Source organism: Vibrio sp. B1Z05 (assembly GCF_052955985.1).
In genome coordinates, this window is sequence record NZ_CP130463.1 from 807400 (window position 1) to 1038085 (window position 230686).

Below are 230686 nucleotides of genomic sequence, written 5' to 3' on the forward strand. Positions count from 1 at the left end.
CTAAAGACTATGGTGAAGTAGTCGTCTACGACTTCTGGGCAAGCCACGAATAATCCAACTCTTTAAAATCAAAGGCTGGCACTATTGTCAGCCTTCTTAACCTCAATTGCGGGGTCAGGTCTTGAAATTTGCACGGCACGATGAATCAGAGAGGGGTCAGGTCTTGAAATTTGCATGGCACTATCAATCACAGGGTTTATTAGAAAACAGTTCACACAGATCGTTGATAGAAAATATTTGAATTGGGCGGGAAGAAGGGAGAAGTAAGGTGAATGATCAACATCCACCTTTCGATAGAAGATTATTTATTAGAAGCGGTAACCAACACCTGCGTATAGGGTTGCGATAGACCAGTTGTAGTTGTCTTCGATAAATGCACCTTGAGAGCCCTCTAGCTCAACATTGGCAATATCACCTTCAACACCTGTTCTAAATAATACGTTGCCATGGTTTTCGCCAAGATCTAAAGCATATTCAACACCGGCACCAATATGGATACCGCCATGTCCATTAATGTCTTTGAATGACGAGTTGCCAGCATCTTCAACGCCAAAATCAATATAAGAAATACCAATTTTTGCAAATGGACGTAAGCCATTGTGGAATGAGTAACCTAAGTTAGCCGATACTGAGAAAGACTCAGGAGCAAAAACTTGGCTCGAACCAGTACTTACACCCGCTGATTTTTGGTTAAGATTAATACGGCCGTAGTCCATGTAAGTCGCTTCAACGCCCACAATACGGTTAATTTGGTAACCCATGCTATAGGTTTTAGTAGACCCTTTGGTTTCTAGCTCAGAATCAAAAGATGGCTGACTGATATTTACGTTGTCATTAAAATCATCAGTATAACCCCCGTCATCAATACCCGTAGTACCTACAGCACCTAACACGTAAAAGCCAGAAGGATCAGAGCTTGCAAAAGCTGAAGATGAAAGTAGCGCAATGCCACATAAAGCAACTAAATTATATTTTTTCACATTCAATCCAAATAGAGAGTAACAATTTCATGCAACGTATCATATTCGATATTACTGTGTGTGAGTGCAGTGTAAGCATTATTCCCATTAATCCATACATAGAAAACAGGCTGTCGAAATAAATGGTCTGATATTGGTTTTTTGGTTATTAAGCGTTTGATGCGGGGTCAGGTCTTGAAATTTGCACTTAAACCACAGTGCAAATTTAAGACCTGATATTTTTTATCGCTTGGTTCTAAGCCGCTTGTTGGTCAAGTCTACCGCTAAATCGAGTAAGCGCTAACGCAACAAGTACAACTAAAGCGCCAATCCAAGGAGTGTTCATTAATCCAGATTGATCAACAATCAAACCTCCGCCCCATGCACCTAGTGCGATACCAACATTAAAGGCTGCAATATTAAGACCTGAAGCGACATCAACCGCATCTGGAGTATATTTTTCTGCTAACTTCACGGCATAGACTTGTAAACCAGGGACGTTACCAAAGGCAAAGGCGCCCCAAATTAAGATGGTGATTACCGCAGTAATTGGGTTAATCGCAGTAAAACTAAATGCAATCAATACAATAGCCAAGCCTGAGAAAATAACAGTCAGTGCTTTAATGGGTCCCATCTTATCTGACATCTTGCCACCCCAGATGTTACCAATCGCCACCGATACGCCGTATACCAGCATGATTAAGCTAATAGCTTTTGAGTGAAACCCTGATACTTGCTCTAGGATTGGTGCTAAAAAAGTAAACGCTGTAAATGTGCCGCCATACCCAAGAGCAGTAATTGCGTAAACAAGTAACAAACGCGGTTGTGTTAACACAGTGAGTTGTGCAGAAAGTTTGGCGATAGAAGGTTGTTTCAGATTGTTTGGAACTAAAAACGCACTACTGACTAGCGCAATCACCCCTAACAAAGCAACAGTTAAAAAGGTTGCCTGCCAGCCAAAAACTTGCCCAATATAAGTACCTAGTGGCACGCCAGTTACTAAAGCTACGGTTAAACCAGTAAACATAATTGCGATGGCACTTGCCGCTTTTTCTTTAGGTACCAAGCTAGTCGCAATAGTAGAGCCGATAGAGAAAAATACGCCATGAGCCAAGCCGGTAAGAATACGCGCAAGGATTAAGGTGCTGTAGGTTGGTGCTTGCCAAGCCAGTAAGTTACCAACGACAAATAAAGACATGACAAAAAGCAGTACATGCTTACGGTTCCACTTACCCGTTAATGCGGTAAGTACTGGAGCGCCAATGGCAACACCTAGTGCATAAAGGCTGACTAGCAGTCCTGCTGATGGTAATGACACATGCAAATCGGCGGCCATAGTAGGGATAAGTCCTACTATGACAAATTCGGTGGTTCCAATGGCAAAGGCGCTAAGCGTCAATGCAAATAGTGCTAAAGGCATAATCGTTCCCATTAGTTAGTGATTGTGTGTTTAGGGTCGACATTCATTTGGGTCGGCCTTGTTTCGATGGGGAGGATTATGTCGGAATTGATAATTGTGAAAAACAGTGCCTTTAACAAATAACTTTTGCTATAAATAACAGTAATAGAATATTGCTTGAGGACACCCAATGCTGACTCGTTCCGATGATTTAGACATTTTATTAGCTGTCGTGGATTGTGGGGGCTTCTCAGCTGCGGCACTTGCGCTAGATATTCAGGTGGCAAGAGTATCAAGAGCGGTAAATAAAATAGAGACGCAGCTTAATGTCACTATTTTGCATCGCACTACACGACGAGTTGAGCTCACAGATGAAGGTCGTCAATTTATTGATGCAATACGTGCGGGTCTAACACAAATTCAGCAAGCCGAAGAAGAGATTATTTTACGAGGTGAATTACCAAAAGGACGTTTGCGCGTAGACGCAGCGAGTCCCTTTGTTTTCCATCAATTAATCCCTTTGATCAAGCCTTTCAAGCAAGCTTATCCGGATATAAAACTAGAATTAACCGCAAATGAAGGGATAGTTGATTTACTAGAAAAGAAAACTGATCTTGCCATTCGTATCGGTCAACTCAGTGATTCCACTCTTCACGCCAGAGCGTTAGGTAAAAGCCAATTATTTATCGTAGCATCACCAGAATATCTATCAAAACGAGGCGTACCTACAACAGTGAGCGAACTGCCGAGCTTCGATATTATCGGATTCTCAGGAGTAAAATCATTAAATGATTGGCCTCTGAAAGGGTTTCAACCACTTGAACCTTGTTTAACCTCCAGTAATGGTGAAACTGTTCGACAATTGGTATTGGCTGGCAATGGTATTGCCTGTTTGTCTGGGTTTATGGTTAAAAAGGATCTTCAAGAAGGTCGACTAGTACAACTGTTAGAATCAGAGACACTTACCGATACCGCAAGAGAGCAAATCAGCGCCGTATTCTACAAATCCTCCTCTGTTTCCAAACGAATATCTGCGTTTATCGACTTTATCCAACCTAAACTGATGCTCTAGCGGGGTCAGGTCTTGAAATTTGCAGGTTACTTTGCCACTTGAACTTTGGTGTTTAGTGTAGTTTCTGTCATATTTTTTTATTACTTGGTTCCACTTTGTCAGAGGTGATTATTGTAATTTGTTAACTATACAGGTGCATATCTGGATAGTCTTATTATATTAATAATGATTATTTAATCTGATTTATTGTTGTGGTCACTTATTTATAATTAATGTTAATTACATTGTGTGATTTGTTTTATATGAATAACCAAATAAAAAAATAATAGAACATTAGTAACTATATATATGGAATTTAACATTTCACATATATATAGTCACTGATATTTATATTAATTAATGAGATTTTTAATATTTAAACTTGAGCATGATCGTCTTTTTTTAAATTTGAAGCATGGTACTTATGAAGTTAAATAAACGGGGTCAGGTCTTGTTTTTTGCTTTATAAAACATCGATTAATGTAGATATACATTATATAAGTGATATGTAATTTAATAATACAAATAATAAAACCTAACTCCGGACCTTACATAACAATCAAATGGTCTGGATTAGAATCATGCAACAATATTTATTTAAACTGACAAATATCATTCAAAATTACCCATGGGGAAGTAAGACTTCTATCCATGAACTTTTTGGTTTTGAGAACCCTCTTCACGAGCCACAAGCGGAAATTTGGATGGGAGCCCACCCTAATGGATGCTCAAAGATAACTCAAAATGGCAAGGAGGTTTTGTTATCTTCCTTTATCGAAACCAACAAACACACCATACTTTCTCGCAATACCGCAGAGAAGTTTGGTGAGCTTCCGTATCTTTTTAAGGTGTTAGCAGCAGGAAAAGGTCTTTCGATACAAGTGCACCCAAGTAAGTCTGAAGCTGAAGCCGGTTTTGAACGAGAAAATGTACAAGGCATTGATATAAAAAGTGCAAAACGAAATTATCGAGATGCGAATCATAAGCCCGAATTGGTATATGCGTTAACTCCTTATCAAGCGATGGATGGATTTCGTGCATTTAATGAGATCATAGACTTATTTTCTGATGTAGTGACAAAGGTTTCGATGCCAAACGTGGAAGCATTACTAAATGATTTTAAAGTCAATAAAACCGCAGCTGGGATAGAAGGATTTTTCACCGGTATCTTATCGTTAGAAAGTGAAGCTAAACGCCAATCTATTGAAGCATTGATGAGCTATTGTTCTGTTCAACAGCACTCTGAGATAGAAGATGATCTACCTGCTTTAGTGATTGAGTTATCTCAGAGCTATCCAGGAGATATTGGGTTATTTGCTCCGTTTATATTGAATGTTCTTACTCTACAACCTGGGGATGCTATGTATTTAGACGCTAGAACCCCACATGCTTATTTAAAAGGGACAGCATTAGAAATTATGGCTAATTCTGATAATGTTCTTCGTGCGGGTTTAACGCCTAAAAATATAGATATACAAGAGCTTGCACGTTGTACCTTATTTGAAGAAAAGCCAAGAAACACCTTGTTATTAACTCCGAAACTTGAAGGTAATAAGCAAAGTTATCCCGTCCCTGTTCCCGATTTTAAATTTGATTGCTTTATTAAAGCTGAAAACGAAACTGTAAAGGTTAATAGTGCCGAAATTTTATTTGCCATTGATAGTGAGGTTTCTATCACTCATACGTCGGGTGAAATGATTACGCTACGCAAAGGTGAATCGGTATTTATCCCAGCATATACGCGATCTTACTTATTGAACTCTAAAGGCCGAATAGCCAGAGCGTTTAATTAATGTGCGGGGTCAGGTCTTGAAATTTGCATAAATGCAAGATTCAAGACCTGACCCCGAAAAAGCTTCGAAAGCTTCGAGGTAGATCGTAAAATAGAGCCGTTTATTTGTCAGTTTGTGCAGTTTGATACCAGAGTATTTTTACTGTGGTGTTAGAGAGGAATAAACGGATGAGTAGACCACTTCGATTGGAATTTGCAGGAGCTTTGTATCACATCACCTCGCGGGGTGATCAAAAGCAGGTGATCTATTTTCAAGACAGTGATTTTCAGCTATTCCTTAATGTGTTAGGCGATGTTTGCGAAACTTATAATTGGGTTGTGCATGCCTATTGTCTGATGCCTAACCATTACCATTTACTGATAGAGACCCCAGAGGGGAATCTAAGTCGTGGTATGCGTCAGCTAAATGGGGTGTTCACCCAAGCTATTAATCGCAAATACGAACGAGTAGGGCATCTATTTCAAGGGCGCTATAAAGCTATTTTGGTAGAGAAAGAAAGTTATTTGACAGAGTTATGCCGTTATATCGTTCTGAACCCAGTACGGGCTGGCTTGGTAAAAGATGTGAATATGTGGCGATGGTCTAGTTGGCATAACATATTAGGCAATATCACCTCACCGAAGTGGCTATTCACTGACACCTTATTACAGCAGTTTTCTATGGAAAGAGAACACGCTATACAAGCGTATATCAAATTTGTAGCTAAGGGGAATAATGTAAAGATTTGGGAGCACTTACAGCATCAAGTTTTCTTAGGCAGTAAGACTTTTGTTGAAGAGCATCAGTATCGACTTTCGGCAAAGCAAGGCGATGTAATGGAAATACCTAGCCATCAAAGACGAGCCCCAGCTAAATCCCTAAAACAATATGATGCACGGTCGAAAAATCAAGCAGAAGCAATGTGCCAAGCCTACCATTCTGGAGCGTACACATTAAAGCAAATTGCTGAGTATTTTGGCGTGCATTACTCCACTGTTAGTCGCACCTTAGCTAAAAGCGGGGTCAGGTCTTGAAATTTGCAGGCTTACCTATTTCTGAACACTTATTTAGTGTGATTGGTATAAGTCGTCATTCTAAAAGCAAAAATTATAATTTTATGGTCAAGAATGTTGATTCACTAGGATAATCACTTTAATGACTACACTTGCTATTAGACTAAGCATTTAACAAAGTATTTTGATACCGTGCAAAATTCAAGACCTGACCCCAAAGAGCTCGGGTGTCAGGCCTTTATACATATCAAACAAATGCTAAATGCAGGGGTAGGCGTAATTTACAAAAGTCGTTTATGACTCCATGTGCAAATTTCAAGACCTGACCCCGCAAGTTCCGCAAGTTATTGGGCGCGGTCTTGTTGTTTGGCGGATAGGCTTACTTGGGTGACGCCGGGTAGGGATTGCAGGGTTTGCTGCACGTCTAGTAAGTCTTTGTCGCCGGCGTTGATAACCACCATTTTTGTGTCTGAACTACGGTCAATGGATAGGACAAGTTGAACGTCAAGTTGTTTGACGGTATCGAACACTTCAGAAGCGTGAGCACTTTCTACGCTAACAATGATTTCACCGTTGGTTTGGAAGCTGTTGATGCTGCCTACTTCACGGATAGTATCGCCAGTATAGATATGTGAAGTTTGCTCAAAGCCTTTTGCGGTTTGGATTTCGTAGGCTGCGTGTGCAGGGCCCGCTAAAAGCAAAGCAACGGCCAGCCATGTTAAATTCAACTTCATCTTAAGCTCCTTTATGTTCAGCGGTTTTTTTCGCATGACCATTTACTTGAATAGACCAATTATGAATAACGCCAGGCACTGTATTGTTTGGTACTGTGATTTTCTTAGCGTTTGTGTAGTCAAGAGAGTTGGCACTGACGTTTTGGGAGTAGTCTTGATCGTTGGCATCAAAGACTCTTAGCGTCCATTTACCCTGCATATCTTCACCCCAGAAGGTGTTGATATCAAATGTGAAATTTAAGGTGTGCATTCTGTTGGCTGGGTTGGTGTCAACCAATGGAATACCATTGTATGGGTTTAGCGCAATAGCATGAGTACCACTTGGTGAAATCAGCTCAACTTGTAAATCGTTAAGGCGTTCATGATCAATATTCACATGCAGTGAAACCGTTTCAATGATGCCTGAATCATCAACAGTCACTTCATCCTTTATTCCTTTTGCGCTAGCTTCAGGAATGTCTTGATCCAGTGTACTAGAGTCGACTTTAGGATACTGAATGTATTGACCTAGCGTATCGACCTTATAGGTTTTCGCCATCGCGATGGCCTTGTCTATATCGACCAGTCCAAAGCCATATTTATTGTTGAAGTTAAGCCCTGCGCCGTTGGTTACCCAAGCATATTGCGCTGTTAAATCTCCGTCTTTTAACGGCAATACTACGGCTTTGTCTTGAGGATCCACTTTTTGCGCAGTGTGCGCCAGTATGTCACGCACATCACGCCATGACAGCGCATCATTTGCCGAAAGAATATCCGCAACCGCGCCTGATACTACAGGAGCTGCAGCTGAGGTTCCGTCCATTGAGGCGTTGTAATCACAATGTTGGTTGTCAGCGCTTTGGCCTTGGTCAAACGCTTGAACGTAGGTATTAAATACGTTTAAGCTTGAAAAACCAGTGAACTCATTACAACCAACAATGTCTGTAGTAATGATACGACCGTACGGTTTTTCTCCTCCAAGACCTGAAATAAACATATTGGCGCCAGAGCCTGAATAGCTGGCCTGTTTACCTTGTGCTGTCACTGAACCGACAATTGTTAGGTATGGTGAGTTTTGATAAATACTCATCATAGCCCCTCTAAAAGGAAGACCGTGGTTGACCACTGTTGGTTCGGCTTGAGGATCGAATCCAAAGAACTCTATAGGCTTTTTATCGATAGGTTCATAGTACTTAGAGTTTCTCCAAGCATAACCTTGCTCATTGTTGGCCGCAGATTTGATGTAAATAATGCCTTTGCCATCAAAGCCTAGCGATGCACCTTTGTGACTTATTTCTACGCGAATAGCGTCGATAGTACACCAAGGGTCATTTTCTTGCGCACAAAAGCTCAAGGTAGCCCAGCTTTCGTTGTATATACGCGCAAGTCCATCGAGTGATGACTTCTCTGCGATTGGTACGCCATTTTGATCGGTTGCGGCTATTTTAGCAAAGCCATGGCTACGAGCAAAATCCAAAGCAGTACCATTCACATCGAGATAGTTAAAGCTGATAATTTTCGCTTCTGGGGCAACCCCACGTCCGCCAATATTGTTCCATCCTTTTTCAGCGATAATACCGGCTACAGACGTGCCATGACCATTTTTGATCGGGATATAGCTGCTGCCAGTCGCTAGGTTCATAGAACCTTCACCCACATTTAAGTCTGGATGACTCAATTGCGCGCCATGATCGACCACCGCGACAGTGACGCCTTTACCAAGATAGCCGGACGCAACCGCATTGCTCATATCAACATCAGTGGTTCCATCCGCTGCAAGATCATAGTCGGTATAGCTAGTTTGCCCTAAGTTGTGCAGGTGCCACTGCTCTGGATACAAAGGATCGCTATTGATTTGGATAGTGATGGTTTTCTCTACATCGTCTTCTTTGTAGACTAATTTATCACTGGATTTCGTTTCTCCTGACGCAGTTTGCGGTATGTACAGCAACGCATCATCATCTTGGCGAATAGCGCCGTTTTTTACGCCTTTAGTGTCTACTAAAGAGAGCGTATGACCGCTGTTTTCAAAGCGGACTAAACGACCTGCATCAGTGTAAACAACATTATTCGAGTTAGGTTGCAGAGCTTTTACTTGAAACTGTGCCTCTTGCGGCACAGCTTCAAATAGCTGTTTATTGTGCGCGGTTTGCTGTACAGCGCTTGTGCCAGAGCTTTCACCGCCACAGCCGGAAAGTAAACCAAGACCTGCTAGGCATACAATAAAAGTGTTCTTTTTCATTAGTCTATTCCCTTAGTCAAGTTCTGGCAGAATGTTAAACAGCACTTGCTTATCGCGTTCTAGTTGCAGTTTAAGGTTTTCACTCATATGAGTATCTGGAATCGGAACCAAGCTTGGGGTATGACTCGCTTTATTCAATTGCCATAGTTTCACAACAGTATTTTGGATCCTTTTTCTTAGTTTTTGAGCTAAGGCATTTTTAGGACCAATGTAGACACTTTTACCGGTATCTGGGTTGTAAACTTCGTTAGATGTCATCCAACTTTGGTCTACTGTGTACTCTTGCTTAACCGTATCGTAAGTGTAAATAGGGCTACCTTGGAACAGACCTGAATCTTTATGTACTGACACATATTCGCGCCAGTTTTCACTGTGGCCATAAGAGCCTTGCACACCATCTTCAGTGGCTAAAACCACTTGTTTTAGTAATGCTTTCAGGTAATTAGTTCTTGAAGTCATTCCTTCTTCTGCCGCGCTAGAGTACGACAAACCAAAGTGTCTATATAAGTGCTTATTCGACTCTGACTTAGTGACAGGTTCAATGTACTTATTGGCAGGATCGTTACCTTTACCACTTAATAAGTTGTATGTCAGATATTGCTTGATGTAGTTCTCATAGTAGAAACCTGGCGCCGGAGATGAGATATACGGAGCGTATGGCTGAGCGGCTACGATGGCACCTTCGTCAGTAATGTCACTATGTTGAATAATATCTTGAACACAAGTGTTATTTAGCACAGGTTCAGTGGGTATTGCTGTCGTGTAAGACAGAGGTTCTTTTGCCGTACTTGAGTGGAATTGTGCATAGTCGGTGTGCATTACCGAGTTACACAAGAACATTTCAACAGTACGTCCCATTTTATGATCGTAATCCACCATCGCTAGATTAGAGAAGTGGTCCATTGAATCAAGATCAGAGGTACGCAACAGATCTTGCATTAGCTCAAGTTTAGTCGGCCATTGTGGCGCAATTTTCTTATATAGGTTTCCGTCTTGAGGGTGAATATCGCTAGGCAGATTAATGCCATTCAGCGGTGTCACTACAGACGCTGTTGGTGACGGAGTGACTTCAACTCGATAGTTTCTGGCATCAATAGGTACGGGTTGAGTCATGCTAAAGGCATTGATAACCGCAGGATTATTTTCTATCAATACTTTAAACAACAACTCTTGATGCTGTTCATCTGTAAAGTTCTTATGCAGATCATTTGATGATGTCATTGGTGACTTGCTCCCATCATAAGAGATGTGCAAGTCCGTTACTGCGTTATACAGGTCATTTAAATTGACATCAGTTGCGTAAACAGGAGTGGATAGATTTACGCTAATACCTGGTTTTGGTCTTTGGTATATTCTTACGCGAGCGTCAACGTCATTGACGTTCAGCGCTGACAAAGAATACAACAACACCGAATCTAAACTAAATCGCAATGAGGTGCACTGCTCTAGCCCTTTAACTGAATAGGGTGATGGTTGAGAGCCAAAGTTATATGGGCAAGTTTGGTCATTTAAATAATCGTCCGCATCATAAACACCCGCTGAGTTGGCTGCGCGTGCAATGTTATGACGAATTTTAATCAAGGCACTCGTAGAGGTGTAGTAGTCGCCGTTATCAAAGATTTTACCGAGAGCAGAGAGATCCGATAGACCGTTTCCGCCGACACTTTGATTATAAAAAGAGACATAAACACCATCTAATAATTGGCGGCTGATACTTTTGAATGTGTCCGCGCCCCCTGGGTTCATTGCCGAAGACTCAAGAGCAACGTCTGATTTATTACAGTAGAAATCCGTTTCGATATCTGAATCACTACAGAACTGATAGCGAACAGTATCCATCTTATAGGATTTTTCTAAAGTAGAGATAGTACCATTGCCTAAGGTTGGGGTAGTCGGCTGCTCTTTTTTCCATGAGCCTAGAATACTGTTATCTCGAGTCTTAACACTTATCCAAGGTCCATCAGCATCAAAGATAGTGTCATCTGACATCTTAGGTTGTATTTCACGAGCATAACCAAAACGCAGTGCGGCTAAATCGTAAGCGCCATAAATATTATTATAGAAGCTTGAATCTGCCATGTACTCCATTACTGAACTATAACTGGTAATGATTTGCATGGATTTATCGCCAGCTACACCTAACGCTTTATCAATTTTTGGTTGTACTTTTTTGTAGAATGGCGAATTTTTGGTGAAGTGATGCGCAAGATCTACACTAGAACGGAAGTTATGACGAAGACCGAATGAGTGGCCCAGTTCGTGAGTTAAAATAGCTGAGTAGAAACCATTGCCGGTAATTTCCTGCATAAGCAATTGATTTTTTGGAGATAACTCAGAGAAACTCAACATGTCAGAATGTCTTGGTTCACCGGTCCATAAATCAGGGTCATCCCAAATCGTTGAGTCTGGCCCATAAATTGGAGATAAGTTTTCTGTCCAGAACGTTTGGATATATGGCGGTAATTGATCCCCTGAAACTTCAGGTGTTTTAGGTATCGGTGGTACCTTCATAGATGTAGATGCATGGACACCGTTGTCTATATCATAAGTGCCTACACCTACCCTTTTGTTCGCACCAAACGTCTCTAAGCCATGCAGGGCATTATAGTATTGGGTTGATTTAGCCAGGTTTGAACGTTCAGCATCAGATAGCGCTTCATCATCACTGGATGTGTTATACGCGGTATCATCTGCGGTTGCAGTGGATTGTGACGTGCTAGTATCACTCGCATTCATATCACCGCTAGTGAGTTTTGCACTGATTTCATCGGCATTGAGTTTGCCGTCTAAATATTTAAACGTATCACGAATAGTGTCATAACGACCTTCTGTGCCCGTTGAGCGAGACATTGGTAGGTTCATAACAATATGGCTTGCTACGATTTCACCCGTTTGGGTATCAGTAATAGACTCTGTTAGCCCGCTGTAATTAAAGTTATCAGCGAAGTTATCTAGCGTGATATAGCTATAGCGCAAGTCGCCGAATCTTTTATCCCCTTGTTTTTTAAGAATAATAGTCGGAACGCCCGTTTTCGCTTCTTTAAGCTCAATGTTAATGGCTTTGATGGCATTCTTAGCCGAATCTAAATACGGTTTGTTCTCTGGAAGATAATAATTATTGTCTAAATAATAAGTGATGTTTTCTCTGTTTGGATTCCAGCGATATAGATAGTCATGGTAACGATGACCATTTTGTACTTTGCTTCTATCTCGAAGCGAAATATACGCTAAATTTTCTGTTTCACTGTCAAAAAAGCCAAATCGAGCAAAGTCTTCATGGCTATACGGAACAGGGGTGTACTCTTTTTTACTCAGATTATCTTTAGCAACAATCGAGTAAAATTCATGGGTAGCGAAGCTGTTTGAGCTTGTGCCTGTGCCTGATTCACTACCGGCAATATTGCGATAAACAACCTGACAAGAGTTACTGTTACTTAGCGTATAGCGTTTTTGCAGTTCAAAGTTGATGATGCCATTTTTTAGGTCAATCTCAGAACCGTTCCAGCTACCATCGTGCACTAAGGTTGCGCCACCTTGCTGCTGCATACAGTTGTTAAACTGTTGGCCTATACCTTCCTCACCATCTGAGAATTGCTCAACATTGGCGAGATCTGGAATGAAGTAACGTTTTTTATCCCACGGCACATCAGCATCAGAATTAACGGTTTCTTTGTTGATACATTTGTCGTAGCTGTCTTCCTGACATTTATAGTCGATATAGCTACCCGGTATAAACAACACCATCGGCCAATTAGTAATATTACTTTGGTTGTCACTCGTATAAATATCACGAGGAAGCGCTCTCACTTCTATACCATCTGAGACTAGGTTAATTTTTACCGATGCATGACGACGAATATCGTAGGCAACCGCATTATTCAGAAAAGACGGTAATTGAGTGACGGTATGGCTATATATGAATTTAGTGTCATTTAAGCTGCTAATGTCAGATGTTGTCATCTGATTAATATCTTTAGCCACTTCTTTATATTCTTCATCTTTCGGGCCGCATCCCACTATTGCTAGTGAACACAACAAAGACACTACAGTTCCTTTGTAGCCCATACTATTCGAGTTTTTATTCATTTATCTATTACTACTATGCCGATGAATATTAATTTGTAAGAAAATATGTCGAACTTCGCACTATATAATGCAGATCAAATTGATACAACGGGGTCAGGTCTTGAATTTTGCATATCTATTCGGGGGTCAGGTCTTGAAATTTGCAAGGTTCCCCATTTTAAGGGCTGTGTGGGAGAGTCCTTGCTGTAACGGGCGTGGCTATGCAATCTGATGTTGCAAAATTGGAATTTTCAGTTTTCAACCTAGATTAAAAACTTGAGTAAAGAGAATAGCTACGTCTATATTTTCTATAGCTACCTACATAACTATTCATTGATGATGAGATGTTGATATTTTTAGCCCTTTATAGATGCGGCTAAATATGGAAGTGACTCAGGGTGATGCAAATTTCAAGACCTGACCCCGCAAGTTGCTATTTTTTGTAACTAAGTTTGTGAGTCATTCTCATTTAAGGGGGTGACTATATGCGTTTGGCTGATTATTATCAGGCGCATTTCTTCTTTGGTAAGCGATGCTATGACGATTTCAAGACGCAACTTCCTCAAAGGCTCTCTGGCTACGGCAATTGTCACTGGTAGCGGTCTTACTCTTTTCTCTATCGATAAAGTGTTTGATGAGGATACTCAAATTATCCCTCATGCCAGCCACTTTGGGCCTTTTAATGCGATCGTCAAAGATGGGGTTGTGATTGGTATTCAGCCAATTTCTGAGTTGGATGCTATGCCTACGGAGATGTTGACCAAAGGTATCTTGAGCCGTTTATACGATGACACTCGAGTGCAATATCCTATGGTGCGCGCGTCTTATCTTGCTGATCCTACTGGAGATACTAAACCTCATTTACGCGGTAAAGAATCGTTTGTGCAAGTGAGTTGGGAGACGGCGTTATCTTTGGTTGCTAATGCCATAAACCACACGGTTGAGCAACACGGTAACGAAGCCATATTTAGCAGCTCTTACGGCGGATGGGCGCATCCGGGGTTGATGAAACCGCATGTATTACAAGGTCGTTTCTTTAATCTTATTGGCGGCCAGAGTGCAACTACTGGTGATTACTCTGGCGGCGCATCGCAAATTATTTTGCCGCACGTGATTGGCGATATGGAAGTGTACTCTCCGCAAACTGCGTGGCCTGTTATAAAGGAATATACGCAAACCTTTGTGCTGATTGGTTGCGACCCTTGGAAGAACAACCGCATCGAAGCTCGTGTTGCTGACCATCAAATGTACCCGCATTGGAAAGAGTTTGTGCAAGCAGGGGTTAAGTTCATTTCAATCAACCCGCAACGCACCCATACCGATGTGGAGCTCGATGCCGAGTGGGTTAAAATTGTGCCCAACACAGATACCGCGCTATTTTTAGCTATGGCGCAATACGTGCATAGCCAAGGCATGCACGATGCTAAATATCTTGAGCGTTATACCGTTGGCTCGGATAAATACATCGATCATCTACAAGGTAAAGACGACGGTATAGTGAAATCACCGGAGTGGGCTGAAAAAATTACTGGCATTAGCGCCGATGAGATCAAATCTCTGGCGATTCGCTTTGTCACTACCCGCACGCAATTTGCCGCTTCTTGGTCGCTACAACGAGCTGATCACGGTGAAATGGTGCATTGGGCTATCATCAACTTTGCCGCCATGATAGGCAAAATTGGTAAGCCGGGCGAGGGGGTTGGCTTTAGCTGGCACTATGGCAATGGCGGCATGCCACAATCAGGTAAAACTGCGCCGATTGGCTTGTCACAAGGTCGAAACCCAGTGAAATCGATCTGTCCTGCTTCGCGCATCTCAGAGATGTTGAACAACCCGGGCAAATCCTTTACCCGAGATGGCCTCGAATACACTTATCCTGACGTGAAAATGATTTATAACGCCGGTAATAATGTGGTGTCTCATCAGCAAAACACTAATGAGTTCCTTAAAGCCTTAAACGAAAAAGTGGAAACCTTTGTTTGCCAAGACCCTTGGTGGTGCGCATCGTCTCGCTTCGCCGATATTGTTCTGCCAGCAACCAGCACATTAGAACGCAATGATGTAACCTCTGGCGGCACTTACAGCACAGATAAAGTGTATGCAATGCGCCAAGTGATAGAACCTTATGGAGAAAGTCTTGATGACTTTGAGATTTTCCGTAGATTATCCGCCATCTTCGGTGTTGAAAAGCAGTTTACTCAAGATTCCAGCGCTGACGATATAGTGAAAAAAGGCTACCAAGCCTCATCGGCTACCATGCCATTTGATGACTTTTGGCGATTAGGCGTTGCGCCTATGCCCGTCCCAGAAAAAGCCAAGCAGTGGGTGAGACACGGTGATTTTTACAATGATCCAGAAAGCAACCCATTACACACACGTTCAGGGAAAATAGAACTTTATTGTCAAGATATCGCCGATTTTAATGTTAGTGATTGCCCGCCAATGCCAAGCTTTATGACGCCTAGTGAGTACTTAGGTAACGCCGATTCTGAGCAGGTGCATGTGGTTAGCCCGCACCCTTATATGCGAGTGCACTCGCAGTTAGCAAACGCTGACATTCGAAACATTGAAAATGTTCAGGGCCGTCAATATGTTCTCATTAATCAGCAAGATGCCGACAAGCGAGGCATTAAAGCGGGCAGTTTAGTCGAGATTTATAACGAACGTGGACATGTGATTGCGGGCGCGAAAGTGTCGGATCAAATCATGCCGGGCGTGATCAGTTTAGAAGAAGGCGCATGGTTACAATTTGACCAAAGGGGACGTTGTAACGGCGGCGCAATTAATGTGCTGACCTCAAGTAAAGCAAGCAGCGGTCTTAGTCAGGCGACGATCGCCAATACTTGCTTAGCCTACATGAAGCCTTGCCATGATCCTGAATCTGATAATCGCGCTTTTGAGCCACCAGTTGTTGAAACCAACAAACAGGGGCATACCGTAACTGCCGCGCCTATTTCAGCCCGTGCAAAAGCTAATAGTGCCGAGACGCAAAAAGCGGCTAAGCCGAGCGTGCACAGCGCCGGTGAGGCGCTATTTTATGAGCGCTGCACTATGTGTCACTCAGCCAAAGATCCTAAGCAGTACACCAAAGCACAATGGCACAGTATTACTCAAAGTATGTTCCCTCGTGCCGGGCTTGATCCTGAGCAGCGAAAACTGGTGATGTCATTTTTAGAAGCTCACGCAAAAGATGCTAAGTAATTAATTAGCAGTAAAAGAGTATCGGTTACTGCGCTGTTGGAAATAGAAAATAGCTCAACAAGAAAGGCCTATTCATTTAAAATTGAATAGGCCTTATTTTTTGGGTTTACCTTTGATATCAGTGCGTTATGCGTTCGTTTTACTAACCCGATAAAAAGTTGCGTATAACAAAGGCACCACCACCAAAGTCAACACAGTCGCAAAGCCAAGACCTGCCATTATGGTGACTGCCATAGAGCCAAAAAACGGATCTGCGACTAATGGTATTAAGCCTAAAATCGTGGTCAATGCCGCCATACTCACAGGTTTAACACGGCTTAGCGCACTGTCGATAAGTGCCACATACGGAGGCTTACCACTGCCAAGGTCGGTATTAATTTGATCCATCAATACGATGCCATTTTTAATGACCATCCCACTTAAACTAAGCAGACCTAGAAGGGCGGTGAAACTAAATGGCAAACCAGTTGCTAGCAAACCAAAACTGACCCCAATAATGGACAATGGTACGGTAAACCAAATAACTAAAGGCTTGCGTAGGGAATTGAACAAAAATACCGTAATCACAAACATCAGCAAATAACCTAGTGGCATTGCCGCGCCAAGTGCTTGTTGCGCCTGTTGCTCGGATTCATATTCACCCCCCCAATTTAGCTGATATCCCGCAGGAAGATGATACGCCTCGACAAGCGGTCGAATACGGTTAAACAGTACAGCTGGTGTTTCACTACTGAGAATATCATGGTCGGCTAAGACTGAAATTTCACGTTTTCTGTCACGGCGCATAATGATGGAATCTTCCCAATCTAGACTCAAACCATCCACAACTTGCTCAATCGGCACATAGCCTTGGAGCACTGGGCTCCAAATTTGTAAGCGTTTCAATGTTTGAATATCTTCTCGCTCCACTTTAGGCAGACGAGAAATGATTGGTAGCTGTTTAGTGCCGTCTCGAAGGACACCAATCGGCACACCGCCAAACGCCATTTCCAGAGTTTGTGACAAATCTTGTTTAGAGATTCCAAGGCGACGCGCTTTCGATTCATTAAACGCAGGCACGAGAATCTTACTCTTTTCGCGCAGGTTATTTCGCACATTACGCGCGCCAGGATCACTGGCAATAATACGTTCAATATCATTGGAGATATGACGTAGTACTTGCATGTCAGGCCCTGTGATACGTGCTTCAATTTTTGACGCAGGAGAAGGACCAAATTCCACCACTTGCAACCTAAAATCTACTTGCGGAAATTGCTGGGGAAGCGTGGTATTTAGATTTTCTAATAGTGCGAACATGCTATCCAAATCATGCGCTCGCACCAAAAGTTGCGCATAAGAAGGGTAAGACATCTCAGGCTGATAGGTCAGAGAGTAGCGCTGCCAACCTTGCCCTATCGTTGTTGCAACATAATCGACTTTGTCATTTTGCTGAATAAATTCATTGATTTGCTTGGTTATTTGGGTGGTTTGTCGAATATCCGCACCTTGCGGAAGCCACGCATTGACATAAAAAATTGGTGTATTTGAAGCTGGGAAAAACTGTTGTTTGACTGAGCCAAAGCCAATGACGGCGCTTACCAGTAATAGTAGAAGCGTCACCAAAGATAACTTTTTATAATGAAGGACAAATATCAGAGCGCGTTTAAATAGGGTAAATATGACGCCTTGGTATAAGTCATCGTTGTCCGTGGTTGGCTCAATGTCTCCTAAAAAGCGCTCAGCTAAAAACGGGGTTAAAGTTAATGCCGTCACCCAACTCAAAAACAGCGAAAAACATAACACCCAAAATAGCGATGCCATGAATTCGCCCGTGGCATCTTGCGATAAGCCAATCGGTGCAAATGCAGTAATGGCAATTATAGTGGCGCCTAATAGTGGCCATTGGGTTTGTTTGACTATTGCCATAGCCGCTTGAGCTTTTGAAAGCCCACGCTTCATGCCAACTTGGATACCTTCCACCACCACGATGGCATTATCCACTAACATGCCAAGGGCAATAACCAAGGCGCCAAGGGAGATGCGGTGCAGTTCGATATTTTGATAGTCCATCAAAATAAAGGTGCCAAACACAGTTAACAGTAACACTAAGCCGATAATCAGGCCGCTGCGCAGTCCCATGGCAAACAGCAATACGACGATAACAATACCTATTGCTTGTGCAAGGCTGACTAGAAAGCTGTTTACTGAATGAGCCACTTCATGAGACTGGTCATAAAAGACATTCAGCTTCATACCTACAGGAGTTTCATTGTCTAGTTGTTGGATGCGCTGTGAAATAGCCTGACCTATATCGACCACATTCACGCCTGATGCAAACGAGATGCCGATGTTTAAGGCAGGTTGCCCGTTAAATAGCACTAGATTCTGCGGCTGCTCTGAAATGCCTTGTTTAACGGTGGCAATGTCTTTAAGGCGAATAAGTTTGCCAGTATCTCGGCCGTGAATAATAAGGTTTTCTAAGCTCTCAATGGAAGACATATTGCCAGTAGGGCGCAGGCGTAAATTATCGCCAGATACCATCACTTGCCCAGCATTTTGCACCGAGTTTTGTTGGTTAATGAGTCCAACTACAGTATTAGAGTCAAGGTTCAACGCCGCCAGTCGCTCGGTGGACATTTCGATATAGATTTGCTCTGGCTGATCGCCTGTGATCAAGACTTTGCCAACGCCATCAATTAATTCTAGCTCCCGCGACAGATAATCAGCGTAGCGTTTTAATTCAGGATAACTGTAGGCTTTGCCGGTTAAGGTGAGCGACATGCCGTACACATCACCAAAATCATCAAGTACTGAAATCCCTTGTACCCCTTGTGGCAAGCTTGGTTTCAGATCATTGATTTTGCGGCGCATTTCATCCCATATTTGCGCTAATTGATCCGAAGCATAGATAGATTTCATGCGCACTAAAATTTGGGTTTTACCTGCGGTTGTGGTCGAAGTAATGTGATCCACATACGGCAACTGGCGAATGGCTTTTTCTAGAGGGTAGGCTAACTCTTCTTCCACTTCGTGAGGAGTCGCGCCCGGGTAGGTGGCAACCACCATGGCATCTTTGATGGTAAATTCTGGGTCTTCTAAGCGACCTAGATCGTTAAAGGTGATGATGCCACCGATGAGTAAGATCAGGATAAACATCCAGCTGATGACGCTGTTTTTTATAGAGTAGTGTGCGATGTTCATTATTGAGATACCTTGCCCACAATGGTAAATGGACGGTGATGAGTTAACTTAGAGAGTTGGTTGGTGATGAGCAAATCGCCTTGCTGTAAGCCTTTGCTGATCACGGCGCCATCTTTTGTAATGGAATTTACTGTGACGTCTTGTTGGGTCAATTGTTGGTTTTTATACAGCCACACACTAAATTCACTTGGATTGTTGCCCGCCACCAGTGTGTTGGCCGGAATAAGATACGCAAGTGTCTGCGAGGCTTTATTGGTTATCATAACGACTTGCGCCGCGGTGCCCGGCAATACTTTGGTAGGGGTTTGGTTTACCTCAAAGCGCATCAGATAATTACCGTGATTAGCGGTAGGTTCAGCCGACCATAGCAACAATCTACCATTGACAGGTTGTTGCAAACTTTCAAACTGGATTTGCACCTGAGTGCCGAGTTTAGGCCGTAAGCTGAGCAGCATTTCTTCGGTGACATTGATATCCACTTGCACGCGGTCGTGTCGATACAGGGTTAATATTGGCTCTGCTGAGGTGACATTTTCCGCGACTTCTTTTTCCACGGTGGCGATGGTTGCGTCAAAAGGAGCAAGCAATCGAGTTTGTGATAAACGACGTTGCAGTGATTGATACTGAATATCCGCCAACTGTTGTTTGCCGTTAATGGCATCAAATTCAGCGCGAGATATCATTTTCTTGGCTTTTAGTTGTTGCGCTCGGGCGCGTTGTTTATTGGCAAGATCTAGCGCCACTTTCGCTTGCTTTAATTGCTGATTAATACGGGTATCGTCAAGAGTAGCAAGCACTTGACCTTTAACGACAGTGTCACCCGATTTGACGGATAAGTGAGTCATTTCACCGGCATTAACAAAGGCAAGTGGCGTAATATCTGCGGGCACACTGACCCCATTGAATTCACGGTTGCCAAGGGTGATCTGCTGTTTTACCTCAAAGGTTTTAAGGTGTAATGTAGGGGGTGTTAGCGCTGCTTGCTCGCTAAAACAGCCGCTTAATAGCGTACACATTATCGCGACTAAGGGGGTAGTTAAGGTGCGTTTCATCAAATGCCTCGTTCTCTGATCCATGGGCGTACAATTTGGTTTTCTACTAATGTTTGCACGCCGCTTTCTACCAGTATTTCTCCTGATTTCACGCCAAATACCACGCCAGTATCAAGATTGACCGATACCAGTCGTCGATGCACCTTTGAACTGCTTGGGTCATAGATCCAAACATGGCCTTTTTGCATATGATTCACTTCTGCCATATCAATCCATGCACTGCTTTGAATAGGATTTGGGGCAGATTGATCACTTTGGATAAACACCTGCAATTGACCGCTGTGTCCGGGCATGAGTGGGATTGTTGAATTAAATGCCACCTTCACTAAATAGCTATTGGTGTCTAAATCGGGTTGGCTAGATATTTCGATGATCTGCGCAGGGAAAGGGTGATCAGGTAAAGTATCACTGACAAATTGCAACTTAGGCTGTCTTCCCATAAGGCGATGCGCAACTATAACCGGCACCGACACCGATACGTTGTAACTGCTGTTATCTATGATATTGACGATAGGTTGCAAAGGCGCAACCACTTGGTGGGCATTGCTATGACGCATGGAGACCACACCAGAAAAAGGCGCATAGATTTTGCCATAGGAAAGGTCAGTTTTGGCCTGCTCTAACGCCGCTTCGGTGGTTTTGTATTGGGTATAGGCTTGGTCCAATGCATCTTTACTGATCAGTTTTTTTGCCTGCAGTTGCTTAGCACGTTGATACTCACTTTTCGCCAGTACAAATTCTGTGGTTGCCGATTTTACGGCTAATTTTAAGTCTGCATCATCTAATGAGGCCAACAGTTGTCCTTTCGACACTTTTTGCCCCATTTCGACTGATATTGATTGTATTTCTCCTCCAACACGAAAAGAGATGGGTGAGTTCTTTACTGGAACAATCTCACCTAAAAATTGATAGGAGGGGTCCATATGCTGCAACTGCAGTCGGGTTGTTTTAATGGGTTTAATACTGCTAGGAGTTATTTCATCGGAGTGAGATAGGTCACAACCGACTAATAAAACACCTAGCAAGAGGCTGATAATTAAGGGAAATAGCTTCATGTTACACACCTTTACTGTACGTGCGTGTAGTATAAATGTGTTGAATAAGTTAAATCAATATATTTTACACTTGTGTAGTAAATAAAAAGAGTTATTGTATTCATGTCATTATTTAGTACCTTAACGTTAGGCAACAAAATACGCAGAGGATTGTGGTGCAGAGAAAACAAGGTCGAAGAAGCGCAGAAGAAGCTGAAAAAACAAAGCTGATGATTCTTAGTAGCGCGGCGTTTTTATTTTGTGAGAAGGGATACAACCAAGTCTCAGTACGTGACATCAGTGAGCGAGCAGGTGTTACCCACAGTTTGATTCGCCACTACTTTGGTAGCAAAGTGCAGATCTGGCGAGCAATCATCGATAAGATGCACGATTATGTTGATATTTATGGCAAAGGATTAGAAGAGTACATAGAGGTTGATGTCGCAGATAAATCGTTTATTTATCATTATTTGTGTCACTTTATGGCCTATATGCTGAGATGTCCGCAGTTATGCCAAATTATGCTCGATTATATCCATCACCCGGATAATGGTGCACAGGATGATGGGGAATATAGCCCACATATTCAAAGTGTTGTTGAGCGAGCTTACGACAATATTCCCGATGTGATTGCCAGACTATCAAACAACCCCAATTTGACCATGTGGCGCTTTTTAACTCACGCTGGTGGCGCTGTAGCGTTTAAGCCGTTTATGACAGCTGCGTGGCCGGGAAAAACCTATCAACAAGGTTTGCTAGAACATTGGAAGCTCTACGAACAAGAGATTGCTCGGGAATATGATATTGCTCAATCTCAGCGTTTAATCGCCTCTAGTATTGATGAGTTGGTGATTGATGTTGAGTGCCATGATGCTGATTTACAAAAGATATATCAGCAGCAACTTGAGCTGTTAAAGCAAGATCGACAGTAACGCTTGGGTTATGAGATATTGCGTTAAAACGGCGCTTTATCTACCGAAAAGAAAGCTGAAAAAGCAAGCTGAAAAAAGAAATGCACACCCTCTATAAGGTGTGCATTTTTGTTTAGAAGTGACTCGCAGTTAGGGCTTTATGCTTTATGTCCCTTTGCTAAGATAGCGTGAGATTTCTAGTTTCCTCTACCGAAATACACCGTGCATCCATAGAAAACAAACCCAGCCACAATTACCCCAATTATCCATACGTCGGTCTGATTCATTTTTTGTCCTCGTCTGAGTAAATACCTATTAATTTAGCGATAACCACAGAGATAATAGTTATCGAAAAAATCATCGTTAGTGCCTGTAAAAAAATTTCAAATGCAAGATTCATCTGCGATTCCTTCTAGTGGGAGCTTGCTTGTGTCATCGTTTTTGAACGAAATTTTGCCGGCTTAGATTCACCAGCAAACATAAGCAATACAATAGTTAAGATAAAGGCAACCGATGCCGTGATATGAGCATTTTCTAGACGTGCCGTCATTGGCAGTACTTCGATGATGGCATGTTTCAGCGGACGGATAGTCCAAATCATGTTACACGCCCAAGATACTAGCAATACAGTAACTGCCACATTGGTGTTTCGTTTCCAGAATAGTCCTGCAACTGTGACGAAGAATAACGGAGCCAACCATGCAAATAGCCAGTTGATAGCCGGTACGATAGCCGGTTGGTTAAAGAAGGTCAGTACTGCAGCAACAGAGCCGAACGCAATGATCAGGCGCTGAATGGTTCTCTTCTCTTCGATCGGCGTCATTGGCGTTTTGCGGTTTGCTTGAATGATGTCTTTGGTGAAGATAGTAGCAGGAGCCAATACGGTCATTGCGTAAGTAGACAGTAGTGCACCCACAAAACCGGCTTGTAGCATGACGACTAACCATGTTGGTAGCAGTTTCACCACTAAGGTTGCGCCCGCAAGTTTAGGACCCAGTTCCGCAAATTCAGGGATAGTAAATGCCGCTAGACCAACGAGTACAGGGAATACACCAAAGATGCCGTTGATAGGAGCAGCAATCCAGATTGAACGACGGATAACAGATTCGTCTTTTGCAGACATGGCCGCAGCCATACCTTGCTGGTTAACAGATTGAGAGAATACTACGGAGAAAACAGTGGCAATACCAAAACCAAATAGTAGGTCTGGCGTACCGAAAATGCTCAGTTTAAATTCTTGACCATTGTCGATATAGAATTGGCGAACACCATCCCAACCTTCAGGTAGAACGAAGCCTAAGTAAACGGCAGCAATAATAATCGAGCTATACATTACCACAGCGTTGACAAGGTTTACCCACATGGTTTGCTTAATGCCACCCATAGTGACATAGGCTAGACCAAGGAATGCACCAACAATGATTGAGAAAGGAAGTGACCACCCACTGGTCGCAGACAGTGCAATACCAATCGCTTGAGTTTCAAGAGAAACTAGACCAAATACCACCATCGCACTAATACATGCAGTTAGGTTACGCATTTGCTTGCCAAATAAATTGCCTTGTAGCTCAGGAATGGTTGAACATCCTAAACGACGAACCCAGCGTCCAGTACCCATACAAATAACACACATTAGTATGGTGTGGGCGAAACAGAACCAAAGTGCTACCGCACCCATTCCGTAGGACATTTCCATCAGTCCATATACGTGCGCCGAACCTAAGTAGGTAATGGCGAGCGTAACAGAAAACATTGCGATATTTGCATCAGCACCACCACGTGCCATGTCGGTGACACGCCCCGATGCTTTATCTTGTTGATTTAAGTACCACCCAATCCCGCCAATAACGACGAGATTATAAAGAAGTACCATTATTAAAACTGAGTTCATATTTAAGACCTCTTATTGATATTATCCGTAAATTCAGTATTTATAATGAGATAAATATCAATATAAAAAATCGAACCGCATCACTATTCATATTAATTATTTTGCATGAATAAGAATCGCGATTTCATAAAAGAAATATAATTTTCATTATTAGATATATCAATGCGATGAATAATATCGACTAGGTCACTAAATAGTATTTTTTAAATTAAAAATATATGAGCTAAATCTATGTTATTTAATAAATATAGAGAATAAGTGTGATGTGCTTAATTATCACTTTACGACATATGGTACAAGTATTCCCATCAATGAAGCGTATGAACTTGAATTCCTAGTTTTTTGATACGGCTTCTCAGCGTATGTGGATTGATGTCTAATATTTCAGCAGCGCCGTTTGCACCTTGTATCTTTCCTTTGGTAAACAGAAGCACCTTCTCTATATGGCTCTTGTTGATTTCATCTAAGGTATAGAACATGGTCTCTGGATCTTGCTGTGCAGACAAAAGATACGGGGTTGCTGCAGGCTCTGCGGTACAAAAAGTCAGTTCCGCACCCTGACAACTGATGACAGACCGTTCGATGATATTGGCAAGCTCGCGCACATTGCCCGGCCAGTGGTAGCTTTGCAGGTTAGCAATCTCACCCAGTGCAATTTCCGGCTGTGGAATGTGTAACTTATTACAGCACTGCGAGATAAAATGATTAGCAAATAGAGGGATGTCTTCTAAGCGCTGTCTCAGTGGTGGCACAGTGATAGGGAATAGACACAAGCGATAGTATAAGTCGGCGCGAAAAGTGTTGTTCTCTACCATCTTATCTAAAGAGCGATTAGTCGCGGCAATAATACGTACATCGACCTTAATGGTTGAGTTACTGCCAATGCGTTCCATCTCTCCATTTTGCAAGACGCGCAGCAGTCTTACTTGAGCTTGTTTAGAGAGTTCGCCAATTTCATCTAAGAAGAGGGTGCCTTTGTTGGCTCGCTCAAAGCGACCTATCTGACGCTCAATCGCCCCAGTAAAGGCACCTTTTTCATGGCCAAATAGTTCACTGTCTATCAGACTTTCAGGGATGGCGCCGCAGTTTACTCGAATAAATGGCTCGTCTTTACGGGTGGATAGAGCTTGAATTTCATTAGCAATAACGTCTTTGCCTACCCCTGTTTCTCCAAGAATAAGCACAGGTGCATCGGTGAGCGCAATGGCTTCAACCTGCTGCATGGTTTGCTTTAAGCCACTATCGCTACCAATGACATCGATACGATGAATACCGGCTATCTTATGCTTTAGATCTTGGTTTTCTTTAAGTAGGTTTTCATGCATCTGTTTAATTTCTAGATGCTTAATGCTATTTGAGACCGCAATACCAAACGGCGAGTTTAAGGACGAAAACAGTTCGGTATGTAGGGAGGTAAAGCGGTTTTCCCCTCTTGCCAATAGTGCAATGTCACAAATACGTTCATCACCAATCTTTATTCTTGAGATCATATGTGAGTAGGTATGATTGCCATAAATGGACTTGAGATGCTCTTGAACTTTGGCGCTAATCGGGTCGTCTTGATAATCATTGACCGCTTTTACATCATTGGTCTGCTCCCAGCGCGGTATATAGCGAAAGTCTTCTTCTATAGGGATAATAATGTTGCAAGCGCGACTGCTGGTCATATCTGCAGAGGCGATGATTCTTAGTGAGCACAGGTTTTCATCCCAAAGATGCACGGACAACACATCACCGGGGATGACTTCGGTCATAAATTTAAGGCAGTTTTGTAGCCCATGATGCAAGCTTAGGCTTCCAGTTAGGGCTTCTACCGCTTGTTTGTAAAAACTGTCTTTATCCATAGGGTCTGCTTCACTTGTTGTTCTTATCAATCGGAAATAAATGGGAAATATCGTTATGATATTTCATAACGCTGTGATATTTCCTATTTTATATCGAGGGTGCTAAGTGAAAAACTGATTAAGATCATTATTTAGTTTTGACTTATGGTGATAGAGATCCACTAATTAATAATTAAAAATGTTGGCTTGCATTTTGCAGTATGGAAATAACTATTAAAGTTGTTAGTGGAGTAATTGGATGAAGATTCCTAATATCGCAGCAGATAAACAATTAAAAGTAATTTTATTTGGTTTAACCCATACAATAAATGTATTAACTAAAAAAGACCGAAAGTTTAAAGCCCTTGTTTCTCAAAAAGATTTTACGGCGTGTATTTGTATTCGAACGTCAGATGTTGGGCGAGTTTTTAAATTTAATAACGGTAAAGTAAGATCACAATCAAAAAAAGATATTAATTGTGATGTGGTCATGACATTTGAATCAGCAGAAGATGCGATGAAGATGATGGTGCCGTGGCGCGATTATCAAGATGTGATTGATCTAGCAAAACTATTTAAAGTTGATATTTGTGGCAAGAAAGATGACACCGTAGTGGTGCATTTCACCGATATTCTTGGCGCTATTATGGACAACCAAGTGAAATACGGTACGCCAATGCCAGATGGCACGATGCGTTATGTAAACAATACCAATGGCGGTCCGGTTTTTGTTTTTGTAAAAGACGATAAAATCATTCGTATTACGCCAATTGATTTGGCTGAGGATGATGCTAAACCATGGACAATCAAAGCCCGTGGTCAAGAGTTTACGCCAACCAACAAAGTGACGGTAAGTCCGCACACGCAAGGCATCAAATCTACCATCTATTCAAAAGATCGTATTTTGTATCCAATGAAGCGTGTCGACTTTGATCCAGATGGCGAGCGTAACCCGCAAAACCGTGGCATTTCAGGCTACGAACGCATTAGTTGGGAAGAAGCTACCGACATAGTGGCAAAAGAAATTGTGCGCGTGAAAAAAGAATTTGGACCGGGTGCGATTATGAACGGTTCTGGCTCGCACCATACTTGGGGTAACTTAGGCTACTGGCTATCGGCTCGTCCACGCTTCTTTAATACTATTGGTACTTCTTATGTGGCGCATAACCCAGACAGTTGGGAAGGCTTCTATTGGGGCGCAATGCACCACTGGGGAAATTCAATTCGTCTTGGCGCGCCAGATACCTATTCAACGGTAGAAGATGCTCTGCAACATACGGATATGATCGTATTTTGGTCAGCAGATCCTGAATCGACCAGTGGCGTATATGGCGCTATGGAAGGGACGCAGCGTCGCCTGTGGGCAAAACAGCTCGGTATTGAGTTTGTGCATATCGACCCATTCTACAACCACACCGCAGCCCTGCTTGGCGGTAAATGGTTTGGCACTAAGCCTTCTACGAGTAATGCCATGGCGCTTGCGATTGCTTATGTATGGATGAAAGAAGGTCTATACGATAAAGACTTTGTCGCTGATAAAACCGAAGGCTTTGCCGAGTGGCAAGAGTACGTGTTGGGTAACGAAGATGGCATTCCGAAAACGCCAGAGTGGCAGGAAGACGAAACGGGAATTCCAGCACATGATGTACGTGCACTCGCAAGAAAATGGGGTTCAAAACGCGTTTATCTAGCTGCTGGTGGTATTCAAGGCTTTGGCTCTGCGTGTCGCAGTGCAACGGGCGCTGAGTGGGCACGTTCTATGGTGTGCTTGATGGCGATGCAAGGCATTGGTAAGCCGGGCGTAAACATGGGTTGTTTGCAACAAGGTACGCCAGTGGATACGCGCTTCTTCTTCCCTGGTTACTCAGAAGGCGGTTTGTCCGGTGACTATGAAGGCACAGGCGTTGGCGTGAACATGTATCAGCGTATGCCACAAGTGATGACCATGAATACGGTTAAACAAGTGGTGCCAAGACTGAAGATCCCAGAGGCGATCTTAGAGGGTAAAACAACCGGTTACCCAACGGATACTAAGTCGATTGAAGGGCAGTTCTTTGAGTTTAAATACCCAGCTCCAGGGCACGCTCCGATTAAGATGTACTACAAATACGGTGGCTCTCACTTTGGCACCATGAACGATTCAAACCGCTACGCGCACATGTATCGCAGCCCGAATCTAGAAACGGTCGTCAACCAATCTATTTGGTTAGAAGGTGAAGCGAAATTTGCGGACGTGATTCTTCCTGCTTGTACTAACTTTGAGCGTTGGGATATTGGTGAGTTTGCGAACTGTGGCGGTTATATCCATCACTGTTATACGCAGGTAAACCACCGCGTTGTGACTATTCAGCATAAGTGTATAGAACCGTTAGGTGAGTCTAAATCTGACTACGAAATCTTCCGCATGATTGCTTCTAAGCTAGGTCTAGGGGCTTACTACAGTGAAGGTACTTCGGAGCTTGAGTGGGTACGTCGTTTATTTAATGGTACGGATTTACCAAGCAAGATCTCTTGGAAGCAATTCTTAAAACGCGGTTACTACGTGGTGCCACCACCGAAAGAAGAGCACCGAGATCCTGTGTCATGGCGCTGGTATTACGAAGGGCGTAAGAAAGATGTGCCAGAGATGAACCCGCTTCCTTCTGAATATAAAGAAGGCTTTAAAGAGGGGCTACAAACTCAAAGTGGCAAGATTGAATTTGTCTGTAACAGCTTAAAACGCTTTGCTCCTGATGATCCTGAGCGTCCAATCATGACCAAGTACATTCCGTCTTGGGAAGGGCCACACTCGGGTGAGTTATACGAGAAATATCCATTACAGATGATTTCTCCGCATAGCCGATACAGCTTCCACACCATGATGGACGGCAAGGATTCTTATATCAATGATATCCATGATCACCGCGTTGAGATTGATGGGTACTTCTATTGGATCATTCGTCTCAATGACGCTGATGCGAAGAGCCGTGGTATTAAGCATAACCAAATCGTTGAAGTATTTAATGATCGTGGTTCTGTGTTATGTGCCGCCCATATTACCAGTCGCGTACCAGCAGGTACGGTGCACTCTTATGAATCTTCGGCGCTCTATGAGCCAATTGGCGAACCAGGACGCTCACCAGATCGCGGCGGTTCGGTAAATACATTAACCCCAAGCCGTCCAATTATTAAAAAGTCACACTCAACTGCATGTAACTCTTGCTTAGTGAATATCCGTGTATGGGAGGGAGAGTAATTATGGAAAATCAACAAGTAATCCAAACTTGGAACCTGATCGTAGACGTAGAGCGCTGCGAAAACTGTAACAACTGTTTCATGGCCGACAAAGATGAATATTGTGGTAACAGCTTCCCAGGTTACACCGAAGAGCAACCTCGTCACGGACATCGCTGGATTGACATTAAACGCAGAGAAAGAGGCAGCGGCTCATTAGTAGACGTTGCTTACCTACCGACAATGTGTAACCAGTGTAAAGATGCGCCTTGTGTGAAAGCGGCGAAAAATGGTGAGATTTACCAACGTGATGACGGGATTGTGATCATCGATCCTATTAAAGCGAAAGGGCAAGAGCGCTTAGTGAAAACCTGTCCTTACGGGCACATTTGGTGGAACGAAGAGTTATCGCTACCGCAAAAATGGTTCTTTGATGCGCACTTACTAGATAACGGCTGGAAAGAGCCACGTTGCGTGCAGTCTTGTGCAACAGGCGCATTGCAGTCAGTGAAAACCAGTGACCAAGAAATGGAAGAAACCGCCAAGCGTGATAACTTGCAAGTGCTTCATCCAGAGCACGGTACGCGCCCTCGAATTTGGTATAAAAACCTACATCGCTTCAATAAGCAGCACATCGCAGGTTCGGTCATTATGACCGTTGATGGAGTGTCTGATTGTGTAGAGTCTGCGATTGTGAGTCTAAGCCAAAACGGTAACAAGATTGCTGATCTTAATACCGATTACTTTGGTGACTTTAAGTTTGATGACTTAACTGAAAGCCCTGATCCATACACGATTAAGGTCTCTCATCCGAAAGGCCAGTATGAAACGTCACTGGTGCTAGAAGACAGTATCAACTTAGGTGTTCTTGTCTTAGAGTAACAAGATAGATAGACAGTGAACCAATAAATAAAACCCCAAATGCTAAATTAGCCTTTGGGGTTTTTCTTTGGAAGAGTATTTAATTACTAAGTGATTACAGTCTGAACTTAAATATTAAAAAACAGGCTTATCCCATTAAGCCAGAATGTAATAATTTAGCGCCAGAAAGTAGCAGTAGGAAATAACAAATACGATACACTTGTTGTTGTGAAGCAATATTTAATAAATATACGCCAAGTTTCACACCGATTGGTGCAAGAGGAAGAAGCACCAGTGAAGTCAGCAGATTTTGTGAGTCAAATTGACCAAAGTAAGCGTAAGGAATCAGCTTAATCAGATTCATAATGGCAAATAACACCGCCATAGTGCCCACTAACACCATCTTATTCAGGTTTTTAGGCAGCAAATAAATGCTAATTGGCCCGCCACCGGCATGAATCATAGTGCTAGAAATCCCTGATAATGTACTCCAGATACCGCAAGAGATTTTGCCCGAACTTTTGGCAGGACCCATTAAGTAATATTGCACGCAAAATAGCAGTGACACCGCGCCGATACTGATTTCTACCACTTTGTCCGATACCACTCCCATGATCACCGAGCCAATCAAAATGCCAATAAATGCGTACGGGAAAATCATCTTCAGCTCTTTGTAGTCACAGTTTCTGTGATGATGTTTTACGGCAAAGATATCCATGACACACAAAATAGGCAACAAAATGGAAGCCGCCTGAAAGGGAGGAATAGTCAGAGCGATAAGAGGCACGGCGATCACCCCCAATCCGCCACCAAATCCTCCTTTGCCAATGCCGTAGACCAGAACCGCTGGAATAGCAGTCAAATAAAAGTAGTAGTCGTCAATCATAATAATATCTCAATAATAAGCAGAGAATAAATGAGCTAATCAAAGACGTCATAATAATCTATTTAATATATGCATCACGACGTTGATGAAGAACTTTGAATTTATATAGAAGGGAAATTAAATAAACCAGATCTTATATTAATAGAACCCAAAAAATATAAAGCGAACCCAAGTCATAAAAACCAAAAACATCCTTTCACACACGAAAACCCCCGTTTCACCAGCGGGAAAGTGCGGGGTCAGGTCTTGAAATTTGCAGGCGGTTTAAATGCTCGCCATGCCTCAATGCTTGATCTACTGGGCATTCGATAAGTTTGAATGAAAGAAAACTTTCATATGGGTGCAATCGTTTTTTGTTGCATCACTGATAGATTCATCACAACTTTGATATTCATCATATGAATCAATTAGCATTAAATGCTGAAATAATAGTATTTTGAATAACAGACAAAGAAATTAATTCATAATTAAAATTATAGGGATATCAATGAAATACATAACTAAAGTTGGCGTAGGACTCGGTGCGCTTTTTGCCATTTCTAACCTAGCGCATGCCAGCAATTATTATGCAGATGGACGTACAACCGCTATGGGTGGCACAGGAGTGGCCTCTGGTAACTATTTATCGGCGAGTTTTATTAACCCAGCTTTACTGGCAAATAGTAAAGAAAGCGATAGCTTTGGTATTTTGCTTCCTTCTATTGGCGTGAGAGCCTTGGATCAAGATGATACCTTGTCTGATATTAACGACTTGCAAGATAACGTAGATAACTTGAATGAAAACAGTAACCAAGAGGATATCGACAAGTTCGCCGATACTTTTAATGCCGTTGCTGAAAATGCACCAGTGTTTGCAGAAGCAAGTGTTGGGATTGCGGTGGCGATTCCTTTTGAGGCGGTATCTGTGGCTTTGTTTAGTCAAAACTACGTGAACGTGGTTTCCATGGTGGATGCAGAACCAATAAACAGCTCAGATTGGGCTACCATTGAGCAAGCTTACCGTAGCGCCGAAGCATCAGTAATTGGCGTGGGCGTTATGGATATTGGCGTGACGTTAGCAAAACAATTCTCGTTTGACGAGCATCGCGTGTCGGTTGGTTTCTCACCAAAGTTTCAGCAGCTACATAGTTACTATTCAAAAAGCAGCTTAGATGATTTTGAATTGAGTGATTACGATGACTCAAAGAACACAGAGAACGTGTTTAATTTAGATGTTGGCTTTTTATATCAGTGGCATGCGCTGTCTGTCGGTCTTAGTGCTAAGAACTTGATCAGCAATGAGATTGAAACTGCGCCAATATCAGGCACTTCACACACCTATCAAGTTGACCCAAACATTGCGATGGGTGTGGCTTACCAACTTGAGTATTTCACGGTTGCGGTTGATGGTGATTTGAATAAGCAAACAAGGTTTAAACACATTACCACCGATGATACTCAGTTTGTACGCGCTGGCGTAGAAGGGAACCTATTTAATTGGGCTCAGCTTCGCGTAGGTTATGAGCATGATTTGGAAGGAAACTTTAAAGACAGCATTACCGCTGGTATTGGTCTAAGTCCGTTTGATGTTGTGCATATTGATATTGCAGGCTCTTATGCAGATGAAACTCAGGCGGGTATTGGTCTGAACTTATCGTTAACGCTGTAATAAAAGCCGCATCCCCAGTGATGATTTGTCACTGGGGATGAATTAGGGCTGTTTAATTTAAATTAGCTTTTGGCTGCAAATTTCAAGACCTGACCCCAGGGTGGTAGAGTTCGGAGCCGGAGTCTAGGAACTCTTGGGATTTTTGGCGCATTCCTTCGAGCGGGTTGTCTAGCATTTTGATTTCTAGAGCGGAATCTAGGGCAACTTGTTTAGAGTCTTTGGCATATTCTCGCACTTCTTGTGAAATCTTCATTGAGCAGAATTTAGGGCCGCACATTGAGCAGAAATGAGCGACTTTTCCAGATTCTTGTGGAAGCGTTTCATCGTGAAAAGAGCGGGCTGTTTCAGGATCTAATGAAAGATTAAATTGGTCTTCCCAGCGGAATTCAAAGCGTGCTTTTGACAAGGCATTATCACGAATTTGCGCGCCCGGATGACCTTTGGCAAGGTCGGCTGCGTGCGCGGCTAATTTGTAGGTAATAAGCCCCGTTTTTACGTCTTCTTTATTCGGTAAGCCTAAATGCTCTTTGGGCGTGACATAGCAAAGCATTGCGCAGCCATACCAACCAATTAATGCCGCTCCAATGCCCGATGTAATGTGGTCATAACCCGGTGCAATATCGGTGGTTAAAGGGCCAAGCGTATAAAATGGCGCTTCGTGGCAATGCTCTAATTGCTCTTGCATGTTTTCTTTGATCATATGCATCGGGATATGTCCCGGACCTTCGATGATCACCTGCACGTCATATTCCCACGCCACTTTGGTGAGCTCGCCTAGTGTGCGCAGTTCGGCAAATTGCGCTTCATCATTGGCATCGGCGATTGAACCTGGGCGAAGTCCGTCTCCTAAAGATAAGCTAACATCATATTTGGCGCAGATTTCACAGATTTCACGAAAATGAGTATATAAGAAGCTTTCTTGATGATGGGCCAGACACCACTTAGCAATAATAGAACCGCCGCGCGAAACAATGCCGGTGACACGTTTGGCGGTCATCGGCACGTGGCGTAGCAACAAACCGGCATGAATCGTAAAGTAATCAACGCCTTGTTCTGCTTGCTCAATCAAAGTATCGCGCATCACTTCCCAGTTGAGGTTTTCGGCGACGCCGTTTACTTTTTCCAACGCTTGATACATAGGAACGGTACCTATCGGCACTGGGCTATTACGCAAAATCCATTCGCGCGTTTCATGGATATTTCGGCCTGTGGACAAATCCATCACTGTATCTGCGCCCCAGCGGGTAGACCACACCAGCTTCTCAACTTCTTCCTCGATAGATGAACTTACCGAAGAGTTACCGATATTAGCATTAACCTTAACCAAGAAGTTACGACCAATGATCATAGGCTCTGCTTCTGGGTGGTTGATGTTGGACGGAATAATAGCGCGTCCTTCTGCTACTTCTCGGCGCACAAACTCGGGGGTGATTTCTTTAGGCAAGTTTGCCCCAAAATGTTGCCCTGCATGTTGATGATTTAGCTGCTCGTCAGCAAATTTTTGACGCCCCATATTTTCCCTAATCGCAATATACTCCATTTCTGGTGTGATAATGCCTTGACGAGCGTAGTGCAGCTGGGTGACGCAATTGCCCGCTTTTGCTTGGCGGACTTTAGGTAGGTTTCCATAGCGAAGCTCATCTAAGGTGTCATCTTCTAAACGAGTTTTGGTGTAACTGGAGCTTACACCATCAAGATATTCGGTATCTTGACGTTGGGTTATCCATTGCTCTCTTAGTTTTGGTAAGCCGTTATATAAATCAATAGTGTGCTCAGGGTCGGTGTACACCCCCGAGGTATCATAAACGTGAATAGGCTCGTTGGTTTGATAGATAGGGGATTCTTTACTTCCGCCTACCAAACTATCGGCTAGGGAAATTTCACGCACTGGCACTTGTATCGCCGGGTGTGAACCTTGAATGTAGCGTTTATTTGAATTGGGGTAGGGCTGGACAGACAGTGAATCAATAAATCGTTTCGCTTCTAGCCTAGTTTGTTTACGGTTCGACATAGCATTTTCCAATAATTAAAGGTAATAACACCAATTGCAGTCGTTAACTAATCAGTCTAGCGGGTCAAAACTCATGACGGTGACACTGTGAATTTTGATTTTAGAACAACGAGTTACTCAAAAATCTAGCGTTACTATCAAGCGTTTACTCTGCGCTATTTCTGATCATTTAATCATAGTGATTGGTATAAAATGCTTGGCGGATTTGACGCAACAAGAAAGAACACAGCTTAGATAAAGTTGTGATCTGGGGATAGAGATCTGTGTTGATAAAATCTCTACTCTTGTTCCCTTCGCAGGTATTAGCCTGATCAGGTTCAACGGATCCCGAGTTAACGGTCTCAGCCTTATGGCACTCCGACAAGTGATTTGTAGTATACGAGTCTTATTGAGTGAATGAAAGATGCACCATTAAAAGAAATCAAGTGCATATAGATTGTGTGAGAAGAGAGTTAATTAGAATAGGAAAACGCAGATAAGCTCTTGTAAAGACAACGAGAAATCACTCAGTGCTCTAATAATACATAAAAAACCCGAGAGCTTAGTTAGCTCTCGGGTTTTCTTGTTATGGAGTATCCGTTTTGCTGTGTCTCGCACTAGTTAAGTGCGTTTTTTAATGCATCGCTATTACGCTAGCTCCAATGTTTTTGAGCTAAGACGATTCATATAACCGTTTACCGCAAAAGCAAGTCCGCCAACCACTATCGCCCACAACCAAAGAGGCAAAATGCCGATGGATAATGCATAGCCAATAGCGGTTGCACTAATCACACCAATGAAGCCTGGAATTAAAAAGCTATGGTTGAGAATATATTTACCTATCTGAGTTGTCCCTGAACGGTCAAAGGTGATGGCCGCCAGATCGGATGGGTAAAATGGGAAAAAGTAGTAAGCGTAACAAGCGGGTAGCACGCCAATAAGCACTTCGGCTGGGATCCCTAACGCAAAGCCAAGCGGCAACATGATGGTGAGCACGGCCGCTTGACTCTTCAAAAACACAGATGATGCATACATCGCAATGGCAAAGGTCCACGGATGTGTTTGCACGATATCTTCAACCAAACCAATGATATATGGTTTATTGTGCGCAATGATGGTGTCACTCATCCAGGCAATACCAAAGATGATGATGACCGCACTCATTCCTGCGATAAAGACGTTAGTTTTTACGATTTTTTTCGGGTCAACATTGGTGGTAAGCAAAATGATAGCGCCTACTGACAACATCAAAAATTGGAGCGCAGTTGAGGTGCTGACCCCTTTTGGTAGCAAGCCAATATCTTTACCAAACATCGCAATACAAATTACAGTGAGGATACCAAGCAAGAATACGGTTAAGCCTCGTTTTGCTTGTTTGTCTTCGTGTGCCCCTTTTGTGTGGGTGCTTGTTTCACTGGTATCGATAAGTTGCGCTTTAAATTGAGGATCTTTACAACGCTCTAAAAACTCAGGGTCTTCGCTAAGATCTTTACCGCGCTTAAGGCTCCAAGTGGCGGCTAAAAGAACGCCTGTAAGCGTTGCAGGAATAGTGACTAGCAATACCTGACCTAAGGTAATATCCAGATTATTACTTGCCGCTGTTGCCATAACTACCGCCGCTGCCGCCGCAATAGGGCTAGCGGTAATACCCATTTGAGAGGCGACGGTTGAGATAGCCATCGGTCTTTCAGGGCGAATACCACGCTTTATACTGACATCGTATATTACTGGTAATAGAGGGTAGACGGAGTGACCTGTGCCGACCAATACCGTTAAGAAATAGGTACATAACGGCCCTAAAAAGACCACTTTTGAAGGGTGTTTCCTTAGCAGGATCTCAGCATATTTAACCAATAATTTGAGGCCTCCAGTGGCTTCAAGTGTGGCGGATGCGGCAACTACAGCAAGGATGATCAGCATGACCCCGATAGGCGGTTGACCCGGCGCAATACCAAATACAAAACTGAGAACAGAAACGCCCAATCCGCCAAGCAAGCCAAACGCAATACCGCCATAGCGGATCCCGACAAATATAACGGCTAAAAGTAACAACATGTGCACATAAAACATAACCACTCCTTTATGCTAATGACTGCCCTCATAGTACGTTTGTTGCTATGTACTTTTTATGATCTGTATAGGAAATAAATTGCACAACAGGGCAGATTTGCAAATATCGGAGGTTAGTCACCTTGTTGCATTTGTGGGGTCTTAGTGTAATTGGTTTGTAGCTTGTTTTGTGGGGTTTTAATCGGTGGTAATCATGGTTAGGTATTACTAGTCGCCAGAGTTTAACCGCTCAACCTCCAAGCTTAACAACCTTCGACAATGGAACCAGAATAATAAACGCCTTTAGTTGCTTCATTAATATAAAACGCGTAGCAACCATTGGATTTCAGCACATAGCCTCTTGGCCAAATATAAGAGGCACGATCTTGTCCGCCATTTTGCGTCAGAGGATAATCTGGCACCGCAACATAACCATTCTTGCCGGGAAACATATTCCCTAAAATGCAAAATTCAGGTTCACTACAAGGAACGGTTTGCCAATTGCGCGTCCATGAAGGGGGAACTTCAATATTAAGCAGTGCACGCAGTGTTCCTGCGCTGGCAGCTGGCATTCCACCGGTCAGTGAAATGGTTTGACCTTGGTAGTCAATGGAGGTGTCTGCATTGTCGATGGCAATTTTTGCATCGGCAAAAGAAAGTGAGGATGCTAGAGCGGCTTCAACCCCTTTGATACTGGCTTCAAAGGCATTGTTTGAGAAGTTAAGAAAGCGCGGTGCAGCCACTACCGCCAGTGTTGCGACAATGACAAGTGCCACTATTAACTCTATTAAGGTAAAGCCTTGCTGTTGTTTTCGTCGCAGTTGTTTTGGCCACTGTTGATTTCGCACGTCCCATCCTTAGGATTTGTTACCAATCTACGTGCATATTAACATATCAATACATTTTATTGTGATTCAAATTTTCAGTGTAGGAAAATAGTAAAGCCACAGCATAAGCAGTGGCTTTGGTCGTAGCATTGTGTTGGATCATAGGTGCGACGGGGCGATTAAAACAGGTAACCAAGTGTCCAAGAGACAGTGTAATACTCGTTATCATCGTAGCGCGAGAAATCAAATCGAAAGTCCGAGTACAGGTGTTGATTGAGATCTGCTCTGAGGCCTGCGCCAGTCACAAAACTAATTTCATTGAAGCGATATTTCGTACTGTTTAGTGTTCGAGTTTCAGATTGTCGAGCCAACCCTAAAATTCCGTAAGGCTTAATGGCAAAGCCATTCATATGGATTTTATAACCAATATCGGTATCGATTTTAATATTGTAGCCGTCAAGATCTGTAGTGTGCTCAGCAAGTAAAAAGGTGTCTTTGTTTTGCGAGTAAGAAAGGTTAATGCCAAGTATCTCGTTAAGCTCATAACCGTATTCTAGTCGAATGCCATCCCCCCATTTGTCGGATTTTGTTAACCATTCCGAGGTGTTAGTACTGTTGTAACCCACGCCAACACGATGAGCTGGCTCAGACATGTTCGCCTGAACAGCGGTCGATAGTAATGAGAATGCAATAACGGTGGTAACAGTAGTGATTAAATTTTTCATGCTTAGCCTTAACTGGGGAAAACCAATCCTTTCTTCTCAATAGCTCCTTGCTTTGCTGCGCTATTGTGTTTTTATTCCCGTTATTAGGCTAATTAGCAGTGCTAATGTGGCTGATAGTTGCAGCTTATTAGTATATAGAATTACTCGAACTGCCTTGTTGTAAAAATAGAAATGACTTACTGTGAAATGAGAGAGGGATGACATCGCACACAGTCCATTGAGAGGGAAAACTAATGGCAAAAGATCGTTTTAATACGCTGGATCTTAATCTGCTCAAAACATTTTTAGTATTGAGCCAAGAGCTCAATATGCGTAAAGCATCAGAGCGACTGTTTGTTTCCCAGCCCGCCATTAGTCAGGCTCTGCAAAAGTTAAGGTTTCATTTTCAAGATGAGCTGTTTGTCAAAGCGCCGCAAGGCCTAACCGCCACTCCATTTACGGTCGATTTGGCGCAAAAGATAGCGCCATTTTTAGATGGCTTAGCTACAGTATTAAATGAAAAAACCGAGTTTGCCGCAGCAGAGCTAAGCGGCGCATTAAAAATAGCAGTAGCGCCAATTGTGTTGACCTCTTTATCTGGCGCGCTATTTCAACATCTAAAACTGGTTGCTCCCAATGCCACCATAGAGCTCGTCGGGTGGAACAAAGAAACATTAAATGATATCCGCAGCGGCGAGATTTTGTTTGGTATCAGTATGGAGCAAAAGCTAATTCAAAGCGTCAGCGCCAGAGCGTTAGTAGAGCTTAATAGCCGGGTTATCGTCAGAAAAGATCATCCTCTAACTCACAGCGAAGTAACGCCAAAAGTGCTAGAGCCATTTGCGATAGCATCCATTCATACTGCGGGGTGGAATGACAATAAAACACTGGCCGCAGATGTAATGAAAGAACAAGGGTTAACACCAACGGTAGGTTTTCGCTCTGAGTTTGTGATGGCCGTGGTCGATGTAATAGAGCATACCGACTTCTTTATGCCGCACTCCGATTTGTTCCCTCTAAAACGCTTCCCAAATTTAAAAGCGCTTACCCCTATAGTAAACGGAGAGCAAATGTCTTTTACGGTGTTTTGTTATTTTCATACCAAGTACACGAATTCAGCATTGATTTCGTGGCTTGAGCGACAAGTGAGGCTGGTTATTGAACAAGAGCGTATGGAGTAGGGATGAGGAACATAGGCCTGCTTGTTTTAATTTACGCAGACATCAGCGATAAGCGAATAAGGCGATTATGACACTACGAGTTGTACCAGAATTGTATTGCTTCGATATGAGCATCAGTAAATCTTATTTTATCGACGTATTAGGCTTCTCGGTGAAGTACGAGCGTCCTGAAGAAGACTTTGCCTACCTTACCTGTGAGGGTGTTGATTTGATGCTAGAAGGTCTCAAAGGAAATAGCCGCAAATGGACTTCGGGCCGTTTAGATTTTCCACTAGGACGAGGCATAAACTTTCAGTGGGATGTGACTGATATAGAGGCACTGTATGGCAACGTTAGAGCAAGGGCCGCGGATTCAATCTATTTGGCTATGGAGTCAAAGGAATATCAATGTGGCCATGCTGTGATCACGCAAAAACAGTTTATTGTTCAAACACCTGACGGTTATTTATTTCGATTTTGTCAGGATGTGGATTAAAGCTTTTCATTATGGTTATCGATGAAACAATGCAGGAGCATAAAGGCATTTTGTACTATTGCTGTTTACCTTATTCATATCCCCTAAATTCTTTACTTCTGAACTCCTATCAAATTACCTGAACACATAACAGGTATGCATATTCGATCTTTGATTGCAGGGTATGGCATAGGTATCTTGTGCTCAACAACAAGACCCTAAGCTCTGATTTTGCAAAGAATCTGTATGAGGAAAGATCAAATGAAAACAATCTCTAACATTGTATCTGTTCTAGCATTACTTACTTCAACCAGCGTATTGGCCAATACCGATTGGTACGTTGGTGGCGGCACCTCGCATGGCAGTAACGTTCAAGGTGATACCGCAATTGTTGAGCTCGGATACAATGGTGAGATATTTGGTGGTTCTCTATATGGAGGTAAAGGTGACTCTGTTATCGAGCAAGATACGCCACAATATAACAGTGATGACGGTTACTTTGTCGGTACTGAACTTGAAGCCGGTTGGAAGTTTCACTTAGGCCAAGATTTCACAATCAAACCGTATGCACTAATAGGCTACGAGCTGCAAATTATCGACGAGCAAGCCGCCAAAGATCTACTGGCTAGCGGAACAGCCAGATACGGCGCAGGCGTACATTCAACATGGAAAATGTTTTACCTAGACGTTGAAGTGGCAGAGCACCGATGGGAAGCAGATAAATTTGAAGACCGTTTTGGTGAATATGATGAGAGTGTGGCGACTGTGACTGTAGGTTTTACGTGGTGATGTAGATGCAAATGAAAATGCACTTTAGATAGTGATTCGTCCAGTCTTCTAGAGCGGCGACTCCTCTTATTAGAGAGGCGCCGTACAAAACCTTTATCTGAAATGGAAGTTATCAAATATCAACATGTTGATTTACTTGCAAATAATGTTCACGACTATCAATCCATTCCAAGACTTTATCTACATCTGCTTTCGGCATAAGGCTATCTTGATAGATACATTTGATTTTATTCTTTTGTTTTAACAAAGTCGTAATCAACTTCTGAGCCAACTTTCGGCTCAATCCAATCTTTTCACCAAAATTCAAAAAATCATAACCGGTATAAGTGCAGTGAGAATGTTGGCCACTTGACGTATTGTTGTTGCCTTCTTCCTCAGCCAGTAACGGTAGCGCTAAGCTATTTTCATTTGCGATATAACCTTTGTAAGGCGCAACTGAAACATAATCATACACTGGTGCGAGCGTAGCCTTTTGGCCTAGCGGGTGTAACAAGCCGAAATTACGAAGATGTAGATCGTTATTACCTAGAAAATAGGCCGCTAAAACACGGTTGAAAAGCTCACGCTTAAACGCAAGGCTTGAATCTATATTTCTAATCATAAACAGACAAGCTTGTTCGTAGCTAATATAGCCTTCGTCATCATTTTTAATCTTGCCGTATTTTTCTGCTACTCCCATAGCACCATCAAGTTGTTCTTGATGAATCACATCTTTATCAAATAGCTGACGATCATAACGACGAATTAAAAATGCAACTTCACCGCCGGATAATTCACTTTTAAAGCGCACCAAACCAAATGGTGGTAGATCAAAGCCTAATTGCTTCATAGCGAGCATGGTAGCGTGCTCATTAGCCGCGAGATTTGGGAAATTTTGTGGCGAAGGTTTAAGGATAAATTGCGCTTGATGCTCAACCATGTTTAACAAACCATCTGCATCAAGTGCTAACGATAACTTCGGTTGATAGCCCGATATACTCATGCCTTTCTGTTTTATTGGGCCTTTGATTAAAAAGTCTTCACGAGTAAAGGGAAGTTGCATTTTGTTTCGGCTAGAACCCAATAGTTCTTTTACTTCTGATCGTAAATATTCATCTTGATAGCGAGTATTGCTATCAAGTAGCGCAAGACTTATTAAGCTTCTATCACTAGGATACATCATCCAGCCTCATTAATTGTACAGCTCCAAGCAGATCATAACCATTGGCGATTAACATACCCAATATGTCACGCTCATCAATTTTCTGTTGCTCAGAGAAACTCCTCTTAAGCCAGCCTTCAGGTGCCAGACTCTTAAAATACGGATGTAGTTGTTCAGTTTCAAATCGGCGTGTACTCACTGGTAAGCTAAGCGATAGAGATTGACCTCGATAGTTTTTGTCATACTCGAACACATAACCATTTGCACTTTGAGTTAAAACACCACAAAACTCACCGTAAAGCAGCACTTTTACTTTTCGATCCAAATTTTCATTCCTAATTCGTTCGCGACAACTAAAAAATTCTCTAGTGAAGTATTTGCTGGATCTTTCATTATCCTCATCAATGTAGAACGAGATATATCTGTCTGTAATTCTAGATCTTCATAAGAGATGCCTTTCTTTCTCTCACGTAAATCATTGATAAGTAGTTCTTTATCAAATATTGAATAGGAGGGAACAGGTGAATTTGATGCATCTTCTATATCAGAGAGTATTTCTTCCATATTAGCTGATATATGCTGTAGTTCTTTACGAAGTTGGAAGAGTTTGGGATTCATATTTTACCTGATGTGTCATATTTGAAAGTAAATACCATTAATATGCACTTTAGTACCATATATAACCAAAGTAAAGCGATGCATGTTTCTTTATGATACTTTTGGTTGCTATTCTGTATTTTTGTTCCATATATGAATGGTGATGATTTTCAAACCGATGCCGTTCTTTTTGGTTCAATAAATTCGGTTTGTAGTGGCATAGTGAATTTAGCCACCTTTATGTCTGCTGAATTACCCAAGGCAGTCTGAAAAATCAGAATGTGTTTTGATTTGTAATTCGTTTTACCCAAAACTTCTCAGCGCGATCACCTAAACGATCCGCACTCTCTCAACTCTGGTCGCAACAGGCCTCTAAATAACTCACCAACCAAACTATCAACTATCGGAAGCCGTCCCAGTTTGAATTGCTAGGGCTTCTGGGTAGCCTCTGTCTCTCGCCAATGCTTTAGCTCGCAGCTCTATCTTCTCTAAGGATAAAGCTGATAAGTATGGATGGGCCTGCTCGATAGTGATTCCAGAACTCATCTCAGGTGCCGTTAAAGTTTGTTCAGCACTACTTAAATCTTGCAACTGTTGCTTAATCTTACGTGCTGCCTGATAGGCCGATGAGGCCTTTACTAGCTCAATCCGTGCATAGTTATTTTGGGTGAATGAGACATCAGCGACGCGCAGACTTGGGTCTTCCCCTGGGATTTGCTGAGCACCAAAAAGGGGTTTTCCGCCCACGGTTGCCTTTGAAAAGGTGGGGATATGCTGACTCATATGTCCAATGGCATTTTGGGTACGCTGTTGAATCGCCGTTTCAGGCCATCCATGAGTGATTTTGGCCTCAAGCTCTGATGGCAATCGAGGTTGTGAGCTTGGTTCTTCACTTGCTACCAAGCCCTTTTCAAACAAGGTGATAGATTCGGTCATACCGTGGACTTGAAAGTACCCATTACTATACGGGGTTAGCTGCGCCATGCCTTGAGGTGTGCCTCTCTCACCATGGAAAATTACCTCAGGCCAGTGTATGCCACTGCTTTCCCAGTGCGTTATGAATGCAGACTTAAACTCCACGAATCGCTTTTGTGACTGCTTGGTCAGGTCATCTATAGTGCCTGTTTTATACCCTGTGGCATTCACCAGATAATCCACAACGACGTGTTGCTTCTCGCCCTGTTTTGGTTGGTAGGTTAAATGCCATTGGTTATTTTCATAGCGCGCCTCTTCCAAGCGACATCCCATCTTCAAATGAGCATGAGGATGATGCTCTAGAGTGAGGGTGACACTGGCTGCAAGACGAAAAACGCTCAGGCCAAACTCTTGAACAACCACAACGGGATACTTGAGCTTATCTAGGTCAACGAATTGAGCAAAGGGAATCATCCAGTCGTCATGACTCGATGGATTGTTGGGTTGCTTGTGGTCACGAAGCGCCTCTAATTGTTTACGGCTGTATTGCGAGTAATACTGGTCCGGCTCGCCTAATACGGCATTTAGAGGGTCTTGTGAGACCAAGGATTGATAGCTTTGTTTGATAACAGAAAGGCGAGGCAGTAGGGCCTCTGGCTCATTACTATCAGTAAGTGGTGTTGCAATAACCGTAGGTCGTGCGTTCACGGCATACGGGAAAAGACGCACTGTCTCAATCGACTGCTTAAGTAACGCTGTACATTGCTGTTGAGAGATCTCTCGATAAAGATTACCACCAGCATGAAGATGACAAATGGGTGGACCATTAACTAAGCCATCACTTTGCTCAATCAAAGTGACGTCTATACGCTGTTCAGCAAGATGTAGCGCAGTCGTAGAGCCCGCGATTCCACCACCAATAACCGCAACACGGAGCGAAGTTTGCACTTGTTCAGCCACGACCTATCTATCCTTTATTCTTAATACACACTAACTTTGCTTTTAACCAATTAGCTGTTGATCAAACTGTGCATACTCTACAGGCGATAGCCGTTTATTGGAACCATGTCAGGGCGTTACATGGTAAACATCTCTATGTAGTCGCAGACTTTGGGCGCGATCTCTATAGATACCAGTCTTTATCGTTTGGAATACGGCTTTCCCTGATTACAGGAGAGCCAATATGATGCTGCGTATACTGAATAAATTCGCTGATAAGTAAGGCCTGTTTTCGGTGCGGATAGATAGCGTAGCAGATGCCTGTATCCATAGCGGAAAGCTTATGATCCGTCAGCAGAGGCACTAGCCTTGTTTCAGAGATCGGCTGATCGAGATTAAACCAGTCGATCAGCGCATAATCTGAGCCTCCTTTTAGCGCTCCCGCAATAGTGCGCACATCACTGATCTTATAGTTGCTCTGCATTCTAAAGGTGACCATATTGCTTTTAAGATCTCTCCTATGCAAAAAACAAGACCTGACCCCGTTTACTTTTCAGTTAACAACTTTATAAATAGTCATGTTGTGGTTCGCTCAACCAACAACTTTCGCAACTTACGGCAGTTCCCATTCGCTTCTGGTGTTGTTACCGTACATTTTTTCAAACTCGGGGATATTTGACTCCCAACATGGCGTTCCTTCACCAATATGTTCTTTCACTGCATCAAGGAACAAGCGTGTACGCATTGGCATTTCACGATGTGGGTAGACTGCGTAGAACGAGCTATAAGAGGCCAACTTGATATCAGTCATTATGGGAACCAATTTACCTGACAATACTTCATCTTGGATATGAACCGAAGGGATCTTACAGTAAAGTCGACCTGCTAGTGCCATTTGAACAACAAAATCAATATCACTTCCAAAATAAATACAATTCATTGGTATTGTTTGTATATGCTTTTGATTATCAATATATTTTATTTGAGTGACCCGAAAAGTTTCTGTTGCAAATCCCCCTGCAGGTAATCGTTCTAAATCTTCAAGAGATTGGGGGTCACCGTATTTACTCAGAAAATCAGGTGAAGCAACTAATACCGAGCGGTTTCTAGCTAAGTGGCGAGCAACCATTGACGAATCTTGAAGTTGGCCTGCTCTAAAAGCAATATCAAAGCCTTCTCCAATAACATCGACAATGCGGTTGTTTGTGTGAAGCTCAATAATCACTTCAGGGTAGCGTTCTTGAAATTCTGCAATCACAGGTTGCAGTATATTTTTAGCTAATGAGGTGATAGCTGTTATTTTTATGAGCCCTTTGGGCTCCGTATGATAATTTTGCGCGACCTGAATGGTATTTCTTAAACTGTCACGTAATACTTCAGCTCTTCGTTTTACTTCCACACCAGCAACAGTCAGCGAAAGTGTTCTAGGCGAACGATTTAATAATCTGACTTCAAGTTCTTTTTCAAGCTTTGAGAGCTGCTTTGAAACCACTGAGCGATCAATATTACGAAGTTCGGCAGCTTTTCCGTAAGAACCTTGCTCTGCAACATCAAGAAATAAGAGTAGTCGACTTGTGATATCCATTTTATTCCTCTCAAAATCTACGATGCCAATTTGGCACTATAATAGTGCCATTCTATGTCTATTTAAGCATCAATAGTATCCGTATTATTATCGATACACAACGGCATAAAGAGTGAGATCAATTATGGAATCAGTAACACCAAAGAACGAATTTACTTCCTCTGTAGGTACTGCAAGCAATGCGCATGAAAAAAGTATTTTGCCATCTAATCCTGAAGGTTACGAAGGAAACATAGCGGTTTGTACTGTATTAACTGTCATAAGTGCAATGGAGGTTGAAACCGATAATATGTGGGATAGGCACAAACAATGGCTAAAAACCACACATGGTCCTTGGGGTTTGATTTCATATACGGTTGCAAAGCATAAAGAACTAAAACATCCTTTAGATCCTAAAAATAATGACACTACAGATCGAATCGTATATGTGATCCACGAAATATATAAGAACATCGACGGGCTTAAAAAACACTACGCCGAGTGTATGCAGGGTCACTATGTGGAAGATTTTATTAGAATCTGCTCTGCTGAGGGTAATTCCTTAACCGTGCTCCAAGGTTCAGCCATTACTCATTCACTGCTTCCAAAAGATTGCGATTTTCCGATCATGTTTAATTCATAAAGATTGATAGTTGCTCAGTGAGTGACCGGTTGTGATGAAAAAGAGTGAAGATCAACCCCAGAGTCGTTAAATGAATTTCGGAGTGAGTCTACAGAACTCAGTATTGCTTGTTTGGTTTCTTTAGGTGAATCCCTAGATATATCCACATTATCTAGGGATTTTAGAATTTGAGAAATAATGGGCGCACTTCGCCTGATGGCAATAGGACGAGACTTGGTTTTTAGACTGAATTTAAAGTCGAACGGATAGCCTTGTTGTACAAGTGCTTTGGGGGTACAAACGCGGACGAAATAGACGCAATGACGACTTTTATATAGATACATTGACTCACCTGATTGACTCACCAGAGCGTTTTCAGGGACTCAGAAACGAAAAAAGCCCTGATAAATCAGGGCTTTAAATGTGGCGGAGAGATAGGGATTTGAAAATTAACTATCTTTAAGCCTTATCTATAACCCCTTGTTTAGGTTGGGATTAAGACTTGAGAAACCTTAGAGTCAACTTCAGTTGACTACTGTAATTGACAATAGTTGTATTTTTGAAAAGTGTCAAATCTTAATTTAAGGGTAAAAATGAATTTTGGAAATATGTATCGTGGTTTACTTTTCTATTGGCTTTGATGCCTGTAGGTATTAAAAACATTAATTCTATACGTTCCTTATCTTAACAATTCACAAGTAAATAACTAGATTTTACAGGCTATCTTTGCCGTTGAGTTTGAAGATACGGAAAGATTTATTTTATGGCGATCTAGCATTGAAGTATCACTTATAAATTGAGCATTTTGATAGCTTGTTGACCCAACTGTACTTTTTATTTTTGCACGAAACTCATAGTCAACAATCACGATATTGTCGACAACTTCACGGTTAATTATATCACCAGGTTCTATGTAAACCTTTTCCACCACGTTAACAATATCTGCATCCTTTAGTAATTTTTTAAGGCGGATTTCATCATCTCTTACACATTTTTTTATTATATCTCTGTTCTGAACAAGTATTTTTTGATCATGCGACCTCTTTTGATTATATTTAGCTTCACGCTCTGCTTGGAATTCCATTTGTTGCAATAGTAAATTAGCTTCACGTCGCTTAGCCGCTTGCCTTGCTAAAGAATCTAACTCTATTTTTCTTTGCCTATCAGCTTCTCGCTTGTTTTGAATTTTATCTAATTCATCATTTTTAGCTTGAGCTTCTTTTAGTTTTTTATGGTGAGATTCTTGTTTTTCATCTTCATTTCTAAGATCACACTGAACAGAACCAGCATAAGACCACTTATCAATAAGAAATACAGCAGTACTCATTGAATAGATTTTTTCTGGAAGAATAGAAACGCTGTTTGTCACCATAATCTTATGGTTTTTTGCTAGGTAGTTAATATTGCTCTGGAAAGCAGGATCATTGTTGTAGCACACATTAATGCGTTTTCTTTCTTTTTCTGTGATATTGTCAGAAATAACTAGGTTTTCTAAATTTGCATTAGCTACCTGTGATACTAAAAGCATCAAAGGTGCTAAATAAATGACTTTCATTTTCAGATAATTCCTATGTAGCTAGTTTAATATTTATTAAACAACATATTCAAATAAAGTGTATTAGTCAATGTCATTCATATCAGAATGAGATCGTGAGCAATGTTAAATCAATATTACGATCGATTTGACGGTTATATTTAGCTGTGCTTTGTACTGTTAATCTCAACAGAACACTTTTTGTAGATAATTTTCGTAATTAATTGAGGACATAATGTCGTTCATCGAAAGTGATCTACACTAGCACTTTCAACAAAATTACAAAAAATTTCCTTTCCTTTAGTTTAGGGTTTACTTCATAAAGCTCTAAGTTGAAATTTCTATCAACATCTTCCCACGCTTTAAATGAATATTCTAAAGCATATAAATCTAGAGGGATTTTATATGGGTTATACTAGCAACCTGCTGCGCCCGCTATTTAATCAGCGCTATACCTTCGGTATGCATATCATGTAGAAGATCCCAATCACTAATTTTATCCACATATATTTAAAGAAGCGCTAAACAGATGATTTTATATTGGCCATAAATAATATTAATTGTGTTGAATAAGTTAGGTGACAGTTTTATTTTATGGTTTATTGAGCTTGATGACTTAAACAAAGTGTTAGGGAAAAAATTTTTATCCGATCTACTTACGCATCGAACTGCAAGCTCAAAATAAACTGAAAAGCAAATAGCAAAAAGAGGTCATGATGACCTCTTGAGTTCTTCCTAGAGTAATGAATCTCATTTTTTACAACGATATTTACGGTTTCATAGTTGACTCTGGCGAAGGAGACCGTTTATTGGTGCCAGGCTTGGGTGTCTGCATTGTTTTAAGCTCCTTAGTCAGCGTGTAGTCTTTGATTTCGTCTTCACGCACTTTGAGGTATTTCATCACGCTAGATTCTGCAATCCAGCTGTTAAGTGTTTTGAATATGGAGGTAACTTGTTTCCGAAAGCTTTCATAGTGACGATTACCTTTTTTAGCATCGATGTAGCGGTCGATTGCGGCAATTGCAATGGCGATGCCTTTGCTGAGATCAAGAGTGGCTTCTTTACTTTCAAGTTCTTTTACGCGCTTGTGCAATTGAATAGCCTCTTGCTCTAAAGCCTTGTTCTGTTCAATTATCTGACGTTGTTTGTGCCTCTTATCTTCAATGTCCAATGTATGCTGTTTAAGATCTTCCTCTGCTTGCTGCTGTTGTAGGTATAATTTTTGTATGCTTAGCTCAGATTGTTGCATCGCCTGTCTGAGCTCGTCTATTTCTTCCTTGTGCTCTACGATGTTCGATTGAGCGATTTTCAGTTCATCATCAATTATTGCTTTTCTCTCTTTATGCTCTTTCTCAAGAAGCGCTCTTTGCTCTAGCAGTTTTTGTTGCTCTTCCAATGAGCGAGAGTGGAAGTTATAGCTACGTTTAGCCTTGGGAAGCCTTGCTTCTCGGCGCATTTCTTTATTTTTCTCTAGTTGTTCCTGAGTTTTTTCTACTCTGGTAGCTTCAAGCTCGATCCCGTTTTTTTCAAAGTAGTAATTGGTATAGAGCAAAAACATCGCCTGCCAGTATTCACCGCGCAACTTTGAGTAGTAATAGCTTTTCTTGATCTTACTTTCTTCCCAGAAACTCTGGTCTTTCTCTGAGAGTGTATTGGTGACATATCGTTGAATCGCTAGTTCTTCGCATTCTCGTAGATCGAATTCTTTCGTATGCCTATTTTGTCCATCGATAAAGCAATGAATATGGCTACAAAGGTCTTCATGTTCGAGTCGCTCGTCGCCATGAATGACGGATAGTTTTATTTCATGATTGGGAAGAATTCGATTTAGAAAGCCATGTACTAGCTCAACATTATGCTCTGGTGTGACATCGATATTGCTAACTTGCCATTGTAAAGGGATTTTAAAAATGACTTCTTGAAAGCGTGTATGTTGCCCAGAGCGTTCTGATTGCGTCAAAGCGTTATGTGCATTGATATACTTGCTAAGCATATTCAGGCGCTGTTTAGCGCGTTGTTTTAATAGCGGCTTAATATCTTCAAGGACTTTAGTGCGCAGCGGATGATTACGAGGAGTCTCCAGCAGCTCTTGAAGGGCATTCGCAGCCAAAGGGTTATCCGCTTTCCTTTCGGAGTTGATAGCCGATTTCAACTTAGCTGTATAGTTAGCTAATTGGGTTTGCTTTTGTTTCTTGTTTTGGATGTTGGGTGGGTTGAAGCTCTCAATTAGCTCAATTCTATCACTCTCTGATAAATCGTTGAGTGGCTTTAGTTCACCATCTAAATAGAGATAATTACACTGACTGAGATTTTCGTTCCACTCGATTGACTTCAATTCGTCTTCAGTTAAACGAGAAAGGCAACGGAGTGTGTGCGCTAATGAACGGCACATTTTGGCTTTGGAAATAGGTGCTGCTGTATAGTTCTTCTGAGCAGCAAATGTAGCGATTTTTTTTCTCATTTGGTCACCTGTGGGACAAGCGATCAAACTGCTAAGTTTGCCAAGAGCTGATATGCATCTTTTCCTTTAGAAAAGTGTAATATCAGCATACTTGGTTACACCAGCATGACCTCTACCTGAATAAAGTGCCATGTTGGTATTATTCAATTGAGCGATAACAGTTTGCGCGCTGGTTTTCTTTGTGTGAATTACTGGGTTTAGGCTGCGCGCTTAAACAGGTTTGAGACATGAGTGATGAGCTTAACATGCCATGAGGTAGGCTCTTTTACGGCCTCTTTTGGGAAGCTTTTTGTTAAAGCGGCTGATATTGGTGTTGAAGATAACCGTTGGGTCAGCTGCTCTTCAGGGGCGATCTCGTTATCTGATTTAATCCACTTAGCATAATGCTCCTCGAAGACTTTGATATCAGTATGACCCAGTTGCTCCGTGATCCATTTAATAGGTAAATTGGTACTGGCAGCATGGCAAGCAAAAGTCTTACGACATTGGTGCAGACCGCGAGTACGAATATTCAGTTTCTTGAGGAAGTGGCGATAGTAAGACTGGTCTAAGTCTTTAGTGTGCTTATAGTGCGCTCCCGATTCGCTATGTCTTGCCAAGATAGGAGTAAAGTTACGTTTTTCGACGGAGTTGTTGTCTTGTAAAACGACATCTATGGAGTGTGTTGTTAATGTACCTACTGAAATATGTTGTTGCAGTAAGGACAGTACTTCGGTTGATAGATTAATAGTGCGCTGAGATGATGGAGTTTTCGTGCACTTATATTTATCTTTTGGCTTAGCCAGACTTACAGTATAAGTTTTATCATCAAAATTCAGTGACTCTAAATTGAACATGATGACTTCGCAGGGACGAAGCCCTGTAAGGCACATTAGAATGACGGCAAGAGCACCACTGTCTCCTGGCTCAAAGCTATCCATCATGCGTCTGACTTCTTCAACACTAAATGGGTCAATATTTTCCTTGGCACGAGCCTTGATCACCTGCTTAGGCGATTTAAGATTTGAAATACCTTTCATAGGATCTGTAGCAAAGACTCCATCTTGATATGCCAAGCTGAATAATTTACGCATCGGCGCGAGACGGTTATTGATGGTCTTGTTACTTGAACCTTTACCTTGCCATAGAGTAATAATGTTGACGATATCACTGTGTTTGATGTCTTCAAACTCATACTCAATCAGTGCTTGTTGAATGATGTTTAGGCATGAGATTTTAGCTATAGCCGTTGTTTCTGAGTCATTAGCTTTCGAAGCGTTAGATATAGTATCGATGTATTTATTTAACGTTGATGGAATTGCTTTCATAGCGACCTTTTTTTATTTTTATTAGTGTCTATGAATGTGTTTCGACCGTTTTTTTTAAATTCTTCGATTTAAAACGGAATTAATTTTGACTTACGCTTCAAATGTGAGTTGGATCGTGTATTTGGTCGGTTTCGCTGAATAAATATATAGTCAATATCACGTAGATATACAGAAAGTGACTAGATGCTTTTTCCAGACAAAAGCATCTAGCCACTCATTATTTTCCTAGCTTAAGCCCAATAAAATACACATGTTCTGTTTTTTGTACTTTAAATGCTTGAGCTCAAATTGAAATTGCCGATCATGCTTACGCACCCAAATCCTACCTGTATGCTTGTTAATCCGTTTAATCACATAACCTTGCTGAGAGAGAAATAGCATAGCAATGGATAAATTAGTATGACAGGTAGGCTCACTGTGCTCTGGTGGCAACGACAGATTGAGTAATGCGAGTACTTCTTGAGTCCAAGTATGAGGAAATCCTTGCTCAACCAAGTGTTCTATAGAAGAGTTTGGCGTAGATAAAAGAGTACGAAATAGTGCAACGCATCGTTTTATCTCATAGTCAGGCCATCCCATATTCATGTATGAGGTCAGGTGTAGGAGCTCATTAATCGGCTCTTCTTCCACGAGTTCAAATAGAGACTGAACCGCTTGTTGAGTACGATATGTCATAATGCTTCCTCCGATAGGTTGAGCGAAAAAGCTTCTACCACGTCAAGCTTGGACTTAAGGTTTAAGCGCTTGCCATAACGACCAAAGGTCATATTGCTATTGGTGTGACCAACAATTTCAGCAACTTGGGTTTCCGCTATTCCTTGTTGCTTTAAGGTGTCAATAAAGGTGTGCCTCAGTCCATATGCTGTTGGCCGTATATGTGGCTTCATACCCATCTTTGATTGAAGTTTTCCAAATTGAGTACGGTATTTTTTTGACCAATCTTGGTTAATATTTAATGGTTCATAGTCAAAGAGCTGTTTTTCTCTGCGTCCGTTAACGTAGTGAGTGAAACCTAGCTGAAGGAGCATTGAGTGAATTGGTATTGTGCGGATGGCATGTTTGTTCTTCACATGCTGTTTTTCACCAGCATCAGTGATTTTTATATATGGAATTGTGCTTGAAAGACTGACATCGTGAGTTTCGAGCTGACAAGCTTCAGAAGGCCTTAACCCCATATAGAGTTGCATCATCGTTACCCACTTAAGTGAGTCAGTGGCCGATTGGAAATAGCTACTCTGCGTCAATTGTTGTAGCTCTGCGGCTGACCACCTTATTCTTTCATCGGAGGCATGTTGTTTGGACTTAAATTTGTATTGAATCTGCTGGGCAGGGTTGGTCTCAATTTTTTCCATTACATGCAGCCATTTAAAAAACTGCTTAATAGAAGCGAAGAACTCTTTATTCGTCTTCGCACTTCGGTGTTCTGCATTTAAATGAGCGATGTATTTCATGAACAAAGCTGTATTGAAATTGGCGTCTTTTAGGGAACGATAGAATTGAATGAAATGAGTAATTCGTTGTTTTAATTGGTGAACAGTTAGAGGGGTAATACTTTCATTAGCTTTATGGGCAGAAAACTCAGCTAACCATGTGTCGAGAGGAAGGCGTGTCGGTGGCGTCATCTTTTTATTAATTACTGTTGAGCTAAAAGACAAAGCTGTTGTAGTGTTATGTGGTAAGGGTGAGCTTTCCCATTGTTTCCACGATGTTGTGATTAATTTGTGAAGCTCTAATTTAAAAGTGTCTAAACAATCCCTAGTTAATGGCTGATTGCATGTGAAATTATCTAGGGACTTAATGACAATAGGGGCTGTGATTAAGTTTCTACGAAGAGCTTCTCGACGCTCTTTAGTATGAAGACTTATCTTGAAATCGAACGGAAAGCCTAGTTTTACTAGCTTCTTGGGGGTACAGATTCGGGTGTAGTACACCGAATTGGGATGTTTGTATAGGTACAATTGACTCACCTCATTGGTATTGAAGTGATTCTCTAGTTCCTTAAATGCAAAAAGCCCCTGATAAATCAGGGGCTTAGATATGGCGGAGAGATAGGGATTTGAACCCTAGAACCGCTATTAACGGTTGCCGGTTTTCAAGACCGGTGCTTTCGACCACTCAGCCATCTCTCCGTGTGGCGCTAATATTATAAAGCTTGAGAAAGGTTGTAAAGTACTAAGTTGTTCGTTTGCTTGGTTTTTAAGCATATTTAGTTATTTAATTTGGGGTGGGTCGTATTTAATGTGATTTGGGGTATTTCTGAGTGTATTTCGCTGTTCTTTGTAGACTTAAACTTATGTAACGACAACAAAAAAGAGAGCCGAAGCTCTCTTTTAAATACTCTCTTTTAAATAGTAGCGTTGTTAGGTTTGCAACCTGCTTACACCTTTACAGAATTAATCTTGAGCATAGAAACGTTTGGTTTCTGATAAGCCTTGCATAATCACAGAAAGTTTTGGTTTGGCGTCACGTTCACGGCGATAGTCGTGGTTGTACACTTTGTAGTTTCCGTATCGGTCTAGCACTGTGATTTCGTTGCTGGAAATCAAAGCGAACTCGCGGGCGTCACCTGCCATTGTCCAGCGGCGTTTGCTTGGGTCAAATAAGTTCTTACCGCTGCTAAAGTCGACAGGGTTCGAGGTAACGCCGAGTAAGTCTTGCATTAAGGTCACTGATAAATCGAAGTGACTGGTTACGTGCGTGTACTCATGTGCGGGTTTATTCGGCCAATGGATTACCATAGGGACTTGCAACTGGTATTTACTGTAGTTGCTGTTCGCGCCCCAGCTGTTGGTCTTGGTTTCGTTGAACTCCCAACCGTGATCTGAGGTGATGACAACGATTGTGTTATCCAACAATTGCTGTTCTTTTAAGGTATCGAGAATTTGTGAAATAGACTGATCTATTTTACTGGTCGATGTGACGTAGGCTTTTTGCAGAACCGATTTGGCATCTTTATTAGAGATGTTGTCCACATGGTCTTCAAATTGCTGCATCTGCATTAGGTGAACCACGCTAAACCAACTTTTATTGGTTTCGTTTGTGAGCCACTGCTGCCAACTTTTAACGGCTCCACGGTCCGATTTGCTTTCTACATCGGTTTGGCCTTCATCTCTATTATGAAAAATAGTGTCATTGTAGATGCTGGCAGAGAAGTCATTGCCACTAAATAAGCCTAGATCGTAATTACGGTACATTAACTGTTGTATAAACAGAGGCTCAGTTTCAAAATGACGAACGCTTGCAGAGTAGGTGGCAGGGATGCCATAAAACAAGCCAAATGCTGCGCTGTTATCGTTACCAGAACTTAGGTGTTGGCTAAAGTTTTGGTTTTGCTCAGCAAATTCATGCAAGGTTGGCATGGCATCAGGAGTCATGCTATCAGCACGCAAGTTTTCAACCATAACCACCAGTAAGTTATAGTTTTTACTTTTGTTTTTGTTGATTTGCAATACTTCTAGTGGATAGGCCAGCACTTCACTGTTGGCATCACCACGCTCAATACGTTGCTGGTATTCAGCTCTATCAAACCACCCTTGACGCTCCAAGAAGGTTTTCGCCGTCATAGGATAAGAGAGAGGGAAGTTAGCTCTTTGATTGGTGATTGGATTATAGAAAGTGGCATCTGCCCAGATATAGATCAGATGGCTAAAGATAAATCCAATAAAGAAAACCGCGGCAATCGGGCGACCGATACGCTTGTGCGACAGTTTTCTTTGCTTGCGCCAAACCCACTCGGCAAGAGCGAGTTGGACGAAGAAAATAATAGGAACAAGAACGAATAACGTCTGCCACTTGGCATTTATGGCGTTTTTGTCGTCGCTTAACAGTAACTCCCAAACAATAGGGTTAAGGTGTAAGTTGAGCTCTTGATACGCTTGGGTATCTAATAGTAATACGGTGAGACCTATGGTACTTGCCAGTACACCTAAGATCCTAAACAGTTTAAAGTTAGGGACAACAAAGGTGAGAGGGAAAAGGCATAGGATATACAAGCCAAATACTAAAAAGCCGAAATGCCCCACCCATGAAGAGGCGAGGTAAAGCTGACCAAGAAAAGTCTCTGGCCAAGGAGATTCGGCTATGTAACGCGTCCCGATAAGCATTGCGATGATGACATTGAAAAAACTGAACCAATGTCCCCAACTGACAAGCCTTGATACCCGTTCCGCGTAGGAATTACCGCTATTTACCATGAATAATCGTTCTTGTAATTAATTATTAGTCATCAACTGATGCAATCAGTGCATCTGCAAAAGTTTTAGCAATGACTTTACGTTGTCCCTTCGCCACGTTCTGATTTAGAACGTTTGTGGCGATATTACCAACCAACATCAAGCTGAGTTCTGGAGTAGACTCGTGTCTCTCTAAAACGGTAGCAATCTCAGCTAACATGGTTTCAACTTTCTCGTCACTGTATTTTGATGTAATAGGCATAGTTACTCTGCTAATGATAGTGTAAACGGCTTATGATAACCTACTCTCAATAACAACTGAAAGCACAAGAGATAGAAATATCCTATGAGTTTACAATTATCCAATGTCATTTTGCATCAATTAGTTAAAGATTCTGAGCAACAGCTTGCGGTTAACTACCGAGAATCGGCTTTATCGAACGATGCTTCTACTGAAAGTTTAGTCGCAGAACTGCACCGAGTGTTCAATGCCAAGGCGGGAAAGGGCTTCGGCACCTTTGCTGAAGAGAGCGAATTTAAAGTCTGGTTGGATGAGTCACTTGCTGAGCAGCAAGACTTTTACACTTTCTCACAAAATAGCGCCAAGCGTTTAATCTCTGAAATCAGTAAATACTCATTTGCTGAAGAAGGTTTTTTAGTGTTGGCTCGTTATCAGTCGTTAGCGACCGATTATTTGTTCATTGCCTTAGTGCCATCAAATGAAAGCCTTAAAGTAACCGAAGGGCTAGAGATCAGTGCCACGGATTACCTAGATATCTCGAAAATGGATATTGCGGCACGCATCGATTTATCGACCTATCAAACGGACAGCGACTCAAATCGTTACTTAACCTTTATCAAAGGGCGAGTAGGGCGCAAAGTGGCGGATTTCTTCCTTGATTTCTTGCAAGCTGAAACAGGCTTAGATACCAAGCAGCAAAACCTTGTGCTGATGCAGGCGGTGGACGATTTTGTTGCCGATGCCAAGTTGGAAAAAGAAGAAGCCAATTCTTATCGCAAGCAAGTAGCCGATTACTGCAACGACCAAATCAAAAGTGGTGATGACGTTGAAGTAAAAGAACTCTCTCAAGAGCTGCCAAAAAGTGACGATGGCACCAGCTTTGTGGAGTTTACTCAAGAGCAAGGCTATCAGCTTGAAGAGAGCTTCCCTGGTGACAGAACCGCCGTGCGCAAATTGACTAAATTTGTTGGCGCCGGTGGCGGCTTGAATATTAGCTTTGATGCCATGTTGCTTGAAGAGCGCGTATTTTATGATGCAGAGACCGATACGCTGACTATTAAGGGCACACCACCCAATTTACGCGATCAATTGGTGCGAAAAGGCTAGTTGTGCAAAGTAAAAATAGAGAAGCGTAACGAAATGGTGAGGTTTTTTGATCTTTGTTGATAAATCTCTTGTCATTCGCTTCAACTTTTTTAAATATGTCAGGAACAATAAATTTTGATTGAGCGCGAATAATTGTATTTGTCGCTCAATCTACTTAATTACATGGAGTAATAGATGATGCGAGTAGGTTTAGTCGGCTGGCGCGGTATGGTTGGTTCGGTTTTAATGCAGCGAATGGTAGAAGAGCGTGATTTTGATCTGATAGAGCCTGTCTTTTACAGCACCTCTCAGGTTGGTATTCCGGCTCCGGTCTACATGGGTAAAGATGCGGGCATGTTACAAGACGCTTTTGATATTGAAAGTCTCAAGCAACTTGATGCTATCGTCACCTGTCAAGGTGGTAGCTACACCGAGAAAGTGTACCCTGCACTAAAACAAGCTGGCTGGAAAGGCTACTGGATTGATGCAGCTTCTACGCTGCGTATGGCTAACGACTCCATTATTACTTTAGACCCTGTTAACTTAGCTCAAATCCAACAAGGCATTCATTCTGGCACTTCTACCTTTGTTGGTGGTAACTGTACTGTAAGCTTAATGCTGATGGCACTTGGTGGCCTGTACGAGAAAGGCATGGTTGAGTGGATGAGCGCCATGACGTATCAAGCCGCTTCTGGCGCAGGTGCCAAGAATATGCGTGAGCTTATCGCGCAAATGGGCACAGTGCAGCAGTCAGTGGCGGCTGAGCTTGCCGATCCTGCTTCTTCTATCTTAGATATTGACCGTAAAGTGGCGGAGACGATTCGTTCAGACGCATTCCCAACCGATCAGTTCGGTGCGCCTCTGGCAGGCTCTTTGATCCCTTGGATTGATGTGAAGCGTGATAATGGCCAAAGTAAAGAAGAATGGAAAGCAGGCGTTGAAGCGAACAAGATTCTTGGTTTAGGCGGCAACCCAATTGCGATTGATGGTACTTGTGTACGTATCGGCGCAATGCGCTGTCACGCACAAGCGCTGACCATCAAGCTAAAACAAAATGTGCCTATGGATGAAATCGAAGAGATCATCGGTACGCATAATGACTGGGTTAAAGTGGTGCCAAACGAGCGCGATATTACCGCTCAAGAGCTAACGCCAGCTAAAGTGACTGGTACTATGTCTGTGCCTGTCGGTCGCTTGCGTAAAATGGCGATGGGCGATGACTTCCTAAATGCTTTCACTGTAGGTGATCAGCTTTTATGGGGCGCAGCAGAACCACTACGTCGTACTCTACGCATCATCTTAGAAGCGAAGTCGTAATTTAGAACTCCAGTTTTTACGTGTTTAAAAAGTAAATGTTTAAAAAGCGCCGTTTGGCGCTTTTTTTGTGGCTGTTATTTGTGAGCGCTTATTTACTGAGATTAGCAGTACAGTGATTACTACCAAGGTGACAGGCATTAGTCATAATCGCTAGGCGTGTCATTTACCTTGACCACTCTCTCTTCATGCGAGGGCAACTCACTGCCGCAATGCTTGCAATGAAAGGCATCCGGTTCATGATCGTTTTTCATGCAGTTCGGGCACATCACTAATAGCCGGTGGTTTTGATAGGTTTTCTTTTGCTGTTTTACTTCTTGGCTCATTTCCGCCGTAATAATGCCAGTAGGCACGGCTAAGATTGAGTAACCCAGTAACATGGTTAGAGATGCGACGGCTCTACCTAGTGTCGTGACTGGGGATATATCGCCATAGCCGACAGTGGTGATGGTTACAATGGCCCAATAAATGCTGGTGGGGATGCTAGTAAAGCCATTGTCTGGCCCTTCAATTACATACAAAAGTGAGCCAAATATCGTCACCAGAATGGCGACCATACTAAAGAAGACAAATATCTTACGTCTTGAGTTCAATAGTGAACGCATGATGATGTTTGAGTCTTGAATGTACTGTACAAGTTTCAAAATTCTAAAGATGCGCATAATTCTAAGGAGGCGTACCACCCCAAGGAAGTGAGCATTTGGAATGAGTAACGCCAAGTAGAAAGGTAAGATGGCGATTAAATCAACAAAACCATAGAAGCTTTTGGCGTACGCCCAAGGTTTGGGTGAACAATATAAACGCAATAGATACTCGATAGTAAATAAAACGGTAAACAAAATTTCCAGAACCTGTAAAACATTGGCGTGTTTTTGGTTTATTGATTCAACTGAGCCCATAATCAAAACGAGCAAAGAACCTAAAATTGACAGAATTAATGTGATATCAAACCAACGCCCAGATGGTGTGTCTGTGCGAAAAATGATCACATAAAGTTTATGTTTGAGACTGTATTCATTTTGAGGCATATCATTTCAACTTAAATCAGTAATAACAATAGGATAGCATGTAGATTTAGATTGATTTGAATAAAGCAAAGGTCGATTATCGCTTGCCATAGACGAAAAAAGCACCACTAGGGTGCTTTTTATGTGTTCATTATGTATGCAAATGTAACTGCTATAGCATTAAACCTGGGAATAATGCGCCAATTCCACCGGCAATAAACTCAATTCCGAGTGCGCCAAGTATCAAACCCATAATACGAGTGATTACGTTGATACCTGTTTGCCCTAGAAAACGTACGATGAAGGGTGCAGAGCGAAACAGTATCCAACAACAAAATGCAAAAACTAAAACCGTCAGTGTGACTGCAATATAGTCGACAGGTCCGGAATGGTTAGAGCCAAATACAATTGTTGAGCTGATTGCACCAGGTCCGGCCATTAGTGGCATTGCAAGCGGTACCACACCTACTTGTTCTTTGCTGATACTTTCCGCTTTTTCTTGTTTATTCTGTTTCTGTTCACCAAGTTGCCCGTTCATCATCGAAAAAGCAATACTCACCAAAAGAAGACCACCCGCGATACGAAACGAATCTAAAGAGATACTGAACACGTCAAGCAGGAACTGACCTGCAAACAAAGAAACAATCAAAATAACTGCAACGGCAATGTTAGCTGTCGAAGCGGTTTTTATGCGTTCTTCAGGCGATAAATGATTCGTTAACGTCACAAATATCGGCATGATTCCAACCGGATTTACAATGGCAAATAAGCCAACAAAAAACTGTAAATAAACAGCGATATCGATACCTTGCATCACTAAACCTTTAACAAAAAGAGAGGGGGAGAAAAAAGTGTCGCTACTTTAATAAAGGATGCTGTTTTACGCTAGTAAAACTTGCAATTTCATACCTGAATTAAATTAAATCAACATTGATTTTGCATTAGAAAAACTAATGAATTGGCTTGTTCCATTAATGGTAGTTGAACAACTCATTTTTGATTGTCAAGGGGAGGGCGGAAACCATGGCTTTGAACTTACTTTTTGGAGCAAATTAATAATTGTCGTATGCGAAACAATGGTTATACTAGGGTCTGGCACGTTTATTACGGCCTACAGAAAAAATAAATTACTACTTAAGATAACGGTGTTTTCGTAGTAAAGCGGTACTTTCATGGATGATATCAGTGTCGTAGAAAGCCTTATTTGTCATACAATATGGCATTTAGGCCTAACTTAGCTAATAACTATTTTGCGTATAGTTCTTTCAAACTAAGTGATCTGAATCAATTTTATTCGGAGAGTGAAATAATATACTCGTCTGTGAAAGCTATTTACTAAGTTGTGTTGTTTGGTTAACAAACCTTACTAAAAAGTTTTTAATTTTAAATATCTAGGAGACAATTATGCCTGTAACTAATATGGCTGAGCTAGACGCTCTGGTAGCACGTGTTAAAGCAGCTCAAGAAGAGTTCTCAACTTTTTCTCAAGAGAAAGTGGATGCAATCTTCCGTGCAGCTTCTTTAGCAGCTAACCAAGCTCGTATTCCTCTAGCACAGCAAGCTGTTGCTGAATCTGGCATGGGCATCGTGGAAGATAAGGTTATCAAAAACCACTTTGCATCAGAGTTTATCTACAACAAATACAAGGACGAGAAGACTTGTGGCATCTTAGAAGAAGATGACAACTTGGGTACAATGACTATCGCAGAACCTGTAGGTATCATCTGTGGTATCGTTCCAACAACAAACCCAACTTCAACTGCAATTTTCAAATCTTTAATCTCTCTTAAAACACGTAACGGCATCATCTTCTCGCCACACCCACGCGCTAAAAACTCAACTAACGACGCAGCTAAGCTTGTTCTTGAAGCAGCAGTAGCAGCAGGCGCACCAAAAGACATCATTGGTTGGATTGACCAACCTTCAGTAGAATTGTCTAACGGCCTAATGAAGCATGAAGGCATTGCACTTATCCTTGCAACTGGTGGTCCAGGCATGGTTAAAGCGGCTTACTCTTCAGGTAAACCAGCAATCGGTGTTGGCGCGGGTAACGTTCCAGTAGTTATCGATGAAACTGCAGACATCAAACGTGCGGTAGCTTCTATCCTTATGTCTAAAACCTTCGATAACGGCGTAGTTTGTGCTTCTGAGCAAGCGGCTATCGTAGTAAGCGAAGTGTATGACGAAGTTAAAGAGCGTTTCGCTTCTCACAAAGCGCACGTACTAAGCAAAGCTGACGCAAACAAAGTACGTAAAGTACTGCTAATTGACGGTAACCTAAACGCTAAAATCGTAGGTCAACCTGCTCCAGCAATCGCTGAAATGGCCGGTGTTAAAGTTCCTGCTGATACTAAAGTTCTAGTGGGTGAAGGTCTGGGTAAAGTTTCTTACGATGATGAGTTCGCTCATGAGAAACTATCTCCAACTCTAGGTCTATTCCGCGCGGATAACTTTGAAGATGCGGTTGCTCAAGCTGAAACTATGGTTGAGATTGGCGGTATCGGTCACACATCTGGTCTATACACTGACCAAGATACTAACGCTGACCGTATCCGTTACTTCGGTGACAAACTAAAAACAGCTCGTATTCTAATCAACATCCCATCGACTCACGGTGGTATTGGTGACTTGTACAACTTTAACGTTGCACCTTCTCTAACTCTAGGTTGTGGTTCTTGGGGTGGTAACTCTATCTCTGAGAACGTGGGTCCTAAGCACCTTATCAACAAGAAAACTGTAGCGAAGCGAGCTGAAAATATGTTGTGGCACAAACTACCTAAGTCTATTTACTTCCGTCGTGGCAGCCTGCCAATCGCACTTGGCGATCTAGAAGGTAAAAAACGCGCATTCCTAGTAACTGACCGTTTCCTATTTAACAACGGTTATGCAGATAGCGTAGTAAGCATTCTTAAAGCTCAAGGCATCGAAGTGCAAACTTTCTTTGATGTAGAAGCGGATCCAACATTGTCTGTTGTTGAAAAAGGCGCTGCAGCAATGCAAAGCTTCCAACCAGATGTAATCCTAGCACTTGGTGGTGGTTCACCAATGGATGCGGCTAAGATCATGTGGGTTATGTACGAGCACCCAGAAACGCACTTTGAAGAGCTAGCAATGCGCTTTATGGATATCCGTAAACGTATTTACAAGTTCCCTAAAATGGGCGCGAAAGCTGAGCTAGTATGTATCACTACTACTTCAGGTACAGGTTCTGAAGTAACACCATTTGCGGTTGTTACTGACGATGAAACTGGTGCTAAGTACCCTCTAGCGGATTACGAACTAACGCCAAACATGGCAATCGTTGATGCTAACTTAGTTATGAACATGCCTAAGTCTCTAACAGCATTTGGTGGCTACGATGCAGTGACTCACGCACTTGAAGCGTACGTTTCAGTTCTAGCGAACGAGTACTCAGATGGTCAAGCTCTACAAGCACTTAAGATGCTTAAAGAGTACCTACCATCAAGCTACAAAAATGGCGCAGCTGACCCAATCGCTCGTGAGAAAGTACACAATGCGGCAACGATTGCTGGTATCGCATTTGCACAGTCTTTCCTAGGTGTGTGTCACTCAATCGCTCACAAAATCGGTGCTGAGTTCCACTTGCCACACGGTCTTGCAAACGCATTGATGATCTCTAACGTTGTTCGTTACAACGCAAACGACAACCCAACTAAACAAACTGCATTCTCTCAATACGACCGTCCGCAAGCACGTCGTCGTTACGCTGAAGTTGCTGACCACCTAGACCTAAGTCAACCAGGTGACCGCACTGCACAGAAAATTGAGCGTCTACTGACTTGGTTGGAAGAGCTTAAGAAAGAACTGGATATCCCACTGTCTATTCAAGAAGCGGGTGTTAACGAAGCAGACTTCACGGCTAAACTTGAAGAGCTATCTGTGGAAGCGTTCGATGACCAATGTACTGGTGCGAACCCACGTTACCCTCTAATCTCTGAGCTAAAAGAAGTTCTAACAACGTCTTACTACGGTAAGCCTTACGTTGAAGGTGAAACTTTTGAAGGCACTACAGTAATCAAGAAAAAAGCAGACCAAAAGCCTGCTAAAGCGAAGTAATTCGACTCTTGAAAAGTGGGCTTAGATAATAAGCCCACCGTAAATAATAAAACCCCAGTGCCGTTGTGCTCTGGGGTTTTTTGTTTATTGCGACTTTTTTCCTGTGCTATTTCTGATCACTGACTTAGTGTAATTGGCATAAGACTACAACACTACCAAGACATCACCCGCCCATTAAAAGAATCGTTTGACACTATGTATTCGGTGTTTCTAATTAAATCTTCTCGGATAGTGGCAAAGCTATGTTGATGATCATCCGTGGCCAAATGGTGCACGCTGGGTAAAATACCGCCGACACGGATATCAAAAGGATGAAGTTCCTTTGCCCAGCTCTTAGTCAAGCCACTGACCATGGAGCAGATGCTTTCTGTGCCGAGTATAACGTGCGCATTTTCATTAGTTAGGATGTTTATAATGACGCCACGATTGTCATTTTTACGCATTTGTTCAGCACAAGCGTGCCCGCAACTGAACAGTGATTGAACTATGTTGGAAAATTTTGCACTGAACTCTTCTGCAGGAGAGGTACTGACTAAAGTTGGCAGCGGGCGGTTTTCCCAGTGATTGATCAACACATCCACACCTTGATTGTAAAACTTCTCTATGTAGTAAAACATGGCGTCAACATGCTCTTGGGTGTCATCGGGCAGAGTGTAAGTACATACGTTGTAACCCGCAGCGAGACAATCTCGATAGGTTTCCTTTAACTGTGCAGCGCTTTTATCAGTAATGACCACTCTGGCACCTAAGGAGGCAAAGTGTAGGGCAAGTGTTTTACCCAATATGGTTCCTGCTGAGGTGATCAGCACTACTGAGTTATGTATAACCATATATTTACCTCCCCCCAATTTTTAAATTGCCACTTACCCTGTTTACCACATCAATCGTAGTAACTAACAGATCACTTAATCACTGCAATGGTATAACTGTTTAGCTTGGTATTTAGGGTACGCTTAACTAATAAGCTATCAATCAATATAGTGTTTAAAAAGTAAACAGGTTGAGTCATTTGTTACAATTGTGATATGCAACAGCTTGAGTTAAGGGGTAGGTCACATATTGTGCTGAGATAGTGCGATGAATTTCGTGGTTTTCGTCAGCTTAGTCATGATTGGTGGGATGTTATGAGCTGGCGCTAGAGAAATGAAGTGATGATATTGAGCAAAAAAATAGGCCACCAAATTGGCAGCCTATTTATCGCATTTTTAGCTTATTATTTAGCTAAGTTTTCTGCAACGAAGTCCCAGTTAACAAGAGCCCAGAAGCCATTCATGTATTCTGGACGAACGTTACGGTAATCGATGTAGTAAGCGTGTTCCCACAGATCAACAGTAAGAAGCGGAGTTACGCCAGCTTCTGTTAGAGGAGTTGCTGCGTTTGAAGTGTTTACGATTGCTAGTGAACCGTCTGCATTTTTAACAAGCCAAGTCCAAGAAGAACCGAAGTTGTTGATTGCAGAATCAGTGAATTTAGCTTTGAACTCTTCAAAAGAACCAAATGCAGCGTTGATAGCATCCGCTACCGCACCTGTTGGTTCGCCACCTGCTTTAGGTGCTAGACAATGCCAGTAGAAAGTGTGGTTCCAAATTTGAGCCGCGTTGTTGAATACGCCACCAGTAGAAGTTTTAACGATTTCTTCTAGTGTTTTGCCTTCAAACTCAGTGCCTGGAATTAGGCCGTTTAGCTTTACAACGTAAGTGTTGTGGTGCTTGCCGTGGTGAAAATCTAGAGTTTCAGCTGAGATATGTGGTTCTAGTGCATCTTTTGCATAAGGAAGAGCTGGTAATTCAAATGCCATTTGCTCGGTTCTCCATTTATTTGGGCTAAGCCCTAAGCTTCCCATGTAGTAAGAATATGTATTTAATAAGAAAAAGGCTCATTAAGTACATGCTACAGCGTCGTTTTGAACACGAACCACTGTACTAATACCAATCGTAGCAATCAACAGTCATTGGTATAATTCGTTGGCATTCTATCAATTTTTGGTGCTAATAAAAGGTTAGGTTGCAAAATTATAACATTTACTGGTGAGTAAATCGGGAGAATTCTTTTAAAGAATATTGTCTCAGGCCAGTAATTATGGGGCTTGCAGAGGAATATGCCCTGTTATGAAAATCGCATTAACAGTAATTTTGTTTCTGCATCAATTGATATACTATGTGGGCACTGCAACAAGATTTGTTCAAATACGTAACAATAACCTTATTTAGTTTATGGTTTTTATTCTAAACTAGTAAGGTAAAATGGCGAGATATTATCAAGAGCACACCGACTCAGAGGTCCTTAATGGAAACCCTAGACAAAATTAAACAGCAAATCGAACAAAACACTATTCTTCTATACATGAAGGGTTCACCTAAGCTTCCAAGCTGTGGGTTTTCTTCACAAGCGTCTCAAGCTTTGATGGCGTGTGGTGAGAAGTTTGCTTACGTTGATATTCTGCAAAACCCAGATATCCGCGCAGAGCTTCCAGCTTACGCGCAATGGCCTACATTCCCTCAACTTTGGGTTGAAGGCGAGCTTGTTGGTGGCTGTGACATCATTATCGAGATGTTCCAAAAAGGCGAACTACAACCGCTAGTTAAAGAAGCGGCTGAACGCGCTGCTGGCGAATAAGTGTTTTTGTAACCTATTTTTTAGGTCAATAACTAAAAAAGGCTTCCGTTTGGAAGCCTTTTGTTTATCAGTCAGCTACAAATGTAGTCACTTTTCTAAATCATTCCCCTAAAGAACCATATCCCCTAAAGAACCATATCCCCTAAAGAACCATAGCGGCAATCCAGCCGAAGATGATCAAAGGAATGTTGTAGTGAATAAAGGTAGGCACAACGGTTTGCCAAATATGCTCGTGTTGACCATCAGCATTCAAACCTGAGGTTGGGCCCAAGGTTGAGTCCGAAGCAGGAGAGCCTGCATCACCTAACGCTGCAGCCGTACCGACTAGGGCCACCACTGCCATTGGTGAGAAACCAAAAGCCAGCGCCAGCGGAACGTAGATAGTCGCAATAATTGGGATAGTGGAGAACGAAGAACCAATCCCCATCGTGACCAAAAGACCGACGATTAGCATCAACAAAGCCGCCAGTGGCTTGTTGTCACCAATAGAGGTCGAAAGTGACTGCACTAGCATTTCAACACCGCCTGTGGCTTTCATTACCGCGGCAAAGCCCGCTGCGGCAATCATAATAAAGCCAATCATCGCCATCATGTGTACGCCACGGGTAAATACGTCGTGAGTCTCTTTCCATGCGATAACGCCACCAAAGGTGAACACCATGAAACCGGCTAGCGCACCGATAATCATAGAGCCTGTGTACAGCTGTACAGAAAGTGCCGCCACAATACCTAGCACAGCAACAAGAATGTGTTTTTTGTTGATGTGGTTTGGCTCAGTGTCTACATGAGTGATTTCTGTCTCTTGATAGGTTCTTGGCTTGCGATAGCTGATGAAAATAGCAATCAATAAACCAGTGACCATACCTAAGGCAGGGAATAGCATCGCCATAGGAACATCAGAAGCGGTAATATTTGTTAGACCGTTGTCTCTTAGGTTCTTGAGCAAGATGTTATTAAGGAATATGCCACCAAAACCAATTGGCAGGACCATATATGGCGTAACAAGACCAAAGGTTAGCACACAGGCAATCATGCGGCGGTCTAGTTTTAGTTTGGCAAACACAGCAAGCAAAGGTGGGATCAGAATGGGGATAAATGCTATGTGTACAGGAATAACGTTTTGCGATGACATGGTAATAAGTACCAAAATTGCCAAAACGCCATATTTTAAAGCGGTAGACGCTGAGTCATTTTTTTGACCATTGATGCGTTTTATCGCGCTTTGAGCTAGCAAATCAGTAATACCTGATTTAGAAATGGCCACAGCAAAGGTGCCTAACATGGCGTAACTTAATGCAATGGTTGCACCGCCACCTAATCCACCTTCGAAAGCAGAAATAGTATCAGTGATGCTCATACCTGCGGTAAGTCCACCGACGATGGCACTAAATGTTAACGCAACGACAACGTTAACGCGCATCAATGCCAACAATAGCATGATGCAAACGGATATAATTATGGGATTCATTAATCTTCTCTGATTGTGTGTTTATACCAACAATTAGGGTTGGTATTAATCTTGGTCCATCAACGGCCAGCCGCCAAGGGCTTTCCACTTATTAACAATTTTACAAAACAGTTCAGCGGTTTTTTGCGTATCGTAAAGTGCTGAATGAGCTTCTTTATTATCGAACTCTATTTGTGCAGCTTTGCACGCTTTTGCCAATACCGTTTGCCCAAAAGCCAGACCACTTAAGGTGGCAGTATCAAATGTCGCAAACGGGTGAAAAGGTACGCGTTTTAGCTTAGAGCGTTCACTCGCTTCAGAGACAAAGCCATGATCAAAGGCGGCGTTGTGGGCAACAATAATGGCGCGGCTGCATTCTGCTTGTTTTTGTTCTTTACGAACTAACTTATAAATTTCTTTGAGTGCTTCTGATTCCGGAATAGCCCCACGTAATGGGCTAAAAGGGTCAGGCATGCCTATAAAATCAAGAGCTTCTTTTTCTAAATTAGCGCCTTCAAAAGGTTCAACCTGAAAATGAATGGTACTTGCAGGATGCAGATCTCCATTTTCATCCATAGCCAGAGTCACTGCGCAAATTTCCAGCAGCGCGTCAGTTTTGGAATTAAACCCAGCTGTTTCTACATCAATAACAACAGGGAAATACCCTCTGAATCGTTTTTTTAGCGTCAAAGCTTCATTTTCTACAGTCATAACAAACAAAACATATAAATAAGGGTGAGCATTATTGCAGATTCATAACTTTTTCTAAACCTAAACATGTATTTAGCTAATGGGAAAGGTGAGAATGCTCTTAAATAGCGGTGCGCAATTAATCCACACTTGCATAAAATGGGTGTGCGGAACGAGCTTTATTGGGCTGAGAAAATGTCTATGAAACTAAGGTTGGTATTATTAAAGAGACACAAAAAAGCGATAGTTATCAGCTAACTATCGCCTTAAATATGGCATATTTTGCGTTTAAACAGAATTATCCGTTTAGACCTGCAGATGCGTTATCACGTTGGATAAGTTCAATTTTGTAGCCGTCTGGGTCAGTCACAAATGCGATATGTGTTGAGCCACCTTTTACCGGGCCGGGTTCGCGAGTGACATTGCCGCCTGCGGCTTTAATAGCATCACATGTGGCGTAAATATCTTCGTAACCGATCGCAACGTGACCGAAGGCATCACCTAGGTCGTATTGAGTTGTGCCCCAGTTGTAAGTCAATTCAATCACGGCACCTTGAGACTCATCACCAAAGCCAACAAAGGCAAGAGTGTATTCATACTCTTTGTTTTCGTTTTTACGTAGCAATTCCATACCCATAACCTTGGTATAGAATTCGATAGATTTGTCTAAATCACCCACGCGAAGCATGGTGTGTAATACGCGACCTTGAGACATGCTGTTTCCTTGATTATTTTTGGTTGAGGATAATGGCGCTAATCTATGACTTTATCTTTAAATTCACAAAGATCTTCTATGATACAGCTCGCGCAGCGCGGTTTACGTGCAATGCAAGTGTAGCGGCCATGCAAAATGAGCCAGTGATGTACATCGAGTTTAAATTCTTTCGGCACAACTTTAAGCAGTTTTTGCTCTACATCGTCGACGGTTTTACCCATGGCAAACTTAGTACGGTTTGATACACGATAGATATGGGTATCGACCGCAATGGTCGGCCAGCCAAAGGCGGTGTTAAGTACAACATTGGCTGTTTTACGTCCGACGCCGGGCAGCGCCTCTAAGGCTTCTCGGTTTTCTGGCACTTCACCATTGTGCTTTTCTAATAAGATTTTGCACGTTTTAATGGTGTTTTCTGCTTTCGAGTTAAACAAGCCAATGGTTTTTATATATTGCTTGAGTTCATCAACGCCAAGATCAAACAGTGCTTGCGGTGTATTGGCCACGGGAAATAGCTTATCCGTGGCTTTGTTAACACTGACGTCTGTTGCTTGCGCTGAAAGCAAAACGGCAATTAATAATTCAAAAGGGGAGTTCCAGTTGAGCTCCGTTTCTGGATGAGGGTTTTCCTCACGCAGTTTTTCCAATATGAGCCGACGCTTATCTTTATTCATTGAGTCCGTTTAAATATAAGATTAATTGTTAGTAACACGAGCACGTTGGATTTCTTTTTTCTCTTGCTTAGGTGCTTTCTTGGCTTGATAGCTGTCTATCCAGTTTTTTGCCGCAATTAAAAAGCCCACGCCGATAAAGGCACCCGGCGGCAACATAGCCAGCAAGAAATTACTATCGACATGATAAATTTGAATTCGCAATACGCTTGCCCAATCACCGAGTAGTAAATCAGCGCCATCAAATAAGGTGCCGTTGCCTAATATCTCACGCATTGCGCCAAGCACAACCAATACCGCAGTCATACCTAAGCCCATCCACAACCCATCTAACACAGCCAGTAGTGGTGAATTTTTTGAAGCGTATGCTTCTGCGCGCCCGATGATGATACAGTTTGTCACAATCAGCGGAATAAAAATGCCCAGTGACAGGTAAAGTCCATACGCGTATGCATTTATGAGAAGCTGCACACAGGTGACGAGTGCGGCAATGATCATAACGAAAATCGGTAAACGGATTTCTTGTGGCACATGATGACGAATTAAAGAGATGGTCAGGTTTGAGCTAACCAGTACCATGAGAGTCGCAATGCCAAGTCCCATTGCATTGGTCACCGTTGCCGAAACTGCCAATAACGGACACAAGCCGAGCAGTTGCACGAGTGCGGGGTTGTTGTCCCACAGTCCGTTTTTTAATAGGAGTTTTTTCTCTGACATTATTTCACCTCACATTGTGGTGACTGGTTCAAGATCTGATCTTGGTTTTGAGAAAAGTATAAACCAGTTTTGTATACCGCTTTTACCACAGCGCGCGGGGTGATGGTTGCGCCAGTAAATTGGTCAAATTGGCCGCCATCTTTACGTACGTGCCAACTGTCGTGGTTATCTGGAGTAATGATTTTATTAGCAAAAGATAAAATCCAATCAGAGACACGCAAGTCGATTCTGTCGCCAAGCCCTGGGGTTTCATTTTGCGATAACACGCGCGTACCCAACACTTTACCTTGTAAGTCTATACCCACTAACAGCTTGATAGCGCCGTTGTAGCCATCTGGGGCGATGGTTTCAATCGCCACCGCTGTTGGTTTACCGTCTAAGGTTGCCACATACGCAGGCATGCTTTCTTGCGTGCCTAACGCTGGGTTATTTAAGTGTAGACAATTTGCGTATAGCTCATTGTCGTGCATGCTCATTGGGATAACTTGGTTGAGTTGTCCTTGTAGCTGCGCAATTTGTTGAGCCTGTATGGTGTCCTTGGTCAATAGGTGCGTTACTGAAACGACACCTGTTGTAATGCAAGCGAACATGGCAAGGATCAAACCGTTTTTCTGTATGGTTTTAAACATGATATTACTTGTGACCGTAGGTTCTTGGTTGAGTGTAGTAATCAATAAGTGGCACACACATATTGGCAATAATCACGGCAAACGCAATCCCGTCTGGGAAGCCGCCAAAGGTGCGAATAATCACCACCAGTGCCCCGATGAGCGCGCCAAAAATCAATCGACCTTTGACTGTGGTGGCCGCAGACACCGGATCGGTGGCAATAAAGAACGCCCCTAGCATGGTTGCTCCAGAGAACAGCTGAAATAGGGGAGAGCCTTGTGCTCCCGGTGTAATAATAAATAGCAATACGCTCATGCCCAATACACCAGCCAATACGCCAGCAGGGATATACCACTGAATGACGCGCAGCTTCACCATCACTAAACCGCCAATCAGGAACATGATATTAATCCATTCCCAACCAAATCCAGCAATCCCAGAAAACAGTGGGCTATTGGTGATTTCAGACAGTGTTTGACCGTGGCCAAGTCCGGTTTTTACGGTATCTAATGGGGTGGCCATAGTTATGCCATCTACGCCGGTGCGTATTTGCTGTAGCGACATACCATCAATATTAAAACCGCTGAAGATTAAGGATAGCGCATCGGTTGCCCCTACCGGAGTCGATGAAATTTGTGCTGGCGTTAACCAACTGGTCATCTGTACCGGAAAAGAGATCAGCAAGACAACGTAAGCGACCATTGCCGGGTTAAAGAGGTTTTGCCCAATACCACCGTATAGGTGCTTGGCGACCACAATCGCAAAAAATAGACCGATTACCGTGATCCACCAAGGCGAGAGTGGAGGAATGGCAATCGCAAGCAATAATCCGGTTAATAGCGCACTGTTATCACGCAGAGCGCCAAACGGTGAGCGGCCACGTAATAACATGATGACGGACTCAAAAGACCATGCCACCAAAATGGCAAACAGCACTTGTATTATCGTGCCAAAACCAAAAAAGTAGGTTTGCGCCAAAATGCCCGGAATGGCACAAATGGCAACTAACAGCATCATATTCGACAGTGAGCGACGCTTTTGAGTGTGTGGTGAACTGGCGATAAAAAATGCCACTAGTTTTTCTCCTTAGAGTCACTGCTATCGGCTTGTTGAGCCGCTTTTCTTGCTTTTGCCCGTGCAATCGCCGCGGCTACTGCGGCTTTCTTCGGGTCGTTTTCTGGTGCAGGTTCACTGGGTTGTGATGCTGCGTTATCTGTTGCTTGTTGCTCCGCTTTACGTGCTTTAGCTCGGGCAATAGCAGCGGCCACAGCGGCTTTTTTCGGGTCATCGCTTGGCGCAGGTTTGCCAGTTTCTGACTCTGTATTGTTTGCTGAGGCTTGCTCTGCTTTACGTGCTTTAGCGCGAGCAATGGCGGCGGCCACAGCGGCTTCTTTCGGGCCATCGCTTGGCGCAGGTTCGCCAGTTTCTGACTTGGTGTTGTTTGCCGAAGCTTGTTCTGCTTTACGTGCTTTAGCGCGAGCAATGGCAGCGGCCACGGCGGCTTTTTTCGGGTCATCGTTTGGCGTAGGTTCGCCAGTTTCTGACTTGGTGTTGTTTGCCGAAGCTTGCTCAGCTTTACGTGCTTTAGCACGAGCAATGGCAGCGGCCACAGCGGCTTTTTTCGGGTCATCGCTTGGCTCAGGTTTGCCAGTGTCTGACTCTGTGTAGTTTGCCGAAGCTTGCTCTGCTTTGCGTGCTTTAGCACGAGCAATGGCAGCGGCCACAGCGGCTTTTTTCGGGTCATCGCTTGGCGCAGGTTCACCAGTGTCTGACTCGGTGTTACTTGCTGAGGCTTGCTCTGCTTTGCGTGCTTTAGCTCGGGCAATGGCGGCAGCTACTGCTGATTTCTTAGAATCAGTTTCGCTGTCAGTTGTACCAGCCGTGGCGTTTGTCGTTACACTCGCTTGAGCGGCTTTCTTAGCTTTAGCTCTTTCTACAGCCGCTTTAATTGCATCGTGCTTCGCTGATTTATCATCGTTTGCATCAGCATTAGTCGTTTCACTGTTAGCTGAACCGTTTGCCGATGCGGCAAGCTGTTCTTTTTTCGCTTTAGCACGCGCAATTGCCGCAGCTACTGCATCGGTTTTAGAGCCTGCTTTAGCATCTGTGTCTGAATCACCATCGGCTTGTGATTGCTGCGCTTTACGTGCGCGAGCTTCTTGTTTGCGTTGCTCGCGAAGTTTGCGCATTTCAGAGTTATCAGGTTCAGCCGTTTCACTTGGTTGAACTTGTGCTTGCTTAGCTTTAGCACGCGCAATGGCGGCTGCAACCGCAGATTTTGGCCCTTCAGCTTTTTGCTGTTTAACTCGCTCGATAGCAGCGGCAATAGCATCACCACCGTCAGCGGTTTTCATTTGGCTGCGACGCTTATCGGCAGCTTGTTTGTATTTTTGTTCGCGTTCAAGTTTGTCACGCTCTAGACGCTCTTTACGCTGTTCAAAACGCACTTTAGCGCGCTCTGCGGCTTCTTGCTCTGCGTTGCGAGTTTTGATCTCCGCTTTAGACTGGCGGTAGTATTGCACCAATGGAATATTACTCGGGCACACATACGCGCACGCGCCACATTCAATGCAGTCTTTAAGGTTGTATTCTTCTAATTTATCCAGATCTTGATCTTTGGAATACCACAGCATTTGCTGAGGCAGTAGCGATGCTGGGCATACCTCGGCGCATTGACCACAGCGGATACACGCCATTTCGTGATCATCAAAAGAAATCTCACGTTTTCCCGGCGCTAATACGCAGTTACTGATTTTAGTCAGCGGGGCTTCGATTTGTGGCAGGGCAAAGCCCATCATAGGGCCACCAATAATCACGGCTTGCTTTTTGGTTGGCGTAAATTCGCCTTGTTCTAACAAGTGCGCCACTGGAGTACCGATAGGCACCCAGTAGTTTTTCGCCGATTTAATGCTTTTACCGGTTAAGGTAATGACGCGCTCAATAAGAGGCTCACCATCAATCACCGCACGTTTTACCGCAAACGCTGAACCTACGTTGAACATCGTCATGCCGATATCAGCCGAGTAGCCGTTACTTGGTATCTCTTTGTTAGTCAGGATTTTGATCAGCTGTTTAGAAGCGCCCGATGGGTATTTGGTTGGCACTGCGCGAATCACTACGTCGTGATCAGCTCCGGCCTTATTTAATGCTTCGATTGCTTCAGGTTTGTTGTCTTCAACACCAATGACCGTCAGTTTAGGTTTTAGAATATGCTTTAAAATCTCAATGCCTTGCATGATTTCATCAGCATATTCACGCATCAAAGTGTCATCAGCGGTAATGTAAGGTTCACATTCAGCCGCATTGATAATTAAAATTTCAACTCGACCAAGGCCGGATTGCAATTTACGTGCTGTGGGAAAACCTGCACCGCCTAACCCCGAAATACCCGCTTGGCGAATAATATCCAGCAGTTGTTCAGGATTACATTGGGTGTAATCAGGCACACCTTGATGCGAAATCCATGTGTCTTGATGATCGGCTTTGATTACGATCGACATCTCTGGAATAGCAGAAGGGTGGCAACTTGGGCGAGGCTCAATGGCAATAACTTCCCCTGAGGTGGCCGCATGCACAGGCAGGCTTAAACTGGAGTTGTATTGCGTTAGAGCTTGTCCTTTTAGGACTTTGTCGCCAACACGGACAATCACATCACCTTTTTTACCTATATGTTGCTTGATAGGTATGATTAATTCATCAGCGATACTCGAGCGCGCAATCTTTGAGGATTGAGATTGAGATTTGTTCTCTGGTGGATGAACACCCCCTGGGAATTCCCATAGGTGACCAGAGCGAATTTTTTCGATTAAAGAGAGCATGTTCGCTACGAGTTTCCGTTAGTGCTAGAGGTGGTATCAATGTTAACCACAGGTATAGTGTTAAGCTGCCATTGCCAGTTGTCGGTCGTGGTTTTTACTGGAACCATTTCAATGCAGTCGGTTGGGCACGGTGAAACACATAAATCACAACCTGTGCATTGATCTGAAATGACCGTATGCAATGCTTTAGTGCCGCCAACAATGGCATCCACTGGGCAAGCCTGAATACATTTGGTACAGCCAATGCACATGTCTTCGTGAATAAAGGCGACTTTTTTAACATTGTCAGAAAGATCGTGCGCAGAATCTGGCACATCTACGCCCAGTAAATCGGCCAGTTTTTGAATCGTGGCTTCACCGCCGGGAGGGCATTTGTTGATGTCATCGCCGTTAGCAATAGCTTCTGCATAAGGTTTACAGCCAGGGTAGCCACATTGACCGCATTGAGTTTGCGGTAAAATGGCATCGATTTGTTCAACAATTGGGTCAGATTCGACTTTGAAACGGATTGAAGCGAAGCCCAGTAACCCGCCAAAGAATGCCGCTAAAATCACTAGGGCAACAATTGCGATAATAATAGCGCTCATTATATTTTCACCAATCCAGTAAAGCCCATAAACGCCAAAGCCATTAAGCCTGCGGTGATCATGGCAATGGATGCGCCTTTAAATGGAGTGGGTACATCAGAGGCGGCAATACGCTCACGCATCGAAGCGAACAAAATGAGCACCATTGAAAAGCCTACAGCCGCGCCAAAGCCGTAGATGATAGATTCGATAAAGCTATGGTTTTCATTGACGTTGAGTAGCGCAACACCTAATACCGCACAGTTAGTGGTAATCAGCGGGATAAAGATACCGAGTAAGCGATACAGAGTCGGGCTGGTTTTGTGCACCACCATTTCGGTAAATTGCACCACGACCGCAATCACCAAGATAAAACTCATGGTTCTTAGGTATTCAATGCCCAGTGGCTCTAATAAATAGGTTTCAACTAAGTAGGCACAGACAGAGGCCAAGGTTAAAACAAAGGTTGTAGCAAGGCCCATGCCTATCGCCGCCTCTAATTTTTTAGAGACGCCCATGAAAGGACATAAGCCTAAGAATTTAACTAGCACAAAGTTATTGACCAGCACTGTACCAATCAACAACAAAATATATTCGGTCATACCAATTTTTTACTCACCCAGATCGAGTTGAACATTATCCTAATTTGTTAGGTATATAACAACATAACATCTGTAGGGATTTAGAAAATATAGCTCTTAATACGCAGTTCTTTTTGATTACAGTACATAAAATTACGTCATAAAGTGGAAAAAGACGCTTATTTCATCATTTTGGCTATGAATTATGGGGACTAAGGTTTCACTTCTTTTTAGTGGAAGAAGAGGGCTAGCCGTGTTTTGGTCACTCAAAAATACACAATTTGCAGGGCAATATGAGCCAAATGAGGATAGAGATAGAATTTGCAGTGCGATGTTGTTGAGGTGACGGCAAGGCATAAAAAAAGCCGTATCCTAAGATACGGCTTTTTCTAAAAATTTGGCTCCCCCTGCAAGACTTGAACTTGCGACATACGGATTAACAGTCCGCCGTTCTACCAACTGAACTAAGGGGGAATCGCTGTAAAGCGAGCGGAATATTACTGATATGGTAAATATCTGTCAATACAAAATCATCAGAAATATTAAAAAAAGTATTTTAGTGGCTTTTACACAAATAGCCAGCCCAGAGCCAATAAGGCTTTCGACTACTTATCCACTGTTTTTGTGGATAAGTGTGTTAATTACTCATGGGTAACTTTTTTCTGTTAACAAGTCAGTAACGTTAACTTGCGCGTAGACAAAATAAGGAAATTCAATTAAGACAAGGTGTTGTACGAGAATTACGTGCTATAAAGGCACTAAAAAGAGGCATATTTCAAAAGCTTAGAAAATGAACACAAATGTAACGATTGCCGAATTTTGGGGAAAAGCTGTGAGTTAAATTGATGTTACGAAAGAGGGGGTTTTTCTGTAGGGTTGAAGAATATAGCAAATGTTAAAATCGAGTGCTAGCACTATTCGTGATAAAATTGATATAACTAACCATAAAGAACTGTCAGGTGAAGGTAACTCATTGTGGAAGAAGAAAAAAACACAAAAACGTTTGATTTAGTCTCAAGCTATCAACCTGCAGGAGATCAGCCCACAGCGATTAAGCAACTGTTAGAAGGGCTCGACAATGGCTTAGCGCATCAAACTTTACTGGGCGTAACCGGCTCAGGTAAAACCTTTTCATTGGCAAATGTGATTGCTAAAGCGCAGCGCCCTGCGATTATTTTGGCACCGAACAAAACCCTAGCCGCTCAGCTGTACGGTGAGATGAAGGCCTTTTTCCCTAACAATGCCGTTGAATACTTTGTCTCTTACTATGATTACTATCAGCCGGAAGCCTATGTTCCGACGACCGATACCTTTATAGAGAAAGATTCGTCGGTGAATGCGCACATCGAGCAAATGAGACTGTCAGCCACTAAAGCGCTCCTTGAAAGAAAGGACGCCATTATAGTGGCCTCGGTGTCGGCAATCTATGGTTTGGGCGATCCTGAATCCTATTTGAAAATGATGCTGCACGTCACCCGTGGTGATGTGGTGAATCAACGCGATATCTTGCGCCGTTTGGCCGAATTACAATATTCGCGTAATGATGTGGCGTTTGAGCGTGGTCAGTTTCGTGTTCGCGGAGAAGTGATTGATATTTATCCTGCCGAATCGGAACACGATGCAGTGCGCATTGAAATGTTCGATGATGAGATAGATTGTATTAGCGTGTTTGATCCTTTGACAGGCTCGGTGACTCAACGCGATTTGCCTCGCTATACCATTTATCCAAAAACGCACTATGTGACGCCTCGCGATCGCATGTTAGAAGCGATTGAGAAAATCAAAGCAGAGTTGGTGGATCGCAAACAATATCTGCTAGAAAACAACAAGCTATTGGAAGAGCAGCGCATTAGTCAGCGTACACAGTTCGATATTGAAATGATGAACGAACTGGGCTTTTGTTCTGGGGTAGAGAACTATTCTAGGCATTTAAGTGGGCGTGATGAGGGTGAGCCGCCACCGACTTTGTTTGATTATCTTCCGCACGATGGTTTGTTGGTGATTGATGAATCCCACGTCACCGTGCCCCAAATCGGCGCTATGTATAAAGGCGACCGTTCTCGTAAAGAGACCTTGGTAGAGTTTGGCTTTCGTTTACCATCGGCATTGGATAATAGACCGCTTAAATTTGATGAGTTTGAGGCACTAGCGCCGCAAACCATTTTTGTGTCGGCAACGCCGGGTGACTACGAAAAAGAAACCTCTGGTGGAGACATCGCCGAACAAGTGGTGCGTCCGACGGGTTTGCTTGATCCTGAGTTAGAAGTGCGCCCAGTGGCCACCCAAGTCGATGATCTCTTATCTGAAATACGCATTCGTAGCGTAAAAGATGAAAGGGTGTTGGTTACGACCTTAACCAAGCGCATGGCAGAAGATTTAACCGAGTATCTGACAGAGCATGATGTGAAGGTGCGCTATTTACACTCTGATGTGGATACGGTGGAACGTGTTGAGATCATTCGTGATTTACGTTTGGGCGAATTTGATGTGTTAGTAGGCATTAACTTACTTCGAGAAGGTTTGGATATGCCTGAGGTATCGTTAGTGGCTATCTTAGATGCAGATAAAGAAGGCTTTTTGCGCTCTGAGCGTTCATTGATACAGAGCATAGGTCGCGCGGCACGAAACTTAGAAGGTAAAGCCATCTTATATGCAGACCGTATTACTAAATCGATGGCGAAAGCGATGGGCGAAACTGAGCGTCGCCGTTTAAAGCAGCAACAATACAATGAAGAGCACGGCATAGTGCCGCAAGCGCTGAAGAAAAGTATCAAAGACATTATGGAGCTTGGTAACGCCACCAAATCCAGTAGCAATAGGAAGTCTAAGGCTGTACCTTTGTCGAAAGTGGCTGAAAATGATGAACAATATAAGAGTTTAACCCCGCAACAGCTTGAGAAACTGATCCTTAAACTGGAAAATGAGATGTATCAGCATGCACAAAATCTTGAGTTTGAAGAAGCTGCGGCTAAACGCGATCAGATGGAAGAGTATCGTCGTCAATTCATCGCCAATAGTTAATTTATTTTAATAGCGCCTTATCAGGTTTAGGTTCAATGCCAAAAAACAAAGCAGAAAATCAACAGCTAAAACTATTAATGGTTGAAGATACGTTATCGGTTGCCACTTTGTACCAAACGTATCTCGCGACACTTAATTTAGATATTTGTATTGTTTCCAGTGGTGAGGCGGCGCTTGCGCACCTTACCCAGCATTCGATTGATCTTATGCTGCTTGATTTACATCTGCCAGATATGACCGGCATGGATGTACTGAAAAAGGTGCGCACTCAAGCGCCGAAAGTGCCCGTGATATTTATGACTGCTTATGGCTCGATTGAAGTGGCGGTTGAGGCAATGCGCGCAGGAGCGCATGATTTTTTGATTAAACCGTGCGAAGCCGATCAGCTGCGTATCACTGTTTCTAAAGCCATTCACCAAACGCAAAATGCGCAGCACGATGTGCTAGGAGATGTCAGTCAATATCAAGGCTTTATTGGCTCCAGCTCTAGCATGCAGCAGGTGTACAAAACCATAGATTCAGCGGCATCCAGCAAAGCGAGTATTTTTATTACTGGCGAAAGTGGCACGGGTAAAGAGGTGTGTGCAGAGGCGATTCACTCCGTCAGCAACCGTAGCACGCAACCTTTTATTGCGCTTAACTGTGCCGCAATTCCTAAAGATTTGATTGAAAGTGAGTTATTTGGTCACGTTAAAGGGGCATTTACCGGAGCGGCGACGGATCGTAAAGGGGCGGCAGAGCTTGCCGATGGTGGCACCTTATTTTTAGATGAATTGTGCGAAATGGATTTAGAGTTGCAGACAAAATTACTGCGCTTTATTCAAACCAGTACTTATCAAAAAGTAGGCTCTTCAAAATTGAGCCGAGTGGATGTGCGCTTTGTGTGCGCGACCAACAAAGACCCTTGGGATGAGGTGCGTAAAGGTCGTTTTCGTGAAGACTTATACTATCGCTTGTATGTTATTCCCTTGCATCTTCCGCCTTTGAGAGAAAGGGGGGACGATATTGTTGAAATCGCTTATTCGTTGCTCGGTTTTACTTCTTTAGAAGAAAACAAAAATTTTGGTAAATTCCAAGAGGAGGTGTTGCGTCATTTTGTCAGCTATCCTTGGCCGGGAAACGTGCGTCAACTACAAAACGTCATTCGGAATATCGTGGTATTAAATGAAGGCGAAGAGGTGACCTTAGACATGTTACCGTCGCCACTGGATCGCTTCAAAGTGGCTTCTTTTTCAGAAGATGCCATTGATACCTTTTTAGATCCTGAACACAGTGATGACAGTCGAAAAATCATTCCTTTAGCGCAAGTTGAGCGTCGGGTGATTGAAAGAGCTATTCAACTATGTGGTGGCAGTATTCCTTCTGCGGCTGCGGAGTTGGATGTGAGTGCATCAACACTGTATCGAAAATTAGAAAAGTGGGAGAAAGGACGTGGATGAGTTTAATCTTCTACAAAACGACAAGATCGTCAGTTTGAGTGCCCAAGTCGGTGAGGAAATGATGCCCGCCTTACTCGACCTGTTTAAACAAGAGTTACAAGACTATATCGGGCAGATAGATGGCGTAGAAATTAATGAGCAAAGCCGAGAGCTGATAGCACGTACTTGTCATGCGATTAAAGGTAGCGCACCAAGTTTTGGCGCTATTTTAGTCACCGAAAAAGCCACCGAGATGGATGCATTTTATAAACAACAACGCTTAGCTGAATTTGATCAGCAGTGCGCAGAGCTAGTATCGATATTAAGACGTACTGTGTATAAATTAGAGCAGTTGCAAGCGCAACTGCATTAATTGTTTATCATAATCATGCGGTTATCATATTTATGTGGCTATGATAATTGCTCTAGAATAGCTAAGCTGAGTTTATCGCGGTCGTGACGCCATTCTCTGTTCATCGAGGCAAGATCGCGAGTGACAATGTTCCACTTATCTTCTAAATCCGGATGAGGCTGACCGCCAAGTACCACATCAATTTTTCGACCTTGGCAGGCACGTTCAATCCATACCAATTTTTGCGCTAATTCCATGCGTCCTGCAGGTCCGTATTCAGGGCTTAGGTTTTCTACTACGATCACTTTTGCTTGCTGATTACTGTTTATGGCACGGCCAATCTCTGGCAGTAACAGCGGAGGCATGATGCTAGTGAGAAAGCTTCCCGGACCTAAGATAATGGCATTGGCTTGCTTTAGTGCCTCAATGGCTTCACTGATGGCCGGCACTTCGGGGTCAAGATCCAATCGCAATAGGTCTTCTTCCATTTCATCGACGCTGGTTTCACCTTTTACCCAATGACCTTTGGTTGATAAGGCGCGCAGATCCGATGGGTGTTCAGTCATAGGTAAAATATTCACCTCAACTTTTAGCATTTCACGAACTAAATTGATTGCTTGCAGAGGGCGAATAGAAAGGTTGTCCATTGCGGTTAAAATCAGATTCCCCAGATTGTGACCGTCTAACTCACCCAGTCCACGAAAACGATATTCAAATATCATCGAGCTAATTGAAGGTTCGGTGATCAGCTGATTAATGCAGTTACGAGTATCTCCCCAAGCAATTCCGCCTTGGCAATGTCGAATGCGCCCCGTAGAACCACCATTATCTGTGGTGGTGACAATGCCTGTAGCATTTTCACCAAAGTCTTTAAGTGCCGCTAACATGCGCCCTAAACCATGTCCGCCGCCAACGGCGACGACTTTGTTTTCTGAGAATATATCCACGCTGGTAACTCATTATTCTTAGAGGATTTTTAGTAAATGTATCTGAAATTGAGAAATAGACCAAATAAATTGATTATGAAGTTGATTGAACCCGCTTTTTGGTAGATTCATCTTGGTAAACATTCAATCATTCCATTAGGCTTTATTCTCGCCTGCGAAAAATGGTTTATACTGTAGGTGAAAAACTCCGAGTCTTCTCCACTAAGTTTGTCGTTATTGCCCTTAAAACGGGGCGTTTAATTTACATAATATGTGGTTTTGGCCGTGACATTTTGTCACCAGGGCTACTCTAGAAATGGCGTTGCCTCCCGTATTTAGGAAAGGTGTTTTGTGACGCAACAATTTGAAGATAGTTTCCAACGCAAGTTTTATTACTTGCGCCTTTCTGTTACCGATGTATGTAACTTTAAGTGTAATTACTGCTTACCGGACGGCTATCGTCCTGAAGCGAGTAAGCGCCCCCCATTTATCACTCTACCCGAGATACAGCGTGTAGTGAGAGCCTTCGCGCATTGCGGAACCACGAAAGTGCGCATTACTGGTGGAGAGCCAACACTGCGTCGAGATTTTACTGATATCGTGCACAGCGTAGCGCAAACTCCAGGTATCGAAAAAATAGCCACCACCACCAATGGCTATCGCATGCAAAAGCAAGTCTCTGACTGGCAGCAAGCGGGCTTAACTCATATCAATGTCAGCTTAGATAGCCTAGACCCTAAACAATTTTATCAGATCACCGGACAAAATCGTTTTCACGATGTGATGTCGGGAATCGACCGCGCTTTTGAAATAGGGTATGAGCAAATCAAAGTGAATGTGGTGCTGCTAAAAGATTTAAACAGCCAGCAATTGCCGCAGTTTTTGAATTGGATTAAAGATAGGCCAATACAGCTGCGTTTTATTGAGTTAATGAAAACCGGTGAAATGGATGAGCTGTTTGATAAACGCCATGTGTCAGGAGTGTCGATACGCAATCACTTGATTGCTAATGGCTGGCTGTTAAAGCTTAGAGAAGCCAACGATGGACCTGCTCAAGTATTTATCCATCCAGACTATGAAGGTGAGATAGGGTTAATCATGCCTTATGAAAAAGGCTTTTGCTCTACTTGTAACCGACTGCGCGTTTCGGCAATGGGTAAACTGCATTTGTGTCTTTTTGGAGAAGAAGGTTTAGAACTTCGCGACCTCATGCAAGAAGACCAGCAAGAAGAAGAGCTGATTGCTCGCATTTCAGAAGGTTTAAAAATAAAAGACGTCAGTCACCATCTCGACCAGAACAATCCAGGATCAACTCCTCATCTGGCATCAATTGGCGGTTAATTTATTTACCTCGTTTAATTTAAATTATTATAAATAGTACAAAGGAATTGAGACTTATGGGACACGCTCATGACGATTTTACGCCGGCTAGCATTGCGGTATTAACAGTATCTGACACTCGCACAGAAGAGACAGACACCAGTGGTGGCTATTTAGTGGATCAGGTTAAAGCAACCGGACACCGATTAGCGGATAAAAAAATTGTAATTGATGATGTTTATAAGATTCGCGCCATCGTCTCACAGTGGATTGCCGATGAGTCTGTAGACGCCATCTTGCTAACGGGCGGTACAGGTTTTACGGCACGTGATTTTACTCCAGAAGCACTGACGCCATTGTTTGATAAACAAGTAGAAGGTTTTGGTGAATTGTTCCGCGCGGTTTCGTATGAAGAAATTGGCACTTCAACCATCCAATCGCGTGCTATTGGTGGTTTTGCTAATCGTACGGTTATTTTAGCGATGCCAGGCTCAACAGGTGCATGTCGCACAGCTTGGACTCGTATTATCAAGGATCAGTTAGATTCACGTCATAAGCCGTGTAACTTCATGCCACATATCGGGAAGTAACGTCGAATGAGCGAATTAACCCATATCAATCAAAATGGCGAAGCGAACATGGTGGATGTGTCGGCAAAAGCGGATACGGTCCGTGAAGCACGCGCTGAAGCTATTGTGACTATGTCTGAGCAAACGTTATCACTGATATTAAGTGGTGATCACCACAAAGGTGATGTGTTTGCTACTGCGCGCATTGCGGGCATTCAAGCGGCCAAGAAAACGTGGGACTTAATTCCCCTTTGCCATCCCTTGTTGCTGTCTAAAGTGGAAGTGCAACTGACACCACTACTAGAAAGCAATCAAGTGAGAATTGAATCTGTCTGTAAGCTGGCCGGTAAAACAGGCGTTGAGATGGAAGCTCTGACGGCAGCCTCTGTGGCGGCGTTGACCATTTATGACATGTGCAAAGCGGTACAAAAAGATATCGTTATTTCTCAAGTTAGACTGCTAGAGAAAAGCGGTGGTAAATCAGGACACTTTGAGGCAAGCCTATGATTAAAGTGGTATTTTTTGCGCAAGTGCGTGAGTTGGTGGGGCAGGATGAGGTGCTTATTGATAAACAAAGCGCTTCGGTAAATGAGATTCGCCAACAATTAATCACTCGCGGTGATAAATGGGCATTAGCGCTTGAGTCAGGCAAGTTATTAGCCGCGGTTAACCATACCATGTCACCATTAGACACTTTAGTTAAAGCTGGCGATGAAGTGGCGTTCTTCCCTCCGGTAACTGGGGGTTAATATGGATAGAGTGCTGGTTCAAGAACAAGATTTCGACCTTGCTAAAGAATACGCTCTATTAGGCGAATCTTCGTCTATTGGCGCCGTGGTTACGTTTGTAGGAAAAGTACGAGATTTTAATCTTGGTGATAATGTTATTGGCCTGCACCTGCAACATTACCCGCAGATGACAGAAAAAGCATTGCACGAAATTTGCAATGAAGCTCGAGCGAGATGGCCTTTAGATAAGGTGACAGTGATACATAGAGTAGGGGATTTAGATATTGCCGACCAAATCGTGTTGGTTGGTGTTTCTAGTGCGCATCGAGATGCCGCATTCTCAGCTTGTGAATTTATTATGGATTACTTGAAAACCAAGGCACCTTTCTGGAAAAAAGAGCGTCTAACCAATGCATCTCGTTGGATAGAGTCTCGTGAATCCGATCAGGAATCAATGCAGCGTTGGTAGTTATATAAGTTCACGCTAATGTGATCTATGTCACAGATTTTTTAAATATTATAAAGCCCCAATAAATTTGTGGCTTTTTTGATCTTGCGCATAAAACTTGATTAAAATTTACATTTTGTTTCTAAAATTTACCTTTTCTTTATGTAATGATATTTATGGTTTAGTTCTTATTGTATGACTTATTGGTTAAATGAATGTTAGCTGTGGTGGTCTAAATGGTGATCTGTATCACGGTTTGATGAATATCTATGCAGTGTAAATAATGTTTTTTGGTTTTTGTTATTTAGATCACTGAATTTTACGCTTGAGATGGAATTAAGTTCTGAAATATTGACCTATGCAGGAGTTTAAGTACTGCAAGGTGACATTTTTATGGCAAAAACTTTCAAGGATTGGTAACTTTGTTTCCATTCTTTATGTCTTATAGCCTTTTATATAATTTTACGGACACAAAATAGATAACAACAATGGCTATAGGTCCGCATAAGGGATTCATGGATGCAACATTAAAAAACTGGAGTTTATTTGCATGTATAAAAACAAAATCACCCAAGGACTTCTTCTTGGAGCTAGCCTAGCCGTGGCAGCTACTTCTTTCTCCTCTATTGCAGCACAAGTACCAGAAGGTACTAAACTTGCTAAAGTTCAAGAATTGGTTCGAGGTAATGGTACAGAAGTCGCTTCAATCGACCCTCACAAAACTGAAGGTGTACCAGAGTCACACGTTATTCGTGATTTGCTAGAAGGTCTAGTAAACCAAGATGCAGACGGTAATACCGTTCCTGGCGTAGCAACAAGCTGGGAAACGACAGACAATAAAACATTTACATTCCACCTACGTAAAGAAGCGACATGGTCAAATGGCGACCCTGTAACGGCACAAGATTTTGTGTACAGCTGGCAGCGTGCGGTAGATCCGGCAACAGCATCGCCGTACTCATGGTATTTAGAAATGACTACTATGACTAACGCAGCTGACATCGTTGCTGGAAAGAAAGACAAATCAACTTTGGGTGTTAAGGCAATTGATGACCATACACTTGAAGTTCACTTAGATACACCACTGCCATACTTCGTAATGATGACTGGCCATACAACGATGAAGCCGGTTAATAAAGCGGTTGTTGAAAAGTATGGTGATCAGTGGACTCGCCCTGCAAACTTTGTAGGTAACGGCGCATTTGTGGTAAACAAATGGGTAGTCAACGAGCGTCTAGAGCTGACTCGTAACGAGAAATACTGGGACAACGCACATACTGTTCTTAATAAGGTGACTTACTTGCCGATTGAGAACCAAGTATCAGAAATGAACCGTTTCTTGTCTGGCGAAATTCAGATCACCAACGAATTGCCAACAGAGCACTTCCGTCGTCTACAGAAAGAGCATCCTGAAGCGGTGAACGTGAAAGGTAACTTGTGTTCTTACTACTACGGATTTAACAACGCTAAAGCCCCATTTGATGACGTTCGTGTTCGTAAAGCGCTTTCTTACGCTATCGACCGTGACGTAATTGCAAAAGCGATTCTTGGTCAAGGTCAAAAGCCAGCTTACTTCCTAACGCCTGAGATCACAGCGGGTTTCCACCCTGATCTACCGGCTTACGGCAAGATGACGCAAAAAGAGCGTATTGCAGCGGCGAAAGAGCTACTTGCAGAAGCAGGCTTTGATAAAGGTCACCCACTAGAGTTCACTTTGTTGTACAACACCTCTGAAAACCACAAGAAGATTGCAACTGCAATCCAATCTATGTGGAGAAAAGAACTGGGTGTAAACATCAAACTTGAAAACCAAGAGTGGAAAACGTATCTAGATACGCGTCGTGAAGGTAACTTCGATGTGACTCGTGCCGGTTGGTGTGGTGACTACAACGAAGCGTCTAGCTTCTTGTCACTCATGCAATCTAACAACAGCTCAAATGATCCTAAGTACCACAGCGATACTTACGATGCATTAATGGCGAAAGCTATGCTAGCTACTAGCGATGCACAGCGTGAAGATATCTACAACCAAGCGGAGCAACAATTGGCAACCGATATGCCAATCGCACCGATTTATCAGTACGTTACTTCTCGTCTTGTCTCTCCTACAGTAGGCGGTTACCCAGCCAATAATGCTGAAGACAAGATGTTCTCTAAAGATATGTACATCATCGCTAAGTAATCACTTACTTTTAAAAACAATAATATGACCGACCTGCATGTGCGCAAGCGCATGCAGAGTCTTTTTACTTTTTTTATTTTTGTCACAGACTGGAAGAATCATGTTTAAATTTATTGCTAAACGGATATTCGAAGCAATCCCAACATTACTGGTTCTCATTACGATATCCTTTTTCTTGATGCGCTTCGCGCCAGGTAACCCTTTCTCAAGTGAACGACCATTACCCCCTGAGGTTATGGCAAACATTAACGCTAAGTACGGCCTAGATAAGCCTGTGCTACAGCAGTACACCACTTACCTGACTAACATCCTACAGGGTGATTTTGGACCATCATTTAAATATAAAGATTACACAGTAAATGAGTTGGTAGCTGACGCTTTACCTGTTTCTGCTAAGATTGGCTTCTTCGCATTTATTTTCACCGTTATCATGGGGGTCACGGTCGGCACCATAGCCGCACTGCGGCAAAATACGTGGCTCGACTACTCGATAATGGCGACCGCCATGCTCGGGGTGGTGATGCCCTCATTTGTACTCGCGCCGGTATTGATTTATCTATTCTCAATTAACCTTGGTTGGTTCCCAGCCGGTGGCTGGCACAGTGGAGGCTGGGAGTACATTGTATTGCCAGTGATTGGCATGTCACTGTTATACGTTGCCACTTTTGCACGTATTACCCGTGGCTCAATGATTGAAACTCTAAACAGTAACTTTATCCGCACCGCTCGCGCGAAAGGATTGAGCTACCGTTACATCGTCTTTAAACATGCACTAAAACCTGCACTGCTTCCGGTTGTTTCTTACATGGGGCCTGCGTTTGTCGGCATCATTACCGGTTCAGTTGTTATTGAAACCATCTTTGGTTTACCGGGCATTGGTAAACTGTTCGTTAACGCCGCCTTTAACCGAGATTACTCATTGGTTATGGGGATCACCATCTTAATCGGGTTCTTGTTTATCCTGTTTAACGCTGTGGTGGATATTCTTCTGGCCGCTATCGATCCTAAGATTCGCTTCTAAGAAAGGAATTATGCATGTTATCTAAAAAAGAAAATCTAGAAGCGATTGAGAAGTTCTCAGAGAACCTTGAAATTGAAGGTCGCTCGTTATGGCAAGACGCCCGCATTCGTTTTATGCGTAATAAAGCGGCGATGGTGAGTTTGTTCATTCTAACCTTAATCACCTTGGCAGTTATCTTCCTGCCTTTGGTGTCACAGTATGCGTATGACGATACTGACTGGTATGCCATGCATGCCGCACCTTCTATGGAACATTGGTTTGGTACTGATAGCCTGGGGCGCGATTTGTTTGTACGTACCTTAGTTGGTGGCCGAATCTCATTAATGGTGGGTGTACTGGGCGCACTGGTTGCGGTATTGATTGGTACTTTGTACGGCGCGGCGTCGGGCTTCATTGGCGGACGTACTGACCGTATTATGATGCGTATTCTGGAAATCCTATACGCGGTTCCTTTCATGTTCTTGGTTATCGTATTGGTGACCTTCTTTGGCCGAAATATCGTGTTGATATTCGTGGCTATCGGCGCGATTGCTTGGCTTGATATGGCACGTATTGTGCGTGGTCAAACCTTGAGCTTGCGCAGTAAAGAATTCATCGAAGCGGCGCACGTTTGTGGCGTAAGTAAGTGGCGCATTATTACTCGTCACATTGTGCCAAACGTACTGGGTATTGTAGCGGTTTACTCGACCCTGCTTGTACCAAGTATGATTTTGACTGAATCATTCCTATCTTTCCTTGGTCTAGGCGTTCAAGAGCCAATGACAAGTTGGGGGGCATTGCTACAAGAAGGTGCTCAAACGATGGAAGTGGCTATTTGGCAGCTGACATTCCCGGCCTTGTTTATGGTCGTAACCCTATTTTGTTTCAACTACGTGGGCGATGGCTTACGTGATGCACTTGATCCAAAAGACAGATAAGAACAATAAGGAATTCAGTGATGAGCAATTTATTAGATGTAAAAGACCTGCGAGTAGAGTTTTCTACTCAAGATGGCACAGTAACTGCGGTAAACGATTTAAACTTCTCGCTTAAAGCGGGCGAGACTTTGGGTATCGTGGGTGAGTCAGGCTCTGGTAAATCACAAACCGTGTTTGCGATTATGGGTCTGCTGGCAAAAAACGGCATTATCAAAGGCAGTGCGAAGTTTGAAGGTAAGGAAATCCTAAACCTTCCAGAAAAAGAGCTAAATAAGGTTCGCGCAGAACAAATTGCTATGATCTTCCAAGATCCAATGACCTCACTTAACCCTTACATGAAGGTGAGTGATCAGTTGATGGAAGTGTTGATGCTGCATAAAAACATGGGTAAGTCAGAAGCGTTTGAAGAATCTGTACGCATGTTAGAAGCGGTAAAAATCCCTGAGGCGCGTAAGCGTATTACCATGTATCCGCATGAGTTCTCAGGTGGCATGCGTCAGCGTGTGATGATTGCGATGGCACTGTTATGTCGTCCAAAACTTTTGATTGCCGATGAGCCAACAACGGCACTAGATGTTACCGTTCAGGCGCAGATCATGGATTTGCTGAACGAGCTAAAATCAGAGTTCAACACCTCAATTATCATGATCACGCACGATCTGGGCGTGGTAGCGGGTTCTTGTGACAAAGTATTGGTGATGTACGCAGGCCGAACTATGGAATATGGCACAGTAGATGAAATCTTCTACTCGCCAAGCCACCCATACGCAGAAGGTCTATTAAGAGCGATTCCTCGTTTGGATTCGGAAGGTGAAATTTTGCCAACGATCCCGGGTAACCCGCCAAACTTACTGCGTTTGCCACCCGGTTGTCCTTATCAAGAGCGCTGTCACCGCGTAACTGATCGCTGTAAGAGCGAGTCACCGATCCTCACGCCATTTGGCGAGGGACGTCAACGCGCATGTTTTTCTGATCACGAGGCTTGGACACGATGAGCACATCACCAATGAATGATAAAAATTTACTACTGGATGTGAAATCACTAAAGGTTCATTTTCAGATTGCGTCTAAATCGGCTTGGCCTTGGAGCAAACCGACACCACTTAAAGCGGTTGATGGCGTTAATGTTCGCCTTTACGAAGGGGAAACTCTGGGTGTGGTCGGTGAGTCTGGTTGTGGTAAGTCTACTTTTGCTCGCGCAATTGTCGGCTTAGTGGAAGCGACCGAAGGTGAGATTGTTTGGCTTGGTCAAGACTTGGCTAAGATGAAAGAAGTCCAGCGCCGTGAAACGCGCAAAGACATTCAAATGATCTTCCAAGACCCGCTAGCATCACTTAACCCGCGTATGACCGTAGGGGATATCATTGCTGAGCCATTGCAAACCTTTTATCCAAAGCTAAGCAAGGATGAAGTGAAGCAAGAAGTGAAAAAGATGATGGATAGAGTGGGCCTGCTGCCTAACGTTATCAACCGTTATCCGCACGAGTTCTCTGGTGGTCAGTGTCAACGTATCGGTATTGCCCGTGCATTGATTTTAAAGCCTAAGATGATCATCTGTGATGAACCGGTATCGGCACTAGACGTATCGATTCAGGCGCAGGTAGTTAACCTTCTTAAAGAGCTACAAAAAGAATTTGGTTTAAGCCTAGTGTTTATTGCTCACGATTTGTCAGTGGTTAAACACATTTCAGATCGCGTGTTGGTGATGTATTTAGGCAATGCGGTAGAGCTTGGCGAGTCAGACAAACTGTTTGCTCATCCTAAACACCCATACACTCGCGCTTTAATGTCAGCTGTACCCATTCCTGATCCTAAGCTTGAGCGCGCGAAGAAGATTGAGATGCTAGAAGGGGATTTACCTTCACCAATGAATCCACCTTCTGGTTGTGTGTTTAGAACTCGCTGTCCGGTGGCAACCGAAGCGTGTGCGAAAGACAAGCCAGTCCTTGAAGGGGATGATATGCACGCGGTATCTTGCTTCCACTCCTATTAATCTTTTTCGGCTGTGACAAGCCAGAGCGTGTTGTGTATGCAGCACGCTCTTTTTTGTTTATGCAAATGCAATGCTAATTCCGCTCTCTTATACCAATCGTTGCTATAAGTCGTTATTCTATAATCAAAAATTACAATTACTGCTTATACTGAATAAAGGTCAATTTAGGGAGTAAGTAATGGGTAAGTTAGTCGAAGGAAAATGGCAGGACATCTGGTACGACACTAAAGCAAGCCGTGGGAAATTTGTGCGCGAAGATGCGGGGTTTCGTGATTGGATACAAAATGCTGAGGATGCGCCGTTTAAGCCAGAATCAGGTCGATACCATTTATACGTCTCGTTAGCTTGTCCTTGGGCGCACAGAACATTGATCTTTCGAGCCATAAAAGGGTTAGAAGAGCACATTTCCGCCAGTATCGTCAGCCCAGATATGCTCAGTGAGGGCTGGGAGTTTGATGTGCCTGATCCTCTGTATGGCTTTGATAAACTTCATCAAATCTACACTAAAGCTAAATCTGATTATACCGGACGTGTGACTGTACCTGTATTGTGGGATAAACAGCAACACACCATCGTTAGCAACGAATCCTCTGAAATCATCCGTATGTTTAACAGCGAATTTAATGCGCTGACAGGCAACACGCTGGATTTTTATCCTCAAGCATTACGCCAGCAGATAGATGAGTGGAATGAGTACATCTATCCGCATATCAACAATGGCGTTTATCGCTGCGGCTTTGCCACCACGCAACAAGCGTATGTCGAAGCTTATGACGCATTATTTGCCGCATTAGATAAAATTGACGAGCATCTCGCTACGCATCGTTATTTAACCGGTAGTCAACTCACTGAAGCCGATTGGCGTTTGTTTACCACATTGGTGCGCTTTGATGCGGTGTATGTGGGGCACTTTAAGTGCAATAAAAAACGCATTAGCGATTACCGCCGCTTGCAAGGTTATTTAAAAGAGTTGTATCAAGTGAGTGGGGTGGCAAAAACCACCAATATTGCCGAGATCAAACGTCACTATTACTTCAGCCATACCGGGATAAACCCAACTCAAGTGATACCGCAAGGGCCAGACTTAGATTTTGAATCAGAGCATAATCGAGATTTGGTTTAGTCGATTTTTGATATTATTATAGAAGCACATACAAAAACACCCGCTCAGTGAGCGGGTGTTTTCATTGAAGTGGTGGTGGGAGATGGATTCGAACCATCGAAGGCAGTGCCGTCAGATTTACAGTCTGATCCCTTTGGCCGCTCGGGAACCCCACCAGGGTATTTTTATACTTAATTAATGGTTTCCCAACCCGCTTAATCAAGTGTTCCTAACAGATTTTCTCAATAGAGATAATCAATCAAGAGAATGTGGTGGTGGGAGATGGATTCGAACCATCGAAGGCAGTGCCGTCAGATTTACAGTCTGATCCCTTTGGCCGCTCGGGAACCCCACCAGGGTATTTTTATACTTAACTAATGGTTTCCCAACCCGCTTAATCAAGTGTTCCTAACTGATATTCTCAATAGAGATAATCAATCAAGAGAATGTGGTGGTGGGAGATGGATTCGAACCATCGAAGGCAGTGCCGTCAGATTTACAGTCTGATCCCTTTGGCCGCTCGGGAACCCCACCAGGGTATTTTTATACTTAATTAATGGTTTCCCAACCCGCTTAATCAAGTGTTCTTAACAGATGTTCTCAATAGAGATAATCAATCAAGAGAATGTGGTGGTGGGAGATGGATTCGAACCATCGAAGGCAGTGCCGTCAGATTTACAGTCTGATCCCTTTGGCCGCTCGGGAACCCCACCAGGGTGTTTTTATACTTAACTAATGGTTTCCCAACCCGCTTAATCAAGTGTTCCTAACTGATGTTCTCATTAGAGATGATCAATCAAGAGAATGTGGTGGTGGGAGATGGATTCGAACCATCGAAGGCAGTGCCGTCAGATTTACAGTCTGATCCCTTTGGCCGCTCGGGAACCCCACCAGGGTATTTTTATACTTAAGAATCGTTTTCCCAACTCTCTCCTCAAGTTCGGTGCGAATGATATCCAGAGGGAGTTTTTCTGTAAAGGATTTTCTTAAAAAAACAGTTCATATGCCCGAATTTTGCTCGGAATGGCTAAAAACCGTCTCTTTCTCATCTGTTTGAGGGGGCAGTTGCATATTATTTTTGGTTGAAATGAGTCGGATGGCGAGTTAAACGAGAAATAATTTACATTGATTGACGTTACTGTCATGGAGAGCTGATAAAATGGCGCGCAGATGAGGACAATAATAATATGAATATGAAAAAAATCTCGCAGCCATTCTCCAAAAAGTTTTCTCCAACCGCTGTTCTTTTAATTGGGGCTCTATTTTGTGCTCCTTCTTTTGCAAAGGGCCCAACTAAAGCACCATCTTACGTTGCCGTGGTCACTCAAGATGTTGGTGTCCATCATATTTCACAAACTTTGGCGTTAGTGGGCAAACTGCAAGCGTCTCAATCAGTGATTATTACTCCTGAGGTAAGTGGTACTATCGAGCGTATTTTTGTAAAAACGAATCAAAGCGTGAGAAAAGGGCAAGTATTAGTCGAATTGAGTAAAGATAAGACGACGGCCACAGTAGCTGAAGCGCAGGCTTATTTAAATGATGAACAACGCAAACTCAACGAGTTTGAACGTTTAAGAAAAAGTGCGGCAATTACGTTGACCGAAATCGAAGGTCAAAAAGCCAGTGTCGATATCGCTAAAGCAAGATTGAGCGCCGCTAAAGCCGAACTTAATGAACGTACACTTACCGCCCCATTTTCTGGCCATATTGGCTTTGTTGATTTCAGTTTAGGTAAATTCGTTAATTCAGGCACAGAATTATTAACCTTAGATAACACCTCAAAAATGGAATTGGATTTACAAGTTCCAGAAAACTACCTACCTATGTTGCGTACTGGCATGTCGGTTTCCGCTATTTCTAGTGCTTGGGGTGATGAAGTGTTTACCGGTACCTTGCAGGGTATTGATTCTAGAGTAAATCCAGACACGTTAAACTTACGTGTTCGTATTGCGCTTGATAATAAACATCAAAAACTTAAACCGGGCATGTTGGTTAAAGCTACCCTAAAATTCCCTGAAATTGAAGCGGCGATTATTCCGGTACAAGCATTACAGTACTTAGGAACTAAACGTTTTGTTTATGTGGTTGGAAAAGACAACCGCGTTGAACGTCGTGAGGTTTTCCTTGGTACTCGTGTTGAAAATGAAGTGGTCATTGACAAAGGTCTCGACCTTGGTGAAACCATTGTGGTGCAAGGCGTTGTTAATATGCGTGATGGCATCGAAGTGAAAGATGTGAATGCGACACAAGAGGTCAAGGCGAAAGAGGCATCGAAGAAAAAGGGTAGCGAGGTAGGTAAGTAATGTTGTTATCCGATATTTCAGTAAAACGCCCCGTTGCGGCGGTAGTACTGAGCTTGTTGTTGTGCGTTTTTGGCATAGTGTCATTTTCGAAGCTCGCCGTGCGAGAGATGCCCGATATTGAAAGTTCAGTCGTGTCCATCAGTACGCGCTATGAAGGTGCATCGGCGACAATTATTGAAAACCAAATCACCTCTGTTATTGAAGACCAATTGGCAGGTATTAGTGGCATTGATGAAATTACGTCGACGACTCGTAATAGTATGTCACGTATTTCTGTAACCTTTGATATAGGTTATGACTTGAATACAGGGGTAAGTGACGTGCGTGATGCAGTAGCTCGCGCAACAAACCGCTTGCCTGATGAAGCTGATTCACCAACCGTTTATAAAAATAACGGTAGCGGTGAGGCATCCATGTACGTCAACTTGAGTTCTGATTACCTAGATAGAACCGAATTGACAGATTATGTAGACCGAGTGTTACTTGACCGTTTCAGCCTATTGTCTGGTGTGAGTTCGGTACAAGTTTCTGGCGGCTTATATAAGGTTATGTACGTCAAACTCAAACCTACTCTCATGGCTGGCAGAGGGGTAACAACATCAGATATTACCGCGGCATTAAAATCTGAAAATATTGAGAGCCCAGGTGGGGAAGTACGAAACGACGCTATCGTAATGTCAGTACGTACCGATCGTACTTATAACAATGAAAAAGATTTTAATTATCTCGTTGTGAGAACGACTGCAAGTGGAACGCCCATTTATCTAAAAGATGTGGCTGATGTTTATCTAGGAGCTAAAAACGAAGACTCAACCTTTAGAAGCGATGGTGTCGTCAACGTGAGCTTGGGTATCATTCCACAATCGGATGCTAACCCACTAAACGTGGCGACCGCCGTTCATAAACAAGTCGATGATATTCAAAAATTCTTACCAAAAGGTACACGTTTAGCGGTAGATTACGATTCAACCGTCTTCATCGACCGTTCTATTTCTGAAGTTTATAACACACTATTTATTACCGGCGGCCTTGTGATCTTAGTGCTCTATATCTTTATAGGGCAGGCGAGAGCGACTTTGATACCAGCGGTTACTGTGCCAGTGTCACTGATTTCGTCCTTTATCGCTGCTTATTACTTTGGCTTTAGTATCAACTTGATTACGTTAATGGCGTTGATCCTTTCCATTGGTTTGGTGGTTGATGATGCCATTGTGGTGGTGGAAAACATATTCCACCATATTGAGCGGGGTGAGTCTCCACTATTGGCGGCTTATAAAGGGACGCGTGAAGTAGGATTTGCGGTAGTGGCGACTACTCTGGTATTGGTGATGGTATTCCTGCCTATTTCCTTTATGGATGGCATGGTCGGTTTGCTGTTTACTGAATTTTCAGTATTGTTGGCAATGTCAGTCTTATTCTCTTCCCTCATCGCTCTGACTTTAACGCCAGTGTTAGGCAGCAAAATATTAAAAGCGAACGTCAAACCAAACCGTTTCAACAAAGGTGTTGAGTGCTTATTCGGCAAGTTAGATCGTGTCTATCGTCGCTTACTCACTATTGCCCTAAGATTTAAGTGGGTTGCACCTATCGTGATCGTGAGCTGTTTTGCAGGCTCATATTATTTGATGAAATCGGTACCCGCGCAACTTACACCGCAAGAAGACCGTGGAGTCTTATTTGCCTTTGCTAGGGGCGCAGATGCCACCAGTTATAACCGCATGGCGGTTAATATGGATGTCATCGAATCACGTTTGAAGCCATTGCTTGGTAAAGGGCTGTTAAAATCCTTCTCTATTCAGTCTCCGGCATTTGGTGGTAACGCAGGGGATCAAACTGGCTTTGTTATCATGATCTTAGAAGATTGGGCGGTTCGAGATATGTCAGCAGGCCAAGCTTTGGGTGTGATTCGCAAAACTCTGGCGGATATACCTGATGTGAAGGTGTTCCCTATGCTACCCGGTTTTAGAGGGCGTTCCAGTGAACCGGTGCAGTTTGTGCTTGGTGGTACTGACTATAAAGAGCTAGAAAAGTGGGCTGATATTCTTAAAAATGAAGCCGATGCTAGCCCATTTATGGATGGTGCAAGTACCGATTATTCAGAAAAAACACCTGAGTTGGTGCTGTCTATTGATAAGGAGCGCGCCGCAGAGCTGGGCATCAAGCAAAGTGATATTTCAGACACTCTGGAAGTCATGTTAGGGGGCAAAAGCGAAACCACCTATGTAGACAGAGGTCAAGAGTATGATGTTTATCTGCGTGGTGATGAGAATAGTTTTAATAACAGTGCCGACCTGAGCCAAATCTACTTACGAACCGCGAAGGGTGATCTTGTCACACTGGATTCGGTGACCAAGGTGAACGAAGTAGCCTCTGCTATACGTCTTTCTCACTACAATAAACAGAAATCGATTACGGTCAAAGCCAACTTAGTTGAAGGCGCGACACTCAGTGACGCACTGGATTACTTAGACCAAAAAGCTATTGAGGTGCTACCAAGCGATATCTCAGTGTACTATTCTGGCGAATCAAAAGACTTTAAAGAAAACCAATCTTCGATTGTGATGGTGTTTGGCCTAGCATTGCTGGTGGCGTACTTAGTACTCGCAGCGCAGTTTGAGAGCTTCATTAACCCACTGGTGGTTATGTTTACCGTACCTATGGGGATATTTGGCGGTTTCTTAGGCTTAGTGATTATGTCGCAAGGGCTGAATGTGTATAGCCAGATAGGGATGATCATGCTCATTGGTATGGTGACCAAAAACGGCATCTTGATTGTTGAGTTTGCCAACCAGTTGCGTGATAGAGGCGTTGAGTTTGAACAAGCCATTATCGATGCAGCGGCAAGGCGTCTACGACCAATCATGATGACAGCGTTTACTACCTTAGCAGGCTCAATCCCGCTGATCTTCTCAACCGGTGCCGGTTATGAAAGCCGAGTTGCAGTAGGTACAGTGATCTTCTTCGGTATGGCATTTGCAAGCTTTGTCACGCTATTTGTTATCCCTGCTATGTACCGACTACTGTCGTTTAACACCAAAGCGCCAGGGCATGTAGAAGAGTTACTAAACCAAGCTATCGACCAAGATACTAAAGGGCGTATTAGCCACTAGGTGAAGTGCTAAGCTTCGCTAATAAGCGATAAACGCACTAAAAAATGCCGTTCACTGTGAGTGAATGGCATTTTTTTGAAGAATAGGTTATTGATTCCACAAATGAAAAGTCGCGTAACTTCCATAGGGGCTAACATTGTCAGCGGTGAGGTGGGGAAACTTAGCCAGCGCTTTTTTAACCACTAAATCATTGCTTAAAAAGCAGTTCTTTTCTGATAGACCTCTTAATTGCGCGTATTGAATTGTCCATGGGCCGATACCTTTGATGGCTAGCCATTGGCTTGGGTGTGCTTGCGGGTATTCAATAATAAATTCTGCCAGTCTGTTTAGTGTTTCTTTACGTCGCTGGGGCATTTTTAAGAAGGAAAGATCGGCTGTAGCGACCTGTTGCGGGCTAGGAAAGTGCTGGTGGTTGGTTAATTGTTTGGTGAAGTGATTTAAATGATTAATTGCCGCTGTCACTGATATTTGCTGTCCTAGCACGGCGCGTACGCCGGCTTCCCAAGTGCTCCATACCCCGGGAATGCGAATGCCGGTGCGTTTGATTAATGTGGGTGATAGGGCGTGCAGGTGCTTTTGTATAGCCTCTAAGTCTGAGTCGAGATCAAACATTCTGCGCACTGCATTAATTAGTGGGTTAAGCTGCGAATCACTACTTAATTGATACTCTAAAGTGAGGGATTGAGGGTGATTTTTTGATAGCCGAAACCATATCGGCATCTTGTCTATTTGTGCATGTCGCGTGTATTGGAGGTTATCTATTCGCTCTAGATGCGAAATGGCGCGCCGCTGATAAAAATCCAGCATGTATTGCCAATCTAGCGCGCCTTTATAGTTAAGCTCAATAGTATTCGTTTCTATAGGATTAGGTTCGATGATATTAGGTGTGATGCTATCAGACTGAATGACCATCATTGATATACCTAGATTATGAGCGGGCTATCTTAAAAATCTAAACCAATACTCATTTGCAGTCCATCATAGTCTGCATCATAGCGGCCGACTCCAGACGTCGCGTACCCATAAATGTATTCAGCACGAAGCCAGTAATCGGCGTTGATATTCCATTGCAAGCCTGCACCAACGGTAAATATCGAGCCTGTGGTATCACCCACATCGACTCTAGACCCTGAACTAATATCGTGGCCTTTAATATGGGTGGCGATGGCACTGGTGCGGCCAAAGATCTCAAGGGGGGTATCACCGAGCTCTCCGGTAGTCGCGATAAGAGATAAGCCTAATTCGTAATAGTTGATTTCAAAGGTTTTAGCATCGTCTGAAGACTCTGAATAACGGAAAAATCCTTCCATACTGAGGTGTTCGTTAAAGGATTGACCCCCTCCAATAATAAAACTAGGGCTAGCAAAAGTGTCCGTTGAATCTCCCTCCGGGGAGAAACCAACATCACCAACACCAAGATAAAAAGAGTTGTTGCCCGCGGCTGCCGCTGACAAGGAAAGCAGAGCAGTAGAAAGTAAGCTAAAGTGGCGAAGCTTGTTCATTGTCATCCTTTATTACGTGTTAGTATTAACAATATTGATACCAAAAGCAGGTAAACATGAAACGATTGATTAAGTGTTTATCTTATTAAGAGTAACAATAATATTACATGAAGCTATTGATTATTATTAAAAACATGGCTTAAAACGCTAGATAGTGACGCAATTAACAAGGAGAGGGACATTGACTCAAGCTAAGTACCTACAATTATCACAACAAGAGCAAGACCAACTAGACGCTGCAGTCTTTCGTCGTTTGCTGGCGCATTTAGACAATAACAAAGATGTGCAAAATATTGATTTAATGATTTTGGCGGGGTTTTGCCGCAACTGCTTTAGCAAGTGGTACACCGCTGAAGCACAAGATAAGGGGCTAGATCTGGATATTGATGATGCTCGTTTGCGTGTTTATGGCATGGCGTACGATGAGTGGAAGCAAAATCATCAACTGCCAGCAACACCAGAGCAACTGGCCGCTTTTGAAGCAAAGCATAAGAAGTAAAAACTTATAGTGTTATTTGCCGATGCTCTTTCAAGACATTACGGCAGCGCAATAAAAAAGTCCCTCAGCAATACTGAGGGACTTTGAAAAGACGCGTTACTTAATAAAGCCTAACTATCGGTTAGTATTTACAAGTAGAAGAGCCTAGGTTAACCCATACATCTTCAACACCAGGTTCATCACCTTGTGTCCACCATTTAGCCTGCCAGCGCGAACCGTTGTGGTTAGTTTGCTCTGTACCTGCATATGCAATAGCTGCAGACCATGGTAGTTCGATTTCTGAAATCAGTTCCCAGCCTTCAGCCGTTGCGCTTGGTTCTGCTTGAGTCCACCATTTAGCTTTGTAAACAAGGCCTTTGTGGCTCACTGTTTCGTTAGTGTAGGTGTTACCTGCTTCCCATGCAGGGTAGTTTGGTGCTGCTGGATCAGTTGATGAACATTGGTTGCCGCCATCGGTATCGCCGTCACCAGAGTCGCCGCCGTCGCCTTCACCGCCATCAGTATCACCGTCACCGCCACCGTTGTCTTCTTCGATGTTTGCAACGTGAACACGTGTTGTAGCACTTGCTGACTCTTCGCCATCAGTGACTGTAACATCAATAGAGAACTGCGTATCAGCCGTCACTTCAGGAGCGGTTAGTACGATGCTGTTCTCATGTCCGCCATCAATAATAACGAAATCAGAAGGCACGTTCCAAGTGTATGCCAGTGAGTCACCATCTGCGTCAGATGCATTTGCTAGCAGAGTAAACTGTGCATTTTCATCAACGTAAACAGTTGGGGTAATAGCAATTGTTGGTGGTTGGTTTGTTACTTCAGCTGTGTTGGTAATCACAACGCTATCAGAAGACGATGCGCCATCTGGATCAGCAACGGTTAATGTGAAGGTGTAAGACACATCAGCTTCTGTGAAAGGGACATCCACAGTTGGCTTAGCGCTGGTGTTATTAATAATAGTCACCGCGTTGCCGCCAGTTTGTTGCCAGCTAAAGGTAAGAGCTTCACCTTCAGGATCTGATGATAAAGAACCATCAAGAGTGACTGAAGTAGGGCCCGTTACTGTCTTATCAACACCAGCACGTGCGATAGGTGCACGGTTTGGTTGTTCAGGATCCGTGATAGAATCACCGTGACCTAAACCTTCATGCATTGCATTAACTAGGTCGCCGTTATCGCCATCCATTTCCCAATGGAAAATACCCGCCATGCCAGTTGATAATGCGTACTGTGCTTTCGCTTTAATAGAACGAGCATTGTCATAGGTGATTAACTCACCGGTTGATTCCTTGAATAGGTATGGTGCTTCTGCTGCCTCATCATAGCCGTATACAAAGCCCTGCTCAGGACCGTGGTTATCAGCAATATCACGGTAATCTAGAACACCATTTTCCCAAGTACCGTTGATAGGACCTGTTGCATTACCGGTAAATGGATTGCCGTCGGTAAAACCGTGTACGCCAGACCAGCCACGACCGAATGCCGCTGCACCGATAACCATTTTCTCGATAGGAACACCTTGCTCAAGGAGGATCTCTACGCCGCGAGAAGTGTAGTACTCCGACTCATCAGGAACGGTATTGACGCTCGACTTATGCAACGCTGTTTGGTGGTTTAGAATATTGTTGTTCCATGCACCATAGTAGTCGTAAGACATTAGGAAGATATGGTCTAAGTATTTAGACGCTTCACCATAGTCAACAACAGCCAGCTTGTCATGGCCAATGTTGATTGCTGAACCTAGCTCGTAATGACGGCCGTTTTTCTCGCCCAACTCGTCTAGCATTTCACGTAAGTCTTTCATCAAGGTTACGTAAGTTTGGCCATCGATATCTTTGTTACCTAGGTTAGGGTTTGCACCGCCGCCACCAGGGAATTCATAATCGATATCAACACCATCGAAGAATTTCCATGTTTCTAGATATTCACGTACTGATTCAACAAATGTATGACGGATTTCATCATCATGCATGAAGAAGAATGGGTCAGATAGAGTCCAGCCACCGATAGAAGGTAGGATTCGTAGATCTGGGTTGGCTTTCTTAGCCGCCATCATTTGCGCAAAGTTACCTTTGTATGGTGCAGACCACTCTTCTGAACCTTTTAGAGGTATTTGTACCGCTGCCCATGGGTCATGAATCGCAACTTTAAAGTCATCGCGGCCAGCACAGGCATTTTGTAGCGCTTCAAACGAACCTTCGATAGTTTTGACCGAATCGTTAAGGCCATGACCACCACAAATTGGCACAAAGCCGTAAATCATACGGTTTAAGTTTGGTATTGGCGCTTTGTCGATAGGGTAATCACGACCGTAGACCGCCCACTCAACCACGTAAGTACCGACAATCTTGTCTGTTGTGTTTTCGTATGGCTTATTGTTTTCAGTCCAAACTGTTTCTAGAGGTTCAATGTGGCTGCCGTCAGTATCTGCAATGGTCAATAGAGTTGTTTTCGAGCGGCTTACACCGTCTGCGTTTTCAAGCTCAATAGCCATGTCATAAAGACCGCCTTTGTTCATCTTAAAGACAGCTTTGTTTGCAGAAGCGTCGCCTTCCCACACTACGTTACCGTCAAGAAGTACACGAGCCGTATCAGCAGGATCGCCTGCCCATACATCCCAAGTGACTTCAATGTCTAGCTCAGTATGTACAGCCTTAACGACTTTTTCGTAGGCAACAGCTTCTGGATCAACCTCAACCATTGCGTATGTGTGATCACCCCACGATAAAACGGGTTCACCAGGGGCAGCTGCAAATGATGGTGCAGCAAATATGGAGCCTATAATGGATAAAGATAAAAATGATTTGTTAAACATAAACGCTAACCTTAATAAAATAAAAGCATTTTCAATTGGGGGATGTCAGTTCGAACATCAAGATAAATTAGAGAATGTTCTTATTTTTATCCTGACTTTACTTATTCTTTAAAAGGAAAATAAAAGGTAAATCTCAAGTAACTTTTAAATGTAAGTGTTCGAAAGACATTTTGATTATGTATTCAAAATTATCATTATCAAATGAATAACTATTATTTGAATCAATATATGCAACACAGGGCGCAACTTAATAATAAATATTGCATGAAAAGGCATTCTGTTTCGAAAATAGTTTATTTTCGTCACAAAATAATGATATGGGCGCGTTGATAAAGACATGTGATCTATGTCTTTTTGGCAGGTGTTACTTGTGTTAGGTCACGTTATGTACGATGGTGTCTTTTATTTTCAATGGGTTAGGTGTGAGCTTTATCGGTGCTTATTTTTTAGTGTGAATCTAAGTGGGCAGCTAAAATATCAATAAAAGATGGCTAATAAGAGAATGGATATTTTTGTTAATGATTATATTGCCAATGATTTAATAATATTGAATAACATCGGTATTGTAAGTTTTTTAAGAATATTAAATATAAATACAGTTAGCTCTTGGTTGCACGAATTAGGATTGCTAATGAAGTTAATATATATTATTTTAATCGGTAACAATTTATTAATTATAATATCTATTTAATTAGAGCTTTTAATTTATAAAGATGGCGTCGTCTTATAGAAGACGCCATCTTTAAATTAACAGTATTACTGCAAATAGTGATCTGGGTACTGTTCTTGAACAAATAGTGATTTTTTAACAAACAACTATGCTTGAACAAACTACTATAGTTAAAGCTTTGCTATGCCATCAACGTTTGTAAATGGTCGTAGCTCGCTTGTACATCACCAATAGTTTGAGCGATCCATTGTGGGTTGTAGTAAGTATCTAAGTATCGCTCGCCACTATCACACAACAAGGTAACGATAGAGCCTGTCTCTCCTTGGTCACGCATTCTGCGAGCCAACTGAAATACGCCGTATAAATTAGTCCCAGTAGAAGGGCCTACTTTTCTGCCTAGTTTGTTGTGTAGCCATTGCATGGTAGCAATAGCGTGTGCATCTGGCACTTTAATCATTTCATCGACTACGCCCGGAATGAAGCTAGGCTCCACTCTTGGCCTGCCAATACCTTCGATGTTACTGCCACGGCTTAAGGTAATTGTCGCGTCCTTATTGTGGTAGTAGTCGTAAAATACCGAGTGAGTAGGGTCAACAACACACAGTTGTGTATTACAGCGCTGATAGCGAATGAAACGACCAATCGTTGCAGACGTGCCGCCGGTGCCTGGGCTCATCACTATCCACGTAGGAACAGGATGTTGCTCTAATTTCATTTGCTCAAAAATAGAGTTGGCGATGTTGTTGTTGCCACGCCAGTCTGTAGCGCGCTCTGCGTAGGTAAACTGATCCATATAATGACCATTTAACTCTTGCGCTAAACGGTGAGATTCTGCGTAAATTTCATCAGAGTGATCAACTAAGTGTGCTGTGCCGCCGTAAAACTCAATTTGTTGTATTTTTTTCTTCGCCGTACTTTTTGGCATTACCGCAATGAAAGGCAAACCCAATAGTCGGGCAAAATACGCTTCAGACACCGCAGTGCTACCTGAAGATGATTCAATGATTGGTGTTTTAGGACCTATGTGGCCATTACACAGTGCATAAAGAAACAAAGAGCGTGCTAAGCGATGTTTTAACGAACCGGTTGGATGGGTGCTTTCATCTTTAAGATAAATATCAATACCAGGAAAAGCTTCAACGTCTAACTTGATAAGATGTGTATCAGCTGAACGCTGATAATCAGATTCAATAATTTGGATCGCACGGTTGGTCCAGCTACGAGTGCAAGTATCTTCAGTGTTCATCTTCGGCTTCCTACATATCATTGACGGTATGCATATAATTTAGCCTTAAATGTAGAGAAAAGCTTACCTAATGATGTGCTTAATAGATTAAAATAGAGAAAATTTTTCTACAATAGTAAGGTTTTGTGAAATGAATATTGATAAAACAGACAAGAAATTACTCGCCTTGCTGCAAAAAGATGCCACCTTATCATTAAGTGATTTATCAGAAGCGGTAAATTTGACCACCACACCTTGTTGGAAGCGCTTAAAACGATTAGAAGAGGCGGGGGTCATTCAAGGCCGAGTAGCGTTGTTAGATCCGGAAAAGCTGGGTTTGGCGTTTACCTCTTTTGTGTTGATTAAAACCAGTGACCATTCCCATGAGTGGTATCAAATGTTTGTCGATAAAGTTTCAGAACTAGAACAGGTGATGGAATTCTATCGAATGGCAGGGGATTACGATTACATGTTAAAGGTGCTGGTCAAAGACATGCAAAGTTTTGATGCCTTTTATAAAACGTTGGTCAATGTGGTGCCGGGTATTTCCAATGTAACATCTACCTTTGCTATGGAATCTATCAAATACACCACCGAATTACCTTTAGAGGGTGTATGAATAACATAAAAAAGGCGAGGCATTTGCCTCGCCTGTATCCATCATTATTTAACTAGATTTGCAGTTGAGTAAGCGTATTTTGCGATGGAGCTTTAGTCACTTTACTGACCGCCACAATTGAGATGAACGACAAAATAAACGCAGGTAGTAATTCATAGAAGTATTCACCTTCAATAGAAACGTAATTCTTCACCACAAAGATACTGACTGCACCCACAATCATGCCTGTCACTGCGCCGGCTTTGGTGGTGCCTTTCCAGCATAGCGACAAGATCATCAATGGACCAAAGGCTGCGCCGAATCCACCCCATGCATAACCGACCATCGACAAGATAGAGCCATCGTCGTTTGAGGCAATAATCAGTGCAAACACCGCAAAACCAACCACACCTAAACGGCTGATCCACGCTTTTTTGTTTTCATCAAGTTTGCTGATAAAACCAATGTCTTCAGTAAGTGAAGAGGTGAGAACCAACAGTTGAGAATCGGCTGTGGACATCACCGCTGCCAATACTGCGGCTAAAATAAAGCCAGCAAATACAGGGTGGAACAGAGCATCGGTTAATGCGAGGAAGATGCGTTCTTTATTGCCATCTACGCCAGAAACAGTCTCTAATGGATGAATCGCATCGTAACCAATACCTATTAAGGCAATGGAGATAGACAACACTAAAGTGAGTACCATCCATGAGATGCCAATGCGACGTGCTTTAGCGATGTTTTCAACTTTATCGATACCGACAAAGCGCGCCAGAATATGTGGCTGACCAAAATAGCCTAATCCCCATGCTAATAATGATGCGGCAGTGATAAAGCCTGTTGAGAACTTAAAGGCTTCTGGTTTCACTTCGCTGATCACTACGTTTGATTCTGCGATGGCTGAATAGCCAAGTAGCATACAAAATGCCAGTGCAGCTAACATAAGAATACCTTGTACTAAGTCAGTCCAACACACCGCCATGTATCCGCCAAGGAAGGTATAAGAAATCACCACAAATGCGGTGACATACAGAGCAACTTCTTCTGTTGTGCCAAAGCTGTGCGCAAAGAGTAATGTGCCGCCTTTTAGTCCTGATGCTACATATAAAGTGAAGAAGAAAAGGATAACAATAGTAGAAACCGTTTTGATTAGACCGGTATTATCTTCAAATCGTTTAGATAAGAAGCTAGGTAGAGTGACCGTATTGCTTGCTTCGGTTGCAACGCGCAGGCGTGGCGCAACAATCAGCCAGTTCAGGTAAGCACCTAAGGTTAAACCGACGCCAATCCAAACGCCTTCAACTAGCCCGCTTGCGAATACAGCGCCAGGTAAGCCTAACAATAACCAGCCACTCATATCAGAAGCACCGGCACTGACCGCTGATGTCACTGGGCCAAGAGTGCGTCCACCAATAATAAAGTCTTGGTTATTGTGTGTTTTCTTCATGGAATAGTAGCCAATACCTAGCATTGCTGCGAGATAAAGACCAAATTGTAAATAAATCATATACTGCCTTTACGTCCGTGGTTTAAAAGGTGTGAGTTATAAAAAGATAAACTGCTAAGTTAGTGTTACATGTTGTGTCTCGATTGTTAATTAATTTATTTCACCAAGTAACTAACTATCACAGAATTAAGTGTTAACAATTGTTTGTTATATAAAATAATTTCTCGATGGCATTCAAATTTCGCAATGTAAAATTGGGTAAAGGTGCAAGTAAAATTGGCAATAACTCGCAATAATTTCATTCTTGATTAAAAAAGGATGTGATAATGAAAAGGATTTTAACCGTCGTAACAACGGCATTAATGTTATCTGCTTGTAACGATTCTTCTGGTGATGAGGCGTCATTACCTGTGAAGGGGGATGAGGAGAGCAGCATCGATATTTCCGATGCACTGTTAAGTAATCAATCGACAAGCTGTGATGATTATGTAGGTTTGTATGTTTCATCGGCTAACGATATTCAGCGAGACATGCTTTTTTCTGGAAATGTCACTATTAAGTCGCAAGAAAGTGAGTGTTCGCTCACTTCAAACAGTATTCCTAATCACGATTTCAATGATCAAAGTGCTTCTTTTGCCACGGATGTAGAAGCCGTGAGCAGTGAATATTCATTTGCTGCCTTTCCTAGCAAAAACGCCACGCCGACCGGATTAAGCTTGGCTACTTCGGAAGCGATTTTGCTCAATGGTGTTAAAGTCGATCTGTTAGCGGCGGCTTGTTATAACGTTGCCGATGAAAGAGTGGGCTGCGGACAAGAACAAATCGATAATCCTTGGCGATATGATCCTATGTCACCGCTTAATCATTTTGGTACCGATGAGCATCATGCTCATGTACAGCCTAATGGGCAATATCACTATCATGGAAATCCCATGGCATTGTTTTCTCAAGATTGCGAAGGGGAACAGGGCTCTCCGGTCATTGGTTTTGCCGCAGACGGTTTTCCTCTTTATGGACGCTGCTTTACCGATCCCGGAACTGGCGAGATCAGAGCGGCGCGTTCTAGCTATCAGCTAAAACAAGGCACGCGTGTGAATAGCAATGGATATGCAGCCCCTATCGCTGGAGTAGGGCTAGTGATTAGCGATAATTACGACGGTCAGTTTCGTGGCGATTATGAATTTGTTGCGGACACAGGCGATTTAGATGAGTGCAATGGTATGACTGTTAATGGTCAATACGGTTATTATGTGACAGATAGCTTCCCCTGGGTAATGAACTGCTTTGCAGGAACGCCAAACGCAAGCTTTGGTAGCCAAGCTGAATCGCGTTCCCATTCTCATTTTTAGCTTTGGCGCATCACACCTTCTTGAACTGCGCTTGCCACTAGATGGCCAGCGCGGTTATACAGCTCACCACGCACCAATCCGCGAGAGTTGCTCGCCGTTGGGCTATCTATTACATACAACAACCAGTCATCCATTTTAAATGGACGGTGGAACCACATAGAATGATCTATGGTGGCAACCTGAAACTTAGGCGTTAGCAAACTGACCTGATGTGGATGTAGCGCCGTAACCAAAAACCCCCAATCAGAGGCATACGCCAACAGATATTGATGGATCAGTTGATCATCAGGCAGTTGACCGTTGGCTTTGATCCATAGGTACTGTTTTGGCTCTTCTTTGTGCGGTTTAAGTGGGTTAACCACTTTTACTGGACGTACTTCAATCGGTTTCTCACCACAAAAGACTTTTTGGATCTGCTCTGGTAAAAACTGCGCAATTTGTTGAGCAAGCTCTGTTTCAGAGGCAAAATTCTCAGGTCCAGGAATTTCAGGCATAGTATTTTGATGTTCAAACCCAGGCTGATCGCCGTGATAAGACGCGGTGAGATAGAAAATAGGGCGTCCATTTTGAATTGCTTTTACTCGGCGAGTGCTAAAGGTTCTACCGTCACGTAGATGTTCAACATCATAAATGATCGCTTTTTCAGGATCGCCCGGACGTAAAAAGTAGCTATGAAATGAGTGCACACTTCTATCATTAGGAACGGTGTAACGGGACGCAGAAAGTGCTTGCCCTAACACTTGGCCGCCATATACCTGAGGCAATCCAAGGTGTTCACTTTCACCGCGGAACAATCCCAGTTCCAGTTGCTCTAACTGTAAAAGTGTCAATAGTTTATTAAGTGGTTTACTCATCTGACCTCCGAGTTAATTCCAATCGAAAATACTCGTTAACGCCCGTTTAGACAAGTGCTAATTGTGATGAACTCGAAAGAATTATTACGGCAACAGTGTTACGAAAAATAAGCGGGTCTCAATATGTATCGTGATTAAATGCAGTCGAGGAAGCGAAATAGAGGGCGGTGAAGGGTAGGAGCCTTACTTCGCAGAAGTATTGCAAAGCATCAAATGCAACATATAAGTAACATCCAATAAAAAGTGATGCTACTTACGCTTTTGGTTATGGCTGCCAGCGAAACTCCTTTAATTTCACTTTTCCTGCGCGAGTAAACACAATACCTTCCTCCATCAACCGTGATTGTTGACGTTGTAAATCCGCCCCTTTTAAAGAAATCTCACCTTTACTATTGATGACCCTATGCCATGGCAAGGCTGAGTCTTCAGGTAAATTGCCTAAAATAGCGCCTACCTGCCTAGCGTAGCCTGGAAAGCCTGAAAATTTAGCTATATCTCCGTAGGTACTTACCATACCTAAAGGAATTTGATTAATTAAAGCAAAGACATTGTGTTTAAAATGATGCATAATTGTAGGCGACTGTTAAATAAATTGAGGAATAAAAACAGTAATCGCAAGGAGGCGAATATGATGTTTTCTACAGTTCAGTTCTTTATCACCACATTATTGGCGATAATATGTGCGCAATCCATTGATGTAAGCCAAGGCAATGTCCCTGTTTTGGCTCTAGCTATTCCCGCACTTTGGATTATGTCGCGCTCACGCGCTTCGGGTATTTTTCTGCTAGTCGGACTGTGCCTATTTGGTTCTACGCTTGCCTATCAGCCCACTGCGCTTTCTATTTCCATGTGGATCTTGTTCCCGCTGTTAATGGTAGCATTTTCTAAGCGATGCACGAGCAATGCACGATGGAGTGTATTTAGTTTCTTTGTGTTTATGCAATCTGGGATTATTTATTCGCAGATGCAAGGCATATTAAGTGGCGAACCTATTTTTACCTTACTACAGATCGCCAGTGTTTCAATGATTTGGCTAGCGGCGGTGTCATGGAAGACATCCTCTAAGCATGGCTGGTGGGCCTTGTTTCTGGTATTGCCACTACTGATGGCAGGTATGGCTCACGCCGCACTTATCTCACTCACCATAGTGGGTATTATGGCGTCAATGGAAAACATGGCAATAAGCAAATCCAAACTTCTAAAGCTGCAATGCTGGACACTGCCGACAGCGGCTTTTGCATCGCTCGTGGCAATGCCAAGCGGTAATGTACAAGGAATCGTACTATTGGTTTGGTTATTAATATTAGCCGCAATTTGGATGACTGATTACATCTTGCGCATAAACGAAGAGTTCAGCGATTAAAGTTTCAACGCTTAGCGCTAAGTTATTAGAAAAGCCATAAAAAGCACTTGTATAAAGTCTAAGGATGATGAATAATCCAAGCACTTCTTTAGCAAAAGCATTTGTTGAAGTCGCTCTATGGGGGTTGGTCCTCTCGCAACAATAGTTCGTGAACTCGGTCAGATCCGGAAGGAAGCAGCCGCAGCGAATGACTTGTGTGCCGGGATGTGGCTGGCCCCCACCCAATTCAAATCATATTAGAAATCATATCCTTTAAAATCAATAACCTATGTGTAGCCACATACGGTCATTCTTGCGTTGTTCTACTAATTTAGGCTTTGGCCTGAAAATAGGTACTAAACAATGCGATACCTTTCAGCAAATGCAAATGGAACTTGGCAGTTCCGATTTCAAATTCCGAAAGCTTCTCGATACCTTTTTGATGGAAAAACTGAGTTAAAACGTTCTTTAGGAAAGTGCAGCTCGAAGAGTGCAAAACTTCAGGCTCTTAAGCTTGAATCCTTTGTGAGACGGGTGCTCATTAAAGATCATACCCCTGAAAAACATGATGATTCAGACTTAATTATTAAAGAGATTGAGATTTTAATTAACTCTGGCTCGCTTTCCCTTTCTCGCGCTGTGTTGACACTTAAGAACCATTTTAATCACCAAGATCTTGCCAATTCTCGTTCCCTAACGACCCATAGTGAAGATCAGTTAAAGTCAGTGGGAAATGTATCCCCTGACCTTGTGGTACTTAACGATATATATAGGGGTGATAAGTCCCCACTTAAGAGGGCTGATGAGTGGATTACTAGATTTGATACTCAGATAGAAGCCAGCTTATTAGTTCGAGTTGTTAATTATTACCAGCTAATGTTTTGTGCTAAACAAGCCCTTCAAGCTCAGAATTGGCCGGAAGTTGAATTAATTTCACACAAACTGAAAACGTTAGCACAAACAAATGAGTTGTTAGCGCTAGTGCAACTCTCCTCAGATAGCGCACAGGCTCAGTCGAATAAACAGCAATCATCTAATCGGTATAGCCTTGAAACTGTATTAAAGTCTTATGCAAAAGATAAGCGCATAGTGAAAGGGATCAATACTGAGAAAAAACAGCACACAAAGATTGAGAGTGAGTTACGCAGAGAGGTTAACCGCTGTAGGTTAGTGCATAAACTGATCGGTGTTGATGATATTTCTAAGATCACAAGAGAGAAGGTAGTTAATGCAATAGCCTTAATTTCAGAGCTTCCCATCGTACCTGTACAAAGTAAACATAAGGCGCTTTTTGATAAAACGCCTGTAAAAGAGTGGGCAGAGCTAGGAAAGAAGCTTGGATTACGAACTTTTTCCCATCGAACTGTATTTTCTTATGTTTCCGCCGCCTCCGCATTATATGAATGGTCTAACCGACATGTTGATAGCCTGATTGGGAACCCATGGAGAGGGGTTATAAAAAAACGTAAATCGGGTCAAAGTCAGTTAAATGAGCGAAATCCATTTTCTAATGAGCATCTGAAATTGATTTTTTCTCAAAAGCATTTTGCCAATGGCATATCGGCACTACCAACGAGGAAGGGAAGAAAGCTCTATTATCAGTATTGGTTGCCCGTTATTGCACTTTATAGTGGGATGAGGCCCAACGAGATAGCTCAGCTACATAGGAAGGATATAAAGTGTAGAAATGGTATTTATTATTTTGATATTAATGAGCTAAGAGAAGATCAATCCCTAAAAAATAGTGGTGCTAATCGTATCGTTCCTATCCATTCTAAGCTTATAGAGTTAGGTTTTTTAGATTTTGTTGCACAGTTTAATAATGATCATCACCTGTTCCCTGAATTGAAATATTACGATAGAGACGGGTATTTCAAGAATGCTGGTGAATGGTTTAGACGCTTCATCAAGGAGATTCTCCCTGATAGTGAAAAGCTAAGTTTTTATAGCTTTAGGCATACCTTTGCTGACTGCTTTAAGCAGCACCAAGTTAATCCTACGATCCCAGGTACGTTACTAGGCCACAAAACCAACACTATTACATTTGATGTGTATGGGGGTAAAGTAGAACTAAATACCTTAAAAGAGAACATTGAGATGGTCGAATTTGAAGGTGTACTAGAAATGGTGATCTAGGGAGGCATCGCTTGATTAATTGATGGTTTTATCATCGATTTTAAGAAAAAAAATATTTTTTTGCGTAGCTCCTCGGAGAAATTAATACTTTTAGTCATCCATTTTTCTTCGTGATGTATGGTTTGTTTTGTCCAAATGCTGAAATATTCAACTAATTCAGCTTCATAAAACAAAGGAAAATCATGCAAAAATCCGTGACAAATACTGTAGGGGCATTCTCCGTAATTCTCAGGTCCACAGTCGAAAAAATAGTAGCTAAAGCTAAGAATTTACGTGAACGTAATGCTCCGTTAGAGAGCATGCTAAGCTCATATTCGCAAAGAAGCATAGAGCTCTCAGCCGTGAATATTAAAGATCATCATGATGAGAGAAAGAATGCAGAGCGACGCGCTAATACTTTCAGTAGAGCAAAGTCTAATGCGAACAGAAAAATAAACAGAGTTAGGATATTGTGTCATCTCGCTGGCATTAAGGATCCTTCGCAGCTTAATGAAAAGAAAGCGATAGCAGCAATAATACTATTTGGGGAATTACCAAGAGTTATTACACAATCTAAGTATCGAGACTACTACACTTGCTCTCGTGAAAATTTGCTGCAATCAATAGAGGATTTTCCTAACGAACCGCGTTTTTGTCATAAAACGAAATTTGCATATGCACAGGCAGCTAGCTCAGTATTTGGCTGGGCTGAAAACAATTATGATACGAAGATCAAAAATAGCTGGAGAAGTATAGTTCGCAGGCACGCTATAGGGGAAAGCATCAAAGGAAAACGACTTCCCTTTACCGAAGATGAATTAATACTTATTTTTAACGATGCTCTTTTTACAAAAGGCAAAATTAGCTTCAGTAATCGCACTGGAAAATTCTGTAACTATCAATACTGGCTACCAATTATTGCCTTAGAGCTTGGACTACGGGGTAATGAAATAGCACAGCTTCGCCGCTCAAACATTGTTAAAGTTGGTGAGGATTACCTAATCAAAATCAATAGCAATGAACCTGATCAATGGACAAAAAATCAGACTTCAGAGCGTGAAGTACCTGTAACAAAAACAATGGTGCGATTAGGGTTCATAGAATTTATTGAGCTACTTTCTCAAGATGAACGCCTGTTTTCTGAGCTTAAATATTACCCCAAAGACGGCTACTACAAAAATGCAGGCGAGTGGTTTAGACGTAAGTTTCAAGGAATATTAAAAGAAAATAAGGGCTTTCATAGCTTTCGCCATAACTTTGCCCAAGCCATGTTTGAATCAAATGTAGTGAAACATAAGGCTTCATCATTTATGGGGCATAGTAACAAGTCAATCACTATTGATTTATATGGCGGTGATTGGCGGATTGAAGATCTCAAAGCAGTACAAGAAAGTACCGATTTCGAAGGGGTTTTAAAGGCTGTACTCCCCTATACGGAAACTAAAGCTTATAGGGCTCTATTGAATAGGTAATTGTCAGATCAAGTCTGAACTACTACAAGTTAGACCTTGTAGGTCAACCTCGAACGCCCCATAAAATTATGGGGCGTTTAACATTTTGTATCTGGTAGTGCAATCATCTCCGCCCTCTACATCATCGTAGACAGGTCTAGTGATACGCACCAGATAGGCAGTATATTGAGATGTGTGCAGTAAAATGAAGGTAAACTTTCCGTCAGTAACCACTTTAACGCTGACTTATTATCTGGCATGTGACTTCAGTAATGGGGTATCTGTTCAAATTGTGATATGTATAGCAATGGCTCATTAGTTCCAAAGTTAGTTTCCTTTACACACTAAACCATGTCCTTTCATAACGTTAGTCGCACTGTATCGACTTAATTTAGTACTAGTTCGAATAATTTTATTGGCAATGTCTTCAGTATGCCAACCTGCACCATCCATAATGACAACCGCATGCCGTCCTTTCTTGGTTGCAGATGAGATCTGCTCCAAGTGAACTATCATTATCTCTTTATTGGCCCAAGGCACTACTATCGCTTCACCGATACCTCTGCTTGGGCAGACGGAACCAAATAGATACGGATAGTTAAACTGCTGCGATAACATCGATATTTAAAAACATTAGGGGGTGGAACACATATGATTCTGGAATTTAAATTCATTACTTTAATTTATTTATAAATATCTAAACCAACTAACATTAGACTAAGTTTTTAATATTTATACCATTATGAGTGCTATGTGACATATTGTGTATTAGCTGTGTCACATTTGAGAAAAGAAATAGAAGTGAGCATGATTTTTGTTTAGGATGTCATTTCTATGACTAGGTAGTCCCCAATAAAAAGCTATTGTTTATGTATAATCTTTTATTGTGAAACTAGTATCATTGTTGGGTTTAAATAGTTCCTTTTAGTAGCATATGCATAAAGAAGAATATTAAACAAATGTTGGATTTGATACTAGAATAGTAGGCGATCCGAGTATTTCTTGGTTATGTAAAAATTGGTATGATTATAATTACCCGAATAAGCAACTGAATTAATCATATGTTAAATGTTATGTCATCAACAGAATACAGCACTATTGCTGATTTGAAAGAAGCCTTCAGAGAGTTATTAGATACCCCTTTTTTTTCCGGCCCTCTATTAGAAAAAGCTGCAAAAAAGGAGTTTTTAATAAATCATAAGACTATTCACCCGATGCTAGTTTTCCTTTGTGAAGAGCAATATTTCTTCGTATACCCTTAGGATTAATCGAGAATAAACATGAATTCAAATTTTTCTCAATTGATAAATATTGCGCCAGGGCTTTATGAGTCAATTAGTGCGGCAGAACGCCTGTACGTTGAAGAGCACTATCATTTTGTTCCTACTGCAATTAGAACATATTGTGAAGGGATTATGTTTACTGTTCTCGATATTGACCAGAACGTACGACCTCTTCCATCACTTAAGGAAATGATTGAGAAATTCTCGTGTCAATTTAATAAACCTCATATTACTTCCGCTGCCGACCGAATTCGAAAGTTAGGAAACAAAGCTAGTCATTACAAGCCTCATCAATGGCCTCGGAATGATCTTAATAAGGCATTTCAAGATGCGAAGCATCTATACAACTTTCTTATTATCGATTTTCATGGCATTGATATTGAACCAGAGGTATTCCGTTTAGAGGATATAGATAATCCTTTAGTGATACGTAACCTTGAGCAGAAACAAAGGCTAAGAGAACTTGTAGCTCAGATTGAGATGAACGGAAAGTTGGTAGCAAAGCTTGAACAATCTGAAAAAACCAACAGAGAGCTCAGCCAAAAAGTGTCGTTGTATGCATCCGACTACAAAAGTCGTCAACAAGAGCTTCAGAAGTTGCTGGCAAAAGAGTCAGGACTAAAGATTGAATTAAGAACTGCTGTTGCAACCGAGCAGACTGCGATTCGAAGTGAAGTAGAAGATCTTCAATCTCAAAAACAAAAACTACACCACGAGGTTGAGTTCTATGAACGAAAGCTTTTGGAGCTAAGAGATGAAGAAAAGACGCTTCTTTTACAAAATCAGAACTTTGAATATGCATTACTGGAAGGTATGTCAAATTCTGAAGCAGAAGTTGAACGACGTGCACTTCCACCGCTCAGTGATCAACAAGAACAACTGGTCACAATTGATTCAGGAAAACACTTTTTAGAAGCTCCGCCTGGAGCAGGAAAGACCACGATACTTACGCATCGTTTGAAATATGCATTAGATAAGTTCTCAGATGATAGAGATATTGTTTGTTTAACCTTTACTACTCGTGCGGCCGAAGAGATGCAGAACAGAGCAAAGCGAGTATTAAAAGGGCGACAACCTTTTATCGGAAACTTTCATATTTTTTGCTTGGATGCCATCAGACAAAGCCAAAGATTAAGCCATAAAGAGAAAGACTTTGGAATTTTGGATGACGATTACCGAGAAGTGCTACTTAACTTAGCGAAAGAGTCTCGAATCGATTTATCAAAAGAAATCAATCCTCGATTTGAAGCGGTGGCTCTCCAAGGTGTTGATTTTATGAGGGTTTCTTCGTCAAAAAACTTTAATAGAGCATTTTTCAGTTCCTATATGCTTATGTTGGCTTTGGAAGAAATTGAGGATGTCGAGGTTCTTGATGTTTTTTCTAATTTACTCAAGCAAAACATTGCACAACTTCTTTCTGAAGCAACCTATGCATTTGATAAAGAAAGGCAGGATGTGGACGAATTGGTCGAGTATCTCTGGACGGTTTTTTTACGTTTTCGAGAGCTTAAAAAGCAAACTGGTACATATGACTTTGATGATATTCTGTGCATAGGGTTACGAGAGATCATCGCAAATGGTGAAAAGAAGAAATATATCCAAATTGATGAAGTTCAGGATTTATCTCCAATGCAATGGGAGATCATAAATGCTATTAGTGATGATACGAGCCATATATTCTGTGTTGGTGATAGTTATCAATCGATTTATGGGTTCCTAGGCGCAGATTTAAATAAGCTTCAAGAACGAACTGCAACATATGCTAGGCATGAATTAACGAACAATTTTCGTTCAGATAAAAATATAGTGAACCTGCTTAGTGCTTATAGACAATTCAACTGGAATCTTCCTGAGTTGAGAGGAACCAGTGAAGTTGACAATAAGCAATCAACATTGTTGTTGGGTTATCCTGATAATCATGCTGAAAATCATAACGTAATACAGATGATCGAGAAGATATTGAAGGACTCGAATCGACGAGTTGGACTTTTATGCTCGACTAACAAATTAGCTGAATTTTACTGTGATTTTCTGAATTCACGTAAAGTTAACTTTTTTAGAGTAAGTAAACATGACTTAATGCAGAGGGATGAAATTCAGGATTGGATGAGTTGCCTTAGGGCCTACCAAGGAAACGCAACGAATAGAGATTGGTGGCGATTAACTTATCGCTTTTCAAAAAGCCTTGATAAGAATATTAATAAGTCACGCTGCATTCAGTTCATTAATGACTTAAAAGCACAAGGTATTTCAGTATACGATATTTTGCAAAGTGGCAATCTCGGCAACCGCATAGCTCGTGACGATGGTGGAGACGTGCTTTTTAACTATAACTTGAAGGAACTTGTTGCCAAGTACGATAACGAAGGAGTAGTTATTTATGACACTGAGACAACGGGTTTAGATTTAGAGTCGGATAAAATTGTTCAGATCGCAGCTATAAAAGTTGTGAATGGAGTCATAGTGGATGAATTTGATCGTTATATCCACTTAGATTTTGAGGCTGATCCTGCGTTAAAAGCACAGTTTGAAGAAAGCCAGAAAATCCATGAAATAGAAATTAGTCAGGTTAAAAATGGACAACAGCTGAATCATGCTTTGATGGAATTCTTCTCATTTGTTGGAGAATGCGCAGTGGTCGCTCATAATCTTACGTTTGATGAGACTATGCTCAAAATGAACATCAATAGCATAGAGAATAACTATAAAGCTCTGGATGCTTACCATAAGTTTAAGCAAAATGTACAGATGGATAGTTTGCAGTTGGCTAGACAGCACTTCCCAAATCAAAAGAATTACAAGCTTGAGAACCTTCTAAAAGACTTTGAATTAAAAGGGGTGAACAGTCACAATGCATTGGATGACGTAAAAGCTACCGCATCGTTGCTATCGTATTTAATTCACACTATTAAACCAAAATTATCTCACATAGACTCTTTTCTTGATAGAGAAACTATATTGGTTCGTTCATTAAGGTTAAATTGGAACAATATTGAGCGTTTTATGAGTGTTCAAACAATTAGTGGCAGATCATCACTTTCTTCCATGTTGGAAGAATGGTTAGCTTTCATAGCGGATAAAAAAGAATTGTATAACAATGCTAGCTTAGTAGATAAAGAAGCAAGAGAGAAGCTGATACCTTGGTTGGATAAGAATGGAGAGTATGAAGGATTATTGAGCAATCTTGTTGATGATACGAACCCATCGGTAGCAAAATTACTTACATTAAAAGAAGTTGATCTCATTGACGAAAAGAAACACCGTCTTATTGTCAGTACAATTCATCGAGCAAAAGGGTTAGAGTTTGAGACTGTGATTGTTCCACAAGTGATCGGAGATTCATTTCCACCTTGGATGCCACGCACAGCTTCAGAACAGGAAAGAGAAAGGCACGCGAAAGAGAGTCAACGTTTACTCTACGTTGCTTTAAGTCGACCAAGGAGTAAGTTAATAGTCACTTATCACGAGCGCAAACAGCCGGAGGGATGGCCTAAATATATGAGTCCTTATATTGAAGGTATACGCGATAGCTTCGGTTTTTTTAGGGCCTAGAAGAGTTGTTATAGTGGCTGAGTTATTATGTTAAAGGTTTTTGTAGTATTCAATGTGATGCAATAATACTATTTCCGATTTAGGAGTTGCTATGAAGTACTTTTGTACTCTTTTTCTACTTGTTTCTTTTTTCTCCCACAGTTCAACATTTGTTGGCTCTGAACTTTTTCAAGGAAAATGGAGTGAAAAAAATATTGTGTATAGTGATTTAAGTGCCGACTTTGATAGTTGCACTGTGATGAATAGAAACTTATTGGTTTGGGGGACATGTACAAAAATATCAGATAATCTAATTTTAGTTACTACAAAGATGTCCGTACAAGCATTTACAAGAGACCACAGTGGAAAAATTATTACGATGTTATTAAGAGATAACTCCGATATGAAAGTGAATAATACGTGGGCTACTGCGGTAGTTGGTGTTGAGAGGTAAAGAAAAATGTAGTTTGAAAAGTGGGTTACACAGAATCTGTTACAGCCTCTGGAAAGCAGAAACCTTGAGGTTTTTTAATTCCTTTAGCAAAAGCTTCAAGTGCTTTTTTATCCATGCAGTCATTACGGCGTTAAGTGTAGACTGCTATACAAAAAACTATTGGTGTAAACCTTTACCCCCTCCCTTAGTTTGGGAATATGCATGGGCAGTATCATTTCCATATTTTTTCCAGCGATTACCTTTAGATAGTACTGAGGGACCAGAGGGGCCACAAAGTTTTGCTTTACGTTTAAATTTTCTGTGCATTTCATCATTAGAGCGACGTCTTGCCTCTTTGAGGCTTTTGTGGTCATCGTACTTTTTAGCTAGGGATTTAATGACAAAGACCCCATTGAAATATTCATCTATGAAGGCGGAAGATTTGAAGGTTCTAATCTCACCATTTATATCCACATCAAGATAAACTAAATCTTTGGCTTCACGTACGTTTACCACTGAACCACAGCCAAAAGTTTTATGTGAAACAATAATATTGTGCTCGCTATCATATACCTCAAGAAAATCTTTACCGAGTACATTTAGTGCTAACATACAATCTACTTTATCTAAAGTCTTGCAATTAACAATGTCTTCTGAAGTATTGCTAAAAAACACATTATTTTCATTAGTTAAGTTTACGTTACCTTGAATAGATCTTAACGAGTTGTGCATTGAATCTGGATTTTTAATCGAATTAGTTATACCGTGTTTTTTTCTTAAAAATTGAGAACGCTCTATATTCTTTGCTATCAGTTGGTTTTGTCTTACTAAAAACTCAGATTTTGGTTCCAATTTTATATCTGATATTGAATTTGTAGGTTGAATGGGCGTCTCTGGTTTAGAATGAGGCCAAACTTCTTTATTAACCCAAAATCTACTTAGCTTTACCTGTAAACTTAGCCACAATTGGGTAATAATATTTCTTCTTTGTATCCACATACCAAGTAAAATGCCAATAGATAAAGTAATAATGTAAAACATAAATGTAAGCATCCCTTTTTTGAACTGCTCCAGATTGACTGGACACTTAGCTAAGCGATATTTTTCTTTTCAAAGTTAATTGGGCTTAGGTTCTCAAGAACACAGTGCCTTCTTGTTCGATTATAATCAACTTCAATGTATTCAAAGAGTGCTTGACGCATCTCTTTTTGCGTCATTTTCGGCTCGTATTGGACGGCTTCTACTTTCATTGAGTGGAAAAAGCTTTCAACACAGGCTGTAACCATCCCCTAAAATAGGTGTATTCCGATTTAGAGTTCTTCCGTTTAAACTAAATAAAACGGAGAATGATCATGAAAAAATCACGCTATACAGAATCACAGATTGTTAAAATCTTGAAGGAAGTTGAAGCAGGCCGAAAGGTCTCTGATGCCTGTCGTGAATATGGTATATCAGATGCAACGTACTATAACTGGCGAGCTAAATATGGCGGTATGGATAGTTCGGACATCAAACGACTGAAAGAGCTTGAAGAAGAAAACCGACGATTAAAACAAATGTACGCTGATTTAAGCTTGGATCACTCCATTCTTAAAGACGTTATCGAAAAAAAGCTGTAAAGCCATCGGTTCGCCGTGAGTTGGTTGATTATGTGAAATGCAAACATAACATCAGCCAACGTCGAGCGTGCCGTGTTGTTGGCATCAGTGACTCAGTTTATCGATATCAACCAGATCTTCATCGAGATGATGAGGTCATTGATGCACTTAAAAAAGCGGTTGAACGTTATCCAGCATACGGCTTTAGCAAACTATTTAAGACTCTAAAACGATGGGGTTACAAATGGAATCATAAACGAGTTCATCGCATCTATCGTTCACTCAATCTGAATATGCGACGACGTAAAAAGAAACGCCTTCCAACCCGTAACCCTATGCCGCTATGTGTACCAGAGAAAGTAAATATATGCTGGTCCATGGATTTTATGAGTGATTCATTACAGTGCGGAAGACGTTTTCGTACGTTCAATCTTTTAGACGATTTTAATCGCGAAATATTAGCAGTAGAGATCGACTTAAGTTTACCCACAGTACGTGTTCTTCGAGTACTTGAGCAAGTTGTCGCATGGCGTGGCTATCCACAAAAGATACGAATGGATAATGGCCCTGAATTTATCTCGTTAAAACTGGCTGAATGGGCGGAAGAAAATCAGGTTGAGCTGGAATTTATTAAACCAGGAAAGCCTACACAGAACTCATATATTGAACGTTTTAACAGAACCTATCGCGATGCCATTTTGAATATGTACATGTTTAAAACACTGCGTGAGGTTCGTGAACTCACAAAAAGTTGGATAAATGAATACAACAGTGAGCGGCCACATGACTCGCTTGGAGATCTTACTCCATGGGAATATTTGGCTAAATCACAGCAGGGAGAAGACTCTAATTTCGAGTGCCACTAAAAAAGGGATGTTTACAAGGCGTTATCCCAGCAACTCCCCTTCCTACTCATATTTTGTTTTAGATTATGGGCTGAGATTAAGTCTCTGTAGTCTTTTGAACAATATTGACTACCTCTATCACTATGGATAATCACCCCTTCGGGCATGCATCTACGGAACAATGCCATTGATACTGCATCACAGACCAGAGTCGCGGTCATTCTGGTGCTCATTGACCAACCAACTACTTGCCGTGAGTACAAGTCGATAACAACCGCTAAATACATCCAACCTTCGCTTGTCGCTAGATAGGTAATATCTCCAGCCCATTTTTGGTTTGGTGCTGTCGCATTAAAGTCTTGCTCAAGCAAGTTCGAGGTAAGAGGAAGCCTATGCTTACTGTCTGTCGTACATTTGAACTTACGGGCGGCCTTCGCGATTAAGCTCTGGCGTTTCATGCTCGCGGCAATGGTTTTTACATCGTGCTTATTACCATTTGCCTCAAGTTCTTTTTGAATACGCCTTGCACCGTCGCGTTCTTTTTTATCATCAAAGACTTCTCTAACTTTGCTATCAACTTTGCTATCAAGCTGCTTTCGGTGCGTTGAGTGACTTTATGGCGATTATCAATCCAATAATAAAACCCACTTCGAGAAACCCCAAACACCTTGGCCATACGGACTTAGCCATACGGACAATTCTATACTGCACAAGGTGTTCGAGCATATACTCATAACAATCTACTTTAGATTTTTCGCGAAGTAGGTGGCGGCCTTTTTTACGATATCTAGCTCTTCAGCTTGCTCAGCCAGTAATCGTTTGAGTTTGGCATTTTCAGTGGCGAGTTCTCTTTCTCTATCGCTGATTTTCGCGTCTTTTTTGACGGCTTTACGCCATCCATAGATTTGAGATTCATGTAACGATAGTTGTCGTGCGGCAGCAGCGACACCGACTTTATCTGCTAACTTAAGCGCTTCGGCTTTGAATTCAGGAGCATGTTTGATTCGTGTTTTTTTAGTTGTCATTGTTCACCTCGTTAGTGATTGTACTCACTTAACTCAGTGTCCAAAACTTCTGGAGCAGATCATTCATTAGTTTCCTCTAAACATCGTCATTTATTTTCACATAAGCTATTAGATTAAATGTCTCCGTATGGATACACTGTCCCATGAATTTTTAACCGAATCAATAATCATGATTTCTTTATCTTTAACAAAATTACAGGCAGACTTGCTAGCAAGTAGATTGGAAAAATCCGGATACACTTCATCGGAAAGGAAAATGTACGTCCGTTATTCTACATCCATTCGAGGGGACTCAGTATTCATACATCACAGTCTAGATGTCATTCGATGCAGAGTTAATACAGCTGCGAGTGGAGTGATAGAGTCAATGTTTGGAAAGCCCAATGGTAAAACCCCAGAGAGTCAGGATGACGGTAGGATGTTGAGTTGGTTTTTTAATGGGTATATGGGTAAGTCGACGACAACTCTTTAATACTTATAGGGTGAGTTTGTTTGTATCGCCCCACAGTCTAGACTGATGCTACTGTTTGGGATTAATCGCCTTAAATTGAGAGTAGAGCAGGGAGACCCCAAAGGATTTCATCGCAAAAATTTTCAACGATAATTTTGTTTTCAGAGTCTCTCTTTGATGACAGAAACATGCCTTGGTCAGGAATTGTTGAAATTGGAGGTAGTTGCTTATATAAGACTTTCATTACAGCTGATTCTATTCGCTCATGAACTCTGCTTTCGTCCCCTAAGTTGACGATAAAAATTCTAAAGCTAGCGAGTTGATGTTGAATCAGAGGGGTTAAGTCTGATCGGCGATTTTCATACTCATCTCTGTGAGTACGGGCATATTCCCACCCATGCCAATGTTCATTTCGAATTCCATTTTGGACGGAGGGGATGTCTAGCACGTTGTACTCTCCATTTAAATAAGCGCGAGAGTGTTCTTTAAAGCGTGCTTTGAACAAACGCCTAGTTATTCCAGCGGCATAAATCAGATAGCCATCATGGTATTCAAAAGCCTGTAGATAAACGCCTTTTTGTTTGGGAAGTCGTGGAAGATCATTGATATTTTCGTAATCGGGCCAACTATATGGGCCTGTCCAATTAAGAGTTCTAAGCATAAACACCTCTCACCCAACACTTAGCTCCGACCAAGTGAGAAGTCATGGTTAGTTGCGGGTCTGAATCAATTAGTACCTGATGTATCAAATATAGCTACCTTTGGGACAAAAGCGACTTAGCAATCTTGACACTTAATTGACGGCAATTAAGCAAATATCGTAAAATTCCTTTTTGTAGCTATTTCTCGTGGATTTATGAAGTTTTTAGCACTGATATTGTTAATCTTGTTGTTTTTTGGTTGGGTGGCGCAATTCGTCATAATGCCTCTTTTAGGGTATAAGAGAAAAGTAGTACGAACACCTCGCTATACGACAGTTAGATCACATAACAGAGTTGGCACTAGAGGCGTCAGAAGTCACAATAGACGGCTTGCTGATGATGTAAGTTATGAGTGGGTTAAAGAGGCATCTAACAAAGAGCAAGTCCGTGAACCTTTAACTACTAAGCATTCGATAAGTTTAATTGGCAATCATAGGAAGAGTTCTCAGAACGCAAAGCAAGCACATCAAAAATCATATCAAAGCAGAGAGTTAAATTCGGCAATCGATTATTTTGGACTTTCCAAGTCGGATGGGCATCGTTTAATCTTGTTTTCTATTGATGGGAAATTGCGAATATTTGATCGTAGCGTGCGTTCACATCAGGTGGAATCGGTTTTACTATTTGGCAACCAATGGCATGAGAAATTAATATTTAAGTTATCTGATATTACACCGAGTAACACTGTTATTCGCTCCACAGATACTTGCAATAGAAGCTTGGCTAGATACATAAAAGAAACCTCTTGTGTCTTAATCGAGCCTACACAAACAACTGAAGTTGAAAAGTCAGATAAGACGTTGCTTTTTACATTCTCTATAGGAAATATTGATACTAGAGATAAACTATCGAATATTCACAGACCTTCTGTTTTGCGTAAACTGACAGTTGGAACTGTTCTTAATAGGCTTTCACAAAGAAGCGACGGCCTTGGGTTAATGTACAATCATAAAAGTATTGGGGTTGTACCTGTATGCCTAGAGGTATTTTTATTTAAACACTTAGGTCAACTACGTTTAGAAATTGACAACATTAGTAGTGCTGGAGAAGAGTTTTTTTGTGATATAGGTGTCTATGGTTGTGAAACTAGATTTAAAAACAATGTCTTTTCTAAACATATTGAATTTGCTTCTTATTCTTCTGGAAGTAGCATGAGAATAAATGATTATTCCAATATGCCGGTTGAAGGTGATTTGGGCTACATAAATACTAAGTTTTGGAACGGGAATTAAATGGTCACGAATTTTTCATGTCTGTTTGGGACAAAAGCAAGGTACGTGTCAGACAGTTAGTCTCGTCTGTTTCGTAGAGTTCGTCGTGCATCGTAACAGATTCTAGCCACCATTAATGATTGCTATTTAAAATAGATAATCAATTAATTTTATAGAATACTCTTTGAGTATGGTATTGATCGTATTTAGGGTAAACATCCTTACATTGTTTTTCTACGTAGTCGTACTTAGCAGCAAAACCCGACAAAGTCAATCTAGATGATGCTTTGTTATCCATTGATACTAAAATGGTATTACCTGTTTTCATTTCATTTACAAGTAAATCAGCAATGTCTTTCATTCTCTGCCCTTCATTTCCGTAGTTGGGACCATAAAAACCGCTATCAAGATGCCAGTAATTACCTCTAACCCCTTGTTTATCATCAATCTTCCAAGCAATAGGCTTAGGATTACCGCCATTAACTAACTTAGACTTAAAAACAACTCTAGGCGTATAATATGATCCACGAGGCCCCCAACCACATGCAAGAGCGATAGCATACTGATTATCTTCTACAAGAGTAACTTCCTGTTTTTGCCCTGTAAATTCATCCTCTAAATGAATAGTATTCCAAGTATTTGCAAGTGCAAACGGACTTGACAGTATCAATGAGGGGAATAGTATCATACTGGACATTTTAAACATCTTAGGGAAGCTCTATGGGTTATATTTGGACTAATTTTGGGATGATATCAGATGTAGCTCAAGGTGAAAAGTTTATCATTGTAACGAATAGTCAGCATCAATTTAGAAAAATGGCTATTTACACTTACAAAGAAAATGCGGTAGAAGTTCACAGAAAAGCGAAGCTTTTAATTGGTAAACAAGTAAAACTACGGACTAGTCAAAATACCGACAAATGGCCACCTGAAATATGGTTCAGTGATATCGAAGAAGTTTAGAGACAAAAAAACCGTCAATTCCGGTGTAGAAATGAATGAACTTGAGCTATACAAAAAGCATTTAACACTTTTGCTTGCATATCAAACATCAATTTTTTCTAATGTGAGCTTTTTTAAGAGTGATGCTTTCGAACCTGACTTATTACACCCTGATATATTAGATTTGATTTGCGCTTCTAACGTTGGATGTAGTAATGGTCAAACCGTAATGTACGATAAGACCAAGGCTATCCAGCAACAGCTGACGTTCAAACTTGAGTATCAAGTGAGTACATTTAAACAATTCCTTTCGGCTGTTGAATCCAAAGTTAACTTAGATCTTTCGCAACTTGATTTGGAACTGACTATCTCTGACCTAATAGTGTTGATTTATAGGTACTATTTTATGGGCGATTACAAAACTAGGGTACTACCTTATGTTGTGGCTCGAGTGTCCTATGACACAGTTATTCACTCGAATATATCATCGCTCATTAAGTACTTTCACAATCCGGATGAAATTCCCAAGAAATATAGGGCGTATATTGCTGCTAGTTTTAAACCAACAGTTTCAGGTAGTTATAGGTGGGTATACAATAAGAAAAAGTCTATCGAAATCCAAGAAATCTATGGTGTGGAGCGCAGGTGTACGGAATTCGAATCATTTCTGGCTACACTATTTCCAGATCTGCAATCTTCCAAAATCAAAGCTGCAATGTCATATGCTCATGTTAGTGGCAAATATAAACAAGAGAAAGTACCGCTAATCGAAACAAGTACCCCTGAAGTTGAAAGGTTTAAGGTTATCGGCTTGGGAGTTGAGCCTACCTTCAAACCACAAAAGATATCACGATACGATGTAATCATTGATGATGTTACCTCGAGTGAAAAAAGCATCGCTGAAAATCATGTTTTGTATACAGCAGGTTGGAGTTTAAAGCGTGACAATGAATAGACCACAGTAAGGCAAAAGGTTGATACACACAGACATAAACTACAAAGGGACAAGAGCGCCTTAGTGCTACAGCTAACGCGTGGCATTTTTGGTTCAAATAAGTTTGGTGTTTACGGTGGCTTTGCTTGAGTGACGTGGTAATGGGGTTGCGTCAAACCATTTGAATTGATCTGATATTAAAGTACACTATTTGTTTTTGTTGAGTATTAAGTGTTATGTCGAATTATATAGATCTTGAAGTTTTAGATGCTACTTATGTTTACTTGAATTTTACTTCACATAACGGTGAATCTGGGACATATGAACAGATTTCTCAACTTGATATTTCAGTACCAGTGTTCTCAATTGATAATGAAGTTGTTAATAAGATATCGCTAAAATTCTTTCGTTCAGGAACAGAAAGAAGAGAAAATAATTTTGTTGTTGGCAATACTTTGTACCATCAATTGAGTTCACAACAAATAGATCATTGGCTGAATGCAATAAAGCTTAAAGAAGTACGGCTTTTAGTACCGAAAGTTCTAAAAGATAGATGGACTAGCGACTCTATTGGTATATATGGAGATCCCCGCTAGCACCTAACAATCAATTGAAGTCAGATAGCTAATCTTTGGCACTTTTGGTTCTGGTTGGCAGCGGTGTTTACGGTGGCAGGGCTTGAGTTTAGTGGTGTTAGCTGCCGCTTAATTGGGCGTTACTTTTCCATACCTCAGCTAATCCGTTACATCCTAATTTAGTAATATAACTGACTCACTTTTGTCCAAATCCTTCCTACGAAACCGGGTTTTCTGATTCGGATAGGGACAAGAGCGAATTGCTCTTAGTTCCTTGAGTTGATCGAATTAGAGATTAGAGATTAGAGATAGGTTACAGCTCTAGTATTTGGAACCAAAATGAAGTTCTCTATGGCAATTTGGGCAAAGTGCTAGCGCATTTTCAACGCTATCGATTCCACCATCTGCAAGCCTGATTATATGATGCACTTCAAGGTACGGTGTTTCGTCCTTGCGCCTTTTAAATGGAGCGTCTTTTTTACAGTGCTCACATATACCATTTGCTCTTAGTAGAACTTCGACAATAACATCAGGATTCCTTCGATATGCTGTTGAAACCGTTTGGATTTTCTCAGGATTATTAGGAGCTGACTTTAACCTTCTGCGACGATTTTCAGAAGTGTCTTTCATCGACTCCGAGATTTCTTTGTCTAAATCATACTGCACTTTATCGGCGGAGTGCATACCACCTAAATCATTTTCACGATTGGAGTACATTGGAAGGTCGTGCAGGTTGTTAGCAAGGGTGCGAATGGTGTTAGCAAGTGGTATCACATTTTGTTTTTTAGCTTGAAAGTTCGCCGTTGTGTTGTCGCTTATAATAAGTTTTTGAAAAGTAGAGTCTGATATTGGAGCAATTGATAGACGATTTAAAAAGCTAATAAAATTAACACGTTTACCATTGATAAAGTCATTATCGGTCAGGTCAATCCCTCGATAACAGTAGATTTCGCTGTAGTGAATCGCATTCAAACATTGCATTATAGGAAGATAGTGTCTGTGCTCATGCCTACGAACATTTTCGCTTGAGTTCTCCATAATAAACCTAAATTCTTCTCGCGAAACGGGACCTGAACGGAATAGGTCTATGAAAGGTTCGTTTACAGCGCCTCCTTTATAATGACTCCACCTTAAAACGTCTGAACGCATTTTAATTTCCCACAAATATGCTCATCAAGATGAAAGATAGATTACTACCTGATTTTATGTGTCGCAACAATACTCAGGACAAAAGCAATATAGTGTTAGGAATCTTACTGCCTTGCCTACTGCAAAGGAGACTCTGCAACTGTCATTTCGATTTGGAGTGAAAGCTAGTAGCAAAAACTATTAAGGTGACCGCATTGTAGCGTCAGATTACTTATCGTTGTAAAACTTCCAGCCGTCTTTTTTCAGAACTTCGACCCATTTGTCACAGCCAACCAGTTTATCGATTGAGTCAGAGGTTTCATTAATCATTTCAAAGAGGTATCCCTTATTACCGTTGTGAACAAGGTATCTTTTACTTCTCCCCAACTTATCTGTGACGTTACCAATGAAGTGACTTCTGTCGTCAGAAGAAATAGAAAATGTTTTAAATTCATCTGACGCTACCAGCAATGCCTTGTATGCAAATGCTGGAAGCTTTGTGCTGTATTTTTCGTTGTTGAAATCGAAAACAAGCATCGCATCCCGGTATTCGGCGAATTCTTTTAAACCATCTATGTCGGACAAAGATTTAGGGTATGTTCGCATCGGATTCTTAACACTGTCCCAAACAGCCGTAACTTTTGTGATAGTGTTTATTTTGAAAAGAAGTTTATATACATCCAGTTGACAGCGTGAAACACGGATACTGATGATTTCCGGTGCATAAACAGGTAGATAGTTTTTATACTGAGCATAGGAGACGGGATAGGATTTAACTCTACAGTAGTTCCCCAAAGCTTTTCCATTTTGTTCGAGTACACAGGCAACTACATTGTCTTTTTCAAATTCGGTAGGCCATGAATATAAGCTTTTTGCTTTTTCTCCAGATGAGAACGAATAGGTTTTCACACAACGTACCTTACTTAGCAATGAAAGTGCTTGTGCACCACTTTGTATAGTTTTTAGTATGTTATCAGTCATTATACCTTCCTTATTATCCTGTTTTTGTTAATAGAAAATGCTAAGCAAGGTTTTGTTTCTCTTGCTCAGAAGGTATTCTCTCTCAGTACAGACATGTAAAAAGGGACATTTCACTGAAATATGTTTACCGCACTTTCTGACAAAGGGATTCTATTTAACTGTCTTTCCGGGTTCTTTCGGGTATCAACTAAAGATATAAAGTCAGATTCCGACGCATTCGTCAAACTAATGAGAATGCTGAAAAAAGATCCCTACATTACTCATGATCAGCAGATGTTCAGGGACTATCGTAACGGAGATTCAGAGAAACTCATTCGGGAGCTGAAGGAAGAATGTCGCCTAACGGGATTTGACCTCGATAGTTATTTAAATGAAGTTGAGGGCTATGAACCTAAGCACTACGGTGCGTGGTCTTCGATGAAGGTGGCGATCGCATCATTCAGAAAGGTCCATCATGAATACGGCAGGTTTGAGCTTGATGAGTTTTTTAGTTTCCTTCTGGCTCATTGCGAAATTGAGTATTTGTGTCTCAAAGGTACCGATGAAAAAAATGACTATGAGGTAATTCAAACATTTGTAAGAGACTGGCTATATATAGATAGGCTACAACTCCCAGAGTTGCCAACTGAACAGGCTACGGAATATGTAATTAAGCTTGTGATGTACTGGGCTGCCCTGTTTGACTTAATGATGGAGCTATCGCATCAACCATCTCCTACATTGAGTAATTATCTGCCAGAGCTAACTCAAAAACAGGGTAAAACTGTCGTTGTTCCTTCTGTAGCTGTGTTTCTTGAACGTTTTAAAAATAACTGGGCCAAGGATAAGTACCAAAAGGATCGTATAACGTGGACACAGTTATACAGAGATATTCTGGCTGCTCAGCGTACAGATGAAAGTTACTGTTGTTATCAACAGGAGACTTTCTTAAACGAGAAGGAACTCAAACTTTGGATGGTTGATCCTGATACCAACGCCATAAAAGCAAGATTTAAGCGCCGTAAGGAAGGGGGATTATTATCAGCAGGTGATTTTAAAAGTGATATCGCTATCTTGTATGTACCATTTTCAGAAGCTGATTGTCTTGTAGATGAAATCAGCCTTGTAAGGTTTATAAACATCTTTACCTATGTACAGCGTGAACTATGTCACTCAGGGAGAGACGCAGAGGAAATTGTGCGCTACTTCAGTGAGTATCCGGTATACCGCAACTTGGTAAAGGATCGTTTCGAACGATTCAGGAAGTCTGGAGAGCTAACCTGCTGACACTCTGCTTTTCAGCTCAATCAGGGACAAAAAGCGAGATATTATTATTGACGCTTATTTGATAGCCATTAAGCCGGTGTTGTAGCCTGCTAGTTTTATAGCAATTTTAACGCTGACCTATGAAGTTTTTAGCTCTGATATTATCAGCCTAAATCTAAAGGGGGGCGTGCACACCGTAGTCAGGTTAAGTTAGTTGAACTGTTCGTGTTAGCTCGAGCCTTTCGTCGTAGACATAAGCGGTTCGCGTTGGAATATCTTTCCCAATCTCACTATTTTTGACCACGCAATATTTGATCTTTCGTTCCATGCATTTTCTCGGCGAGAGCTTGATTTGCTGCCATGCTTGTTGGTTACCAAAGCTCTCAAGTCGGCGATAGATTTTTCCATCTAAAAGTGCCAACTCGCCAGTTAATAAGTGGGTGTAGCGAGTTTTCATACCTTGCTTCCAATTATCTAAATGTCTGCTCATTCTTCACCTAAATTGCATAATTGATATCTAGTTTCTTTGCCAAAAATCTTAAATCCTAAATGTATGGGAATCTCGGGGTTAAATTTGACAACTTTAGATACAGCAAAACCCTTCTGAATCAATTTTTTCTGCTTCTGAACCAATTGATAGACTCCTTTGGCTTTTTTTACTTGCACTCTTTCTTCTTTGTCTAGTTCGTAAAAATAGAAGAAGAAAACTATTTTAGTGTGCCTCGTTACAGTCTTTCTTGGTTTATTGGTGGTTTTGCTTGTTTTTTTATCACGACTAGTTAACCCGCTGTATGCTTCCCAACCCTGTAGCATGATTACCTCTCCTTTTCACTAAGTGCCAGAAAGAAAGCATCAGCTAAGGCTGAGTTGCCACCTTTCTGTTGCTTATCTTTAGCTAGTTGTTTAGCTCTTTGGGATGGCGCAAAAAACTTGTATTTCTCTTTTTCAGAGCGAATAACGAGTTGAATTAGTTCATTAGAGTTCAACAAAAGTGTAGTTTTCTTGTGCCATGGAATCTCAGCGGCTTCAGTTTGGATTGAAAGCTCAACTTCTTTCGCACTAGTGATTTGTTCGAGTGCATCTGAGTGAGAAGGGTTGTTTGTATCAAAGATATACATAATGGTGTGTTTGAGATAAGTACCAAAAAGTAATGCCAAGTTTCCATCTTCGTTTGGTACTTGGAGTCGCACTTTGCTGAGATTAAATTCGTTATAGCTATAGGGCATTCGGTCAACTAAATGACTGTGATGGTGATGATGAGAGTGAGTAGTTAGTGTTCCTCTAATCTCGGTCTCAGCTACCCCAGTATGTATTGCAACAGTGCAACCTCTATCCTCTTTTTTAACTAATAGAAGAGCTTGTTTGATAGAGCTTTTGTTTATTTTTAGCTTGCGTTAAGTGGAGTAACCTAGTTGAAACTTTGCAGCATCTCTACTAGCAATACATGAAGCATCAACCGCCAATGACTTCGGTAGGCCTACGCCAGCAGTTTTTTCACTAACCTTTGTGATTTGAATTGGCACCCAGTCTCGATTGGCCCAGTCACTTTTTTGTTCTTTTGAACTAGTGGGATCAGTAGGTGATTTTCGTAATTTAGGTGGCGCTGACAAGTGAATAGGGTTATCAGTGCAGGGATGCTTTGGCCATGGTGGTCCCAGAACATCAAAGTAGACTTTTGCACCGTTGCTGTGTTCGTAGTAAAACATCATTGCACCACACACTGGGCACTGGGCATTGGGCATTTGGAACAGTATACGACTGAGCTGTTGAATAATATTCTTTACCGATTTGAGATAGTGAAAATTTCGGTAGTGGTGCGCTTTTTTGTCTTGGTACAGAACCTGCAAAATCACCTACAGATAAAGGCACAACTCTTCCATTAATCGTTCTAAAAATCGTTATAGACATCGGTATAGTTCATTGTCATTAGTCGTGTGATAAACATACTAGATAATGCCATCGACTTCTTACCATATCATGCCATCAATCAAAAATTCCATTCTAGTTTGAACTAACACCCCGTTTTATGTCTCTTAGGGTGTTATTATGTAACAAGTTTTTGACCTGAAGAATGAATCACGAATGAATCAAACTGAGCAACAATTCCTTAAGGATCTAGAGAGCAAACTCTGGACAGCAGCAGACAAACTTCGCTCAACGCTAGACGCGGCGCAGTACAAACACGCAGTGTTAGGTCTAATCTTCGTTAAATACGTCTCTGATGCGTTTAAGTTGCGTCAGGATGAAATTAAAGCTGACCTTGCTAATCCTGAGCACGAATACTACTTAGATCCGGCTGATTTCTCTGAAGAAGAGTTAGCAGAAGAGATTGCTATCGAGCTTGAGCAACGTGACTTCTACACCGAGAAAAACGTGTTCTGGCTACCAACGGAATCACGTTGGCAGTTCCTGCAAGACAATGGTCCATTGGTTATTGGCGGTGCTGAACTCGATATTAATGGTAAACTTAAGAAAATCACTTCTGTTGGTCACTTAATTGATAACGCACTTGAAGGTATCGAACGTGACAATCCGAAACTGAAAGGTGTGCTTAACAAATCATACGCTTCATTGAAGATTGACCAAGCGAAGCTGAATGAGCTTATCAATCTGATCGCTACCATCCCGTTTGTTCATGCTGATCTAAACAGTAAAGACATCCTAGGTCATGTATACGAATACATGCTTGGTCAGTTTGCACTGGCTGAAGGCAAAAAAGGTGGCCAGTTCTACACGCCAGCCTCTATCGTAACGCTGATTGTTGAAATGATTGAACCGTTTGAAGGTCGAGTGTACGACCCTGCAATGGGTTCTGGTGGTTTCTTCGTACAATCAGAAAAGTTCATTGAGCGAAAAGCAAATCAAAAAGAAATTGATGCATTAACTCAGAAACAAAAGATTTCTATCTACGGTCAGGAATATAACCACACAACTTGGCAACTAGCGGCGATGAATATGGCGATCCGTGGTCTTGATTACGACTTCGGTAAAGAGCCTGCAAGTACCTACACTAACGTGCAGCACCCTGATCTTCGTGCTGATTTCATCATGGCTAACCCTCCATTCAACATGAAAGAGTGGAACACTGGTGTTGATGATAACGATCCTCGCTTCAAATACGGCCAACCGCCATCAGGTAACGCTAACTTCGCATGGATGCAGCATATGCTTCATCACCTAGCTCCTGAAGGCTCTCAGGCGCTTCTGTTGGCAAATGGTTCAATGAGTTCAACGACCAACAACGAGGGCACTATTCGTCAGGCGTTAATCGAGAATGACTTGATTGAATGTATGGTTGCACTTCCCGGTCAACTGTTTACTAATACACAGATCCCTGCTTGTATCTGGTTCTTAACTAAGAACAAGAACCCTCGTGTTGATAAGGCAGGTCGTAAGCTGCGTGGCCGTAAAGGTGAAGTGTTATTTATTGATACGCGTAACCTTGGCTTCATGAAAGACCGTGTACTTCGTGATTTCAGTTTTGATGACATTAAGAAAGTTGCAGACCTATTCCACGCTTGGAAAACGGGTGAAGAAGTTCATGGTGTCGCTTATGAAGATCAGGCAGGTTTCTGTAAATCAGCAACATTGGAAGAAATCACCAAGCATGACTTTGTGTTAACTCCGGGTCGTTACGTTGGTGCTGCTAAAGAAGAGGATGATGGCATTCCTTTTGCTGAGAAGATGGCAACGCTAACTTCTAAGTTGAGTGAGCAGTTTGCAGAATCAGCAACGCTAGAAGCTGAAATCAAGAAAAACCTAGCGGGGTTAGGTTATGAACTGGATTGATTCAACCGTAGGTGAATACTGCCCGTTTGTGTATGGCAAAGGGTTACCCAAAACAAAGCGACAAGTTGGTGAGCACCCAGTATATGGTTCAAATGGTTGTGTAGATTATCACAATGACTTTTTTATAGATGGCCCCGGACTTATTATTGGTCGAAAAGGTAGTGTCGGTGCCGTTCATTTATCAGAGGTTCCATTTTGGCCTATAGATACAGCCTTCTATGTTAAGAAAGAAACTCTAGGAGAGCTAAGGTTTACTTTTTACCTACTTCGTTCATTAGGTTTGGAAAAAATGAACTCTGATAGCGCTGTGCCGGGGCTAAATAGAGATAATGCTCACGCACTTTTAATCAGAATTCCTGCTACTGAATCAGAAAGAGAAGCATTAGGAAATAAGCTTGCACTACTTGATCAAAAAATAGGTTTGAACAATAAAACCAACCAAACCTTAGAAGAAATGGCGCAAGCCATCTTCAAATCATGGTTTGTCGATTTTGATCCTGTGAAAGCTAAGATGAATGGCGAAGAACCAGAGGGTATGGATGCCGCTACTGCCTCGCTATTCCCAGAAAAGCTCGTTGAGTCTGAGCTTGGGTTGATACCTGAAGGCTGGGACGTTGGAACATTAGATAGTCATACATCGATGATTATCGACCATCGAGGAAAAACACCTAAAAAACTCGGTAGTGATTGGGTTGAACAAGGCTATCCAGCAATCTCGGCAAAAAACATTAAATCTAAGAAGATTGTTCGACCAGATACAATCCGCTTTCTTGATGAAACTACATATAAAAAATGGATGAAAGAGCCTCTTGTCAAAGGCGACATCATCATGACATCTGAAGCACCGATGGGTGAACTGTACTTCTTTGATGGGTCACAAGACTTTTGCTTAAGCCAAAGATTATATGGGCTTAGAGCAAACTCTGATGTTTGCAACCCAGTATTTTTATTTGACTGGCTACAAACAATCCAAGCAAAGGCGGATATGGAAGGCCGAGCTTCAGGTTCTACAGTCTTAGGCATCAAGCAGGCAGAATTACGCAAGGTTAAAATCTTAACACCACCTAAAGACATTCTAGATAAATATAGCTCTATTGTGAGCAACCTAATTGATATGACAGCAAAGAATAATGCACAAAATATCAGTCTAGAAAAGTTGCGTGACACCTTGCTTCCTAAATTGCTTTCGGGCGAAATCGAGTTAGCCGAAATTATAGTTATGGAGTAAAAATGGCCATCTCAAACTTCTCATTCTTACAGCAAGATTATGCCAAGCTTGCAGAATTAGGCAAGCAAGCAGAGTCTTACCTATTTAATGACCCACAAACAACAGCATTCAAGCTCAGAGCATTCACTGAGTTGCTCGTTGAATACATCTGTAATCATTTGGATATTGATCTTGACGCAAGATCGAGTCAACTTGATCGACTAAAAGATTGGAAGCTTAAGCAAGCCGTTTCAGAAGATATCCTAGGTAAACTACATAGTGTCCGTAAACTGGGGAATAAAGCGGTTCATAACGAGCTAGATGTATCTGTGTACCATGCAACTTGGTTAATCGAAGAGTGTTATCTTATTGGGCGCTGGTTTATCCAAACCATGCAATCAAACTATGTGTTTGTGCCTGAGTTCCAAACGCTAGCTAGGCAAGAGCCAGCTGTGGCTTCACTAAAAAAAGATAACCAAAAGCTCCAACAAGAGGTCGAAAGCAGGGCGAAAGCTATTCAACAAACACAAGACGAACTGGATGCTATTAAAGTTGAATTGCATAAAGCAAAAACTGCTCAGCTATCGGCTGAAGCTCAAGCAGAGAAACTGAGAGTATTTAAGCAAGCAAGTGTTGAAGCGGCGAGAAGCTTTGACTTAAAAATGGAAGAGACCCGTAAGCGTGTCTCTATCTTCGATAGCTTTGAAAATGTTGAGCTGACGAAAGGTCAGCGCATTGCACTGGAACAGATGCAAGCATATTTGGAGTCGGATCAGCTTGATAGCTTTATCCTTCATGGTTATGCAGGTACAGGTAAAACCTTCATTACCAAGGGACTAGTTGAGTACCTGAAAGCGTATGGCCGAAACTGTGTGTTATTAGCACCAACAGGAAAAGCGGCTAAAGTGATCTCAGAAAAAACGGGCACGAGTGCAGCTACCATTCATAGTGCCATTTATAGCTTTAAAAATGCTAAATTGTTGTCTGAAGACGAGATGGAGATACCGCTAGCGCAGCTCAAACGAAACCTTGATAGTGACGAGACCGTATATATTATCGATGAAGCCTCAATGCTATCGAATGCATTTACGCAATCGGATTCAATTCAATTTGGATCAGGCCACTTGCTCGATGACCTCATCAAGTACACTAAGGATTCTCTAGAAAAAGTAGCGCTAGCTTCACCAAGAAAGATCATTTTTATAGGTGATCATGCTCAACTCCCTCCAGTCTCCATGAGCTTTTCGCCAGCGTTGCAAGCACAGTATTTAAATGATAAATATGAGCTTAGAGTTTCTGAAGCACACCTAAACGAAGTGGTGCGACAAAAAGTTGGTAGTGGAGTCATGGATAACGCTGTCATGTTGCGCTCATCAATTGATGAAGGAGTGTTTAACCAACTTAACTTTGATACCGACAAGCCAGATATTGAGTCGATTACGGCAGATGGAGCTATTGATCAATATATGGCGTTGTGTCGTTCAACCATTGCACAAACCAAAGAGGTTATGTTAGTTGCGTCTTCAAACTCACAAGTAAAAGTTTACAATGATCTTTGTCGTCAGCACTTCTTCCCTAATAAATACGAGCTGTGTCCACGAGACAAAGTGATTTCGGTAGCAAACCATTATCGAGAAGATATTACTGTGACTAACGGCGAGTTTGGAATGGTGAAGCAAGTCCTATCTGCGCCAGAGAAGAAGAGCGTCTACTTTAAGAAAAAAGTGGATGGAAAAACAGAATCGGTCAATGTGGACTTGTACTTTCGCGATGTTGAATTGGTGTTTCGAGATGAGACGCTACAGCCGAAAGTGATAAAAGCTAAGATTTTAGAAAACTTGTTATACAACTCAGAGCCATCGCTTACGCCTGATGAAAATAGGGCACTTACTATTGAGTTTATGCAGCGTCATAGAGGGCTCAACCGTGATGAGCTTGAAATTCGTCGCGAAAAAGATCCTTATTTTAATGCGTTTAAGTTGAAGTTTGGTTATGCGATCACCTGTCATAAAGCGCAGGGTAGTGAATGGAAGCATGTGATTGTTAAGTGTTCATCACACCTAAAAATATTGACCAAAGAGTATTTTCGTTGGCTCTATACGGCAATCACTCGTACTTCTTCAATGCTTTATGTGGTTGATGAGCCCAAAATCCGTTTGGGTGGGAATACTCAAATCGTAGGTGGTCAAGATTTGGTATTTGAGCAATCAGCAGCGAACTTGTCAGTAGTTAACTCGGTGAACCCAGAGCAAGCGCATCAGTTTGGAATTAGTGATAACCAGCCAATATTGAAAGATCTGCTGAGAAAAGTTCAAGCTTGTATTCAAGATTCCGGTATCGAAGTATGTAACATTCGCCACTACCAATACCAAGAGTTATATCGTTTTAAGCACGCGGATGCAGTAGCAGAGGTACAGTTTAATTATAACGGTAAAAACAAGGTTTCATCGTTTAATGTCCGTGAAACAGGTCTTCTTCAAACGCTGTTACAGCAACTATTAACAGAGGTTAAAGGCGTTACTTTATCAACTATCAGTACCGATACTATACAAGAGCAATATAGCTTTACTGAACCCTTTTTAGAGCAGTTTCACTCTCGCATTAGCGAGGTATTCTCGCGCCACGATATTAAGGTGTCTAACTTAGACCAAATTGCATGGACACAACGCTACACATTAACAAAATATGGCGATACGGCGGTAATTGACTTTTTCTATAACGGAAAGAAGCAGTTTACCAAGGTATACCCGAAACAAGATTTAAGCAGTTCCTCCCACTTACTTGCTGAGTCATTGAAGATTTGGAGCAATTCGTGACGCGATGGAATGAAAAGATCCTTTACAGGAAAGAAAGATGACAGAACAACCATTTCGTACCGTAACTAACCTACGTAAATCTGGTCAACTTCAAGAGGCTTGGAATGTTGGCTTTTCAGCGTTAGAAGTAAATCCACAAGATGTATACCTTAAAAGTGCATTATTCTGGGTGTGTTACGAGTTTATCAAGCAGCAGCAAGAGAAAATTGTAAATCGAGCAGCTTCATCAAATAACTATCGACCAAGTGACTATGAATTTGAACAGCTCGAAAATTTACTACAAACCATCATTAATTTAGAGATCCCAATGGGTGGTTTGGAATACAAGATGCTGTTGGTTCAGTTCAAGAAAAACCTTGAGTGGTTTCCCTCATTAGTAAATTTGGTCCTGCGCCACCAAGGTGATCTGTTTGATGATGAAGCAAAGAAGCCTTTTCAAGCAGAGAAAGGAGAAGTGCCTAGCTTAATGCTATCTACTGCTCGCCGAGTTGCCAGCGCTTGGTTACGCGCTCGTGAGTTTTGGCAACTCGACCTTAATCAAGTGTTGGGGTTCATCAATCTAGCGCGTCAGCAAGTCGCAGATTCGAGACACTTGATTTGGCTCGACTATGATCAATCAAAGTGTTTGATTGTGGCTGGTCAATATGAACAAGCTCGCGAGTTATTACTACCAATCTTGCGAAAAAAACAGAAAGAAGCTTGGGCTTGGGGAGCATTAGCTGCTACCTATCAAAAGCAAGACCATAGCTTAGCACTGAAGTTTTTCGCAAAGGGAATTGTCTCTGCACATGATGCTACATTCAGTTTAAAGTTACTTCAGGGGGCGATCCCGCTGTTGCTGGCTAATCAGCAATCTACAGAAGCATCAATGTGCTTAAAGACAGCATTGCAGGCATATCAAAGTAATGGCTGGAAAGTAAAGCCAGAGCTTGAAGAGTTGGTGAGTAAACCATGGTACGACGCCAGTGTAGATGAAAATGAACTGAAAGCGTTTTTAAAATCACTTTGTCGAGATGCTATAGAATACCTTCATGGACCGACTGAGAAAGTCATTGGCGTTATCGAGAATATTCATAAGTCCGAGAAAGGTTTTCAAGTCTTTGTGAATAAATCTACCACATGGTCAGTCCGCATGGGGATACACAAAAGTAACCAGAAACCTCAAGCGGGTGACTATGTTGAGTTGTCTTTGTCAATGAGTGGCAATGAAAAAGAGGTGGTAGCGTCAGTGCCGACCCAAGCTATTGAGTTAACCAATGTGAGCACCATTGAAGGTGAACTTCGCATTGTTCCGAAAGGTTTTGGATTCGTAGAAGATACGTTTGTTCCGCCTTTTGTAATTGGTGATATCGCTAATGAGTCACGTGTGTCTGTATTGCGTATTATGGCGTGGGATAAAACAAAAGCTCGTCACAACTGGAAAGCAATCAAACTTAAACAGGTCGAAGTTGTATCAACACTAATGCCTGATGTTGATGATATTCCATTCTGAGTGGTATGTATTGGATGAAAATTACAGAAGACCAACTAGAACAACAGTGCCTTGATTGGTTTATCGACCAAGGTTATCTCTACAAAAATGGCTATGACATCGCACCAGATGGCGATACACCTGAGCGTGATGACTACCATCAGGTTGTGCTTAAAAAACGTTTACTTAATCAGTTAGAGATCCTAAATCCTGAATTATCAGAAGATACTCTCAATCAGATAGTGAACACCGTAAGCACGCCTGAGACTCCAATGCTTATCAAAAACAACAGTGCCTTCCACAAGCTTCTTATCGAAGGTGTACCTGTCGAATATACCGTTATTGAAGACGGCCAGCCAACATCAAAGCACACCCATGCTCGTTTGATGGATTTCACCCACTCAAGTAACAATGAATTTTTGGTCGTCAATCAGTTTACGATTACAGGCTCTAAGGGTAATCGACGTCCGGACATCGTGGTATTCATTAATGGTCTTCCAATTTCTGTTGTCGAACTTAAAAACCCAGCGGATGAGCATGCTGATATTTGGAATGCTTATAACCAACTGCAAACCTATAAAGATGAAATCGCTGCGTTATTTGTGTTTAACGAGGCTTTAATTGTCAGTGATGGCTGGACAGCTCGCGTTGGTTCATTGACTGCGAGTAAAGAGCGTTTTTTACCGTGGAAGACGGTGTCGGGTGAAGATGATAAACCGTTACTTAATTTTCAACTAGAGACTATGGTAAGGGGCTTCTTTAAGCCTGAATTGCTGTTGGACTATATCCGTTATTTTATTTTGTTTGAAAAAGATAATGACAAAATTATCAAGAAAATTGCTGGATATCATCAATTTCATGCTGTGCGAGCGGCAGTGGAGGCTACGGTAAAAGCCAAGCAAGTTGATACAGATTTCCCCTTGGTGGCTGATAACGTAGCTAAATATCAAGTTCAAGCCACAAAAGGGTTAGATAAGATCAAACCTGGAAGTGGTAAGGCTGGGGTTGTTTGGCATACGCAGGGCAGTGGTAAAAGTATCTCAATGGTCTGCTATGCCAGTAAGTTGCTTCAGCAACCGACGATGAACAACCCGACAATTGTGGTCGTAACAGATCGAAATGATCTCGATGGTCAGCTTTATAATACATTTGGTATGGCACAAGAAACACTTAAACAGCTCCCGCAGCAAGCTGATGATCGTGATGCACTTCGTGAATTACTGCTTAACCGTCAGTCGGGTGGCATTATATTCACGACCATACAAAAATTTGCTTTGTTAGCTGATGAGACTGAGCATCCAGTTTTATCTAAGCGCGCTAATATTGTCGTGGTTTCTGATGAGGCCCATCGAAGTCAATACGGTAATAAGTCAAAACTGGTTGAAGTTAAAGACGAAAATGGAGTGGTAAAAGCCCATAAATACGTTTTTGGATATTCCAAGTATATGCATGACGCATTACCGAATGCCTCCTTTATTGGCTTCACTGGAACGCCAATTGCAATGGATGACAAAGACACGCGTGGTGTATTTGGTGAGTATGTCTCTATTTATGATATTCAAGATGCCGTTGATGATGGTGCTACGGTTCCTATCTATTATGAGTCTAGACTTGCTAAACTTGATATCAACCAAGATAAAATCGAGATACTCAACGATGAGGTTGAAGATGAAATTGGTGAAGATGAAGAGACGGAAAATCGTGAAAAGATCAAGTCACAGTGGGCGGCACTAGAGAAGTTGGTAGGTGCAGAACCTCGCATTCAGCAAGTGTCAAAGGATCTGGTTCATCACTTTACGACTCGTACTGCTACATTTCCGGGCAAGGCAATGGTTGTGGCGATGAGTCGTGAGATTTGCGTGGATCTCTATAATGCGATTGTCACGATTAAACCTGAGTGGCATAACGATGATCCAGAGAAAGGTGCTATCAAAATCGTGATGACAGGCAGTGCATCTGATAAAGAGAAGATGCAGCCTCATATCCACGATAAAAAAACCAAAAAGCTATTTGAAAAGCGTTTTAAAGATACTAATGATGAACTTCAATTAGTGATTGTGCGTGATATGTGGTTAACCGGCTTTGATGCCCCTTGTTGCCATACTATGTATATCGATAAGCCGATGAAAGGGCATAACCTGATGCAGGCAATTGCTCGTGTAAACCGCGTATTCAAAGACAAACCGGGCGGCTTGGTTGTTGATTATATTGGTATCGCTAGTGAGTTAAAAAGTGCACTTAAAACTTATACCAACAGCCAAGGTAAAGGGCAACCAACTATTGATACTGCTGAAGCATTTTCCGTTTTGATGGAAAAAATCGATATCATTAGAGGAATGTTTGCTACGCAAGTTGATGGAGAAGCTTTCAATTACAGACCTGATTTTGAAAGTGATGCACTACGTTTACTCCCAGGAGCGGTAAATCATTTATCTGGTTTGTCGCATCAAGATAACTCTGGTAAAGAGGTTCGAGATGGTAAACGTCGCTTCCTTGATGTGATGGCGGCATTAACGAAAGCTTATTCATTATGTAATACCATGGATGAAACTAAGGGATATAAGAACGAGATTGCTTTTTATTCTGCGATAAAAACAGCTTTTATTAAGCACTCGACAGTTGATAAAAAGCGCACTGATGAAGAGCGTAATACTGCACTTAAACAGATTCTCGATAATGCTGTGATTGCTGATGGTGTTGATGACATATTTACAATGGTCGGTCTTGATAAACCCAATATTGGCCTTCTTTCTGAAGAGTTCTTAGAAGATGTAAAGAGCATGAAGGAAAAAAATCTAGCGGTAGAGTTATTAGAGAAATTACTGCGTGATGAGGTTAAAGCCCGTATGAAAAATGATGTTGTGCAGGAGAAGAAATACTCCGAACGCATTATGGCAACGCTGCAAAAATATCATAACCGTAGCATTGAAACAGCGCAGGTTATCGAAGAGCTGATTCAGTGGGCAAAAGAGATGCAAGAGGATGCCGAATTACTTGATAAGCTAAATTTATCAGTAGATGAAATAGCATTTTATCGAGCTTTGGTTGAAAACGAAGCCTCAGTACGAGAACTTGGTGATGATAACTTGCGTAAATTGGCTATCGAGCTTACTCAACAACTTCGCAAATCGGCTACGGTCGATTGGCAAAAAAGAGAAAGTGTCCGTGCACGAATGCGCAATCTGGTTCGTCGTTTATTACGTCGTTGGAAATACCCACCAGATGCTGCAGAGGACGCAATTAAGCTTGTGTTAGAACAAGCAGAAGTACTTGCTGATGGTTGGTATGCCGCTTAAATTGAAGATAGGCAAGAGGTTAAAATCTTGCCTTTTGTGTGCTTATTCAACTTCAAATGGGAGCTATGTATCCTCTACGGACTAAGTCTAAGTATTTACAAATTTCCCAAGCAATTAAAAAGCACAACATCATAATCCCATACGATTTCTTGCCCTACTACAATCACATGCGGAGGGGGCATATACGAGGATCACTCACAATGCTTAACCCCGTAGGACCATCCTTTTTGCATGTTCATGAGCTTTCATGATGGTACGTGTCACTTTGTCTGCTTTGGCAGACGTTACGTTAAAACGCCACAACCTTTCTTAGGTTGTGGCGTTTTTCGTGTGCGAAGAAAAAACATAACCCATTAATTTTTATTGGGAACTTGGCATATAGAGTATGTCAGCGCAAAAGCGCTTAGAGATTGCCAATAGGCACAGCATCGACCGATGATTTAGGAGTATTCATGGATAATAGCAGTGAGCCATTGCGCTCCATGAGTGATACGTAGATTGAATGAAGACAAGCCACACATGAGTCCTGAGGGACACCATGATGTCACGCTTAATAGCGCACGGATTGCCGCTTCGTCTAATTTCGAAAGAAATTAGACGAAGCCCAATTATCACTGCGAGCCCTTTGTGAGTGGGCACTTCAACAAGATACGTCAGGAAGTTTTCGGAAGTTGCGAGATGTTTTAGTACTTGGCACGGTAATAAGCAGCGTAAAGCTTGGCGTTATTACCCTAATGCCCACCAGGTAGTCTCAACGCTTCACATTACATAGCACACAAGTAGAGGATGCAATAAGCCGCCCGTTGATGCCAACAACGCTACTTGTTTGACAGAGGATGCAACACGCCCTCCGCCCTTAAGTTAGAAGGGAGCTGTCACCCCAACTTGATATGAGGATGCAATAAGCCCATAGGCTCCTACTGGAGCAACATATCATGATTAAAAAAGGCGTAATCATTTATCGATACGAAAGTGAAAGTCTTTCGCGCATGTAAACGCTATGTAGAGTCATCATCCAGCATAAAAAACTAACTGAATCTGTGTGGGTGAATTGAGTGACTAACTAAGGGAAACCTTGGGAGTCATGATATGAAAAAACAAAAGTACAAAGGCCACCAATCGTGTGGACTGAGAGATTTCACGAAGCCTAATTTTGGGCTGAGGTCTCGCCAGATAGATAAAGCGCTCATTAATGCTTCACTTGAGCAAGTGGGCGGGCTTAAGAACAACACACATTTAGCGAGGCTTCCCGCCTGTCGAGAGTTCGCTCTGTTTCTTAAACAGCACACAGCCGTTAAACGTCTTAATCATATTGATAAATCTCATGTTCAGATGTTTGGTGAGTACTTAAGAGAACGATTTGAAGCGCAGCAAGATTTGACGTCCAGTACTGCTCGGGACTATCTCAGCCACATTAATGTGTGCTTAAAACAAGCTAGAGGGGATGAGAAGCTTAAAGTGCTTGCTACGAAAGAATTGGACTATCCACCTAAATCTGGGATTGCCACCCAAGACGGGGCCATTTCTGATGATGTACACCATCAAATCGTGACAAAAGGCAGTGTACCAGTCTCAGTAATGGCTAGCTTACAACGCAGTTTTGGCTTAAGGATGAGGGAGGCCGCACTGCTTGATTGTCAAAAAGCGTTTAAAGAGTGCATTGAAAAAGGTTACATCACCGTAAAGCGCGGAACGAAGGGAGGTCAAGCCAGAGAAGTCCCTAGTTTATCAGAATCGCAAAAGGAAGCATTGGTACGAGGGTGTGAACTGCAATCTCAGACGGGGCACGACAACTTAGTCCCTGCTTCGATGAGTTTTAAATCCTTTCAATACCGATCTTGGCGAGAGCATAAGCGCATCAACCCAAATTATTTATCTCATGGTGAGCGTAAACATTTTGCCTGCCAGTTCTACCAAAGCACTATTGATGCGTTACCACCAATAAAAATCCCTATTGCTCATGGCCGAGCACATCATGCTTATTTAGCGAATGAGTTAGGACTATCTGTTCCGGAAGCCAGAGCATTAGACAATGAGGTTCGAATGGCTCTGTCAAAGTTGCTTGGGCACCATCGCATCACCATCACCGCCGCATATATAGGATGAGGGTGTCACTTCAAAAAAGAAAATGGACCCATTTTTCTTTCTCTTAAATCTGACTTACTACCTACACAGTAAAGTTAAACAACTGGAGTTAAAAAAATGAATCCACATAGTCTGAGAAGGATTAATGGCGTGATGAGCTCATACAAAAAGCCTGGTATTGAGTACAGAAAAAAACAGGTCCAACGTTTAATTAATATCTTTGAAGATATTTTTGAGCACGAAGGGAGTGTCGCTGAAGACATTTTACGAGTCGGCCGAAAACACATTATTGGTTATTGGCGCCGTACTGAGAATGAGACCGCGGTTGTTAGGCAGGAGAAATTCCGTATCCTTCAATACTTTTTTGAAATGGCGAACACAAAAGTGCGAGTGCCACCACCAAAGAAGATTGAATAAAGAGGTGAGAGACAGAGTAGCACCAAAAAAATAGTGTGACCCATTATTGGGATTAAGGTCAATGTCCTATTAAAGGTGAGGAGGAGAGCGCCTCATGCTAACGATGATAGGTTTTTTCAGCTCTATTTATTAATTAACGAGGTACAAATTATGTTTAAAATAAACATTTCCAATAATCTCATTCAACTAGAGGAAGACTTGCAACAAGCGGTCGATACTCTGGTCGATGTGATTTCAATCATCAAAGAAGACCTAGAAGATTTACATGACGGTCTGGATGAGAACGATGAAGCTGACGCTCAGTAAATTAAGGTTAATGGATGAGAAATCTCAATAAGGTGATGTGTAGAAACAGAGCAATCTGTATTAAGTAGCCCCTCAATGTTGAGGGGCTTTTTATTAATAAGTCATTAAAAAGTATCTAAAATTCAATAGTGATATATCAAAGGGCTCCAAGTAAATAGGGCAGCCTTGGAGCATAATGATGTTAACTATAGTCGCCATCCATCAGGTCGATTATCTTGGTCAATATCTTGAATGCCATCATAACCATCAGGATTAGATTGATTTAAGTTACCAGATTGATTTAGTAAATTACTATCACGACTTAAGGGATTTTGCCCAAGTGCAAGTTCTTTTGAATCTGAAACGCCATCGCCATCAGTATCCCATTTACCAGGATCTAAGCATGGTGTTTTATTACCTAATATTGAATAATCACAAGATGCGAGCTCAAATTCATCTGTTAGTCCATCGCCATCAGTGTCTTTATTTGGATTAGGAACATAAGTTGCAAAGGTTGGAGAAAAATATGGTTTACCATACAAGTTTGTTCCCCATGTAACGACTTCACCATTATTTTTTAGAGCAGCAAACCCATCTTGTGATGAACTTCGTGACATTGGTGTAATGGAAATAATATGATTCAGTTTCACCGAATTACTATTCTCTCCACTTCTACTATCTCCCCATGTAATAACCGTGCCATCTTGTTTTAATGCCGCAAAGGCCGCTTTAGTAGAATATATAGCCCTGACTCCGGAAGACAAAGCAAGTGATACCTTAGAGCTATCACCACCATAATTAATGCCCCCCCAAGTAATCACTGAGCCATCATTTTTTAAAGCAGCAAAAGCGTAATCTGTTGAAAATATTGAAATTACACCACTGCTGATGTCCATTGATACGGTATCACTATCGCCACCTGCGCTCTTTGCGCCCCATGTAACTACTGAACCATCTTTTTTTAAAGCAGCAAAAGCTGTTTTTGTATGATAAACGGAAATTATATCGGATTTTAAGCTCCCCGAAACAGCAGAACTGTCGCCCCCTTCAGAGGGTTCCCCAAAGGTAACCACAGAGCCATCTTTTTTAAGAACAGCGATTGCTGCGCTATTATTAGCGCGTTGATAGTCGTGGGAGTAAATTGCAACGGCATTTTTGGCTATTATTGTATGAAAGGTGGGTGGAGATTGTGATTTAAAAGTTGCCTTCACAACTGAACCATCACTTTTTAAAAATGCTATACCTCCACCTACGGATGCAACGACATTATTAACATTAGGGACATGTGGGTTTTGCAAACTGTAATAAGCACTTCTGGAAAAAATGGTCAAAGAATGATCCTTACTAAGACCTGTAATTCCACTTTCACCTATATCGATAGAAAGAACATTATTTGAAGTATAGGTAGCATCACAACCCCATTCTTCCCCCCAAATCCTTGCCCTGCCATCCTTTTTTAATACCACTACATAATTGGCCTTAGTTGAAATCTGTACGGCATCTTTCACTCGAATAGCTACGGTTCTATCATTCCCAGATAACCCTGCGTATTCGCTAAAACATGGGCTTGCAATATCTCCACCACCGCGAGAGTAAACATCGCCAGTTTTAGTTAACATAACCAAGGCATTGCCTACTGGATACACAGCAATAATACCGCTATCAGCATACGAATACATGGTGCTATGATCTCCATACGTGCTCCAAGATTCAACGGAACCATTATGTTTTAAAACAACAAATTGGCCTTTTGCAGTATAGATTTCTTGAACTTGATCGGGTATTCGATAGTCGGCAGTAGGGAAACCGGTTTTGCTTGATTTAGTTAACTCTGTCATTGGCAGGGTTTCTTTGGCTGGTATCAAGTTAACTATAGGTAGAGTTTCTTTGGCAGGTGTTAAGTTAGCCATAGGCAGGGTTTCTTTGGCAGGTGTTAAGTTAGCCATAGGCAGGGTTTCTTTGGCAGGTGTTAAGTTAGCCATAGGCAGGGTTTCTTTGGCAGGTGTTAAGTTAGCCATAGGTAGAGTTTCTTTGGCTGGTGTTAAGTTAGCCATAGGTAGAGTTTCTTTGGCTGGTGTTACGTTAGCCATAGGTAGAGTTTCTTTGGCTGGTGTTAAGTTAGCCATAGGCAGAATTTCTTTGGCTGAAGTTAAGTTAGCCATAGATTCACTTGGTTTTATCGTTACTTTAGGTGGTGTATCGCTAGAGTTATCACAGCCAAAAAGCGAGATACCGAACAATGACAACATTAATAATCTATACAAGTGAATGACCTCTGCGAATATATTGAGCAAATTTAGAGTTATCTAATTTAATTGTTCATTATACACTTGCGTTGGTCATCTAAATTAGCGTGATCTAATTCTTACTTTTTGGTGGTACTAGGTTATCGCTACAATCTAATCCCTGCTTCGATGAGTTTTAAATCCTTTCAATACCGAGCTTGGCGAGAGCATAGGCGCATCAACCCAAATTATTTATCTCATGGTGAGCGTAAACATTTTGCCTGTCAGTTCTAGCAAAGCACTATTGATGCGTTATCACCAATAAAAATCCCTATTGCTCATGACCGAGCACATCATGCTTATTTAGCTAAAGAGTTAGGGCTTGATGAAATCGTGTTTAACAAAGGACCTTTGGGAGATCTTTTATTTTAGTTGTGTATTGTGGCGACAAGAAATTTTGCTTCATTTTAAATTCATGAGTCGTTCCTTGGGCGGCTAAAAATACTGATTCACGGCCAAATTGAAGATTGAGGTTATCCAATGTCTTCATCAATGCAGGGTTTTCAGGCTCAGCAAACAAATCACCTTGGCGTTGATTATCTGAGACTAAATCCACTAAACCAACGCCAATTTTGTAGTATTGAACACCGGGCCTAAATAAACGAGTTGCTAGTAAGGTGACGGCCTGTGTGATTCGAGAAGTATCATTAGTAGGAAATTCGAATTGATAGGTACATTTAAAGCTTTGCGGTACATCGTCAAAAGGCGAGGTATTAGCAAACACCATTAACACTGAACACGAGCTGTTTTGCTGACGGGCTTTTCTTGCGACCGTTGCAGCATGAAAAGCCAATGCTTGCTTGAGCACTTCAATCGCTGTTATTCGACTACCCACGCTTCGCGTACTGAAAATTTGCTGTTTATCGGCTCGACAATCATCCCACATCTTACATGACAGACCATTGAGTTCACGAACAGTTCTTTCTACCTCTACATTAAAAGACCGTCTTGCTTGCTCAGGGGAGAGGTTGGCTAAATCTAAGGCTGTTGTTATGCCCATCCAGTTCATTTTATGCGTTAATCGTCTGCCAATCCCCCATACTTCTGAAATGGGTTGGGTTGCCAGATAAGTTTGACGCTTTATTTCAGAGTCGATGATACAAACACCGTTCAAATCTCGTTGAACTTTTGCCGCTCTGTTTGCCATTTTGGCCAGTGTTAAAGTATCTCCAGCCCCGAAACAAACCGGTAAGCGGCACTCTTTCCATGCTGTTTGCCGAACTTTCTGACCAAATTTAATTAAGTCTGGTTCCATTTGAGATAAATGGCTGATGTCCAGAAAGCACTCATCAATGCTGTAAATATGGCTCCTTGGTGAGAAGGCCGTGACAGTGGCCATCATCTTGGCTGACAAATCAGCATACAGGGCATAATTGGACGAAAAAACGTGAATATTCTTCTGTTTTATCAGTGATTTTTGTTTAAAGAAGGGCTGAAATTTTTTGATTCCGGCTTCTTTTGCTAGTCGATTAGCGGCAACAATTGCTCCATCATTATTTGATAATACGATGCAGGGTTGCTGACGTAAATCTGGCCGAAATACTTGCTCACAAGCGACATACATAGCGTTGCAATCAATTAAGGCAAACATTACATAAACTCAGGTAAGGGTTTATGTAATCGAATTGAACGTATGACGATCCCTTCTATGGCAAAGGCATCTTCAGGGTGAATCTCAACAGGCGCATGATTGGGGTTTGCAGACAAAAGCAGACGATTCTTAACATCAATAATTTTACACATAAAAGCACCATTAAAACTGACTATCACCGTGTCGAGATGCTGCGCTTGAGGCTTTCTATCGATAACCAATAAATCACCGTTGTATATGCCAATTTGCTCCATTGAATCACCGTTCGCATAAGCGAGATAGGTGGCATTAGGGTTGTTAACTAAGATAGCGTCTAGTGATATTCCTAGCTGCACATATTCTGCTGCTGGTGATTCCCATGAGGTTAGAGAGCAAGAAATACTAGAGGGGGAAAGAGGCAGAATGTTCATTAACGACACCAAGAATAAATAGCAAACGACTGTATAAATATACAGTCGTTCTGTTGGGTTCGTCAATTTTTAGTCGTTCGCCCACAGATTGTAGGGGCTTTATTCGTTACTGCTTGTTCTAAAGATTAATGAGACGCAGAAGTCTATTGGCGCAACTCTCATTAACATTAAAGCGAGCAACCAATACGGGTTCATACAGGCTATTTCTACTGTGTATCACATAGTGTTGCGAGTCGTGGGGAATCAGTTGTAACTGGTCAATACTGAAGTCTAACGTGTCATATCGGTACCAATGAGAAATGTACTCCACCTTCCCTAAATCAACATGAGTATCACGATATATTGCAATGGTATTTGTTAACCAGTTGATGAGTGCTTTTTGGTACATTTCTCTATCTAAGACCAAGACAGGGAAATGGTCTTCCTCACTTTCTAGATAACAAAAGTGCTCATAACAGGACATATAAAACCCGTTACGAAAGCAATCCGAAGAAAGAAAAGCTTGATGAATTTCAGCTTCATTAATAGTGTCGAAAACGAGGGCATCACTATGATAGTGAGTCTCTTGTGAGCTGATGAAAATGGCTCGACCCTGAAACCAAATCATTAAGTATTTCTCTGTAATCATAAATAGTCCTTTATTAGTTGGGCTAGATAAGGTTATCAGATGAGGTTGCGCGCCAAAGCGTTTATGGAGTGAAATATCCAATTAAAAATAATTATGTGCAGATTATCTTACTCAAGATCAAAAATGCGATTAACTCGATGTTTTTCCACTAAAGTCGAAGAGCCGACACAGTCGACTATAAATCCACGAATATGGTGTCGTGCCAGCTCCGAAAACAGAGTGAATGAATTATATCGATGGGCTTTATTTTTCAAAAATGTAAATGTAGTCTACATAACTAGCTAAACGTACTATTGATAAATCTATTATGTGATAACCATCATTCAATATTGATGATGGTAAATTATCCCCTGATGTTGATACATATACATCTGTTGTAAGTAAATCATAGCACCCCATATCCATTTGATTTACAGGTTTGCTACCACCCAAACTATTCTTACGTATAGAACACTGTAGTGTACTTTTAGGCCCTTCATTTTTTAATGAATACTGCTGTTTTAGTTGAGTTAACTCATCATTTAACTGTTTATTTTTAGTTTCTAAATCGGTGATCTTTTTCTGGCTCTGTTGATTTTGTGTTTCAAGTGCTTGAAAGTTATCATTCATATCACTCGCAGAGGCTACATCGCCGTCATGAAATACATACGGAACAGACGCTAAGGCTGAAAAAGGCAATATTAGCCCCATTATAAATAGTATTTTTCGCATCATTGATTCAATTAATTATTTGTAATGAAAAGAACATCTGTAAATAGCATGCAGATATAAAATATGCCTATATCAGAATAGGTATATTAAGATCGTAGCATGGGGGTGGTATGCATAAGGATAATGAAATCTTAAATTTAGCTTATCACTGTTTTTTAATAATGGTTACACTACAGGTTTTATATGTAAGCTATTAACGATAAGCATGATGAATAAACTTATATTTCTATCACTTATACCATGTTTGGCATTTGCATCTGTGCCTCATATATTTCATGAAGGTGATGTAGCAACAGCAGAGCAAGTTAATGATAACTTTGATGCTTTACAGCAAAATAACAATGAAAATACGACTCAAATTAATCAGCTTAAAAGTAAACTTGCTGATGTTGAGGGTAAGTATTCAGCGCTTCTTGTAAAGGAGCAGGTTAATAAAAACTCGAAAACCTTGCTTCATCATGATGCCAATCCGCCGTCTAATTTAGAAATGTATCATACTTACGGGCAGTGTAATACATGGCGGCATGGCCTTGTGAAATTCAAATTTACATATCCGATTCTACGTGATGATAGGAATTATGCCAGTCGTACCTGGCAAGTTAGATACGATGTATTAGGTTGGAGTTTAGGTGAGCTAAATGTTGAAGTTGATGGTGCTGATGTAAATAAAGAAACAGCCTATTATGCAGCGGTTGGTATTCCTTTAATGCGCGGGCTTAGTCTCGGAAATGGCTATCCTAGTTATATATATATAGCGATCCAAGTTTCACCAAAGTATCCTAAATGCTATATAATGATTGGCAATAGTATGTCATGGAAAACAAGTGAAAATGATTCTAACTTAGCGCTTCCAACTAGAAAAAGTATTACAACTATGCTTGAAAACTTCACTATAGATAGTATAGAGGAAGAAGAATGAGAACTTTATGGTTACTACTTTTAAGTACTATTCTTTTTGGATGTGGAGGCGGTGATTCAAGTTCTTCTAACTCAGAAGCAAACCACACAGACACATCAGAAGCTAGTTTGTTAGATAAACCTGTTTCCCACTCAATCTCGTCAAATAACCCCAAGAGACAAGTAGAAAAAACGGAATCAGTGGATAAGTCCAAAATTGTTAAGCGAGATAAGTTCACACCATCTGTGCATCAAAAAAATAAGAATGCCCCTAAATTGAATACTCATTTAAATGGTTTTATTTTTGGTCAAAGTAAGTGGGGTGAGGCTACATGGTAACATTCGTTACCTTGTTCTTCTGTTAAAAATAAAATTCATGGTAGTGGCCTTAGTGGGGGAGGCTACTACCTACTATGTCTAGGTTATCGCCGATTCAAGATAAAAAGTGCGATTAACTCGATATATTTCATCTAAAACCACTCAAGTGGGATGTCTCTCTTCATAAAATAATCTATTATAAAAAGTACGGGGTAATGGTACTCAATTTATGAGTGGTAATAAAATACAAACAGCGCAAGCTCTTGTTTTTAAATAGGTTATTCTTTCTCAATGTTGATCGGGCTGGCCCCCACCCAATTCTGCCTAGTTTTATTCTAAGTTCTTCATACTTAAAAATTTCCTTACCAAATATTTCGTATTCCTCGATCGCATTTAAATTATTTTATCTCTTTTTTTCAATGCCGTTGTCGTTAACAAATAACTGCAATTTTCGAACCTTGTTTAATTCTTGATGCAAAATCAGGCTTTTTCTACCGCAACCGTCAGAATCGACTGCTTTCGAATCACGCGATTAGATTACCGCAATAGAGAAAGGTTTAACTGCGTCAATTCAACCCTGTTCCTTTATATTGAGTGATTAGTTCTCGCTTGAGCTTAACCCTTTAAACAGCGCAAAGACCATCTTGATGTCATTTCGACTCTATATGGCGACATTTCACTATAAATAACTGTCTTTTCGACACCCTATCCAAAGTTCATGTTGTTTCATAACCTTAGAAAAGAGTGCGCCTTGCAGATAGCCATTTAGCCAATTTCGCAGCTTAGGATGGGGGCTTTGACGGAAATGAGACTTTTCAACTTTGGCGAATTTACGTATGAAAGGGAATAATGCAATATCCACTAGACTTTCGTTGTCTGAGAACAAATAAGTGTGCTTGCTGAGCCTTTCCTCAAGAGAATGCAAATAGTGTTCACACGCTTGGCGGCATTCATTCAGACTGTCGTCGTGGTAGCGTTTAGCGCAGCTGTACGACTCCAATAAAGGGATAAAATTGTGTTCAAAATCGGCAATGAAAGAGAGCATCAAAGGTAATGCCTGCGGGTCTTCTTGATGTAATAGGTCATCGGGATCATCTTGTTGCAACGCCCAGAGCATAATATCTAGGCTCTCCTCTAAGATGAGGGGGTGGTTTGTCTCTTCTTGTTGTAAAACCAACACAGGCACACTCCCTTTAGGGGAAGCGATTAGCATTTCCTGTGGCTTGTTATCGAGTTTAATTGCTCGGATGAACACCTTTTGCCGGGCTTTGATAAGCGCTGTTCTTGCTCTCATAGCATAGGGGCAATGTTGTAAAGAATAGAGTATTGGTATGTTTTTCATATAGTTAAGTTTAGTGAATAAATTGCTCAAGCGACCTTTTAATTGCAATTTTTCTTACTATGAACACAACTAGCATTTTGTGAGTCAGTCCTTGGGGTCAGGTCTTTCATTTTGTGTCCACGGGGTCAGGTCTTTCATTTTGCATTTAAAGGTCTATTTTATGCAAAACGCAATACCTGCCACCATTATTTCTGCACTATTGAGAAGAAGACATTGCTTGAGAAGAAGACATTGCACAGGCGACAGAGAAACTCTGCAAGAGGATGTTGTTACAGACGGGATGTGAATCTATCGACTTCTTTTAGCCGAAATAAGTGAGATAGCAAAAGGGCAGCCATGCGTGGCTGCCCTTCGTTTAGTACATGTCTTGCTCGAGAACGTTTGGATTATCGTTAAACCATTCCCATTTCGTTTGGGTGGTTTGTATTCCATTGTCATTACTGTCTTTAATGACGGGTAGCTCCATAGAAATGATACCGATGCCGGGATGGATCAGTACATCAGCAGAGAACATCTCATCTGAGTCAGTACCATGTACTTCAATAATCTGTATAAATTTATAGGCTTCGTATACATCACCGCTATTGGTTTTGTAATAAAAAGGCTTACCTTCTTCGCCTGTTTGTTGTTCGAGCGTTATCGTCGTTTTCTCATTAAACACGCTAAGCTGCGCCGGTATAGTGCATGACATGCCTAAATCTCCACTAGGGAGAGGCGAACAAAGGGGCTGGCCGTTGTTATCAGGTATAGGTTCACTGGTTAATTTGTTGAAGCTTCTGTATGCACCAAATTCATTCGCTCCTAGTGCCATAGGTAGTGCAAAATTCTTGTATACGGCTTTTCTAATTTGATCTTCTTGAGATAGGTTTTCTTTACTTAGCAAATCTTTAAGCTTGCCTTGTGCGGTCGCTAAACCGGGGATACCAACCTCTAGTGTATGGGTTTCATCCTCTTTTGAGTATTTATCGTCGCCGATTGGTTCAAATGTGTGCCACTCATACGTGAAAATCTTATGCGTTTCTGTAGTGAAGTCGGCTTCAACGCGATCAATGTTGAATGGTTTATCCATACTGAATTTAACAGCAGACACAATATCATCAGCGTCAGCCTTGTTCTCACTACTAGAAGTTGCTTTCCAGTCGTAATCTCGGTTTACGCCACTGGCTAGTGCGTTTATTGCTTTTATTTCACCGGGCTTGAGCGTTGGAGCCTTAATGTTAGAATCCGTTCCTCCATCACAAGCGGTAAGTCCAAGCGATACTGCGGCTAGCAATAGACACTTATACATAATCATTTCCCCTCTACAAGATGTTACGCAATCGGTTATATGGGGCTAAGTCTATGTCTATATTTGCATATATGGAAAGCGTAAAACTGAAAATATAGATTTACTGCAGATAAATGACGCGTCAGATTGTTGGAAAGTTTCTTGTAAAACAATGGTTTAGATTGATACGTGTGTAGGTGTGTTTTGTGTCCTCAGTAATCACATGGTTTAAAATAAAACCTCATTTAGAAACAAAATCCGGTTAGATTGGCTGTAAGGATACAACCTCATTTAATGCGCACATTTCAATTTACAGAATCATCTTCAATCCAATCGAGTAATAAAGGTTTGCTCATCATCCACAAAAGCCACAAAGCCACCGTGATAAATAAACACCCGACCACGCCCCTCAACCAAGCAGGCAAGCTGTGGGTTCAAATCTTCTTCATTATTTCGACTTTGAAAAGTACCCGTATCAGTGATTACGCCGTTAAGTGCAGGTAAATACCCATAACGGCGCTTAGCTTGATCAATCAAGCTCAACTCACTGGTGGTAGAGAAGCAAGAGGGGATTGTGCCTGCATCTTCGATAAATAGAGTTTTCAGTTCTTCAAAAGCTGTAATCACCAGCCAGTCGATGTCGTTAACGCGATGGATAAACATTGTTGATAATACCTAGTTGAACGGTCATTCTAATGTGGGAATTCTATCATTATCTGGGGTGGGACGTGGTAGAGATTTTGGTGTTGAAGGTGGTGATGTAACTAGGCCCTTATGTTCTAAACCAAGCTTGGAATGTTATTTTCATTAAACCTAAGATGCGAATACGCAGAGGTGTATGGTAATTTACTTGAATGTACTTTTGATAAATACGGTTAGATGAAAGAGTTTCAAGAAAAGAATATTGGATATGTTTATATCCTTGAGGTAGCGGATATTGAATTACCGGTATGCAAAATTGGAATGACGACGAGAACTCCGTATGAACGTTGTGATGAAATTAATTGCAGTTCCACGGGAGATTTTATTTGGTCAGTAGCACACTATATTGCCGTAGATGACTGTAGAAAATTAGAGTCCCTTGTTCATACTAAATTGGCTCCGTTACGTCAAAAAAAGAGAGAGTTTTTTAACTTAAGTGCTGAAGATGCAAATACAGCATTACTCTCAATATTTGACAAACAAAGTGAAATTAAACGACTAACACTTGAAGAAGTCAAGCCATTGAGTAAAGAAAAAACGGGTAGAAAAAAGCATAAGAAAAGATCGTTCAAGTGTGCTGACTTTGAATATGCTGAGCTCTTACAGCTATTTAATTCTTTGCTGAATGTTAAGGGAAGACCGTTTGGACAATTAAACAAGCCATATTTTGGTATAAGTGACGGTCATCAAGGAGTTCAGTGGAACTTGTCGGTATCAGCAGATACTGGTGTCGCTGCTCTTGGTGTCAACCTAGAAGGTCTCAAATATAAAGACTGGCCGATATCAAAGTTTATCTTAACGGAACTAAATAAGCATAGAATCTTCGAAATAATAGACAAGGTAGAAAATCCCAGCAGTGTATTTGTTAGGTTTTCTAGAGATGCATGGCAAGTCACATCAAGACCTAATATCGTTGAAAAATACTTAGGGGGACAGGAATTTATGTGCTCTGCATTAGACGAAGGAAAATGGGAAGAAACGCTTCGGGAAGCTTTAGAATGTTTGAATGAAAAGAACAACTTTCAAGGCAGAACAAAGCAAATAGTCACCCTTGAAAACCCTCCTCGGAATGGGGAACAAATTCGTTTAATGGAAGTTTCGCCTCATTTAACAATATGGTCTCCATTGAAGTTGACTGAAAATATTGAAAGCCACCTTAGAAACAAGATTGAAGAGTTACAACCTTTTTACGATTGGGTTAAAGGTGCTTGCGAATAAGGTAGCGATTAGATCCTCATTTTTGTCCATCATAGAGCGAGTAGATGTTGCTAACTCTATGATCTGCCTCTTTTCTATCCATGATAAATATTAAATTCCAACCTGACCTTGATATTCGTCGAATCCATAAGCTAACGTCATTAGCCTTGCGAAGTGATATGTTGAGTTCATGATCATGTTAGGCATATACAGAAATTTTTAATAATTTAGGTATAATAATCAGTCAAATACCTAGATAAAGTGTTTCTCAATGGTCACAAGCATTAACAAAGCTAAATTATCTGAAACTGACATCATCACCAAGTTCATACTCCCTGCCATTAAAGGGTCTGGATGGGATGATATGACTCAGATTCGTCAGGAAGTAAAACTTCGTGACGGAAAGGTTATTGTGCGTGGTCAAGCAGCAGCTCGTAAGAAGGTCAAATCCGCAGACATTGTTCTTTATCACAAGCCAAGTATGCCGCTTGCCGTTATCGAAGCAAAAGCCAATAAGCATGAAATAGGTAAAGGCATGCAACAAGGCTTAGATTATGCGAGCCTATTGGAAGTGCCATTTATCTTTGCTTCTAATGGTGATGGTTTTGTTTTTCATGACAAAACCAACCCTAATCAACTTGAAAGTGAAATTCGTTTAGAAGATTTTCCTACACCTCAACAGCTTTGGGACAAATACTGTATCTGGAAAGGTTACAAAGCTGAGCACTTACCTGTAATTACACAGGATTATCACGATGATGGTAGTGGAAAGTCTCCACGTTATTACCAACTCCAAGCTATTAATAAAACCGTAGAAGCCGTCGCTGCTGGACAAGACCGTATTTTGTTGGTTATGGCAACGGGTACTGGTAAAACCTACACTGCTTTTCAAATTATTTGGCGACTATGGAAAGCTAAAGCAAAGAAACGCATTTTATTTTTAGCGGATAGAAATATTCTGGTCGATCAGACCAAAACCAATGATTTTCAACCCTTTGGTACGGCAATGACTAAGATAACGGGGCGTAATGTCGACCCTGCTTATGAGGTTCACCTTGCTCTGTATCAGGCGTTAACAGGCCCTGAAGAATACCAAAAGGCGTACAAACAAGTAGCACCGGACTTTTTTGATCTTATCATCATTGATGAATGTCACCGAGGCAGTGCGTCAGAAGACAGTGCATGGCGCGAGATCTTAGAATACTTTAGCTCTGCAACGCAGGTTGGTTTAACGGCTACCCCAAAAGAAACAGATGAAGTCTCGAATATCGAATACTTTGGCGACCCGGTATATACCTACTCACTCAAAGAAGGCATAGAGGATGGTTTCTTAGCCCCATACAAGGTTGTGCGCGTCGATATTGACGTCGATGTGCAAGGCTGGCGACCAACCAAAGGGCAGGTAGATAAGAACGGGGAAGTAATAGAAGACCGAATCTATAACCAGAAAGACTTTGATCGAACTATGGTAATTGATGAGCGCACAAACTTAGTGGCACAAACGATTACCAATTATCTAAAACGTACTGATCCAATGGCTAAAACCATCGTATTTTGTAATGACATCGATCATGCCGAACGCATGCGTCGGGCATTAGTCAACTTAAACCCAGAGCAGGTTAAGAAAAACGAAAAATACGTAATGAAGATCACTGGCGATGATGAAATAGGCAAAGCTCAGCTTGATAACTTCATTAACCCCAAGAAAGCGTACCCTGTAATAGCAACTACCTCAGAGTTAATGACCACAGGTGTTGATGCTAAAACATGTAAGTTAGTAGTGTTGGATCAGGGTATCCAATCTATGACTAAGTTTAAGCAAATCATTGGTAGGGGCACCCGTATTGATGATCGTTACGGCAAGCTATGGTTTACCATTCTAGATTTTAAAAAAGCAACTGAGCTGTTTGCTGATGAGCGTTTTGATGGAACGCCAGAACGAGTCAAAGTTGCAACCCCTGAAGATTTCGAGAATGACGATCATATAATCGACATTATTAACGGGATTGATAGTGCGGATCCTGACAGTCCGTTTGACGGCGAGGATATAGATCCTGATACAGTTCAAGAACCAGAAGCTCCTTATAACCATGACTCAGCAACTAGCGGCTCAGCGGATGGTAAGGGAGCAAACGCTGACGACTGGAATGACGAAAATAAAGTTCGTAAGTTTCATGTCAACGGTGTCTCAGTAAAAGCACTCGCGGAACGAGTTCAGTATTATGACTCTGATGGTAAATTGGTCACGGAATCATTTAAAGATTACACCCGTAAAACAATGGCAAAGCAGTTCACCTCAATGGATGAGTTTGTAAAGCGTTGGAATGAAGCAGATCGAAAAGACGTAATCATAGAAGAGCTTGCCCAAGAGGGGATATTGTGGGAAGCACTTGAGGATGAAGTGGGCAAAGAGTTGGACCCATTCGATATGATTTGTCATGTTGTTTATGATCAACCACCACTAACTCGTAAAGAGCGGGCTGAAAGCGTTAAAAAACGAAATTATTTCACCAAGTATGGGGAAACAGCTCAGCAAGTACTACATAACCTGCTGGATAAGTATGCCGATGAAGGTGTTTCTGAAATTGAGAATATTCATGTACTCAAAGTAAAGCCATTTGATGAAATGGGTAGACCGCTGGAAATCATTAAGAAAGGATTTGGCGGTAAATCACAGTACTTAGAAGCGGTTAATGAATTAGAAGCAGCTATCTACCAATCAGCGTAACAGCGCACAAATATGAAAAAATAAACATATACAATATGTGGTGGCACACACCTTATCCATAACTACATATTGTTTGTTTACGGGGAAATTCGGTCGTATTAGGTAGTTTTAAGGTTCGGTGCTTATTTGACTATTAAATCATTTTCTATAATACTTCACCGCAATAGTGCCCAGTCCCCTGTTTTTGAAGTTATCTTACGAGATAACTTTGAAATCAAGTCTGGGCGTTCTCGTTTTTGGAGCAAAGTAAATAAAGGATTGCAATGGCTCTTATTCCATCCAAAGAGTTTAAACATTACGAAGAGCTTGTTGAGACTTTGCTTAAGCGAGGAATGAGCATTGATGATCAGAGTCGAGCCAAACGTAAGCTGGCTCAGGTAGGCTATTACCGTCTCAGTGGTTTTTGGTATCCAGCAAGAGCGATTGAACGAGATGTGAAGGGCATAGCTATTGAATGTCCTCACTTAAAGCGTCCTAAGCGGTTGGATGAATTTTTGCCAAACACCCATTTTGATGATGTGTTTAACCTTTATCTGCTTGATAAAAAACTTCGTATTGCCATGTTGGATGGGCTTGAGCGCATTGAAGTGTTCGTTCGCAGTGTGATTGCCCATGAACTTGGACGTGGCAAAAGAAAAGAAGCGGGTACAGGTGAAGATATTCCAGATCCATTAGCATGGACGGACTCAGACTACATTAACGGTAAATTTTTAAAAAGACGTCGCGGCCAAAAAGTAAGTTCGTGGGATGAGTGGCAGGACAAACACCGTAAATTGATTGCTCGAAGCCATGAAGATTGCATTATTTGGCACAGAAGCAACCATAAAGAAATGCCTTTCTGGGTGGTTATAGAAGCATGGGACTTTGGCACAATGTCTAAGTATTATGGCATGCTTAAAGACAAATACCGTCAGCGTATTTGTGCTCGTTTGGGCATAACCGACAAAACAGAAACAGCGGTTCTTCAAGCTTGGCTGATGGGGATGAATATTCTTCGTAACCGATGTGCTCACCACACACGAATTTGGAATCAACAATCTTCAAAACAACTCCCTTTGCCTTCAGATGAAACATTCGATGACATTAGAGATAACCACAATACACTGACCCGCCTATACGGTGTGATTCGAGCCATGTGGTTTTTGATTGAGCAGATAGGCCCAAGCTCTTGTTGGATGAAAGAAGTTGATGCGTTAATCGCGACCTTACCCGCTGTACCAGGATGTCATTCGTCATCAATAGGGTTACCTTCTTAATTTTTAAATAGACATGTACCACTGAATATTGCGGCGGTTTTGAGTTATAATCCGCGACAATTTTCAGTGTTCTCAAAGTAGAAAAATCATGTCAGTCAGTTCAGTTATCAAATCTATTCAAGACATTATGCGCAAAGATGCAGGTGTTGACGGCGACGCACAGCGCCTTGGTCAAATGTCTTGGCTGCTATTCCTAAAAGTATTCGATGCCCAAGAAGAAGAGCTAGAATTAGAGCTTGATGATTATCGTGAGCCAATCCCTACCGAATATCTATGGCGTAATTGGGCTGCTGATGCTGAAGGGATGACAGGAGACGATTTACTAGGGTTTGTTAACGATGATTTATTTCCCACATTAAAGCATCTATCAGCCCCCAAAGATCTAAATCCGCGTGGTTTTGTAGTGAAAAATGCCTTTAGTGATGCGTTTAACTACATGAAAAACGGAACGTTGTTACGTCAGGTCATCAACAAGCTCAATGAAATCGACTTTACAGATTCTACCGAGCGTCATCTGTTTGGTGATATTTATGAGCAAATTTTAAAAGATCTGCAAAGCGCAGGTAATTCGGGCGAATTTTATACGCCGCGTTCAGTCACCAAATTTATTGTTGATCGCCTAGATCCGCAATTAGGCGAGTCCATAATGGACCCTGCAACGGGAACGGGCGGCTTCCTCGCATGTGCTTTTGATCACGTTAAAGAGCATTACGTGAAAACTGCCTCTGATCACCAATTGCTACAAACGCAGATCCACGGCGTAGAGAAAAAGCAATTACCGCATTTATTGTGTATCACCAACATGATGTTGCACGGCATTGAAGTACCAGTACAAATTAAGCATGGCAACACCCTAAACAAGCCCCTTTCTAGTTGGGACAGGAACATCAATGTGATTGCGACTAACCCGCCGTTTGGTGGCACAGAAGAAGATGGTATTGAAAAGAACTTCCCTGCGGAGATGCAAACCCGTGAAACTGCCGACCTATTTTTACAACTGATTGTTGAAGTGTTGGATGAAGGCTCTGATACCAAGAGTGGCGGCCGTGCAGGTGTAGTACTGCCAGACGGCACTTTGTTTGGTGAAGGCGTAAAAACCAAAATCAAGAAGATGCTGACAGAAGAGTGTAACTTGCACACCATAGTGCGTTTACCCAATGGGGTATTTAACCCTTATACAGGTATTAAAACGAACATTCTGTTTTTCACTAAAGGCAAACCAACTAAAGACGTATGGTTTTATGAGCATCCTTACCCTGAAGGCGTGAAGAACTACAGCAAAACCAAACCAATGAAGTTTGAAGAGTTCCAACAAGAAATTGATTGGTGGGGTAATGAAGATGACGACTTTGCAAGCCGTGTAGAGAACAAGCAAGCATGGAAAGTATCTATTGCTGAGATCATCGAGCGCAACTTTAACCTTGATATTAAAAACCCATATCAAGAAGAAGTGGTGAAGCTTGATCCTAATGAATTACTAGATAGCTACCAACAGCAGCAGCAAGAGATCTCGCAACTTCGTGATCAGTTGAAAGACATTCTAGGCACTGCGCTTAAATCTTCAGTTGGTAAGGGGTAATCATGAGCGTAGAACAAGCCTCTGTGAATCAGTTGATTACAGACAATATCGATATTTGGACTTCAACGGTTAAAACTAAGTCAGCGTCAGGTCGTGGAAGTAGCAAAAAGCGTGAGCTTTATGGTGTGAAGAAGCTGCGTGAGCTGATTTTGGAATTGGCGGTTCGTGGTAAGCTAGTGCCTCAAGACCCAACTGATGAACCTGCTTCTGTTCTACTTGAACGAATTGCGGAAGAAAAAGCGGAGTTGGTGAAAGAGAAGAAGATTAAGAAACAAAAAACTCTTCCCGAAGTTACTGAACAAGAAGCTCCATATAGTGTGCCGAAAGGTTGGGAATGGACAAGGCTTGGTAATTTAAGCAGTGATATTCATTACGGGTATACAGCTTCAGCGAAGCCCGACTCGGAAGGGGTTAGACTTCTTAGAATTACTGATATTCAGAATGATAAGGTTAATTGGAGGACTGTTCCAGCTTGTGATATTACTGATGAAAAAGCTAAATCTTACTTACTGGAAAATGATGATATTTTAATTGCTAGGACTGGTGGAACTATTGGTAAGTCGTATCTTGTTGAGAATATTGACTTACAAGCCGTCTTTGCATCATATTTGATTCGTGTAAAAAGAATTCGAGCAGTCTATGCACCATTTACTAAGGTATTTTTAGGAAGCCAGTTGTACTGGAAGCAACTGATTGAGCGTTCTGCGGGAACAGGGCAACCTAACGTAAACGCAACAGCTTTAAAGCATTTGTTATTTATAATGCCACCATTCGAACAACAAAAGCGCATCGTTGCCAAAGTCGATGAACTCATGACACTTTGTGAGCAACTAGAGCAACAAACCGAAGCCAGTATTGAAGCGCACCAAGTGTTAGTCACCACGTTATTGGATACGTTAATTAACTCAGTCGATGCTGACGAGCTAATGCAAAACTGGGCACGAATCAGTGAGCACTTTGATACTTTGTTCACCACCGAAGCCAGCATTGACCAGCTAAAACAAACCATCCTGCAACTGGCAGTAATGGGTAAACTTGTCCCACAAGACCCAACCGATGAACCTGCTGCAAAGCTACTTGAGCGCATCGCAGAAGAAAAAGCCCAGTTAATCAAAGACAAGAAAATCAAAAAGCAGAAAGCACTGTCAGCGATATCTGACGATGAAAAGCCGTTTGAACTACCGATAGGATGGGAGTGGTGTCGTTTGGGGAGCTTGATGAACCTAATTTCAGGGCAGCACTTAAAGCCAAAAGAATATAGTGAAGTGCCTTTGGAAAATGGAAACCCATATATTACTGGACCAGCAGAATTTGGACCTGTTCATCCCTCGTTCTCTAAGTACACTAATGAAAAACGAGCATTAGCAGAGGTTGGGGATATTTTAATTACTTGTAAGGGTGCAGGATTGGGTAAGTTAAATAAAGTAAATCAAACGTTAGCAATAAGCCGTCAATTGATGGCAATACAATCAATTTGTGTCATTCGAGAATTTATCTTCGCAGTTCTAGATTCTAAGTATGACTATTTTCAATCAAAAGGGGTTGGTATAGCTATACCCGGAATATCTCGGGAAGATGTGACCAACATGATCGTAGCGCTACCACCTATTACGGAACAAGACCAAATAGTTGTTAGGATGAATGAGTTATCAAATTTATGTGAGCAACTTAAAAGGCGGTTTAAAGATTCTCAAACTACACAATTACACCTTACTGACGCTATCGTTAAAAAGGCAGTCTAACCATGGCAATTATCTTCAATCAACCTCAAGCTCAAATTCAAACCATCTCACAGTTGTTGACCCAAAAACTCACTATTCCTGATTACCAACGCCCATATAAATGGCAACCTAAACACGTTAATCAGCTAGTGGATGACATCTTTAACCATTGCACTAAGAGGTGTTATCGGCTTGGTACGGTGGTACTGCATCAAGTCAAAAATTCAGAAACTGAAGAAGAAAATGGCACACTCAACATTGTAGATGGTCAGCAGCGCCTCTTCACCTTAACGCTATTTTGCACCATTCTTGATGGAAAAGAGGAAACCGTCTCATCAACGCTTCTTGAGCATGAATTTAAATCCTCCGTTAGTATCGAGAACCTCAAGAACAACGCTCAGATTATCTCTGAACGTGTAGTGAGTCTGTCAGACACAGAAAAGCAAGAACTACTCGATTTTGTCCTTAACAAGTGCGAGCTTATTCAAGTTACGCTAGATGACCTAAGTGAAGCCTTCCAGTTCTTCGATTCACAAAATGCTCGTGGTAAAGCACTTGCCCCTCATGATCTGCTAAAGGCTTACCATCTGCGTGAAATGATGGGCTCCACAGATCAAACCGAGCGCCTACACCACGTAAATTTGTGGGAGCAAGGCGTTAACCCTGATAATGAGATAGCAAACTTGCATACAATTATGGGGGAATTCTTGTTCCGTATGCGCCGCTGGATTGATGGTGACTATGGCATACAGTTCAGTCGCCATAATATTGATGTATTCAAAGGCATTAACCTAGATAGCACTCAGTACGCTTATGTGGATTCATTGCTTGCGCTAGATTATGCAGTTGAAACTTTTAATGCCGATCTTTCTCGTAAATGGGACAAGCAAACCAAGGGTTATCCATTCCAAGTTGATCAGGTGATGATCAATGGTAAGCGTTTCTTTGAGTACATTCAGCACTACATGGGTATTTATTCAACGTTATTTGTTGGCAAAGATGCAAGGCTTTCCTCATTTGTAGATCAGTACACAATTTACGATGGAAGTTATCGCAAAGGGGATAGTTATGTACGAAACCTATTCTTGTGCGCCGTGATGTACTACTACGATAAGTTTGGTGAAGTGGAGTTAGATAAAGCCGCTCAAATCTGTTATCGCTGGGCGTATTACTTACGAGTTTACCTAATGCGTATTGGTATGGAGTCCGTGGATAACCATGCAAAAGCACGTAACGGACTGTTCAGAGCAATCAACAAAGCCGTTCATCCTCAGCAGGTATTGAGTTATCAACCTCCATATATTGAGTCTCCTAATTTTGATAACGCTAAACACGTTAATAACTCCATTAAAGCTATGAAGTCGGGAAAGCTAAATGATTCAAACTAATCAAGTAGAACAATTATCGGTTCAAGCACTGTTCGACAGCAAAACTGAATATGTTATCCCTATCTATCAGCGTAACTATGCTTGGGGTGCGACAGAGATTGAGCAACTTATTCAAGATATTAGTGATGCAGCTGGGCTGATAACTCAATCAGATGAATCGGAGCCCGTTCAAGCAACTAATTATTATTTAGGTAGCCTGGTTGTTTATCAACGAACCAATCAATCAAATGGTGTTAATGTGGTGTACGAAACCATTGATGGGCAACAGAGACATACAACGCTTTCAATCTTATTAGCTTATCTAAAGCATCAAGAAGGTTTGGATAAGGAAAAGTTAGAAGTGTTAAAAATTAATCTAGCTTTTGATAGTCGTCCAAAATCATCCAGAGCTCTTGATAGTATTTATACAAATAAAACCAATAGTGAGTCAGAAGAGCCTAACATTCATGCAGCCTTCAAGATTATTAAGCGCTACTTCAAAACCAAAGGGCTAGATTCAGAGGATAAAACTCAGCAGTTTCTCGATTATCTATTAGAAAGTGTCATCATACTGAGAGTGGTTGTTCCACCAGAAACCGATCTCAACCACTACTTTGAGATTATGAATAACCGTGGTGAACAGCTAGAAAAGCATGAAGTATTGAAAGCAAAATTCATGGCTACGCTTGAGAGTGATGAAGAAAGAAACTGCTTTTCTACAATCTGGGATGCTTGTTCGAATATGAAGCGTTATACCCAGATGGGCTTTCAATCGGATCTACGAAAAGAGATATTCGGAACAACTTGGCAGACGATGCCAACAAGCTTTGAAGCGATTCAAGAAAAGCACACGAGCAAGCAGCAAAAGCAAAATGGCATGACGCTACGAGAAATTATCAAGAACAAGGTCTCCAGTTCAAATACCTATGATGAAGAGTACGAGAAGGAAGAACGTTTTGGTAGTGTTATCGACTTCTCAAATTTTTTACTTCACGTCTTAAAACTGATGAAACCGGAAGATAGTATTTCGTTAGATGATAAGAAGTTGCTCGATGCGTTTATTTCTAAAGATGATTTGAAGGTTAAGGTTACTGCTAAAGCTTTTGTCTATGAGTTACTGAAGTATCGAATTCTTTTTGATAGCTACATAATTAAACCTGACCAATATGATGAGAAACGTAAGTGGAGTTTATTAAGGCTTAATGCGTATCAAAGTGGCACTAATAGTTTAAGTCCTGAGTATCCGAATGCCTTAAGTGGCGCTAACAATGAAAATATTCGCATGATATTAGCAATGTTTCATGTATCTAATCCGGCGCAGGTCTATAAACGTTGGCTAAATGATGTTTTAAATATTTTGAATAAGAATATAACACAGGAACTAAATTTAGCTGTTGATGGTGCGGCATACTTAGCTGAACTTGAAAATTTAAGTGATCGCTACTTCCAAGAAATTACGGGTGATGAAGAAGATCTTGCGTTTAATGAAGAGAAGTCAGGAGTATTGCACAAAGGAACAGGCGTGCAAAACTTTGTTTTTAATCGATTAGATTACCTATTGTGGCGAGAACTTTCAGATGGAAAATCTGTCGGTAAAGTGGATAAAGGTGAATTAGGTGGGCATTTTTCAAATTTTCAATTTACTTTCAGAACATCCGTTGAGCATCACTTTCCGCAAACCGACCCATCTGGCGCGAGCAAAATGAAGGATGTTGATCGTTTTGGGAATCTTTGTCTAATATCCCCAAGCAGCAACTCTCGATTAAGTAATTATTCTCCACAAGATAAGAAAAAGTTTTATCAAGAGAACAATCGTGCAGAGAGTTTAAAACAAGCAATTATGATGACGTATGATGATTGGGGACCGGACGGAAAAGGTCGAGAGAATATTGAAAAACATGAACAAATAATGATATCAATCTTGTCTAAATAGACTTCGTTTTTCTATATAATGTTTTTGAGGGAAGGGGGGCCTCCCTCAATTACTGTGATGCAAGCATAAAATTACCCTATCACATTAAAATCATCTCATTTGTTTTTAAAAGTCCCTAGCTATCTTGCACTCGATGCCACAACTTTATTCCCATAATGATCAGACAAATTAGCACACCTAAGCATTAAAAATCTGTCCTTAGTCGCAATTCATATCAACCTATAGCCTATTTTTTATCCAAGTGTTCGCGGGTTATCTACTGACATCCACTCCATTTTTCAAGACCAAATTACCGCCGCATTACTTGTAGTATTAAAATACATGATCTAGTCGACAAAATGACGAAAAAGAGCGGTCTTTGATAGCAATAATGGCTCTATGCAATTGCTTGAGTGTGATTGTTGTTGCTAATGTTCGCCTCAGAATAAATCCCTACAAAAGAGATAGTCATGAAAAAGACACCCATTTTATTAATCGCAGGTTCTTTACTACTAGCGGGTTGTGCCGCTAACCAAGGTCAAACTGAGTTGGTAACAAAACCGACTTTGGTGATGGTAGATCAAGGCGTTAGCATCGCGTCAATGCAGCAAGTTCTAGAGCTTCGTGAAAGCATCGTAAACGCTAAAGATGGCGACGTGATCAGCATTAAAGCAGGTCACTACCGTGATTTGGGTAGCGTTACGCTAACGGCTAACAACGTCACTATTAAACCTGAAGTTGCGGGTAGTGTTATTTTTAATGGCTCAACTCAGTTCATCATTAAAGGTGATAACAACCTAATTGAAAGCTTGGTATTTACAGATGGCGGCGCGACACTTAGCACAGTAAGCCATGATGCAAACATCATGGGTGTGTTCGGTATCTTCGGCAAAAACAACACACTGAATAACTCTGTAATCTACAAGTTCAACGATTATCCTTACGTGCCAGATGCGAAAGGCAAATACCCTAACATCCGTTGGGTAACTGTTGGCGGCGAAAACAACAAAATTACTAACAACACTTTTGAAGGTAAGTACAAGCGTGGTGCAATGCTTGTTGTTCAAACTTCAGCTAAGTTAGAAAAGACTTTGATTGAAGGTAATATCTTCAAAGATCTGACCGCTTTGGATATCGAGTTGATTGAAAACTCTAATCCGAAAATGGTTCGAACAAACCGTAATGACCGCCAAGCAATCCGTGTAGGCGATAGCCACAACTCATTGTTTGATTCTCAAAGTGTGGTTAAGAACAACTACTTTGACAACATCAGTGGTTATGTCGGTAAAAAAGGTTCAGGTGAAATCGAGCTAATCTCTATTAAGGCGAGTGGCGTTACGTTTGACAGCAATACTATTCGCAACAGTACTTCTATGATTTCACTGCGCCACGGTCACAATAACGTTGTAACGAACAATGTTATCTTGCCGGGCACGACAGTTAACTCTGGTGGTATCCGTATTTATGATGAAAATCACCTGATTGAAAACAACTACATCGAAGGGACTTTAGGCAAGGGCACGTATCGTGGCGGTCTTGTGCTAAATACTGGCATCATCGATGTGGCGAATGGCGAAGTGTTAAGCAAAGACTCTGTGGGTAAAACGCTACAGAAGCAGTGGACGCCAAAAGATGTTGTAGTGAAAAACAACACCTTAGTGAACAACACACAAGGTATTTTTGGTAGTAACGCTATCCACCGTGTGAGCCTAACAGACAACACTCGCGCTGAGACAATCTTCCCAGCGGTTGACACTGTATTTGAAAACAACCTATCTATTGCAGCTGAGCCTGGCACAAACGCATTTAGACAGTTTGAAGGTGAGAAATTCAAGATGGTAGGTTCTAAATTCAAGAACAACATCTTCTACGGCCAAATCGAAGGACTAGATCCTTTACCAAAAGGCATCTCAACTGACAAACCAGCAATGGAGCGAGATGAGCAAGGTCTAGTTAAAGCTGTCGGTTCGGTGGGTGCATCTAACCTAACGGTACTGACTGAAGAGATGGTTGGTTCTAACATCGTATTTAAATAATACGGTTATATAACTCACTATTGACGGGGCAGGTCGCTGTTTTGTACTAACGTGCAAAATGAGGGGTCTGCCCCGTTTTTCTTTATTGGTATTGTTGTTTGCTAGAAGTTGGAAGGCACTGCCTTGGACAGACGAGCAAGGTGTTGAGTTAGCTGCACAGTTTTCATCTGGTAAACAAGTTAAGGTATTAGCTGCAATTCACTGTCGAACAGTTGGTGCGATTACATCTGAACTGAAAAAGTAAGGTCTTATAGAAGAGTAACAGTGGAGCACTACAACGTGCACTTGTCCTGTTACTTTAGATTCCGTAAAACATCCGTACAAATTGAAGGTGCTGTTTATTTATACTATAATCCAGATTGTTACGGCAAGTATCCGTACATAGGAGAGGTTATGGCATCTGCACGTTTAGATATTCGTCTTGATGAAGAGATCAAGGCTAGAGCTGAAAAAGCATCCGCGTTACTTGGTCTAAAAAGTTTAACTGAATATGTTGTTAGGCTTATGGATGAAGATGCTACTCAGGTAATTGAGCAACATGAAAGTATCGTAGTTAAGGATAGTGTGTTTGATGAATTTATGGTCGCTTGCGATAAGGCCAATGCGCCAAATCAGGCGTTACTTGAAGCGGTTAGGTTCACTGATGAGAGCGGCATTAAGTGAGTTGGGGTAATGAGTTCGTAGAACTTAATAAATCTAAGCATGATCGCACTTCATTTGATTGCGGTGAGCGAGAATTAAATACATTTATCAGGACTCAAGCAGTAAAACACATGCAAGCAGGTATTAGCCGAACTATGGTTCTACCTAGCTCTCAACCACTGTTAAATCAAAAATATGCAATTTGTGCTTTTTACAGTGTAGCGCCTAGTTCTATTAGCCGAGAAACATTGCCAGCGCAACATGCCAAGAAACTGCCTCGATATCCCATTCCTGTTTTTCTTTTGGCTCAGCTAGGAGTGCATAAGGAGTTTCATGGCTCTGGGTTAGGTAAAGTCAGTCTAATCCGTGCTCTAAAGTACCTATGGCAAGTTAACCACCATATGCGGGCATACGCCATTGTCGTGGATTGCCTTACTGACTCAGCGCAAGCGTTCTATACCAAGTTTGGTTTTCAAGTGTTGTGTGAACATAATGGAAGTATTCGTATGTTCCTGCCAATGAACACAGTCGCACAGCTTTTTAACCAAGGGTAAGTTATCGCTTAGATAGCTAGATAAGCGGAACCAAAGCCTCAACGCCAAATCAGTATCTTCCACAATTAATACTTGCCAATATTCAGCTCTTTGCATAGGTTAGATCTAAGGGAATTAAGAGCGGTTAAACATGGACTTAAACTTATTTACGACTTTTCTGTCAGTCTATAAACACAAATCAATTACGTTGGCGTCGGAAGAGCTCGACCTGTCACAGCCGGCGGTGAGTGCGGCTTTAAAGCGTCTTGAGCTGGTGGTTGGCAAAGCGCTGTTTGTGCGTGAAGGGCGCGGCATTGTGCCAACGGGTGCGGCGGTGACTTTGGCTAATAAAATTGAATCACCGATGTCCGTGTTAGAAACGGTTGAAGGTCAGCAAGAGCATCTCAATATTTATTGCAGTGAAGCGGTGCTGTTTAAAGTGGCGCATATCGACAATATCACTATTGGTGAAACACCGCTCAACGAAGAGAGCATCATTGATGACTTGTACACGCAAAAAGTAGATTTAGTGATTGATGGCATGTCGAGCAAGCAGCAGAGCTTAATTGTTGAAGAATTTCATGCCGAGGATGCGGTGTGTCTTACTCGAATGGACCACCCAAGAATCACCGAACAAATATCGTTAGAGCAGTATTATCAAGAGCAACATATTGCCCTTCGAGTGCGAAGAAATAAGCTTAGCACCATTGAATTTTTAAGCGACAAGCCCATTACGGCAAGAAAAGTAAAAATCGAAACGGGTTCGATTACTAGCATGTTGACCATCGCATCGCGTTCTGATTTTATTGCTTCTTCATCACGCGCTATAGCTGAAGAATTTGCTCTGGATATGCGACTGCGCATCCATGAGATCCCAATCCCTCTGAACAAAATCAAATTTAATATGATTTATCATCGCCGTTATCTCAACGACCCTTTTCACAAAACCAAAAGAGAAGCCTTGCGCAAAGCAATCACCGGTGATGCTAACCAAGCGTAGTGGCTAGCATAAATTGAGGTGAGGTTTTGTCTTAACTTCAGTTTATATATTCAAGTTCATGCTTTCAGGATAATCCGTGTATTCAACTTAATACACGTGGAGAACATCATGAAATTACGAGCTTTAGCACTTATTTGCGCCACTTCATTTACTGCAACCGCCTTTGCAAATTCAACGTCTGTTTATCTAGAACAAAATGTCGCCTCCAATGCGGCTGATAATGGAGAGTATGCCACTGAAGCGGGCGCAAATATCGCGGTGTCTGAAAACGGCAGTGTTTATATTGGTTTTGACGATCAAGGTTGGCTTGCCGCAGGTTATGGGCATAACTTTAGCTTAACGGACAATGTTGATTTTAATGTTTATACCGAACTGGGTAAGTGGGAAACGGGCGAAGAAGTGCTCATTGAAGGTATTATTAATTACGACCTAAATGACAATATCAGCCTGTTTACCGGCGTAGGTTATAACCGCTCAGGGCAAGTGCTAGAAAACCTGACCGATACGGGAATCAATACTAATAAATTCATAGCGGGTACCAATTTAAATTGGGGCGGCTTTAATTTGGCTTACCAATATACGCATGAGAATAGAGACGGTTCAGGTTACACCCATGAAAACAACCAGGCGTTTTTCTCTCAAGACGATTATCGTACCAATGAACATGAAGTCGTGTTTTCTAAAACCATCAATGATTTCACGCCTTATATAAAGTACACCTACTTCAACACCAATGAAGGTGAAGTGAGGACTAGCGGTGATAGTTTCGGTGGGCCAATCGACAACGACAATATCCTAACCCTAGGTATCTCTTACCAGTTCTAATCTTTATTAGTCTATCAATGTATCGGCAAATGGAGTTGCCCTTAGCCAGAGGACAGTTCATGAATTTCTCACGCTTTCCATTCCGAGTTAAATCACCCTATATGTTGTTATTTTTCAGCATATTGACTGCATTTCCTGCGATGTCCCACAACTTGATTTTTGACCAACAACAATACGATGAGCATGAGTTTGCCACCGATTTAAGACAATGTGAGGCGCTGATTAATGACGTGGGCAACCATCAAGGAAGCGGCGCTGTAGAGCAAGGCGTAAAACGTGGCGCAAGAGGCGCAGCGGCAGGTGCAGCAGCGGGTGCAATTTCTGGAAATTCAGGCTCTGAGGCGGCAAAAAAGGGGGCAGCAATAGGAACGACGATGGGGATATTGTCAGGTCGGGGATCGAAAAATGCCGCCGAGCAAAAGAACCAACAAGAAAGAGAACAAGTGATGCGTAACTGTATGACTGGGCGAGGGTATCAGCCGTTAAATTAACCTATCGAGTACGACAATACATAAACAGAGGTGAGGTTAGAACTAAAGCCACCTTTATAGTTATGCGGCAAATAGTAGGTAAATATAGGGGTATTCAAACAAACGAGGGCACTCATATGACCATAAATAAAACAGTGAACAAGACGATCAGCACAATCGCATTTATTGCTTTTTCATCCTCTTCATTCGCTCATGACTCAGACATTTCCTTAGAATCAGAGTTTGATGATTATGCTTATGAAGTCTTCCTCGATTCGCCAGATCCCTCACTCACTATGGTGTTTAATGAAGACGGCTTACAACACATTGAGCTGGATGATCAGCGGTGGGATATGAGCAATGACTTTCGTCTTTGATGACGCATAACCTCTCTACTTTCGATTTATTTTACGACCTTGCAAAAGCCACCACTTGGTGGTTTTTTTGTGCCTGTCACCTCAAGGCTAAAGATACTAACGATAGCGACTGATTATTGTGGCAGTGATACAAGCGATAAGCCGTAATACATAAATCAAAGTGAGGTTTTAAGCAAAGTTTGGCTAATTTATCGTGGTCAGATTTGGATATAAGATTTGCCACATCGGAGTGAGGAGGGAACTTCATTTCACAAACTTATTACTCAAACCGATAGGTAACACTATGAGAACTTTTGCGAAATTATCTTTGATTGCAACGGCGATGGTCGTATCAACCATGGCATTTGCGAATGACCCAATGCTGCAATACAACACTAAAAAAACGCATTCAGAAATTAAAAATCTTGAAAAGTTTGAATACCACGATGGTCAAACGCTTGAAGAATATCTTGCTGAACAACCAGAAGGCAAACTCTACTCATCAGAAGAAGATGTTCTTGCTGTTCTTATGGGCGGCGTAAACACCGGTGATTACCGAAAAGAAACCAATACCGGTTGGAAAGAAGGCCTGATGTTTGAAGGTATCGCACCGTATGGCGATCACATGGTATCAGGGGCAAACTGGTTCCCTCGCACCGAAGAAGTTCAGCCGGATGAAATGCGAGTCACCTTCATGGGTACATCGCCAATGATTCGTCCAGGACAAGCTAATACTTCTATTTATGTTGAGCTAGGTAATGGTTCAAATTTTGTCTTCGATTTGGGTGAAGCTTCTATTGCAAACTATGTTGCAGCGGGCGTGGCACTGAACGAGCTGGATCATATCTTCATCACTCACTTGCACGTCGACCATTATGGTTCTTTACCTTATCTGTATCAGTTTGGCGGCTGGAATGGGCGCTGGGAAAAACCACTTAATGTGTACGGGCCAAGTGGCGCATCTCCTGAGTATGGCACGCGCCATATGATTGAAGGTATGCAGCAAATGCTGAACTGGCACACTGATGCGTTTGATGTATTCCCTGCCGGCAACGACATTGTGGTGCATGAATTTGATTTCCGTGACGATGGCGGCGTGATTTATGACCAAGATAATGTGCAGGTGATTCACTGGCGCAGAAGTCACGCTAAAGATGGCGCATCGGGTTATCGCTTAAATTGGACTCAAGATGACGGCCGCGTACTGAGCTTTGTTTGGACCGGTGATGGCAGACCTACAGAGCTGGATTTGAAATACGCAAAAGGCGCGGATCTCTTTATTACTGAGTTGCAAACCGAGACCTTTGGCGTGTCATCCATTATTCAGGGCGTGCCACCATTTTTAGCTCGCTATACCGTTGACACGCACCATACACCCGCTTATGCCGCAGGTTATGTTGCCAATGAAGTTCAGCCTCGTTTGTTTATGACCACGCACATGACATTTGACCCGTATCTAAACGAAGAAACGGTTGCCGAAGTTCGCCACCACTGGAAAGGCCCTTACCACTTTGGCGCGCCAGATGGGATTGTCGTGAACATGACCAAAGACAATGCGTGGGTACGTGAAGGTATTTTGCCGAACTTCCCGAATGCCAGAGCGCCGCAGTTTGATTTGGCAGACGGTCAAGATTTCCGAATCCCATTACCAAAGAATCGTCGTGAAGACATTCAAGAACAGGAAATTCGTGACTTAGAAATTGATCCAAAACTGTACTATCCAGAAGGGTATATGCCTGAACTAATGACCGAATGGCCAGTGGACTCAGACATCATTATACCGGCAGAGTCTGTTCCAGAGTCAATGAAAGAAGGCATGAACACCAAGCAAGAGTATTTAGATAGAGTGCGAGAGCACCATGGTTTAGACCGTAAATCAGTCACGCGACCAACGCAGCCAACTGAGGGCGCAGATAAAGAATAATTGGCGCACGCAGAGGGTGTATGAGCACCCTCTTACCAAGCATTCATTTTAAACCATTTTATTTGTTCACTGTTATTTACTCATTATTTGGAGTTCATTATGAAGAAATCTTTAATCGCCGCTGTGGTTTTGACCTTAGTTTCAGGAACGGCTTTTGCCAACAACCAATCCAATGCACATGACTATCACCCAGGTGCGACTGACAACCAACAACGTTTAGCGCCAATAGACCCAAACTACGAGCTTACGCTACCTTCCGAGAAAAAGGGTTACACCATGTACGACAACCAATACATGTCAGAAGGGGGCACATATTCAACGTATGAAAAGCCTAACCCAACTGATGACATTCATGTTGCCGATGCTGGTTCGCTAAAAGTGACTCATGGGCAAGGCGGAGTAATCCAAACCCAATACACCACGAAAAATGGACAAAATACATTTTCTGTCATGTGCGGTTATACCTCTGGGCCGGCATATTGGGCCGATGGCAAGCCGGTGAATGTTTGTAAAGAGGCGCAGGCATTGGCGCAAGCATTAGAAGCCAAAGGTGAATGGAAACAAAACAAGATGACTTATACCTTGCCACCACAGCGAATCGTTATCGACTAGCAAGGTTTCATCATTTAGGAAGATTACAAGGGAGTGAGTTCGGGGAATCCAATTAGATTCCCCATCTAATACCAATTAAATAGCAAAGGCTAATCCCATGAAAAATATCGTTAATCCTATGAAAAAAGCAGTCAAACCTTTCATTATCATCTGTTCATTACTTGTCCCTACATTTGCATTGGCTGATGGGCACAATCACAGTCACAACTTTTTTAATCCAAAGCTCGAACAGCTTGGCAATGACATCATTGGATTAACTGTTTGCTATAAAAATGGCTATTTGTCTGATGCCGAGCAAGAGCCTGTGTTTGAAAACCTCATCGAGTATGCGCAGGTATCGGGAGAAGAGCTTGGGCTGTTTTATATGGATAGATTAGGCCAAAAAGCCGAAGAGATAATGAGTGATGAGCAAGGAAGGCAGATCTGGGACCAGACTTACTGCGCTGAGTTAACCGATAGCTTTCTAGATACAGATAAGTTGGCGCAAAAATCAATGCATAATGAAGCGCACCACCATCATCATGATGATCATCACAGTCATTCCCACGATCATGGTCATTCTCATGGGCATCACAATGAAAACATTGACCCAGAAACGGCGCAGCAAGATCTAGAACGAGGTCGATTGCTGAGTATTCAATAGCTTAGATAGCCAGTTTATGGCTCGCAAATTTAAGGTTCTTGGCTTGGAATGGGATTTCTTTTTGGTCTTGATATTCGCCATTTGGAGCCAGAACCTTAAATCCCCACTTTATCTAAAAAGGGTTTGGGCTATGCCCGTGCATAGCTTCGCCCGTAGTGGGGTGGGTAAAATAAATATCGCTGGCATGCAGCATTAAGCGCTGGCTTTGGCTTTGATGAGAGTTAGAAAGGTCGAGATTGTTATAAAGATCGCAACCGATAATAGGGTGACCAAATTCAAGGCTATGGATACGCAATTGATGAGTCCGCCCAGTAACAGGGCTGTACTGCACTAAAGTTCTGGCTGGATTATCTAAACGTTGTATAACCTGATAATCACTTGTCGCACTCTTGCCCGTTTCGTGACAGATTTTTACCCGAGGGAATAAGGTTTTATCTTTGGCAATCGGCGCACAGATTTGTCCACTATCGGCCTCAACCCAGCCAGATAGCATTGCTAGGTAACATTTTTGAACTGTGCGGGTTTGAAACTGTTGATTGAGGCTTTTTGATGCCTCGCGATTTAGCCCTACCACCATAATGCCAGAGGTGCCTAAATCGAGTCGATGTGGCAGTTTTGCCTCGGCAAATACAGGCGTTGCCTGTTGTCCATCGACTCCAATTTGACCGTTCACTAAACGATAATGCACCGAATCCCAATTTAGCGGATTTTTCCCTGACAAACTCAGCAAGCCACTGGGTTTATTAATCAATAAAATATCGCGGTCTTGATAGATGATTTCTACAAGGGCTTTGCACTCTGGCGCCACAAAGTTATCGATGATTTCTATGGCGGTAGAAGAGCCGGATTGAGACATGTAACGATCCTGAGGTAATAATACTCATCCCTTAATTACGATGCGGGGTGTAAAAAAGCAAACTGAGCGATGGATGCAAAAGAGCTTACCAGAAATTGCTTAGTGAGAGGTATTAGACAACAGCCATGCGGCTCCAAATCTTCTCTTTAGCTCCTCTTTTCTAGTATTCATCTGCTGTTAGATCTCACTTTCAAATAATTATCCCTATGATTTGTATGTGTATATGGATTAGCGACACTCTACGTCGCTATGCAAGTTATGCTTTTCCTCTATCTGAATATAGAAGGAAACTTACATGTTTTTACCTGAGCATTTGCATCGAATCGCTGTCGTTGGCGTAGGGTGCTGTGGTCACAATACGATTAACTACATCAAAAAAGAGTTGGATGACAATGTCGATCTGTTTGTCTTTGATACCGACTCACGAGGCCTAGAAAGTGATGAGCGAGTCACTCGTATGGCGATTGGTCAACAGGTAACGGATGGGCGCAGTGCTGGGGCGATCCCTAGTGTGGGTGAAAAAGCCGCTCATGCTTCATTTGATGAGATAAAGCAGCACCTTACTGGCTATGACATGATCTTTATCGCTGGTGGACTTGGCGGTGGCACAGCAACCGGCGTTATCCCCGTGTTGACGAAAATGCTCAGTGAAGAGGAGTGTCTTTGCGTCACCATAGTCACCACGCCCTTTGGCTTTGAAGGCAAGAAAAAGCAATTTTTTGCCCAAGAGGCGATAACAAAAATTAACGCCACATCAGATTCGTGTGTGACGGTTTCCAACCAAAAACTGCTGCACACTATGCCCAAAAGTAGCACCTTGATTGAAGCGTTTGAATCTTCCAATCAGGTTCTCAAACGTTCACTACTGGGCATTTACTCTCTAATTTCGACCACAGGCTACATCAACTTAGATTTTGCTGATGTAAGAACCGTTATCAGCGGTGCGGGTGCTACTGTGATCGGTTATGGGCAAGGTGTGGGCGAATATCGAATCAAACAGGCAGTGGAAACCGCACTGATCAATCCTTTATTGGAAGATTATGATTTAGAAAAAGCTAAAGCGGTGCTGATTAACATTACTGCTGACCATTCATTAAGGTTGGATGAAATCCATCTCGCCGGTGAGTTGCTTACTGAGAAGATTGAATCAGAAATCCCCATTATTATCGGCACGGTGATCAGTGATTTTCCTCAAGATGATATAAAAATCTATGCCATTTTTAGTGGCGTGGAGAAGAAAGTGAGTAACTTACTCAAGCCAAAAGGGATTGAGTGATAATGAGCATAGAGAGTGAGGCAGTGGCGACTGAGACGGTAATCCAAGACCCGCGGCTTTTACCCGTGGCATACAGTGAACAGTGTGCCGATTTCTTAATTATATCTAATCGGTCGCATGTGTTATCAGTGGCTCTATTATCAGCCATCGGGCGTACTTGCTTTGCCTCTGCAAAGCAGGTGAGTAGTGCGTGTTTAACCCCGTTTGATCTGATTGTGATTGTCGATGACGGAATGGATCAAAGTGAGGTGCGTCGTTTGCAAAGTAAATTGCAGCAGGGCAAGGCGTATTTTACTGTGGTAGTCGCTGACAATGAAGCCACTAGGCAACGTTGGCTTGGTCAGGTCGATAGTGCATTTTGCATCGAGAGTCAGCATCAGCAAGGCAATTTCATCAATCGAATACTAGAAAGTATCGAGCTAAAGGGGTTTGTTTGTATTGATTATGCCGATATTTATTCTGTGTTCTGCAACATGGGAAAAGGGTATTTCTTTCAAGGAAGCGCGAAAGGAAAATTTCGGGTGTTCAATGCTATTGATAACGCACTAGGAGATTTTGCACGTGGCAGTAACAGTAGCGGTGATATCAAACCCGACACAGCATTGATAGTGCTGAGCGGTGGATTAAACATTACGTTAGACGAGTGGGAGTCAGCTTTAAGGTATCTCGACTCAAAGTTGCCAGAACATTGCTGCACAGTAGGCGCGACAAAACTACTGGCCGATGGACTGATTGATGAAACGCTAATGGTGTCCATTTTTTTGAACCAAGCAAGGTGATTTCGTTTTTTTAGGCTTTTCATATGTTCGAAAAGCCTAAATGCCGCCATTTTACTGAGGCTTACACTCTTTGTATTTCTTGTGATAATCCACCAGATTACCTTTTGTATCCATCTCAAAATCACAGCACTGCTTAAAGGCGGCGTGTAACGTATTGCGACTTTTCTTAACCCTAGATTTTAGGGTGGAGTATTTGATGCCGTGTTGCTCGGCATAATCCTTTTGTGAAATGCCTTCAATTTCAATCGCATTCAGTAGTTGTTTGTCGTCTTCATCTAATGCATTGATAAAGGGTAATACGCACTCAGCAAGTTGGTCATACAACTGCTGATTAGGTTGCTCGTGCCATAAGTCTTCATTTTCTAGAGGCTGATTTTTGCTTTGTGTACGATAAAAATCGATGATGCTACGCTGCGCAATCTGAAACAGCCAAGGCTTGATCTTGGTGAGATCTTTTACAGTATTCAAACTGCGATAGGTTTTGATTAAGATTTCTTGCAAGAGATCATCTACATCGTCAGGGTTACTGATGTTTTTATGCAGAAAGGCTTTTAGGCTAGTTTGGTATTCTGCCCAAATGGTTTCAATATTCATCAAATAGGATCTCTAGTTTTGTCAGGGTGCGTGCCACAACAGTATCGCATGCAAAAAGCGTTGTTATTTCGGCAATATCATCTCATAGAGTTTACGAGAACCAAAATAAGCAACCAAGCGATAAAAGATTACAAAAAGATAGGCGACTATGTTTTAATGACGCCCTACTAATAGATAGGGTTATTAATGAATGCTATCTGTCACTTTTTTAACCAATAAAGCTTATGTCTAAAATGCAGTTTGGCAAGGTGTGCAACCGAACCTGAGTGTGTTGCATTGAAGCTTTTTTAGGGAAACAACTATGTCTGATCATAAAAAATTTACTGTACGCACTGTTGAAAAACGTAACGGTTGGTGCGGTGAAATCGTACGTCAAATCTCATCACGCAGAACGACGGTTTCTAAGCGCGAAATGGGTTTTGCAACTGAAGCTGAAGCACAAGCTTGGGGCGAGAAAGAGCTAGAAGTTTTTGTACAACACCAAGCTGAACGCAACAAACGTAAAGCTGCTGAGCGTAAAGCTAAAGAGCAATAAGCTGTCGTTATAAGCTCAAGTAGAACAAGACTTTACATGGAAAATAGATTTATCAAATAGTACAAGTTGATAGAGCCCTAACGCTTTTAAAATGGACAGTAAATGAGTGTAGGGGCTTGGCTAATAAGTTCTTTATTTTGCCATTATTCGTTTAATCATCCCGCTTTAGTTATCGATAAACCTCGTCATTATTAGCACTAAAAATATCGGCAAAAAGCGTGAACTAATTTTGCTTTAGTCGGGTCAAAATACCTATATTCCTCTGCAAATTCTCGATGCTTTTATGAAATTACTCAAAACATATTGGTTAGGGTTAACACTGCTTTGTTTATCCTTGTTCAGTGCGATGGCTTTTTGGGTGGGTGACCCAACGGTAGCCGACGACGGTCGTTTACGTGAATCATTTGCATTTATTCCTTTAGCTTGGTTGTTTTTAGCGGGTGGGTTGGTTAGTCTCATCTGCGCTTTCCTTTGGGGGAAAAAGCACAAGTAATCGAGCATTTCTTAGAAAATTCTGCCTTTTCGTAATATTTTTTAAAAAATTTTCGTCTTTTCTTCTTTGGTTGCGTCTTATGTGAGTGATTTAAATGTTTACTTGCAAAAGGCGGAAGGAGAATGCGATTTCTTCCCTAAAGTAAGGTTTATTCGTCTAGAGTAAGCAGGTTGCGGCTAAATTTAGTGATAGAAGAAATTGGGTAATTATGAAAATTCTTTGGAAATTAAAAGGCTATCTGAAACGATTTCGCCGACAATATTTGATAGCGTTTGCGGCATTGCAGTTAGTCGCATTAGTCAATTTGCTTCCTTCTTGGCTTATTGGTCGAATTATCGATGGCATTAGCGCCGATACTTTAGATACTCGAACCCTGATTATCCACATTTTGGGTATCGTGGTGTCGGGCGCTGCTATGTATGGCCTGCGATTTGTTTGGCAGAGTAAATTGTACGGCTCATCTATCGCCATTACGCGCATTATACGTAGCGAGCTATTTCACAAGTTCTCTTTGTTATCACCTGCTTTTTATTCTCGTCGCAGTACCGGAGATTTGATGGCGCATGCCACTAATGATCTGAATGCGGTAGAAGAAACCTTAGGCATGGGCATCATGACCTTAGTGGATTCTTTTATCGCTGGCATTACGGTCATCTTAGGCATGATCTTTGTAGTGAGTGGTCAACTAACCGCAATTGCTTTACTGCCTTTTCCTTTATTAGTGCTGATTACCCGACGTTACGGCATCACGTTGCACAAGGCGTTTGGTAAAGCGCAATCGGCATTTTCAGATTTAACCGAAGAGACAAGAGAAACAGTATCGGGCATACGTGCGGTACGCTCACACGGCATTAGTGCGCGCCAAGAGCAACGCTTTGCCGACAACTTAGACGATACGGTAGAAACTAACTTAGCCGTGGCGAAAGTCGATTCCGCATTTGGCCCGACAATTCAGTTGGTGTACGGATTATCATTCGTTATTTCATTAGGCTACGGAGCATGGTTAATACAGCAAGGCAGTATTACCGTCGGTTTATTTACCACCTTTACTTTGTATTTAGGGCAATTACTTGGCCCATTTTTGCAGTTTGGTTGGCAGTTTAATGTGTTCCAACGGGGCAGCACCTCGTGGTCGCGCTTAGAGAAATTGTTTGCGGAAAATATCGAAGTGCAGGAAGGGGATAAAACGCTACCTAGCAATACAACCGATTCAAGTATGAGCTTTGATATTGCCTCTTTTACTTATCAAAATGCCAATCGTAACGCTCTAGAGCAGATCAAATTTGATTTACCATCTGGTGGTCTAGTGGGAATTACTGGCCCTACAGGCAGTGGTAAAAGCACCCTCATACATTTGGCATTGCGTCAGTTTCAGCTTGATAACGACTCGGTGATTCACTTAGCAGGAATGCCAACACAAAACCTCACTTTTGAATCTTTGCGTAGCAAATTAGCGTGGGTACCGCAAAAACCACATTTATTCTCTGGAAGCATCGCTGAAAACATCGCGCTAGCAAACCCTACTGCGACTCAATCTGAAATAGAACATGCTGCGGATATGGCGGGCATTAAACAAGAGATAGAGGCAATGCCAGAAGGTTTTGCTACGCCTTTACGAGAGGGTGGTAGCAATTTATCCGGTGGTCAAAAGCAGCGTCTAACCCTTGCTAGAGCCTTATTATCTGGCGCCGACGTACTGCTATTAGACGACCCATACAGTGCGCTAGATATGAAGACTGAAGTGCAAGTGCGTAAAAACTTAAAAGCACATTATTCTCATAAAACTGTGTTATTGGTGACACAACGTCTGACGAACCTTATCGAAGCAGACCATATTTTGGTGCTGAAAGACGGTCAAATTGAAGAGCGCGGATCACATCATCAGCTAGTTGCTAATCAAGGTTGGTACTCAACGGTGTATCAGCGTCAAAGCCAATTGGGTAAGGCGGTTAGCGCAGAAAAATCAGGTCTAGAGGGAGCAACTCATGAATAATTCTCAAGCGAACGCTAGCCTTTATCGCAGACTACTGGCTTTTTCATTACCGCACAAAGCTCGTTTTGGGTTTGCCTTTGCTATGTTGGCGTTATCGGTATGTGCCGAAATGGCGATTCCATGGCTGGCAAAAGTTATCTTAGATGAGGTGATAGTCCCTGGGCAGTTTGAATGGCAACAACTGCTGATGCTAACTGGTTTGGTGTTGCTGTTTTATATCTTTGCCGCAGTGTTTGGCTATTTACAGGCCATAACCTTTAAACACGGTGCTCTGCTGGTGGTTAAAGATGTGCGCACTAAGCTGTTTCATCACGTATTGAATTTTCCTATTGCGACCTTTGATAAATTGCCAACGGGTAAGCTAGTGTCATACATCACCAACGACACGGAATCGCTACGTAATATGTATGTATCGACTATCCCAACGGTGATCCAAGGCGCATTGCGCATAGTGGCCATTTTTATCGCGATAGCGCTTCTAGATTGGCACTTAATGTTGATTAGCTTAGTGCTGATTCCCATTTTGCTGATGACGATGCACTTGTATCGAAAAATATCTATGACAGTGTTTGATGGTATTCGCGTACAAGTGAGCAACATTAATGGTCAAATTAACGAATCTTTAGAAGGAATGGCGTTAATTCAGGCATTTCGTCAGCAAAAAGCCTTTCAAGCTAAATTTGAGAAAGAAAACCAAACTTGGTTTAACTTTCGCACCAAATCCGTTGCCATTGATAGCTTAATGCTTTTGCCATTGACTCGCTTAATTGCAACCTTAACTGCCGCTGGCATTGTGGCGTGGTTTGCGGGCGCTTCGTTATCGACCGTGGTTGAAATTGGTACGTTATATGCGTTTTTGAATTACATCGAACGCTTTTTTGACCCGTTCCGACAGCTATCGATGGAGCTGCGTAAGTTGCAAGTGGCAACCGTATCTTCAAAACGCATTTTTGAACTGCTTGATGATAAAGCAGATTTAGAGCATAACCTACCAGAAGTGAACATTGATGCCGCTCACGACATAGAGTTTCGTAATGTGACCATGGAGTACGAAGAGGGCAAGCCCGTTCTAAAAAACGTCAGTTTCACCGCAAAAGGCGGCAAGTTTACCGCCATTGTTGGACATACCGGTAGCGGTAAAAGCTCGGTGATTAACCTTTTGATGCGTTTTTATCAGCAAAAAGAAGGGGAGATCTTAATTGGTGGACAACCTTTACAGGCGCTACCTGAGTGGCAATTGCGTCAGTTGTTTGGTCTAGTTTCTCAAGACCCAACCATTTTCAGTGGCACTATTGCTGACAATATCGATCTCTCATTAAGTGATAAAGAAAAACCGCTGGATGCCGATATTAACAACCATAGCCAGCAAGCCATTCGCGCCGCGCAGACAGTGAAAGCAGATCGTTTTATTGAGCGATTGCCGGACGGGTTTGAGCACATTATTGCCAATGGCGGTGCGTCGCTGTCAGTGGGTGAGCGCCAACTATTAGCATTGGCTCGTGCTATTTCGCACGATCCTAAGATATTTTTATTGGATGAAGCCACGGCCAATATTGACTCAGAATCTGAAGAAACGGTCAAACAAGCATTAGAAAATATCCAAGATGGCAGAACCGTTATTACTGTTGCGCACCGTTTATCGACCATTAAAAACGCCGATCAAATATTGGTGATGGATAAAGGTAAAGTCGTGCAAAGTGGCACTCACCAAACCCTTATCGAGCAGCAGGGCGACTATCGCGATTTATACCTTGCGCAAAAAGCGCAAGAAGAACAAGAACATCAAAACAGCACGCTTGGCCTAACAGCTGAAAGCGTGGCATAACAGATTATTAAATGAGCTATACAGTATGAATGATTACACAAAAAATGAGCAGGCAATAAATAATCGCACTGCGAATAGTGACACGTTGGATACACATTCACAGACTCAAAACTCGAATGCTTTATTGCCTCAAGAGATCATCGACGATCTTTTAGAGTGGGAAATAATGCATGGCGTGGCGTTTCGTCAAACAGACAATACGGCAAGACATGTGCCGTTTAGTATTGCGCCGATGAGCATGCAAAAGCCGATTTATGAGCATTTATTGGCAGTAACCCCTTTAATTGCCAAATTGATCAGTAATGTGTCGGAAGACCATCCATTTTTACAACAATCACTGACTGATATGGCAAAAGCCGATCCGTTTTTTGGCCGTTTAATGGAATTGCATCAACAAGCACATGGTGATGCAAACCAGCCATTAAATCCTGCTCGTCAACCGTTGCTATTGATGCGCACCGACTTTATGGACGATCGCAAGCACGGTGCAAAAGTGATTGAATTTAATGGCATAGCAGCAGGAATGGGGCCATTTGGTCAAAGAGCCGCTGAACTGCATAGTTATGTTAATAATCAGTGGAGCTCGGTATATCGTAACTGGTTAGAAGATGAAACTGCGCTTCCCGCTGAAAATAACGGCATGCAGCAACTGGCGCACGGCATTGCTGTTGCAACGAAAAAGGTGAGTGCTCATTTTGCCTCATTGGGTGAAGACAGCGCGACGCAAAAGCCGACATTTTTGATGGTGGTACAAAAAGACGAAGACAACGTTTATGACCAGCACTTATTGGAAGTGGCACTGCAGAACTTAGGCATTCGTACGGTGCGCCGCACCTTTGAACAGCTCAATAACCAACTTTCTAGCGGAAAAAATCAGCGTTTACTACTCGAGAATGTCGGCGCTATTGATACGGTATATTTGCGAGCGGGTTACCAATATACCGACTATTGGGCGCCCGAGCTTCACGAAGATATCTGCTGTCATACGCTAAGCCAAACTCGTTTGTTTATCGAAAAACACTACGTGGCAATGAACGCCACAATCAGTCAGCAACTGGCGACCAGTAAATCGATGCAGATGCTACTGACTACTATGCCCGCGCAAGAGTACGCTCGTTGGGGATTGACCGAACAAGAAGCGGCACTTGTGAAGAGTGTTCTTGCAGATATGAAGCCTATTTCGACACAAACTATCGATTGGTTTAACACCTCGGCAGACAAACAGGCATGGGTGTTAAAAAACCAAGGCGAAGGTGGTGGTCACTGCGTATTTGGCGAAGATATTAGTGCAACACTGGCAAATTTAAAGCCAGAAGAGTACGACGCTTGGGCACTGATGCAGCGCCTATACCCACACGAGCGCGACACGCCAACGATTGCCGTTCGTGATGGCAAGCAGAGCCTTGTAAGCGATTTAGTCAGTGAAATTGGCTTATTTACCGCCCACTACCGAGGCGAACCCGTCACCGAACATAAGGGGTATGCTGGCTACTTAATTCGTAGCAAACCCGCGAGTGAAAATGAGGGTGGCATTCATAGTGGGCAGGGGATTTTGGATTCTTTGGCGTTGGTTTAAAGGCAGGCGCTACTCTAGTTTTATAAACAAACGCCAGGGCTGTACGCTCTGGCGTTTACTTTTGTGCTCAAATCATAGAACACTAGGATATGACTTATTCAACATCAAATCGTAAATTTTCAGTAAACTGATATTGACGATTATTGCCTGCTAAGTCTCTTACCGTCATTTCAGTTAATCCCCATGTTCCTGGGGCTGAACCAACGGGTAGTATAGTTTCAAATACGTACTGGATTGGCGTGGTAGCATCGCAATTAGGGTCATCTTTTAAAGCCTGACTATTACATTTGAAATAACCACCTTCCTGATCGGGGGCTGTGGTTTTATCCGCGCTGTCATGTTTTGAATGCCAGAAGTGAAACTCTTGGCCTTGAGGATTTCTCAATCTGATCCCGGTGATATTTAATCCTGAAGCCGTTGCTAGAGGTTGCTCTTCGTATGCCCAATAGTAAATCTTAACTATTGTTTCACCATTTGGGTTGTCTGGATTTGATGGGGCAGCAGTTACTCGAAGGCATGTTTCATCCTCATCTTCAGATTGACATACCTGTTGATTAATCAAAGGCGAATTAGTATCAGGAGTACTTCCCGATACTACGAGTGTGATTGGATCTTCATGAGTCGGATGGTTTGCGGTAAAGCTTGTTTTTCCTATATTCAATGCTTTGTCCTTCATAGTTATATATCTAGGGCCATAGTTTCCCAATGGAATAAAGCGAGTGACTAGCCAGTCTATCGTACAAATATTTGTAGCATCACTACGGCTAGATACTTCAGGAATATAATGACTATGTAGTTCGTGACTATATTGACCCCATCCGAAGTCAGCGGATTGATTACTTATAGTTGCATAGCAGTAACCTTGATCCATCGACTTATTCTCATTTAGTAGCCATTGTAATTGCAACAATTGCTCATCTTCTTTTAATTCAACAGGAGAATCAGTAGAGTCAGAGTTAAATAAGTTCAAAGTCATGCTGTCTTTGACATATTGGGGCGCAACAATATCTGAATTTGCATTATTGATATAGAGACGCCAACCATAGTCCGAGCTTGCTAGTTTTTCGATTCTACGATTGCCAACTTGATCGAAAACGACTATTTCAGCGGGCACCCACCAACCTTTAGCTGCTTCTGCTGGAAGATCGAATCTTGCGATTAATTTAGAGTCGAGTTGTGCTCCATTAGCAGGTTTAAAGTATTGATCTTTATATGTTCCAATTGGGCTTAGTAAGCGCATATACGCACCGGATGCACCGTCAAAACAATTGTCTTGGTTACTGCAGTTATCACTTGTGTGTAATCCAAGAGTCACTTCTACACTTTTCTTTTGTTCTGGCGCGCCATATACAGAGATATCGACACTATTGATTTTTCCTGGATATATATAATCTGGGTATAAATTAAGCACTTCAAAAGTGAGATCAGGACGAATTACACTGAGATAGATACTACCTTGCATAATATAGTCTCGGATGAATTCGTATTTTGGCAATGCTCTTGAACGCAATAAATCAGGATTGGTTAAAAAGTAAGAAATACTTTCTGCCATATCTTCATTAGGGTTCAACTTAGCGGCATACGCTGTCACAAATTGAGTGGTGCTACATGATGCCCATTGTCCGTCAAAAACAAGTTCACCATCAAATTTGGGATGATCATGTACTTCAGTTAAAACATTTAATGTTTCTGGGTCTACGTTTGGTGGTGTCCAATTATCAGGGTCTTCTGCCCATTGTTTACAGTTCCCGTCGGTATCTCCTGGAATATACCACCCAGATTTTTTTAACCATTCATATTTGAGGTCATTTGAGAATGCGTAGTCCCATAAGAAGTGAGACTTTTCGTGAATAATTAAACGTTGAATATCACCAATAAAGTTTTGCGTAAAGGCTGATTCCATAAATTCAACATAATTAGCTGATGTCCAAGCTACAGCCGGTGCGGCAGAATATAACGGGTGAGGAAGTCCATTCGCACGTCTTAAGAAGTAACGCAGGCCGCCTTTTTCATTAGGCAGACTGAGATCTTTCATTCCTTGAGGGAATTCTTCTAAAATAGCAATGATTGCAATTAATTCTTTTGGTTGAAATATTTGCCATATATTTGCATTACGATCGTCGTCTATTACTGGAATAGTCTTGTAGAGCCCGTTAAAGTTACGAGTAGTCGCTATAATTACGCCGTAACGCTGTTTGAGTATATGAGCCGCTACATCAATTTTTTGGCCATTGTCTGTAACAAAGCGAATAGCTGCGTTATATAAACGGTTAGAGAAGAATCGTCCACGCTTACCATCAACAGTCACGATTGTTGGTGATGCATATTTGAATGTTTGAGTAGAAATTTTAACTTGAGTGCTAGCATCTGTTAAATTGGTGACTTCAATATCGTCTGTCAAAAGTTCGTCAGTTAATACCCAGTGACTTGCATACGGATGCTCAGCAGCCGACCCTCCTGAGAGTTGATTTGGAAAACTTTCAAGGCCCGTTCTTTTTAGCATTTCAAGTAGACGGTACGCATGTTCCTGACTCCAAGGGACATCTGAATCATCTAAAATAATACCAAACAGAGACTGTAGGGTTGCACTTGCATGGGAATCTACATCGCTATAATCTTGGACTATAATTTCTATCGGTAAGTCTTTGTTTATATATGATGAATACTCTCGTCCCGCCGTGTTGATATCTTCAGACCAGTGATATTGGAAGTGATCTTGTTCTAACCCATCAATGCGTTCGGCATTAAATTGAGCAAAAGTACCGGCATTAATTTTGATGACATTACCATTAACTTCTGACAAAGAAGTTTTAGCTCTTGGGCTATCATTTTCTTCGACACTATCATCGGCATCTGCAATTTTATATCCTGCTTGGCTAACAGTTAAAATATAATCTTGTTGCTTATTTAATCCTTCAAACTTCAGTTCACCATCTTTGGATGTGGTTGTAATGAGTACACTTTTGTCATCTGAAGTTAAGGTTCCGATAATTGGACGGTCATTACTTGCACCTGAAACATCGACGATAATTTCCTGGTCGCCAACCGTACGTTCAAATTGAGCGTTTATCGTGCAATCGTTCGATACATTAGTGATGTAGTATTTATTGTCTTTTAAGCTACCACCACATCCACTAATTGACTCTAAGGTATATTTATCCTCTGTGGAAACATCAAATTGAGCATTCTCTCCATAAGCTATGCTCATTGAGCTCGGTGATACGTTACCACCTTCCGATGAGTGTGCAGTTATGTGATATATAACGGGGGCAAAGGTTGCGATTACCTCACAGTTATCTTTCAATACTCCAGTCTTATATGTATTTCCGTTTAATGTGCCATCACAGCCTTCAATATGTTTGAGTTGATATCCATCATTAGCATTTAAATCAAAACTTGATGTCTCTCCATAATTAACACTTTGCTCTTTTGGTGAGATAGTTCCACCAGTATTTGCATGAGATAGAGCTTTTATTATTATTGGTGTAAATTCGGCGGCAATACTACAATCATTTGTGATTAGTCCAGTATTGTATTGAGAGCCGGCAAGAGCCCCTTTACATCCAGTTACTTCACTAATCTCATAGCCATCATCAGCATTTAAATTAAAAGTATATGTTGAACCATGTTGTGCATCTTGAGTTTTAGGAGTAATACTTCCTCCTAATGATGTTGTGCTTGTTATTGTATAATGTTGGGGAGGGGTTGGGTTATTATTGGAATTAAATTGAGCGGTTATCGTGCAATCGCTCGATACATTAGTGATGTAGTATTTATTGTCTTTTAAGCTACCACCACATCCACTAATTGACTCTAAGGTATATTTATCCTCTGTGGAAACATCAAATTGAGCATTCTCTCCATAAGCTATGCTCATTGAGCTCGGTGATACGTTACCACCTTCTGATGAGTGTGCAGTTATGTGATATATAACGGGGGCAAAGGTTGCGATTACCTCACAGTTTTCTTTCAATACTCCGGTCTTATATGTATTCCCGTTTAACGTGCCATCACAGCCTTCAATATGTTTGAGTTGATATCCGTCATTAGCATTTAAATCAAAGCTTGATGTCTCTCCATAATTAACACTTTGCTCCTTTGGTGAGATAGTTCCCCCGCTACTTGCATGAGATAACGCTGTTACTATTATTGGTGTGAATTCGGCGGCAATATTACAGTCATTTGTAATTAATCCTGTATTGTATTGAGAGCCTTTAAGGGCCCCCTCACATCCAGTTACTTCACTAATCTCAAAGCCATCCTCAGCATTTAAATTAAAAGTATATGTTGAACCATATTGTGCATCTTGAGTTTTAGGAGTAATACTTCCTCCTAATGATGTTGTGCTTGTTATTGTATAATGTTGGGGAGGGGCTGGGTTATTATTGGAATTATCATCACCGCCACAGGAGACGACACTGATCGCTAAGCCTAATATCACTAGGCTATTATTTAAATTCATGAAACCTACCACTATTGTTGACCAAGATTCACATTGTTATTTATTTTATATGCATGAAATAAATAGCAATACTCTTCTATTTGCTAAAATTAATGTCAGAAAAAGTAGTATATTTGAAATGTTATTTTTTATCTTTGATACAATTCATATTTTATTAATGTCAGACATATAGATTAATATGCAACTATATTTACATGGCTGGTTTTTATAATACTTGGTAGAACAACCATTAATGGTTGTTCGATTTAATAGAACTTAAAATGATTCCAGTTGCTTAAAACATGTATGAACTCCGTCATATTTGGCGAATACCAATATCCAACAACACAGATAGCGACTAAGCTAACGCTTAATAGGATATGATTTTCGGGAAGCAGTTTAAGCGCTGTGCCGAACGAGTTTTTAAGTTTAAATCGGCTAAATTCCACGCTATTTATCTCATCCATCAAGAGATGCAATAAAAACCCAACCAAGAAGAAAAAGCCTGTGAGCCATGCAGTCATAGCGGGCTTTATCACTAAGTGTCCTGCAAGATAGAAAGTGACGTTAACCAAAACTAGCGTATTTGCGATGCCGAAAATAATAGAGTGGCAGGCGCCGCGGTGGGCGGTGATCTTCTTGAAAATTCGTAATAGCACTTGGTGTAAAAATAGGTAGATGGCTAACGGAATGAGCAGTAAGCGCAGTAACCCGGTTGGGGTATGAGCATCACCTATGACGTAATGCATGGCACCAAAGCACAGGGCTATGGACATGGCGCCATAAATGACTTCAAGAGAGGTGGAACTATCTGAGTCAATATCGGGATATAGGCTACCTATTGAGCCAATAAACCATAGCCATAGTGCGGTCTGAATAGTGATGTCACCTTTTGCCACTAGGGTCGCGGCAGCAATGCCTGTGACGGCGACACCGGCTTTAAGGTGCGTTTCAAAGTTTGCCATTTGAGGTATTTTCGTGATTGATGAGGTTTAGTTTATGAAAATTAACCTTATGCTTGGTAACTGGCAAGTTAGAGGTTTGTCAGGTTTAAAGCATAGTCATTTTTAAATTTTCTTTTGTAATCAGTAATTAATCCATGATGTTAGGGCACTGTAGTGTTTTGGTTATCATTAATGGTTGTAGTGACTAGAATTAATCAATTTGATTATTGGCACGACATCTTTTAACGCAAACTCTAAGCTTTGCATTGCTTCACTACCTAGTATTTGAGTTTCAATCTGGGGCTAGAAAGTGATGCTTTTTACGGGCAATAGCGTGAATAGTTGCTCTAGATTAGACAAGTTACTCGTTGATTCGTTATTCAATTTAATTTCTTTGAGATAGTTATTTACACCTTAACTATATTTTTCACAGGATCATTTTTAATCCAGTTCACGGATATAAGTAATCGTTCATCGTTAGCAGATGACATAGCCGTTCATGACACGTTTAATTATACCAATCGTACTAAATAACTGGTCATTCTAGCTTGTTAAAATGCTCGATAACGGCGTTAGAATTTTTGATTGTAGAATAACGACTTATCAAAATTCTGCCTTGTTCTCGAGCATTTTTCTTGCACTAGTTCTGATCACTTACTTAGTGTGGTTGGTATTAGATATTTGCGATTGCCAATACTGATACAGCGCTTGAATATCGTTCGAGCACAAATAGGGCACAGCTTGTTTAAGAACGCCTTGCGGCCAATCCCACCACTGCATCTCTAGTAGCATAGTGATTTCAGTGTCAGAAAAACGAAATTTAATGTGCTTAGCCGGGTTTGACCCTACTATTTCATAAGGGGAAACGTCTTTGGTAACAACAGCGCGACTTGAAATCACAGCGCCATGCCCAATGTTTACTCCGGGCATAATCATCGCTTCCGTCCCAATCCAAACATCATTACCTATTATGGTATCTCCGACGCGCTCAAAACCATCTTTGGCTTGTGCAAAAGTATCATCATCTTGATAGAAAAACGGAAAAGTACTTATCCAGTCATGCCTGTGCCCTTGATTCCCCGCCATAATAAATGCCGCACCAGAACCAATAGAGCAAAAACTGCCAATAATAAGCCTATCAACATCATCTCTATCAGGTGCAAGATACCGAGCACAATCATCAAAACTGTGTCCATGATAGTACCCAGAGTAATAACTGTGCTTACCTACAATGATATTTGGGTTAGTCACTTGCTGCTGCAACGGCACACCAGCGAAAGGGGATTCAAAGTAGTTCATGTTTATTCTCTAGGTTTTAGGGGCGCTGTTGCGGGGTCAGGTCTTGAAATTTGCATAAATACTATTTATGCAAATTTCAAGACCTGACCCCGCTTTATCGAATAGTAGATCGGGAGCACAGAAGTTTCAAACACTTGATAAGCTAGATAGCAGGGGCAATGTTGATGGCGCATTCTGATTTGATAAATGAATAAAATTTTCGTAGGGTTGTTATTTTATTCTTTCGGTTTATTCTTATGAGTTTGAGAATCTTAACTCGAACAGAAGGCAGTAACAGATGAGAAGATCATGCTAAAAGAACTGGTACTTTTTAAATATGTTTATGAGGGAGATAATTTTAGAGATATTGCAAAGAAAGCAAATACTTCTATTTCATCTCTATCTAGAGCTATTACTAATCTTGAGCAAGATTGTGGGAAGAAACTTTTTATCAAGAACGGGATTGCACTAACGCCAACTAGTGAAGGAAAGTTTTTATATTCAAAAATAACAGCTAGTTTAAACTCTGTTGTCTTTGAGTATGAAATGTTTCGCACAAGTATTCCTCAAATCACGTTATTAAAACCGATACAAGTTAATAGTACGTCTTTTGCATGACGAAGCATTGAAGTGTGAGGAACTATCGTTTAAAGAACTGAATAATTATCCGACTAGAGAAAAAGCATATTCAGATCTTTTAATTGGTGAGATAGATTTGTTCATTGATAAAAAGCCTTTAATAGACAGACGATATCAATGTCATAAAATTCAAACTGATGATTTGGTTTTTCTTCGTTCGAAACAATTCCATGGAGATATTATTGAGTCTGAACCAAAGAATATAATTAAATTAAAATGGCTTGATGATTACAGTGATAAGTTTACATCTAACCCAGGTACTAATGAATATCTCATTGATAGCCTTATATCTTTCTATGATATTATTGAGAACTCTAAATACACAGGCATTGTATCAGAACAAACAGCAAGCACCCTTAGCCATGAGGTTTACTCTTTTTCAGGTGTTATCGGTAAGATGGATCTTTACCTGATAGTGGCGAATCGTAATGTGGTTAATAAACCGGTACTTAAAGAAATTATAAAGAAAATCCAAGAATCAAAGTTAACGCTACGTTAACTGTACAAAAAACTCTTAGTTATTATCTCCCAAGGATGATCATGATTATTAGTGTTTAACTCTAGTCTATTTCTAGAAGGAGTATCATACATTTGGTCTATTATTTGTTTGGATATTTTAATGTCATTTAGATAGCGTGATAGGATATTAAATAATCTATTATATAAAGCTGATTTTTTCAGATCTTGTCTATAATCGCGTTTAAGATCACCGTAGTACGGGCTATGTGCACCTATATGTGATTTTTCGTATGCAGTTCTATGCTTTCCGGATAGAAAAATGATAACACAACATGAGTTGCAGTATGTTTCAACATCAGTGTTCCATCCAGATTTATTAATATAGTTGGCTATCTCAATGGCATCGTTAAGATAACCACCATTTGATTGTAATATGACAGATGAAATATTATCAGTTATCTCTGATATGAATTTTACAAACTTACCATACTCTCCATTCTCTATGTTGCCATTAATTATTAAAGTAGACTTATTGGCATCATTATTGTGTTTGTACAATTTATACTGAGCAGAGTAAGCGCCAAATGAGATGCTGATTAAAGTTATAAAAATAATATACCTTCTAATACAACCAATAAATTTCACTATATTGTTCATACCTTAAACCAATCCAACATCTGTTTATTTGCATGGGATAATCTTTACTTTAATTTTCTGGGATTAACATGAAACAACTTGTTTCACGCTGTTCTTTCATGATGAGGTAACACTTTTTCTATGAATATTGGATGAGTGTTTAGAATTGAATATTCAAGCTATTTCATATTTTGCTAAGGATTATTTTATTGAGTTATTTACTGTAATGGGGGTCAGGTCTTGAATTTTGGGCAGTAATGGGGGTCAGGTCTTGAATTTTGCATTGATGGTAATTTATGTAAAATTCAAGACCTGACCCCGTTGGTAATTCCTGACGGTTTAAATGCATTAAGGGAGATGTTGATAGAATTCATTGTGTACTTACAAGAGTGTGATAGGAGTTGTAGTAAAAGAGGCAATAAAGCTGAATTGGATATGCTTGTAGTATAGTGGTGCAAATTTCAAGACCTGACCCCGCTTGGGGGTTAAAGGATGTGTATGAATTTGGACAAAGCGAAAAAACGTATAGCTAAGCAGGTTAAGAAAGGGGTTAATGGATACCCTCAGATTACGTTGGCGTATCATGGGGAAACCAAAGAGTGCGCAACGGTAGTATCAGTGCAGTTTATCTTATCGGAAGGGGACTGCGTACAAGAGGAGCGTTTTTCTTGTGAAACTGATATTCGCGAGAGTGAGTTAGTACAAACTACGATACTTAAGATAATAGAACGAGCGAATGCTAATTCAGTTATCGAAGTGCCTGGGGTAGCGACTCTTTAATTTAGTTCGTGGGGGTCAGGTCTTGAATTTTGCATGATGAGATATTTATGCAAATTTCAAGACCTGACCCCCTTTGGGTTTTTGGAGTTAGCGTAATAGGGAGTAGTAAATAACCCAAAAGTGGTATTTGGTGATTTTTTGAAAGTTTGAACATAAATTAAACTAACAAATACTTTAAGTCACTGGACTAGCGAACATAAGGAAGTTAAAGCGCGCCTAGCCGTGATCGGATTTGATTATCCTGTCAATAGTAATACAGGGCTTAGGGATTGCGTTGGCAAAGACAATATCTATGCCGCGGAAAATAAAGATGCCATCAAGGACAAAATCTTAGAACTAATCAGTGAAGAAATAGGGCATTTGAACTAAATAAAATCAGGGTCAGGTCTTTCATTTTGCATCGCATTTGCTTTCACAATGGCAATACTTTTGAAAGACGCTGACCCTGTAGTTAGGTTACTTTTTATTTTTTACTTTGCTCGGTTATGGGCAAGTTACTGCATCCCAGAACCAGCTTCCTGCTTTTGGTGATTCCCAAGCGCCAGGGTTGTTTTTCGCTTTAAAACATTCACCTTGGAATTTAACGATGTCACCATTGCTTACTGTTGTTTGACCGCCAACCCAATCGACTACATCGCTTGGATCAGTGTCTGGAGTTTCAGGAGCTGTTCCCGGATTTTCAGGGTCAGTTTCTGGGCTTTCAGGGTCTGTAGCATCGCCTTGTGCATACTCTGGTAGTTCAGGGAATGCTGATTTGATGCCGACAACTTGGTCATCAATCAAGAAGCGGATACTCTGAGTACCAATTGTCGCTGGTAGGTAGTACACCAAATCAAGAGTTGTTTCTCCGCCCGGAGCAAGTGATTGCCAAGATGGAAGCACCAGTTCTGCCACGTGGAAATCTTCAACCATGTGGTTAGGACGCTCGCCTTGTACGTTGTCGTTACCGGCATTGTACGTAATTTCTGCGCCTGTACCGGACCAGTCAGTTAATACGTCCGACGTTGAAGTTGGAAGTAGGAACTGGATAACGGTTCCGCCAGGAATTTCAGCAGCACTGTTATTGGTGAAAGTAAACTTAGGGTTGAACGGATAGTTATTGTCACCTACTGGGAATTCCACAGAGATATCAATGTCGACTTGTGCCGTTGGAGTGTCAAGAATATCGTTGTGTTGCACGCTGTACGGCGTTGCTTCTTTGAAGCCATCGTACATTTGCGTCACAAGGGTTTGACCCATGTAATATTCGTTTCTCTCTTCGTCAAAGCCGTAGTCACCCGCAAGCTCCCAAATCATGATGCCACCAAAGCCACGGTCTTTAATGTACTCAATTTTGTGGCCCATTGACTCTTCATCTTCGGTTGATAAGAATACTTTTTTCGAGGCATTCCATAACCAAGGTACTTTTGCTTTCTCATCGAAGTGACGGGTATAAGTGCCAGAGATAAGGTGCTTAGGATTGTTGGCATCCAAGCCCCACTCGTTACCATAACTAGGGATTGAGTCCGTTAGGCCAAGGCTTTGTGCATGCTCAAGGTTCTTCGCGTGCCACATAGGTACAACGCCCGCTGCAACTTCAACGCCATTGTCGTCAACGTCATGCCATAGGTTATCAATACCTTCAGCGCCTGCGCCACATGGATCGTTTAATCCTGTTCCTGCTGGGCAATCAGATTGTTGTGGCAGTGGAGATGTGCCGTTGTAACCATTTACGCCACCTTCAACATCTTTCCAACCACGGGTATAGAATGGAACACCGATATTCAGTTTGCCAGGGTCTACTGCGCCACGGAAGTATTGACCTGTCCACGCTGCGTTTAGGTAACCAATGCCTTTGTATTGCGCGGTTCCGTAAATGCCACCCGCTTCTAACTCGCTATCAATACGGTTATCAAATAGAGCTGCGTTATGGCCAACAAAATGGTTCCAAGTACCGTGGAAGTCATAAGTCATCAAGTTAATGAAGTCTAGGTACTGCGTAACTTGGAAGTTTTCCATGCCACGTAATAGGTACGCCGATGATGGAGAAGCGATAGTAAATAGGTATTTACGTCCATCTTCTTCACCTGCTTCATCCAGTTTTTCACGAGTAACTTTCATCAACTCAACGTAGTTTTCAAATAATTGTCCGCGACAGATATTTGATAGAGGCCAGTCGACAGGGTTACCTGCATCTGACATAGATGTTGGGTATTCGTAATCGTAGTCGATACCGTCAAAGCCATATTTACGAACGTATTCAACAGATTGAGTTGCAATCTTGTCGATGCCTTCATGGTTAACAGTACAGTTTGGATTGGTTGTTCCTGAGTAGAAACCGCCGGTTTCAGCCCAACCGCCAACGGCTAGAATGGTCTTAACATCTGGGTACAGTTTCTTGTACTTGTTTAATAAGTTGAAGTGACCTTTGTATGGTAGAGCAGGGTCCATCTCTGCGCCCGCAACACCTGGCCATTCCATCTCAGTGGCACTGTCATCTAAGGTAAACTCAATCGTATTAGAATCAAGACCTGCAAATGCGTAGTTGATGTGGGTAATTTTATCCCACGGAATGTCCTTAACTAAGTAAGTTGGGAATCCGTTGCTACCATTGCGCCATGATGTGAAGTAACCGACCACTCTTCGTGGGTGGTCATCACCCATACACTCACGAACATCACCTTGGCTATCTGTGTAGTAAACTTGAGAAATATCACAAGACAAGTTGCCTAGGTTATTTTCATCAATCACAGTGATATTAATGTTGCTACTGGTGGATAGGTTTTCTTCGTCAGTTGCAATAGCGGTTAGCTTCACGCTACCGATAGTGGTCGGAGTCCAATCACAAGCAAAGTTATTGCTAGAGAATGCATCAAACTCACAAATAGTGGTGCCATTAGCTGTGATTGAAACATTAGATAAGTCGTTGTGCTCAGCAGACGCATCAACACTGATTTGTACTGCTTGATTGACTTTAATTAAGCTGCCACTGTTTGGTGATGTAAAGCTCACTTGCGGTGGAAGAGCAACTTCTTCTTTGTCTTGCAGAGTAATAGCAAAGCGCTGCTCAGCTACCGGAGTGCTTGTTTCGCCATCGTTGTAAGTACCGCTTACAACAACTTCATAACTGCCTTGTGCAAGGTTAGTGCCTTCTAAGGTTAGACCTAAGAAACCATCCACCATTTGTTGTACGCTAACTAACTCTTGCGCACCTTGTACTAGCTTAGCTTCCACTAAAATTTCAGTGTTACTTTCAACCGTTAGAGGGATATTAACTGCGGAGTCAACTAACTCATACTGATCGGTTAAGCCAGTAACGTTAATGGTTGGTGTAATTTCAGGTGCTTCTTCTTCCGCTTCAATGAAGCTGACAGCGAAACGTTGCTCTGCGATAGGTAACGCTTGACCGTCATTATCGTAGGTGCCACCAATGACGACTTCGTAACTGCCTGCAACGGCATTTTGACTTTGTAGAACAAAATCAGAGACGCCATCTACCGTTTTTGATAGTTCAGTAAGTACTTGCTCACCTTGTACTAGCTTAGCGTAAGCGTCTACTGCTGCGGTCGTTTCAACATTGAATGCAATATCTACGGCGTTATCAACAATAGTGTATTGTCCTTTTAGCCCAGTCACTACTGTTGCTGGCTCTTCAACGACAGGTGGTGGCGGAGTAACGTCACCGTCTTTACTGCTAAAGACAATTGAGTTTTCGAAAGCGCTAATGTCTTCCAGTGTACCGTCATAGCCAAAAGAGAACGCGAAAGAGTTGTTGGCAGTTAGGTGGTCTTTGATCCAAGAGCCTTCATCAAAAGAAAATTCAATGCGATGCAGCACACCGTCGGCTGCAGGGCTAGTTGTTAAATCCCATGTAGGGTAGGTCATGCCCGTACCCGAAAACTGGAAGCCGCTGACACTGGTTGGAAGTACAAACTCTAACGTTGCACCTCGCATATCAATATCTGCACCACTAGAGTTAAGAACGTCAATGGAATAGGTGCTCCACCACTGGCTCTCTTTTGCTGAAGTGCCGATATCAACACCGTTGATCTCACTGGCATTGGCCATTGCAATTGTAATTGGGTTTAAGCATAGCCCTGTTATTAGGGCCGTGGATAAACCGGCTAATCGTATATTATTCATAGTATCCTTTTATAAAAACTCAAATTCGAGGGAATTCTCATTAAAATTTCAAGAAATGAAATTGGAATTCAGTGTATGCAGGGTTTAAATAACAGTAAATACTTATTTTTCATTAGAAAATTAGGTTAAATATAAATTGTGTGATTTACGTTCGCTTATTAGCTTTAATATTAATCAGTAATAAATGTTAAATACCATGAATAAGTAACCCTTATATTTGTCATTAGTAAGGTTAATTGATTGGTAATGCTTGTGTTATGTTTGTGTCTTCTTATCAGTCCATTAATTTGGTTGGTTTAAGATACTGATTATTAAGGGTTTGTTGGTTTAAATAAAAAGATTAATCCAGGTTGTTTTTATTGTTTTGTAAAAATTAAAAATGACAGTATGTTTAATTTGGTTAAAATGGTATTTATTTTAAATTGTGAATATGAATAATGTTAATACGTAGTGAAATGGAAATGCTACGTATTCTATTGCAGGTTAAGTTTATATTATCTTTTAATACTGTGATACTCCGCTAACTTTTAGTTAGTCATCAATGCAAAATAAGTTAGATAACATTGAATAAATAAGTGATCGCAATAGCATTTTATGTGCAATATTATTTTCTTCTAGATGAAATATTTCTACTTTGGGCGTGTTTACGGCACCTACATTACAATTTAATGAACTTATTTAGCATCGTAAATGATGGATATTTAGTCATTAATAGATGATGAACGCTCAAAAACACAGCAATGCTTTAACCTGTTTTGATACTTAATCAGGTTCGGAATCTAAAACAATGTGACGCTAGCGAGAAATTTAAAGTGTGTTTTTTAGGTAAACAGACAGAAATTTGTGGTGTTTTGCAGTAAACTGGTACGCTATTTCATTGCTAAAGACGTGATACTAATATACCTATGTCAGATATTTTAAAACTTTCTTACTCTAAAATGATTATTGAGCATGCGACTGCCAAGTGTAAGCAGAATGGTGGTCAACTAACCAATAAGAGAAAACAGATTCTTTTGTGCTTAACGGGATCAGAGAAAGCGTTATCTGCGTATGAGATCGTTGATCTCTATAAAGAGATGTACAGTGAAAGTATGTCGGCTATGTCGGTTTATCGTATCTTGGAGTTTTTGCAAGAGCAGGGCTTAGTGCATCGATTGCAAATTGCCAACAAATACATCTCTTGTATGCACATCACCTGTGATCATAATCATGAGGCCTCACAGTTCTTGATTTGTTCAAACTGCTTTAAGGTGAAAGAAATTAGCATTAGCTCTGCGTTGGTTGAAGAGTTAAAAGAAAATGTAGCGCAAGCAGGGTTCGTGTTTGCCAGTGAGCAGCTTGAAGTGAACTGTTTATGTGAAGACTGTAAAGAGCTCTAGTTTTTCTAATTAGCGCCTTTACCAGTCATAATGCGTATTCGGTGGAGCCGTATAGAGAAAAGAGGATAAGCCCAACAGGCTTATCCTCTTTTTTAATGAATGGTCTTATCCTAAACAAGCTAGAATGACCTGTTATTTAGTACGATTGGTGTTATTCGTAATCTGTCGCGTATGTTTCTTCGTACGTATGCGAGTAAAGCTCAAATAAATTACCGAACGGGTCTTCTAGGTAAACCATTTGCGCAGGCTTGCTGTCGTCTTCTGGGTGATAGCGCATAATATCCATACGCACTTTACCGCCGTATTGTTCAGTACGCTCTATAGCGCCCGCAAAATCATCGGTTTGCAAGCAGAAGTGGAAAATACCTAGACGAGAGAAATCAACTTCATGGCGTTGTTGGCGCTCTTTCATTTCAAACATCTCGACACCGATACCGTCAGAAGTCACCAGGTGGGCAATGTTAAAGCCTTTAAAGCCTTCGCCAAACACAGCAATACACATACGACCAATCGCAGTTTCACGCTCTTCAATCACTTTAGTATTGTTCATGACAATTTTTAGGCCAAGTGCTTTCGTATAAAACTCAACTGCTTGGTCCATGTCGCCAACCATAATGCCTACGTGGTTCATTTTCATAATCTGTTCCTATCTTTTAATGTCTGTTGCACGTTTTGTAACGTGCTTTGTTTTGATAGGAGAAGTATATGTAAGGGATCGTATTAATAAAAATTATGATAATTTATATTAACAATAAATTTTTGTTATTGATTGATTTGTAACTATCACAAAAGTTATAGAGGGTGTCTAGTGACGCTCCATTGATTACTTTGTATGAGACCGAGCATCGCTTTACTGGCTTTAGACACGTAGTGCTCTTTGCTCCAAATTGCCGCGAGCTCCCAGCGAATGTTTTGTTTGATGGGAATAAAGTAATAGTCATCAGAATTTAAACGTCGACAAATAGGCTCAGGCATAAAGCTGACCCCCATACCACTTTTGACCATAGCCGCCAGAAAATCCCATTGGCTACTTCTTACACCTATGCTTGGTGTGAACCCCATTTCTAGACACATTTGCGTAATCACTTCTGAAATAACAAATTCAGAGTTGTACATATAAAAAGGCAGATCTTTTAAATCAATAATGTCGATGATATCGATATCTTGCCATTGGGGAGTTTTCGGTAGTACCGCTAAGATGGGGTGGGTGTCTAATGGCCAAGTATTAAAGCGTGAGTCTTTTTGCGTCAACATAGTAATGGAGATATCTATGTTGCCTTCTACGACATCACTTTCAAGTTTTCTACTGCCACTTTCTACAATAGAAACTTCAATATCGGGGTATAGGCGAGAGAATTCTTGAATCAGGTTGGTATATAGATGTCCTACCATTGGCGGAATGCCTAAGGTGATTTTACCTGATTTAAGATGTTGCAAATCATTGAGCCGAATTTGCATTTCTTTTTGTTGAAATAGTACCGACTCGGCATAGGAGAAGACGATTCTACCTGCCTCAGTCAACTCTATGTCTCGACCATTGCGGTGTATTAACGCATGTCCATAACTGGTTTCTAGTGATTTTAGCGCCTTACTGATTGTCGGTTGCGTGACAAACAAGTGCTCTGAGGCTTTGGTAAAGCTACGGCAATTGACTAGGGTAGTGAAGTATTGAAGCGCCTTCATTGACATATAAGTATTCCACTTTGGCATGAACTTTAGCTATATTATTCATTTGAGTTCGTATAAGCAATAATTAATAATGCTTGTGAAATAAATAGTTTGGCAATTCACATGAATATCGAAAAATTTAAATACGCAGGTGTAACAACAGTACAAATCGTTGTGTTATGTCTGATTTGGTTATTATCTAGTTGGTTAGTCAGCAATTTCAACATTCCTTTACCTTCAAATGTCTTGGGCATGTTCTTGTTGCTAGCCTTGTTGTTCAGCAATGTAGTAAAAGTGCAGTGGTTAAAAGCGGGTTCAAATTGGCTGATTGCCGAAATGTTGTTGTTTTTTATCCCAGCAGTCATCGCTGTTGTGAATTATGGTTCGCTTTTTGAACATCAAGGTTTAAAAATTGGCGCGGTTATTTTAATTAGTACCGCATTTGTATTGACCAGTACCGCAGTGGTTGTAGATACCGTTTATCGATACGAACTTAAAAAAATTAGGAGTAATCGATAATGCACACCTATATCGCAATATTTTGCTTCTTGTTTACACTAGCGGGTTACTACTTAACAAAAGCAATGCATGGCCGTTTTCAACAAGTTTGGTTGATACCGCTGGTGTCTGTGCCAGTATTGATTGTGGCAATGCTTTTAACTTCAGGCATCAGTTACACAGACTATATTAAAGAATCACACTGGTTGGTATGGATGTTAGGTCCTGCAACGGTAGCGTTCGCTATTCCAGTGTATGAAAATAAAAAAGTCATTAGAAACCACTGGTTATCGATAACTACCGGTGTCATCGTTGCCGTAGTTGCGGCATTGGTGAGTACTATATTGTTAAGTAAAGCGATGCATTTATCCGATATCCTACAAAAAAGCCTAGCGGTGCGTTCTATTACAACTCCTTTTGCTGTAGTGGCTTCCAAAGAGATTGGTGGTAAACCTGATTTAACGGCAATCTTTGTAGTAATGACCGGTATTGTTGGGATTGTGGTTGGTGAGACTATGCTACGCCTATTTAAAGTACGTTCTCGTCACGGTAAAGGTGCTGGTTTAGGTGCTTCTGCGCATGGTTCAGGTACGGCGATTGCTTACGGGATTCACTCTAAAGCGGGCACAATTGCTAGCTTGATTATGTTGTTTTCTGGCGTCGCAACGGTATTGATTGCTCCAGCGATTGCAATATTCATTTAAAGTTGTAGATGACATAAATTAAATTTCGCATTTATCAAAAGGGCAGCGATTGTCATAATCGCTGCCCTTTTACTTTTTCTAGGCTCGTTCTGATCATTTACTTAGTGTGATTGGTTTACTTGTTAAATTTAGGCACTAATAACCAAATCAGAATAAATAGCCCTAGGGCATAACTCATTGCCAAGCCTATAGAGCATAAAACTAACACACATAATAAGCTTGATAGTATTGCAAGATAGCGACCTTTCCCGGTCAATAACTTCACCGCACTTAGCATGGCAAAGAGATAAATCACGACAAAGATACCATTAGCGAGAGTAAGAAACACTTCTACATCAATGTTGGATAAATCACCCAATATGCACGATAACGCCAAAGTGATGCCGACAATAGCGGTGGCTTTGGTTGGCACCCCTTTTGGTGAGAGACGAGTCATGGCGCTGGCTGGGCGATATTCGCGCGCCAAAGACCACAGCATGCGCGATAGGCTTTGCGTATAGAGATTGATGGTGGCAAAGCAGGCTAAAAAGCCGGTTAAGCTAATTAACCAACTGACTTTAGGTCCAAACAGTAAGTTGGCAAGATAGGGAACAGAGGTAGTATTCAGTGCTTGAGTGCCGTAGGCGTGATACTTCAATACCACAGTAGAAAACAGATAATACACCGCACCTGCAATCAAACAGCCGATTAAAATGGCTAACGGGTAATCTCGTTCAGGGCGTTTAAATTCTTCTCCCATATGCGCAAAAGCTTCAATGCCGACAAAGCACCAAAACATCACGGCGACGGCGTTACCTATGCTACTAAAATGAGTGCTACTAGTGACGGCTGTCGGCACAGCGTCAGAGACGGCAATCTCACCGAACCATAAAAATAGCCCGACTAATACGGCAATGCCGATGGCAATCCCTGTTTGAAACTGGCTAGAGATTTTACTTCCTGAGAAGTTAACTACCATCAACAGCACCACAACAAGTAGCTGAGCAATAATGGGCTTTGCTAGTGCTTGCGGTAAAAATTGTTGCGCAAAACCACCCGCAATAGCGATCGCCGCAGGAACGCCGACAGGAATAACGCTAATAAACAGCAGCGCAATGACTTTTTCGAGCCGAGAGCCGAATGCCTTTTTCACAAAATAAGATGCGCCTCCCGCATTTGGATAACGTTTACCAAGGGCAGCAAAAGTAAAGGCGATAGGGCACACTGCAATGATCAGCAGCCACCATGCCCAAAGCATGCTTTCACCTGCAATACTGGCGGCGATGGCGGGAACCATAAATAGGCCAGTTCCGAGCAAGGTGGTCGACATTTGTCCTATACCACCAATAAGTGTGATGTCTCTTTTTAGCTCTGCCATTGTGGTTCCTAGGGTGAAAGGCTTAAATAAGGCGGCGTAAGAATGATTAGATAACAGCCTGGGCTTTTGCTAACAATTCAGATTGGGTATAGCTGTCGGCGTGCTGACCTTCTGCAATTAAATCCACAATATGATAGTCGTTTAAATCGGGAAACTCTTTGGGCAAGTAATCACGAAATGCCTGCTCATTGGGCCATTTACCACGCACTATGTATCCGTCGTCTTTATCAAAATCTTCGGTTTCAAAAAACGAATAATCGGTCTTGCCGATATTGTGGCAGTATAAAACTAAGTACATGTGAACTCCCTTGATAATGTCACGTGCTGAAATGTACAGGGTGACCATTTAAAGAGATTGTGACAGGGGATGCAAGAGGCGAACAAAAAAGCTCAGCAAATACTGAGCTTTTACCGATGTCGCTGTTAAAAATTAGTATTACCTGAGTCGCTGAACCGAGTCTCGTTTAATTAGAGTACAAGGCACAATAGTGCGTTGAAACTGCGGGTGTTTTCCTAATATGGATTCAATGGTGAGCTTGGCGGTTTCTAGACCGATTTGGTAAGCGTCTTGACGCAATACCGAAACGGGCACTTTGAACATTTCGACCATAGGGATTTCATCAAACCCAACAATTGAGGCTTGTTGCGGAACGTCAATATTGGCAGCGTTAAAGGCTTGTAGTAGATCAACAGTGATCGCCAAATGTTGGGTAAAAAACGCACTGGGTGCTTGCGCTCCTCGTAATACGTCAACAGGGCTATGTTCAAAGCCCGTTTCTCTATCCCAATACAAAATCAACTCACGGCTAGCATCTAAACCATGCTGATTGAGCGCATCCATATATCCTTGATAGCGCGCCTGACGTGAGCGGTTATCTGAGAAATCTTGCGCGACAAAACAAATGCGTTTGTGACCCATTTCGATCAAGTGCTCAGTGGCTTGAAAGGCGGCTTCTTGATAATCCGACAGCACCATATGACTTTGACAGTCAGGATACTCTAACTGGAATTGCACAACTGGCATGCCGCTATCAATAAACTGATTAATTAGCGCAGAGTTTAGGCCAGATGAAGTCATGATAATGCCATCTACGCACATTTGTTTCAGGGACAGTAAAGCGCGCTCCTCGGCCTTGGCATCAAAATCACTGTTATAAATCATCACGTTGTAGTTGTGCTTTTTACAATAGTCATCGATGCCACGCATTACTCGGCTGGTATTAAAGCCGGTAATATCACGCACCACCACGCCAATAGTCTTAGTTTTTTCGACCTTTAAACTTCTGGCGATAGGGTTGGGCACATAGTTGAGCTCTTTCACTGCCGACTCTATTTTGATTTTGGTTTGCGCTGACATATGCCCAAAGCGTCCATTGAGATACTGAGAGACAGTACTTTTAGAGACGCCAGCGTGCTGCGCTACATCGACAATTCGTATTTTCTTCATATTGTATTTTTAAACTGTTAACCACATCAAAATAGACAGTTGACATTCTATTCGCAGATCTAGATGATAGCAAGTAAACCGATTTACCAAATCGTTTTAGTAAATCGGTTTACTTAACAGGATTACTAAATAAATTTACCAGAGCAATGAATTTGCACTACAGGTTAATGAGAGACTCAAGATGATTATCCAAGACATTAAAGTATTTGTTACCAACCCAGGTCGAAATTTTGTCACTGTGAAAGTAATCACAGATGAAGGCGTATATGGATTGGGTGATGCCACCGTTAATGGGCGCGAAATGGCAGTGGCGACCTATCTTGAAGAACACGTAAAACCTTGTTTAATTGGCCGAGACCCGCATCGCATTGAAGACATTTGGCAGTACTTATACATGGGCGTGTATTGGCGTCGTGGTCCCATTACCATGGCTGCCATTGCCGCTATTGATATGGCGTTGTGGGACATTAAAGGTAAGGTAGCAGGGCTTCCAGTTTATCAATTATTGGGCGGTAAATGCCGCGATGGCGTAACCCTGTATGCACACGCTAATGGCGAAACTATTGAAGATACCTTAGATAAAGCCGCGCAATGCATCGAACAGGGCTTTAGCGCCGTTCGTTTGCAATCGGCTATTCCGGGATTATCGGAAACTTATGGCGTGCTTGGCGATAAGAAAGATTACTTTGAACTGCAAGGCAACCGCCCGTTACCTCCAGAGCAGGATTGGTCTACCAGTAAATATTTTGATCTTGTTCCTGAGTTGTTTGCCAAAGCCAAAGAACGTTTTGGTAACAAAGCCAAATTCTTGCATGATACCCATAGTCGTCTGACGCCAATCGAATCTGCAAAACTAGGCAAAATGTTAGAACCGTATAACTTGATGTTCCTAGAAGATGCATCCATTGCCGAAAACCAAGAAAATTACAAACTGATCCGCCATCACACCACTACGCCATTGGCGCTTGGTGAAACCTACAATACGATTTGGGATTGCAAAGATCTTATTCAAAATCAGTGGATTGACTTTATCCGTTGCGCCGCGACTCACGCTGGTGGCATAACAGGAATGAAAAAAATTGCCGATTTTGCCGCCGTGTATAACGTGCGCACCGCACCGCATGGCGCGCCAGATCTATCACCAATCTGTTTTGCCGCGCACATGCATCTTAATATCTCAACGCATAACTTTGGCATTCAAGAGTTTGTTGGTTTTGGCAATGAAGAGTGTCAATCCATCTTCAAACACGACATGAAACTTGAAAATGGCATGATTTTGGTCAGCGATGCACCGGGGTTAGGCGTCGAGTTTGATGAGCAAGAAGCAGCAAAGTATGAATACAAACGCTCTTACTTACCAGTGAGTCGCCTCGAAGATGGCACTTTATGGCACTGGTAAGCTAAACATCGAATCTCATTAAAATAACGCCTACCAACAAAAAGGCGTTAACAGAATAAAAAGAATGAATGGAGAAGAGAATGACTCAAAAAGTATTGGTATTTGGTACTGGGTTTGCCGGAATTGGTCATGCGAAAGCGTTTCGTGATGCGGGCGCAGAAGTGGTCGGAATTGTGGGTCGTACTGAGCACGTTGTGGCAAAAGTGGCAAAAGATTTAGACATTGCTTATTTTGGCACTGATTGGGCGCGCGCCCTACAACAATGTCAGCCTGATATCGTATCCATTGCAACTCCTGGCGGCGCACACGTTGAAGCCATTAAACAGGCAATTGAGTGTGGCTGTCACATCTTCTGCGATAAGCCATTAACCGAAAGCGGCGAAACGGCGCTTGAAATTTACCAGCTAGCCAAAGCCAAAGGCTTGAAAACCGCCTTTGCCTCAAGCTTCCGCTACATGCCTGAAATCATGCATGCGAAACAGTTAGTTGCCGAGGGCGCAATTGGCGAACCGACCGAAGTAGAATGTATTTCTCACTTTAATCTAGATAGACACATTCCGTTTGGCTGGTCTCATCGCTCTGAAGCGGGCGGTGGTCGTTTAAACAATAACTTTACGCACCTATTGTCTATCGTGACTTCTGTGATTGGCGAAAACATCTTGTCTATCAGCGGCGAAGTGCGCAACGACATGCCAAAAGCCCCTGTGGTTGAAGGCGTGCATAACTTCACGGAGCGTCGCAACTTCATCCCTAAAGATATCAACGATCCTGAGCTGAAATGGCGCGATTGTGACGTAGAATGGTCATATACGGTATTGGCGCAACTGGAAAGCCGCATTCCTACTGCGAATCCAGTATCGGTACTGTTTAAGCACGGCGGATTAACTCCGCGCTTTAATGAAGACCATATTGTGTTTCATGGCAGTAAAGGCTCTATTTATATTAAAGGCCATTACGGCAGTGGCCCTTTATATCTATTTAAAGATGGTGAGTGGCAAGAAGTGGCATTACCTAGCGCCATTGATCAGCAATTACCCAATATTGAATGTGAAACTCAGCGAAGCTGGACACACTTAGCCACGCAATTGGTAAAAGACGTCAGCGGCATTGAAGTTGAACCGTACCAAACCTTCGAAGACGGCTGTCGCTATCAGCTGATTATTGATTTGATTCGTAAGAATGATCGTTGGGTGGATGTGAGAAATTTGCTTTAAGCAAAATCAACGATAATAGATGGATAAAAGCGCAAAGGGCCATAGGCTGTTTGCGCTTTTTAACTTTCCTCTTTAGGAAAGTTAACTGTTGTATAAGTAAGCCTTTGGCAAGTCGTTGTTCGGTTTTTCTTGGCAAAGATGACAGCCATACAGTGACAAAAGTGAATTCAAACCAAAAATGTCGAGCGTTACAAATCTGTTTAAATTACTTTTTTGCGTGCCAAAATGACACAAGAATTGCTTGTTGTACATTTTAAGACCATAATATGCAGTGTGACACTCTGACACAAATGGAGAAAAATTATGGCGACTACATTACCTCGGATCACAGCTAGAGTTGATGCCGATACACAAGATTTGCTGACTAAGGCGGCGGCTATTGCTGGTATGTCTAGTATAAACTCATTTGTACTGAGTGCGGCTGTCGAGAAAGCTAAACAAGTTATCGAGCGTGAACAGGCTTTAAAGCTAAGTCAAGCTGATGCGATGTTGTTGATGGATGCACTAGATAAACCGGCGACAATAAACAGCAACCTAAGAGCTGCGGCCGAGCGTTACGATAGTAAAGTTCAATGATGAACACAGTACTTCTAGATAAAGCTAAACATAATAGAAACCGCTTCAATTGTGGTAGTGAGGCTTTAAATAATTACTTAAAAGTAATGGCTAGCCAACAAGCTAAAAAAGACAATACCCGCACCTTTGTGTTGCAGGATGAAAACGATAATACTCATATTATTGGTTTCTATACTTTGACCATGATACCTATTGATTTAAAAGCATTGCCGGACAAATTACAGAAAAAACATCAGCCATCGTCTTCTGGTGGTTTAATTGCTCGACTGGCAGTTGATGAGCGGCACAAAGGTAAAGGTTTTGGTGAGTGGCTTTTGATCGATGCACTAAGAAAATTACTTGCCGCTAGCGATAGTGTCGCTTTTCCTGTGGTTATTGTAGACGCGAAAGATGGCGCAACCCAGTTTTATGAACGCTATGGATTTACACCATTTCAAGATGCTGACAACAAGTTGTTCATTACAATATCTGATATTCGAGCAAGCTTGGGCTAGATTGTGAATGTTAAAAGGGTCATTGCTTAGAATTTCCTCTAGTTCTGCCCGATTTGTAGCACGCGTGAGAATAATGCCTCCATTACGAGGAACTTTTCTACTAGAAGCTAAGAAAACACAACTCACTTTCCCCCACATAAGCACCAATCTATTGCACCAACCCAATAAACCATACTGAAATTTCTTCATGCTCTATATGAGTAAATCGATGTTGTATCAAAACTCTATTCAAGAGATATTTTAGACGTCTGGACATCTTAACGAATTTATAGGGAGCATTATCATGACAACGACACATATTCTAGGTTATCCACGAGTGGGCGAAAAACGCGAACTGAAATTTGCGCTAGAGAAATATTGGAAAGGCGAATCAGACGTCAACGAACTTCGCCAAGTTGCTTCTGAGATTCGACAAAAAAACTGGACGCTTCAACAAGACAATCAACTGTCATTTGCTACAGCAGGTGATTTTGCATGGTATGACCATGTGTTAGGAACCAGCCTTCTACTGGGTCATGTGCCAAAACGTCATCAAAATGGCACGCCGGATCTTGATACGCTATTTCGTATCGGTCGCGGTCAATCTCAATCAACCTGTGGTTGTGCAGGTCATGCGGCTTCTGACATGACTAAGTGGTTCAACACTAACTATCACTACCTTGTACCAGAGTTTTCTTCTGCCGATACTTTTGAACTAAGCTGGACACAACTTTTTGATGAAATCAGCGAAGCGCAAGCACAAGGCCACACTGTTAAGCCAGTACTGTTAGGCCCACTGAGCTACCTTTACCTAGGTAAAGAAGTAGAAGAAGGCTTTGACCGTTTATCACTATTACCGAAACTGTTAGAAGCATATAAAGCCATTTTTGCAAAACTTGAACAGCTTAACGTAGAGTGGGTGCAAATTGATGAGCCTATCTTAGCCCTTGAGCTTGACGCAAAATGGTTAGATAGCTTTAAAGGCGCGTATCAAACACTGCAAACCAAGGTTAAATTGCTACTAACCACGTACTTTGACTCTATCACGGATGTATTGCCAACTATCACTGAGTTAAATGTGGATGGTTTGCACATCGATATCGCTAGCTCACCAGAGCAGCTGTCAACTGTGGTTGATGCATTGCCAGAGCAATGGGTGTTATCTGCTGGTACGATTAACGGCCGTAACGTATGGCGCGCGAATCTAGTTGAAAAACTGGCGGCGCTACAAGATGCAAAAGCAAAACTAGGCGATCGCCTATGGGTGGCAACCTCTTGTTCACTGCTGCATAGCCCGGTTGATTTGGATCTAGAAACTAAACTGTCTACCGAAACTAAAGATTGGTTTGCGTTTGCTAAACAAAAAGTGGCGGAAGTGAACTGGCTTGCCAAAGCACTAGACGGTGACGCACAAGCGATTGCTTATTGTGAGCAATACAGCCAACCGATTATTGAGCGCAGCAAATCAACGTCAGTAAATAAAGAATCTGTACAGCGTCGCATTGCCGGTCTTACTGCAAAAGATGCAGAGCGTAGCGCGGCTTACCCTGAGCGTGCTCACCATCAAAAAGAAGTGTTAAAACTGCCGTTATTGCCAACCACCACCATTGGTTCGTTCCCACAAACCAGTGATGTGAGAAAAACACGCGCCGCTTATAAACGTGGTGACATTTCTACTACGCAATACACAGAAATTATCCAAGGCTTTATTAAAGATACGGTTGAACGCCAAGAAAAAATTGGTCTAGATGTGTTAGTGCACGGCGAAGCTGAGCGTAATGACATGGTGGAATACTTTGCCGAGAACCTAGCGGGTTTCCAAACTACGCAATTTGGTTGGGTGCAAAGCTACGGCTCACGCTGTGTTAAGCCTGCTATTGTTGTGGCGGATATTGAACGTGAACATCCAATTACTGTTGATTGGACGACTTACGCACAGTCGCTAACTGATAAGCCAATGAAAGGCATGCTAACAGGCCCTGTTACTATCTTGTGCTGGACTTTCCCTCGTGAAGATATTTCAAGAGAAACCATCACTAACCAATTGGCCTTCGCTTTGCAAGATGAAGTGTCTGATTTGGAAGCGGCAGGCATCAATATAATCCAAATTGATGAGCCAGCAATTCGTGAAGGACTGCCATTAAAAGCGCGCGATCATCAGCATTATCTGGACTGGGCCGTGAACGCATTTAAAGTGTCAGCCGCCAGCGCCAAACCAGAAACTCAGATCCATACGCACATGTGTTACAGCGAGTTTAATGAGATTATCGATTCAGTGGCAGCGCTTGATGCAGACGTCATCACCATCGAAACTTCTCGTTCAAACATGGAGCTACTGAACGCATTTGAAGAGTTCAACTATCCAAATGAAATTGGCCCAGGTGTGTACGATATTCACTCACCAAACGTGCCAGAAGTGGAATGGATTGAGCAATTGATTGAAAAAGCGGCTACTCGCATCCCAGTAGAGCGCTTGTGGGTAAACCCAGATTGCGGACTAAAAACACGTAACTGGAGCGAAACAGAAGAGTCACTTAAGCACCTAGTGGAAGCCACTAAACGCTTACGTGCCAAGCTTGCGTAACCTTTACTAAGCAAAATAAAATCTAACAAAGGGCTGGCATTTGCTGGCTCTTTTCATTTTCTAATATTCAACTAGATCCTCTTACCAGTCACTTATTTGTCCTACAAATCACCATTTGGTTAATTCCCGTAGTAATATTGTGGAATAGAGTAACCCTGCACAGCAATAAAGTTATCTCTGTGTTAATAATAAGAGCCCTGTAAATGGGTGAGTACTTACGGAGTCTGGCATGGTGCAAATTGTCATTGATGGAAAATATCGAGTCGTTGAAAAAGGGCTTACACTGCTTGAAGCCGCCAATGTATGTGGGGTAGAGATCCCTTCGCTTTGCGGTGCCAACAAAAGTGGTGAAAAAGTCCCTTGTGACTTGTGTGTGGTTGAAGTGGAAAGTGGCGGTATGAAGCGCGCCTGTGAACTTGAAGTTTACACTGGCTTGAACGTAGTTACCCAATCTTCTCAGCTTAGCCAACATCGCCGCGATGCGCTCAATCGAATCATGACCGATCACTATGCTGACTGTGAAGCGCCTTGCAAAACAGCTTGCCCAGCAGGGGTGGATATTCAATCTTATCTGTACCACATCGCGCAAAACGATCATCAAAAAGCCATTGAAGTGATTAAGCGCACGTTGCCAATGCCTTTGTCGATTGGTCGTGTGTGTCCTGCTTTTTGTGAAACTGAATGTCGCCGTGGTTTAGTGGATGACTCTATTGCCATTCGTCAATTAAAACGCCATGCCGCGGATGCCGATCTTGAAGCTCAGCAAGCGTACATTGCGCCAAAAAAACCAGATCGTAATAAGCGCATTGCGATTGTCGGTGCCGGCCCCGGCGGATTGACTGCAGGGTATTATCTCTCTAATGAGGGTTATCAGGTCAGCGTATTTGAATCTATGCCTCACGCTGGTGGTTGGTTACGTTACGGCATTCCTGAATATCGCTTACCTAAAGATATCTTAGATAAAGAAATTGAGCTGATGTGTCGCAATGGCATGTCGATAGAGTGTGATAAAAAGCTCGGTCGAGATTTTACTTTGTCTTCGCTCAGCGCCGATTTTGATGCCGTGTGTTTGGCCGTTGGCGCATCTAAAGCGGTAGAAATGAATTATAACGGTAGCGATTTAACCGGTTGTTACTTGGGCGTTGATTACCTAAAAGATTACGTGACTGACAAGCAGTATGTGACTGGCAAAAAAGTGGCGGTGATCGGTGGGGGCAATACTGCCATTGATTGCGCGCGCACAGCGGTTCGCGATGGCGCAGACACTACTTTGATTTATCGCCGTACTCGCGCTGAAATGCCAGCGGAAGATTATGAAATTGAAGAGGCAGAGCACGAAGGGGTGAAGTTTCATTTCTTGACCAATCCTTCGCAAAACCTTGCCGATGAAGCGGGGCATGTTAATGCCATCGTACTGGAAAAAATGGCGCTTGGGCCTGCGGATGCATCCGGTCGCCGCTCTCCGCAGTCAACGGGGGAGTTTTTTACCGAAGCGTTTGATACTGTGATTGCTGCGGTATCGCAAAAACCCGACCTCAGTTTTATGGTCGATGAAAGCTTAGAGCTTCCGCTTACCCGCTGGAATACCGCCGAGGTGGATCCTAAAACATTACATAGCGGTACGGGCAACATTTTCAGCATTGGTGATTTTCGTCGCGGCCCTGCAACCGCGGTGGAAGCGGTGGCCGATGGTCGCATTGTAGCGCAAGCCATTGACCGCTTTTTTGACGGTGATATGCACAACATTCCAGTGACGCCATTTAACTCGCGTAAAGGCAAAAACTTGCGCCAAGTGGATTCACTGCACTTTCAAAATATTCAAAAAGTAGCGCGCTCGATAATGCCTGAGCTCACCAGTGAGCAGCGAGAGCAAAGCTTTGCTGAAGTTGAATTAGGCTTTGATAATCGCGAAGCAATGGCAGAGGCGGCGCGCTGTTTGGAGTGTGGTTGTCAGGCAAATACAGAATGTGACCTTCGTGATTACTCTACCGAATATGGCGCGTTGCAATCATTTGACGACGCGATAGAAATCAAATCAGATGCAGATTGGCAAGCGGTTCGCACTCGTGATACTCGCCAAAAATTCAGTGTTGATAGCAGTTCAGAATTTATTGTCTTTGATGCCAACCGCTGCATCAGTTGTGGGCAGTGCGTGCAAGCCTGTAGCGATCAAGCGGTGCACGGCGTACTTAGCTTTATGACCGACAAGGGCGGTCGTCCCGCTTCACGTCCTGAATGTCGCCCTAATTTTGGTGATAACCAAACTCTGATGGGCGATTCAAACTGCGTTCAATGTGGTGCGTGCGTGCAAGTGTGTCCGACTGGCGCAATCATGGATGCGCGTGATAGAGCGCAAGGGCGCATCGAAACCTTAAAAGTGGTTGATACCATTTGCACTTACTGCGGAGTCGGGTGCAAAGTCAGCATGCATGTCGATGAGCAGAGCAATCAGATCCGCTATGTGAAAGGCGGCAACTCTCCAGTCAACGAAGGAATGCTGTGCGTTAAAGGTCGATTTGGCTTTGATTTTGTCGGCAGTGACGCGCGTTTAACTACCCCTTTGATTCGTAAAGATGGTCGCTTGCAACCCGCGTCATGGGAAGAAGCTATTGCGCTGATTGCCAATAAATTTAGCACCATCAAACAGACTTATGGCGGCAATGCGCTAGCGGGATTCTCCTCGGCAAAAACCACCAATGAAGATAACTATGCGTTCCAAAAATTTGTTCGTCGAGAGCTTGGGACCAACAATGTGGATCACTGTGCTCGCCTATGTCACGCTTCAACCGTTACCGGTTTGGAAGCGTCACTCGGTAGCGGGGCTATGACCAATGATATACCGAGTATTCAATATTCGGATGTGATTTTTGTGATTGGCTCTGATACTACGGCCGCACACCCAATAATTGCCTCACATATCAAGCAAGCGATTCGTCATAAAGGCGCACGTTTGATTGTGGCGGACCCTAAGAAAATTGCTTTGGCCGACCATGCTGAGCTGTATCTGGCGCAAAGACCCGGCACGGATGTGATGCTGTTAAACGGTGTGATGCAACAGATCATTAAAAACGGCTGGCATGACATGGCGTATATCGAAGAGCGGGTAGACGGCTTTGATACCTTATTGCAAGAGGTGATGTCGCCAAGCTACGCCCTAGATAAAGTGGAGTTAGTCACCGGCATTAAAGCCAGCGATATTTACGCCATGGCTCGTATGATAGGAACGGCGAAACGCACCGCCGTGTATTACGCTATGGGCATTACCCAGCATACGACCGGGCATGACAATGTTCGTTCTATTGCCAACCTGCAATTGCTGTGTGGCAACATTGGCATTGAAGGTGGCGGTATTAACCCGCTACGCGGTCAGTCCAATGTGCAGGGGGCTTGTGATATGGGAGCGCTACCAAATAACTTCCCTGGTTATCAAAAGGTGTATAACCCACTGATACATCAAAAGTTTGCGACGGAATGGAATGCGCCTGATCTGCCCAATGAAGCCGGTTTAACCCTAACCGAAATCATTGATGCAGCGTGCAAACGTGAAGTGCGCGGTTTGTATGTGATGGGTGAAAACCCTGTGCTGAGCGACCCTGACCAAACTCACGTATTAGCAGGACTTGAGTCATTAGACTTCTTAGTAGTGCAAGATATTTTCCTCACAGAGACTGCCGAGTATGCCGATGTGGTATTACCATCGTGTTCTTTTGCCGAAAAATCGGGCCATTTCACTAATACCGAACGCCGCGTACAGCGATTAAATCCTGTGGTCAATCCGCCGGGTGAAGCATTAGAAGATTGGGTGATTATCCAAAAAATTGCTAACGCTATGGGCGGCGGTTGGAACTATCAAAGTGTCCGTGACATCACCTATGAAATCACGCGAGTAACTCCGCAATATGCAGGACTGGGTTGGGATGCAATCCCCGCCAACGGCAAGCACTGGCCAAGTAACAAAAACAATCCGCAAGGCACTCGCATTATGCATAAAGAGCAATTTATACGTGGGCGAGGGCAGATGGAGGCGATTCCGTTTCGTTATGCAGCGGAGCTTCCTGATGAGGAGTATCCGTTAACTTTGACCACAGGGCGCATTTTGGAGCAGTTCCATACTGGCACTATGACTCGTAAAACCAAAGGCTTAGATAAGCTTGCGGGCCCAAGAGCCATGATCAGTGTCGCGGATGCCGAAGCGTTAGGTATTGGCAATGGCGATATGCTGACGGTCTCAACTCGCCGAGGTGAAATTGATATTGCCGCATTTGTCACTAAGCGAATGCAACAAGGGGTAGTGTTTATTCCATTCCACTTTGTCGAATCGCCAGTAAATAGGCTGACGAATACCGCTAAAGATCCGCACTCAAAAATTCCTGAGTTTAAGGTTGCTGCGGTGAAAGTGGTGAAGAAAGTGGCGCAAGAGGTGTGCTAGCAGGGGAGTAACCGTACCGCATAAAAAACCAGAGCTGAAAATTGTGCTCTGGTTTTATATGGTCAGTATAAACGGCTTATTGCGCGTCTATTCTTGAGTCGTGATGCTTGGATAGTCGTGATAGCCCAATTGCTCAGAAATACGTTTGCCTGCGTTGAGTAGCATGGCCACATATTGAGGTTTACGTTCGATATCAAAGCGTATAGTTGGAAATGACACTGAAACAGAAGCAATAATATTGCCGAAACGATCATAGATTGGAGCACCTATACAACGCAGTCCCGGCTCTTGCTCTTCGTTGTCTTCACCATAGTGCTGAATGCGAACTTGATGCACTTCTTGCATTAGTTGTTCAATATTTTGGTGAGTTTTTTCAGTATGGCGAATAAATTCAACAGGCTTTAAAATTTCGATGGCTTCTTCATCGGTTTTACCAGAAAGAAGAATTTTACCAATAGCGGTACTGTAGAGCGGGTTACGCCTACCAACACGAGAGTGCATACGTAAGTTATAGCTAGAATCAATTTTATGCAGATAAATAATCGCACCTTCATCTAGAGCGCCTAAATGGACGGTCTCATTGGTTAGGCGAGTGATTTCTTGCATTTCTTTATCAGCAATATCAATAAGATCCACATACTCTAATGCCTTAGCACCCAATTCAAACAACTTGAGTGTTAGTGCGTACTTTTCTGATTCATCTTCTTGAGAGACAAAGCCCAACGTTTTCATGGTTTGTAAAAATCGATAGGTGGTTGCCTTGGACATCATTAAGCGTTGAGATAACTCAGAAACACTAATGTCTTTTTGCTCGGCCAATGCTTGTAAAATGCTAAACACCTTTAGAACCGATGATACGGCTTCAGGTCGAGTGGATTTGTCCATCCTAGTCCTTGTATTGATATTGTTTTTTGTAAAGTATACAGACAAAAGTAAGGTGAGTCAGTTATTTCAAAAACACCGTTCAATTTTTTTAAACAGGTCACATGCCTCAATTTATATCCGTATATTAATGCTCTGTATAAATAAAGTGCTATCTTAAACACGTGGCATTTCACCTAAGATGAACATTATTCATTTGCTCAAGCAAAGATGAAAACGCGTGTTTATTCTATTCTCTGTCGTGATCAGCAAAGGTTAATTGATGATTAAATACAAATGCTACGTCAAGCATGTGTTATTGCTTCTTCTTATTCTTAATAGCTCAAATGTGTTAGCTGATAGTTCGATTAACCTTACAGATATTGCCAATAATGGCATTCAAAACTGGCACACAAAAACGCTGTCCGGAATTACACGTTACGATGTCACTGAGTATCTTGCTCAGCCAGCGATTATTGCCAACAGCGACAATTCCGCTTCAGGATTAATATTAAAAAAACGAATCGATTTATTGGCGACTCCTTTTATGAATTGGTCTTGGGCAATCAAAACACCATTATCAAAGCTTGATGAAACTAAAAAAGACGGTGATGACTTTGCGGCCAGAATATACGTTGTAATCGACGGCGGAATGATGTTTTGGAACACTCAATCTATCAGCTACGTATGGTCAAGTGCCCAAGAAAAAGGTCAGATTTGGGATAATCCTTTCGCGGGTAGTCATGTAAAAATGCTGTCACTGCAAGATAAAAGCTCAAATATCGGTCCTTGGTATCAGCAGAAACGAAATATCTATCAGGATTTAGTGGCTGTATTTGGTGACAAAGGCAGTAAAAAAGCCAACCAGAAAAGCTACCGCTATATCGATATGGTGGCGATTATGACCGATACGGATAATAGTGGCGGACATGCTGAAGCCTATTATGGGGATATAGTTTTTTCTTCTTGGTGATGTGGGGGGATTTATTCCACGGCTTTATATTAGGCGGAATTCTTTGTTATTTGTTTTTTACTCTAATTTCCATTAATACAATAACTTATACCTCAATAAGTTCTGTTGCGACATTAGGGGTAGAAAGAGCACCCTTCAACTTAATCCAAGCATAAGCCCCCGCCAAGGTGTCGGGAATTGACGCTCTTTCTCATATGGCTAATGGCGGTAATATGTATGTCTCTACTTTCATTTATGGCTTTATGGAGAGAGCATTGATTCCTGTTGGCCTCCATCATATCTTCTATAGCCCTTATTGGTTCTCTTTTGGTGAATATACTTCTGCATCAGGTGCTATCGTAAATGGTGACCATACTATTTGGTTCAAGATGCTTGAGGACGGTGTTCGAAACTTCTCTACTGATGAGTATCAATCTGCTGGGAAGTTTCTATCTGGTAACTTTGCTATTTATATGTTCGCTTTTCCTGCTGCTTGTTTGGCAATGTATCACGAAGCCAATGATAAAAATAAGAAGATTGCAGCCGGTATTTTAGGATCAGCTGCTCTAACATCATTTGTAACAGGGATTACTGAACCGGTTGAATTTGCTTTCATTTTTGTGGCTCCGTTACTTTACGTATTTTCAGCGATTATGGCAGGTGTATCTTATGCGGTTACATATGCGTTAGAAGTGCATATTGGTAAGACGTTCTCAGCAGGAGTGATTGACTTTATTTCATTTGGAATATTGCCATCAATGGATGGGTTTAATATAAACTGGATTTATGTCATTGCTTGGGGAGCGGTGATGGCGACGATATACTATAGCGCTTTCCGTTTTCCGTTTTGCCATTCGCAAATTTAACTTCAAAACTGTCGGTAGAGATGACAATGAAGTGCAAGCCGTTAATATTACAAACGAAGAATTAGCTCGAGAGCTCATTCCTTTAATTGGCGGAAAGTCAAATATCACCAATATTGGCGCATGTATTACAAGACTACGTTTAGAGTTGAAAGACTTAACAGTTGTTGATGATGAGGCTATTAAATCTCTTGGAGCTATGGGTGTTATACGAGTTGGTTCTACTGGCTTACAAATAATCCTTGGCTCAAAAGCCCAATTTGTCGCTGATATTATCACGCAATCTAATGATACCAGCGAAGAACAAATGGTCGCCTATCCATAATTTGGAACAGTAATTGGCTATTTGCTTCTGCTGTAGTCAATTCGCATTTAGGCTTGGGGGTATTCAGATACGAATACCCCAATAAAGTGTTAATCCAAGGAAGTATTTACTTCACCTCATACCTCAGCAACACTTCATTATCCAAAACCACATTCGTTGACCAGATAAAGTGCGCTCCTGCGCCGCTGAATTTTTCAATGAAGTTCATGTAGGATTTTTTATTATTTACGCCAATTTCATCTTCTGTATAGAGGGTAGCTTTAGGCCATGAGGTTGAGTCGAACTCTTGATTCATCCAATTACTTGGCGTTTCCCAGTGGGCGGCGTAGGCGTTTTCGCCATTATTGGAGCCTTTTGTGGTGCAGGTATTCGATAGGCGTTTGCCATCAACTTCATTTAAACAGGTTAAATCATAGATAGGTGCGGTATAAAACGTTTGGGCCTGCCAGTTTGAGTTGGTCACAGTTCCATCGCTAAAACTTGCGATGAAGCCACCGTCGCCTGGGTGATGTGATGATCCTTGGTTATTTTCAGTACCCACACCTAAGTTTTCTTCCCAATCAATCATTTTCACGGCAATCGTATAAGGCTTATTGACTTTAAATTTCACAATACTGGAGTTAAATGGCGTGAAAGGCACAGAATCTACTGCGATAAGTTGGCCATTTATGTATAACTCGAAGTAGTTATCCGCAAAAATATAGCCAGTAATTTCTTGTCCGTCAGGGTCAACAACCACAACAGGCACTGCGTTTTCATCAACGTTGGCGATACTTCTAGGGGTGATGTTGGCACACTGCTCATAAAGATCGACCGCTTTTGTTGCACTAGCAAAATGGTTTTTGGCTGGCACAGTCCAAACCTTTCCGTCGGCATCGGTAATTTCACCAACGCCGGCAACACGGCTTCTGCCATTGTCACAATCAAAAAGATTCGCTTCGATGGTTTTCGCTAGTCCTTGGGTAATACTGGCTGAACCTTTGTACTCATTAACGTTGCTGCTCGCAATTACGTCAGGTGATGGAGAGCAGCCTGTTGCTAATAGAAGGACTGATGAAAGGGTGATGACTCTGTTGTTTTTAATGCCCATTGCTGAGTACTCAATAATAGATAGACTACTTTAGTGTAGTTGCATATTGCGCAGGAGCAATTGTTTTGAAGTAAGGTATTCGTGTTTTTTATCAATAGCTTACCTATTCAAAGGCGAGTGAGGATGTTTAGCGTTTGGCTTAATTAATAGCAAGGTCAATCCTTGAACCTTGCTACATGTGATTTGACTTACTTTACTGCTGTACTATTAGCGTTTTCGAGGTTTATCGCTTGTTGCTGAATCGACATAATATTAAGCGTTGTATTGATATCTTTGGCTACGTTGGATAACCAATTACTCTTACATGCTGGTCTTTGTCTCGGTTTTTTCACCTGAACCACTGTATCTTGAAGTTTTCTCATGCATAGGCTTCTGCTGGTTGATAGTGATTGCTTTGTCTGTAAATTCAATTTTTACATTACATCGACTTATTGACATTTCGAAAGAATCTGAAGTTTGGTTTGTAACCTTCCATTCACGCAAAGACACAAGCTCTAACAGCTTCAGTTTTGTGTTTAATTGGCTTTGGGTGACTGCGGGAAGTGATATTGCTTTGTATTCGTGCCAAGTCGTATTTGTTTCACTGGCCGCTTGCGCATAGAAGCCGATCATCAAGCTGATTATGGCTATTAACTTTTTCATATTCTTGGTCTTCGGTAATTAAAAAACGAGGAATCGTAGCATTGTGCAAGGTCTTGTCAATGTCCTACTCGGTAATGATAATCTTCGTTATTTGCTTGCAGTAAACCTTAGTGACTGCGATGGGGATTCGCATCAGTATTGAGCTTAACTTTGCGAATGCTGAATAAGAAAAGCAAGGTGCTTATATACACAATCAACTGCATTAAGCTGGGTTTTTCGGTATAACCCAAAATAACGTGCATGATTAATGCTAGCCAATTGCTGTGGTGATCAAAGTAAGGGGTGGTGTTCCAAACTTGTGGAATAATTGACGGAAGGACGTTGATGCTGGTTAATTTTGCTACCGCATGTGCGGCGATGCCGGCGGTTAGAAAGCTCATCAGTATAGGAAAAATATCAACGACTATGTTGGCATCAATTAGGAGTAAAGCGGCATATGCTATGGCTCCTATCACGATAGTCTGCACGATACCTAATACACTACCTATGATGATAGAGGCGTGCGTAATATCGGATTGATGCACTAAGTTAAGCAGGAAAAACGCTACGCTGAATCCGTTAAGCAGTATGGTGGATATCGCGATTAATAGTAAAGCCACTAGAGTGCAATAGCCTTGCAAAGACTTGCTTGTATTGGCTTGGTTATCTGTAGGGTAAGGCTTTGACTGGATAGTAATAATCGTTGAGGCTATCAGGCCACTGGATAAAATAAGCAGCAGCGCTTGAGTTAATTTGGATTGGAATATGGTCGCAAGCCAAATATTTGAAAGTGCAAAAGTGGCGAGTAAGATGGCGGTGGCAATGCCAATCGTACAGCCAGAAAAGAGCCATTTTTTTGCACCAATAATTGATTTGGTACTCAGTAAAAGCAGAGTGATAATAAGCGCAATATCAATCCCTTCCTTGGATACAATCGCCATACTCGCAAACATAAACATCCTTGTTAAAAACTCATTAAGTTTTATTTCTAAACTGCATTGTCACTACAATGGGCGTCTAGTTACAGATAGAAATCATAAAACTTATTTGTCATATTTAAGGTGTAGATTTAGCAGTGTGGTTAGCCGTGAATTTTAACGTGTATTATAGGTAAATGGGCATAATAAATAGTGTGCTATACATAAGTACAGCACACCTTAATTTTTCTCAAAGCTTTGATTGTGTTCGAAGTATAGTTACAACGTAAGCCTAATAATGACGTCTAGCATTTTATCAAAGCAGGGCCCGAGGTCATTTTCATTTTGCGCAAAGCAATATAAGCCTTGTTTTTGGTCGACTTGGAACTCGTCAGCGGTGGCTGCTCTTCCTTGCATGCTAGGATCATTGGCCATTCGATAGAGCATATCTTCACCTGTGCCATGCCCCATATCGTCCAACAACGCATCCCCAAGCCCAAGGGTAAATACATATACACCATCTTCTCTGGCTTGATACGCCATTTTTTCGGGAAGATCTCGCGATATGTGGCGTATTACATCCTTAAAATCGCCTTTATCATCGGAGTCGCCGGAATAGGTGTAAGTCGTGTTGCCGGCTCTCGGTCCGCCAAGCAAAGAAAAACCTTGGTAACTGTCGGTGTTAGATATACTGATGTATTTATAAATATCGTCACCATCGCCATCATTACTGGAACTCATGGTAGTGCCATTTTGCAAAACGTACGACATGCGATCGCGCATTTTATCTGGCGCCCATAAGCCTCTTGCTTCGCTATTAGTGGTAGATATAGCAGCAAGATAAGTATTGTTATTATCGACGACAAAGTTGGAAGTAAATGTATTGGGCGCACCATCGGTGAATATCACAATCACTTTCAGATTAGCCGATAAGCTATCGTTGCTGTCAAACTCTGCGTAGCCTTGATAGAAACCTTCGGCAGTATTGGTGTAATGGTTGCTGCCACTAGTGCTGTAGGTCATGGCATCAATTTTTTGTTCTACATCGCTACTGTTATAACTGCGCTGAACTGTATTAAAAGGCACAACGGCATTTGCCCCATAACCGTATTGGGTGACTGCTACTCGATCAAATTCGGGGTTAAAGTTACTTAAAAAGTCTTTCGATCGTTGCTGAACAACATCAAATACGTCGCTGAGTGATCCTGAGTTATCAATAACCAGTGAGATATCAACAGGACGGCGAATGGTTTGTGCTTCAACGCCAATAGGCCAGTTATCAAAGCCTAACAGGCGAATGAATGAGGTGGGCATATCGGCGCTAGCGTTAAGGGATATAGAAATATTGCCTTCATTATCATAGGTAAATGTTGGCGTTGATAGGGAAGGGTTACTGCTTTGCAATGCTTGCGAAATATTAACGTCAAAATATTTTTGAGCCGCTGCCATGGCATTGGCCTCTCTTATTGTTTGACTTGCGCCAGATGAAATGGCTCTGGCTGCTGCGATACCTGCGGCGTCAACGGCGGCAAATAGCTTAGCTTGCATGCTATAAGCTCTTCCTGAATCAATGGCTAACCCTGCCATGATCAGTAAAAAAGGGAGTGCCACTACTGTAAGCAATACCGCAAGTCCTTGCTGGCGCCTATTTGCTTGCTGGTACTTATTTGCTTGCTGATACCTTGTGGGTCGGTTTGAGCGAGTCTTATCCATAATGACTCCTTATAAATAGGTAATTTCTTTGATGGTAAAATCACTATCAAAGATGAGAGTCGATATTGGCGAATAGCGGTACATGACTTCGACAACGTATACCGATTCACCACTGTCTAACTGTAAGGGGAAATTGGTTAGTACGGGATCAGAGTTCATATCGCAAACTCCGTTATCATCGCCAGTCCATTGCGTGCAACCACTCCAGGTTGAACTGCTTGCGGTATAACCAAAATCACCCCAGCGATATTGCTGGTTTAATACAGGATCAAGAGGGTTACCACTGCTATCTTCTCTTCCAACAACTAAGTTAATGTAAATGATGCCATCTTGGTTTAAGTCTAAAGGGTCGGATGTGGAGGCGATGGTGTCCATAACCTGTTCAGGAGTTTGCGAGCTGTTACGAGAAATTAGATTAGCCCCTTCACGGCTAATACTGATGATAATGTTGTTTGCCTGAATGACTTGAGTAAGCTCGAATATGCCCATCATTATTATTAGTAAGATAGGGACAAGGAAAGTCATTTCAACGGATGCGAGCCCGCGGTTTTTTTGATAAGAGAGTCTCTTGTTCATTGCTATTCCCTTACTAAAATGCTTCGTTTTTCATTGCGGTTTTGACGACAAATTTGTATTTTCCGTCATTAAGCAGAGGATAAATGATAGGGCTGAATGTTGGCCATTCACAGGCAATTTCAAGAACAATAGCATCACCAGACGCGCCAAAGGTGCCATCATTGATGTAGCTGCCGTTAGAGCTAACTTTGATACCGTTGGTGGTGACAACCTTAGATAAAAGGCCGTTTGAGGAGAGGTCTATTTTTTGTAAAATGGCTTTACCACGCTCTTGGTTGCCGTCTTCATCTTCATCTGGGTCCAAATCGGTTCGTCCAGTTATCGCATAGCGGGCACCCTCGCGAACTGCATGTTGCATGGTCAATTTTACGTACCCATAGAGGGCGAAATCGACGATAGTAAACAGTAAAGCGAACAGCAGTGTGGCGACGATAGCGAATTCGACTAAAGCGATACCTGCTTGTTTGGTTTGTTTTCTTACTCCTTGATAAAGGGACACGATTGATTCTCCATAGTGCGCTCCCGTGCGATCATAAACTTCAACATTAAGGTGAGTACTGCGCCTTTACTGTTATCAAATGACACTCGTTCTGGTTAAAAATCATCCAATTTAATGAATAGTTCAAACCGCAGGTATATTCAAGAGTCGAAAAATCAAGCAAATCTGCTTTGCTGTACGCAATGACTTTTTCTTTTTAAATTACATAACGATGCAAGTTATGAACTTTTTTTTAATAAAACTCTTTTTTTTTCATGTTGGACAAATATGCATGGGTAAGTATGTCAACGATAATTTTAAATGGCCTCAAATTTTGCGCATTTAGAGTCTGACTTTGCTCACTGAATTTAAATTTTATGCGTGTGATTTCACAGTACTAAAGGTATGGTGTTTAGTGTGATTTGAGTCTATTGCTGATAGGGAGAAGTAGTATGAAATTAGCAAAGTGTTTGATGGCACGTCACAATGCCAATATGACCGAAGAACAACGCAGAGAAAACGCAAGGACGTTGCCAAAATTTCTGTTGTTTTTTAGTGCACTCGTTGGGTGGTGTTCAATCGTTGTTTATTCAACATTAACCCATTAGTGATTATCACAAACTAAACCAAGCCAAACAAAAAGGGGCACTGCCTCTTTTTGTGTTATCACTCTTTGTTCATCTCTTAGATATCTTTTCGACTTTTTGATCTTTTCTTTTTAGGTAATACAACACAAGTGAGAAATTAATTTAGCCATCTAGACGTTTACATGTTCGGGAGAGCAATGTATGTTAAGGACGTTATAGATCATTAGGGTAGCTGATGTTAGAGCTAAAACATTTAAGAACCATTCAAGGATTAGCCAGGTTTGGCTCTATCGCCGCGTGCGCAGAAAATTTGCATATCACTCAATCCGCTATATCCCATCAGCTTAAAGAGCTTGAAGTACGTATTGGCGCGCAATTATTTTATCGCAAAACCAAACCGATTAAGTTTACCTCGCAAGGGCAAGTGGTGATTACCTTAGCCAATAGTGTATTGCCTCAAATTGCCGCTGCGGAGAAACAGCTTAATCAACAAGAATTAAGTTCTCGTTTCACATTGGCTATCGATTGCCATAGCTGTTTTCAGTGGTTATTACCTACTATCAAGCAATTTCAAAAGTCGTTTACTGCATTGGATGTAGACTTAGAATCGGGCTTTCATCAACATCCGCTAGAACGATTATTGGCCGGTGAAATTGATGTCATGATCACCTCCGATGTTGAGTCGAGGGGGGATTTGCATTTTTTGCCGTTGTTTGGCTATGAATTGCAATTGGTGATGAGTAATGATCATCCATTAGTTGCTTTTCCAAGTATCAGCCCGAGCGATCTTACCTCGCAAGTGTTGATCACATACCCAGTAGATAAACGACGTATGGATGTTTACAACTTATTCTTGAAGCCGAATAACTGTGAACCCTTGAAGTGGAAAAAAGTGGATAATACTTCCACTTTATTGCAAATGGTATCTGGGGGCTTTGGTGTTGCGGCATTACCAGAATGGGCTGTGCGTACCTTCGAGAATCAAGAACTCATAGCAACTCGTCCTTTAGGGGAGGGGATTCGTCGTCATTTGTACGCTTGCGTTAGATTGGCTGATAAAGAGTGTGAACATATACAAGCATTTGTGGATATGACCCGACAAATGAACAGCAATCACAGCGTAATTGATTGAGTAACGAACAAGTAACATGGAAAATTTCTGTATAACTATCAATGTTTGTTCGCTAAATGCACAGTAACTTACTATTCGTTCGAGAAAATCCACTTTTGAGATTAATCTGCTCACGATTCTGATATATGATTACGCCATCACAAGCTAGGGACTTAGTAATGCTTAAAAATATACAGATGATCATGAATGTTTTTCTGGTCATGTTAAACACGGCCTTCACTTCATTTGTGGTTAGTATTTTGGCAATTATCAAATTTGTTTTGCCATTTATGGGAGTGAAAGTCGCCATGAGTAAATTGGCGAACAAACAAATGTGGTTGTGGGCAACCCTTAATTTGTGGTTGTTGAATGTGAACAACAAGATTGATTGGCAAATAGAAGGTGGTGAAAACCTATCTAAAGATCAATGGTATCTATTGATTTCCAATCATTTAAGTTGGGCTGACATTGTGATTTTGTCATCGGTAATGAAAGATAAAATCCCAATGGGAAAATTCTTGTTGAAGCATAGCCTTTTATACGTGCCGTTTGTTGGCTTAGCGTGTTGGGGATTAGATATGCCTTTTATGCGCCGTCACTCACATGAATACTTGGTCCGTCACCCGGAGCGTCGAAATGATGATTTTGATGCTATCAATAAAGCTTGTGAAAAGTTTCGACGTGTTCCTACTACTATGATCAGCTTTGCTGAAGGTACCCGTGCCAGCCAAGAAAAAATGGCAACCGCTAAAACGCCATATCAACATCTGCTCAAACCAAAAACGGGCGGTGTCGCCTTTACCTTAAACGCAATGAATGAGTTGCTTAATGGTGTGGTTGACGTGACTTTGGCATACCCAGAAAACCGTGAAACCCCATTCGATGACTTGTTAAAAGGGCGCATGACTAAAGTTGTGGTCAAAATCAAGCTTCATGAAATAGATGAAAACTTGAGCGGTGACTACTTTAACGATAAGACCTTCAAAAGAGGCTTCCATCGTTGGTTAAACAGTGTCTGGCAAGAGAAAGATGAGTATCTACAAGGCGTATACTCCGCAAATAAAGACTAACGACACAATCGTTTGCGATGTATTAGCTTACAACGCGTTGACTTACGACGTATAGATTTACGCTTTAACTTTGGTAACTGAATGGAACTCTTCAGCGCAATTTTATTATTTGCTTTCTCAAGCACAATCACACCCGGCCCGAATAACATCATGATGATGACTTCGGGCATGAACTACGGCGTTAAGCGTAGTCTTCCTCATTTTATGGGGATCTGCATTGGCTTTCCAACTATGGTGGTGGCGATTGGGCTTGGGTTAGGTTCGCTGTTCCAGTGGTTTCCAACTTTGCATGATATTATCAAGGTGCTGGGCATCGTCTATTTGCTCTATCTTGCATGGAAGATAGCATCGGCAGAAACCGATTCTCTCTCTGGTGAAAAGGCCAAACCTTTTACTTTCTTGCAAGGGGCGCTTTTCCAGTGGGTGAACCCAAAAGCGTGGATTATGGCAACGGGAGCTGTGGCGGCTTTTACCAGTGATGCAATGAATATCTATACTCAAGTAGGGTTAATTGCAGGGCTGTTTTTATTGGTGGCTTTCCCTTGCGTAGGGATGTGGCTGGTCTTTGGATCAAAAGTTCGCCTTTTTCTTTCTGATCCAAAGCATCAAAAAATATTCAATGTGTGTATGGCAATATTGCTAGTGCTTTCTATTGTGCCAGTGGTGCTCGAATACCTGTAATCCTAACGTCGATGACTCAGTTGCTTAATCATTAAATGAGCCGTTATGTTGATAATTGCTCTACTTTAGACACTTCGGCCTTAAATCCGCGATGGATATTGGCGTAGGTAATGAGTGCAAACACAATAATAACGCAACCTAACTGCCATGCATGACGAAGCCCCATCGCCATCAAGATCATACTGACAATCGATGATACGACCATTTGCCCGCCGCCTTGCATGGCCGCCGCTGCCCCGGCACGCTTGCTATAAGGTTGCATCACCATAGCTTGTGCGCAAGGCATGGCAAAACCATTACCTAGTACCATAAAAAACTGACCTATCATCAACCATAAAGGCTCTACAGGGCATAGAATCAACCAAATAGCACCAGTAATTTGAATAAATGGCGCTAGTTTTAATACTCTATGAATACCAATTCTAGGACGAAGTCGGTTACTCAGTGATGTCCCAAGCAACATGCCGGCGGTAGGAATAATGGCCCATAATGCGTATTGGTCGGATGTCATGCCAATTTGATTTTGCATGATGAAGGGCATTAGAGAGGTGGTTGTGACAATCAAACTGAAGTTCAGCCAAGACACGCTAGCAAAACTAACAAAATAACGAGATTTTAATAGCTCTGAATATTGATGGAACATGGTGCGCGGTGACGGGATCTTTTTCTTGTCGTGCATAGTTTCTTTAAAGCCAACCAGTAGCACTAACCAAGCAAAAGCAACGTAACCAAGCAATGAGATAAATACCATTCCCCACCCTAAATAGTGGTTAATAAACCCCCCAATGACGGGAGCTACCAGTGGGGTGAGTGAAGCTGCCATGGCGATATAAGAAAGGGCCGTTGGCAGTTGATTTCCGGTGTAACTGTCTCGGGTTGAAGCGCGTGCTAACACCGCACAACAGCCAGTCCCCAGTCCTTGTAAAAATCGCCCCAGCACCATGGCATGAAAAGACTCGGATAAGAAGATAATCGATAATAGGCCGAGCATAGCGATCACTAAGCCACTTAATAAAATCTTTTTTCGGCCCAACGCATCAGACAAAGGACCATAGATAAATTGAGAGGGGCCAAAGCCAAGCAAATAGACGCTAACG

General features: G+C 41.9%; 186 protein-coding genes, 7 tRNA genes, 1 other RNA gene, 4 pseudogenes and 2 riboswitches (2 of these 200 running past the window's edge). Of the genes and pseudogenes, 101 read left to right on the top strand and 97 right to left on the bottom strand.

What is annotated here, in order from left to right; all coding sequences use genetic code 11:
* Positions 1 to 53 carry the final stretch of a polysaccharide lyase family 7 protein gene (locus QV280_RS03840; RefSeq protein WP_301540001.1) on the top strand. It extends 1807 nt beyond the left edge of the window, so only the last 53 of its 1860 coding nucleotides appear in the window; the start codon falls outside the window, past its left edge; its stop codon occupies positions 51 to 53.
* Positions 54 to 308: 255 nt separating this feature from the next.
* Here the strand turns inward: QV280_RS03840 and QV280_RS03845 are convergent, their stop codons facing one another.
* Entirely contained in the window at positions 309 to 980 is a 672-nt protein-coding gene (locus QV280_RS03845) for an outer membrane protein (RefSeq protein WP_023402840.1), read from the bottom strand.
* A 235-nt stretch (positions 981 to 1215) separates the two neighbouring features.
* Positions 1216 to 2379, bottom strand: coding sequence for an MFS transporter (locus QV280_RS03850; RefSeq protein WP_152821717.1), 1164 nt, complete (start codon positions 2377 to 2379; stop codon positions 1216 to 1218).
* Between the two features lie 169 nt (positions 2380 to 2548).
* Here QV280_RS03850 and QV280_RS03855 point away from each other — a divergent pair, with 169 nt between their 5' ends.
* The 3 genes from QV280_RS03855 to QV280_RS03865 all read left to right on the top strand — a co-directional run bounded on the left by QV280_RS03855 (position 2549) and on the right by QV280_RS03865 (position 6215).
* Positions 2549 to 3430 carry a LysR family transcriptional regulator gene (locus QV280_RS03855; protein ID WP_152821719.1) on the top strand — a complete coding sequence of 294 codons (882 nt, stop codon included), beginning with the start codon at positions 2549 to 2551 and terminating at the stop codon, positions 3428 to 3430.
* Positions 3431 to 3990: 560 nt separating this feature from the next.
* Positions 3991 to 5202 (top strand): mannose-6-phosphate isomerase, class I, encoded by a 1212-nt coding sequence (gene manA / locus QV280_RS03860; protein ID WP_152821722.1) that lies wholly within the window; start codon positions 3991 to 3993, stop codon positions 5200 to 5202.
* Positions 5203 to 5369: 167 nt separating this feature from the next.
* Entirely contained in the window at positions 5370 to 6215 is an 846-nt protein-coding gene (locus QV280_RS03865; protein WP_039970033.1) for an REP-associated tyrosine transposase, read from the top strand.
* 323 nt (positions 6216 to 6538) lie between these two features.
* Here the strand turns inward: QV280_RS03865 and QV280_RS03870 are convergent, their stop codons facing one another.
* From QV280_RS03870 to QV280_RS03880, 3 genes are read right to left on the bottom strand one after another with little or no spacing between them, the layout of a single operon-like run.
* Positions 6539 to 6928, bottom strand: a complete 390-nt coding sequence (locus tag QV280_RS03870) for a hypothetical protein (RefSeq protein WP_152821724.1) — start codon at positions 6926 to 6928, stop codon at positions 6539 to 6541.
* Between the two features lies 1 nt (position 6929).
* Positions 6930 to 9149 (bottom strand): S8 family serine peptidase, encoded by a 2220-nt coding sequence (locus tag QV280_RS03875; protein WP_152821727.1) that lies wholly within the window; start codon positions 9147 to 9149, stop codon positions 6930 to 6932.
* Positions 9150 to 9161: 12 nt separating this feature from the next.
* On the bottom strand, positions 9162 to 13235 hold the full coding sequence (locus tag QV280_RS03880) for a hypothetical protein (protein ID WP_152821729.1): 4074 nt from the start codon (positions 13233 to 13235) through the stop codon (positions 9162 to 9164).
* Positions 13236 to 13751: 516 nt separating this feature from the next.
* Between QV280_RS03880 and QV280_RS03885 the strand changes: the two genes are divergently transcribed.
* A complete protein-coding gene (locus QV280_RS03885; protein WP_152821731.1) occupies positions 13752 to 16415 on the top strand; it encodes a molybdopterin-dependent oxidoreductase in 2664 nt (887 codons plus the stop codon).
* Positions 16416 to 16541: 126 nt separating this feature from the next.
* Here QV280_RS03885 and QV280_RS03890 read toward each other — a convergent pair whose 3' ends face one another.
* The 3 genes from QV280_RS03890 to QV280_RS03900 are packed head-to-tail and all read right to left on the bottom strand — an operon-like array spanning position 16542 to position 21702.
* A complete protein-coding gene (locus QV280_RS03890; protein WP_152821733.1) occupies positions 16542 to 19595 on the bottom strand; it encodes an efflux RND transporter permease subunit in 3054 nt (1017 codons plus the stop codon).
* Positions 19595 to 20647, bottom strand: a complete 1053-nt coding sequence (locus QV280_RS03895) for an efflux RND transporter periplasmic adaptor subunit (protein ID WP_172972827.1) — start codon at positions 20645 to 20647, stop codon at positions 19595 to 19597. Before QV280_RS03895 ends, QV280_RS03890 begins: the two co-directional genes overlap by 1 nt.
* Positions 20647 to 21702 carry an efflux RND transporter periplasmic adaptor subunit gene (locus QV280_RS03900; protein ID WP_152821737.1) on the bottom strand — a complete coding sequence of 352 codons (1056 nt, stop codon included), beginning with the start codon at positions 21700 to 21702 and terminating at the stop codon, positions 20647 to 20649. Before QV280_RS03900 ends, QV280_RS03895 begins: the two co-directional genes overlap by 1 nt.
* Before the next feature lie 155 nt (positions 21703 to 21857).
* Between QV280_RS03900 and QV280_RS03905 the strand changes: the two genes are divergently transcribed.
* The gene (locus QV280_RS03905; RefSeq protein ID WP_152821739.1) at positions 21858 to 22613 is read left to right on the top strand and encodes a TetR/AcrR family transcriptional regulator; all 756 of its coding nucleotides are present in this window, start codon (positions 21858 to 21860) and stop codon (positions 22611 to 22613) included.
* A 391-nt stretch (positions 22614 to 23004) separates the two neighbouring features.
* Here the strand turns inward: QV280_RS03905 and QV280_RS03910 are convergent, their stop codons facing one another.
* Both QV280_RS03910 and QV280_RS03915 read right to left on the bottom strand, forming a co-directional pair.
* Positions 23005 to 24483, bottom strand: a complete 1479-nt coding sequence (locus QV280_RS03910) for a sodium:solute symporter family protein (RefSeq protein ID WP_152821741.1) — start codon at positions 24481 to 24483, stop codon at positions 23005 to 23007.
* 308 nt (positions 24484 to 24791) lie between these two features.
* Complete coding sequence (locus QV280_RS03915; protein ID WP_152821743.1) at positions 24792 to 26327, bottom strand: sigma-54 interaction domain-containing protein; 1536 nt, start codon at positions 26325 to 26327, stop codon at positions 24792 to 24794.
* Between the two features lie 238 nt (positions 26328 to 26565).
* Between QV280_RS03915 and QV280_RS03920 the strand changes: the two genes are divergently transcribed.
* On the top strand, positions 26566 to 29541 hold the full coding sequence (locus tag QV280_RS03920; RefSeq protein WP_152821745.1) for a molybdopterin-dependent oxidoreductase: 2976 nt from the start codon (positions 26566 to 26568) through the stop codon (positions 29539 to 29541).
* 2 nt (positions 29542 to 29543) lie between these two features.
* Positions 29544 to 30401 carry a 4Fe-4S dicluster domain-containing protein gene (locus QV280_RS03925; protein WP_152821747.1) on the top strand — a complete coding sequence of 286 codons (858 nt, stop codon included), beginning with the start codon at positions 29544 to 29546 and terminating at the stop codon, positions 30399 to 30401.
* 127 nt (positions 30402 to 30528) lie between these two features.
* Here QV280_RS03925 and QV280_RS03930 read toward each other — a convergent pair whose 3' ends face one another.
* Complete coding sequence (locus QV280_RS03930; protein ID WP_152821749.1) at positions 30529 to 31266, bottom strand: sulfite exporter TauE/SafE family protein; 738 nt, start codon at positions 31264 to 31266, stop codon at positions 30529 to 30531.
* A gap of 487 nt (positions 31267 to 31753) precedes the next feature.
* Here QV280_RS03930 and QV280_RS03935 point away from each other — a divergent pair, with 487 nt between their 5' ends.
* A complete protein-coding gene (locus QV280_RS03935; protein ID WP_152821751.1) occupies positions 31754 to 32914 on the top strand; it encodes a conjugal transfer protein TraF in 1161 nt (386 codons plus the stop codon).
* Positions 32915 to 32996: 82 nt separating this feature from the next.
* Here QV280_RS03935 and thiC read toward each other — a convergent pair whose 3' ends face one another.
* The 4 genes from thiC to QV280_RS03955 all read right to left on the bottom strand — a co-directional run bounded on the left by thiC (position 32997) and on the right by QV280_RS03955 (position 38505).
* Positions 32997 to 34925: a phosphomethylpyrimidine synthase ThiC gene (gene thiC / locus QV280_RS03940; RefSeq protein WP_152821753.1), complete on the bottom strand. Its 1929-nt coding sequence runs from the start codon at positions 34923 to 34925 to the stop codon at positions 32997 to 32999.
* A 271-nt stretch (positions 34926 to 35196) separates the two neighbouring features.
* Positions 35197 to 35295: riboswitch (TPP riboswitch) on the bottom strand.
* A gap of 257 nt (positions 35296 to 35552) precedes the next feature.
* A complete protein-coding gene (locus QV280_RS03945) occupies positions 35553 to 36974 on the bottom strand; it encodes an anaerobic C4-dicarboxylate transporter (protein ID WP_152821755.1) in 1422 nt (473 codons plus the stop codon).
* Positions 36975 to 37216: 242 nt separating this feature from the next.
* The gene (locus tag QV280_RS03950) at positions 37217 to 37801 is read right to left on the bottom strand and encodes a type II secretion system protein (protein WP_152821757.1); all 585 of its coding nucleotides are present in this window, start codon (positions 37799 to 37801) and stop codon (positions 37217 to 37219) included.
* A gap of 158 nt (positions 37802 to 37959) precedes the next feature.
* Positions 37960 to 38505: a porin family protein gene (locus QV280_RS03955; protein WP_023402819.1), complete on the bottom strand. Its 546-nt coding sequence runs from the start codon at positions 38503 to 38505 to the stop codon at positions 37960 to 37962.
* A gap of 233 nt (positions 38506 to 38738) precedes the next feature.
* Here QV280_RS03955 and QV280_RS03960 point away from each other — a divergent pair, with 233 nt between their 5' ends.
* The 3 genes from QV280_RS03960 (at position 38739) to QV280_RS03970 (ending at position 40908) form a co-directional block, all read left to right on the top strand.
* Positions 38739 to 39665, top strand: coding sequence for a LysR family transcriptional regulator (locus QV280_RS03960; protein WP_152821760.1), 927 nt, complete (start codon positions 38739 to 38741; stop codon positions 39663 to 39665).
* A gap of 67 nt (positions 39666 to 39732) precedes the next feature.
* The gene (locus QV280_RS03965; protein WP_023402817.1) at positions 39733 to 40140 is read left to right on the top strand and encodes a bleomycin resistance protein; all 408 of its coding nucleotides are present in this window, start codon (positions 39733 to 39735) and stop codon (positions 40138 to 40140) included.
* Positions 40141 to 40380: 240 nt separating this feature from the next.
* Positions 40381 to 40908: a hypothetical protein gene (locus tag QV280_RS03970; protein WP_152821762.1), complete on the top strand. Its 528-nt coding sequence runs from the start codon at positions 40381 to 40383 to the stop codon at positions 40906 to 40908.
* A gap of 112 nt (positions 40909 to 41020) precedes the next feature.
* Here QV280_RS03970 and QV280_RS03975 read toward each other — a convergent pair whose 3' ends face one another.
* The 6 genes from QV280_RS03975 to QV280_RS04000 all read right to left on the bottom strand — a co-directional run bounded on the left by QV280_RS03975 (position 41021) and on the right by QV280_RS04000 (position 46085).
* Positions 41021 to 42070 carry a type II toxin-antitoxin system HipA family toxin gene (locus tag QV280_RS03975; RefSeq protein ID WP_152821764.1) on the bottom strand — a complete coding sequence of 350 codons (1050 nt, stop codon included), beginning with the start codon at positions 42068 to 42070 and terminating at the stop codon, positions 41021 to 41023.
* The gene (locus QV280_RS03980) at positions 42057 to 42374 is read right to left on the bottom strand and encodes a HipA N-terminal domain-containing protein (RefSeq protein WP_152821766.1); all 318 of its coding nucleotides are present in this window, start codon (positions 42372 to 42374) and stop codon (positions 42057 to 42059) included. Before QV280_RS03980 ends, QV280_RS03975 begins: the two co-directional genes overlap by 14 nt.
* The gene (locus QV280_RS03985) at positions 42359 to 42667 is read right to left on the bottom strand and encodes a helix-turn-helix domain-containing protein (protein ID WP_152821768.1); all 309 of its coding nucleotides are present in this window, start codon (positions 42665 to 42667) and stop codon (positions 42359 to 42361) included. The genes QV280_RS03980 and QV280_RS03985 overlap by 16 nt, the downstream gene beginning before the upstream one ends.
* Before the next feature lie 375 nt (positions 42668 to 43042).
* Positions 43043 to 44521, bottom strand: a complete 1479-nt coding sequence (locus QV280_RS03990) for an FAD-dependent oxidoreductase (protein WP_367869610.1) — start codon at positions 44519 to 44521, stop codon at positions 43043 to 43045.
* A gap of 163 nt (positions 44522 to 44684) precedes the next feature.
* The gene (locus tag QV280_RS03995) at positions 44685 to 44984 is read right to left on the bottom strand and encodes a hypothetical protein (RefSeq protein WP_253912588.1); all 300 of its coding nucleotides are present in this window, start codon (positions 44982 to 44984) and stop codon (positions 44685 to 44687) included.
* A 129-nt stretch (positions 44985 to 45113) separates the two neighbouring features.
* On the bottom strand, positions 45114 to 46085 hold the full coding sequence (locus QV280_RS04000; RefSeq protein WP_152821771.1) for a LysR family transcriptional regulator: 972 nt from the start codon (positions 46083 to 46085) through the stop codon (positions 45114 to 45116).
* 124 nt (positions 46086 to 46209) lie between these two features.
* Between QV280_RS04000 and QV280_RS04005 the strand changes: the two genes are divergently transcribed.
* Positions 46210 to 46707: a hypothetical protein gene (locus QV280_RS04005; RefSeq protein ID WP_152821774.1), complete on the top strand. Its 498-nt coding sequence runs from the start codon at positions 46210 to 46212 to the stop codon at positions 46705 to 46707.
* A gap of 685 nt (positions 46708 to 47392) precedes the next feature.
* Here the strand turns inward: QV280_RS04005 and QV280_RS04010 are convergent.
* The 8 genes from QV280_RS04010 to QV280_RS04045 form a co-directional block, all read right to left on the bottom strand.
* Positions 47393 to 48241 (bottom strand): hypothetical protein, encoded by an 849-nt coding sequence (locus QV280_RS04010; protein ID WP_152821776.1) that lies wholly within the window; start codon positions 48239 to 48241, stop codon positions 47393 to 47395.
* A gap of 748 nt (positions 48242 to 48989) precedes the next feature.
* The gene (locus tag QV280_RS04015) at positions 48990 to 50681 is read right to left on the bottom strand and encodes a hypothetical protein (RefSeq protein ID WP_447026262.1); all 1692 of its coding nucleotides are present in this window, start codon (positions 50679 to 50681) and stop codon (positions 48990 to 48992) included.
* A gap of 197 nt (positions 50682 to 50878) precedes the next feature.
* On the bottom strand, positions 50879 to 51988 hold the full coding sequence (locus QV280_RS04020; RefSeq protein ID WP_447026263.1) for a tyrosine-type recombinase/integrase: 1110 nt from the start codon (positions 51986 to 51988) through the stop codon (positions 50879 to 50881).
* A 225-nt stretch (positions 51989 to 52213) separates the two neighbouring features.
* The gene (locus QV280_RS04025) at positions 52214 to 52663 is read right to left on the bottom strand and encodes a hypothetical protein (RefSeq protein WP_447026264.1); all 450 of its coding nucleotides are present in this window, start codon (positions 52661 to 52663) and stop codon (positions 52214 to 52216) included.
* Positions 52660 to 53946: a tyrosine-type recombinase/integrase gene (locus QV280_RS04030; RefSeq protein WP_447026265.1), complete on the bottom strand. Its 1287-nt coding sequence runs from the start codon at positions 53944 to 53946 to the stop codon at positions 52660 to 52662. Before QV280_RS04030 ends, QV280_RS04025 begins: the two co-directional genes overlap by 4 nt.
* 80 nt (positions 53947 to 54026) lie before the next feature.
* Positions 54027 to 54117: transfer RNA gene (locus QV280_RS04035), tRNA-Ser, on the bottom strand.
* A 264-nt stretch (positions 54118 to 54381) separates the two neighbouring features.
* Positions 54382 to 56181, bottom strand: coding sequence for a DUF3413 domain-containing protein (locus tag QV280_RS04040; protein WP_152821800.1), 1800 nt, complete (start codon positions 56179 to 56181; stop codon positions 54382 to 54384).
* A 25-nt stretch (positions 56182 to 56206) separates the two neighbouring features.
* Positions 56207 to 56422 carry a YejL family protein gene (locus QV280_RS04045; RefSeq protein ID WP_023402801.1) on the bottom strand — a complete coding sequence of 72 codons (216 nt, stop codon included), beginning with the start codon at positions 56420 to 56422 and terminating at the stop codon, positions 56207 to 56209.
* An 84-nt stretch (positions 56423 to 56506) separates the two neighbouring features.
* On the opposite strand from QV280_RS04045, the gene yejK reads away from it, so the two are divergent.
* On the top strand, positions 56507 to 57508 hold the full coding sequence (gene yejK / locus QV280_RS04050) for a nucleoid-associated protein YejK (RefSeq protein WP_023402800.1): 1002 nt from the start codon (positions 56507 to 56509) through the stop codon (positions 57506 to 57508).
* 177 nt (positions 57509 to 57685) lie between these two features.
* Entirely contained in the window at positions 57686 to 58804 is a 1119-nt protein-coding gene (gene asd, locus QV280_RS04055; RefSeq protein WP_152821997.1) for an aspartate-semialdehyde dehydrogenase, read from the top strand.
* Positions 58805 to 58941: 137 nt separating this feature from the next.
* Here asd and QV280_RS04060 read toward each other — a convergent pair whose 3' ends face one another.
* Together QV280_RS04060 and QV280_RS04065 are read right to left on the bottom strand one after the other, a co-directional pair.
* A complete protein-coding gene (locus QV280_RS04060; RefSeq protein WP_023402798.1) occupies positions 58942 to 59829 on the bottom strand; it encodes an ion transporter in 888 nt (295 codons plus the stop codon).
* A gap of 151 nt (positions 59830 to 59980) precedes the next feature.
* Positions 59981 to 60622: a YchE family NAAT transporter gene (locus tag QV280_RS04065; RefSeq protein ID WP_023402797.1), complete on the bottom strand. Its 642-nt coding sequence runs from the start codon at positions 60620 to 60622 to the stop codon at positions 59981 to 59983.
* A gap of 590 nt (positions 60623 to 61212) precedes the next feature.
* Here QV280_RS04065 and adhE point away from each other — a divergent pair.
* Positions 61213 to 63885, top strand: a complete 2673-nt coding sequence (adhE, locus tag QV280_RS04070; RefSeq protein WP_023402796.1) for a bifunctional acetaldehyde-CoA/alcohol dehydrogenase — start codon at positions 61213 to 61215, stop codon at positions 63883 to 63885.
* A gap of 152 nt (positions 63886 to 64037) precedes the next feature.
* Here adhE and QV280_RS04075 read toward each other — a convergent pair whose 3' ends face one another.
* Positions 64038 to 64715, bottom strand: a complete 678-nt coding sequence (locus QV280_RS04075) for an SDR family oxidoreductase (RefSeq protein ID WP_023402795.1) — start codon at positions 64713 to 64715, stop codon at positions 64038 to 64040.
* Between the two features lie 383 nt (positions 64716 to 65098).
* Positions 65099 to 65683, bottom strand: a complete 585-nt coding sequence (gene sodB / locus QV280_RS04080; protein ID WP_023402794.1) for a superoxide dismutase [Fe] — start codon at positions 65681 to 65683, stop codon at positions 65099 to 65101.
* 488 nt (positions 65684 to 66171) lie between these two features.
* Here sodB and grxD point away from each other — a divergent pair, with 488 nt between their 5' ends.
* A complete protein-coding gene (gene grxD / locus QV280_RS04085; RefSeq protein ID WP_023402793.1) occupies positions 66172 to 66501 on the top strand; it encodes a Grx4 family monothiol glutaredoxin in 330 nt (109 codons plus the stop codon).
* A gap of 142 nt (positions 66502 to 66643) precedes the next feature.
* Here the strand turns inward: grxD and QV280_RS04090 are convergent, their stop codons facing one another.
* The 11 genes from QV280_RS04090 to QV280_RS04140 all read right to left on the bottom strand — a co-directional run bounded on the left by QV280_RS04090 (position 66644) and on the right by QV280_RS04140 (position 76789).
* Positions 66644 to 67969, bottom strand: coding sequence for a Na+/H+ antiporter family protein (locus QV280_RS04090; protein WP_152821802.1), 1326 nt, complete (start codon positions 67967 to 67969; stop codon positions 66644 to 66646).
* Positions 67970 to 68014: 45 nt separating this feature from the next.
* The gene (gene rnt, locus QV280_RS04095; protein WP_023402791.1) at positions 68015 to 68659 is read right to left on the bottom strand and encodes a ribonuclease T; all 645 of its coding nucleotides are present in this window, start codon (positions 68657 to 68659) and stop codon (positions 68015 to 68017) included.
* Positions 68660 to 68936: 277 nt separating this feature from the next.
* Complete coding sequence (gloA, locus tag QV280_RS04100) at positions 68937 to 69353, bottom strand: lactoylglutathione lyase (RefSeq protein WP_023402790.1); 417 nt, start codon at positions 69351 to 69353, stop codon at positions 68937 to 68939.
* 38 nt (positions 69354 to 69391) lie between these two features.
* Complete coding sequence (gene nth, locus QV280_RS04105; protein WP_023402789.1) at positions 69392 to 70027, bottom strand: endonuclease III; 636 nt, start codon at positions 70025 to 70027, stop codon at positions 69392 to 69394.
* A 21-nt stretch (positions 70028 to 70048) separates the two neighbouring features.
* Entirely contained in the window at positions 70049 to 70741 is a 693-nt protein-coding gene (locus QV280_RS04110; RefSeq protein WP_023402788.1) for an electron transport complex subunit E, read from the bottom strand.
* Complete coding sequence (rsxG, locus tag QV280_RS04115) at positions 70741 to 71370, bottom strand: electron transport complex subunit RsxG (protein ID WP_152821805.1); 630 nt, start codon at positions 71368 to 71370, stop codon at positions 70741 to 70743. Before rsxG ends, QV280_RS04110 begins: the two co-directional genes overlap by 1 nt.
* 4 nt (positions 71371 to 71374) lie before the next feature.
* Entirely contained in the window at positions 71375 to 72424 is a 1050-nt protein-coding gene (gene rsxD / locus QV280_RS04120; protein ID WP_023402786.1) for an electron transport complex subunit RsxD, read from the bottom strand.
* Entirely contained in the window at positions 72424 to 75168 is a 2745-nt protein-coding gene (gene rsxC / locus QV280_RS04125; protein WP_152821807.1) for an electron transport complex subunit RsxC, read from the bottom strand. Before rsxC ends, rsxD begins: the two co-directional genes overlap by 1 nt.
* A gap of 5 nt (positions 75169 to 75173) precedes the next feature.
* A complete protein-coding gene (rsxB, locus tag QV280_RS04130; RefSeq protein WP_152821810.1) occupies positions 75174 to 75755 on the bottom strand; it encodes an electron transport complex subunit RsxB in 582 nt (193 codons plus the stop codon).
* A complete protein-coding gene (gene rsxA / locus QV280_RS04135; protein WP_021714914.1) occupies positions 75755 to 76336 on the bottom strand; it encodes an electron transport complex subunit RsxA in 582 nt (193 codons plus the stop codon). The genes rsxB and rsxA overlap by 1 nt, the downstream gene beginning before the upstream one ends.
* A 377-nt stretch (positions 76337 to 76713) precedes the next feature.
* Positions 76714 to 76789, bottom strand: a tRNA-Asn gene (locus QV280_RS04140).
* Between the two features lie 501 nt (positions 76790 to 77290).
* Between QV280_RS04140 and uvrB the strand changes: the two genes are divergently transcribed.
* The 3 genes from uvrB to QV280_RS04155 are packed head-to-tail and all read left to right on the top strand — an operon-like array spanning position 77291 to position 81127.
* Positions 77291 to 79336: an excinuclease ABC subunit UvrB gene (gene uvrB, locus QV280_RS04145; protein WP_023405613.1), complete on the top strand. Its 2046-nt coding sequence runs from the start codon at positions 77291 to 77293 to the stop codon at positions 79334 to 79336.
* A 35-nt stretch (positions 79337 to 79371) separates the two neighbouring features.
* On the top strand, positions 79372 to 80775 hold the full coding sequence (luxO, locus tag QV280_RS04150; protein WP_152821812.1) for a quorum-sensing sigma-54 dependent transcriptional regulator LuxO: 1404 nt from the start codon (positions 79372 to 79374) through the stop codon (positions 80773 to 80775).
* Positions 80768 to 81127 (top strand): Hpt domain-containing protein, encoded by a 360-nt coding sequence (locus QV280_RS04155; RefSeq protein ID WP_023405611.1) that lies wholly within the window; start codon positions 80768 to 80770, stop codon positions 81125 to 81127. Before luxO ends, QV280_RS04155 begins: the two co-directional genes overlap by 8 nt.
* Before the next feature lie 38 nt (positions 81128 to 81165).
* Here QV280_RS04155 and yvcK read toward each other — a convergent pair whose 3' ends face one another.
* Entirely contained in the window at positions 81166 to 81993 is an 828-nt protein-coding gene (gene yvcK, locus QV280_RS04160; RefSeq protein ID WP_152822004.1) for a uridine diphosphate-N-acetylglucosamine-binding protein YvcK, read from the bottom strand.
* 233 nt (positions 81994 to 82226) lie between these two features.
* A riboswitch (molybdenum cofactor riboswitch) is annotated at positions 82227 to 82395 on the top strand.
* Between yvcK and moaA the strand changes: the two genes are divergently transcribed.
* The 11 genes from moaA to QV280_RS04215 all read left to right on the top strand — a co-directional run bounded on the left by moaA (position 82384) and on the right by QV280_RS04215 (position 92333).
* Positions 82384 to 83373 (top strand): GTP 3',8-cyclase MoaA, encoded by a 990-nt coding sequence (gene moaA / locus QV280_RS04165; protein ID WP_023405609.1) that lies wholly within the window; start codon positions 82384 to 82386, stop codon positions 83371 to 83373. (Overlaps the previous riboswitch by 12 nt.)
* Positions 83374 to 83429: 56 nt before the next feature.
* Positions 83430 to 83942 (top strand): molybdenum cofactor biosynthesis protein B, encoded by a 513-nt coding sequence (gene moaB / locus QV280_RS04170; protein WP_023405608.1) that lies wholly within the window; start codon positions 83430 to 83432, stop codon positions 83940 to 83942.
* Positions 83943 to 83948: 6 nt separating this feature from the next.
* On the top strand, positions 83949 to 84428 hold the full coding sequence (gene moaC, locus QV280_RS04175; RefSeq protein WP_023405607.1) for a cyclic pyranopterin monophosphate synthase MoaC: 480 nt from the start codon (positions 83949 to 83951) through the stop codon (positions 84426 to 84428).
* Complete coding sequence (gene moaD, locus QV280_RS04180) at positions 84425 to 84670, top strand: molybdopterin synthase sulfur carrier subunit (RefSeq protein ID WP_023405606.1); 246 nt, start codon at positions 84425 to 84427, stop codon at positions 84668 to 84670. The genes moaC and moaD overlap by 4 nt, the downstream gene beginning before the upstream one ends.
* A gap of 1 nt (position 84671) precedes the next feature.
* Positions 84672 to 85118, top strand: coding sequence for a molybdopterin synthase catalytic subunit MoaE (moaE, locus tag QV280_RS04185; protein ID WP_152821814.1), 447 nt, complete (start codon positions 84672 to 84674; stop codon positions 85116 to 85118).
* 529 nt (positions 85119 to 85647) lie between these two features.
* Entirely contained in the window at positions 85648 to 87279 is a 1632-nt protein-coding gene (locus QV280_RS04190) for an ABC transporter substrate-binding protein (protein ID WP_023405604.1), read from the top strand.
* Positions 87280 to 87379: 100 nt separating this feature from the next.
* A complete protein-coding gene (gene oppB / locus QV280_RS04195) occupies positions 87380 to 88300 on the top strand; it encodes an oligopeptide ABC transporter permease OppB (protein ID WP_023405603.1) in 921 nt (306 codons plus the stop codon).
* A 14-nt stretch (positions 88301 to 88314) separates the two neighbouring features.
* Positions 88315 to 89217: an oligopeptide ABC transporter permease OppC gene (oppC, locus tag QV280_RS04200; RefSeq protein ID WP_023405602.1), complete on the top strand. Its 903-nt coding sequence runs from the start codon at positions 88315 to 88317 to the stop codon at positions 89215 to 89217.
* Between the two features lie 20 nt (positions 89218 to 89237).
* The gene (gene oppD / locus QV280_RS04205; protein WP_023405601.1) at positions 89238 to 90212 is read left to right on the top strand and encodes an ABC transporter ATP-binding protein; all 975 of its coding nucleotides are present in this window, start codon (positions 89238 to 89240) and stop codon (positions 90210 to 90212) included.
* Between the two features lie 11 nt (positions 90213 to 90223).
* Complete coding sequence (oppF, locus tag QV280_RS04210; protein ID WP_023405600.1) at positions 90224 to 91210, top strand: murein tripeptide/oligopeptide ABC transporter ATP binding protein OppF; 987 nt, start codon at positions 90224 to 90226, stop codon at positions 91208 to 91210.
* 178 nt (positions 91211 to 91388) lie between these two features.
* Entirely contained in the window at positions 91389 to 92333 is a 945-nt protein-coding gene (locus QV280_RS04215) for a glutathione S-transferase family protein (RefSeq protein WP_023405599.1), read from the top strand.
* A gap of 70 nt (positions 92334 to 92403) precedes the next feature.
* On the opposite strand, the gene QV280_RS04220 is transcribed toward QV280_RS04215, so the two are convergent.
* The 5 genes from QV280_RS04220 to QV280_RS04240 all read right to left on the bottom strand — a co-directional run bounded on the left by QV280_RS04220 (position 92404) and on the right by QV280_RS04240 (position 93204).
* Positions 92404 to 92488, bottom strand: a tRNA-Tyr gene (locus QV280_RS04220).
* Positions 92489 to 92582: 94 nt separating this feature from the next.
* A tRNA-Tyr gene (locus QV280_RS04225) sits at positions 92583 to 92667 on the bottom strand.
* A gap of 94 nt (positions 92668 to 92761) precedes the next feature.
* Positions 92762 to 92846, bottom strand: a tRNA-Tyr gene (locus QV280_RS04230).
* A 94-nt stretch (positions 92847 to 92940) separates the two neighbouring features.
* Positions 92941 to 93025 (bottom strand) — tRNA-Tyr (locus QV280_RS04235).
* Between the two features lie 94 nt (positions 93026 to 93119).
* Positions 93120 to 93204, bottom strand: a tRNA-Tyr gene (locus tag QV280_RS04240).
* Between the two features lie 295 nt (positions 93205 to 93499).
* Between QV280_RS04240 and QV280_RS04245 the strand changes: the two genes are divergently transcribed.
* Together QV280_RS04245 and QV280_RS04250 are read left to right on the top strand one after the other, a co-directional pair.
* Positions 93500 to 94615 carry an efflux RND transporter periplasmic adaptor subunit gene (locus QV280_RS04245; RefSeq protein WP_253912590.1) on the top strand — a complete coding sequence of 372 codons (1116 nt, stop codon included), beginning with the start codon at positions 93500 to 93502 and terminating at the stop codon, positions 94613 to 94615.
* Positions 94615 to 97725 carry a multidrug efflux RND transporter permease subunit gene (locus QV280_RS04250; RefSeq protein ID WP_152821817.1) on the top strand — a complete coding sequence of 1037 codons (3111 nt, stop codon included), beginning with the start codon at positions 94615 to 94617 and terminating at the stop codon, positions 97723 to 97725. The genes QV280_RS04245 and QV280_RS04250 overlap by 1 nt, the downstream gene beginning before the upstream one ends.
* Positions 97726 to 97812: 87 nt before the next feature.
* On the opposite strand, the gene QV280_RS04255 is transcribed toward QV280_RS04250, so the two are convergent.
* A complete protein-coding gene (locus tag QV280_RS04255; RefSeq protein WP_253912591.1) occupies positions 97813 to 98640 on the bottom strand; it encodes an AlkA N-terminal domain-containing protein in 828 nt (275 codons plus the stop codon).
* A 29-nt stretch (positions 98641 to 98669) separates the two neighbouring features.
* Entirely contained in the window at positions 98670 to 99227 is a 558-nt protein-coding gene (locus tag QV280_RS04260) for an outer membrane beta-barrel protein (RefSeq protein WP_023404858.1), read from the bottom strand.
* 181 nt (positions 99228 to 99408) lie between these two features.
* Here QV280_RS04260 and QV280_RS04265 point away from each other — a divergent pair, with 181 nt between their 5' ends.
* Positions 99409 to 99726, top strand: a complete 318-nt coding sequence (locus QV280_RS04265; protein WP_152821819.1) for a DUF1244 domain-containing protein — start codon at positions 99409 to 99411, stop codon at positions 99724 to 99726.
* Positions 99727 to 99847: 121 nt separating this feature from the next.
* Here QV280_RS04265 and QV280_RS04270 read toward each other — a convergent pair whose 3' ends face one another.
* Both QV280_RS04270 and QV280_RS04275 read right to left on the bottom strand, forming a co-directional pair.
* Positions 99848 to 102538 carry a glycosyl hydrolase family 18 protein gene (locus QV280_RS04270; protein ID WP_023404856.1) on the bottom strand — a complete coding sequence of 897 codons (2691 nt, stop codon included), beginning with the start codon at positions 102536 to 102538 and terminating at the stop codon, positions 99848 to 99850.
* An 851-nt stretch (positions 102539 to 103389) separates the two neighbouring features.
* Entirely contained in the window at positions 103390 to 104454 is a 1065-nt protein-coding gene (locus QV280_RS04275) for a PLP-dependent cysteine synthase family protein (protein WP_152821821.1), read from the bottom strand.
* Positions 104455 to 104584: 130 nt separating this feature from the next.
* On the opposite strand from QV280_RS04275, the gene QV280_RS04280 reads away from it, so the two are divergent.
* Positions 104585 to 105052: an Lrp/AsnC family transcriptional regulator gene (locus tag QV280_RS04280; protein ID WP_023404853.1), complete on the top strand. Its 468-nt coding sequence runs from the start codon at positions 104585 to 104587 to the stop codon at positions 105050 to 105052.
* A 52-nt stretch (positions 105053 to 105104) separates the two neighbouring features.
* Here the strand turns inward: QV280_RS04280 and putP are convergent, their stop codons facing one another.
* Positions 105105 to 106538, bottom strand: a complete 1434-nt coding sequence (gene putP, locus QV280_RS04285) for a sodium/proline symporter PutP (RefSeq protein ID WP_152821823.1) — start codon at positions 106536 to 106538, stop codon at positions 105105 to 105107.
* 266 nt (positions 106539 to 106804) lie between these two features.
* On the opposite strand from putP, the gene QV280_RS04290 reads away from it, so the two are divergent.
* The gene (locus QV280_RS04290; protein WP_023404851.1) at positions 106805 to 107827 is read left to right on the top strand and encodes a YHYH protein; all 1023 of its coding nucleotides are present in this window, start codon (positions 106805 to 106807) and stop codon (positions 107825 to 107827) included.
* Here QV280_RS04290 and tesB read toward each other — a convergent pair.
* Entirely contained in the window at positions 107824 to 108681 is an 858-nt protein-coding gene (gene tesB, locus QV280_RS04295; protein WP_023404850.1) for an acyl-CoA thioesterase II, read from the bottom strand. The two genes, QV280_RS04290 and tesB, sit on opposite strands and share 4 nt — an antisense overlap.
* 265 nt (positions 108682 to 108946) lie before the next feature.
* Positions 108947 to 109249, bottom strand: a complete 303-nt coding sequence (locus QV280_RS04300) for an MGMT family protein (protein WP_152821825.1) — start codon at positions 109247 to 109249, stop codon at positions 108947 to 108949.
* 60 nt (positions 109250 to 109309) lie between these two features.
* On the opposite strand from QV280_RS04300, the gene QV280_RS04305 reads away from it, so the two are divergent.
* The 4 genes from QV280_RS04305 to QV280_RS04320 all read left to right on the top strand — a co-directional run bounded on the left by QV280_RS04305 (position 109310) and on the right by QV280_RS04320 (position 113610).
* On the top strand, positions 109310 to 110044 hold the full coding sequence (locus QV280_RS04305) for a hypothetical protein (protein ID WP_023404848.1): 735 nt from the start codon (positions 109310 to 109312) through the stop codon (positions 110042 to 110044).
* A gap of 122 nt (positions 110045 to 110166) precedes the next feature.
* An RNA gene (ffs, locus tag QV280_RS04310) (signal recognition particle sRNA small type) lies at positions 110167 to 110263 on the top strand.
* Between the two features lie 123 nt (positions 110264 to 110386).
* Positions 110387 to 112159 (top strand): site-specific integrase, encoded by a 1773-nt coding sequence (locus QV280_RS04315; RefSeq protein WP_152821827.1) that lies wholly within the window; start codon positions 110387 to 110389, stop codon positions 112157 to 112159.
* A 182-nt stretch (positions 112160 to 112341) separates the two neighbouring features.
* The gene (locus tag QV280_RS04320; RefSeq protein WP_152821829.1) at positions 112342 to 113610 is read left to right on the top strand and encodes a site-specific integrase; all 1269 of its coding nucleotides are present in this window, start codon (positions 112342 to 112344) and stop codon (positions 113608 to 113610) included.
* 306 nt (positions 113611 to 113916) lie between these two features.
* Here QV280_RS04320 and QV280_RS04325 read toward each other — a convergent pair whose 3' ends face one another.
* Positions 113917 to 114105 (bottom strand): hypothetical protein, encoded by a 189-nt coding sequence (locus QV280_RS04325; protein WP_172972833.1) that lies wholly within the window; start codon positions 114103 to 114105, stop codon positions 113917 to 113919.
* 764 nt (positions 114106 to 114869) lie between these two features.
* Between QV280_RS04325 and QV280_RS04330 the strand changes: the two genes are divergently transcribed.
* Both QV280_RS04330 and QV280_RS04335 read left to right on the top strand, forming a co-directional pair.
* On the top strand, positions 114870 to 118424 hold the full coding sequence (locus tag QV280_RS04330; RefSeq protein WP_152821833.1) for a UvrD-helicase domain-containing protein: 3555 nt from the start codon (positions 114870 to 114872) through the stop codon (positions 118422 to 118424).
* 91 nt (positions 118425 to 118515) lie between these two features.
* Complete coding sequence (locus tag QV280_RS04335; RefSeq protein ID WP_152821835.1) at positions 118516 to 118857, top strand: hypothetical protein; 342 nt, start codon at positions 118516 to 118518, stop codon at positions 118855 to 118857.
* 156 nt (positions 118858 to 119013) lie between these two features.
* On the opposite strand, the gene QV280_RS04340 is transcribed toward QV280_RS04335, so the two are convergent.
* Positions 119014 to 119877, bottom strand: coding sequence for a hypothetical protein (locus QV280_RS04340; protein ID WP_152821837.1), 864 nt, complete (start codon positions 119875 to 119877; stop codon positions 119014 to 119016).
* 50 nt (positions 119878 to 119927) lie between these two features.
* Positions 119928 to 120113, bottom strand: a pseudogene (locus tag QV280_RS04345) (IS3 family transposase); the annotation flags it as partial.
* Between the two features lie 75 nt (positions 120114 to 120188).
* Here QV280_RS04345 and QV280_RS04350 point away from each other — a divergent pair.
* Positions 120189 to 121300, top strand: a protein-coding gene (locus QV280_RS04350; protein ID WP_373604483.1) for an IS3 family transposase whose coding sequence is annotated in 2 segments (ribosomal slippage) — positions 120189 to 120441 and positions 120441 to 121300 — 1113 coding nt in all. Because the reading frame shifts where the segments join, the coding sequence is not laid out codon by codon here.
* A gap of 17 nt (positions 121301 to 121317) precedes the next feature.
* Here QV280_RS04350 and QV280_RS04355 read toward each other — a convergent pair.
* A pseudogene (locus QV280_RS04355) lies at positions 121318 to 122304 on the bottom strand (IS3 family transposase); the annotation flags it as partial.
* 542 nt (positions 122305 to 122846) lie between these two features.
* Complete coding sequence (locus QV280_RS04360) at positions 122847 to 123416, bottom strand: hypothetical protein (protein ID WP_152821839.1); 570 nt, start codon at positions 123414 to 123416, stop codon at positions 122847 to 122849.
* Between the two features lie 195 nt (positions 123417 to 123611).
* Here QV280_RS04360 and QV280_RS04365 point away from each other — a divergent pair, with 195 nt between their 5' ends.
* On the top strand, positions 123612 to 124688 hold the full coding sequence (locus QV280_RS04365; protein ID WP_152821841.1) for a hypothetical protein: 1077 nt from the start codon (positions 123612 to 123614) through the stop codon (positions 124686 to 124688).
* A gap of 139 nt (positions 124689 to 124827) precedes the next feature.
* On the opposite strand, the gene QV280_RS04370 is transcribed toward QV280_RS04365, so the two are convergent.
* Positions 124828 to 125364 carry a hypothetical protein gene (locus QV280_RS04370; protein ID WP_152821843.1) on the bottom strand — a complete coding sequence of 179 codons (537 nt, stop codon included), beginning with the start codon at positions 125362 to 125364 and terminating at the stop codon, positions 124828 to 124830.
* Between the two features lie 23 nt (positions 125365 to 125387).
* Between QV280_RS04370 and QV280_RS04375 the strand changes: the two genes are divergently transcribed.
* The 3 genes from QV280_RS04375 to QV280_RS04385 all read left to right on the top strand — a co-directional run bounded on the left by QV280_RS04375 (position 125388) and on the right by QV280_RS04385 (position 127139).
* Complete coding sequence (locus QV280_RS04375; protein WP_152821845.1) at positions 125388 to 125630, top strand: hypothetical protein; 243 nt, start codon at positions 125388 to 125390, stop codon at positions 125628 to 125630.
* Between the two features lie 31 nt (positions 125631 to 125661).
* Positions 125662 to 126564 carry a hypothetical protein gene (locus QV280_RS04380; RefSeq protein WP_152821847.1) on the top strand — a complete coding sequence of 301 codons (903 nt, stop codon included), beginning with the start codon at positions 125662 to 125664 and terminating at the stop codon, positions 126562 to 126564.
* A 215-nt stretch (positions 126565 to 126779) separates the two neighbouring features.
* Positions 126780 to 127139, top strand: coding sequence for a hypothetical protein (locus QV280_RS04385; protein WP_152821849.1), 360 nt, complete (start codon positions 126780 to 126782; stop codon positions 127137 to 127139).
* 300 nt (positions 127140 to 127439) lie between these two features.
* On the opposite strand, the gene QV280_RS04390 is transcribed toward QV280_RS04385, so the two are convergent.
* A complete protein-coding gene (locus QV280_RS04390) occupies positions 127440 to 128267 on the bottom strand; it encodes an HNH endonuclease (RefSeq protein ID WP_253912592.1) in 828 nt (275 codons plus the stop codon).
* A 207-nt stretch (positions 128268 to 128474) separates the two neighbouring features.
* Positions 128475 to 129227, bottom strand: coding sequence for a hypothetical protein (locus QV280_RS04395; protein WP_152821851.1), 753 nt, complete (start codon positions 129225 to 129227; stop codon positions 128475 to 128477).
* A 120-nt stretch (positions 129228 to 129347) separates the two neighbouring features.
* Here QV280_RS04395 and QV280_RS04400 point away from each other — a divergent pair, with 120 nt between their 5' ends.
* Positions 129348 to 130493, top strand: a complete 1146-nt coding sequence (locus QV280_RS04400; RefSeq protein ID WP_152821854.1) for a hypothetical protein — start codon at positions 129348 to 129350, stop codon at positions 130491 to 130493.
* Positions 130494 to 130677: 184 nt separating this feature from the next.
* On the opposite strand, the gene QV280_RS04405 is transcribed toward QV280_RS04400, so the two are convergent.
* The 4 genes from QV280_RS04405 to QV280_RS04420 form a co-directional block, all read right to left on the bottom strand.
* The gene (locus QV280_RS04405) at positions 130678 to 130962 is read right to left on the bottom strand and encodes a hypothetical protein (protein WP_152821856.1); all 285 of its coding nucleotides are present in this window, start codon (positions 130960 to 130962) and stop codon (positions 130678 to 130680) included.
* Entirely contained in the window at positions 130959 to 131285 is a 327-nt protein-coding gene (locus tag QV280_RS04410) for a hypothetical protein (RefSeq protein WP_152821858.1), read from the bottom strand. Before QV280_RS04410 ends, QV280_RS04405 begins: the two co-directional genes overlap by 4 nt.
* 2 nt (positions 131286 to 131287) lie before the next feature.
* Positions 131288 to 131629 carry a hypothetical protein gene (locus QV280_RS04415; RefSeq protein ID WP_152821860.1) on the bottom strand — a complete coding sequence of 114 codons (342 nt, stop codon included), beginning with the start codon at positions 131627 to 131629 and terminating at the stop codon, positions 131288 to 131290.
* A gap of 237 nt (positions 131630 to 131866) precedes the next feature.
* A complete protein-coding gene (locus QV280_RS04420) occupies positions 131867 to 132319 on the bottom strand; it encodes a hypothetical protein (protein ID WP_152821862.1) in 453 nt (150 codons plus the stop codon).
* A 235-nt stretch (positions 132320 to 132554) separates the two neighbouring features.
* On the opposite strand from QV280_RS04420, the gene QV280_RS04425 reads away from it, so the two are divergent.
* The 8 genes from QV280_RS04425 (at position 132555) to QV280_RS04460 (ending at position 145859) form a co-directional block, all read left to right on the top strand.
* Positions 132555 to 134261, top strand: a complete 1707-nt coding sequence (locus tag QV280_RS04425) for a type I restriction-modification system subunit M (RefSeq protein WP_152821864.1) — start codon at positions 132555 to 132557, stop codon at positions 134259 to 134261.
* On the top strand, positions 134248 to 135489 hold the full coding sequence (locus tag QV280_RS04430; protein WP_152821866.1) for a restriction endonuclease subunit S: 1242 nt from the start codon (positions 134248 to 134250) through the stop codon (positions 135487 to 135489). The genes QV280_RS04425 and QV280_RS04430 overlap by 14 nt, the downstream gene beginning before the upstream one ends.
* Before the next feature lie 2 nt (positions 135490 to 135491).
* Positions 135492 to 138284, top strand: coding sequence for an ATP-dependent DNA helicase (locus QV280_RS04435; protein ID WP_152821868.1), 2793 nt, complete (start codon positions 135492 to 135494; stop codon positions 138282 to 138284).
* Between the two features lie 37 nt (positions 138285 to 138321).
* On the top strand, positions 138322 to 139776 hold the full coding sequence (locus QV280_RS04440) for a DUF7017 domain-containing protein (protein ID WP_152821870.1): 1455 nt from the start codon (positions 138322 to 138324) through the stop codon (positions 139774 to 139776).
* Between the two features lie 14 nt (positions 139777 to 139790).
* On the top strand, positions 139791 to 143051 hold the full coding sequence (locus tag QV280_RS04445; RefSeq protein WP_152821873.1) for a type I restriction endonuclease subunit R: 3261 nt from the start codon (positions 139791 to 139793) through the stop codon (positions 143049 to 143051).
* A gap of 1089 nt (positions 143052 to 144140) precedes the next feature.
* Positions 144141 to 145157: an integrase domain-containing protein gene (locus QV280_RS04450; RefSeq protein WP_152821875.1), complete on the top strand. Its 1017-nt coding sequence runs from the start codon at positions 144141 to 144143 to the stop codon at positions 145155 to 145157.
* Positions 145158 to 145253: 96 nt separating this feature from the next.
* Positions 145254 to 145553 carry a hypothetical protein gene (locus QV280_RS04455; RefSeq protein ID WP_152821877.1) on the top strand — a complete coding sequence of 100 codons (300 nt, stop codon included), beginning with the start codon at positions 145254 to 145256 and terminating at the stop codon, positions 145551 to 145553.
* 150 nt (positions 145554 to 145703) lie between these two features.
* The gene (locus tag QV280_RS04460) at positions 145704 to 145859 is read left to right on the top strand and encodes a hypothetical protein (protein WP_172972834.1); all 156 of its coding nucleotides are present in this window, start codon (positions 145704 to 145706) and stop codon (positions 145857 to 145859) included.
* A gap of 185 nt (positions 145860 to 146044) precedes the next feature.
* Here QV280_RS04460 and QV280_RS04465 read toward each other — a convergent pair whose 3' ends face one another.
* The 5 genes from QV280_RS04465 to QV280_RS04485 all read right to left on the bottom strand — a co-directional run bounded on the left by QV280_RS04465 (position 146045) and on the right by QV280_RS04485 (position 151430).
* Positions 146045 to 148000 carry a hypothetical protein gene (locus tag QV280_RS04465; RefSeq protein ID WP_152821879.1) on the bottom strand — a complete coding sequence of 652 codons (1956 nt, stop codon included), beginning with the start codon at positions 147998 to 148000 and terminating at the stop codon, positions 146045 to 146047.
* Between the two features lie 460 nt (positions 148001 to 148460).
* The gene (locus QV280_RS04470) at positions 148461 to 149714 is read right to left on the bottom strand and encodes a Y-family DNA polymerase (protein WP_152821881.1); all 1254 of its coding nucleotides are present in this window, start codon (positions 149712 to 149714) and stop codon (positions 148461 to 148463) included.
* Complete coding sequence (locus QV280_RS04475) at positions 149714 to 150124, bottom strand: LexA family protein (RefSeq protein WP_152821883.1); 411 nt, start codon at positions 150122 to 150124, stop codon at positions 149714 to 149716. Before QV280_RS04475 ends, QV280_RS04470 begins: the two co-directional genes overlap by 1 nt.
* A gap of 118 nt (positions 150125 to 150242) precedes the next feature.
* The gene (locus tag QV280_RS04480) at positions 150243 to 150731 is read right to left on the bottom strand and encodes a hypothetical protein (protein ID WP_152821885.1); all 489 of its coding nucleotides are present in this window, start codon (positions 150729 to 150731) and stop codon (positions 150243 to 150245) included.
* A 264-nt stretch (positions 150732 to 150995) separates the two neighbouring features.
* Entirely contained in the window at positions 150996 to 151430 is a 435-nt protein-coding gene (locus tag QV280_RS04485; RefSeq protein WP_152821887.1) for a hypothetical protein, read from the bottom strand.
* Positions 151431 to 151668: 238 nt separating this feature from the next.
* On the opposite strand from QV280_RS04485, the gene QV280_RS04490 reads away from it, so the two are divergent.
* Complete coding sequence (locus QV280_RS04490) at positions 151669 to 152382, top strand: hypothetical protein (RefSeq protein WP_152821889.1); 714 nt, start codon at positions 151669 to 151671, stop codon at positions 152380 to 152382.
* Positions 152379 to 152699, top strand: coding sequence for a hypothetical protein (locus QV280_RS04495; RefSeq protein ID WP_152821891.1), 321 nt, complete (start codon positions 152379 to 152381; stop codon positions 152697 to 152699). The genes QV280_RS04490 and QV280_RS04495 overlap by 4 nt, the downstream gene beginning before the upstream one ends.
* Positions 152700 to 153357: 658 nt before the next feature.
* On the opposite strand, the gene QV280_RS04500 is transcribed toward QV280_RS04495, so the two are convergent.
* From QV280_RS04500 to QV280_RS04510, 3 genes are all read right to left on the bottom strand, one after another.
* Positions 153358 to 154020 (bottom strand): glutathione S-transferase, encoded by a 663-nt coding sequence (locus tag QV280_RS04500; protein WP_152822014.1) that lies wholly within the window; start codon positions 154018 to 154020, stop codon positions 153358 to 153360.
* Positions 154021 to 154375: 355 nt separating this feature from the next.
* Positions 154376 to 155308: a hypothetical protein gene (locus QV280_RS04505; protein ID WP_152821893.1), complete on the bottom strand. Its 933-nt coding sequence runs from the start codon at positions 155306 to 155308 to the stop codon at positions 154376 to 154378.
* A gap of 303 nt (positions 155309 to 155611) precedes the next feature.
* Positions 155612 to 155950, bottom strand: coding sequence for a hypothetical protein (locus tag QV280_RS04510; RefSeq protein ID WP_023404844.1), 339 nt, complete (start codon positions 155948 to 155950; stop codon positions 155612 to 155614).
* Positions 155951 to 156166: 216 nt separating this feature from the next.
* Between QV280_RS04510 and QV280_RS04515 the strand changes: the two genes are divergently transcribed.
* From QV280_RS04515 to QV280_RS04600, 18 genes are all read left to right on the top strand, one after another.
* Positions 156167 to 157207 (top strand): GIY-YIG nuclease family protein, encoded by a 1041-nt coding sequence (locus QV280_RS04515; RefSeq protein ID WP_152821895.1) that lies wholly within the window; start codon positions 156167 to 156169, stop codon positions 157205 to 157207.
* A gap of 250 nt (positions 157208 to 157457) precedes the next feature.
* Entirely contained in the window at positions 157458 to 159914 is a 2457-nt protein-coding gene (gene hsdR / locus QV280_RS04520; RefSeq protein ID WP_152821897.1) for an EcoAI/FtnUII family type I restriction enzme subunit R, read from the top strand.
* Between the two features lie 263 nt (positions 159915 to 160177).
* Positions 160178 to 161170 (top strand): Abi family protein, encoded by a 993-nt coding sequence (locus tag QV280_RS04525; protein ID WP_152821899.1) that lies wholly within the window; start codon positions 160178 to 160180, stop codon positions 161168 to 161170.
* A gap of 88 nt (positions 161171 to 161258) precedes the next feature.
* Entirely contained in the window at positions 161259 to 162749 is a 1491-nt protein-coding gene (locus tag QV280_RS04530) for an N-6 DNA methylase (RefSeq protein ID WP_152821901.1), read from the top strand.
* Positions 162750 to 162751: 2 nt separating this feature from the next.
* The gene (locus QV280_RS04535; protein WP_152821903.1) at positions 162752 to 164491 is read left to right on the top strand and encodes a restriction endonuclease subunit S; all 1740 of its coding nucleotides are present in this window, start codon (positions 162752 to 162754) and stop codon (positions 164489 to 164491) included.
* Between the two features lie 2 nt (positions 164492 to 164493).
* Positions 164494 to 165858 (top strand): DUF262 domain-containing protein, encoded by a 1365-nt coding sequence (locus QV280_RS04540; protein ID WP_152821905.1) that lies wholly within the window; start codon positions 164494 to 164496, stop codon positions 165856 to 165858.
* Positions 165845 to 167770 carry a GmrSD restriction endonuclease domain-containing protein gene (locus tag QV280_RS04545; RefSeq protein WP_152821908.1) on the top strand — a complete coding sequence of 642 codons (1926 nt, stop codon included), beginning with the start codon at positions 165845 to 165847 and terminating at the stop codon, positions 167768 to 167770. Before QV280_RS04540 ends, QV280_RS04545 begins: the two co-directional genes overlap by 14 nt.
* Positions 167771 to 168219: 449 nt before the next feature.
* Entirely contained in the window at positions 168220 to 169785 is a 1566-nt protein-coding gene (locus QV280_RS04550; protein WP_152821910.1) for a polysaccharide lyase 6 family protein, read from the top strand.
* A 58-nt stretch (positions 169786 to 169843) separates the two neighbouring features.
* A complete protein-coding gene (locus QV280_RS04555; protein ID WP_152821913.1) occupies positions 169844 to 170029 on the top strand; it encodes a hypothetical protein in 186 nt (61 codons plus the stop codon).
* A gap of 149 nt (positions 170030 to 170178) precedes the next feature.
* On the top strand, positions 170179 to 170448 hold the full coding sequence (locus tag QV280_RS04560) for a type II toxin-antitoxin system TacA family antitoxin (protein WP_152821915.1): 270 nt from the start codon (positions 170179 to 170181) through the stop codon (positions 170446 to 170448).
* Positions 170445 to 170981: a GNAT family N-acetyltransferase gene (locus QV280_RS04565; RefSeq protein WP_367869612.1), complete on the top strand. Its 537-nt coding sequence runs from the start codon at positions 170445 to 170447 to the stop codon at positions 170979 to 170981. Before QV280_RS04560 ends, QV280_RS04565 begins: the two co-directional genes overlap by 4 nt.
* 130 nt (positions 170982 to 171111) lie before the next feature.
* Positions 171112 to 171960 (top strand): LysR family transcriptional regulator, encoded by an 849-nt coding sequence (locus tag QV280_RS04570; RefSeq protein ID WP_152821917.1) that lies wholly within the window; start codon positions 171112 to 171114, stop codon positions 171958 to 171960.
* Between the two features lie 108 nt (positions 171961 to 172068).
* Positions 172069 to 172785, top strand: coding sequence for a hypothetical protein (locus tag QV280_RS04575; RefSeq protein WP_152821919.1), 717 nt, complete (start codon positions 172069 to 172071; stop codon positions 172783 to 172785).
* Between the two features lie 59 nt (positions 172786 to 172844).
* Positions 172845 to 173276: a glycine zipper family protein gene (locus tag QV280_RS04580; protein ID WP_253912593.1), complete on the top strand. Its 432-nt coding sequence runs from the start codon at positions 172845 to 172847 to the stop codon at positions 173274 to 173276.
* A gap of 116 nt (positions 173277 to 173392) precedes the next feature.
* Entirely contained in the window at positions 173393 to 173632 is a 240-nt protein-coding gene (locus QV280_RS04585) for a hypothetical protein (protein ID WP_023404833.1), read from the top strand.
* Positions 173633 to 173915: 283 nt separating this feature from the next.
* Positions 173916 to 175535 carry a guanitoxin biosynthesis MBL fold metallo-hydrolase GntH gene (gene gntH, locus QV280_RS04590; protein WP_152821921.1) on the top strand — a complete coding sequence of 540 codons (1620 nt, stop codon included), beginning with the start codon at positions 173916 to 173918 and terminating at the stop codon, positions 175533 to 175535.
* A 99-nt stretch (positions 175536 to 175634) separates the two neighbouring features.
* The gene (locus QV280_RS04595; protein ID WP_152821923.1) at positions 175635 to 176147 is read left to right on the top strand and encodes a hypothetical protein; all 513 of its coding nucleotides are present in this window, start codon (positions 175635 to 175637) and stop codon (positions 176145 to 176147) included.
* Positions 176148 to 176265: 118 nt separating this feature from the next.
* Positions 176266 to 176790 (top strand): hypothetical protein, encoded by a 525-nt coding sequence (locus tag QV280_RS04600; protein ID WP_447026274.1) that lies wholly within the window; start codon positions 176266 to 176268, stop codon positions 176788 to 176790.
* 112 nt (positions 176791 to 176902) lie between these two features.
* Here QV280_RS04600 and QV280_RS04605 read toward each other — a convergent pair whose 3' ends face one another.
* On the bottom strand, positions 176903 to 177646 hold the full coding sequence (locus QV280_RS04605; RefSeq protein ID WP_152821928.1) for an RluA family pseudouridine synthase: 744 nt from the start codon (positions 177644 to 177646) through the stop codon (positions 176903 to 176905).
* Between the two features lie 295 nt (positions 177647 to 177941).
* On the opposite strand from QV280_RS04605, the gene QV280_RS04610 reads away from it, so the two are divergent.
* On the top strand, positions 177942 to 178922 hold the full coding sequence (locus tag QV280_RS04610) for a cell division protein FtsZ (protein ID WP_152821931.1): 981 nt from the start codon (positions 177942 to 177944) through the stop codon (positions 178920 to 178922).
* 2 nt (positions 178923 to 178924) lie between these two features.
* On the top strand, positions 178925 to 179701 hold the full coding sequence (locus QV280_RS04615) for a hypothetical protein (RefSeq protein WP_152821934.1): 777 nt from the start codon (positions 178925 to 178927) through the stop codon (positions 179699 to 179701).
* A 51-nt stretch (positions 179702 to 179752) separates the two neighbouring features.
* Here QV280_RS04615 and sigZ read toward each other — a convergent pair whose 3' ends face one another.
* Entirely contained in the window at positions 179753 to 180295 is a 543-nt protein-coding gene (gene sigZ / locus QV280_RS04620) for an RNA polymerase sigma factor SigZ (RefSeq protein ID WP_152821936.1), read from the bottom strand.
* Positions 180296 to 180596: 301 nt separating this feature from the next.
* On the opposite strand from sigZ, the pseudogene QV280_RS04625 reads away from it, so the two are divergent.
* From QV280_RS04625 to QV280_RS04645, 5 genes and pseudogenes are all read left to right on the top strand, one after another.
* A pseudogene (locus tag QV280_RS04625) lies at positions 180597 to 180827 on the top strand (DUF3622 domain-containing protein); the annotation flags it as partial.
* A 286-nt stretch (positions 180828 to 181113) separates the two neighbouring features.
* Entirely contained in the window at positions 181114 to 181323 is a 210-nt protein-coding gene (locus tag QV280_RS04630) for a DUF3955 domain-containing protein (RefSeq protein ID WP_152821938.1), read from the top strand.
* A 208-nt stretch (positions 181324 to 181531) separates the two neighbouring features.
* Positions 181532 to 183316, top strand: coding sequence for an ABC transporter ATP-binding protein (locus tag QV280_RS04635; RefSeq protein ID WP_152821940.1), 1785 nt, complete (start codon positions 181532 to 181534; stop codon positions 183314 to 183316).
* Positions 183309 to 185141, top strand: a complete 1833-nt coding sequence (locus QV280_RS04640) for an ABC transporter ATP-binding protein (protein ID WP_152821943.1) — start codon at positions 183309 to 183311, stop codon at positions 185139 to 185141. Before QV280_RS04635 ends, QV280_RS04640 begins: the two co-directional genes overlap by 8 nt.
* A gap of 25 nt (positions 185142 to 185166) precedes the next feature.
* Positions 185167 to 186717 carry a glutathione synthase gene (locus QV280_RS04645; protein ID WP_152821945.1) on the top strand — a complete coding sequence of 517 codons (1551 nt, stop codon included), beginning with the start codon at positions 185167 to 185169 and terminating at the stop codon, positions 186715 to 186717.
* 94 nt (positions 186718 to 186811) lie between these two features.
* Here the strand turns inward: QV280_RS04645 and QV280_RS04650 are convergent, their stop codons facing one another.
* The 3 genes from QV280_RS04650 to catB form a co-directional block, all read right to left on the bottom strand.
* Positions 186812 to 191179, bottom strand: coding sequence for a hypothetical protein (locus QV280_RS04650; RefSeq protein WP_447026266.1), 4368 nt, complete (start codon positions 191177 to 191179; stop codon positions 186812 to 186814).
* Between the two features lie 245 nt (positions 191180 to 191424).
* Positions 191425 to 192123: a metal-dependent hydrolase gene (locus QV280_RS04655; protein ID WP_152821949.1), complete on the bottom strand. Its 699-nt coding sequence runs from the start codon at positions 192121 to 192123 to the stop codon at positions 191425 to 191427.
* Positions 192124 to 192756: 633 nt separating this feature from the next.
* Entirely contained in the window at positions 192757 to 193401 is a 645-nt protein-coding gene (gene catB, locus QV280_RS04660) for a type B chloramphenicol O-acetyltransferase (protein ID WP_152821951.1), read from the bottom strand.
* Positions 193402 to 193689: 288 nt separating this feature from the next.
* Here catB and QV280_RS04665 point away from each other — a divergent pair, with 288 nt between their 5' ends.
* Complete coding sequence (locus tag QV280_RS04665; protein ID WP_152821953.1) at positions 193690 to 193998, top strand: helix-turn-helix domain-containing protein; 309 nt, start codon at positions 193690 to 193692, stop codon at positions 193996 to 193998.
* The gene (locus tag QV280_RS04670; protein WP_152821955.1) at positions 193991 to 194518 is read left to right on the top strand and encodes a hypothetical protein; all 528 of its coding nucleotides are present in this window, start codon (positions 193991 to 193993) and stop codon (positions 194516 to 194518) included. Before QV280_RS04665 ends, QV280_RS04670 begins: the two co-directional genes overlap by 8 nt.
* On the opposite strand, the gene QV280_RS04675 is transcribed toward QV280_RS04670, so the two are convergent.
* Positions 194515 to 195135, bottom strand: a complete 621-nt coding sequence (locus QV280_RS04675; RefSeq protein ID WP_152821957.1) for a hypothetical protein — start codon at positions 195133 to 195135, stop codon at positions 194515 to 194517. The two genes, QV280_RS04670 and QV280_RS04675, sit on opposite strands and share 4 nt — an antisense overlap.
* A 477-nt stretch (positions 195136 to 195612) precedes the next feature.
* Between QV280_RS04675 and QV280_RS04680 the strand changes: the two genes are divergently transcribed.
* Complete coding sequence (locus QV280_RS04680) at positions 195613 to 195894, top strand: hypothetical protein (protein ID WP_023404104.1); 282 nt, start codon at positions 195613 to 195615, stop codon at positions 195892 to 195894.
* Positions 195895 to 196377: 483 nt separating this feature from the next.
* Here the strand turns inward: QV280_RS04680 and QV280_RS04685 are convergent, their stop codons facing one another.
* A complete protein-coding gene (locus QV280_RS04685) occupies positions 196378 to 200016 on the bottom strand; it encodes a glycosyl hydrolase family 18 protein (RefSeq protein WP_152821959.1) in 3639 nt (1212 codons plus the stop codon).
* A 905-nt stretch (positions 200017 to 200921) separates the two neighbouring features.
* Between QV280_RS04685 and QV280_RS04690 the strand changes: the two genes are divergently transcribed.
* Positions 200922 to 201395, top strand: a complete 474-nt coding sequence (locus tag QV280_RS04690; RefSeq protein ID WP_023404101.1) for a Fur family transcriptional regulator — start codon at positions 200922 to 200924, stop codon at positions 201393 to 201395.
* A gap of 151 nt (positions 201396 to 201546) precedes the next feature.
* Here QV280_RS04690 and QV280_RS04695 read toward each other — a convergent pair whose 3' ends face one another.
* Together QV280_RS04695 and QV280_RS04700 are read right to left on the bottom strand one after the other, a co-directional pair.
* Complete coding sequence (locus tag QV280_RS04695) at positions 201547 to 202032, bottom strand: VOC family protein (RefSeq protein ID WP_152821961.1); 486 nt, start codon at positions 202030 to 202032, stop codon at positions 201547 to 201549.
* A 155-nt stretch (positions 202033 to 202187) separates the two neighbouring features.
* A complete protein-coding gene (locus QV280_RS04700; RefSeq protein ID WP_253912594.1) occupies positions 202188 to 203105 on the bottom strand; it encodes a LysR family transcriptional regulator in 918 nt (305 codons plus the stop codon).
* Between the two features lie 81 nt (positions 203106 to 203186).
* Here QV280_RS04700 and QV280_RS04705 point away from each other — a divergent pair, with 81 nt between their 5' ends.
* Positions 203187 to 203582 (top strand): CidA/LrgA family protein, encoded by a 396-nt coding sequence (locus QV280_RS04705; RefSeq protein WP_152821963.1) that lies wholly within the window; start codon positions 203187 to 203189, stop codon positions 203580 to 203582.
* Entirely contained in the window at positions 203579 to 204265 is a 687-nt protein-coding gene (locus tag QV280_RS04710; protein ID WP_205530079.1) for an LrgB family protein, read from the top strand. Before QV280_RS04705 ends, QV280_RS04710 begins: the two co-directional genes overlap by 4 nt.
* Before the next feature lie 115 nt (positions 204266 to 204380).
* Here QV280_RS04710 and yjeH read toward each other — a convergent pair whose 3' ends face one another.
* The 3 genes from yjeH to QV280_RS04725 form a co-directional block, all read right to left on the bottom strand.
* Complete coding sequence (gene yjeH / locus QV280_RS04715) at positions 204381 to 205622, bottom strand: L-methionine/branched-chain amino acid transporter (RefSeq protein ID WP_152821966.1); 1242 nt, start codon at positions 205620 to 205622, stop codon at positions 204381 to 204383.
* A 46-nt stretch (positions 205623 to 205668) separates the two neighbouring features.
* Positions 205669 to 205920 (bottom strand): hypothetical protein, encoded by a 252-nt coding sequence (locus tag QV280_RS04720; RefSeq protein ID WP_152821968.1) that lies wholly within the window; start codon positions 205918 to 205920, stop codon positions 205669 to 205671.
* Positions 205921 to 206058: 138 nt separating this feature from the next.
* Positions 206059 to 207069, bottom strand: a complete 1011-nt coding sequence (locus tag QV280_RS04725; protein ID WP_023404094.1) for a LacI family DNA-binding transcriptional regulator — start codon at positions 207067 to 207069, stop codon at positions 206059 to 206061.
* Between the two features lie 181 nt (positions 207070 to 207250).
* Between QV280_RS04725 and manD the strand changes: the two genes are divergently transcribed.
* The 6 genes from manD (at position 207251) to fdhF (ending at position 217744) form a co-directional block, all read left to right on the top strand.
* Entirely contained in the window at positions 207251 to 208468 is a 1218-nt protein-coding gene (gene manD / locus QV280_RS04730; RefSeq protein ID WP_023404093.1) for a D-mannonate dehydratase ManD, read from the top strand.
* A gap of 80 nt (positions 208469 to 208548) precedes the next feature.
* A complete protein-coding gene (locus tag QV280_RS04735) occupies positions 208549 to 209682 on the top strand; it encodes a Gfo/Idh/MocA family protein (RefSeq protein WP_152821970.1) in 1134 nt (377 codons plus the stop codon).
* Positions 209683 to 209985: 303 nt separating this feature from the next.
* Positions 209986 to 210258, top strand: coding sequence for a type II toxin-antitoxin system TacA family antitoxin (locus QV280_RS04740; RefSeq protein WP_023404091.1), 273 nt, complete (start codon positions 209986 to 209988; stop codon positions 210256 to 210258).
* On the top strand, positions 210255 to 210752 hold the full coding sequence (locus tag QV280_RS04745) for a GNAT family N-acetyltransferase (RefSeq protein WP_152821972.1): 498 nt from the start codon (positions 210255 to 210257) through the stop codon (positions 210750 to 210752). The genes QV280_RS04740 and QV280_RS04745 overlap by 4 nt, the downstream gene beginning before the upstream one ends.
* A gap of 283 nt (positions 210753 to 211035) precedes the next feature.
* Entirely contained in the window at positions 211036 to 213315 is a 2280-nt protein-coding gene (metE, locus tag QV280_RS04750; RefSeq protein ID WP_152821974.1) for a 5-methyltetrahydropteroyltriglutamate--homocysteine S-methyltransferase, read from the top strand.
* Between the two features lie 229 nt (positions 213316 to 213544).
* Complete coding sequence (gene fdhF, locus QV280_RS04755; RefSeq protein WP_152821977.1) at positions 213545 to 217744, top strand: formate dehydrogenase subunit alpha; 4200 nt, start codon at positions 213545 to 213547, stop codon at positions 217742 to 217744.
* An 87-nt stretch (positions 217745 to 217831) separates the two neighbouring features.
* Here the strand turns inward: fdhF and kdgR are convergent, their stop codons facing one another.
* Positions 217832 to 218629 (bottom strand): DNA-binding transcriptional regulator KdgR, encoded by a 798-nt coding sequence (gene kdgR, locus QV280_RS04760; RefSeq protein WP_152821979.1) that lies wholly within the window; start codon positions 218627 to 218629, stop codon positions 217832 to 217834.
* A 259-nt stretch (positions 218630 to 218888) separates the two neighbouring features.
* Here kdgR and QV280_RS04765 point away from each other — a divergent pair, with 259 nt between their 5' ends.
* Together QV280_RS04765 and QV280_RS04770 are read left to right on the top strand one after the other, a co-directional pair.
* On the top strand, positions 218889 to 219578 hold the full coding sequence (locus QV280_RS04765; RefSeq protein WP_023404086.1) for a DUF3047 domain-containing protein: 690 nt from the start codon (positions 218889 to 218891) through the stop codon (positions 219576 to 219578).
* A 170-nt stretch (positions 219579 to 219748) separates the two neighbouring features.
* Positions 219749 to 220745 (top strand): annotated as a pseudogene (locus tag QV280_RS04770) (PTS transporter subunit EIIC); the annotation flags it as partial.
* Positions 220746 to 220851: 106 nt separating this feature from the next.
* Here the strand turns inward: QV280_RS04770 and QV280_RS04775 are convergent.
* From QV280_RS04775 to QV280_RS04800, 6 genes are all read right to left on the bottom strand, one after another.
* On the bottom strand, positions 220852 to 221835 hold the full coding sequence (locus tag QV280_RS04775; protein WP_152821981.1) for a hypothetical protein: 984 nt from the start codon (positions 221833 to 221835) through the stop codon (positions 220852 to 220854).
* Positions 221836 to 222135: 300 nt separating this feature from the next.
* Positions 222136 to 222477, bottom strand: coding sequence for a hypothetical protein (locus QV280_RS04780; RefSeq protein ID WP_253912595.1), 342 nt, complete (start codon positions 222475 to 222477; stop codon positions 222136 to 222138).
* 107 nt (positions 222478 to 222584) lie between these two features.
* Positions 222585 to 223409, bottom strand: coding sequence for an FTR1 family protein (locus QV280_RS04785; protein ID WP_152821983.1), 825 nt, complete (start codon positions 223407 to 223409; stop codon positions 222585 to 222587).
* A gap of 243 nt (positions 223410 to 223652) precedes the next feature.
* Positions 223653 to 225086 carry a vWA domain-containing protein gene (locus QV280_RS04790; RefSeq protein WP_152821985.1) on the bottom strand — a complete coding sequence of 478 codons (1434 nt, stop codon included), beginning with the start codon at positions 225084 to 225086 and terminating at the stop codon, positions 223653 to 223655.
* A gap of 9 nt (positions 225087 to 225095) precedes the next feature.
* Positions 225096 to 225662 carry a TadE/TadG family type IV pilus assembly protein gene (locus tag QV280_RS04795; RefSeq protein ID WP_023404080.1) on the bottom strand — a complete coding sequence of 189 codons (567 nt, stop codon included), beginning with the start codon at positions 225660 to 225662 and terminating at the stop codon, positions 225096 to 225098.
* A 13-nt stretch (positions 225663 to 225675) separates the two neighbouring features.
* Entirely contained in the window at positions 225676 to 226161 is a 486-nt protein-coding gene (locus QV280_RS04800) for a TadE/TadG family type IV pilus assembly protein (protein ID WP_023404079.1), read from the bottom strand.
* Positions 226162 to 226592: 431 nt separating this feature from the next.
* Here QV280_RS04800 and QV280_RS04805 point away from each other — a divergent pair, with 431 nt between their 5' ends.
* The 4 genes from QV280_RS04805 to QV280_RS04820 all read left to right on the top strand — a co-directional run bounded on the left by QV280_RS04805 (position 226593) and on the right by QV280_RS04820 (position 229589).
* The gene (locus tag QV280_RS04805) at positions 226593 to 226748 is read left to right on the top strand and encodes a hypothetical protein (RefSeq protein WP_172972832.1); all 156 of its coding nucleotides are present in this window, start codon (positions 226593 to 226595) and stop codon (positions 226746 to 226748) included.
* A 214-nt stretch (positions 226749 to 226962) separates the two neighbouring features.
* The gene (locus QV280_RS04810; protein ID WP_152821987.1) at positions 226963 to 227859 is read left to right on the top strand and encodes a LysR substrate-binding domain-containing protein; all 897 of its coding nucleotides are present in this window, start codon (positions 226963 to 226965) and stop codon (positions 227857 to 227859) included.
* A gap of 158 nt (positions 227860 to 228017) precedes the next feature.
* Positions 228018 to 228908 (top strand): acyltransferase, encoded by an 891-nt coding sequence (locus tag QV280_RS04815; protein WP_023404077.1) that lies wholly within the window; start codon positions 228018 to 228020, stop codon positions 228906 to 228908.
* An 81-nt stretch (positions 228909 to 228989) separates the two neighbouring features.
* On the top strand, positions 228990 to 229589 hold the full coding sequence (locus QV280_RS04820) for a LysE family translocator (RefSeq protein WP_023404076.1): 600 nt from the start codon (positions 228990 to 228992) through the stop codon (positions 229587 to 229589).
* 43 nt (positions 229590 to 229632) lie between these two features.
* On the opposite strand, the gene QV280_RS04825 is transcribed toward QV280_RS04820, so the two are convergent.
* Positions 229633 to 230686, bottom strand: partial view of a multidrug effflux MFS transporter gene (locus QV280_RS04825; protein WP_023404075.1) — the 3' portion only. 143 nt of this gene lie beyond the right edge of the window; the window shows 1054 of its 1197 coding nt (coding positions 144-1197); its start codon lies beyond the right edge, outside the window; its stop codon occupies positions 229633 to 229635.

Coding starts and splice junctions, on each gene's coding strand:
- QV280_RS03850 (WP_152821717.1), bottom strand. CDS start 2,379: ATGCCTTTAGCACTATTTGCATTGACGCTTAGCGCCTTTGCCATTGGA.
- QV280_RS03855 (WP_152821719.1), top strand. CDS start 2,549: ATGCTGACTCGTTCCGATGATTTAGACATTTTATTAGCTGTCGTGGAT.
- manA (WP_152821722.1), top strand. CDS start 3,991: ATGCAACAATATTTATTTAAACTGACAAATATCATTCAAAATTACCCA.
- QV280_RS03865 (WP_039970033.1), top strand. CDS start 5,370: ATGAGTAGACCACTTCGATTGGAATTTGCAGGAGCTTTGTATCACATC.
- QV280_RS03870 (WP_152821724.1), bottom strand. CDS start 6,928: ATGAAGTTGAATTTAACATGGCTGGCCGTTGCTTTGCTTTTAGCGGGC.
- QV280_RS03875 (WP_152821727.1), bottom strand. CDS start 9,149: ATGAAAAAGAACACTTTTATTGTATGCCTAGCAGGTCTTGGTTTACTT.
- QV280_RS03880 (WP_152821729.1), bottom strand. CDS start 13,235: ATGAATAAAAACTCGAATAGTATGGGCTACAAAGGAACTGTAGTGTCT.
- QV280_RS03885 (WP_152821731.1), top strand. CDS start 13,752: ATGACGATTTCAAGACGCAACTTCCTCAAAGGCTCTCTGGCTACGGCA.
- QV280_RS03890 (WP_152821733.1), bottom strand. CDS start 19,595: ATGAACATCGCACACTACTCTATAAAAAACAGCGTCATCAGCTGGATG.
- QV280_RS03895 (WP_172972827.1), bottom strand. CDS start 20,647: ATGAAACGCACCTTAACTACCCCCTTAGTCGCGATAATGTGTACGCTA.
- QV280_RS03900 (WP_152821737.1), bottom strand. CDS start 21,702: ATGAAGCTATTTCCCTTAATTATCAGCCTCTTGCTAGGTGTTTTATTA.
- QV280_RS03910 (WP_152821741.1), bottom strand. CDS start 24,483: ATGAACTCAGTTTTAATAATGGTACTTCTTTATAATCTCGTCGTTATT.
- QV280_RS03915 (WP_152821743.1), bottom strand. CDS start 26,327: ATGGATAAAGACAGTTTTTACAAACAAGCGGTAGAAGCCCTAACTGGA.
- QV280_RS03920 (WP_152821745.1), top strand. CDS start 26,566: ATGAAGATTCCTAATATCGCAGCAGATAAACAATTAAAAGTAATTTTA.
- QV280_RS03925 (WP_152821747.1), top strand. CDS start 29,544: ATGGAAAATCAACAAGTAATCCAAACTTGGAACCTGATCGTAGACGTA.
- QV280_RS03930 (WP_152821749.1), bottom strand. CDS start 31,266: ATGATTGACGACTACTACTTTTATTTGACTGCTATTCCAGCGGTTCTG.
- QV280_RS03935 (WP_152821751.1), top strand. CDS start 31,754: ATGAAATACATAACTAAAGTTGGCGTAGGACTCGGTGCGCTTTTTGCC.
- thiC (WP_152821753.1), bottom strand. CDS start 34,925: ATGTCGAACCGTAAACAAACTAGGCTAGAAGCGAAACGATTTATTGAT.
- QV280_RS03945 (WP_152821755.1), bottom strand. CDS start 36,974: ATGTTTTATGTGCACATGTTGTTACTTTTAGCCGTTATATTTGTCGGG.
- QV280_RS03955 (WP_023402819.1), bottom strand. CDS start 38,505: ATGAAAAATTTAATCACTACTGTTACCACCGTTATTGCATTCTCATTA.
- QV280_RS03960 (WP_152821760.1), top strand. CDS start 38,739: ATGGCAAAAGATCGTTTTAATACGCTGGATCTTAATCTGCTCAAAACA.
- QV280_RS03965 (WP_023402817.1), top strand. CDS start 39,733: ATGACACTACGAGTTGTACCAGAATTGTATTGCTTCGATATGAGCATC.
- QV280_RS03970 (WP_152821762.1), top strand. CDS start 40,381: ATGAAAACAATCTCTAACATTGTATCTGTTCTAGCATTACTTACTTCA.
- QV280_RS03975 (WP_152821764.1), bottom strand. CDS start 42,070: ATGATGTATCCTAGTGATAGAAGCTTAATAAGTCTTGCGCTACTTGAT.
- QV280_RS03985 (WP_152821768.1), bottom strand. CDS start 42,667: ATGAATCCCAAACTCTTCCAACTTCGTAAAGAACTACAGCATATATCA.
- QV280_RS03995 (WP_253912588.1), bottom strand. CDS start 44,984: ATGCAGAGCAACTATAAGATCAGTGATGTGCGCACTATTGCGGGAGCG.
- QV280_RS04000 (WP_152821771.1), bottom strand. CDS start 46,085: ATGGATATCACAAGTCGACTACTCTTATTTCTTGATGTTGCAGAGCAA.
- QV280_RS04005 (WP_152821774.1), top strand. CDS start 46,210: ATGGAATCAGTAACACCAAAGAACGAATTTACTTCCTCTGTAGGTACT.
- QV280_RS04010 (WP_152821776.1), bottom strand. CDS start 48,241: ATGAAAGTCATTTATTTAGCACCTTTGATGCTTTTAGTATCACAGGTA.
- QV280_RS04015 (WP_447026262.1), bottom strand. CDS start 50,681: ATGAGAAAAAAAATCGCTACATTTGCTGCTCAGAAGAACTATACAGCA.
- QV280_RS04020 (WP_447026263.1), bottom strand. CDS start 51,988: ATGAAAGCAATTCCATCAACGTTAAATAAATACATCGATACTATATCT.
- QV280_RS04025 (WP_447026264.1), bottom strand. CDS start 52,663: ATGACATATCGTACTCAACAAGCGGTTCAGTCTCTATTTGAACTCGTG.
- QV280_RS04040 (WP_152821800.1), bottom strand. CDS start 56,181: ATGGTAAATAGCGGTAATTCCTACGCGGAACGGGTATCAAGGCTTGTC.
- QV280_RS04045 (WP_023402801.1), bottom strand. CDS start 56,422: ATGCCTATTACATCAAAATACAGTGACGAGAAAGTTGAAACCATGTTA.
- yejK (WP_023402800.1), top strand. CDS start 56,507: ATGAGTTTACAATTATCCAATGTCATTTTGCATCAATTAGTTAAAGAT.
- asd (WP_152821997.1), top strand. CDS start 57,686: ATGCGAGTAGGTTTAGTCGGCTGGCGCGGTATGGTTGGTTCGGTTTTA.
- QV280_RS04060 (WP_023402798.1), bottom strand. CDS start 59,829: ATGCCTCAAAATGAATACAGTCTCAAACATAAACTTTATGTGATCATT.
- QV280_RS04065 (WP_023402797.1), bottom strand. CDS start 60,622: ATGCAAGGTATCGATATCGCTGTTTATTTACAGTTTTTTGTTGGCTTA.
- adhE (WP_023402796.1), top strand. CDS start 61,213: ATGCCTGTAACTAATATGGCTGAGCTAGACGCTCTGGTAGCACGTGTT.
- QV280_RS04075 (WP_023402795.1), bottom strand. CDS start 64,715: ATGGTTATACATAACTCAGTAGTGCTGATCACCTCAGCAGGAACCATA.
- sodB (WP_023402794.1), bottom strand. CDS start 65,683: ATGGCATTTGAATTACCAGCTCTTCCTTATGCAAAAGATGCACTAGAA.
- grxD (WP_023402793.1), top strand. CDS start 66,172: ATGGAAACCCTAGACAAAATTAAACAGCAAATCGAACAAAACACTATT.
- QV280_RS04090 (WP_152821802.1), bottom strand. CDS start 67,969: ATGAATCCCATAATTATATCCGTTTGCATCATGCTATTGTTGGCATTG.
- rnt (WP_023402791.1), bottom strand. CDS start 68,659: ATGACTGTAGAAAATGAAGCTTTGACGCTAAAAAAACGATTCAGAGGG.
- gloA (WP_023402790.1), bottom strand. CDS start 69,353: ATGTCTCAAGGTCGCGTATTACACACCATGCTTCGCGTGGGTGATTTA.
- nth (WP_023402789.1), bottom strand. CDS start 70,027: ATGAATAAAGATAAGCGTCGGCTCATATTGGAAAAACTGCGTGAGGAA.
- QV280_RS04110 (WP_023402788.1), bottom strand. CDS start 70,741: ATGTCAGAGAAAAAACTCCTATTAAAAAACGGACTGTGGGACAACAAC.
- rsxG (WP_152821805.1), bottom strand. CDS start 71,370: ATGTTTAAAACCATACAGAAAAACGGTTTGATCCTTGCCATGTTCGCT.
- rsxC (WP_152821807.1), bottom strand. CDS start 75,168: ATGCTCTCTTTAATCGAAAAAATTCGCTCTGGTCACCTATGGGAATTC.
- rsxB (WP_152821810.1), bottom strand. CDS start 75,755: ATGAGCGCTATTATTATCGCAATTGTTGCCCTAGTGATTTTAGCGGCA.
- rsxA (WP_021714914.1), bottom strand. CDS start 76,336: ATGACCGAATATATTTTGTTGTTGATTGGTACAGTGCTGGTCAATAAC.
- luxO (WP_152821812.1), top strand. CDS start 79,372: ATGCCAAAAAACAAAGCAGAAAATCAACAGCTAAAACTATTAATGGTT.
- yvcK (WP_152822004.1), bottom strand. CDS start 81,993: ATGTTAGCGGCACTTAAAGACTTTGGTGAAAATGCTACAGGCATTGTC.
- moaB (WP_023405608.1), top strand. CDS start 83,430: ATGGGACACGCTCATGACGATTTTACGCCGGCTAGCATTGCGGTATTA.
- moaC (WP_023405607.1), top strand. CDS start 83,949: ATGAGCGAATTAACCCATATCAATCAAAATGGCGAAGCGAACATGGTG.
- moaD (WP_023405606.1), top strand. CDS start 84,425: ATGATTAAAGTGGTATTTTTTGCGCAAGTGCGTGAGTTGGTGGGGCAG.
- moaE (WP_152821814.1), top strand. CDS start 84,672: ATGGATAGAGTGCTGGTTCAAGAACAAGATTTCGACCTTGCTAAAGAA.
- QV280_RS04190 (WP_023405604.1), top strand. CDS start 85,648: ATGTATAAAAACAAAATCACCCAAGGACTTCTTCTTGGAGCTAGCCTA.
- oppB (WP_023405603.1), top strand. CDS start 87,380: ATGTTTAAATTTATTGCTAAACGGATATTCGAAGCAATCCCAACATTA.
- oppC (WP_023405602.1), top strand. CDS start 88,315: ATGTTATCTAAAAAAGAAAATCTAGAAGCGATTGAGAAGTTCTCAGAG.
- oppD (WP_023405601.1), top strand. CDS start 89,238: ATGAGCAATTTATTAGATGTAAAAGACCTGCGAGTAGAGTTTTCTACT.
- oppF (WP_023405600.1), top strand. CDS start 90,224: ATGAATGATAAAAATTTACTACTGGATGTGAAATCACTAAAGGTTCAT.
- QV280_RS04215 (WP_023405599.1), top strand. CDS start 91,389: ATGGGTAAGTTAGTCGAAGGAAAATGGCAGGACATCTGGTACGACACT.
- QV280_RS04245 (WP_253912590.1), top strand. CDS start 93,500: ATGAATATGAAAAAAATCTCGCAGCCATTCTCCAAAAAGTTTTCTCCA.
- QV280_RS04250 (WP_152821817.1), top strand. CDS start 94,615: ATGTTGTTATCCGATATTTCAGTAAAACGCCCCGTTGCGGCGGTAGTA.
- QV280_RS04255 (WP_253912591.1), bottom strand. CDS start 98,640: ATGATGGTCATTCAGTCTGATAGCATCACACCTAATATCATCGAACCT.
- QV280_RS04260 (WP_023404858.1), bottom strand. CDS start 99,227: ATGAACAAGCTTCGCCACTTTAGCTTACTTTCTACTGCTCTGCTTTCC.
- QV280_RS04270 (WP_023404856.1), bottom strand. CDS start 102,538: ATGTTTAACAAATCATTTTTATCTTTATCCATTATAGGCTCCATATTT.
- QV280_RS04275 (WP_152821821.1), bottom strand. CDS start 104,454: ATGAACACTGAAGATACTTGCACTCGTAGCTGGACCAACCGTGCGATC.
- QV280_RS04280 (WP_023404853.1), top strand. CDS start 104,585: ATGAATATTGATAAAACAGACAAGAAATTACTCGCCTTGCTGCAAAAA.
- putP (WP_152821823.1), bottom strand. CDS start 106,538: ATGATTTATTTACAATTTGGTCTTTATCTCGCAGCAATGCTAGGTATT.
- QV280_RS04290 (WP_023404851.1), top strand. CDS start 106,805: ATGAAAAGGATTTTAACCGTCGTAACAACGGCATTAATGTTATCTGCT.
- tesB (WP_023404850.1), bottom strand. CDS start 108,681: ATGAGTAAACCACTTAATAAACTATTGACACTTTTACAGTTAGAGCAA.
- QV280_RS04300 (WP_152821825.1), bottom strand. CDS start 109,249: ATGCATCATTTTAAACACAATGTCTTTGCTTTAATTAATCAAATTCCT.
- QV280_RS04305 (WP_023404848.1), top strand. CDS start 109,310: ATGATGTTTTCTACAGTTCAGTTCTTTATCACCACATTATTGGCGATA.
- QV280_RS04315 (WP_152821827.1), top strand. CDS start 110,387: ATGCGATACCTTTCAGCAAATGCAAATGGAACTTGGCAGTTCCGATTT.
- QV280_RS04320 (WP_152821829.1), top strand. CDS start 112,342: ATGCAAAAATCCGTGACAAATACTGTAGGGGCATTCTCCGTAATTCTC.
- QV280_RS04325 (WP_172972833.1), bottom strand. CDS start 114,105: ATGATAGTTCACTTGGAGCAGATCTCATCTGCAACCAAGAAAGGACGG.
- QV280_RS04330 (WP_152821833.1), top strand. CDS start 114,870: ATGAATTCAAATTTTTCTCAATTGATAAATATTGCGCCAGGGCTTTAT.
- QV280_RS04335 (WP_152821835.1), top strand. CDS start 118,516: ATGAAGTACTTTTGTACTCTTTTTCTACTTGTTTCTTTTTTCTCCCAC.
- QV280_RS04340 (WP_152821837.1), bottom strand. CDS start 119,877: ATGTTTTACATTATTACTTTATCTATTGGCATTTTACTTGGTATGTGG.
- QV280_RS04360 (WP_152821839.1), bottom strand. CDS start 123,416: ATGCTTAGAACTCTTAATTGGACAGGCCCATATAGTTGGCCCGATTAC.
- QV280_RS04365 (WP_152821841.1), top strand. CDS start 123,612: ATGAAGTTTTTAGCACTGATATTGTTAATCTTGTTGTTTTTTGGTTGG.
- QV280_RS04370 (WP_152821843.1), bottom strand. CDS start 125,364: ATGTCCAGTATGATACTATTCCCCTCATTGATACTGTCAAGTCCGTTT.
- QV280_RS04375 (WP_152821845.1), top strand. CDS start 125,388: ATGGGTTATATTTGGACTAATTTTGGGATGATATCAGATGTAGCTCAA.
- QV280_RS04380 (WP_152821847.1), top strand. CDS start 125,662: ATGAATGAACTTGAGCTATACAAAAAGCATTTAACACTTTTGCTTGCA.
- QV280_RS04385 (WP_152821849.1), top strand. CDS start 126,780: ATGTCGAATTATATAGATCTTGAAGTTTTAGATGCTACTTATGTTTAC.
- QV280_RS04390 (WP_253912592.1), bottom strand. CDS start 128,267: ATGCGTTCAGACGTTTTAAGGTGGAGTCATTATAAAGGAGGCGCTGTA.
- QV280_RS04395 (WP_152821851.1), bottom strand. CDS start 129,227: ATGACTGATAACATACTAAAAACTATACAAAGTGGTGCACAAGCACTT.
- QV280_RS04400 (WP_152821854.1), top strand. CDS start 129,348: ATGTTTACCGCACTTTCTGACAAAGGGATTCTATTTAACTGTCTTTCC.
- QV280_RS04405 (WP_152821856.1), bottom strand. CDS start 130,962: ATGAGCAGACATTTAGATAATTGGAAGCAAGGTATGAAAACTCGCTAC.
- QV280_RS04410 (WP_152821858.1), bottom strand. CDS start 131,285: ATGCTACAGGGTTGGGAAGCATACAGCGGGTTAACTAGTCGTGATAAA.
- QV280_RS04425 (WP_152821864.1), top strand. CDS start 132,555: ATGAATCAAACTGAGCAACAATTCCTTAAGGATCTAGAGAGCAAACTC.
- QV280_RS04430 (WP_152821866.1), top strand. CDS start 134,248: ATGAACTGGATTGATTCAACCGTAGGTGAATACTGCCCGTTTGTGTAT.
- QV280_RS04435 (WP_152821868.1), top strand. CDS start 135,492: ATGGCCATCTCAAACTTCTCATTCTTACAGCAAGATTATGCCAAGCTT.
- QV280_RS04440 (WP_152821870.1), top strand. CDS start 138,322: ATGACAGAACAACCATTTCGTACCGTAACTAACCTACGTAAATCTGGT.
- QV280_RS04445 (WP_152821873.1), top strand. CDS start 139,791: ATGAAAATTACAGAAGACCAACTAGAACAACAGTGCCTTGATTGGTTT.
- QV280_RS04450 (WP_152821875.1), top strand. CDS start 144,141: ATGAAAAAACAAAAGTACAAAGGCCACCAATCGTGTGGACTGAGAGAT.
- QV280_RS04455 (WP_152821877.1), top strand. CDS start 145,254: ATGAATCCACATAGTCTGAGAAGGATTAATGGCGTGATGAGCTCATAC.
- QV280_RS04460 (WP_172972834.1), top strand. CDS start 145,704: ATGTTTAAAATAAACATTTCCAATAATCTCATTCAACTAGAGGAAGAC.
- QV280_RS04465 (WP_152821879.1), bottom strand. CDS start 148,000: ATGGCTAACTTAACTTCAGCCAAAGAAATTCTGCCTATGGCTAACTTA.
- QV280_RS04470 (WP_152821881.1), bottom strand. CDS start 149,714: ATGTTTGCCTTAATTGATTGCAACGCTATGTATGTCGCTTGTGAGCAA.
- QV280_RS04475 (WP_152821883.1), bottom strand. CDS start 150,124: ATGAACATTCTGCCTCTTTCCCCCTCTAGTATTTCTTGCTCTCTAACC.
- QV280_RS04480 (WP_152821885.1), bottom strand. CDS start 150,731: ATGATTTGGTTTCAGGGTCGAGCCATTTTCATCAGCTCACAAGAGACT.
- QV280_RS04490 (WP_152821889.1), top strand. CDS start 151,669: ATGATGAATAAACTTATATTTCTATCACTTATACCATGTTTGGCATTT.
- QV280_RS04495 (WP_152821891.1), top strand. CDS start 152,379: ATGAGAACTTTATGGTTACTACTTTTAAGTACTATTCTTTTTGGATGT.
- QV280_RS04500 (WP_152822014.1), bottom strand. CDS start 154,020: ATGAAAAACATACCAATACTCTATTCTTTACAACATTGCCCCTATGCT.
- QV280_RS04505 (WP_152821893.1), bottom strand. CDS start 155,308: ATGTATAAGTGTCTATTGCTAGCCGCAGTATCGCTTGGACTTACCGCT.
- QV280_RS04510 (WP_023404844.1), bottom strand. CDS start 155,950: ATGTTTATCCATCGCGTTAACGACATCGACTGGCTGGTGATTACAGCT.
- QV280_RS04515 (WP_152821895.1), top strand. CDS start 156,167: ATGAAAGAGTTTCAAGAAAAGAATATTGGATATGTTTATATCCTTGAG.
- hsdR (WP_152821897.1), top strand. CDS start 157,458: ATGGTCACAAGCATTAACAAAGCTAAATTATCTGAAACTGACATCATC.
- QV280_RS04525 (WP_152821899.1), top strand. CDS start 160,178: ATGGCTCTTATTCCATCCAAAGAGTTTAAACATTACGAAGAGCTTGTT.
- QV280_RS04530 (WP_152821901.1), top strand. CDS start 161,259: ATGTCAGTCAGTTCAGTTATCAAATCTATTCAAGACATTATGCGCAAA.
- QV280_RS04535 (WP_152821903.1), top strand. CDS start 162,752: ATGAGCGTAGAACAAGCCTCTGTGAATCAGTTGATTACAGACAATATC.
- QV280_RS04540 (WP_152821905.1), top strand. CDS start 164,494: ATGGCAATTATCTTCAATCAACCTCAAGCTCAAATTCAAACCATCTCA.
- QV280_RS04545 (WP_152821908.1), top strand. CDS start 165,845: ATGATTCAAACTAATCAAGTAGAACAATTATCGGTTCAAGCACTGTTC.
- QV280_RS04550 (WP_152821910.1), top strand. CDS start 168,220: ATGAAAAAGACACCCATTTTATTAATCGCAGGTTCTTTACTACTAGCG.
- QV280_RS04555 (WP_152821913.1), top strand. CDS start 169,844: ATGAGGGGTCTGCCCCGTTTTTCTTTATTGGTATTGTTGTTTGCTAGA.
- QV280_RS04560 (WP_152821915.1), top strand. CDS start 170,179: ATGGCATCTGCACGTTTAGATATTCGTCTTGATGAAGAGATCAAGGCT.
- QV280_RS04570 (WP_152821917.1), top strand. CDS start 171,112: ATGGACTTAAACTTATTTACGACTTTTCTGTCAGTCTATAAACACAAA.
- QV280_RS04575 (WP_152821919.1), top strand. CDS start 172,069: ATGAAATTACGAGCTTTAGCACTTATTTGCGCCACTTCATTTACTGCA.
- QV280_RS04580 (WP_253912593.1), top strand. CDS start 172,845: ATGAATTTCTCACGCTTTCCATTCCGAGTTAAATCACCCTATATGTTG.
- QV280_RS04585 (WP_023404833.1), top strand. CDS start 173,393: ATGACCATAAATAAAACAGTGAACAAGACGATCAGCACAATCGCATTT.
- gntH (WP_152821921.1), top strand. CDS start 173,916: ATGAGAACTTTTGCGAAATTATCTTTGATTGCAACGGCGATGGTCGTA.
- QV280_RS04595 (WP_152821923.1), top strand. CDS start 175,635: ATGAAGAAATCTTTAATCGCCGCTGTGGTTTTGACCTTAGTTTCAGGA.
- QV280_RS04600 (WP_447026274.1), top strand. CDS start 176,266: ATGAAAAAAGCAGTCAAACCTTTCATTATCATCTGTTCATTACTTGTC.
- QV280_RS04605 (WP_152821928.1), bottom strand. CDS start 177,646: ATGTCTCAATCCGGCTCTTCTACCGCCATAGAAATCATCGATAACTTT.
- QV280_RS04610 (WP_152821931.1), top strand. CDS start 177,942: ATGTTTTTACCTGAGCATTTGCATCGAATCGCTGTCGTTGGCGTAGGG.
- QV280_RS04615 (WP_152821934.1), top strand. CDS start 178,925: ATGAGCATAGAGAGTGAGGCAGTGGCGACTGAGACGGTAATCCAAGAC.
- sigZ (WP_152821936.1), bottom strand. CDS start 180,295: ATGAATATTGAAACCATTTGGGCAGAATACCAAACTAGCCTAAAAGCC.
- QV280_RS04630 (WP_152821938.1), top strand. CDS start 181,114: ATGAAATTACTCAAAACATATTGGTTAGGGTTAACACTGCTTTGTTTA.
- QV280_RS04635 (WP_152821940.1), top strand. CDS start 181,532: ATGAAAATTCTTTGGAAATTAAAAGGCTATCTGAAACGATTTCGCCGA.
- QV280_RS04640 (WP_152821943.1), top strand. CDS start 183,309: ATGAATAATTCTCAAGCGAACGCTAGCCTTTATCGCAGACTACTGGCT.
- QV280_RS04645 (WP_152821945.1), top strand. CDS start 185,167: ATGAATGATTACACAAAAAATGAGCAGGCAATAAATAATCGCACTGCG.
- QV280_RS04650 (WP_447026266.1), bottom strand. CDS start 191,179: ATGAATTTAAATAATAGCCTAGTGATATTAGGCTTAGCGATCAGTGTC.
- QV280_RS04655 (WP_152821949.1), bottom strand. CDS start 192,123: ATGGCAAACTTTGAAACGCACCTTAAAGCCGGTGTCGCCGTCACAGGC.
- catB (WP_152821951.1), bottom strand. CDS start 193,401: ATGAACTACTTTGAATCCCCTTTCGCTGGTGTGCCGTTGCAGCAGCAA.
- QV280_RS04665 (WP_152821953.1), top strand. CDS start 193,690: ATGCTAAAAGAACTGGTACTTTTTAAATATGTTTATGAGGGAGATAAT.
- QV280_RS04675 (WP_152821957.1), bottom strand. CDS start 195,135: ATGAACAATATAGTGAAATTTATTGGTTGTATTAGAAGGTATATTATT.
- QV280_RS04680 (WP_023404104.1), top strand. CDS start 195,613: ATGAATTTGGACAAAGCGAAAAAACGTATAGCTAAGCAGGTTAAGAAA.
- QV280_RS04685 (WP_152821959.1), bottom strand. CDS start 200,016: ATGAATAATATACGATTAGCCGGTTTATCCACGGCCCTAATAACAGGG.
- QV280_RS04690 (WP_023404101.1), top strand. CDS start 200,922: ATGTCAGATATTTTAAAACTTTCTTACTCTAAAATGATTATTGAGCAT.
- QV280_RS04695 (WP_152821961.1), bottom strand. CDS start 202,032: ATGAAAATGAACCACGTAGGCATTATGGTTGGCGACATGGACCAAGCA.
- QV280_RS04700 (WP_253912594.1), bottom strand. CDS start 203,105: ATGCCAAAGTGGAATACTTATATGTCAATGAAGGCGCTTCAATACTTC.
- QV280_RS04705 (WP_152821963.1), top strand. CDS start 203,187: ATGAATATCGAAAAATTTAAATACGCAGGTGTAACAACAGTACAAATC.
- yjeH (WP_152821966.1), bottom strand. CDS start 205,622: ATGGCAGAGCTAAAAAGAGACATCACACTTATTGGTGGTATAGGACAA.
- QV280_RS04720 (WP_152821968.1), bottom strand. CDS start 205,920: ATGTACTTAGTTTTATACTGCCACAATATCGGCAAGACCGATTATTCG.
- QV280_RS04725 (WP_023404094.1), bottom strand. CDS start 207,069: ATGAAGAAAATACGAATTGTCGATGTAGCGCAGCACGCTGGCGTCTCT.
- manD (WP_023404093.1), top strand. CDS start 207,251: ATGATTATCCAAGACATTAAAGTATTTGTTACCAACCCAGGTCGAAAT.
- QV280_RS04735 (WP_152821970.1), top strand. CDS start 208,549: ATGACTCAAAAAGTATTGGTATTTGGTACTGGGTTTGCCGGAATTGGT.
- QV280_RS04740 (WP_023404091.1), top strand. CDS start 209,986: ATGGCGACTACATTACCTCGGATCACAGCTAGAGTTGATGCCGATACA.
- QV280_RS04745 (WP_152821972.1), top strand. CDS start 210,255: ATGATGAACACAGTACTTCTAGATAAAGCTAAACATAATAGAAACCGC.
- metE (WP_152821974.1), top strand. CDS start 211,036: ATGACAACGACACATATTCTAGGTTATCCACGAGTGGGCGAAAAACGC.
- fdhF (WP_152821977.1), top strand. CDS start 213,545: ATGGTGCAAATTGTCATTGATGGAAAATATCGAGTCGTTGAAAAAGGG.
- kdgR (WP_152821979.1), bottom strand. CDS start 218,629: ATGGACAAATCCACTCGACCTGAAGCCGTATCATCGGTTCTAAAGGTG.
- QV280_RS04765 (WP_023404086.1), top strand. CDS start 218,889: ATGATTAAATACAAATGCTACGTCAAGCATGTGTTATTGCTTCTTCTT.
- QV280_RS04775 (WP_152821981.1), bottom strand. CDS start 221,835: ATGGGCATTAAAAACAACAGAGTCATCACCCTTTCATCAGTCCTTCTA.
- QV280_RS04780 (WP_253912595.1), bottom strand. CDS start 222,477: ATGAAAAAGTTAATAGCCATAATCAGCTTGATGATCGGCTTCTATGCG.
- QV280_RS04785 (WP_152821983.1), bottom strand. CDS start 223,409: ATGTTTGCGAGTATGGCGATTGTATCCAAGGAAGGGATTGATATTGCG.
- QV280_RS04790 (WP_152821985.1), bottom strand. CDS start 225,086: ATGGATAAGACTCGCTCAAACCGACCCACAAGGTATCAGCAAGCAAAT.
- QV280_RS04795 (WP_023404080.1), bottom strand. CDS start 225,662: ATGAACAAGAGACTCTCTTATCAAAAAAACCGCGGGCTCGCATCCGTT.
- QV280_RS04805 (WP_172972832.1), top strand. CDS start 226,593: ATGAAATTAGCAAAGTGTTTGATGGCACGTCACAATGCCAATATGACC.
- QV280_RS04810 (WP_152821987.1), top strand. CDS start 226,963: ATGTTAGAGCTAAAACATTTAAGAACCATTCAAGGATTAGCCAGGTTT.
- QV280_RS04815 (WP_023404077.1), top strand. CDS start 228,018: ATGCTTAAAAATATACAGATGATCATGAATGTTTTTCTGGTCATGTTA.
- QV280_RS04820 (WP_023404076.1), top strand. CDS start 228,990: ATGGAACTCTTCAGCGCAATTTTATTATTTGCTTTCTCAAGCACAATC.